This is a genomic window from Afipia massiliensis, from assembly GCF_014203115.1.
Classification (GTDB): domain Bacteria; phylum Pseudomonadota; class Alphaproteobacteria; order Rhizobiales; family Xanthobacteraceae; genus Afipia; species Afipia massiliensis.
Window position 1 is genome coordinate 55517 of record NZ_JACHIJ010000003.1, and the last position, 222223, is coordinate 277739.

The 222223-nt window shown below is 62.9% G+C and carries 213 protein-coding genes, 3 tRNA genes and 2 pseudogenes (1 of these 218 only partly in view); 92 read left to right on the forward strand and 126 right to left on the reverse strand.

The window, feature by feature from the left end; genetic code table 11:
* The first annotated feature begins 197 nt into the window (after positions 1-197).
* Positions 198-272: transfer RNA gene (locus tag HNQ36_RS09800), tRNA-Gly, on the forward strand.
* 98 nt (positions 273-370) lie between these two features.
* Here the strand turns inward: HNQ36_RS09800 and panE are convergent.
* The 3 genes from panE to HNQ36_RS09815 form a co-directional block, all read right to left on the reverse strand.
* Positions 371-1300: a 2-dehydropantoate 2-reductase gene (panE, locus tag HNQ36_RS09805; protein ID WP_184084254.1), complete on the reverse strand. Its 930-nt coding sequence runs from the start codon at positions 1298-1300 to the stop codon at positions 371-373.
* A 170-nt stretch (positions 1301-1470) separates the two neighbouring features.
* Entirely contained in the window at positions 1471-2208 is a 738-nt protein-coding gene (locus HNQ36_RS09810) for an SDR family oxidoreductase (RefSeq protein ID WP_184084256.1), read from the reverse strand.
* Positions 2209-2290: 82 nt separating this feature from the next.
* Positions 2291-3502, reverse strand: coding sequence for an ABC transporter substrate-binding protein (locus HNQ36_RS09815; protein WP_184084258.1), 1212 nt, complete (start codon positions 3500-3502; stop codon positions 2291-2293).
* A gap of 246 nt (positions 3503-3748) precedes the next feature.
* Here HNQ36_RS09815 and HNQ36_RS09820 point away from each other — a divergent pair, with 246 nt between their 5' ends.
* Together HNQ36_RS09820 and HNQ36_RS09825 are read left to right on the forward strand one after the other, a co-directional pair.
* Positions 3749-4246 (forward strand): winged helix-turn-helix transcriptional regulator, encoded by a 498-nt coding sequence (locus HNQ36_RS09820; RefSeq protein WP_046828172.1) that lies wholly within the window; start codon positions 3749-3751, stop codon positions 4244-4246.
* A gap of 111 nt (positions 4247-4357) precedes the next feature.
* On the forward strand, positions 4358-5023 hold the full coding sequence (locus HNQ36_RS09825) for a glutathione S-transferase family protein (RefSeq protein WP_184084260.1): 666 nt from the start codon (positions 4358-4360) through the stop codon (positions 5021-5023).
* Positions 5024-5038: 15 nt separating this feature from the next.
* On the opposite strand, the gene HNQ36_RS09830 is transcribed toward HNQ36_RS09825, so the two are convergent.
* Positions 5039-5929, reverse strand: coding sequence for an SDR family oxidoreductase (locus tag HNQ36_RS09830; RefSeq protein WP_184084262.1), 891 nt, complete (start codon positions 5927-5929; stop codon positions 5039-5041).
* A 118-nt stretch (positions 5930-6047) separates the two neighbouring features.
* On the reverse strand, positions 6048-7793 hold the full coding sequence (gene ggt / locus HNQ36_RS09835; RefSeq protein ID WP_184084264.1) for a gamma-glutamyltransferase: 1746 nt from the start codon (positions 7791-7793) through the stop codon (positions 6048-6050).
* A 133-nt stretch (positions 7794-7926) separates the two neighbouring features.
* Between ggt and HNQ36_RS09840 the strand changes: the two genes are divergently transcribed.
* The gene (locus tag HNQ36_RS09840; RefSeq protein ID WP_184084266.1) at positions 7927-9318 is read left to right on the forward strand and encodes an MFS transporter; all 1392 of its coding nucleotides are present in this window, start codon (positions 7927-7929) and stop codon (positions 9316-9318) included.
* 17 nt (positions 9319-9335) lie between these two features.
* Here the strand turns inward: HNQ36_RS09840 and purH are convergent, their stop codons facing one another.
* The 3 genes from purH to HNQ36_RS09855 all read right to left on the reverse strand — a co-directional run bounded on the left by purH (position 9336) and on the right by HNQ36_RS09855 (position 14469).
* On the reverse strand, positions 9336-10928 hold the full coding sequence (gene purH, locus HNQ36_RS09845) for a bifunctional phosphoribosylaminoimidazolecarboxamide formyltransferase/IMP cyclohydrolase (RefSeq protein ID WP_184084268.1): 1593 nt from the start codon (positions 10926-10928) through the stop codon (positions 9336-9338).
* A gap of 156 nt (positions 10929-11084) precedes the next feature.
* On the reverse strand, positions 11085-12839 hold the full coding sequence (locus HNQ36_RS09850) for a heparinase II/III domain-containing protein (protein ID WP_184084270.1): 1755 nt from the start codon (positions 12837-12839) through the stop codon (positions 11085-11087).
* Between the two features lie 283 nt (positions 12840-13122).
* Positions 13123-14469, reverse strand: coding sequence for an RsmB/NOP family class I SAM-dependent RNA methyltransferase (locus HNQ36_RS09855; protein ID WP_184084271.1), 1347 nt, complete (start codon positions 14467-14469; stop codon positions 13123-13125).
* Between the two features lie 251 nt (positions 14470-14720).
* On the opposite strand from HNQ36_RS09855, the gene HNQ36_RS09860 reads away from it, so the two are divergent.
* Together HNQ36_RS09860 and HNQ36_RS09865 are read left to right on the forward strand one after the other, a co-directional pair.
* Positions 14721-14936, forward strand: coding sequence for a DUF1674 domain-containing protein (locus HNQ36_RS09860; protein WP_046828179.1), 216 nt, complete (start codon positions 14721-14723; stop codon positions 14934-14936).
* Positions 14937-15072: 136 nt separating this feature from the next.
* Positions 15073-15606 (forward strand): thermonuclease family protein, encoded by a 534-nt coding sequence (locus HNQ36_RS09865; protein ID WP_184084273.1) that lies wholly within the window; start codon positions 15073-15075, stop codon positions 15604-15606.
* Between the two features lie 63 nt (positions 15607-15669).
* Here HNQ36_RS09865 and HNQ36_RS09870 read toward each other — a convergent pair whose 3' ends face one another.
* Positions 15670-16182: a L,D-transpeptidase gene (locus HNQ36_RS09870; protein ID WP_184084275.1), complete on the reverse strand. Its 513-nt coding sequence runs from the start codon at positions 16180-16182 to the stop codon at positions 15670-15672.
* A 230-nt stretch (positions 16183-16412) separates the two neighbouring features.
* Entirely contained in the window at positions 16413-17540 is a 1128-nt protein-coding gene (locus tag HNQ36_RS09875) for a Kelch repeat-containing protein (RefSeq protein ID WP_184084277.1), read from the reverse strand.
* Between the two features lie 233 nt (positions 17541-17773).
* On the opposite strand from HNQ36_RS09875, the gene HNQ36_RS09880 reads away from it, so the two are divergent.
* A complete protein-coding gene (locus tag HNQ36_RS09880) occupies positions 17774-18229 on the forward strand; it encodes a hypothetical protein (protein ID WP_184084279.1) in 456 nt (151 codons plus the stop codon).
* A 25-nt stretch (positions 18230-18254) separates the two neighbouring features.
* Here HNQ36_RS09880 and HNQ36_RS09885 read toward each other — a convergent pair whose 3' ends face one another.
* The 6 genes from HNQ36_RS09885 to tsaD all read right to left on the reverse strand — a co-directional run bounded on the left by HNQ36_RS09885 (position 18255) and on the right by tsaD (position 24078).
* Positions 18255-18605, reverse strand: a complete 351-nt coding sequence (locus HNQ36_RS09885; RefSeq protein ID WP_246395349.1) for a Kazal-type serine protease inhibitor family protein — start codon at positions 18603-18605, stop codon at positions 18255-18257.
* An 81-nt stretch (positions 18606-18686) separates the two neighbouring features.
* Complete coding sequence (acs, locus tag HNQ36_RS09890) at positions 18687-20642, reverse strand: acetate--CoA ligase (RefSeq protein ID WP_184084283.1); 1956 nt, start codon at positions 20640-20642, stop codon at positions 18687-18689.
* A gap of 168 nt (positions 20643-20810) precedes the next feature.
* Positions 20811-21512 carry a class I SAM-dependent methyltransferase gene (locus tag HNQ36_RS09895; protein WP_184084285.1) on the reverse strand — a complete coding sequence of 234 codons (702 nt, stop codon included), beginning with the start codon at positions 21510-21512 and terminating at the stop codon, positions 20811-20813.
* A complete protein-coding gene (locus HNQ36_RS09900; RefSeq protein WP_184084287.1) occupies positions 21479-21892 on the reverse strand; it encodes an EVE domain-containing protein in 414 nt (137 codons plus the stop codon). The genes HNQ36_RS09895 and HNQ36_RS09900 overlap by 34 nt, the downstream gene beginning before the upstream one ends.
* Positions 21893-22013: 121 nt before the next feature.
* A complete protein-coding gene (locus tag HNQ36_RS09905) occupies positions 22014-22994 on the reverse strand; it encodes an NAD(P)H-dependent glycerol-3-phosphate dehydrogenase (RefSeq protein WP_184084289.1) in 981 nt (326 codons plus the stop codon).
* Position 22995: 1 nt separating this feature from the next.
* Complete coding sequence (tsaD, locus tag HNQ36_RS09910) at positions 22996-24078, reverse strand: tRNA (adenosine(37)-N6)-threonylcarbamoyltransferase complex transferase subunit TsaD (protein WP_184084291.1); 1083 nt, start codon at positions 24076-24078, stop codon at positions 22996-22998.
* Between the two features lie 139 nt (positions 24079-24217).
* Between tsaD and HNQ36_RS09915 the strand changes: the two genes are divergently transcribed.
* The 6 genes from HNQ36_RS09915 to HNQ36_RS09940 all read left to right on the forward strand — a co-directional run bounded on the left by HNQ36_RS09915 (position 24218) and on the right by HNQ36_RS09940 (position 28805).
* On the forward strand, positions 24218-24964 hold the full coding sequence (locus HNQ36_RS09915; protein ID WP_184084293.1) for a uroporphyrinogen-III synthase: 747 nt from the start codon (positions 24218-24220) through the stop codon (positions 24962-24964).
* Between the two features lie 89 nt (positions 24965-25053).
* Positions 25054-26268 (forward strand): COG4223 family protein, encoded by a 1215-nt coding sequence (locus tag HNQ36_RS09920; protein WP_184084295.1) that lies wholly within the window; start codon positions 25054-25056, stop codon positions 26266-26268.
* Positions 26269-26276: 8 nt separating this feature from the next.
* Complete coding sequence (locus tag HNQ36_RS09925; RefSeq protein WP_184084297.1) at positions 26277-27971, forward strand: heme biosynthesis protein HemY; 1695 nt, start codon at positions 26277-26279, stop codon at positions 27969-27971.
* 128 nt (positions 27972-28099) lie between these two features.
* Positions 28100-28175: transfer RNA gene (locus tag HNQ36_RS09930), tRNA-Thr, on the forward strand.
* 145 nt (positions 28176-28320) lie between these two features.
* Entirely contained in the window at positions 28321-28497 is a 177-nt protein-coding gene (locus HNQ36_RS09935) for a hypothetical protein (RefSeq protein WP_006023395.1), read from the forward strand.
* 53 nt (positions 28498-28550) lie between these two features.
* The gene (locus tag HNQ36_RS09940; RefSeq protein ID WP_184084299.1) at positions 28551-28805 is read left to right on the forward strand and encodes a hypothetical protein; all 255 of its coding nucleotides are present in this window, start codon (positions 28551-28553) and stop codon (positions 28803-28805) included.
* Between the two features lie 13 nt (positions 28806-28818).
* Here the strand turns inward: HNQ36_RS09940 and HNQ36_RS09945 are convergent, their stop codons facing one another.
* Together HNQ36_RS09945 and HNQ36_RS09950 are read right to left on the reverse strand one after the other, a co-directional pair.
* A complete protein-coding gene (locus HNQ36_RS09945) occupies positions 28819-29043 on the reverse strand; it encodes a hypothetical protein (RefSeq protein ID WP_184084301.1) in 225 nt (74 codons plus the stop codon).
* 132 nt (positions 29044-29175) lie between these two features.
* Complete coding sequence (locus HNQ36_RS09950; protein WP_184084303.1) at positions 29176-29796, reverse strand: class I SAM-dependent methyltransferase; 621 nt, start codon at positions 29794-29796, stop codon at positions 29176-29178.
* Positions 29797-30041: 245 nt separating this feature from the next.
* Here HNQ36_RS09950 and HNQ36_RS09955 point away from each other — a divergent pair, with 245 nt between their 5' ends.
* The 8 genes from HNQ36_RS09955 to HNQ36_RS09990 all read left to right on the forward strand — a co-directional run bounded on the left by HNQ36_RS09955 (position 30042) and on the right by HNQ36_RS09990 (position 39651).
* Positions 30042-31013, forward strand: a complete 972-nt coding sequence (locus HNQ36_RS09955; RefSeq protein ID WP_184084305.1) for a Bug family tripartite tricarboxylate transporter substrate binding protein — start codon at positions 30042-30044, stop codon at positions 31011-31013.
* 180 nt (positions 31014-31193) lie between these two features.
* Positions 31194-32591: a cytochrome P450 gene (locus HNQ36_RS09960; protein WP_184084307.1), complete on the forward strand. Its 1398-nt coding sequence runs from the start codon at positions 31194-31196 to the stop codon at positions 32589-32591.
* Positions 32592-32813: 222 nt separating this feature from the next.
* Positions 32814-33962 (forward strand): TRAP transporter substrate-binding protein, encoded by a 1149-nt coding sequence (locus HNQ36_RS09965; RefSeq protein ID WP_184084310.1) that lies wholly within the window; start codon positions 32814-32816, stop codon positions 33960-33962.
* A gap of 114 nt (positions 33963-34076) precedes the next feature.
* Positions 34077-34745 (forward strand): TRAP transporter small permease subunit, encoded by a 669-nt coding sequence (locus HNQ36_RS09970; protein WP_046828205.1) that lies wholly within the window; start codon positions 34077-34079, stop codon positions 34743-34745.
* The gene (locus HNQ36_RS09975) at positions 34742-36607 is read left to right on the forward strand and encodes a TRAP transporter large permease (RefSeq protein ID WP_184084312.1); all 1866 of its coding nucleotides are present in this window, start codon (positions 34742-34744) and stop codon (positions 36605-36607) included. Before HNQ36_RS09970 ends, HNQ36_RS09975 begins: the two co-directional genes overlap by 4 nt.
* A gap of 90 nt (positions 36608-36697) precedes the next feature.
* Positions 36698-38107: an adenylate/guanylate cyclase domain-containing protein gene (locus tag HNQ36_RS09980; RefSeq protein WP_184084314.1), complete on the forward strand. Its 1410-nt coding sequence runs from the start codon at positions 36698-36700 to the stop codon at positions 38105-38107.
* 220 nt (positions 38108-38327) lie between these two features.
* A complete protein-coding gene (locus HNQ36_RS09985; protein WP_184084316.1) occupies positions 38328-38807 on the forward strand; it encodes a tellurite resistance TerB family protein in 480 nt (159 codons plus the stop codon).
* A gap of 67 nt (positions 38808-38874) precedes the next feature.
* Positions 38875-39651 carry an SDR family NAD(P)-dependent oxidoreductase gene (locus HNQ36_RS09990; RefSeq protein WP_184084318.1) on the forward strand — a complete coding sequence of 259 codons (777 nt, stop codon included), beginning with the start codon at positions 38875-38877 and terminating at the stop codon, positions 39649-39651.
* Between the two features lie 34 nt (positions 39652-39685).
* On the opposite strand, the gene HNQ36_RS25940 is transcribed toward HNQ36_RS09990, so the two are convergent.
* Entirely contained in the window at positions 39686-40036 is a 351-nt protein-coding gene (locus HNQ36_RS25940) for a hypothetical protein (RefSeq protein WP_210312040.1), read from the reverse strand.
* On the opposite strand from HNQ36_RS25940, the gene HNQ36_RS09995 reads away from it, so the two are divergent.
* A complete protein-coding gene (locus HNQ36_RS09995; protein WP_184084320.1) occupies positions 39932-40729 on the forward strand; it encodes a glutamine amidotransferase in 798 nt (265 codons plus the stop codon). The genes HNQ36_RS25940 and HNQ36_RS09995 overlap by 105 nt on opposite strands.
* A 168-nt stretch (positions 40730-40897) precedes the next feature.
* Here the strand turns inward: HNQ36_RS09995 and HNQ36_RS10000 are convergent, their stop codons facing one another.
* A complete protein-coding gene (locus tag HNQ36_RS10000) occupies positions 40898-42121 on the reverse strand; it encodes a bifunctional alpha/beta hydrolase/OsmC family protein (protein ID WP_184084322.1) in 1224 nt (407 codons plus the stop codon).
* A gap of 198 nt (positions 42122-42319) precedes the next feature.
* Positions 42320-42395: transfer RNA gene (locus tag HNQ36_RS10005), tRNA-Ala, on the reverse strand.
* Between the two features lie 178 nt (positions 42396-42573).
* Here HNQ36_RS10005 and HNQ36_RS10010 point away from each other — a divergent pair.
* Genes HNQ36_RS10010 through folD form a run of 3 tightly spaced genes read left to right on the forward strand, consistent with a single transcriptional unit; the run spans position 42574 to position 44126 of the window.
* Positions 42574-42864: a YggT family protein gene (locus HNQ36_RS10010; protein ID WP_046828210.1), complete on the forward strand. Its 291-nt coding sequence runs from the start codon at positions 42574-42576 to the stop codon at positions 42862-42864.
* A gap of 40 nt (positions 42865-42904) precedes the next feature.
* On the forward strand, positions 42905-43228 hold the full coding sequence (locus HNQ36_RS10015; RefSeq protein ID WP_184084324.1) for a DUF167 domain-containing protein: 324 nt from the start codon (positions 42905-42907) through the stop codon (positions 43226-43228).
* Between the two features lie 13 nt (positions 43229-43241).
* A complete protein-coding gene (gene folD / locus HNQ36_RS10020) occupies positions 43242-44126 on the forward strand; it encodes a bifunctional methylenetetrahydrofolate dehydrogenase/methenyltetrahydrofolate cyclohydrolase FolD (protein ID WP_184084326.1) in 885 nt (294 codons plus the stop codon).
* A 268-nt stretch (positions 44127-44394) separates the two neighbouring features.
* Here the strand turns inward: folD and HNQ36_RS10025 are convergent.
* The 3 genes and pseudogenes from HNQ36_RS10025 to HNQ36_RS10035 all read right to left on the reverse strand — a co-directional run bounded on the left by HNQ36_RS10025 (position 44395) and on the right by HNQ36_RS10035 (position 47062).
* Positions 44395-45880: pseudogene (locus HNQ36_RS10025) on the reverse strand (M20 family peptidase).
* A gap of 33 nt (positions 45881-45913) precedes the next feature.
* A complete protein-coding gene (ppa, locus tag HNQ36_RS10030; RefSeq protein ID WP_184084328.1) occupies positions 45914-46444 on the reverse strand; it encodes an inorganic diphosphatase in 531 nt (176 codons plus the stop codon).
* A gap of 108 nt (positions 46445-46552) precedes the next feature.
* Positions 46553-47062, reverse strand: a complete 510-nt coding sequence (locus HNQ36_RS10035; RefSeq protein ID WP_046828215.1) for a GNAT family N-acetyltransferase — start codon at positions 47060-47062, stop codon at positions 46553-46555.
* Between the two features lie 167 nt (positions 47063-47229).
* Between HNQ36_RS10035 and HNQ36_RS10040 the strand changes: the two genes are divergently transcribed.
* Entirely contained in the window at positions 47230-48162 is a 933-nt protein-coding gene (locus HNQ36_RS10040) for an alpha/beta hydrolase family protein (protein ID WP_184084330.1), read from the forward strand.
* Between the two features lie 115 nt (positions 48163-48277).
* Here the strand turns inward: HNQ36_RS10040 and HNQ36_RS10045 are convergent, their stop codons facing one another.
* From HNQ36_RS10045 to HNQ36_RS10055, 3 genes are all read right to left on the reverse strand, one after another.
* On the reverse strand, positions 48278-49537 hold the full coding sequence (locus HNQ36_RS10045) for a flavin monoamine oxidase family protein (RefSeq protein WP_184084332.1): 1260 nt from the start codon (positions 49535-49537) through the stop codon (positions 48278-48280).
* 155 nt (positions 49538-49692) lie between these two features.
* Positions 49693-51516: a translational GTPase TypA gene (gene typA / locus HNQ36_RS10050; protein WP_046828219.1), complete on the reverse strand. Its 1824-nt coding sequence runs from the start codon at positions 51514-51516 to the stop codon at positions 49693-49695.
* A gap of 173 nt (positions 51517-51689) precedes the next feature.
* On the reverse strand, positions 51690-52466 hold the full coding sequence (locus HNQ36_RS10055) for a Crp/Fnr family transcriptional regulator (RefSeq protein WP_184084334.1): 777 nt from the start codon (positions 52464-52466) through the stop codon (positions 51690-51692).
* Between the two features lie 177 nt (positions 52467-52643).
* Between HNQ36_RS10055 and HNQ36_RS10060 the strand changes: the two genes are divergently transcribed.
* Complete coding sequence (locus HNQ36_RS10060) at positions 52644-53048, forward strand: response regulator (RefSeq protein WP_184084336.1); 405 nt, start codon at positions 52644-52646, stop codon at positions 53046-53048.
* A gap of 8 nt (positions 53049-53056) precedes the next feature.
* Here HNQ36_RS10060 and HNQ36_RS10065 read toward each other — a convergent pair whose 3' ends face one another.
* Positions 53057-54457, reverse strand: coding sequence for a TAXI family TRAP transporter solute-binding subunit (locus HNQ36_RS10065; RefSeq protein WP_184084338.1), 1401 nt, complete (start codon positions 54455-54457; stop codon positions 53057-53059).
* 188 nt (positions 54458-54645) lie between these two features.
* On the opposite strand from HNQ36_RS10065, the gene HNQ36_RS10070 reads away from it, so the two are divergent.
* Positions 54646-54939, forward strand: a complete 294-nt coding sequence (locus HNQ36_RS10070) for a 4a-hydroxytetrahydrobiopterin dehydratase (protein ID WP_184084340.1) — start codon at positions 54646-54648, stop codon at positions 54937-54939.
* 98 nt (positions 54940-55037) lie between these two features.
* Positions 55038-55415, forward strand: coding sequence for a YkvA family protein (locus tag HNQ36_RS10075; protein WP_184084342.1), 378 nt, complete (start codon positions 55038-55040; stop codon positions 55413-55415).
* 140 nt (positions 55416-55555) lie between these two features.
* Here HNQ36_RS10075 and HNQ36_RS10080 read toward each other — a convergent pair whose 3' ends face one another.
* On the reverse strand, positions 55556-56530 hold the full coding sequence (locus tag HNQ36_RS10080; protein WP_184084344.1) for an NADPH:quinone oxidoreductase family protein: 975 nt from the start codon (positions 56528-56530) through the stop codon (positions 55556-55558).
* A gap of 346 nt (positions 56531-56876) precedes the next feature.
* Between HNQ36_RS10080 and HNQ36_RS10085 the strand changes: the two genes are divergently transcribed.
* From HNQ36_RS10085 to HNQ36_RS10095, 3 genes are all read left to right on the forward strand, one after another.
* Positions 56877-57512 carry an invasion associated locus B family protein gene (locus HNQ36_RS10085; RefSeq protein WP_184085905.1) on the forward strand — a complete coding sequence of 212 codons (636 nt, stop codon included), beginning with the start codon at positions 56877-56879 and terminating at the stop codon, positions 57510-57512.
* A gap of 112 nt (positions 57513-57624) precedes the next feature.
* Positions 57625-58821, forward strand: coding sequence for a dual-specificity RNA methyltransferase RlmN (gene rlmN / locus HNQ36_RS10090; protein ID WP_184084346.1), 1197 nt, complete (start codon positions 57625-57627; stop codon positions 58819-58821).
* Between the two features lie 140 nt (positions 58822-58961).
* Complete coding sequence (locus tag HNQ36_RS10095; protein ID WP_184084348.1) at positions 58962-59435, forward strand: hypothetical protein; 474 nt, start codon at positions 58962-58964, stop codon at positions 59433-59435.
* A gap of 4 nt (positions 59436-59439) precedes the next feature.
* On the opposite strand, the gene HNQ36_RS10100 is transcribed toward HNQ36_RS10095, so the two are convergent.
* The gene (locus HNQ36_RS10100; protein ID WP_184084350.1) at positions 59440-60039 is read right to left on the reverse strand and encodes a 2-hydroxychromene-2-carboxylate isomerase; all 600 of its coding nucleotides are present in this window, start codon (positions 60037-60039) and stop codon (positions 59440-59442) included.
* A 124-nt stretch (positions 60040-60163) separates the two neighbouring features.
* On the opposite strand from HNQ36_RS10100, the gene HNQ36_RS10105 reads away from it, so the two are divergent.
* The 3 genes from HNQ36_RS10105 (at position 60164) to HNQ36_RS10115 (ending at position 62897) form a co-directional block, all read left to right on the forward strand.
* Positions 60164-60979: a phosphatase PAP2 family protein gene (locus HNQ36_RS10105; protein ID WP_184084352.1), complete on the forward strand. Its 816-nt coding sequence runs from the start codon at positions 60164-60166 to the stop codon at positions 60977-60979.
* A 312-nt stretch (positions 60980-61291) separates the two neighbouring features.
* Positions 61292-62629 (forward strand): argininosuccinate synthase, encoded by a 1338-nt coding sequence (gene argG, locus HNQ36_RS10110; protein WP_184084354.1) that lies wholly within the window; start codon positions 61292-61294, stop codon positions 62627-62629.
* Between the two features lie 28 nt (positions 62630-62657).
* A complete protein-coding gene (locus tag HNQ36_RS10115; protein ID WP_184084356.1) occupies positions 62658-62897 on the forward strand; it encodes a hypothetical protein in 240 nt (79 codons plus the stop codon).
* A gap of 46 nt (positions 62898-62943) precedes the next feature.
* Here HNQ36_RS10115 and HNQ36_RS10120 read toward each other — a convergent pair whose 3' ends face one another.
* The gene (locus HNQ36_RS10120; protein ID WP_184084358.1) at positions 62944-63561 is read right to left on the reverse strand and encodes a TetR/AcrR family transcriptional regulator; all 618 of its coding nucleotides are present in this window, start codon (positions 63559-63561) and stop codon (positions 62944-62946) included.
* Positions 63562-63812: 251 nt separating this feature from the next.
* On the opposite strand from HNQ36_RS10120, the gene HNQ36_RS10125 reads away from it, so the two are divergent.
* Positions 63813-64769, forward strand: coding sequence for a homocysteine S-methyltransferase family protein (locus HNQ36_RS10125; RefSeq protein WP_184084360.1), 957 nt, complete (start codon positions 63813-63815; stop codon positions 64767-64769).
* 68 nt (positions 64770-64837) lie between these two features.
* Here HNQ36_RS10125 and HNQ36_RS26560 read toward each other — a convergent pair whose 3' ends face one another.
* The gene (locus HNQ36_RS26560; protein WP_347339954.1) at positions 64838-65911 is read right to left on the reverse strand and encodes an OmpA family protein; all 1074 of its coding nucleotides are present in this window, start codon (positions 65909-65911) and stop codon (positions 64838-64840) included.
* 289 nt (positions 65912-66200) lie between these two features.
* On the opposite strand from HNQ36_RS26560, the gene HNQ36_RS26565 reads away from it, so the two are divergent.
* On the forward strand, positions 66201-66860 hold the full coding sequence (locus HNQ36_RS26565; RefSeq protein ID WP_347339955.1) for a hypothetical protein: 660 nt from the start codon (positions 66201-66203) through the stop codon (positions 66858-66860).
* 308 nt (positions 66861-67168) lie between these two features.
* On the opposite strand, the gene HNQ36_RS10135 is transcribed toward HNQ36_RS26565, so the two are convergent.
* Positions 67169-67480: a hypothetical protein gene (locus HNQ36_RS10135; RefSeq protein ID WP_430641360.1), complete on the reverse strand. Its 312-nt coding sequence runs from the start codon at positions 67478-67480 to the stop codon at positions 67169-67171.
* A 142-nt stretch (positions 67481-67622) separates the two neighbouring features.
* Between HNQ36_RS10135 and HNQ36_RS10140 the strand changes: the two genes are divergently transcribed.
* Complete coding sequence (locus HNQ36_RS10140; protein WP_184084364.1) at positions 67623-68000, forward strand: MAPEG family protein; 378 nt, start codon at positions 67623-67625, stop codon at positions 67998-68000.
* 145 nt (positions 68001-68145) lie between these two features.
* Here the strand turns inward: HNQ36_RS10140 and HNQ36_RS10145 are convergent, their stop codons facing one another.
* The 4 genes from HNQ36_RS10145 to HNQ36_RS10160 form a co-directional block, all read right to left on the reverse strand.
* Positions 68146-68535: a VOC family protein gene (locus tag HNQ36_RS10145; protein WP_184084366.1), complete on the reverse strand. Its 390-nt coding sequence runs from the start codon at positions 68533-68535 to the stop codon at positions 68146-68148.
* Positions 68536-68547: 12 nt separating this feature from the next.
* Positions 68548-69366: an FkbM family methyltransferase gene (locus tag HNQ36_RS10150; RefSeq protein WP_184084368.1), complete on the reverse strand. Its 819-nt coding sequence runs from the start codon at positions 69364-69366 to the stop codon at positions 68548-68550.
* A 28-nt stretch (positions 69367-69394) separates the two neighbouring features.
* A complete protein-coding gene (locus HNQ36_RS10155; protein ID WP_184084370.1) occupies positions 69395-70654 on the reverse strand; it encodes an adenylate/guanylate cyclase domain-containing protein in 1260 nt (419 codons plus the stop codon).
* A gap of 64 nt (positions 70655-70718) precedes the next feature.
* Positions 70719-71219 (reverse strand): MarR family winged helix-turn-helix transcriptional regulator, encoded by a 501-nt coding sequence (locus HNQ36_RS10160; protein WP_184084372.1) that lies wholly within the window; start codon positions 71217-71219, stop codon positions 70719-70721.
* A gap of 160 nt (positions 71220-71379) precedes the next feature.
* On the opposite strand from HNQ36_RS10160, the gene HNQ36_RS10165 reads away from it, so the two are divergent.
* From HNQ36_RS10165 to HNQ36_RS10175, 3 genes are all read left to right on the forward strand, one after another.
* Positions 71380-71799, forward strand: coding sequence for an organic hydroperoxide resistance protein (locus tag HNQ36_RS10165; RefSeq protein ID WP_184084374.1), 420 nt, complete (start codon positions 71380-71382; stop codon positions 71797-71799).
* Positions 71800-71896: 97 nt separating this feature from the next.
* Positions 71897-72394, forward strand: a complete 498-nt coding sequence (locus HNQ36_RS10170; RefSeq protein ID WP_184084376.1) for a DUF1097 domain-containing protein — start codon at positions 71897-71899, stop codon at positions 72392-72394.
* 37 nt (positions 72395-72431) lie between these two features.
* Entirely contained in the window at positions 72432-73475 is a 1044-nt protein-coding gene (locus tag HNQ36_RS10175; protein ID WP_184084378.1) for an alpha/beta fold hydrolase, read from the forward strand.
* Positions 73476-73625: 150 nt separating this feature from the next.
* Here the strand turns inward: HNQ36_RS10175 and HNQ36_RS10180 are convergent.
* Positions 73626-73775: pseudogene (locus HNQ36_RS10180) on the reverse strand (succinate dehydrogenase iron-sulfur subunit); the annotation flags it as partial.
* An 88-nt stretch (positions 73776-73863) separates the two neighbouring features.
* Between HNQ36_RS10180 and HNQ36_RS10185 the strand changes: the two are divergent.
* Positions 73864-75234: an outer membrane protein gene (locus HNQ36_RS10185; protein WP_347339961.1), complete on the forward strand. Its 1371-nt coding sequence runs from the start codon at positions 73864-73866 to the stop codon at positions 75232-75234.
* Positions 75235-75347: 113 nt separating this feature from the next.
* On the opposite strand, the gene HNQ36_RS10190 is transcribed toward HNQ36_RS10185, so the two are convergent.
* From HNQ36_RS10190 to sdhC, 4 genes are read right to left on the reverse strand one after another with little or no spacing between them, the layout of a single operon-like run.
* The gene (locus tag HNQ36_RS10190) at positions 75348-76130 is read right to left on the reverse strand and encodes a succinate dehydrogenase iron-sulfur subunit (protein WP_184084382.1); all 783 of its coding nucleotides are present in this window, start codon (positions 76128-76130) and stop codon (positions 75348-75350) included.
* 41 nt (positions 76131-76171) lie between these two features.
* Positions 76172-78010, reverse strand: coding sequence for a succinate dehydrogenase flavoprotein subunit (sdhA, locus tag HNQ36_RS10195; RefSeq protein WP_184084384.1), 1839 nt, complete (start codon positions 78008-78010; stop codon positions 76172-76174).
* Between the two features lie 3 nt (positions 78011-78013).
* Entirely contained in the window at positions 78014-78421 is a 408-nt protein-coding gene (gene sdhD, locus HNQ36_RS10200; RefSeq protein ID WP_184084387.1) for a succinate dehydrogenase, hydrophobic membrane anchor protein, read from the reverse strand.
* On the reverse strand, positions 78418-78813 hold the full coding sequence (gene sdhC / locus HNQ36_RS10205) for a succinate dehydrogenase, cytochrome b556 subunit (protein ID WP_184084389.1): 396 nt from the start codon (positions 78811-78813) through the stop codon (positions 78418-78420). Before sdhC ends, sdhD begins: the two co-directional genes overlap by 4 nt.
* A gap of 275 nt (positions 78814-79088) precedes the next feature.
* On the opposite strand from sdhC, the gene HNQ36_RS10210 reads away from it, so the two are divergent.
* Positions 79089-79949, forward strand: a complete 861-nt coding sequence (locus tag HNQ36_RS10210; protein ID WP_184084391.1) for a sulfite exporter TauE/SafE family protein — start codon at positions 79089-79091, stop codon at positions 79947-79949.
* On the opposite strand, the gene HNQ36_RS10215 is transcribed toward HNQ36_RS10210, so the two are convergent.
* Entirely contained in the window at positions 79950-81476 is a 1527-nt protein-coding gene (locus tag HNQ36_RS10215; protein ID WP_184084393.1) for a malonate--CoA ligase, read from the reverse strand.
* A gap of 192 nt (positions 81477-81668) precedes the next feature.
* On the opposite strand from HNQ36_RS10215, the gene HNQ36_RS10220 reads away from it, so the two are divergent.
* From HNQ36_RS10220 to HNQ36_RS10255, 8 genes are all read left to right on the forward strand, one after another.
* Complete coding sequence (locus HNQ36_RS10220) at positions 81669-82424, forward strand: SDR family oxidoreductase (protein ID WP_184084395.1); 756 nt, start codon at positions 81669-81671, stop codon at positions 82422-82424.
* Positions 82425-82687: 263 nt separating this feature from the next.
* Positions 82688-82942, forward strand: a complete 255-nt coding sequence (locus HNQ36_RS26670) for a GIY-YIG nuclease family protein (RefSeq protein WP_184084397.1) — start codon at positions 82688-82690, stop codon at positions 82940-82942.
* Positions 82943-83099: 157 nt separating this feature from the next.
* Positions 83100-83696, forward strand: coding sequence for a fasciclin domain-containing protein (locus HNQ36_RS10230; RefSeq protein ID WP_184084399.1), 597 nt, complete (start codon positions 83100-83102; stop codon positions 83694-83696).
* Between the two features lie 160 nt (positions 83697-83856).
* Complete coding sequence (locus HNQ36_RS10235; protein WP_184084401.1) at positions 83857-84102, forward strand: hypothetical protein; 246 nt, start codon at positions 83857-83859, stop codon at positions 84100-84102.
* A 311-nt stretch (positions 84103-84413) separates the two neighbouring features.
* The gene (locus HNQ36_RS10240; RefSeq protein ID WP_184084403.1) at positions 84414-85052 is read left to right on the forward strand and encodes a cytochrome b/b6 domain-containing protein; all 639 of its coding nucleotides are present in this window, start codon (positions 84414-84416) and stop codon (positions 85050-85052) included.
* Positions 85053-85065: 13 nt separating this feature from the next.
* Positions 85066-85851, forward strand: coding sequence for a molybdopterin-dependent oxidoreductase (locus HNQ36_RS10245; RefSeq protein WP_184084405.1), 786 nt, complete (start codon positions 85066-85068; stop codon positions 85849-85851).
* Between the two features lie 498 nt (positions 85852-86349).
* On the forward strand, positions 86350-87564 hold the full coding sequence (locus tag HNQ36_RS10250; protein WP_046828247.1) for an efflux RND transporter periplasmic adaptor subunit: 1215 nt from the start codon (positions 86350-86352) through the stop codon (positions 87562-87564).
* Between the two features lie 268 nt (positions 87565-87832).
* The gene (locus HNQ36_RS10255) at positions 87833-91021 is read left to right on the forward strand and encodes a multidrug efflux RND transporter permease subunit (protein ID WP_184084407.1); all 3189 of its coding nucleotides are present in this window, start codon (positions 87833-87835) and stop codon (positions 91019-91021) included.
* Between the two features lie 151 nt (positions 91022-91172).
* On the opposite strand, the gene HNQ36_RS10260 is transcribed toward HNQ36_RS10255, so the two are convergent.
* Positions 91173-92357 carry a YbfB/YjiJ family MFS transporter gene (locus HNQ36_RS10260; RefSeq protein WP_347339956.1) on the reverse strand — a complete coding sequence of 395 codons (1185 nt, stop codon included), beginning with the start codon at positions 92355-92357 and terminating at the stop codon, positions 91173-91175.
* A 149-nt stretch (positions 92358-92506) separates the two neighbouring features.
* Here HNQ36_RS10260 and leuB point away from each other — a divergent pair, with 149 nt between their 5' ends.
* Positions 92507-93619, forward strand: coding sequence for a 3-isopropylmalate dehydrogenase (gene leuB / locus HNQ36_RS10265; RefSeq protein WP_184084409.1), 1113 nt, complete (start codon positions 92507-92509; stop codon positions 93617-93619).
* A gap of 166 nt (positions 93620-93785) precedes the next feature.
* On the opposite strand, the gene HNQ36_RS10270 is transcribed toward leuB, so the two are convergent.
* From HNQ36_RS10270 to HNQ36_RS10280, 3 genes are all read right to left on the reverse strand, one after another.
* Positions 93786-94163, reverse strand: coding sequence for a hypothetical protein (locus HNQ36_RS10270; protein WP_184084411.1), 378 nt, complete (start codon positions 94161-94163; stop codon positions 93786-93788).
* A 138-nt stretch (positions 94164-94301) separates the two neighbouring features.
* Positions 94302-95042, reverse strand: coding sequence for a hypothetical protein (locus HNQ36_RS10275; protein WP_184084413.1), 741 nt, complete (start codon positions 95040-95042; stop codon positions 94302-94304).
* Between the two features lie 25 nt (positions 95043-95067).
* On the reverse strand, positions 95068-95889 hold the full coding sequence (locus tag HNQ36_RS10280; RefSeq protein ID WP_184084415.1) for a hypothetical protein: 822 nt from the start codon (positions 95887-95889) through the stop codon (positions 95068-95070).
* Between the two features lie 209 nt (positions 95890-96098).
* On the opposite strand from HNQ36_RS10280, the gene HNQ36_RS10285 reads away from it, so the two are divergent.
* Together HNQ36_RS10285 and HNQ36_RS10290 are read left to right on the forward strand one after the other, a co-directional pair.
* Positions 96099-97133: an aspartate-semialdehyde dehydrogenase gene (locus HNQ36_RS10285; protein WP_184084417.1), complete on the forward strand. Its 1035-nt coding sequence runs from the start codon at positions 96099-96101 to the stop codon at positions 97131-97133.
* A 33-nt stretch (positions 97134-97166) separates the two neighbouring features.
* Complete coding sequence (locus HNQ36_RS10290) at positions 97167-97748, forward strand: TIGR00645 family protein (RefSeq protein WP_184084419.1); 582 nt, start codon at positions 97167-97169, stop codon at positions 97746-97748.
* 46 nt (positions 97749-97794) lie between these two features.
* Here the strand turns inward: HNQ36_RS10290 and HNQ36_RS10295 are convergent, their stop codons facing one another.
* Positions 97795-98454 (reverse strand): carbonic anhydrase, encoded by a 660-nt coding sequence (locus tag HNQ36_RS10295; RefSeq protein WP_184084421.1) that lies wholly within the window; start codon positions 98452-98454, stop codon positions 97795-97797.
* Between the two features lie 185 nt (positions 98455-98639).
* Here HNQ36_RS10295 and HNQ36_RS10300 point away from each other — a divergent pair, with 185 nt between their 5' ends.
* The gene (locus HNQ36_RS10300; RefSeq protein ID WP_184084423.1) at positions 98640-99521 is read left to right on the forward strand and encodes an HpcH/HpaI aldolase/citrate lyase family protein; all 882 of its coding nucleotides are present in this window, start codon (positions 98640-98642) and stop codon (positions 99519-99521) included.
* A 121-nt stretch (positions 99522-99642) separates the two neighbouring features.
* Here HNQ36_RS10300 and leuD read toward each other — a convergent pair whose 3' ends face one another.
* Positions 99643-100248, reverse strand: coding sequence for a 3-isopropylmalate dehydratase small subunit (gene leuD / locus HNQ36_RS10305; RefSeq protein ID WP_184084425.1), 606 nt, complete (start codon positions 100246-100248; stop codon positions 99643-99645).
* A gap of 86 nt (positions 100249-100334) precedes the next feature.
* On the opposite strand from leuD, the gene HNQ36_RS10310 reads away from it, so the two are divergent.
* Positions 100335-100640, forward strand: coding sequence for a hypothetical protein (locus HNQ36_RS10310; protein WP_184084427.1), 306 nt, complete (start codon positions 100335-100337; stop codon positions 100638-100640).
* Between the two features lie 51 nt (positions 100641-100691).
* Here HNQ36_RS10310 and HNQ36_RS10315 read toward each other — a convergent pair whose 3' ends face one another.
* On the reverse strand, positions 100692-101090 hold the full coding sequence (locus tag HNQ36_RS10315; protein ID WP_184084429.1) for a metallopeptidase family protein: 399 nt from the start codon (positions 101088-101090) through the stop codon (positions 100692-100694).
* Between the two features lie 221 nt (positions 101091-101311).
* Between HNQ36_RS10315 and HNQ36_RS10320 the strand changes: the two genes are divergently transcribed.
* The 3 genes from HNQ36_RS10320 (at position 101312) to HNQ36_RS10330 (ending at position 102840) form a co-directional block, all read left to right on the forward strand.
* Positions 101312-101569 carry a hypothetical protein gene (locus HNQ36_RS10320; protein WP_430641361.1) on the forward strand — a complete coding sequence of 86 codons (258 nt, stop codon included), beginning with the start codon at positions 101312-101314 and terminating at the stop codon, positions 101567-101569.
* 350 nt (positions 101570-101919) lie between these two features.
* Complete coding sequence (locus HNQ36_RS10325) at positions 101920-102234, forward strand: hypothetical protein (protein ID WP_246395352.1); 315 nt, start codon at positions 101920-101922, stop codon at positions 102232-102234.
* A gap of 216 nt (positions 102235-102450) precedes the next feature.
* Positions 102451-102840 (forward strand): hypothetical protein, encoded by a 390-nt coding sequence (locus tag HNQ36_RS10330; RefSeq protein WP_184084433.1) that lies wholly within the window; start codon positions 102451-102453, stop codon positions 102838-102840.
* An 81-nt stretch (positions 102841-102921) separates the two neighbouring features.
* On the opposite strand, the gene leuC is transcribed toward HNQ36_RS10330, so the two are convergent.
* On the reverse strand, positions 102922-104334 hold the full coding sequence (gene leuC, locus HNQ36_RS10335; RefSeq protein ID WP_184084435.1) for a 3-isopropylmalate dehydratase large subunit: 1413 nt from the start codon (positions 104332-104334) through the stop codon (positions 102922-102924).
* A 299-nt stretch (positions 104335-104633) separates the two neighbouring features.
* Here leuC and HNQ36_RS10340 point away from each other — a divergent pair, with 299 nt between their 5' ends.
* The gene (locus HNQ36_RS10340; protein WP_184084437.1) at positions 104634-105047 is read left to right on the forward strand and encodes a VOC family protein; all 414 of its coding nucleotides are present in this window, start codon (positions 104634-104636) and stop codon (positions 105045-105047) included.
* Between the two features lie 81 nt (positions 105048-105128).
* Here HNQ36_RS10340 and rplS read toward each other — a convergent pair whose 3' ends face one another.
* The 5 genes from rplS to ffh all read right to left on the reverse strand — a co-directional run bounded on the left by rplS (position 105129) and on the right by ffh (position 108822).
* Positions 105129-105527 carry a 50S ribosomal protein L19 gene (rplS, locus tag HNQ36_RS10345; RefSeq protein ID WP_184084439.1) on the reverse strand — a complete coding sequence of 133 codons (399 nt, stop codon included), beginning with the start codon at positions 105525-105527 and terminating at the stop codon, positions 105129-105131.
* Positions 105528-105629: 102 nt separating this feature from the next.
* Positions 105630-106358, reverse strand: a complete 729-nt coding sequence (gene trmD / locus HNQ36_RS10350) for a tRNA (guanosine(37)-N1)-methyltransferase TrmD (RefSeq protein WP_184084441.1) — start codon at positions 106356-106358, stop codon at positions 105630-105632.
* A 16-nt stretch (positions 106359-106374) separates the two neighbouring features.
* On the reverse strand, positions 106375-106908 hold the full coding sequence (gene rimM, locus HNQ36_RS10355) for a ribosome maturation factor RimM (RefSeq protein WP_184084443.1): 534 nt from the start codon (positions 106906-106908) through the stop codon (positions 106375-106377).
* Between the two features lie 9 nt (positions 106909-106917).
* Positions 106918-107250 (reverse strand): 30S ribosomal protein S16, encoded by a 333-nt coding sequence (gene rpsP / locus HNQ36_RS10360; RefSeq protein ID WP_046828266.1) that lies wholly within the window; start codon positions 107248-107250, stop codon positions 106918-106920.
* 45 nt (positions 107251-107295) lie between these two features.
* Positions 107296-108822: a signal recognition particle protein gene (ffh, locus tag HNQ36_RS10365; RefSeq protein ID WP_184084446.1), complete on the reverse strand. Its 1527-nt coding sequence runs from the start codon at positions 108820-108822 to the stop codon at positions 107296-107298.
* A 280-nt stretch (positions 108823-109102) separates the two neighbouring features.
* Between ffh and HNQ36_RS10370 the strand changes: the two genes are divergently transcribed.
* On the forward strand, positions 109103-110161 hold the full coding sequence (locus HNQ36_RS10370; RefSeq protein ID WP_184084449.1) for an MBL fold metallo-hydrolase: 1059 nt from the start codon (positions 109103-109105) through the stop codon (positions 110159-110161).
* Positions 110162-110310: 149 nt separating this feature from the next.
* Here the strand turns inward: HNQ36_RS10370 and HNQ36_RS10375 are convergent, their stop codons facing one another.
* Positions 110311-111012 (reverse strand): SIMPL domain-containing protein, encoded by a 702-nt coding sequence (locus HNQ36_RS10375; RefSeq protein WP_184084452.1) that lies wholly within the window; start codon positions 111010-111012, stop codon positions 110311-110313.
* A gap of 50 nt (positions 111013-111062) precedes the next feature.
* Entirely contained in the window at positions 111063-111881 is an 819-nt protein-coding gene (locus HNQ36_RS10380; RefSeq protein ID WP_184084455.1) for a GyrI-like domain-containing protein, read from the reverse strand.
* Between the two features lie 178 nt (positions 111882-112059).
* Between HNQ36_RS10380 and dapF the strand changes: the two genes are divergently transcribed.
* Positions 112060-112935 (forward strand): diaminopimelate epimerase, encoded by an 876-nt coding sequence (gene dapF, locus HNQ36_RS10385; RefSeq protein ID WP_184084458.1) that lies wholly within the window; start codon positions 112060-112062, stop codon positions 112933-112935.
* 1 nt (position 112936) lies between these two features.
* On the forward strand, positions 112937-114187 hold the full coding sequence (gene mtaB / locus HNQ36_RS10390; protein ID WP_184084461.1) for a tRNA (N(6)-L-threonylcarbamoyladenosine(37)-C(2))-methylthiotransferase MtaB: 1251 nt from the start codon (positions 112937-112939) through the stop codon (positions 114185-114187).
* Here mtaB and HNQ36_RS10395 read toward each other — a convergent pair.
* Positions 114153-114353 carry a hypothetical protein gene (locus HNQ36_RS10395; RefSeq protein ID WP_184084464.1) on the reverse strand — a complete coding sequence of 67 codons (201 nt, stop codon included), beginning with the start codon at positions 114351-114353 and terminating at the stop codon, positions 114153-114155. The two genes, mtaB and HNQ36_RS10395, sit on opposite strands and share 35 nt — an antisense overlap.
* On the opposite strand from HNQ36_RS10395, the gene sppA reads away from it, so the two are divergent.
* The 8 genes from sppA (at position 114352) to HNQ36_RS10435 (ending at position 121728) form a co-directional block, all read left to right on the forward strand.
* Positions 114352-115332 carry a signal peptide peptidase SppA gene (gene sppA, locus HNQ36_RS10400; RefSeq protein ID WP_184084467.1) on the forward strand — a complete coding sequence of 327 codons (981 nt, stop codon included), beginning with the start codon at positions 114352-114354 and terminating at the stop codon, positions 115330-115332. The two genes, HNQ36_RS10395 and sppA, sit on opposite strands and share 2 nt — an antisense overlap.
* A 171-nt stretch (positions 115333-115503) precedes the next feature.
* On the forward strand, positions 115504-115812 hold the full coding sequence (locus tag HNQ36_RS10405) for an integration host factor subunit beta (RefSeq protein ID WP_046828273.1): 309 nt from the start codon (positions 115504-115506) through the stop codon (positions 115810-115812).
* A gap of 83 nt (positions 115813-115895) precedes the next feature.
* Positions 115896-116297, forward strand: a complete 402-nt coding sequence (locus tag HNQ36_RS10410) for a LapA family protein (protein ID WP_184084470.1) — start codon at positions 115896-115898, stop codon at positions 116295-116297.
* A gap of 74 nt (positions 116298-116371) precedes the next feature.
* Complete coding sequence (locus tag HNQ36_RS10415) at positions 116372-117046, forward strand: phosphoribosylanthranilate isomerase (protein WP_184084474.1); 675 nt, start codon at positions 116372-116374, stop codon at positions 117044-117046.
* A gap of 123 nt (positions 117047-117169) precedes the next feature.
* Complete coding sequence (trpB, locus tag HNQ36_RS10420; RefSeq protein WP_184084477.1) at positions 117170-118387, forward strand: tryptophan synthase subunit beta; 1218 nt, start codon at positions 117170-117172, stop codon at positions 118385-118387.
* Positions 118384-119220 carry a tryptophan synthase subunit alpha gene (gene trpA / locus HNQ36_RS10425; RefSeq protein ID WP_184084480.1) on the forward strand — a complete coding sequence of 279 codons (837 nt, stop codon included), beginning with the start codon at positions 118384-118386 and terminating at the stop codon, positions 119218-119220. The genes trpB and trpA overlap by 4 nt, the downstream gene beginning before the upstream one ends.
* Before the next feature lie 238 nt (positions 119221-119458).
* A complete protein-coding gene (accD, locus tag HNQ36_RS10430) occupies positions 119459-120373 on the forward strand; it encodes an acetyl-CoA carboxylase, carboxyltransferase subunit beta (protein WP_184084483.1) in 915 nt (304 codons plus the stop codon).
* 110 nt (positions 120374-120483) lie between these two features.
* Entirely contained in the window at positions 120484-121728 is a 1245-nt protein-coding gene (locus HNQ36_RS10435) for a bifunctional folylpolyglutamate synthase/dihydrofolate synthase (RefSeq protein ID WP_246395370.1), read from the forward strand.
* Positions 121729-122704: 976 nt separating this feature from the next.
* On the opposite strand, the gene trxA is transcribed toward HNQ36_RS10435, so the two are convergent.
* From trxA to ubiE, 11 genes are all read right to left on the reverse strand, one after another.
* Positions 122705-123025: a thioredoxin gene (trxA, locus tag HNQ36_RS10440; protein WP_046828281.1), complete on the reverse strand. Its 321-nt coding sequence runs from the start codon at positions 123023-123025 to the stop codon at positions 122705-122707.
* Positions 123026-123232: 207 nt separating this feature from the next.
* Positions 123233-126751, reverse strand: a complete 3519-nt coding sequence (addA, locus tag HNQ36_RS10445; RefSeq protein WP_184084490.1) for a double-strand break repair helicase AddA — start codon at positions 126749-126751, stop codon at positions 123233-123235.
* Positions 126748-129885 (reverse strand): double-strand break repair protein AddB, encoded by a 3138-nt coding sequence (addB, locus tag HNQ36_RS10450; protein WP_184084493.1) that lies wholly within the window; start codon positions 129883-129885, stop codon positions 126748-126750. The genes addA and addB overlap by 4 nt, the downstream gene beginning before the upstream one ends.
* An 81-nt stretch (positions 129886-129966) precedes the next feature.
* Positions 129967-130689, reverse strand: a complete 723-nt coding sequence (locus HNQ36_RS10455; RefSeq protein ID WP_184084496.1) for a nucleotidyltransferase family protein — start codon at positions 130687-130689, stop codon at positions 129967-129969.
* Between the two features lie 171 nt (positions 130690-130860).
* Positions 130861-131184, reverse strand: coding sequence for a PilZ domain-containing protein (locus HNQ36_RS10460; RefSeq protein WP_184084499.1), 324 nt, complete (start codon positions 131182-131184; stop codon positions 130861-130863).
* Between the two features lie 138 nt (positions 131185-131322).
* The gene (gene tsaE / locus HNQ36_RS10465; RefSeq protein ID WP_184084513.1) at positions 131323-132846 is read right to left on the reverse strand and encodes a tRNA (adenosine(37)-N6)-threonylcarbamoyltransferase complex ATPase subunit type 1 TsaE; all 1524 of its coding nucleotides are present in this window, start codon (positions 132844-132846) and stop codon (positions 131323-131325) included.
* On the reverse strand, positions 132843-135359 hold the full coding sequence (locus HNQ36_RS10470; RefSeq protein ID WP_184084529.1) for a PAS domain-containing sensor histidine kinase: 2517 nt from the start codon (positions 135357-135359) through the stop codon (positions 132843-132845). Before HNQ36_RS10470 ends, tsaE begins: the two co-directional genes overlap by 4 nt.
* A gap of 152 nt (positions 135360-135511) precedes the next feature.
* A complete protein-coding gene (dut, locus tag HNQ36_RS10475) occupies positions 135512-135970 on the reverse strand; it encodes a dUTP diphosphatase (RefSeq protein ID WP_184084532.1) in 459 nt (152 codons plus the stop codon).
* A complete protein-coding gene (gene coaBC / locus HNQ36_RS10480; protein ID WP_184084535.1) occupies positions 135967-137385 on the reverse strand; it encodes a bifunctional phosphopantothenoylcysteine decarboxylase/phosphopantothenate--cysteine ligase CoaBC in 1419 nt (472 codons plus the stop codon). The genes dut and coaBC overlap by 4 nt, the downstream gene beginning before the upstream one ends.
* A 75-nt stretch (positions 137386-137460) precedes the next feature.
* Positions 137461-139029: a 2-polyprenylphenol 6-hydroxylase gene (ubiB, locus tag HNQ36_RS10485; protein WP_184084538.1), complete on the reverse strand. Its 1569-nt coding sequence runs from the start codon at positions 139027-139029 to the stop codon at positions 137461-137463.
* Positions 139026-139787 carry a bifunctional demethylmenaquinone methyltransferase/2-methoxy-6-polyprenyl-1,4-benzoquinol methylase UbiE gene (gene ubiE, locus HNQ36_RS10490; protein WP_184084541.1) on the reverse strand — a complete coding sequence of 254 codons (762 nt, stop codon included), beginning with the start codon at positions 139785-139787 and terminating at the stop codon, positions 139026-139028. Before ubiE ends, ubiB begins: the two co-directional genes overlap by 4 nt.
* A gap of 290 nt (positions 139788-140077) precedes the next feature.
* Between ubiE and HNQ36_RS10495 the strand changes: the two genes are divergently transcribed.
* Together HNQ36_RS10495 and mutM are read left to right on the forward strand one after the other, a co-directional pair.
* Positions 140078-140455, forward strand: a complete 378-nt coding sequence (locus HNQ36_RS10495) for a glyoxalase superfamily protein (protein WP_184084544.1) — start codon at positions 140078-140080, stop codon at positions 140453-140455.
* 15 nt (positions 140456-140470) lie between these two features.
* Positions 140471-141352 (forward strand): bifunctional DNA-formamidopyrimidine glycosylase/DNA-(apurinic or apyrimidinic site) lyase, encoded by an 882-nt coding sequence (gene mutM / locus HNQ36_RS10500; protein ID WP_184084546.1) that lies wholly within the window; start codon positions 140471-140473, stop codon positions 141350-141352.
* Positions 141353-141561: 209 nt separating this feature from the next.
* Here mutM and HNQ36_RS10505 read toward each other — a convergent pair whose 3' ends face one another.
* Positions 141562-142947: a peptidoglycan-binding domain-containing protein gene (locus HNQ36_RS10505; RefSeq protein ID WP_184084547.1), complete on the reverse strand. Its 1386-nt coding sequence runs from the start codon at positions 142945-142947 to the stop codon at positions 141562-141564.
* Between the two features lie 169 nt (positions 142948-143116).
* On the opposite strand from HNQ36_RS10505, the gene HNQ36_RS10510 reads away from it, so the two are divergent.
* Positions 143117-143917: a HesA/MoeB/ThiF family protein gene (locus tag HNQ36_RS10510; RefSeq protein WP_184084549.1), complete on the forward strand. Its 801-nt coding sequence runs from the start codon at positions 143117-143119 to the stop codon at positions 143915-143917.
* Positions 143918-144051: 134 nt separating this feature from the next.
* Here the strand turns inward: HNQ36_RS10510 and HNQ36_RS10515 are convergent, their stop codons facing one another.
* Positions 144052-145056: a 2-hydroxyacid dehydrogenase gene (locus HNQ36_RS10515; RefSeq protein ID WP_184084552.1), complete on the reverse strand. Its 1005-nt coding sequence runs from the start codon at positions 145054-145056 to the stop codon at positions 144052-144054.
* Positions 145057-145361: 305 nt separating this feature from the next.
* Here HNQ36_RS10515 and HNQ36_RS10520 point away from each other — a divergent pair, with 305 nt between their 5' ends.
* Complete coding sequence (locus HNQ36_RS10520) at positions 145362-145895, forward strand: SH3 domain-containing protein (protein ID WP_184084555.1); 534 nt, start codon at positions 145362-145364, stop codon at positions 145893-145895.
* Between the two features lie 87 nt (positions 145896-145982).
* On the opposite strand, the gene irrA is transcribed toward HNQ36_RS10520, so the two are convergent.
* On the reverse strand, positions 145983-146471 hold the full coding sequence (gene irrA, locus HNQ36_RS10525; RefSeq protein WP_184084558.1) for an iron response transcriptional regulator IrrA: 489 nt from the start codon (positions 146469-146471) through the stop codon (positions 145983-145985).
* 233 nt (positions 146472-146704) lie between these two features.
* Here irrA and fabA point away from each other — a divergent pair, with 233 nt between their 5' ends.
* The 3 genes from fabA (at position 146705) to fabI (ending at position 149519) form a co-directional block, all read left to right on the forward strand.
* Positions 146705-147235 carry a 3-hydroxyacyl-[acyl-carrier-protein] dehydratase FabA gene (gene fabA, locus HNQ36_RS10530; protein WP_046828297.1) on the forward strand — a complete coding sequence of 177 codons (531 nt, stop codon included), beginning with the start codon at positions 146705-146707 and terminating at the stop codon, positions 147233-147235.
* Positions 147236-147346: 111 nt separating this feature from the next.
* On the forward strand, positions 147347-148570 hold the full coding sequence (gene fabB, locus HNQ36_RS10535; protein ID WP_184084561.1) for a beta-ketoacyl-ACP synthase I: 1224 nt from the start codon (positions 147347-147349) through the stop codon (positions 148568-148570).
* A gap of 136 nt (positions 148571-148706) precedes the next feature.
* The gene (gene fabI / locus HNQ36_RS10540; RefSeq protein ID WP_184084564.1) at positions 148707-149519 is read left to right on the forward strand and encodes an enoyl-ACP reductase FabI; all 813 of its coding nucleotides are present in this window, start codon (positions 148707-148709) and stop codon (positions 149517-149519) included.
* A gap of 28 nt (positions 149520-149547) precedes the next feature.
* Here the strand turns inward: fabI and HNQ36_RS10545 are convergent, their stop codons facing one another.
* From HNQ36_RS10545 to rimP, 11 genes are all read right to left on the reverse strand, one after another.
* Positions 149548-150144, reverse strand: a complete 597-nt coding sequence (locus HNQ36_RS10545) for a glutathione S-transferase family protein (protein ID WP_184084567.1) — start codon at positions 150142-150144, stop codon at positions 149548-149550.
* A 138-nt stretch (positions 150145-150282) separates the two neighbouring features.
* A complete protein-coding gene (gene katG, locus HNQ36_RS10550) occupies positions 150283-152487 on the reverse strand; it encodes a catalase/peroxidase HPI (protein WP_184084570.1) in 2205 nt (734 codons plus the stop codon).
* Positions 152488-152768: 281 nt separating this feature from the next.
* Positions 152769-153527, reverse strand: a complete 759-nt coding sequence (locus HNQ36_RS10555) for a superoxide dismutase (protein ID WP_184084573.1) — start codon at positions 153525-153527, stop codon at positions 152769-152771.
* A 268-nt stretch (positions 153528-153795) separates the two neighbouring features.
* Positions 153796-155940, reverse strand: coding sequence for a polyribonucleotide nucleotidyltransferase (pnp, locus tag HNQ36_RS10560; RefSeq protein ID WP_184084576.1), 2145 nt, complete (start codon positions 155938-155940; stop codon positions 153796-153798).
* 315 nt (positions 155941-156255) lie between these two features.
* The gene (rpsO, locus tag HNQ36_RS10565; RefSeq protein WP_019199072.1) at positions 156256-156525 is read right to left on the reverse strand and encodes a 30S ribosomal protein S15; all 270 of its coding nucleotides are present in this window, start codon (positions 156523-156525) and stop codon (positions 156256-156258) included.
* Positions 156526-156527: 2 nt separating this feature from the next.
* Entirely contained in the window at positions 156528-157643 is a 1116-nt protein-coding gene (gene truB / locus HNQ36_RS10570; RefSeq protein ID WP_184084579.1) for a tRNA pseudouridine(55) synthase TruB, read from the reverse strand.
* On the reverse strand, positions 157643-158068 hold the full coding sequence (gene rbfA / locus HNQ36_RS10575; RefSeq protein ID WP_184084582.1) for a 30S ribosome-binding factor RbfA: 426 nt from the start codon (positions 158066-158068) through the stop codon (positions 157643-157645). The genes truB and rbfA overlap by 1 nt, the downstream gene beginning before the upstream one ends.
* Positions 158069-158251: 183 nt before the next feature.
* The gene (infB, locus tag HNQ36_RS10580) at positions 158252-160864 is read right to left on the reverse strand and encodes a translation initiation factor IF-2 (RefSeq protein WP_184084585.1); all 2613 of its coding nucleotides are present in this window, start codon (positions 160862-160864) and stop codon (positions 158252-158254) included.
* A gap of 53 nt (positions 160865-160917) precedes the next feature.
* The gene (locus tag HNQ36_RS10585; RefSeq protein WP_184084588.1) at positions 160918-161601 is read right to left on the reverse strand and encodes an RNA-binding protein; all 684 of its coding nucleotides are present in this window, start codon (positions 161599-161601) and stop codon (positions 160918-160920) included.
* A 72-nt stretch (positions 161602-161673) separates the two neighbouring features.
* Positions 161674-163278, reverse strand: coding sequence for a transcription termination factor NusA (nusA, locus tag HNQ36_RS10590; protein ID WP_046828307.1), 1605 nt, complete (start codon positions 163276-163278; stop codon positions 161674-161676).
* 3 nt (positions 163279-163281) lie between these two features.
* Positions 163282-164055 carry a ribosome maturation factor RimP gene (gene rimP / locus HNQ36_RS10595; protein WP_184084591.1) on the reverse strand — a complete coding sequence of 258 codons (774 nt, stop codon included), beginning with the start codon at positions 164053-164055 and terminating at the stop codon, positions 163282-163284.
* A gap of 422 nt (positions 164056-164477) precedes the next feature.
* Here rimP and HNQ36_RS10600 point away from each other — a divergent pair, with 422 nt between their 5' ends.
* Positions 164478-165569 (forward strand): DUF2336 domain-containing protein, encoded by a 1092-nt coding sequence (locus tag HNQ36_RS10600; protein ID WP_184084594.1) that lies wholly within the window; start codon positions 164478-164480, stop codon positions 165567-165569.
* Between the two features lie 112 nt (positions 165570-165681).
* Here the strand turns inward: HNQ36_RS10600 and HNQ36_RS10605 are convergent, their stop codons facing one another.
* The 15 genes from HNQ36_RS10605 to murJ form a co-directional block, all read right to left on the reverse strand.
* The gene (locus HNQ36_RS10605) at positions 165682-166416 is read right to left on the reverse strand and encodes a tRNA (guanine(46)-N(7))-methyltransferase TrmB (protein ID WP_184084596.1); all 735 of its coding nucleotides are present in this window, start codon (positions 166414-166416) and stop codon (positions 165682-165684) included.
* A 107-nt stretch (positions 166417-166523) separates the two neighbouring features.
* Entirely contained in the window at positions 166524-166940 is a 417-nt protein-coding gene (locus HNQ36_RS10610; protein WP_024575669.1) for a helix-turn-helix domain-containing protein, read from the reverse strand.
* Positions 166941-167136: 196 nt separating this feature from the next.
* Entirely contained in the window at positions 167137-168738 is a 1602-nt protein-coding gene (gene lnt, locus HNQ36_RS10615) for an apolipoprotein N-acyltransferase (protein ID WP_184084599.1), read from the reverse strand.
* Positions 168735-169865, reverse strand: coding sequence for a transporter associated domain-containing protein (locus HNQ36_RS10620; RefSeq protein WP_184084602.1), 1131 nt, complete (start codon positions 169863-169865; stop codon positions 168735-168737). The genes lnt and HNQ36_RS10620 overlap by 4 nt, the downstream gene beginning before the upstream one ends.
* Positions 169866-170372: an rRNA maturation RNase YbeY gene (gene ybeY / locus HNQ36_RS10625; RefSeq protein WP_184084605.1), complete on the reverse strand. Its 507-nt coding sequence runs from the start codon at positions 170370-170372 to the stop codon at positions 169866-169868.
* Between the two features lie 54 nt (positions 170373-170426).
* The gene (locus tag HNQ36_RS10630; RefSeq protein ID WP_184084608.1) at positions 170427-171476 is read right to left on the reverse strand and encodes a PhoH family protein; all 1050 of its coding nucleotides are present in this window, start codon (positions 171474-171476) and stop codon (positions 170427-170429) included.
* 4 nt (positions 171477-171480) lie between these two features.
* Complete coding sequence (miaB, locus tag HNQ36_RS10635; protein ID WP_184084611.1) at positions 171481-172896, reverse strand: tRNA (N6-isopentenyl adenosine(37)-C2)-methylthiotransferase MiaB; 1416 nt, start codon at positions 172894-172896, stop codon at positions 171481-171483.
* A 173-nt stretch (positions 172897-173069) separates the two neighbouring features.
* Positions 173070-173768, reverse strand: a complete 699-nt coding sequence (locus HNQ36_RS10640; RefSeq protein WP_184084614.1) for an HAD family hydrolase — start codon at positions 173766-173768, stop codon at positions 173070-173072.
* Positions 173765-174229, reverse strand: coding sequence for a Fur family transcriptional regulator (locus tag HNQ36_RS10645; protein WP_184084617.1), 465 nt, complete (start codon positions 174227-174229; stop codon positions 173765-173767). Before HNQ36_RS10645 ends, HNQ36_RS10640 begins: the two co-directional genes overlap by 4 nt.
* A gap of 48 nt (positions 174230-174277) precedes the next feature.
* Positions 174278-174784: a ribosomal protein S18-alanine N-acetyltransferase gene (rimI, locus tag HNQ36_RS10650; protein ID WP_184084620.1), complete on the reverse strand. Its 507-nt coding sequence runs from the start codon at positions 174782-174784 to the stop codon at positions 174278-174280.
* 2 nt (positions 174785-174786) lie between these two features.
* Entirely contained in the window at positions 174787-175476 is a 690-nt protein-coding gene (tsaB, locus tag HNQ36_RS10655; protein WP_184084623.1) for a tRNA (adenosine(37)-N6)-threonylcarbamoyltransferase complex dimerization subunit type 1 TsaB, read from the reverse strand.
* A gap of 158 nt (positions 175477-175634) precedes the next feature.
* On the reverse strand, positions 175635-176201 hold the full coding sequence (locus HNQ36_RS10660) for a NifU family protein (RefSeq protein WP_184084626.1): 567 nt from the start codon (positions 176199-176201) through the stop codon (positions 175635-175637).
* 122 nt (positions 176202-176323) lie between these two features.
* Positions 176324-176818, reverse strand: coding sequence for a universal stress protein (locus HNQ36_RS10665; protein WP_184084629.1), 495 nt, complete (start codon positions 176816-176818; stop codon positions 176324-176326).
* A gap of 139 nt (positions 176819-176957) precedes the next feature.
* Positions 176958-177995, reverse strand: a complete 1038-nt coding sequence (gene trpS / locus HNQ36_RS10670) for a tryptophan--tRNA ligase (RefSeq protein WP_184084632.1) — start codon at positions 177993-177995, stop codon at positions 176958-176960.
* A 127-nt stretch (positions 177996-178122) separates the two neighbouring features.
* The gene (gene murJ, locus HNQ36_RS10675) at positions 178123-179679 is read right to left on the reverse strand and encodes a murein biosynthesis integral membrane protein MurJ (protein WP_184084635.1); all 1557 of its coding nucleotides are present in this window, start codon (positions 179677-179679) and stop codon (positions 178123-178125) included.
* 126 nt (positions 179680-179805) lie between these two features.
* Between murJ and HNQ36_RS10680 the strand changes: the two genes are divergently transcribed.
* Positions 179806-180807 carry an adenosine kinase gene (locus HNQ36_RS10680; RefSeq protein ID WP_184084638.1) on the forward strand — a complete coding sequence of 334 codons (1002 nt, stop codon included), beginning with the start codon at positions 179806-179808 and terminating at the stop codon, positions 180805-180807.
* A gap of 230 nt (positions 180808-181037) precedes the next feature.
* Positions 181038-181367: a hypothetical protein gene (locus HNQ36_RS10685; protein WP_184084641.1), complete on the forward strand. Its 330-nt coding sequence runs from the start codon at positions 181038-181040 to the stop codon at positions 181365-181367.
* 15 nt (positions 181368-181382) lie between these two features.
* Here the strand turns inward: HNQ36_RS10685 and HNQ36_RS10690 are convergent, their stop codons facing one another.
* Together HNQ36_RS10690 and HNQ36_RS10695 are read right to left on the reverse strand one after the other, a co-directional pair.
* A complete protein-coding gene (locus tag HNQ36_RS10690; RefSeq protein WP_184084644.1) occupies positions 181383-183602 on the reverse strand; it encodes an SLC26A/SulP transporter family protein in 2220 nt (739 codons plus the stop codon).
* Positions 183603-183811: 209 nt separating this feature from the next.
* Entirely contained in the window at positions 183812-184603 is a 792-nt protein-coding gene (locus HNQ36_RS10695; protein ID WP_184084648.1) for an enoyl-CoA hydratase/isomerase, read from the reverse strand.
* Between the two features lie 259 nt (positions 184604-184862).
* Here HNQ36_RS10695 and HNQ36_RS10700 point away from each other — a divergent pair, with 259 nt between their 5' ends.
* Complete coding sequence (locus tag HNQ36_RS10700; RefSeq protein WP_184084650.1) at positions 184863-185642, forward strand: SDR family NAD(P)-dependent oxidoreductase; 780 nt, start codon at positions 184863-184865, stop codon at positions 185640-185642.
* A gap of 38 nt (positions 185643-185680) precedes the next feature.
* On the opposite strand, the gene HNQ36_RS10705 is transcribed toward HNQ36_RS10700, so the two are convergent.
* From HNQ36_RS10705 to HNQ36_RS10715, 3 genes are all read right to left on the reverse strand, one after another.
* Positions 185681-186598 carry a pirin family protein gene (locus tag HNQ36_RS10705; RefSeq protein WP_019199043.1) on the reverse strand — a complete coding sequence of 306 codons (918 nt, stop codon included), beginning with the start codon at positions 186596-186598 and terminating at the stop codon, positions 185681-185683.
* 30 nt (positions 186599-186628) lie between these two features.
* Positions 186629-188005, reverse strand: coding sequence for a malonyl-CoA decarboxylase (locus HNQ36_RS10710; RefSeq protein ID WP_184084652.1), 1377 nt, complete (start codon positions 188003-188005; stop codon positions 186629-186631).
* Positions 188006-188130: 125 nt separating this feature from the next.
* Entirely contained in the window at positions 188131-189498 is a 1368-nt protein-coding gene (locus tag HNQ36_RS10715; RefSeq protein ID WP_184084655.1) for an MmgE/PrpD family protein, read from the reverse strand.
* A gap of 153 nt (positions 189499-189651) precedes the next feature.
* Here HNQ36_RS10715 and HNQ36_RS10720 point away from each other — a divergent pair, with 153 nt between their 5' ends.
* On the forward strand, positions 189652-190407 hold the full coding sequence (locus HNQ36_RS10720) for a bestrophin-like domain (RefSeq protein ID WP_184084658.1): 756 nt from the start codon (positions 189652-189654) through the stop codon (positions 190405-190407).
* Here the strand turns inward: HNQ36_RS10720 and HNQ36_RS10725 are convergent.
* The 16 genes from HNQ36_RS10725 to rpsT all read right to left on the reverse strand — a co-directional run bounded on the left by HNQ36_RS10725 (position 190404) and on the right by rpsT (position 210685).
* Positions 190404-191312, reverse strand: coding sequence for an NAD(P)/FAD-dependent oxidoreductase (locus HNQ36_RS10725; RefSeq protein ID WP_184084661.1), 909 nt, complete (start codon positions 191310-191312; stop codon positions 190404-190406). The genes HNQ36_RS10720 and HNQ36_RS10725 overlap by 4 nt on opposite strands.
* Entirely contained in the window at positions 191302-191760 is a 459-nt protein-coding gene (locus HNQ36_RS10730; protein WP_184084664.1) for an Rrf2 family transcriptional regulator, read from the reverse strand. Before HNQ36_RS10730 ends, HNQ36_RS10725 begins: the two co-directional genes overlap by 11 nt.
* 40 nt (positions 191761-191800) lie before the next feature.
* On the reverse strand, positions 191801-192289 hold the full coding sequence (locus tag HNQ36_RS10735; RefSeq protein WP_246395353.1) for a DUF2867 domain-containing protein: 489 nt from the start codon (positions 192287-192289) through the stop codon (positions 191801-191803).
* The gene (locus HNQ36_RS10740; protein WP_184084667.1) at positions 192286-193695 is read right to left on the reverse strand and encodes an MATE family efflux transporter; all 1410 of its coding nucleotides are present in this window, start codon (positions 193693-193695) and stop codon (positions 192286-192288) included. The genes HNQ36_RS10735 and HNQ36_RS10740 overlap by 4 nt, the downstream gene beginning before the upstream one ends.
* An 82-nt stretch (positions 193696-193777) precedes the next feature.
* Entirely contained in the window at positions 193778-196219 is a 2442-nt protein-coding gene (gyrB, locus tag HNQ36_RS10745; protein WP_184084670.1) for a DNA topoisomerase (ATP-hydrolyzing) subunit B, read from the reverse strand.
* 251 nt (positions 196220-196470) lie between these two features.
* Positions 196471-197610: a DNA replication/repair protein RecF gene (gene recF / locus HNQ36_RS10750; RefSeq protein WP_184084673.1), complete on the reverse strand. Its 1140-nt coding sequence runs from the start codon at positions 197608-197610 to the stop codon at positions 196471-196473.
* A 321-nt stretch (positions 197611-197931) separates the two neighbouring features.
* Positions 197932-198174: an antitoxin Xre/MbcA/ParS toxin-binding domain-containing protein gene (locus HNQ36_RS10755; protein WP_347339962.1), complete on the reverse strand. Its 243-nt coding sequence runs from the start codon at positions 198172-198174 to the stop codon at positions 197932-197934.
* 327 nt (positions 198175-198501) lie between these two features.
* Positions 198502-200610 carry an ATP-dependent DNA helicase gene (locus tag HNQ36_RS10760; RefSeq protein ID WP_184084676.1) on the reverse strand — a complete coding sequence of 703 codons (2109 nt, stop codon included), beginning with the start codon at positions 200608-200610 and terminating at the stop codon, positions 198502-198504.
* A complete protein-coding gene (locus HNQ36_RS10765) occupies positions 200607-201002 on the reverse strand; it encodes a DUF6262 family protein (protein ID WP_184084679.1) in 396 nt (131 codons plus the stop codon). The genes HNQ36_RS10760 and HNQ36_RS10765 overlap by 4 nt, the downstream gene beginning before the upstream one ends.
* Positions 200999-201469 carry a hypothetical protein gene (locus HNQ36_RS10770; protein ID WP_184084682.1) on the reverse strand — a complete coding sequence of 157 codons (471 nt, stop codon included), beginning with the start codon at positions 201467-201469 and terminating at the stop codon, positions 200999-201001. The genes HNQ36_RS10765 and HNQ36_RS10770 overlap by 4 nt, the downstream gene beginning before the upstream one ends.
* A 3-nt stretch (positions 201470-201472) precedes the next feature.
* On the reverse strand, positions 201473-203482 hold the full coding sequence (locus HNQ36_RS10775; RefSeq protein ID WP_184084685.1) for an integrase: 2010 nt from the start codon (positions 203480-203482) through the stop codon (positions 201473-201475).
* The gene (locus HNQ36_RS10780) at positions 203479-204999 is read right to left on the reverse strand and encodes a site-specific integrase (RefSeq protein WP_184084688.1); all 1521 of its coding nucleotides are present in this window, start codon (positions 204997-204999) and stop codon (positions 203479-203481) included. Before HNQ36_RS10780 ends, HNQ36_RS10775 begins: the two co-directional genes overlap by 4 nt.
* A complete protein-coding gene (locus HNQ36_RS10785; RefSeq protein WP_184084691.1) occupies positions 204992-206257 on the reverse strand; it encodes a tyrosine-type recombinase/integrase in 1266 nt (421 codons plus the stop codon). The genes HNQ36_RS10780 and HNQ36_RS10785 overlap by 8 nt, the downstream gene beginning before the upstream one ends.
* Before the next feature lie 126 nt (positions 206258-206383).
* Positions 206384-207502, reverse strand: coding sequence for a DNA polymerase III subunit beta (dnaN, locus tag HNQ36_RS10790; RefSeq protein ID WP_184084693.1), 1119 nt, complete (start codon positions 207500-207502; stop codon positions 206384-206386).
* A 269-nt stretch (positions 207503-207771) separates the two neighbouring features.
* Entirely contained in the window at positions 207772-209241 is a 1470-nt protein-coding gene (gene dnaA / locus HNQ36_RS10795; RefSeq protein ID WP_430641362.1) for a chromosomal replication initiator protein DnaA, read from the reverse strand.
* 1177 nt (positions 209242-210418) lie between these two features.
* On the reverse strand, positions 210419-210685 hold the full coding sequence (gene rpsT, locus HNQ36_RS10800) for a 30S ribosomal protein S20 (RefSeq protein WP_046828334.1): 267 nt from the start codon (positions 210683-210685) through the stop codon (positions 210419-210421).
* Positions 210686-210997: 312 nt separating this feature from the next.
* Here rpsT and HNQ36_RS10805 point away from each other — a divergent pair, with 312 nt between their 5' ends.
* From HNQ36_RS10805 to HNQ36_RS10815, 3 genes are all read left to right on the forward strand, one after another.
* Entirely contained in the window at positions 210998-211315 is a 318-nt protein-coding gene (locus HNQ36_RS10805) for a hypothetical protein (protein ID WP_046828335.1), read from the forward strand.
* A gap of 160 nt (positions 211316-211475) precedes the next feature.
* Positions 211476-212129: a peptide-methionine (S)-S-oxide reductase MsrA gene (msrA, locus tag HNQ36_RS10810; protein WP_184084696.1), complete on the forward strand. Its 654-nt coding sequence runs from the start codon at positions 211476-211478 to the stop codon at positions 212127-212129.
* Positions 212130-212212: 83 nt separating this feature from the next.
* Positions 212213-212779 (forward strand): polysaccharide biosynthesis/export family protein, encoded by a 567-nt coding sequence (locus HNQ36_RS10815; RefSeq protein ID WP_046828337.1) that lies wholly within the window; start codon positions 212213-212215, stop codon positions 212777-212779.
* A gap of 7 nt (positions 212780-212786) precedes the next feature.
* Here HNQ36_RS10815 and HNQ36_RS10820 read toward each other — a convergent pair whose 3' ends face one another.
* Complete coding sequence (locus HNQ36_RS10820) at positions 212787-213458, reverse strand: dienelactone hydrolase family protein (RefSeq protein ID WP_184084699.1); 672 nt, start codon at positions 213456-213458, stop codon at positions 212787-212789.
* Positions 213459-213511: 53 nt separating this feature from the next.
* A complete protein-coding gene (locus tag HNQ36_RS10825; RefSeq protein WP_184084702.1) occupies positions 213512-213841 on the reverse strand; it encodes a hypothetical protein in 330 nt (109 codons plus the stop codon).
* Between the two features lie 73 nt (positions 213842-213914).
* Between HNQ36_RS10825 and HNQ36_RS10830 the strand changes: the two genes are divergently transcribed.
* The 5 genes from HNQ36_RS10830 (at position 213915) to HNQ36_RS10850 (ending at position 219577) form a co-directional block, all read left to right on the forward strand.
* Entirely contained in the window at positions 213915-215267 is a 1353-nt protein-coding gene (locus HNQ36_RS10830) for an acyclic terpene utilization AtuA family protein (protein WP_184085919.1), read from the forward strand.
* 3 nt (positions 215268-215270) lie between these two features.
* A complete protein-coding gene (locus HNQ36_RS10835; RefSeq protein ID WP_184084705.1) occupies positions 215271-215615 on the forward strand; it encodes an AtuA-related protein in 345 nt (114 codons plus the stop codon).
* A 75-nt stretch (positions 215616-215690) separates the two neighbouring features.
* A complete protein-coding gene (locus HNQ36_RS10840) occupies positions 215691-216608 on the forward strand; it encodes a DMT family transporter (protein ID WP_184084707.1) in 918 nt (305 codons plus the stop codon).
* A 204-nt stretch (positions 216609-216812) separates the two neighbouring features.
* Complete coding sequence (locus tag HNQ36_RS10845; RefSeq protein ID WP_184084710.1) at positions 216813-217304, forward strand: (2Fe-2S)-binding protein; 492 nt, start codon at positions 216813-216815, stop codon at positions 217302-217304.
* Entirely contained in the window at positions 217301-219577 is a 2277-nt protein-coding gene (locus tag HNQ36_RS10850) for a xanthine dehydrogenase family protein molybdopterin-binding subunit (protein WP_184084713.1), read from the forward strand. Before HNQ36_RS10845 ends, HNQ36_RS10850 begins: the two co-directional genes overlap by 4 nt.
* A gap of 77 nt (positions 219578-219654) precedes the next feature.
* Here HNQ36_RS10850 and HNQ36_RS10855 read toward each other — a convergent pair whose 3' ends face one another.
* The 4 genes from HNQ36_RS10855 to HNQ36_RS10870 all read right to left on the reverse strand — a co-directional run bounded on the left by HNQ36_RS10855 (position 219655) and on the right by HNQ36_RS10870 (position 222116).
* On the reverse strand, positions 219655-220518 hold the full coding sequence (locus tag HNQ36_RS10855) for an SDR family NAD(P)-dependent oxidoreductase (protein WP_184084716.1): 864 nt from the start codon (positions 220516-220518) through the stop codon (positions 219655-219657).
* Positions 220515-220733 carry a hypothetical protein gene (locus tag HNQ36_RS10860; RefSeq protein WP_184084719.1) on the reverse strand — a complete coding sequence of 73 codons (219 nt, stop codon included), beginning with the start codon at positions 220731-220733 and terminating at the stop codon, positions 220515-220517. Before HNQ36_RS10860 ends, HNQ36_RS10855 begins: the two co-directional genes overlap by 4 nt.
* A gap of 71 nt (positions 220734-220804) precedes the next feature.
* Complete coding sequence (locus HNQ36_RS10865; protein ID WP_184084722.1) at positions 220805-221290, reverse strand: anthrone oxygenase family protein; 486 nt, start codon at positions 221288-221290, stop codon at positions 220805-220807.
* A 1-nt stretch (position 221291) separates the two neighbouring features.
* On the reverse strand, positions 221292-222116 hold the full coding sequence (locus tag HNQ36_RS10870; RefSeq protein ID WP_184084724.1) for a Rossmann-fold NAD(P)-binding domain-containing protein: 825 nt from the start codon (positions 222114-222116) through the stop codon (positions 221292-221294).
* A 98-nt stretch (positions 222117-222214) separates the two neighbouring features.
* On the opposite strand from HNQ36_RS10870, the gene HNQ36_RS10875 reads away from it, so the two are divergent.
* Positions 222215-222223: the start of a TetR/AcrR family transcriptional regulator gene (locus HNQ36_RS10875; protein ID WP_184084727.1), read on the forward strand. 642 nt of this gene lie beyond the right edge of the window; 9 of the gene's 651 nt are visible here — the first part of the coding sequence; its start codon is at positions 222215-222217; its stop codon lies off the right edge, out of view.

The following is a 222223-nucleotide window of genomic DNA, read 5'->3' on the forward strand; positions in this document are numbered from 1 at the left end:
GATGGAGGTCTTTTGGGCGATTTTCAATCGGGTCAAGGACCGTCATGTACGACAAAGGCCCATGAAAACATCGATTTGGCCCGAAACAGCCGGAACCGGGCCTGCAGATTAAAGGTTTCACCCTGTTGCATTGCATGGCCGCTTTTGGCATAGGTTTGCCCGGCGGCGCGCGTTGCGCCCCGCCAATTCTCTGTGATGCGGGTGTAGCTCAGGGGTAGAGCACGACCTTGCCAAGGTCGGGGTCGAGGGTTCGAATCCCTTCGCCCGCTCCAGAAATTCTTGGCCGATCAGCGATCTTCGGATCGTTCGTCGAATGACAAGCCGCCGCAAGGCGGCTTTGTCGTTTTTGCGCCGTGAGGCAGCTACCGGCTCAGGCCAGTTGCGATTCGTAGGCCTTCAGGTGGGTGTAGACGATACGCAGCAGCGGCACGCTGAGCGCCCCCTTCGCGTTGGTTTCCGCGCGGCGAATCAGGTCGCCGATGATCTGATCCGCCTCGATCCGCGCATTGCTGCGGATATCGCGCAGCATCGATGCGGTAAGCTGCGACCCCGGCGTGAACAGCAGACCCGCCGTGCGCTCGAGGAATTCAGGCCGCGGCGCATGACCAGCGGCTTCGGCGATCGCGGCGATCTCCGAGCGAAGCGCGCGAATGAACTGCTCGCCGCCGGGTGCGCCGGTGATATGACCGGCTGGCGCACGCATCAGCGATGTCGCTCCCGCCAGCGTGGCGAGAAACACCCACTTCTCGTACATCTCCTGCATGATGACGTCGCTGGCCCGGGCGTCGAACATCGCGCCCTGCAGCGCCGCCTCGATCCGCTTGGCGCGATCCCCCTTGGGCGTGCCGCGTTCGCCGAACGACATCGAATGCATCGGCGCGAGATGATGAATGACGCCTTCGGCGTCGAGCATCGAGGCGACCTGGCACTGTCCGCCCATCACGCGGTCGATGCCGAACTTCGCATCAAGCACCTCAAGATGCTTCATGCCGTTGAGGAACGGGATGATCGCGGTGTCGGGACCGACGGCGGCTGCGAACGACGCAATCGCGTCGTCGAGATCGTAGGCCTTGCAGCTCAGGATAATGACGTCGAACGGCGCGGTGATCTTGTTTGCCACAACAGTCGGTGGATTTGTCAGCGTGACGTCGCCAACCGGGCTCTTGATGATCAAGCCGTTCTTCGCCAGCAGTTCAGCGCGCTTTGCGCGAACGAGAAACGTGACGTCGCGTCCCGCCTGCAGCAATCTGCCGCCGAAATATCCGCCGGTCGCGCCAGCGCCGATGACCAGAATGCGCATCGTTAAATCCACTTCTTTCAGGGTTCCGGGCGATCCCGAAAAACGTGAAGCGGTTTTCGGATCAGACGCGCCCGGGCGAGGGGTGAGGCGCGTGATCCTTGCTCAAACCCTGATGCGGGCGCAAGGCAAGGTTGAACCGTTGCTGCGCCCGGCTGTTATGCGCGGCGCGACTACCACTTCTCGCCGAACGGACGGATCTCAAGCTCGAACGTCCATGCGCTGCGCGGCTGCTGGTACAGCAGCCAGTAGGATTCCGCGACCGACGATGGCGGCATCAAGAGATCAGGATTGTCGAGCGCATCGGGGCCATTGGCCTCGATACGCCGCTGCCGCACCCATTCGGTATCGACACCGGAATCGATGATCAGATGCGCGACGTGGATGTTCTTCGGCCCGAGTTCACGCGCGGTCGCCTGTGCCACGGCGCGCAGGCCGAATTTGGCGCTGGCGAAGGCCGCATAACCGGACCCGCCGCGCAGGCTGGCAGTGGCGCCGGTGAAGAAGATGTTGCCCTTGCCGCGCGGCAGCATCAGGCGCGCCGCCTCGCGCCCGGCCAGGAAGCCCGAATAGCAGGCCATCTCCCAGACCTTGCGGAACACGCGCCCGGTGGTGTCGAGGATCGGGAAGTTGACGTTGGCGCCGATATTGAAAATGCACACTTCGAGCGGTGCATGCTTGTCGGCGTCGCCGAGGAAGGAAACGATCTCGTCTTCCTTGCGCGCATCGAGCGAGCGGCCGTGGATTTCGCCGCCCGCCGCCTCGATTTCCTTGACTAGCGGCGCGAGCTTGTCGCCGTTGCGGCGGCCCGCGAACACCGTGAAGCCCTCGGAGGCGAATTTTTTTGCGATCTCGCCGCCGATATAGTCGCCGGCGCCGATCACCGCCACGGTCGCATTTCGTTTGGCCAAGGTCCGTCTCCTGTCAACAGAGGTGATTGCGGTTACCGGGAGCGCGGCAGACCTTTTGGGTCCGCCGCGTAAGGTTAGATTATCACTTCGCGTCGTCGTTAAGTAGTTGGCCGAAAAGATCCCAGGCCTTGCCATTCCATCGCTGGAGATGAAGCTGGGTGTACATCTTGTTGTTGGTAGGACCGGTATTGACGACGATACCGGGCAGCGACATCGGCAGTGCGAGCCCCTTGATGTTGCGGGTCTGCTTGAGGATGTTCTCGCGCGATAGATCGTCGCCGCACTGCTTCAGCATCGCCTCGAGTACGACGCCCTGATGCATGCCGGTGAAATAGTTGCTCTCGGCGAGATCCGCACCCGGCATATACTTCTCCATGAAGGCCCGGTACTGCTTGACGCCCGCATCGTTCGCCCATTTCGGATCGTCCACGTCCTTGCGGTAAGTCGCGGTTACGACGCCTGTCGAAATATCGAGTCCGGCCGGCGTCAGTACCGACGCGATCGAACTTGCAATGAGGTTGGTGATGAGCAGCGGCTTCCAGCCGGATTCATGGGTTTTGCGGATCGCCTGCGCCGCGAATTTCGGCGTGCCGGCGAACAGCAGCACGGTTGCGCCGGTGCTCTTCAGGGACACGATCTGCGAATCGATGGTGGGCTGGCTGACTTCATAGCTGCTGGTCACCACCTTGCTGTCGAAGGCTTCCTTCAATTCGGACTTGAAGCCTGCGATGAAGTCCTTACCCAGGTCATCGTTCTGATAAAGAATCGCGATCTTGGCGTTGGGCATTTCCTTGGCGAGATAACGCGCATAGGCACGCGACTCGGTGTCGTAGCTCGGCAGCCCGGTGGTGATCATCGGGTACTCGTTGTAGTCCGTGAATCGTGTGGCGCCGGTCACGATGAAGGCCTGCGGAACCTTCTTTACGGCGAGATATTTCGATATGGCGAGATTGCTTGGCGTGCCGAGCGTCGAGAACACGAAGGCGACTTCATCGGATTCGACCAGCTTGCGGGTATGTTCGACCGCTTTCGGTGGGCTGTAGGAGTCGTCCAGCGCGATCAGGTTGATCTTGCGGCCGTTTACGCCGCCCTTGTCGTTGATGAGATTGACGTAGGCGATCAGCGATTTGCCGACAGCGCCCAGCGCAGAAGCCGGGCCGCTAAAGGGAAACACCGCTCCGACCTTGATCTCGGTCGCCGTCACGCCTGGTGCATCGCCTGCCGCTGCCGGCGCGGACACTCCGGCGAGCAACAAAGCTGCCACGGTGGCCTTGAGTGCTGTTCTCCTCAGCATCGTTCTCTCCCATTTACTGATTGGTTTTGCGTCACCGGCCCGCGTGGCGCCCGGTGTTCTCATTTCGACCAATAGAGTTCTAATATAGAACTGTCAACGATGATCAAGGTACGCGACGTCTGCCGCGCCGCACAACACCGGGCTTCACGCTTAGGCGATCCCGAGGTATAGTGGATACCAAATCGGAATTGATGACGGTCATTGACCCGGGCGCATCGCCCGAAGATGACGGCACGGAGATGCGATATGAAATGGGAGACTCTCGACGAAGAGGCCTGTTCGGTGGCGCGCACGGTGTCGGTGATCGGCGACCGCTGGACACTGCTCATCCTGCGCGATTGTTTCCGCCGCATCCGGCGGTTCGATGAATTTCAGTCACGCCTCGGCATCACGCGGCATCTGCTGGCCGAGCGTCTCAAGAAACTCGTGCGTCAGGGCGTGCTGCGCCGGGTCGCCTATCAGGAACGTCCGAAGCGTTACGAATACATCCTGACCCAGAAGGGGCTGGATCTGCATCCGATCATGATGTCGATCGTCCACTGGGGGGACGTGCACATGGCGGATGAGCGCGGCCGGCCTGTGCTTCACCAGCACAAGACCTGCGGCCACCATTTCGATCCGGTGATGACCTGTTCGGTGTGCCACGAGCCCTTGGCGGCCAAGCAAGTCCACGTGCATCCGGGACCGGGCGCGGACCGGTCAAAGCTCGTGCTGCCGTCGCTGGAACAGCAGGCTCTCGACTGATTTCAGCAGGCGGAATAGCGCGATCCGATTCCGGCCGTGCCGGCTCTCGACTTTTGGCGGCGCGGCTGGCACCAGTGAGACGTCCATCGACGTCGCACAGGAGCGGTCGCCATGCTCACAGTTCATCATCTCAATAATTCCCGTTCACAGCGTGTGCTCTGGCTGCTGGAAGAGCTCGGCATCCCTTACGAGATCGTGCGCTATCAGCGGCAGCCATCGATGCTGGCGCCGAAGGAGTTGCGCGCGATCCATCCGCTGGGCAAGTCGCCGGTCATCACCGACAACGGCAATACCATCGCGGAATCCGGCGCCATCGTTGAGTACATCATCGACACCTACGGCAATGGCCGCCTGATCCCGCCGCCGAAAACGCCGGAGCGGCTGCGCTACACCTACTGGCTGCACTACGCCGAAGGCTCGGCGATGCCGCTGCTGGTGCAGAAGCTGCTGTTCACGCTGGCGCCGAAGCGTGCGCCGGCGCTGATGCGGCCGCTGCTCATGCCGGTGTTCGGCAAGATGCTGACGACACTGGTGAACCCGCAGCTCAAGCAGCACATCGCGTTCTGGGAAGGCGAGCTCGGCAAGAGCGAATGGTTCGCGGGGAACGATCTCACCGCCGCCGACATCCAGATGAGCTTTCCTTTGGAAGCCGCGTCGGCCCGCGCCGGCCTCGATGAAAGCTACCCGAAGGCCTGGGCCTTCCTGCAGCGGATCCACGCGCGCCCGGCGTATCGGCGTGCGCTGGAAAAGGGCGGGCCTTATCAGGTCGGGCGATAGGTCGAGTTCCGATAGCTAGTGCGGGACGGCCCCGAGAGACGGCAGCGGCATCACCTTGACGCCCGGCGGCGGCACGTCGTCGTCCGGCACGAAAAAATCCGACAGCAACGGCACCGACGGATCGACGCGATAGTGTTCAAAATCGCGGACGCCGGCGTCGAACAGCACCTTGTCGTCGATGCAGAACTGTCCGGTGAATTCGCGCGCCGGTTTGTTGAAAATAACATGCGCGGCGTCGGCCAGGATTTCCGGCGTGCGGCTGGCGCGCATCATGGCGTCGCCACCCAGCAGGTTGCCCACGGCGGCGGTAGCAATCGGCGTGCGCGGCCACAACGCATTCACCGCCACGCCTGCGCGCCGAAGTTCTCCCGAGAGGCCCAGCACACACATGCTCATGCCGAACTTCGCCATCGTGTAGGCTGTCGAGTGCTCGAACCATTTCGCCTTCATGTCGAGCGGTGGCGACAGCATCATGATGTGCGGATTCGCAGCCTTCTTGAGATGCGGAATGCAGTATTTCGACACCATGAAAGTGCCGCGCGTGTTGATGCCCATCATCAGATCGAAGCGCTTCATTTCGGTCCGCTGGGAGTCTGTCAGGCTGATGGCGCTGGCGTTGTTGACGCAGATGTCGATGCCGCCGAATTCCGCGACGGTCATCTCGACGGCTGAAAGCACTTGTGTTTCGTCGCGGATATCGCAGATCAGCGGCAGCGCCCTGCCGCCGGCGGCCTTGATCGCTTCCGCCGCCGTGTAGATCGTGCCTTCGAGTTTCGGCTGCGGCGTTGTGGTTTTCGCGGCGATGGCGACGTTCGCTCCGTCCCGCGCCGCCCGCAGCGCGATCGCGAGTCCGATGCCGCGGCTGCCGCCGGTAATGAACAGCGTCTTGCCCTTGAGGGTCGTCATGTGAATTCTCCTTGAGCAAACAATGTCGATGAGACGAGCGCGATCCGAAGGGTTAGATAAACCCTACGCTAACCATTGGTTCAGTCATCAAGCAAATGTGGACGTATCTGCAATGCCTCTAGTATCCGGCGGCCTCTGCGCCGCGCGTGCGGGGATCGGCGGCACCGAGCAAGCCATCGGGCGTGACCGCGATGGAATTGACTGAGGTCTGCCCCAGCGGCGCGATAATGCGGTGGCCGCGTTCGCGCAGCGCCGTCAGTGTCGCTTCGGAGAAGCCGTGCTCGACGCGAACCTCATCGGGCCGCCATTGATGATGCAGCCGCGGCGCCGACACCGCCGCCGCAACATTCATGTCGAAGTCGATGGCATTGATGACAACCTGAAGCACCGCCGAAATAATGCGGCTGCCGCCGGGCGAGCCCGTCACCAGGACGGCCTTGCCGTCTTTCAGCACGATGGTCGGCGACATCGAGGACAGCGGGCGCTTGCCGGGGCCGGGCAGGTTGGCCTCGAAGCCGACAAGGCCATAGGCGTTCGATGCGCCGGGGGCCGCGGTGAAATCGTCCATCTCGTTGTTGAGCAGCACGCCGGTGCCATCCGCAACGAGGCCGAGGCCGTAGCTGAAGTTGAGCGTGTAGGTGTTGCTGACCGCGTTTCCGGATGAATCGACCACTGAGTAATGGGTGGTGTTGCTGCCTTCGCGCGGCGAAGCCAACGTTGTCTCGCTCCACGGTGTCGCCTTGGTCATGTCGATGGTGGCGCGCTGCTTCGCGGCGTAGTCCTTCGCGAGGAGTTGCTGCATCGGCGCGTTGACGAAAGCCGGATCGCCGAGATAGCGCGCGCGATCGCCATAGGCGCGCTTCATCGCTTCAATCGACACATGGAGCGTGTCCACCGAGCCCGCGCCCATCTCGCGCAGCTTGTAGCCTTCGAGAATGTTCAGCGTCTCGATCAGCACGGTGCCGCCCGAGGACGGCAGCGGCATCGATACGATCTCGAAGCCGCGATAGGTGCCGCGCACCGGCGTGCGGACGACCGGCTGATAGGTCTTGAGATCGTCGCGTGTGATGATCCCGCCCGCAGCTTGAATTCCGGCGGCGAGCTTTTCGGCGACTGCGCCATCGTAGAAACCGCTCACGCCGTGCGCGGAAATCGCCTCCAGCGTCACGGCAAGATCGCTTTGCACCAGACGGTCGCCGGGCTGCAGCGACGTGCCATCGGCACGCGAGAAAATCTTCGTGCTCGATGGCCATTTCGCCAGCCGCCGATGCCAGTCCGGCAGCGTGTCCGCTGTATCGTCGGCGATCGCGAAGCCGTCGCGTGCGAGCGCAATCGCGGGCGTGATCAGGTCTGCGAGTTTGAATTTCCCTGAACCGTATTTTTCCAGCGCCAGCGCCAGTCCCGCGACTGTGCCGGGCACGCCGATGCCGAGCGCCTGATCGCGGGATTTCTTTGTGTCGGGCTTGCCGTCGTCACCGAGAAACATGTCGCGCGTGGCGGCGGCCGGTGCGCTTTCACGATAGTCGATGGTGACGGCTTCATTGCTCGCCGCCAGGTGGATCACCATGAATCCGCCGCCGCCGAGATTGCCGGCGCGCGGATAGGTCACGGCCATTGCAAATCCGGTGGCGACCGCTGCATCGATTGCATTGCCGCCGCGCGCCAGAATGTCGCGGCCGATCTCCGCAGCGACCCGCTCCTGCGCGACGACCATGCCGTTTTTTGCCGCTGCCGGACGAACCGCATCGAGCGCAGGCGGTGCATAGTATCCATGCCGCGAATCCTGCGCGAAGGCCGGAGCGAACAGCAGGCCGAAGACGCCGAGAACGAAAGCGAGCGCGCGGCGCTTGGTAATCGGGGCCATGACTTCCTCCGGCAACCCATGTCTGGGTAAAAACATGTCTGGGTAAAAACGCGATAGCAATTGAACCGCCGCACTATATGGTTTTGCGGCAACGAGGGACAACGTCCGCGTTGATTCGGCAGGAAATTCGATCATGTCTCAAGTTGTTCCGGCGCATGACAGTCACGCAAACGTGTCGGCGCCGACCTATCCGCCGCGCTCGGCTGTTTTCGGCTGGATTCTGTTCGACTGGGCGGCGCAGCCATACTTCAGTCTGATCACGACATTCGTGTTCGCGCCTTATTTTGCGACCCATGTGGCGGCGAATCCCGCCAGCGGACAGGCGATGTGGGGATTCGCCACCGCGGCGGCGGGACTTGTGATCGCCATCATGTCACCGGTGCTGGGCGCGATCGCCGATGCCGGCGGACGCCGCAAGCCGTGGATCGCCGCGTTCGGTGCGCTGTTCGTGATCGGCGCGTCGATCATGTGGATCGGCAAGCCGGGCGATTCCTCCGTCATCCTGCCGCTGTTGATCGCATTCGGTCTTGCGACCATCGGCATCGAATTCGCCACCGTGTTCAACAATGCGATGATGCCGACGCTGGTGCCGCCGGAGCGGATTGGACGGTTATCGGGAACGGGTTGGGCCACCGGATATGTCGGCGGCATTCTCAGTCTCGTTCTTGTGCTCGGCTTTCTAGCGGCGAGCGGCGACACCGGCCGCACGCTGTTCGGCCTCACGCCGCTGTTCGGCCTCGACCCGGCAGCGCACGAGGGCGACCGCATCACCGGGCCGCTGAGCGGACTCTGGTTCATCGTATTCGTGCTGCCGATGTTTCTGTTCACGCCCGATCGCGCGGCGAAGACGCCCGCGCTTGGCGCAGTGCGTGAAGGCCTGCGCGAACTGCGCGAAACGCTGTCGACGCTGCCGGGCAAACCGGTGATGCTGACATTCCTGATCGCCAACATGGTCTACATGGATGCGCTGGTGGCGCTGTTCGCGTTCGGCGGCATCTATGCCGCAGGCACCTTTGGCTGGCAGACCCTTCAGATCGGCACCTTCGGAATCCTGCTGGCGTTTTCCGGCGCTATCGGGGCGTGGCTCGGCGGCAAGCTCGATGACCGGCTCGGTCCGAAGACCGTGATCGCGGGCAGCATGTCGATATTGCTGCTCGCCTGCGCGGTGATCCTGTCGATCGATCGCGACACGCTGTTCTTCGTGTTCAAGGTGACGCCGCCAGTGCCGGGCAAATTGTTCGGATCGCCTGCCGAGCAGGCCTATCTGGCGCTCGGTGTCTTGATCGGGATGGCCGCGGGACCGATGCAGGCGGCATCGCGCACCTTGCTCATTCGCCTCGCACCGAAGGACCGCATCACGCAGTTCTTCGGGCTGTTCGCGCTGTCCGGCAAGGTGACGTCATTCATGGCGCCGCTGGTGGTCAGCATCGTGACCGCCGTGACCATGAGCCAGAAGGCCGGTATGGCCGTGCTGGTGGTGTTCTTCTCGGCAGGACTTCTGCTGCTGTCGCGCGTGCGGGCGTAACCGCACGCGCTCTCCCGTCAGTGCTTGAAGTGCCGCGTACCGGTGAACACCATGGCGATGCCATGGGCATCGGCCGCCTCGATCACCTCGTTGTCGCGCATCGAGCCGCCCGGCTGAACCACGGCCGTCGCGCCGGCCTCGATCGCCACCAACAGGCCATCCGCGAACGGGAAGAACGCGTCGGACGCCACCACCGAACCCTTGGTCATCGGCGCAGCTAGTCCCAACTCCTTCGCGGCGTCTTCGGCCTTGCGCGCGGCGATGCGCGCCGAATCGACACGGCTCATTTGCCCGGCGCCGATGCCGACGGTGGCGAGATCCTTGGCGTAGATGATGGTGTTCGACTTCACGTGCTTGGCGACGCGGAACGCAAATCGCAGATCGTTCAGCTCGGCATCGGTTGGTGCACGTTTGGTGACGGCCTTGAAGGTCATGTCGTCGACCACCGCACTGTCGCGCGTCTGCACCAGAAGGCCACCGGCCACTGTCTTTGTCATGAGGCCGGCCGCGCGCGGATCGGGCAGGCCGCCGGCCAGCAGCAGGCGCAGGTTCTTGCGCTTGCCGATGATGGCGATGGCCTCTTCGGTGGCGTCGGGCGCGATGATCACTTCGGTGAAGATTCCGGCGACCGCGTTGGCGGCTTCCGCATCGAGCGTGCGGTTGAAGGCGATGATCCCGCCGTAGGCCGATGTTGAATCGCAAGCGAGTGCCTTGCGATAGGCGCTGGCGAGATCCACGCCCTCGGCGACGCCGCAGGGATTGGCGTGCTTGACGATGACGCAGGCGGCGGTGCGTTTCGCATCGAACTCCGCGATGCATTCATACGCCGCATCGGTGTCGTTGATGTTGTTGTAGGACAGTTCCTTGCCCTGAAGCTGGCGCGCGGTGGCGACACCGGGACGGCGATCGGGGGTCTTGTAGAACGACGCGCCCTGATGGGGATTTTCGCCGTAGCGCAGCGCCTGGATCAATTTGCCGCCGAAGGCGCGGAAGTCAGGCGCGTCGATTTTCAATTGATCGGCAAACCAGTTCGAGATCGCGGCGTCATAGGCGGCGGTCCGCGCGTAGGCTTTTTGCGCAAGACGCCTGCGCAGCGCCAGCGTGGTCGCGCCGTTGTTGGCCGCGAGTTCGTCCAGCACCGCCTGATAGTCGGATGCCTCGACCACGACGGCGACGTCATGATGGTTTTTCGCCGCGGCACGGATCATCGCCGGACCGCCGATGTCGATGTTCTCGATGCAGTCGTCCTCGGATGCGCCTTTGTCCACGGTCGCTTCGAACGGATAGAGATTGACCACCAGAAGATCGATCGGCGCGATGCCGTGATCCTTCATGCTGCGGGCGTGATCGGCGTTGTCCCGGATCGCCAGCAGTCCGCCGTGCACGTTTGGATGCAGCGTCTTGACCCGCCCGTCCATCATCTCGGGAAATCCTGTCAGGTCCGACACGTCGCGGACCTTGAGGCCGGCCTCGGCAATGGCCTTGGCGGTGCCGCCGGTGGAAACCAGCTCGACGCCGCTGTCTGAAAGCGCGCGAGCGAATTCGATCAGGCCGGATTTGTCGGAAACGGAAAGAAGTGCGCGCGTAACGCGGCGCGGGTGGTCAGCCATAAGGTGCGTCCTGGTTCGGATAGGTGTTGTCCGCCGGGTAGCATGGTTTTCCGCCTGGCAAAACCTCAATCCACCGCCTTATTGCCGTCAAATACGATGTCGTCCCGGCCTATGCTGGGACGACGAGCGCGAGGAATCTCCGCCACTCAAACTGATTTACAAGGGCAATTCCGGCTCGCGGCGGGCATCGCGGCGGGCATTGGTCACGGTCGCTGACGCAGACGAGCGGGTGAAACTCCAGCGGACGCTCGGCGAGTCCTTCCGGTTCTGCCGGATCACGATCTGGGCGGTCCGGCGCGGTCCGTCGGAGCCTGCCAGAAACACGCTGTCTTCCAGATCAACCTTGTCGTTGAGAGCCTCGAACGTCCAGACGTCGCGGTTGGGTAGCACCAGCATCACGCCGCGCGCGTCGGTGAGGCGGCTGGCCTTCACTGACGGATGCAGATGAAACCGCAGCACATAATCGTCGGGCTTGCTGCGCGACGACGCGCCGGATGCGTTCAGCAACGTATCTTCGCCGTCGAGCCGGCCGCCGTCGGCGGAGAGCGTCAGGCTGCGCTGATGCACGACACCGAATTGGCGCGCATAGGCGTCGTGGGTTGTCGTCAGTTGAATGCTGTCGTTGGCGACCTCGCGAAACACGCCGACATTGGATGGCCCGCTGACGATGGGCGCGCCCTGCAGCATTCGCTTCATCGCCGGAAGCTCGATGAACTGGCACGATGATGTGTCGTGACAGATCAGGGTCGAATGCGCCGCGGTCGAGCGCGCGAACGCGCGCCAGTTGTCACGGCCGGTTGAGGGAATTCCGCAATTGACCACGATGCGGCTGGTGCCGGACGACAATTCGAACGACAGGCAGCCCGCGTGGGCGTCGCGGCTCACTGCCGGCGGCGGCGGCGCGCCGGTATCCATGATGACCGCGGTCGAACCGGCATCGAGGCGCTGGAAACCCGAATGCGGCATGTTCGACATCGGGATGCCGTGGGTATCGTCGTAAGCGAGCAATGTGGCGAGTAGGCCCGACGGCGCACTGCTCATGCCGTTGAACAGCGCGAAACTGCCGTCGCCGTGGCGGAAGAACCGCAGCATCGGCATCATGCGGTCGATCGCATTCAATAGCGCGGGCGGCGGTGCGATGTTGCGGGCCGTGAACGTCTGGCGCAGTGGCAGGAGATCGGGCAGCAATTCGATCAGCGCGCCGGGATTGCGTGAAATGTGCCCGCCGTCGGGAAGCAGCTGCCGTTGTAATTCGTCGGAAAGCTTTCGCGACGCCGTGCGGATATGCTTGGCCTGATTGGCCAGACACAGCGACGCATAGCACAGCGCGATCAGCACCTGCAGGCGCGGCACGCCGTCGGGAATATCGACCATCGTATAGCGCAGATAGCGAATCTCGCGCGTCAGGCTGCGCAAAAAACGCCGGTAGAATTTTCCGTCGGCGTCGTTCAGCACCAGCGGTGCCTGCGACAGCAGCGAGACCACGCGCCGCGCCAGCACATCGGCGCGCCAGCCGGCGCCGCGCTTGCGGATCGGTTTCGAAATCCAGTCGTCGATCAGCGAGCGCGCGTTGGCGCGGGTGATGGCGGAATCCGCCGCGCGCAGATGGCGCAGCCAGCCGAAGCCGAGCAGGTTGGCTTCCCAGTCTTCCGACGGCGGATCGAGTTCAAAAATCGAGCGACCATGAGAGGTGACGATCTTGCCGGCGAAAACGAAGCGCCCGGCGTAGATTTCCGACGCGCGCGTGGCATCAACGGTGCGAAGATCGTTCGGCGCGATCAGCAGCCGGTCGGTGCGGCCCGGCCAGAAGCGCGACAGCGCAACCGACTGCCCGCTGGCGCGTGCGAGTACGTTCCGCGCGGCGCGGCCAAGCAGAAGAGACGAGATGCGTCGTCGGTAAGCGACCGCCACGTGCGCCCTGTCCTGATCACGCTGGCCGACGCGGACTTTCCTGCCGCCGGACGTGATCGTTCCCCATTAAACCGGAGCATTCCTCCCCGAAACCCACGCGGGCGCTCACGCGCCGCACCGTGAGGGAATCTCCGCGCACCGTTGTAATCCGAAAAATGCCCGCAAGGCACCCCCAAGGACATCGATCAGGCACACCTAAAGGGCATTCATTGGCGCGCGCACGACGGACGCGGCGGTTGACCGCTCGCCGCGAATCACTTGTGCGCCGGATCAGGACTTGAGGTCAGGATTTGATGAGGCGTGCCGCGTAAAAGCCGTCGAGGCCGCCCAAGCGCGAATCACCATGGGCGAGGTGCGAGGGCAGGGTGCGGACGTCGCCGTCGGGCGTGAGAATTTCGTCCAGTCCGGCTACTTCGTCCCGGCCGACGGGCGCGCGGCGCAGGCCTGATTCGGCGGCAAGGACGCTTGCAACGGCTTGCTCGCCTTCCTCCGGTTCCAGCGAACAGGTGCAGTAGACCAAGGTACCGCCGGGCTTCAGCAGCGTGACGGCCCTCTGCAGCAGGCGCCTTTGCACGGCGGCGAGCGCGCCGATGTCCGATTCCTGTTTCAGCCAGGCCACGTCGGGATGCCGACGGATCGTGCCGGTCGCGGCGCAGGGCGCATCGATCAGCACGCCGTCGAACAATTCGCCAGGCGGCTGCCATTCGGTGGCGTCCGCGACGGCGGTATCGGCCTCGAGCGACAGCCGCGCCAGATTCTCGCGCAGCCGCGCAATCCGATTCGGCGAGCGGTCGACTGCAGTTACCCGCGCGCCGGCGTGGACGAGTTGCGCGGTTTTGCCACCCGGCGCGGCGCACAGATCGGCGATGGTCTTGTCCTTGATGTCCCCGAACAGCCGGGCTGGCATCGCGGCGGCTGCATCCTGCACCCACCACTCGCCTTCGTTGAAACCGGGAAGCATGGTCACCGATCCATGCAGCAGCGTCCGCACCGTGCCGGTCGCAAGGGCTTCGCCATGCAGGCGCGTCGCCCAGCCGTCCGGATCGGATTTCACGGTCAGGTCCAGCGCCGGTTCGACGCTGATGGCGGCGGCCATCGCGCGTGCGGTGTCTTCGCCGTAGGCCGCGATCCAGCGCGCCGTCAGCCACGGCGGCAGATCGAGCATCTGCGACTTGACCTCGTCGATCAACGGCTGGCCTTCGCGCGCGCAACGCCGCAGCACCGCGTTGACGAGGCCGGCGTATTTCGCGGCCCGGCGATCCGCCTGCACAAGCCGCACCGACAGATCGACTGCGGCGTGATCGGGAACCTCCATCCACAAAATCTGCGCAGCGCCGATCAGCAGCGCGCTTTGTGCGCGCGGCGCGTCGCTTGGAATTCCGCGGTCGAGCAGCCGCGACAGCACATGGCCGAGCGTGCCCAATCGCCGCAGGATGGTCGCGACCAGCCGGCGCATCAGCGCGCGATCGCGATCGGCAAGCGTCTTCAATCCGGGATGCGCGCCAACGCCATCGAGCTGATCGTCCAGCATGCGGTGCTTGTGCAGCACGCCATCGAGAATATCGGCCGCGATCCTGCGCGCTGCGAGGCCGGGCACCTCGGTGGGCGGGACAAATCTCGAAGGCTTCATGCGGCAAAAAACATTCGCTGGCGGGACAAACGCGACGGACGTCGCAATGAGGTGACTACGTGGCACGGGAATATGCCAAATGTAAGAATTGTGTCGTGTGTGAATCGTCTTGTCTAAAACATCTCGGGAAATGTAAGCCGCTTCACATACAACCATCCGGCTGCGTGATACGGCGTGAACGACGGGCCTTGATCGCGGGCCCGGTCTATCTAGATTTGAATTTCGGCTCTGACCACCCGGGAGTGTCAGCCATGAACCATGACCCGTCTCATTCCAACCCTGTCGATGCCGTTGCCGGGCGCAAGCCGCTGTCGCCGCAGGCGCAGCGGGCACTGGCCGAAGCCGAAGCTCGGCGCAACGCCGCTCAGGACAATGCCAAGGGCGCGAAAGAGGTTCAGGGGCCCAAGGGGCTGGAGCCGACCCGTTACGGGGACTGGGAACACAAGGGATTGTGTTCCGACTTCTAGTCTTACGTACGACTACGGATGACCCTGATCGTGCTTGCCGCCGAGGTTGTTTTGATCCTAATCTAGGTATATGTTCCTAGATCGGCCTCTCACTCGTCGGGCGTCTCGGTTTCCGGTCCACGGCTCCCCGCTTTGGATGCTGGGCCTGGTTTTCGTCGCCGGCATAGCGGCTGGAACCGTGATCCCGGGACGGGACCGCTTGCCATGGAGCGGACCGTCCGCCGCGCCCTTGATCCCGCCTGCGACAAATCCGGCGTCGCCTGCCGGTCCTGCGTCATGGAGCCGTGACGGCCATGCTGGCGTGCGCCATTCCGTCGATGTTGTGCGCGTCATCGACGGCGACACGTTCGAGGCGCGGGTTCATCTGTGGCCGGGCCTTGAGATGATGACGCGGGTGCGGCTGCGTGGCATCGATGCGCCGGAGATGAAGGGCGCGTGCGCCGAAGAATCCCGGATGGCGGAAGCATCACACGAGGCGCTGCGTGCCTTGCTCGCGGGCGGCGATGTCGCGATTTTCAACATCGGTCCCGACAAATATAACGGCCGCGTGGTCGCGGACGCTGCCACATCGCGAACGCCGAGCGTTGCATCGGCGTTACTCGTTTCGGGCCACGTGCGGCCGTATCAGGGCGGCAGGCGCAGCGGCTGGTGCACGGCGGCAATGCGATGAAGATGGAATCAAAAAAGCCGCGTCATAACGCGGCCTTTTGCTTGTCAGAAGATGTCGAGACAATCAGCGCGAGGTGACGATCACCGGCGTGCCGACCTCAACGCGTTCGAACAGGTCGCTGATATCCTGGTTGTACATCCGCACGCAGCCATAGGAGACATAGCCGCCGACGGAGTTGGGGCGGTTGGTGCCGTGAATGGCGTACTCGCCGCCTTCGAGGGTCATGGCGGCGACGCCCATCGGATTGGACGGCGAGCCGCCGGGAATGACGTCGGGAATGTTCGGATTGTCGCGCTTCACGTCCGCAGGCGGCGACCATGCCGGCTGGCGATATTTTCCGTCGACGCGGGTCGTGCCGGACCACTGCTTGCCGGCCTTGCCGACGCCGACCGGATAACGCAACGCGCGGCCTTCGCCGAGGATGAGATACAGTTTGCGCTCGTTGGTCTTCACCACGATGGTGCCCGGCGCATAACCGTTGGGAGAAGCAACTTCGGACGGCGCAGCCAGTGCTGCCGAACCGGAAAATCCAATCGCCATTGTGGCCGCCAGCGCCATCGTCAATTTACGCAGCATCATTGTCTCCAGTCTCCATCGCGAGGCACGTGGCCGCGGAACCTGTCGGCTTAAGGCCGCGCATCCGCCAGCTTACAGCAGAGGCCTCAACAGCCCCTTATCTCCTGATAAAAAGGCCGATTACGTGCGCCTTAGAAAGAAAATTCCGGCGGCAAAGTAAATGCCCGGAAAACAACACCCCGGCTCAAACGGCCTGGGGCGAGTGACATTTTTGTGAGCGCGGCTTGCGATCAGCCGAGCGTGAAAGCCTCATGCACGGCCGACTGTACCGCGCCGCCGGTCACGGCGCCGCCGCCCGCGACATAGATCCAGTCGCCGATGGTTACCGCTCCCACGGCGTGACGCGGCGTCGGCATCGGCGCGTGGCTTTGCCAGCGGTCCGATACGGGATCGTAGCTTTCCATCTGGCCGAACACCTTGCCTTGCGTGATCTGTCCGTTGCGGATCACGCCGGACTCGCCGCCCATCGCGAACAGCCGGTCGCGGTACACCACAAGTCCGTGTCCGGAGCGCGTGGTCGGCAGCGGCGCGCGCGTCTCCCAGGTGTCGCGGTCGGGCACATACACATGATGCAATTCGGTATTGTACTCGAACGTGTTGAAGCGCCCGCCGATGACGTGAATGAGTCCATTGTGCGCGACGCAGCCGACATGGTCGCGCGCGCCGGGCAGTGCCTTCAGCGTCGCCCATTTGTCGGCTTTCGGGTCATAGACCTCATGCCAGCCGACGCTGGCGCGTTCCATGGTCGGCTCTGAGGCGCCGCCGATCAGGTGAACGCTGCCATTCAACACAACGGCCGCGCCCGCGCCCCGCGGACGTGGCAGCGGTGCGATCTTGTCCCAGCGATTGGCGGCGACGTCATAAGCGTAGGCATTGTGATCGGGATTGCGGTTCTGTTCGATGAAGCCGCCGAGCGCATAAACCCGTCCCGCATCCGCGGCGACGGCGACGTGATTTGCCCCGCGCGGCAACGGCGCGCCGTCGAACCAGATGTCCTTGGCCGGATCGTAGATGTGATGATAGGTGCGATCGACCCGGCCTTCACCGTAGCCGCCGACGATATGCGCACGCCCCGTCCATTCGGTTGCCCACGCCATCTCGCTGCGGGGCAACGGCAATGCCGCGCGGGTGACCCAGCGGCCCGGCGCGCCCTGCGGTGCAGGACTTTCTATAACACGCTGCGCTTTCTCATCCGGCGAGATGTGATGCGGCGCGTTGGTGCGAAGGCCGGTGAAGGGTTCGGCGGACGGCGGAGCCTGCGGCAGTGGCGCATGCTGATGCTGGGCGTGCTGTGCGTGGGCCGCCGTTGCACCAAGCGCGACCGATGCGGCGCTGGCGAGGAAAGTTCTGCGATCCATGCCGGTACTCCCGTGGGCTTTGAGGATTCCAGATTATCACGGCCCGTGCGCAGCGGGAGTGACGTCAGGGCCGGGTAAAAACTGCCGCACTCGGCAAGTCCGCGCCGGTAACAAGTCACGCACGCCATGAAGGTTGCTGAAAAAGCTCTTTGATCTCAGCGACTGGCGCAATGATTGCGGCTGGCATGGGGTTTGCGTGGCCACCAGGTGAAACAAGGCATGGGGTGTCGAGTATGCGGATCGATGCGGGATCTTATCTTTATCAGGCCGGGCAGACGGTTTCGGCGACAGCTGCGTCGTCGAACTCTCTCGCCTCCGCACCAGGCGACACACCAGCCGAGTCCGCCGCCACGAACGCGCTGTCATCCGGCACCATCAAGACTGATTTCACCGGTATGACGCGCCAGCAGCTGTTCGACTGGATGAACAATCAGATTCGCAGCGGCGCGATGTCGCTCGACGACAGCACGTCGTTTCTCGGCATGGTTCTCAAGGTCGATGCGGCGACAGGTCAGCCGGTCGACATGGCTTCAGATTCGACGCTGGTGAATTTTGTCGATCGGGCCACGCAGGGCATCGCGAGCGCGCTGTCGCGTGGCGATCAGGACGGTGCGGCGCGGTTGCAGGCTGCGCTGGCCGCGATGCAGCGCTATCAAGGTCAGGTGACCGGCGTCGACATTCGTGCCTGAGCAACTGCCGCGGTCCTGCGAACTGCTACTTTTTCTCGCTCTTCGGCGTCTTTGACTTCGGCGTCACCGCTTTAGGCTCTTTTGCCTTCGGCTCTTTCGGGCACGCGCCGACGTAGTCCAGCTGAACCCTGGCCTTCTGGCGCTCGCAATCATTTGCGTAGGTTTTGCCGTTGCAGCCGCAAACCGGTCGGTGGATCTGCATGCAGAAGGCCGGCGCTTTGTCGCATTGGCCCGCCGCGTCGGCGGTCTTGCATTGACCACCTGTCGTCTTCTGGCACCAAAGGGCCGAATTGCAGGTGATGTTGGCTGCGCCGCCGCAGGCTTCGCCGAGATTTGCCGCCTCGGATTCATTCAAACTGATCGCCACGCCAAGCATGGCGATCAGTATCGCAACAATCAGACCATTGAAGCGCGCTCGCATGGATACCCCCAGGCAGAAACCCGCAGTCCGAATACTTCAGGCGGTCTTCTTGTTCTGCCGGTTGTGCACGAGATCGTCAACGACCATTGGGTCGGCCAGCGTCGAAGTGTCGCCGAGCGAGCCGGATTCGTCTTCCGCGATCTTGCGCAGGATGCGGCGCATGATCTTGCCCGAGCGGGTTTTCGGCAGGCCGGGCGCGAACTGAATGAGATCCGGCGAGGCGATCGGGCCGATGTCCTTGCGCACCCACGCCACAAGCTCCTTGCGCAGCGTCTCGGTCGGCTCGACACCCTTCATCAGCGTCACATAGGCATAGATGCCCTGACCCTTGATGTCGTGTGGGTAACCGACCACGGCGGCTTCCGACACCGCGTCATGCGCCACCAGCGAGCTTTCGACTTCCGCTGTGCCCATCCGGTGACCGGACACGTTGATGACGTCGTCGACGCGGCCGGTGATCCAGTAGTAGCCGTCGGCGTCGCGGCGGCAGCCGTCGCCGGTGAAGTACTTGTTCTTGTAGGTCGAGAAGTAGGTCTGCTCGAACCGCGCGTGGTCGCCGTAGACCGTGCGCATCTGGCCGGGCCATGACTTGGCGATGCAGAGATTGCCCTGCGCCTCGCCGTCGAGAGGCTTACCGTCGGCATCGACGATTTCCGGCACCACGCCGAAGAACGGCTTGGTGGCCGATCCAGGCTTCTGTGCGATCGCGCCCGGCAGCGGCGTGATCAGAATGCCGCCGGTCTCGGTCTGCCACCAGGTATCGACGATCGGGCAGCGGCCGTCGCCGACCACGCGATGGTACCATTCCCACGCTTCCGGATTGATCGGTTCGCCGACCGAGCCGAGCAGGCGAAGCGACGCGCGCGACGTCTTCTTGACCGGATCGTCACCGGACTGCATCAGCGCGCGGATCGCGGTGGGCGCGGTGTAGAAAATGTTGACCTTGTGCTTGTCGACGACGTTCCAGAACCGCGAGTTGTCTGGATAATTCGGGACGCCTTCGAACATCAGCGTGGTCGCGCCGTTGGCGAGCGGCCCGTAGAGAATGTAGCTGTGGCCGGTGACCCAGCCGACGTCGGCGGTGCACCAGTAGATGTCGCCGTCGTGATAGTCGAACACGTATTGATGCGTCATCGACGCGAAGGCGAGATAGCCGCCGGTGGTGTGCAGCACGCCCTTGGGCTGGCCGGTCGAACCTGAGGTGTAGAGAATGAACAGCGGATCTTCCGCGTTCATCGGCTCGACGGGGCATTCGCTCGTGACCATGGCGGCGGCTTCGTGGTGCCAGACATCGCGCACCGGGTTCATGTCGATCGCGCCACCGGTGCGGCGCACGACGATGACATGATCGACGTTGGCGGTGCCGACCTTGGCGATGGCCGCATCGACGTTGGCTTTCAGCGGCACCTTCTTGCCGCCGCGCAGGCCCTCGTCGGCGGTGATGATCACCTTTGATTTGCAGTCGGTGATGCGCTGCGCGAGTGAATCAGGCGAGAAGCCGCCGAACACGACCGAATGGATGGCGCCGATCCGCGCGCAGGCCAGCATGGCGTAGGCCGCTTCCGGAATCATCGGCAGATAGATGGTGACGCGATCGCCCTTGGCGACGTTCCGCAGCCGCAGGATGTTCGCCATCCTGCAGACTTCGTCATGCAGCTCGCGATAGGTGATCTTTTTCGATTCGGACGGATCGTCGCCTTCCCAGATGATCGCGGTCTGGTCGCCGCGCGTGTCGAGATGGCGGTCGATGCAATTCCATGCGGCGTTCAGCACGCCGTCCTCGAACCACTTGATCGAAATATTGCCCGGCGCGAACGAGACGTTCTCGACCTTGGTGAAGGGCTTGATCCAGCCGAGGCGGCGGGAGGCTTCATCGGCCCAGAAGCCGTTGGGGTCTTTGACCGAACGCGCGTACATCTCGCGGTATTTGGCATCGTCGATAAAGGCGCGCTTCGCCCATTCCGCGGATACGTCGTAAATTTTATCGGACATGACTTCCTCTCTCCCTCCACACAGATCGTCCGCGGCGCAACATGCGCGCGGGTTTTTTCTTGTTTTTCATATTATGCGCTTTTGCATACAGCAGCGACAAGCCGCGGCAACTAGGACTTTTGTCGGACCCGGACTTTCCGAGGCATTTCAAGGGACTTGAAGCGGCATTTACGTGGGCTGGAGCAAGCCCCACACTGCGGTTTGCTTGATTTCGGCATCCTCGAGGTCGCGGGTGACCGGCACGCTGTAGTCGGCGAGCCGGCGCAGTTTGTCGCGGGGCAGGTAACTGCGCCCCGGATCGCCGATCAGGACGGTGGCACCGCGCGCCGCGTGCCCGTGAAGGAAGCCGAATGCCCGCTGCGCTGTGTCGCGCTCATAGAAAATATCGCCGGCCAGGATCACATCCCAGCGGTTCGGATGCTCTCCTGCAAGCAGATCGTCGTCACATGTCGTCAGCGTGACGCCGTTCTGCACGGCATTCAGCGCCGCGGCAGCACAGGCAAACGTATCGATGTCAGCGACGGTGACGGAGGCCGCGCCGGCCTTCATGGCTGCTATGCCGACAAGGCCCGATCCGCTGGCAAGGTCGAGCACCGTCTTGTCACGCACCAAACATGCATTGTCGAGAATATGACGTGCCAGCGCCTGACCGCCGGCCCAGGCAAAGGCCCAGAACGGCGGCGGCAGTCCGGCCTCGCCGATTTCCTCCTCGGTCTTGTGCCACAACGGCACGGCCTCGTCGGCCACGAACAGCGAAATTTCCGGCGTCAGCGGCACCGCGCGCAGCCGGGTGTTGGCGCGAATGAACGCGTCCTTGTCGGCGATGACGGGCGCGTTCACACTCCGCCCATCTTGCAGATGAGCTTCCATGCATCCGGTGTGACGGACTGCACCGACAGGCGCGAATATTTCACCAGATCCATCTCGGCGAGCTTGGCTTCGGCCTTGATGGTTTCCAGCGTGACCGGCTTCTTCAATGGCTGGTCGGCAGCGATGTCGACGCAGACGAACTTGCCGGTCTTGTCGGTCGGATCGGGGTAATGCTCGCGGATGATCTCGACAATGCCGACGATCTCCTTGCCTTCGTTGGAATGATAATAGAAGGCGCGGTCGCCCTTTTTCATCTTCATCATGTTGAGCTTGGCGGTGTGGTTGCGCACACCGGTCCAGGCTTCGCCCTTGGCGCCTTTCGCGACCTGCTGATCCCACGACCATGTGGAGGGCTCTGATTTTACAAGCCAGTAGTTCATCGTTTTGCCCTGTTCTCTCCCTGTGTCATCACCGGGTTTGTCCCGGTGATCCCGATCAGGAGAGCAAAGTGCCAGCTCCGTCGAGATGGCCGGGACAAGCCCGGCCATGACAATTGATGAATCATCCTTCGGCCCGGAACGGCCGCGTCAGCAGCGTCTCGATCGCCTCGTCGATGGTCAGTGCGCCGCCGAGAATCGCCGCCACCGCATTGGCCACCGGCATTTCAATATTCTTCTCAGTAGCGAGTTCAATCAGCACCGGCGCGGTGAATTCGCCTTCGACGAGCTTGCCCTGCGCAGGCGTCTCGCCTTTCCCAAGTGCAATGCCGTGAGAAAAGTTGCGCGACTGCGGACTCGAACAAGACAGCAGCAGATCGCCGAGGCCCGACAGCCCGGCGACGGTCTCAGATTTCGCGCCGCAGGCGAGGCCGAGCCGCATCAGTTCCGCGAAGCCGCGCGTGGTCAGCGCCGCCAGCGCCGACGCGCCGAGTTTTCGCCCGGCGACGATGCCTGCCGCGATCGCCAGCACATTCTTGGCCGCGCCGCCGATCTCGACGCCGCGCACGTCGGTCGAGTGATAGGGACGGAACGTGGCGGAGCCGAGCGCATGCACCAGCGCCTTTGCGAGTGCTTCATCGGCCGTCGCGAGCGTGACGGCGGTTGGCAGGCCGCGCGCCACATCGACATCGAAACTCGGCCCTGAAAGAATCGCTGGCACGGCGTGCGGCGCAACCTCCGCGACGATCTGCGTCATGAACTGATGCGTGCCGCGTTCGATGCCCTTGGCGCAGACGATGACGGGGGTGTCCGGCGCAAGATGCGGCGCGAGTGCGATCGCCGCCTGCCGCAGGCTTTGCGCGGGCGTGACCAGCAGCACCGCATCGGCCTTGCCGGCCTGAGCGAGATCGCTGGTGACGGCGATCCCCTTCGTGAGTTGAATGCCGGGCAGCTTCGGATTCGCGCGCGTCTGCGCAATCTGCTCCGCAGCTACTCTGTCACGTGCATAAAGAACGACATCACGCCCGGCGCGTGCCGTGGCGTTGGCAAGCGCCGTACCCCATGCGCCTGCGCCGACAACGGAAATGCTCTGATGTACGATCATGTTAATGTCGTGCACGCGTGTTGGCGAATTTCACAGGCGTCGATGCGGTTTCATCGAGCCGCCAACGCGCGCGCGGCGCGGTCTCCATGTTGTCGACCATCTTCAGCGCGAGGCGTTCCGCACCGGCCCACGCAATCATCGCGCCATTGTCCGTGCAGAGCGCCGGCGGCGGAATGATCAGCATGGTCTGCGCGCGTCCTGCGATGTCATGCAATGCGCTGCGTATTGCGAGATTGGAGGCGACGCCGCCGGCGGCAACAAGCGCGCGCGGCGGACCGAACTTTTCCTGAAACAGCCGCAGCCCGACGCTGATCCGGTCCGCGGTGAGATCCAGCACCGCGGCCTGGAATCCGGCGCAGAGATCGGCGACGTCCTGCGGCTCGAACGGCATCAGGCGCGTGGCCTCGTTGCGCACCGCCGTCTTCAACCCGGACAGCGAGAAATTCGCATCGGGCCGTCCCATCATCGGACGCGGAAACACGAAACGCTCGGGATTGCCATGCGCCGCGGCGCGTTCGACCTGCGGTCCTCCGGGATAGGGCAGGTCCAGCAGCTTCGCGACCTTGTCGAACGCCTCGCCCATGGCGTCGTCGAGCGTGGTGCCGAGCCGGACATATTTTCCGACGCCGAGCACGGCGACGATCTGGGTGTGGCCGCCCGACGCGAGGAACAGGCAGTAGGGAAATGCCAGCGCGACCGTAAGGCGCGGCGTCAGCGCGTGCGCTTCAAGATGATTGACCGCGATCAGCGGCGTGTCGTGCACCATGGCGATGGCCTTCGCCGTAGTGAGGCCGACGATGACGCCGCCGATCAGTCCGGGACCGGCCGCGGCCGCAACGCCGCTGAGGTCGCCGAACTTGAGCCCGGCGTCCTTCATCGCCGCGCGGACGATCCCGTCGAGCATGTCGACATGGGCGCGTGCGGCGATCTCAGGCACCACGCCGCCGAACGGCGCATGCTCGTCAATCTGCGAGCGTACGATGTTGGACAGAATCCGCCCCGACCCGTCGCGCTGCCGCTCGACCACGGCAGCCGCGGTTTCGTCGCAGGTGGTCTCGATTCCCAGCACCAGCTTGCTTGCCAATTTCAGTCCTTGCGTTCGCCGCCGATCCGGCGTTTCCCTTGATCCGGCGCGTCACTCGCCATCGGGCGTCATTGAAGGGGTTCATAACGTGAAATCGTCAGGCGGGCTATCCTTGCTTGAGATGCGTGGAGCTTCATAAATGGCCATTCTTGTGACGCGCCCGGCGCCCGACAACGAGAAAACCGCTGCGGCCCTGCGGGCGCGGGGGTACGGCGTGCTGCTTTCGCCGATGCTGCGGTTCGAGGCGGCCGCATTCGATGACGATGGCGAGACCGCGTTTGATGCAGTGATTCTGAGCAGCGCCAACGCGGTCCGCGCCATCGAACATCATCCCGTTCGCCCGCGGTTGATCCTCCTGCCGGTGTTCGCGGTGGGCGGATATACCGCGCAGGTTGCGCGTGACGCAGGTTTTACCAACATCACGATCGCGGACGGCGACGCGGTATCGCTGCGCGACCGGGTGATCGAAAGCGCGACAGCGGGCAAACTGAAAAAGAAGGCTAAACTGTGCTATCTCGCGGGCGCCGATCTGGCGCGGGACCTCGGCGGAGAGCTTGGCGCGCGCGGCTTCACGGTGGTGACGCGCACGGCCTACCGGATGATTCCGGTAGCGGGCTTTTCAGATGCCGTCAGCGATGCGTTTCGCGCAGGCAGCATTGAGGCGGTGCTGCATTACTCCCGCCGCAGCGCGCGAGCCTATCTCGATGCGGCGCGGGCGGATGGCGTGGAGATTTCTGCCTTGGCTTTGCCGCAATGCTGCATCTCCGAGACGGTGGCGGGCGTTCTGCGCGAGGCTGGGGCGATGCAGGTGGCGGCGGCGCGTACGCCGGACGAGAACGCCATATTCGATGTGGTGGACAGGACGGTCAAAGCGTCGCCCGGTTAACGCGCGAGTCATTATCTGAGCGTCAGGGCGTGAGCGGCGTTCGCAGAATCTGCTAGAGTTCGCCCCGGTGCGACAGGAGTGAGTTCCCGATGGACGACGACAAGCAAGACAAGGCCGGCATCCCGCCAGGCGGCGATGCCGCCAAGCGGCCACCGCCGACCATCGAACTGACTGCCTCGAATGTTTCCGACAGCGCGCCCGCGTCCGATGCCGCTGCACCCGACGCGGCTGCATCCGATGCGCCTCAGTCAGAGGCCCCCGCTTCGGATCATGCGGAGCCATCTCCCGCTGCAAAGGTGCCATCGCGAACCTCGTCGATACTTGTCTCGGCCCTGACCGGGGCGGCAGCCGCCGCGCTGGTGCTTGGCGTGGCGAAGTCATCAGGTTGGCTCGATGCACCGGTGCAGAAACCGCCGGATGCCGTCAGCAAGAATGATGTCGATGCGCTCGGGACTCGGATCGCGAAAATCGAAACCGACGCAGCGAAGCCTGTTCCCGCGCCGCGTCCGGTTGCCGATCCCGCCATCGTGACGCGGCTCGATGCGGTTGAGAAATCACTCACCTCGCTGCGCAACGATGTCGCCGCCGCGCGCGGACATGGCGAGAAAGTCGTGGCCGCGCTCAACGAGATCAAATCGGCACCGCCGCAAGCGGTGATTTCGCAGTCCGCGCCTGCAGGCGATACATCGGCGCTCGAGGAGCGTCTCGGCAAGATCGAACGCGCGACTGCGGCGCTGAGCGCTGCGGCTGCCGCACCTCCACCAGCACCGCCGGCTCCGTTGGAAGATCCGAATGTGCGCCGCATGGCGACGGCGACGGCGCTCGATTCCGCCGTGCGTCAGGGTGAGCCTTATGCGGCGACGCTTACGGCCGCACGATCCGCCGGTGGTGACACTGATGTGCTGAAGCCACTCGACGCCTTTGCTGCGACCGGCGTTCCCACAGCGGGCGCGCTGAGCCGCGAACTGCTGACGCTGCTGCCGAAGCTTACGCCGAAGCCCGAAGCGCAACCCGCGCCGTCCGGCATCGTCGAGCGGCTGCAGCAAAGCGCGGCCAAGCTGGTGCGCGTTCAGCGCACCGATGCCGCCGCCAGCGGCAACGCCGCGATTCTTGCGCGCATCACGTCCGCTGCGCAGCGCGACGATGTCGCCGAGGCGAAGCGTGAATTGATGCAGTTGCCGGCGTCCGATCGCGCACCGGTGCAGGCGTGGATCGCGAAGATGGATGCACGTGAGGCTGCGCTGGCGGCGTCACGGCAGTTCGCGGCTGACACGATGGCCGCGCTTTCCAAATCGGCGCGATAGGAAATTTCATGATCCGGATCGTTCTGTTTCTTTTTCTGGTCGGCGTCGTCGCGCTCGGCGCTGCCGTGATTGCCGATCAGACCGGCGACGTCACGCTGTCGTGGAGTGTGTGGCGCATCGATACCTCGTTGCCGGTGCTTGTGCTGGCGCTGACGCTGATCGTGGTTGCGGCGATGTTGGTATGGGCCATTATCCGCAGTTTCCTGCGCGCTCCTGAGCGTCTCCGCAGACTTCGCCGCGAGCGCCGTCAGGCGAAGGGGCGGAACGCCATCACCCAAGGCCTGCTTGCAATCGGCACCGGCGATCATTTCGCCGCGCGCCGCCACGCCGATGTCGCCAAACGTCTGGCGCATCAGGACCCGCTGGCCATGCTGCTGCATGCGCAGTCCGCGCAGCTCGACGGCGACCGCGACGGCGCGCAGCGCGCGTTTCATGCCATGGCGGAACGCAAGGATACGCGGCTGCTCGGTCTGCGCGGATTGTTCGTCGAGGCGCAGCGCCGCGACGACCCTTACACAGCAGTCGCGCTGGCCGAGGAAGCGTTGAAGACCGCGCCGGCTTCGGCCTGGGCGTCGCATGCGGTGCTCGGATTCCGGTGCAGCAAGGGTGACTGGGACGGCGCGCTGGCGATTCTTGAAAACAACCTGGCGGCGGGATTGATCGATCCCGCGCCCTACAAGCGCCAGCGCGGCGTGTTGCTCACCGCGCGCGCCCTCGATCTCGAAACCATCGACCGCGATAAATCGCGCGCCAGTGTGACGGAGGCGGTGAAGCTCGCGCCGACGCTGGTGCCTGCCGCCACGCTCGCCGCAAAATTTCTCAGCGAGTCCAATCAGACCCGCCGCGCCATGCAGGTTGTCGAGGCGGCATGGGCCGCGCAGCCGCACCCTGACCTTGCCGATGCCTACGCGCATGTGCGCCTCGGCGATTCCGCGCTGAACCGGCTGGGACGTGTCGAGAAGCTTGCGGCCAAGGTGCCGGGACATATTGAAGGCGCGCTCGCAGTGGCGCGTGCCGCCATCGACGCCGGGGAGTTTGCCCGCGCCCGCGAGGCGCTGGCGCCTTTCACCGACGCGCCGACGCAGCGGGTTGCCATTCTGATGGCAGAACTTGAACGTGCAGAGCATGGCGACGGCGGCAACGCGCGAAGCTGGATGTTGCGCGCGGTCCGCGCCGCGCTGGATCCAGCATGGACCGCCGACGGCTATGTCTCGGAGCGCTGGCGGCCGGTGTCGCCGGTGACCGGACGTCTCGATGCGTTTCAGTGGCTCACGCCGGTCGCGGCTCTCCCTCCCGAGAAAGCGCCGGTGCTTGACGCCGAAATCGAGGACGAACCTGCCTTGCCGCCGCCCCTGGAGGCGAGCCCGGTAACGACGCTGCCACCGCCGCCCGTGACATTGCAGGACAATGACCCGGCGCCGGCTCCTGTCGTCGCGCCGCCTCCTGTCGTTGAGTCGGCCGTGCCGCCGGCTCCCGTTACTCCGTCAGTGGCGGTCAACGTCCCGCCGCCGGTGTTTCGCCCACGGCGCGACATCGAAAAGGCCGATGGATCGCGAATTCCGGCTGTGATTCCCATCGTCCGGGCGCCGGATGATCCGGGCGTCGCCGACGAGGTGGTCCATGAGGAATTCGACGATCCGGTCCGGCCGGAACCGGCACAACCCGGCGGCTGGAAGGGCTTTTTGTCCCGTCTTGTCAGTTGATTAGGAACTGGCTGGCATTCTCGGCGCCGAATCTGATCGACGGGCCAGAAAAGCGCCTCGCGGACGCAGCCGATGTTGCAAAGCGGGGCTCCGGCCAGTATCAGGTGCGGATACCGATCTCGCGTTTCGCCGCCTTAGCTCAGCTGGTAGAGCACCTCATTCGTAATGAGGGGGTCGTAGGTTCGAATCCTATAGGCGGCACCACTCCTCTCAGCATCTCGAGAACGGCCTGAGCAGGACATGACGGGATCTGGGTCATCAAAGCAGTATGCAGACGGGCAGGTTGGCATTTCAGCGGCGTTGCTCGCGTCATGCCGGTGACGAACAACCACGCGCAAGGGAAACAACAATGACCGATAGAGAAAAGATTCTGGCCGCCCTTCGCGAAAAGCCCCTGAAAATTTTCGATGTGATGAAGCGCGTGAACATAAAAAACCAGGAGGACTGCCAGTCACTCCTCCTGAAGATGCGCGACGAGGGCCTGGTGCGCTTCGATATTCACAAGGGCGTTTGGCTCATCGGCTGACCGCCCATCGCGGAAAGCAGCTTTTTCCGAAACATCACCCAGCAGGTTCTTTGATGAAATTTCTTCAAGCCTCAGTCATGGTGGTCGCATTGCTCGGAGCAACGCAGACTTTTGCGAAGGTCGAGCAATGCCGCTTCATTGATTCAAAGCCAAACCGCGAGGCCTGCTACGATCGTCAGGCCAAGGCGCTCGCGGCAAAGAAAGCAGAAGCTGCCGCGAAGCCAACGACGACAGATCCGATCGAGCGAATGAAGCAGGACGATGAGGCGCTGTCGCTTCGGCTGAAGAACATCTGCCGGGGCTGCTGAAGGCGCTAGCCGCTTACGAGAATCTCGTTCGCTCTCGCTTCGCTGCATCATAAATTTCGATCTGCAGCATTTTATATCGGGTCAGCAACTCGGCAGCAGCAGCCTTTGCGGCTGCCTCGTCATTGTATTGCGTTTTGAAGTGACCATCGACCACAAGCGTAAAGCCCTCAGCGGGTGGAACGTCGGCGCGTTGGATCTTGCGGGGCTCTTCTTCGGGGAGTGTGAGTGGCTTTTTCATGTTCGCCTATGGTTTGTGGGTTGAACTAGCCTAGCACGGCAGAACCTGCATGCCGGTTAAATTCGATGATGGAATGGCACCTGGACTGATTTAAATTCAGGGAACCTTGAGGTCGTAGCTTTCGAATCAGCTTTAGACAGCGCGGAACGTGCTGAACTGAAAACTCTGCTGGCTGCCCCACGGAGTTGTGTGGAGATGAGAGATCGTCCCGAGGAGCTGGAAGTCTGCGCCGAGCGTGTCGGCCAGAGTTTCTCCGCTGTAGCGAACCACAGCCAGCCCGCTGCAGCGTTCCGGGCCGTCAAGCGCGAATGTTCCGAGAATGACATGCCCGCCGGGTTTCACCGCGCGGCGTAGCCTGTCCACGTAAGCTGCGCGGTCGGTGTCTTCCGTCAGAAAATGAAAGGCGGCGCGGTCGTGCCAGACGTCGAACGTTTGCGCGGGCTCCCATCGCGTTACATCGGCGGTGATCCATTGCACGGTCTCGGCATGAGCTCCCAGTCTTGCGCGCGCGGTCGACAGGGCCGCCTCCGACAAGTCCAGAACGGTGACGTGCTGAAAACCGTCGTGCACAAGGGTATCGACGAGGCGGGACGCGCCGCCTCCGATGTCGATGATGCGGGTCTCGGCGCTCGCGCCCGCCGCGCGAAGCAGCTCCATCGACGGCTCCGCGCTTTCCTGAAACCAGCTGACCTCGCGCTCGCCCTTGGTGGTGTAGACCTGCTCCCAATGGGTGTGACGGCTGGTATCGGTCATCGCGTTGTCGTCCTCAGCAATGCAATACAGATGGCGCTCGTTCCCGCCCGGGACAACAGGCAGGCCCGGCTGTTTGGAGCGTGGCTAGCAGCGGCTTGGTGCGCCGCAGGCCTGGGACCGCGTTATGCGGCGCCAGCGCCATTGCGCTTGTGGTCGGCTTGTGCCGAAATGGCGGCATTAAAACAAGCGCGGTCAGGCAGTCGCTACCATCCGGCGTCATGAGCGCGCATTCAGGGAGGACGACCATGCGTTTCGTTGCTGCCGCCCTCGCGGCGCTTTGCCTTGTCTTTCAGACTGCCTCGCCCGGCCATGCCCAGGACAACTGGCCGTCGCGCAATGTCACGATCATCGTGCCGTTCACAGCCGGCGGCACTGCCGACCTGTTTGCGCGGCTGCTGGCGAGCCACATGCAGGTGACGTTCGGCCAGTCCTTCGTCGTTGAAAATCGCGGCGGCGCGGGCGGCAACATCGGCGCGGCCGCGGTCGCCAAGGCCCCCAACGATGGTTACACGCTGCTGCTCGGCACCGTCAGCACCCATGCGATCAACCCGACGCTATATTCGAACCTGGCCTTCGATGCGGTGAAGGATTTCCAGCCGGTTTCGCTGATCGCGCGGCTGCCCAACATGCTGGTCGTGAAGAATTCGATGCCGGTGAAGAATGTCGCGGAGTTCGTCGCCTATGTGAAGGCCAATCCCGACAAGCTGAATTACGGATCGTCCGGCGTGGGCACCTCGATCCACTTGGCGGCGGAGCTGTTCAAGATCGCGACCGGCACCCGGATGACACATGTGCCTTATCGCTCGTCCAACGAGATCATGCAGAACCTGACCGGCGGTCACATCGATCTTGCCTTCGACAACATCACGCTGGCGTGGCCGCAGGCGAAAGCCGGCACGGTGCGTGCGCTCGGGGTCACGAGCCCGCAGCGCTCCCCGACCGCGCCCGAAGTGCCGCCGATCGCCGACACGCTGAAGGGCTTTGACGCAACCTCGTGGCACGGGCTGTTCGCGCCGGCCGGAACGCCGCGTCCGATTGTCGAGAAAATGGCGGCGGAGATGAAGCGCATTCTCGAAATGCCGGAAACTGTGACCAAGCTCACCGATATCGGTGCGGTGCCGTCACCGATGACGCCGGATCAGTTCACGGCCTTTATCGCAGGCGAACGCGCGAAGTGGGCCGAGGTGGTCAAGGCGTCGGGCGCGACGGCGAACTGAGCATATCTGAATTGAAACGCGTTCTCTCCGCTCATTTCCGCGAACGCGGGAATCCAGACCTCACGAGCCTGGATCCCCGCATTCGCGGGGACGAGCGGGAGTGACGACGCTCACGATTGATTGTGCCCGGAACGTGCCATAGTTCGGGCCGATGATGGTCTACCGACAGTTAGGTGACGCATGAGCATTGCCGAGATCCTTGACGCACCGATGGCGCGCGCGCCGCTGATTCCGCCGCGGCCGCCGCTTGCGCCGGACGATCTGTCTGCGCTCGGCCGGCTGTCCCTGATCCGGCGCAACGCCATCGCAAGCTGGGGCCAGCGCGCCTATGAGGACGATATCGTTCGGGGGCGTTTCTTCGGGCGCAGCAGCTTCATTCTCAACACGCCGGACGCAATCCGGCATGTGCTCGTTGACAACTACGAGAACTACACCCGCACCCCGGCCGGGATCCGGGTGCTGCGGCCGATCCTCGGCGAAGGGCTTTTGCTGGCGGAAGGCAAGGCATGGAAAAACCAGCGCCGCACGCTTGCTCCCGCCTTCGCGCCGCGCGCCATTCCGCTTCTCATTCCGCACATGCTGGCGGCGACGGATGATGCGATCGGCGCGTTGAGCAATGAATGCGGCAAGCCCGTCGACCTGCGCGAAGCCATGCAGCGGCTCGCGCTTGATATCGCCGGGCGCACGATGTTTTCGTTCGAGCTCGAAAAGCACGGCGCCGCACTGCGCGGCTTCGTCAACGACTACGGCGAGCGTCTGGCGCAACCGCGTTTCCTTGATCTGTTGCTGCCGCTGGGCTGGCCGAGCCCAAGCGATGTTTCGCGCGCGTTGTTCCGGCGGCGATGGACGCGCTTCATGCGCGGGCTGATCACCGAACGCCGCGCCATGATGGGCGAAACGGGTGCGGGCGGTGCGCCGCGCGACCTGTTCGACCTGATGGTGGCGGCGCGCGATCCCGAAACCAATGAGGCGTTCTCCGATGAACAGCTCGGCGATCAGGTGTCGACCATGATCCTCGCAGGCCACGAGACCACGGCGACCGCGCTGTTCTGGTCGCTTTTTCTACTGGCGCTCGATCCCGCGACGCAGGACGAACTGGCTGCGGAGGCGAAGATCGCAGTCGCCGGCGGCGCGCTCGATGTTACCCGGCTGACCTTCACCCGTGCGGTGCTCGACGAGACCATGCGGCTTTATCCGCCTGCATTCCTGATCGTGCGCGCCGCTGCCGGTCCGGATACGGTGGCGGGGGCAGACATCGCCAGCAGGGACGTGGTGCTGATTTCGCCGTGGCTGCTGCACCGGCATGAAAAGCTTTGGGACCAGCCCAACGCCTTTCGCCCGTCCCGCTTCCTGCCCGGCAATCCGCCGCCGGATCGCTTCGCGTATCTTCCGTTCGGCGTCGGGCCACGGGTTTGCATCGGCGCGCAGTTCGCGCTGACCGAGGCCACGCTGGCGCTGGCAAAGTTGGTCGCGGCCTTCAGGATCGAATTGCTCGACCGCGCGCCGGTCACGCCGGTCGGCGTGGTCACGACGCAGCCGGACCGCTCGCCGATGTTTCGGATCGTGCCGCGCGGCTGATCGTCAGCGCTATCGAACGCGTGTTGCAGCGCGATGAAACAGACGCAACATGAACACCTCGCGCGCTGTCTTATTCCAAAGTCTTATCCCAAAGCGTCTTGTGCCGCGTCGAAGAGTCGCAATGATCGGATCATTCTTGCCAAATCTCTGCGCAGGCCTTTGTCTTGCGCCCAACCAATAAAGCCAGGCCAGCAAGGACCCGGCTCATCAGGGGAGAACGCCATGACGAAACGACTCAAAGACAAGACTTCCAGCGAGAAGACCTCCAGCCGCCGCAACTTCCTGAAAGTTGCCGCGGCTGGTGCTGCGGCGACCGTCGCGACGCCGGCTCTCGCCCAAACGGGTCCGACCAGCATGCGCTTCCAGAGCACATGGCCGGCGAAGGACATCTTCCACGAATACGCGCTCGACTACGCCAAGAAGGTCAACGACATGACCGGCGGCGATCTCAAGATCGAAGTGCTGCCCGCAGGCGCGGTGGTCCCCGCCTTCCAGTTGCTCGAAGCTGTCTCCAAGGGAACGCTCGACGGCGGCCACGGCGTGCTCGCCTATCACTACGGCAAGCAGAACGCCCTGGCGTTGTGGGGTTCGGGTCCGGGCTATGCGATGGACGCGAACATGCTGCTGGCCTGGCACAAGTATGGCGGCGGCAAGCAGCTGCTCGAGAAGCTCTACAATTCGATCGGCGCCAACGTGGTGTCGTTCCCGTACGGTCCGATGCCGACCCAGCCGCTCGGCTGGTTCAAGAAGCCGGTGACCAAGGCCGACGACCTCAAGGGCGTCAAGTTCCGCACCGTCGGCATCTCGATCGACGTGTTCAGCGGCATGGGCGCGGCGGTCAACGCACTGCCCGGCGGTGAAATCGTTGCGGCGCTGGATCGCGGTCTGCTCGACGCGGCAGAGTTCAACAACGCTTCGTCCGATCGCGTGCTCGGCTTCCCCGACGTGTCCAAGGTCTGCATGCTGCAGAGCTATCACCAGAACGCCGAGCAGTTCGAGATCATGTTCAACAAGGACAAGTACAACGCGCTGCCGGCGAAGATCAGGGCGATCCTCGACAATGCTGCGGAAGCAGCGGGTCAGGACATGGCCTGGAAGGCGATCGACCGCTATTCCAAGGACTACGAGGAGATGCAGTCCAAGGACAAGGTGAAGTTCTACAAGACCCCGGATTCGGTGTTGCAGAAGCAGCTCGAGATCTACGATCAGGTCGCCGAGAAGAAGTCGGCCGAAAATCCGCTGTTCAAGGAAATCGTCGCATCCCAGATGGCCTTCGCCAAGCGGGCGACCCAGTGGGAGCAGGACACGGTGGTGAGCCGGCGTATGGCTTACAACCATTACTTCGGGCCGAACGCCAAGAAGAAGACCTGACGTAATTTTCAGCACGAACAGCGCATCATCCGGGATAGCAATCCCGGATGATGCTTGTATTGTTTGATCGTCGGTCTGACGGTCCGATCCCAATCATCATTGGCTCTTACGCTCATGAACGCTCAGCGTTTTCTTTACGCCATCGATGGCATCAGCACGTTCTTCGGAAAGGCTGCGGCCTGGCTGATCATCGGGCTGATGGCACTGGTCTGCGCCGAGGTCTTCAAGCGCTATATCCTGAACATGCCAACGGCCTGGATCTTCGATGCATCCAACATGATGTACGGGACGCTGTTCATGTTGGGCGGCGCCTACACGCTGGCGCAGAACGGCCACGTGCGCGGTGACTTCCTCTACAGTTCCATGCCCCCGCGCCGGCAGGCTTCGCTCGATATCATACTGTACATCGTGTTCTTCCTGCCCGGCATTGCCGCGCTGGTTTACGCGGGCTGGGACTACGCCGTCGTTTCCTGGCGTATCGACGAGCATTCCAACGTCACCGCCGACGGTCCGCCGGTCTGGCAGTTCAAATTCATGATTCCGCTGGCCGGCGCGCTGTTGTTGTTGCAAGGCGCCGCCGAAATCGCGCGCTGTGTCATTTGCCTGAAAACCGGCGCGTGGCCGGAGCGCCTGAAGGACGTGTCCGAAATCGACGTCGTCGAGGAGCAGCTGGCGCACAGCGAGTATGTCGACGAGGACGCGCGCAAGCTTGCGATCGAGCATGCACAAAGTATTGAGGAAAGCGCGCGTCAGCGCGGCCTGGGCGGAGACGTGTTGAAATGAGCGATCCCGCACTCGGTCTGTTGATGCTCGGCCTGATCGTGGTCGTCATCATCATGGGCTTCCCGACGGCGTTCACGCTGATGGGCCTTGGCATGTTCTTCGGTCTGTTCGCCTATCACCGGGCGGGCGAATCGTGGGCCGACAACCACATCTTCGACCTGATGGTTCAGCGCACCTACGGCGCGATGACCAACGACGTCCTGATTTCCATCCCGCTGTTCGTGCTCATGGGTTACGTCATGGAACGCGGCGCGCTGGTGGACAAGATGTTCTACTCGATCCAGCTCGCGTTCCGGCGGGTGCCCGCCTCGCTTGCGGTGGCGACGCTGATCGTGTGCACGTTCTGGGGCATCGCCTCGGGTCTGGTCGGCGCGGTCGTTGTACTGATGGGCGTCATCGCCTTCAACCCGATGCTGAAGGCCGGCTATGACGTGAAGCTCGCATCCGGCGTCATCACCGCAGGCGGCACGCTCGGCATTCTGATCCCGCCCTCGGTGATGATCATCGTCTACGCAGCTGTCGCCGGACAGTCGGTGGTGAAGCTCTACGCCGCGACGATGTTTCCCGGCTTCTTCCTGGCGCTGCTGTATCTGATCTACATCGTCGGCTGGGCGCTGCTGAATCCGAAGATCGCGCCGAAGCTGCCGGAAAGCGAGACGCGCGTGCCGGTGCGGCCCTGGGTCAGCGCGCTGCAGAAATCCTATTCGGACAAGATGCTGCCGGCGCTGCTGACCGCCGCCGTGTCTCCGGCAAGGGCGCTGGCGATCACGGCCGACGGCGTCCGCGTTGGCTACGGTACGCTGATCAAGAGTCTTGGTATTGCGCTGGTGCCGGCGGCGCTGGCGCTGGCCACGCTGTGGGGCGTCTGGTGGTACGTCGTGATTCACCAGCAGCCCGATGCGCCGGCGCCTTCGGCCGCCATCAGTCAGCAGCTTGGCGCGCCGTCGGCGTCCTCCACGGCGGAGCCGGCGGAAGAAAAACTGCAGGAGCTCGGCGGCGCGTCGTCGGATGAGAAAAAAAGCGAGCCGGAAACCCTGCAGGAAATGGGCAGCGCCGAGTTGCGCGGCCAGGGCACGGCAGCACCGGCGGAAGCAGGGCCGCCGCCGCAGTTCTACACGTACTTCGCATTCACCTGCGCGATCTTCGGGCTGATCCTGTTCTACTACTACTGGACCATGGGCGCGGAGCAGTTCGAGGTGTTGCGGCTGCTGATTTCGTCGGTGATGCCGCTCGGCATCCTGACGGTGGTGGTGCTGGCCGTGATTTTGCTCGGCATCACGACGGCGACGGAATCCGCGGCGGTCGGTGCGGCGGGTGCATTCCTGCTCGCCTTCCAGGCGCGGACGCTCGACTGGAAGCGCACCAAGGAAGCGGTGTTTCTCACCGCGAAAACCACATCGATGGTGTGCTGGCTGTTCGTCGGCTCCGCGCTGTTTTCGGCGGTGTTCGCGATCCTCGGCGGACAGGCGCTGCTGGAAAGCTGGGTGCTGTCGCTCAACCTGACGCCGGTTCAGTTCATGATCCTGTCGCAGGTGATCATCTTCATCCTCGGCTGGCCGCTGGAATGGACCGAGATCATCGTGATCTTCGTGCCGATCTTCCTGCCGATGCTGAAGCACTTCGGCATTGATCCGATCCTGTGGGGCGTGCTGGTGTTCGTGAACCTTCAGGCCGCCTTCCTGTCGCCGCCGGTGGCGATGTCTGCGTATTACCTGAAGGGCGTGGCGCCCAAGCACGTCACGCTCAATCAGATTTTCGCGGGCATGATGCCCTACATGCTGATCGTGATCGTCTGCATGGTCCTGATGTACATGTGGCCCGGCATGACGTTGTGGCTGCCGAACTATCTGTACGGGAACTGACGCGAAAACGTGATCGGCCGGAGCTTTGCGCCGGCCGGTCCATCGTATGCGTTACTTGGATACCCGCGGGTTCTGCCGTAAGCTATCAGCATGAGCGATTTCAATTCCCTGTACTCGGTGCTGAAACAGACGGCCGATCCCAAGGTGGCGGACGCGATCCAGACATTGGTCGAAACCGGCGCCGATCATGAACTCAACCGGATCAACCTGATCGAGTTCGCCGCCAGAACAGGGCTTGGCGAAGAGAAGGTGATCTCGGGATTTCTTCACGCCTCGCGGCTCGGCATCTTCGATCTCACCTGGAACGTGCTGTGCCCCGGATGCAGCGGCGTCCTCGGCGCGCATGACACCCTGAAACAGCTTCAGCCCGAGGACTATCACTGCGGCCTCTGTGCAGCCGGTTATCAGGCCTCCATCGACGATCAGGTCGAAGTTGCCTTCACCGTCAGCCCGCGGGTGCGCCGGATCGCGGCGCACGATCCTCATACGCTGCCGAGCTGGGACTACTGGCGGCAGATCTTCTGGAGTTCGGGCATCGACATCAACGAGGATTCATTCTCGCGGTTGGTGAACGAAGCGACGCTGGAAGCGGTTGAACTTGCGACGGGCGAAAAAGTCGTGGTCTCGCTGCAGCTGCCGGCGCAGTTTGTGATCGTGTTCGAGCCCGTCACGCACTCCGCACTCTTTATCGACGTCAAGGGCGAGCCGACGAAAGACAAGCAGAATGCGTCGCTGGTGTTCGACGGTGTGCATTCTCCAACCGATACGATCGAGATGCGTCCCGGGCCGCTGCGGCTGGCGCTGGAGAACCAGTCCAAAAATCGTGTGCTGCCGTCGGTGTGGATCGCGGGCGATGCACTTCACGATTTGCTCGGCAAGCGCAAGCCGATTGTCACCGCGAAGCGGATTCTGGCGAACCAGACCTTCCGCGATGTTTACAAGGCGGACAATCTCAATCTCGATCAGCGCCTCAAGATCACATCACTGACGTTTCTGTTCACCGACCTCAAGGGCTCGACGGCGCTCTATGAGCGCGTCGGCGATCTCGCTGCGTTCGATCTGGTCCGCGCGCACTTCCGGGCGTTGCTGGAAATCATTGCGTCGGAAGCAGGTGCGGTGGTGAAGACCATCGGCGATGCGGTGATGGCGACATTCGTTCGCCCCGAGCAGGCGGTCGCTGCGGGTCTGCGGATGCGTGAGGCGATGGACGCCCTCAACGACCAGCGCGGGACAAAGGACCTGCTGGTCAAGATCGGAATCCATGAAGGCGCCTGTCTCGCGGTGATGCTGAACGACCGGCAGGACTACTTCGGCCAGACCGTGAATATCGCGGCGCGGGTGCAGGGGCAGGTCACGGAGCGGGCAATCAATGCCACCGGGCCGGTGGTCAAATCGCCCGCGGTCATGGAGCTGCTGGACAAGGCCGGGCTGAAGCCTGCGGAAAAGAGCGTCGAACTGCGCGGAATTTCCGACCGGGTGGTGATTTACGAGATTCCATGACGAGATTGTGTCGGAGTCCGTTGCACCCGCGACGGCTTCCGGGCGCACGGCAGGGTTGAAGGGGGCCGGAACCGGGGGCGAGATTGCCAGAGTTTCATTTTCAGGCCATAGAACCTGACGATCTTGTGCCTTAGACTTTTATTCGGGCATGACCGAGAACCGTATCGACCTCTCGGAAATCACGCCTCCGACCGAGTCCCGTTTTCGATTGCAGAGATTGATGCTCGATAGATTACGCCACTTCATCGCTGACGTTGTTTCCCCCGCAGGATCAGAAACGCGCACCTTCGCCGATGGTGACTACCGGCTGGCGGCCGCTGCACTTCTCATCCATGTGATTTCACTCGACGGCGAGCCGACCGAGGCCGAAAAGCGCAAACTGCACGCGCTGCTCGAATATCGTTTCGATCTTGACACCGGGACGGCCGCAAAACTGATTGCGGACGCGACGCTGGTCGAGGGCGAGGCGGTGGACCTCTATCGCTTCACCAGCGTGATCATGCGCTCGGTCAACGAGGAAGGCCGGCTTCGCATCATCGAGATGATGTGGGAGCTGGTGTTTGCCGACGGCCACGTCTCTGAGTTCGAGGACAATGTCGTCTGGCGCGCCGCGGACCTGCTCGGTATTTCCTCCCGCGATCGTCTCAATATCAAGCACCGTGTAGCCGATGGCCGGCTGACCCCGGACACCGCGTCATAGCACGTCATTTTTCTTCTTATTTTTCGCCGCTTCGTTTTCGTCAGACCCAAGACAACCGAATGCATCCATGACCAAACGTGTCACGCTGATCACGGGCGCCTCATCGGGCATCGGCGCCGAACTGGCGCGCATTTTCGCGCTGAACGGCGCCAACACGGTGCTGGTCGCGCGCCGCGAAGATCGCCTTAAACAGCTTGCCGACGAGATCGCCGCTGCCGGGCATCCGCGTCCGGCGATTCTGGCCTGCGATCTCAGCGCACCCGGCGCCTGCGACAAGATCGAAGCGTCGCTGAAGGTGATGGACGCCGAGGTCGATACGGTCGTCAACAACGCGGGCTACGGCCTGTTCGGCGAAGCCGTCGAACTCGACCGCGCGCAGCAGCTGGCGATGGTCGATCTGAATGTTTGCGTGCTGACCGATCTGACGCTGCGCTTCGCCGACAGCCTGGTGCGCCATCGCGGCGGCATCCTCAACGTCGCGTCGATTGCGTCGTTCCTGCCCGGTCCCCGGATGGCGGTCTACTACGCCACCAAGGCCTACGTGCTGTCGTTCACCGAAGCGATGCGGGGCGAACTGGGGCCGAAAGGCGTGCGGGTCACGGCCTTGTGTCCGGGCACCGTCCCGACCGAGTTTCAGGGCGTGGCGGGCTTCAAGCCAGGCCTGGATTCCGCGGTGCTGAATCTGTCGGCTGCGGCCGTGGCGCGGGCCGGCTATCGCGGGCTGATGTCGAACAAGCGGCTGGTGCTGCCCGGCGTGGGCGTGCGGATGATCCCGTTCATGTTGCGCTTTGCCCCGCGCAGCCTCGTGCTGGCGTCGGTCGCGCGGGTGCAGCAGAAGCGCTAGCGGCAGGGGCCCGACGTATGCTGTTTCAGGAGGGTCATCCTGAGATGCGAGCTCTTGCGAGCCTTGAAGGATGACCGACCGGAACATTGCCGTCGCCCTTCGAGGCCTCCGCTTCGCTACGGCACCTCAGGGTGACGGCGTCCAGTGAACGCCTGCATTTTCCCGCGCAGACCACGTCCGCGAAAATCCCGGCTCGACGCAGCCCCGGCAACACAATATTTTCGATTTGGGCGTTCAATGGAGAAGCTTGTTCTCCGCGAGGATTGAAGAAGGCGCGTCGATGCTGCGGCCTGATGGTGATCGACCAATCGGTTTCGGACCAACCACGTTTGGCCTGACGACATGCGGCCGATTTACCGCGCTCCCGGTGCTGATCATCCTGCATGGTCCGATGTCCACGCCCGGCCGGGTCGGCAACGCGCTGCGCGCCATGGGCCATCCCCTCGACGTCCGCCGCCCGGTGTTCGGCGATCCGCTGCCTGAAACGCTCGACCATTATGCCGGGGCGATCACCTTCGGCGGCCCGATGAGCGCCAACGACAATGAGGATTTCATCCGCCGCGAAATCGACTGGCTCGCTGTGCCGCTGAAGGAACAGCGGCCCTATCTCGGAATCTGCCTCGGGGCGCAAATGCTGGCCAAGCATCTAGGGGCGAAGGTCGCGCCCCATCCCGAAGGCCGCGCCGAGGTCGGTTACTATCCGATCCGGCCGACCGAGGCCGGCCGGAAGATCTGCTCGCACTGGCCCGATCATGTCTATCAATGGCACCGCGAGGGCTTTGAGCTTCCCGCAGGCACCGAGCAACTGGCCGAGGGTGACGATTTTCCGGTGCAGGCGTTCCGCACCGGGCGCTGCTTCGGCATCCAGTTTCATCCCGATGTGACCCACGCGATGCTGCACCGCTGGACCACGCGCGGGCATGAGCGCATGTCGCTGCCGGGCGCACGCACCCGTGCCGAGCATTTCACCGGGCGCATGGTCCATGATCTGGCGGAACGCGCTTGGCTGACAGCGTTCCTCGACGGTTGGCTGCATCGCCCGCCGCCTGCGCCGATTGCATCGCTCGCGGCGGAGTAGCGCTCTTTTTAAAGCATACTCGGCGTCGTCCCGGCGAAGGCCGGGACCCATCATCCCTGTCAACGTTGCATGGCAAAGAAGCCTTCAACCATCCTGCCTGATTGAGTGCCGGTGGTTATGGGTCCCGGCCTTCGCCGGGACGACCCGCAGAGAGATCGTGCTTAGTTGCTAGGGCACAGCCTTCGTCACAATGGCGATCTCCGACGTCAGCGTGCGGTGAACCGGACACTTGTCGGCGATTTCCATCAGCTTCGCGCGCTGCTCGGCATCGAGATCGCCTTCCATCGCAATGGTGCGCTCGATCCGGCTGATCATGCCTTCCTTGGTTTCGCACTCCTCGCAATCCTTGGCGTGGACTCGGCTGTGCTGCAGCGACACGGTGGTGCGCACCAGCGGAATGGATTTGCGCTCGGCATAGAGCCGCATCGTCATCGAGGTGCAGGCGCCAAGCGCGCCGAGCAGGAAATCGTAAGGTCCGGGTCCGGTATCGAGACCGCCGACTTCGAGCGGTTCGTCGGCAAGGACTCGGTGCTTGCCCGCGGCGATCATGTTCTGAAGCTTGCTCGCGCCGGTTTCGCTGACCACGACGATGCCTGCGGCAGGATTCGGTATCACCACGTCCGTTGCAGGCGCAGCATCGAGAAAACGCATCGCCCAGGCCGCGATCATGTCGGCGACATAGACCGCATCGCGCTTCTGCGTCAGCAGATGGTCCGCGCCGGTCAGCGAGATGAAACTCTTGGGATGTTTCGCCGCGACGAAAAGGCGGGTCGCGTTGTCGATGCCGACATAGTCATCGGTGGGCGAATGAAAGATCAGCAACGGCTTGTGAAGTTTCGCGACGGTGTCGGTCAGCCTGTGCTCGGCGATGTCGTCGAGAAACGCGCGCTTGATGCGGAACGGGCGGCCCGCCAGCGATACTTCGACCTCGCCCTGTTCGCGGATCGCCGGAATGGAATCCTTGAACAGATGCGTGACGTGGGACGGGTCCGAGGGCGCGGCGACGGTGGCGACGCATTTCGCTTCCGGGATCAGCGACGCCGCCGCGAGAATGGCCGCGCCGCCGAGGCTGTGACCGATCAGGATGGACGGCGCGCGCTGGGTTTTTCGCAGATGGTCCGCGGCCAGCACCAGATCGGCGATATTCGATGAAAACGTCGTATTGGCGAATTCGCCTTCGCTGGCGCCGATGCCGGTGAAATCGAACCGGAGCGTGGCGATGCCATGCTTTGCCAGCCCCTCGGCGATCCGCTTGGCGGCCAGCACATTCTGGCCGCAGGTGAAGCAATGCGCGAACAGGGCGTATGCGACCGGCGCGCCGTCCGGCAGATCCAATGAGGCAGCCAGCAATTGTCCGTCTGATCCGGGAAACTGAAATTTTTCGGTCGGCATGGTCGGCCCCCTCGGCGCGGTTGTTGCGCGGCTCCCGCCTGCGTATCAGAAGTTTAGCATCGTCATGGCCGGGCGTCGTCCCGGCCATCCACGTCTTGTCTAACGCAGCCGGGTGAAGACGTGGATGCCCGGGGCAAGCCCGGGCATGACGAAAAGCAGCGCGTTGCGCCAACAGCATGTCGCATTACGGAGGAGTGTTGGTGGAGCCAGGCGGGATCGAACCGCCGACCTCGTCATTGCGAACGACGCGCTCTCCCAGCTGAGCTATGGCCCCTTAATCGGCCGGCCAAACGGCGACGGCGGACAAGTGAGGCCATTTACAATCCCGATCATGGCCAAGTCAAGAACGCCAAAAATCAATGTTTTCGGCGCTTTTGGACCCGGAACCTCCCTTGTTTGCGCCGCCGCGAACCGGTATTGAGGCGGCAGTCCACGGAAGCGAGCCAGCACCCATGCGCGCCATTCTCGACATCATCAACATCGTTCTGGATCTGTATGTCTGGCTGCTGATCGCCTCGGCGATCCTGTCCTGGCTGATCGCTTTCAACGTCGTGAACACCCGCAACGGGTTCGTCGCGTCGGTGGCCGAGTTCCTCTACAAGATCACCGAGCCCGTGCTGCGGCCGATCCGGAACATCATGCCGAATTTCGGCGGCCTCGATATTTCGCCGATCATCGTCATCCTCATCATCATGTTCGTCCAGCGCGTGATTGCCTACTACATCTATCCGAACGTGATCTGACCGCGAGGCCGCCCCGTTCCTTGACTCGCATGAGCTGTCCTTGAGTCTTCCTTGGCGCTTTTCCACTCAAGGCATCAGCGTCGCATTGCGCGTCACTCCGCGCGGCGGACTTGACGCGATCGACGGCATTGAAACCCTGGCCAACGGCCGCAGCGTCGTGAAAGTCCGGGTCCGCGCCATCGCCGAGGGCGGCGAAGCCAATCGCGCGGTGACCGAACTGCTCGCCAAGGCGCTTCATGTGCCGAAAAGCCATGTGCGGGTGCTGTCCGGTGTGACCTCGCGGCTGAAGCAGGTCGCGGTGGATGGCGATCCCAAGACATTGGGCGATGCCTTGCACGCCCTGACCAAGACAACAGGCTCCTGACGAAAGAAACCGGATGTCAGCCAAGATCATCGATGGAAAAATCATTGCCGCCGATCTGCGCGCGCGCGTCGCGGATGAAGTGACCCGCGTGAAGCGCGATCACGGACTGACGCCGGGTCTGGCGGTGGTTCTGGTGGGCAACGATCCCGCCTCCGAGGTCTATGTCCGCAACAAAGCGAAGCAGACCGAAGCCGCCGACATGGCGTCGTTCGAGCATAAGCTGCCAGCCGACACGCCGCAGAAGGATCTGCTGGCGCTGATTGCGAAGCTGAATGACGACGCCAGCGTGCACGGCATTCTTGTGCAGTTGCCGCTGCCGAAGGGGCTCGACACGCAAACCGTCATCAACGCCATCGATCCGGCGAAGGATGTCGATGGTTTGCATCCGGTCAATGCCGGCCGGCTCGCCAACGGTCTGCCCGCGCTGACGCCGTGCACGCCGCTCGGCTGCATCATCCTCGCCAAGACGGTTCACGCCTCGCTGGAAGGCATGAACGCGGTGATCATCGGTCGCTCGAATCTGGTGGGCCGCCCGCTGGTGCAGTTGCTGCTCAACGAAAACGCCACGGTGACCATTGCGCATTCGCGCACGCGCGATCTTGCAGCCATCTGCAAGAATGCCGATCTGCTGCTCGCCGCTGTCGGCAAGCCGGAAATGGTGAAGGCGTCATGGATCAAGCCCGGCGCAACCGTGATCGATGTCGGCATCAATCGTAGTCCGGGCGCGGACGGCAAAAACAAGCTGGTCGGCGATGTCGCCTATCAGGAAGCGCTCGGCGTGGCCGGCGCTATCACGCCGGTGCCCGGCGGTGTCGGTCAGATGACGGTGGCGTGTCTCCTGGTGAACACGCTACGCGCGGCGAGCGCGATCAGGGGACTAAAGGCACCGGCGGTTTAGCGCGCGTCGTCATCCTGAGGTGCGAGCCATCTTCGGCGAGCCTCGAAGGATGACAATTGTTGTGGCCCATCCTTCGAGACGCCGCGCAGGTGCGCGGCTCCTCAGGATGACGACGATCTCTTTATGCCAAGAAAAAGTTTTCACGTCGTCCCGGCGAAGGCCGGGACCCATACTCCCTGTCGTTGTTTCTAGAAATCGTTGCCGGCATTCGGCTTCAGCGGAGATGCCGGTGATTATGGGTCCCGGTCTTCGCCGGACGACCAGTAGATTACTGTGCGCCCGCCGTATTCTGCACCAGCCGCCGATAGAACCGGATCATGTCGGCATAATTCTCCACGCCGAGGCGCTCGTTGGTGCCGTGAAAGCGCGTGAGATCTTCAGCATTGGCGCGCACCGGCGAGAAGCGGAAGATGTTGTCGGTGACGCCGGCGAAGTGCCGCGAATCGGTGGCTGCGACCATCAGGCCCGGCGCCACGACGACGTCGGGGAAAATCTCGCGGATGGTGCGGTTCAGCGCGCGATAGGACGCACTCGCCGTCGAGGTGACGGGTGGCGGCTCGGTGTTGCCCGTGCGCGGCGCGATCGTGATCCTGTCGCTGGCCGTTGCGCGCTTGACGTGATCGATGATGCTGGTCTCGGTCTCGCCGGGCAGCAGCCGGAAGTTCACGGTGGCGTCGACCTTGCCCGGCAGCACGTTATCCTGATTGCCGGCATTGAAGATCGTCAGCGCCGTGGTGGTGCGGATCATCGCGTCGGTGGTCGCGCCTTTCTCCAGCTCACGTTGCAGCACCGGCTTGAGCAGCCACAGGTTCGACAACACGACGCGGTTGGGCATGTATCTCGGGCGCAAGCGTGTCGAACATCTCGCGCACGGTACCGCGGATCTCCGCCGGAAACCGCTGGTCCTCGAGCCGCGCCAGCGCCGCGCTCATCATGCCGATGGCGGACTGGCGCGGCGGCATCGACGAATGGCCGGGCGTCGCCGCCAGGTTCAGCGTCAGCGTGACATAGCCTTTCTCGGCGACGCCGATCAGCGCGATCGGCTTGTCGATGCCCTTCATGATGCCGTCGGTAATCAGCAGTCCTTCGTCGAGCACGAAATCGAGCTTGATGCCGCGCGACGCAAGCAGCGCCGCGATCTGTTTCGCGCCGCGCTGGCCCGAAACCTCTTCGTCCTGTCCGAACGCGAAATAGATCGTGCGCTTGGGACGGAAACCTTCCTTGATCAGCTGCTCGGCAGCTTCGAGAATCGCGAACAGGTTGCCCTTGTCGTCCCACGAGCCGCGGCCCCAGATGAAGCCGTCACGGACCACGCCGTCGAACGGCGGCACCTGCCAGTTGCCTTCGGTGCCGGGCGCGATGGGCACCACGTCCTGATGCGCCAGAAGTGCGATCGGCGCAGCCTTCGGATCGGAGCCTTCCCACGCATAGAGCAGGCCGAGGTTGCCGACGACCTCAAGCTTGGTCGCGGCATGGAAAGCCGGATAGCTCGCCTGCATGAAGGCCTGCATGCCGCGGAAGGCATCGGCGTTTTGTTCGGGATCGAGGAAATTCGAGATGGTCCTGAAGCGGATGGCTTCCGCGAGCCGCTTCGACGCCGCGTCGGTATCGACACCGGCGCGCGGCGCGGCCGCGACGTCGATCTGGCGGGATGTGCGCATCAGCGCATTGACGCCGAGCACACCGGCGAGAACGACGACCGCAGCGATCAGGAGCAGGGCGAGGTTGCGGAGGATTCTGATTATGCGGCGCATCGTTTGAATCCTTCCGCGGCCTCAAAATGGCGCCTACTTTTTCTTGGCGCGCTCGATGCCTTCGAGGATCAGCTTGCGCGCGTCCTCCGCATCGCCCCAGCGCAGCACCTTCACCCACTTGGTGGGTTCGAGATCCTTGTAGTGCTCGAAGAAGTGCTGGATCTGCTGCAGCGTGATCTCGGGCAGATCGCTGTAGTTGTGCACCTTGTCGTAGCGCTGCGTCAGCTTCGAGGTCGGCACCGCAATGATCTTCTCGTCGCCGCCGGCTTCGTCTTCCATGAACAGCACGCCGACCGGGCGCACGGCGATCACCGCACCCGGCACGATGGCGCGGGTGTTGGCGACCAGCACGTCGCACGGATCGCCGTCGTCGGAGAGGGTGTGCGGAATGAAGCCGTAATTTCCGGGATAACGCATCGCCGTATAGAGGAAGCGGTCGACCACCAGCGTGCCGGCTTCCTTGTCCATCTCGTACTTGATCGGCTCGCCGCCGACCGGCACTTCGATGATGACGTTCACTTCATGGGGCGGGTTTTTACCGATGGAAATCGCGTCGATACGCATAACGGGCCTGTGTCTGTTCGAGCAAATGCGCGGACTGGTTAGCGAATCCGGACGCGTGCCGAAAGCCGAAAAAGCGGTCCAAAGGTATCAGGAGACTGAGGAACAGGCTTAGGCCGTCCAGGCGAAGGCGACCTTGTCGAGCGACTTGCCGCCGAATCGCTCCGAGGACCGCGCGACCATACGGCCGCCGAGGGTGCGGTAGAACTCGACCGCAGGCTCGTTGTCCGACAGCGCCCAGATCACCATGCTCTTCAGCCCGCTCTGGATCAGATCGCGCTTGGCGGCGGTGAACAGGCGGCGGCCGAAGCCGAGGCCCTGAAACTCCGGACGCAGGTAAAGTTCGTAGATTTCGCCTTCGAAATGCAGGCTGCGGGCGCGGTTGCGGCCGTAATTGGCATAGCCGGCGACCTTGTCGCCGAAGCACAAGACGCTGACGCGGCTGCCTTTTCGGATCGCGCTATCCCACCACTGCGGGCCGCGGCGGTTGATCAGCTTTTCGAGTTCAGCGCCCGGGATGATTCCCTGGTAGGCGGAGCGCCACGCTTCGTCGTGCGTCGCAGCGACTGCTGACGCATCGGAGGCCTTGGCTGGCCGGACCTCGATAAGGATCGTGCTCATGGTGCAATCAAAGCAACTCGCAGCCCCGCCTTCAAGGTCCATCGTTAATTATCAGTTAATATGTGGGTTTTTTGCATCAGGTGAATGGCGACCTGTACCGAAAGAGGACAGGCGTGCGCGGTATAATGCTTGGCTTGGCCGCGAGCGGCAGGCAATGATCGCCGCAGATGACAAAAAACGCATTGTTCAAGGTGGCCGCCCTGCTGCTTGCGGTTGGTCTTTCGTCGCAGACACCCGCGTGGGGCGAGAATCGGTTCGGCTCGCAGGGTCCTGAGGGATCGCCGAATCGGCGGCAGGACTGGCTGGTGCCGACGCAGGACCAGATCACACCTTCGCGAGCGGTGCTGTTTCGCCCGCCAGGCAAGGGCCCGTTCCGCCTCGCCGTGATTGCGCATGCCTCGACGCAGAACCGGCTGGCGCGGGCACAGATGCCGCAGCCGGAATACGCAGCCCTCGCTTCGGTGCTGGTGGCGCGCGGGTTCGCCGTGCTGGTGCCGCAGCGGCTCGGCCACGGCAAAACCGGCGGACCTTACCTTGAGGATCAGGAAGGCTGTGACAACGCCGAGTATGCGATGTCGGCGCGAAGCACAGCAGAGGCGATCACCACGGCGCTGACGTTCATGCGCACGCAGTCCTTCGTGCGCAAGGATGCGTCCGTGATCGTCGGACACTCGGCGGGCGGCTGGGGCGCGCTCGCGCTCACTGACCGCAGCCCGAAAGACATTTCCGCGATTGTCGTGTTCGCGCCGGGACGTGGCGGCCGCGCCGACGACCGCGCGAGCAACATCTGCGCGCCGGAAAAGCTCATCGCAGCTGCGACCGAATTCGGCGAGGACGCGCGCGTCCCGGTGACGTGGCTGGTGGCGGAGAACGATTCGTACTTTCCGCCGGAGTTCTCAAAGCGGATGGCCGACGCCTTCATTGAGGCCGGTGACGACAAGGTCGATTTCAAGGTGCTGCCGGCATTCGGCAATGAGGGGCACTGGCTGGCGGAAGCGGGGGACGCGGGTGCGATGATGGAGCAGATCATCGCGAACACGGCGGGACTGACGGTGCAGGTGCCTGTGGCGCAGGGCGCTGCGGTGAAGGGCAAGAAGTGACTGGATTGCTTCGTCGCTACGCTCCTCGCAATGACGAGGCGCTTTCTGCCGTCATTGCGAGCCAACAGGCCGGCGCAAGCGCCGCCCGATCACAGGCTCCGCGAAGCAACATTTTCTAAGAACCCGCGATATCGATTGGCCCGACCCCGCCTACCACTTCCCCCGCCGCCCTTACACCCGTTTCCTGCGCGCCGTGGGCGGTGGAGAAGAAGTTCGGCGAGGTCGCTTCACCGGCAAAGAACACCCTGTCATCGATGGGTGCTGCGAGAATTGTGCGATCATCGGCATGGCCGGGCAGCGCGTGCGAGTACGATCCCAGCGCGAACGGATCGTGCGCCCAGCGCGATTCGCCGATGGGCTTGAGCTTCCTGCGATAATCCGAGCCGAGCAGCGCCACCAGTTCATCGATGGCCTGCGCCGCCAGCGCGCCTTCGCCCACATCCTCAAGCTCGCGTGCGAACGCGCCGCCGAAAAATCCCGAAATGCACGGCTGGCCCATCGGCCGCAGGTGATAGCTACCGGTGCCGATGCGATCGGTGGTGCCGTAAAAATGCCCGTCGCTCGGCAGTGACGCCGGCTCGTCCAGCGCCAGCATCACCTTGTCGGCGAGCCCGAGCGGCAGCCCGGCTGCGGCGGCGACCTTGTCCGGAAGTGCCGGATGGAAACGAATCGACTGGTTGGCGATCAGGTTGGTCGGCGCGGTGACGATGACCTGGCGCGCGGTGAGTGTGCCGCGCGAGGTTTCGATCCGGATGCGCGCGCCGGAATGATCGATCAGCGTGACCTTGGTGTTGAGCGCCACCGGACACGGCGCACCATAGGCGGCGATCAGCGCGCCGTAACCGCGCCGCACGCGCCAGTTCACGCCGGTGTCTTCATAGGCGTCCATGTCCCAGGTCGACACACGATCCAGTTCGACGCCGTTGATGTAGGTGCTGATGGTCTCGATTGCGGCGTTCCAGCGGTTGCCGGGCTCGAGCCATTGCCGTGCCGGCGTGTCGTCGGCGAGTTCGGCGGCTTCCGTCACGCGCGTGTCGAACGCATCCATCGCGATCAGAAACGCGTCGCGTTGCTCCGGCGGGAAGCCGATGTTGAGGCTTTGCTCGCGCCAGCGCGGGCGGGTCTCGTTGATTTCCAATCCCAGCTCACGCGCGATCGGCACGAACGAATTCCGGTCCGCCGAATGCAGCCATTCGCAGCCGACATCGAACACGACATCGTTGGGAAGAAGCAGGGTGTGACCGCGTCCGCCGATGCGGTCGCGCGCCTCGAGGATGAGAACGGAGAGCTTTGTGGTTTCAAGCGCCCGCGCCGCGGCGAGGCCGGCCGCGCCGGCGCCGATAATCGCCACATCGATTTCTGAAGGGAGAGTCATGAGTGATGGTCGATTCTCTGAGACGTCATGATGGCGTCGCTGTTCGGAGAGTTGGTGTCGCCTGTATCACTCACGCTTTGTAACCGAACTATAAGACGACAATGCCCGGCACAAGGCCGGGCATGTCAATCAAATGTGTGTTTTCGGCGGAGGGCTCAGCCGACCAGCGCGACCTTGCTCTTCTCGGCGCGCTTGCGCTCGTTGGCATCGAGATGCCGCTTGCGCAGGCGGATCGACTTCGGCGTGATTTCCACCAGCTCGTCGTCCTCGATATAGGCCAGCGCCTTTTCCAGCGTCATGCGGATCGGCGGGGTCAGGCGCACCGCTTCGTCCTTCGAGGTGGTGCGGATGTTGGTGAGCTGCTTGCCCTTGAGCACGTTGATCTCGAGATCGTTCTCACGGGTGTGCTCGCCGACGATCATGCCCTTGTAGACCTTCCAGCCCGGCTCGATCATCATCGGGCCGCGGTCTTCCAGCTTGAACATGGCGTAGGCAACCGCTTCGCCCTGTTCGTTGGAAATCAGCACGCCATTGCGGCGGCCCTGGATTTCACCCTTGTACGGCAGGTAGTCGTGGAACAGGCGGTTCATGATCGCCGTGCCGCGCGTGTCGGTCATCAGTTCACCCTGATAGCCGATCAGGCCGCGGGTCGGCGCGTAGAACACCAGACGCAGGCGGTTGCCGCCGGATGGGCGCATCTCGATCATCTCGGCCTTGCGCTCGCTCATCTTCTGCACGACCACGCCGGAGAATTCCTCGTCGACGTCGATCACGACTTCCTCGACCGGCTCCAGAATCTTGCCGTCGTCATCCTTGGTCAGAACGACGCGCGGACGCGACACGGAGAGTTCGAAACCCTCGCGGCGCATGTTCTCGATCAGGATCGCGAGCTGCAATTCGCCGCGGCCCGAGACTTCCATCGCGTCCTTGTCGGCGGCCTCAATCACGCGCAGCGCGACGTTGCCTTCGGCTTCGCGCAGCAGGCGGTCGCGAATCAGACGGCTGGTGACCTTGTCGCCTTCGGTGCCGGCCAGCGGCGAGTTGTTGACGATGAACGACATCGACACGGTCGGCGGATCGATCGGCTGCGCCTGGATCGGCGTCTCGACGGTGGGATCGCAGAAGGTGTCGGCGACAGTGCCCTTGGTGAGACCTGCGATGGCGACGATGTCGCCGGCTTCGGCCAGTTCGACCGGCTGGCGCTCGAGGCCGCGGAACGCGAGAATCTTGGTGATGCGGCCGGTCTCGACCGTCTTGCCGTCGCGCGACAGCACCTTCACCGACTGGTTCGGCTTCACCGAACCGGACGAGATGCGGCCGGTGATGATGCGGCCGAGATAGGGGTTGGCTTCGAGGATGGTGCCGAGCAGGCGGAACGGACCTTCTTCCACCACCGGCGGCGCGACATGCTTGATGACGAGATCGAACAGCGGCTTCATGCCGTTGCCGTTGTCCTCAGGCGACGTGCCCATCCAGCCGTTCTTGCCGGAGCCGTAGAGAATCGGGAAATCGAGCTGGTCGTCGGTGGCGTCGAGTGCCGCGAACAGGTCGAACACCTCGTTGACGACTTCGGTGACGCGCGCGTCGGGGCGGTCCACCTTGTTGATCGCGACGATCGGCTTGAGGCCGAGCTTGAGCGCCTTGCCGACCACGAACTTGGTCTGCGGCATCGGGCCTTCGGCAGCGTCGACGAGAACGATCACGCCATCGACCATCGACAGGATGCGCTCGACCTCACCGCCGAAATCGGCGTGGCCCGGCGTGTCGACGATGTTGATGCGGGTGTCGTCCCACTCGACCGAGGTGCACTTGGCCAGAATGGTGATGCCGCGCTCGCGCTCGATATCGTTGGAGTCCATCGCGCGCTCGACCTGCCGCTGGTTGTCGCGGTAGGTGCCGGATTGCTGGAGCAGCTTGTCGACGAGCGTGGTCTTGCCATGGTCGACGTGAGCGATGATGGCGATGTTTCGCAAATTCATGTTCGTTTTCGTTCTGGCCGCTGTTAGCGCGGTCCGCAAAAGGGGGTCTGTCAGAGACCAGCCCAAAAAAAATCCGGCCCGGTCCACAATGAACCGGGCACACTTGACTTCTTGCGGCGCAATATAGTCGGGATTTCGCGAAAAACAATGCGATTCTGGGGGGTCAGAAGGGCCTATTTCGGCCTTCCGGAGGCCGATTTCGCGTCACTTTCCGGCGCTGGGTACACCCCGCGCAGCACCTCGTCGAAATGGGCTTTGACGGCCTCGTTGCAGAGGCAGGCCCGGGCCGCCAACGCGTCCGGGTTGCGGACCAGGATGGCCCCGCGGCGGGTTTCCAGAATGCCCTCCGTCTTGAAGGTCTGGATGACGCGGCTGGTGTAGCTTCGGCCGACGCCCAGCATGGTCGAGAGCTGTTCGTGGGTGAGGGGAACGAGGTCTTCGCCGGTCCGCTCCCGCGCCGACAGAATCCACTTCGCCGTGCGTTGCTCGATCGAATGGATCGCATTGCAGGCGGTCGACTGAAAAACCTGCGCCAGCATGCAATCGGCATAGCGCGCGAAAAGATAACGCAGCGTTGGCGATTGAGCCTTTGCGGCATCGAGCTTTGCGACGCGCAGCCGCACAAAGGGGCCGGCGACCTTGACCGTGATGCGCGTGTAGGCTGGCAGGTAGCCCAGGCTGACGATGCCGCCCACCGCACCCTCGCGTCCGACCAGAATGGTTTCGACATCGCGGCCGTCTTCGTTCGCCACCAGAAACGACACGAGGCTCGGCCCGCACGGAAAATGCACGATCTGGACGTCGTCGCCGGGATTGTAGAGCAACTCGTCCGCCTTGGCGTCTGCGGCCTCCAGAAATGGTTCGAGCAGGGCAAAATCCGCAGCGTTCAACCGGCGGAGCAGATTGTTGAAAGGGCGGTCGTCGCTCACCGTCGCCGGTTGTCGTGTCATGGGTCTCCCCGTTGCCGAAGCGTCAACATAGCGCAGGTTCCGGAGTTCCTTTGTTCACAAGTGCACAGACGCGGCGGCCCGTTTTATGATCGGTTCCATCCGGGAACCGGTATCGCGGCTTTCAGCGCGACGCCGGGGTCTCAGCGGCTTTTCTCGACACCGTTTTGGAACGTCATCATGCAACCCATCGACCCTAACGGGCCGGCGGCTCACAACCCTGCCGACCTGCCCAGCGACGTCCTCGTCGTCGAGGACGATACGCTGATCGCCATGGATGCCACCGAAACAATCGGCAGTTTCGGCGTGGGGTCGGTGCGAACCGCCCGCGATGTTGCCACGGCCCTTCAACTGATCGCCGAGCGCGCACCGGACTTCGTGCTGCTGGATGTCGGATTGATCAGGGAGAAAAGCTTCGCTGTCGCCGAGCAACTCGAGCGCCAGAAAATTCCGTTTGTATTCGTCACGGGATATTCCGGATCGGTGGGAGTTCCCGCTGCGTTTGCGCATTATCCGGTACTGCGCAAACCATATTTGCGCGACGAACTGTTGGAGACTTTGCGGAAGTGGCGCGATCAGGGCTGAGCGCGCGCTCAGGCCACGTGGCTGCGCGGTGTCCGCGCCGCGTTCGACGACATGTCGAGCAGGAAGGCCTTGCGATCCGCCACCGCGTTGTGGAACTGCTCGAGCGCGATGCTGAACGCGGTGAGCGAGCCTTCCTCGATCGCCCCATCCTCGAAGCAGTGCAGCGTCTCGCGCATGATCTCGTCGGCTTCCGCCTGCATGGCGTCCAGTTCGTCGATCGAGTCGGATTTCCGTGAGGCGGTCAGCATTTCCAGCAGGCGTTCGCGCAGGCCCGAGTTGGTGACGCGCTCGTCCTTGCGCCAATAGCTTGCGAACCATGCGCCCGCTGAACCGAGCGCAGACAGCGCCATCAGGCTGCCCCAGATGTAATCGCTGTACTTGTCGAGGAAGCTTTTCTCTTCGCCGTCGACATAGGCGGCGGCGCCGGGATGCGCCGGAATGGCGGCGTCCTTGTCGGTGTCCGGTGTTTCCAGTTTGGCCGTGAGCGGGAATTCGCTCTGGATGGTCTGACGGATAGCAAACAGCTGACGGGTCAGCGCGCCGACCGTGATCTCGGACAGCGATTTGCGCGCCACGATGTGATGCGCGAACGAGATCGTGTCGATCTTCTCGCTCGGCCGTCCGACGCCGAACGAGCCGGCGGGAATTTCCCCGGATTCATAGACCGGGAATTTCTGCGCCACGGCGTCCGCGCCGTCGAGCGACAGGAACACCGGCTGCTTGCCGTCGCGCGAGGTCGCGGCGATTGCATCGGTGGTGATCCTGCTGGTCAACGGACCGACCGCGAGCATCGCGTCGATCTTTTCCTTCTTGAGCTGCTCGGGGAAGCCGGTGGTGGTGAACTGAACCACGTGAACGCTTTCGGGCTTCACGCCGGCCTGCGTCAGGATGACCTTCAGCAGATTGACGTTGGCCTGGGTGCGTCCGATGACGCCGACGCGCTTGCCGGCGAGTTGTTCGATGGTGGTGATGCCGCCCTTGCGTTTGCCGCCGGTGGCCCACAGCACCGCGTAATTCTTGCGGATGCTGGCGATCGCCTGCGCATCCTTCGGCAGTTCGACGTCACCGCGGATCACGGCAAGATCGGTGGTGCCGGCGTTGAGGCTTGCCGCGCTTGAACCGGTGCCGTCGGTCACGATGGGGCGCAGCCGCACATGCCTGCGGTCCCGTGAGAAGATCTGCGCCACCGACTGGATGACCTTGACGTCGTCACTGTAGGGAGGGCCGACCGCGATCCGCAGATGAACCGGACGATTCATCCAGTAGGTCGCGCCGCCGACGGCGGCCACGGTCGCCAGCACGGCGGCGACCACGACCAGCATGGCCTTCATCCGGTGCGGCTTCGGCGTGCCCGGCGGCCGGGGAGCCTCCGAGGCCATCGATCTGGTAAACATGTCGCGAATGCCCATGGGTTACCGCGCCTCCCGGCGTTCGCCCATATCATACCAGATCATTCGCATACCCGCTGGTTCCAAACTCGGCCATGGTTAGCGGCCCGAGAGCGGCTTTTCCGTGACCGGGCCGGCCCATTACGATGGGTATTTGTTTGGGACGCAAGCAGCGGGGCTGTAAAGTTCGGGTGATCGAGGAGAGCGCTATGGTGGAACGGCTATCGGCGGAAGCGCGGCGCACGGCGCTGGTGAAGCTCAAGGGCTGGTCGGAGGTGTCCGGCCGCGATGCCATCACGCGGACTTTCACCTTCCGGGATTTCAACGAGGCGTTCGGCTTCATGACCCGCGCGGCGCTGGTGGCCGAGAAGAGCGATCATCATCCGGAATGGCGCAATGTCTACAAGACCGTGGAGGTGGTGCTCGCCACCCACGACGCGGACGGAGTGACCGCGCGCGACATCGCTCTGGCGGAAGCGATGAACAAGATCGCGGGGGGATGATCGACGGGCGCTCCTCGCATTCACGTCTTGTGGCGGGGTGTGCGATCCCTATGTGAGGGAAGCGGGTTGCAATCGGCAGCCTTCGAGGGAATTTGAACATGACCTCCGACAACACGGCGCACTTCGAGCGGGCGGAAAAGCTCGCGAAGGATCCCGAGCGCGTGCGCCGGAATTTCTGGCTGAAGTTCAAGCGCCTCGCGATCAGTCTGCCCTTTGCCGAGGAACTGCTCGCCGCGTATTACTGCGCGTTCGACCGCGAGACGCCGCGCCATGTGCAGGCGGCTTTGCTCGGCGCGCTGGCGTATTTCGTGCTGCCGTTCGACTTCATGCCGGACATGCTGCCGGTGCTCGGCTTCACCGATGACGCCGCAGTGCTGGCGACCGCGATCAGGATGGTGGCGAGCCACATCACGCCGGAGCATCGCGCGGCCGCGCATGCGGCGATGACGCGCGGGCTGGATGAGACCAGTGGTTGAGATGTGAAGCGCCCGTCATCCTGAGGTGTGAGCCGTCTTCGGCGAACCTCGAAGGATGGCGGGCTTTCTCAGGTCATCCTTCGAGGCGCGCAAGCAAGAGCGCGCACCTCAGGATGACGACAGTGGATGAGATCACCTCATCACGGATGCAAAATCACCTTGCCCATGGCCTGACGCGCGGCGAGCACCTTGAGTGCGTCGGCGGTCTTCTCCAGCGGGAAGGTGCGATCGACGTGGGATGAAATTTTTCCCTCGGCGGCCCACTTCATCAGCTTTTCGAGCGCGGCGCGGCCGAGCTTCGGTTCGCGCTTCATGTGCGCGCCCCAGAACACGCCGCGAATGTCGCAACCCTTGAGCAGTGCGAGATTGAGCGGAATCTTCGGAATGTCACCGGCGGCAAAACCGATCACGAGGAAGCGGCCCTTCCATCCGAGCGAGCGCACGCCGATTTCAGCATAAGTGCCGCCGACCGGATCGAACACGATGTCGATGCCCTTTTCGCCGCCGGCCTTCTTGAGCGCTTCCTTCAGGTCTTCCTTGGCGTAGTTGATGGTCAGATCCGCGCCGTGCTTCTTGGCGAATTCAAGCTTCTCGTCCGACGACGCGCAGGCGATCACCTTCAGGCCCAGCACCTTGCCGAGCTCGCAGGCCGCAAGGCCGACGCCGCCCGCAGCGCCGAACACCGCAAGCGTTTCGCCGGGCTTCGGATCGGCGCGATCTTCCAGCGCATGCAGCGCCGTGCCGTAAATCACGATGACGCCGGCAGCGCGGTCGAAATCAAGATTGTCCGGGATCTTCACGGCCTGCGATGCAGGGATTGCGATCTTCTGCCGTGCGCCGTTGTAACCGCACGATGCCGCGACACGATCGCCCGGCTTCAGATCGGTAACGCCTTCGCCGACGCTCTCGACCACGCCTGCGATTTCAGCAGCGGGAGAAAACGGAAACGGCGGCTTGATCTGGTACTTGCCCTGGATCATCAGCAGGTCGAAGAAATTCAGTGCGGCGGCCTTGATCGCGATCACGGCTTCGCCGGGTCCTGCAACGGGATCGGGAATATCGCTCAGCACGAGATCATCGGGGCCGCAGTATTCCGAACAGAGAATGGCTTTCATCGAGACACCTGAAGAGTTCATGAGGAGCGGGACACAGGCGGACTTCTTGCCGGATTTGACGCGGCCCTACAATCTGAATCACGGACTGGCGCGATGACGCTTGCGGGATGTAACTATGTTTGAAACACTGCGCTTTCGGAAAGACACCTGCGCGGTCTGCCGCTGTCCCGGCTGTGGCTTAGATACTCCCGGACGGATGCGGCAAAGCGCAGCGGCCTTGAAGGTGTTTCGGGTTAACTTTCCAACAAGCGGTTTGGGGTCTATTGCACGTCCCCGCGGAAGTGCGAGCCATCTTGCAGTCACAATATTGAAGGAACCAGTTTTGGTGATGTCCTTGCAACGAGCGATGGTAATTCTGGTGGCGGCGTTGCCGGTCTACGGCTTTGCAAATGCGGCGTCCGCCCAAACACCGCAACCCAAGTCTTCTCAGACCACGCCCGCCGCCAAGCCCGCGCCGAAAGCCGCGCCCGCCAAACCCGCAGCGAAGGGTGCAGCGCCAGCGAAACCGGCCGCGCCTGCGGCCGCAGGCAATGCCGAGCCATCGCTGGTCGGCCAGTTCGGTACCTGGGGCGCCTACACCGCGACACCGAACGGCAAGAAGGTCTGCTTCGCGCTCGCCAAGCCTGCCTCGTCGAAAACCAATCCACCGAACCGCCCGCGCGATCCGTCCTATGCATTCATTTCGACGCGGCCCGCCGAGAAGGTGTCGAACGAAGTCTCGATCATGATCGGCTACACGCTGAAGCCGGGCTCCGAAGGCTCGCTCGAAGTCGGCGGCACGCGCTTTGCGATGTACTCGCAGGGCGACGGGCTCTGGATCAAGAATGCCGCCGAGGAAGACCGGCTGGTGGACGCGCTGCGCAAGGGCGCGGATGCAACCGTGAAGGGCGTTTCCGCCAAGGGCACCGAAACCACCGATACCTTCCCGCTCAAGGGGCTGGCCCAGGCGCTGGACAAGCTGGCCCAGGAGTGCCGGCGTTAGCCGAAAGACGGTCGCAATTGCCCGGTATTGGCTCTATATAGCGGGTTACGGGACCTAAAGGTTCCGTCACGCTCGGCCTTGTGCCGCCGCAATCCCCGAGACCCATACCGATATGACTATGACCGAAGCGTCCGGCGTCCTCGAAAAGACAGCCATTGAGACCTACGTGCCGCCGGCCAAGCCGTCGCTGGTCGGGCTGTCGCGCGAGGAACTCGCCGAGCGCCTCGGCGAGATCGGCGTGGCCGAGAGGCAGCGCAAGATGCGCGTGCAGCAGCTCTGGCACTGGATGTATGTGCGCGGCGCGCAGACGTTCGCCGACATGACCAACGTGTCAAAGGATATGCGGGCTGAGCTCGAGCAACATTTCACCGTGGACCGGCCCGAAGTCGTCGCCGAGCAGATTTCCAACGACGGCACCCGCAAGTGGCTGCTGCGGCTGCCGGGCGATTCCGCCGGTCGCGCGCACGAGGTCGAGTGCGTCTACATTCCCGAAACCGATCGCGGCACGCTGTGCGTGTCATCGCAGGTCGGCTGCACACTGAACTGTTCGTTCTGCCACACCGGCACCCAGCGTCTGGTGCGCAATCTCACCGCGGGCGAAATCGCAGGCCAGGTGATGGTGGCGCGCGATCGTCTGGGCGACTGGATCGACCGCGAGACGCCGAACGGCAACCGCCTCGTCACCAATGTGGTGATGATGGGCATGGGCGAGCCGCTGTACAATTTCGACGCGGTACGCGATGCGCTGCTGATCGTGTCGGACAATGAAGGCATCGGCATTTCCCGCCGCCGCATCACGCTCTCCACCTCAGGCGTGGTGCCGAACATCGCGCGTACCGGCGACGAGATTGGTGTCATGCTGGCGATCTCGCTGCATGCGGTGCGCGACGAGCTGCGCAACGAGCTGGTGCCGCTGAACAAGAAGTATCCGATCAAGGAATTGCTCGACGCCTGCCGCGCCTATCCCGGCTCGTCCAACTCGCGCCGCATCACCTTCGAATACGTGATGCTGAAGGGCGTCAACGATTCGCTTGATGACGCGAAGCTGCTGGTGAAGCTGCTCAAGGGCATTCCGGCCAAGATCAATCTCATTCCGTTCAATCCATGGCCCGGCACCAAGTACGAGTGCTCGGACTGGGACCAGATCGAGAAGTTTTCCGAGTATGTCTTCAACGCGGGCTATTCGTCGCCGGTGCGCACCCCGCGCGGCCGCGACATTCTTGCCGCCTGCGGACAGCTAAAGTCGGAAACCGAGAAACTGTCCGCGCGCGAACGCCAGGCGCTGCGCGCCATGGCAATGACGGATTGAGGTGTTCAGCCGTCGCCCTTCGAGGCCGCCGCTTTGCGGCGGCAGCTCAGGGTGACGCAACAGAGAGTGAAGCGTCATCCTGAGGCGCGAGCCGTCTTCGGCGAACCTCGAAGGATGACAGACCAACGGAATATTCCCCCATGGCTGTGATCGGACGTCTGTTCGCGATTTTCTTCGGATTTCTCGTTGCGTGTATCGTCGCGAGCGTGGTCGTGCTGTACGCGATCTTCTTCCCGGAAATGAATGACGTGTCGTTCGATGTCGATCAGGGCGCGATCAACCTCATCCTCGGATTCGGCTTCATCCTCGTCAGCGGCTTCGCGCTGATGCCGGCGCTGGTCATCGCGCTCGTCACCGAGGCATTTTCGATCCGCCACATCCTCGCCTATGCCGTCGCGGGCGGCTTCGCGGGACTGTGCTGCTATCTCGGTTTCATCCCGTTCGACACCGTGAACATGACCTTCAACGGCATCGTGCGGCGGCATCTCGAAGTGATGGTCGGCGCGGGGATTCTCGGAGGCGTGATCTACTGGATGATCGCTGGCCGCAATGCCGGCGCGTGGCGCTCGCCGTCGCCGAACGCATCGTCGGCGCCGCCGCCGATGCCGCGCTAAGAAGTTACTTCTTCGCCCAGCGCAGCGCCTGTTCGAGACGGTCGTTGCCCCAGAACAGTTCGCCGTCCGCGGTGGTGAAGGTCGGCGCGCCGAAGAAGCCGCGTTTGGCGGCGTCGGCGGTCACGTCGCGCAGCCCCGTCTTGATGTCGTCGGCCTGCGCGCTGGCGAAGGTCGCGTCCACCGGCACCTTCAGCTTGGTCAGAATGTCCGCGATCACGGTGGATTCCGAAATGACCCGGTTCTCGGCATATTCGGCATGGAACACGGCGCGGCTGAAATCCTCACCCCAGCTGTCCTTCAATCCGACCAGCGCGACGCGGCTTGCCAGCACGCCCGATTGCGGAAACGCATCCGGCCACCGGAAGCCGACGCCGATCTCGTCGGCGGTCCGTTGCACGTCGCGGATCATGTGCTGGCCCTTCACCGGAAACAGGTTGAACGGCGAATCCTTCATGCCTTGGGATGCGAAAATCGGCCCGAGCAGAAACGGCCGCCACCGCACCGAGACACCGGCGGCGTCGGCCAGCGGCGCGATCCGCATGGAAGCCAGAAACGAATACACCGAGGCAAAATCGAACCAGAAATCCAGAACGGGTTTGGGCATGAGGCGTGCGGCGCTCCCGGAGTTTCCGAGCTTGTTTATAATACCTTAGCACAGGTCGGGCGGATTGCCGGAGGGCCGTTCGGGGCCACTTTTATTCCCCTGCCGCCTCGGCTACACACCCCCCATGAACCGGACCGGACTTTTCATCGCGCTCGCGCTTTCGGTGGTTTTCGGATTGCTGTTCGGCCTCTATCCCGAACTCGATCTGAAAATCGCCGCGCTGTTCTATGACGCGACGGCCAAGACTTTCCCGCTGAAGACGGCGACGTGGGCGATGATCGCGCGCGACGGCGCGATGTGGATCGCGTGGGCGCTCGTCATGCCGGCATTGGCCGCGCTGGTCGTCAAGCTGGTGCGGCCGGTGAAGCCGCTGATGATCTCCGGTCGCGCGATGGTGTTTCTGATCGTGACCATGCTGCTGTCGGCGATCATCATCTCCAACGTTATCTTCAAGGGCTATTGGGGGCGTCCGCGTCCCGTGGTGGTGACGGAATTCAACGGCAAGCTCGACTTCATGCCGTGGTGGGACCCGCGCGGCGCGTGTCCGAAGAACTGCTCGTTCTTCTCCGGCGAAGGCGCCACCGCGTTCTGGACCTATGCGCCCGCGGCGCTGACGCCGCCGGCGTGGCGCCCCGTCGCGTATGTTGCCGCGACCGCGTTCGGTCTTGTGACCGGCGGCTTGCGGATGGCGTTCGGCGGACACTTTTTCACCGATGTGCTGTTCTCCGGAATCGCGTCCTTCCTCGTGATCTGGCTGGCTTACGCTTTCATCTACCGCTGGCCGTCGACGCGGCTGACCGACTATGGCATCGACGTCGCGCTGACGCGCTTTGCGTGGCCGGGCTACCGCTGGATGCAGAAACGGCTGGGCAAAGATGTCGGCGAGACCCCGCGCATCAGGCCGGGCGGAGAAGTTGGAAGCCAGCTTCCCTCGTCCTGAAGCTTCAGCGTCGTCCCGGCGAAGGCCGGGACCCATACTCCCTGTCGGCGGAGTTTATGTGAGGTCTTGGCGGAACAGATTCTACGGGGGTTATGGGTCCCGGCCTTCGCCGGGACGACGAGAGTGAAACCCGCCGGGCTTCCCATTGTCCGCCAATCTTCCTATAGAAGCCGATCTGATCCCGGCGCGGAGGTCGGGCCATTGCCCGGCGTGACCCAGCACGTCAGCCGCCAATAAACGCGTTCCCGTCCGCGCGAGGTTTGTTCGTCGCGCACCCAGACCGCCAAACGAAATTGCCCGAATGGAAGTTCTATGAGTACGATTCTGAAGAGCCTTCCCAAAGGAGAAAATGTCGGCATCGCTTTCTCGGGCGGGCTCGACACCAGCGCGGCGCTGCTTTGGATGAAGCAAAAAGGCGCCCGCGTCTTTGCCTATACGGCGAATCTGGGCCAGCCTGACGAGGCCGACTACGACGAGATTCCGCGCAAGGCCATGGAGTTCGGCGCCGAGAAAGCCCGCCTGGTGGATTGCCGCACGCAGTTGGTTCACGAAGGCATCGCCGCCATTCAATCGGGCGCCTTCCATGTCTCGACCGGCGGCATCGCATACTTCAACACCACGCCGCTCGGCCGCGCCGTGACCGGCACGATGCTGGTCTCGGCCATGAAGGAGGACGGCGTCAACATCTGGGGCGACGGCTCGACCTACAAAGGCAACGATATCGAGCGGTTCTACCGCTACGGACTGCTGACCAATCCGGACTTGAGGATCTACAAGCCGTGGCTCGACGATCAATTCATCGACGAACTCGGCGGCCGCGCGGAAATGTCGGCGTTCATGACCGCCCACGGTTTCGCCTACAAGATGAGCGCCGAGAAGGCGTATTCGACCGACAGCAATATCCTCGGCGCCACGCATGAGGCGAAGGATCTCGAACACCTCGACAGCGACATCAAGATTGTCAATCCGATCATGGGCGTTCCGTTTTGGCGTGACGACTGCGTCGTCAAGGCCGAAAAGGTCGCGGTACGATTTGTGGAAGGTCAGCCCGTCGCGCTGAACGGTCAGACCTTCGCAGATCCTGTCGCGCTGTTCCTCGAGGCCAATGTCATCGGCGGCCGACATGGTCTTGGCATGAGCGACCAGATCGAGAACCGGATCATCGAGGCGAAGAGCCGCGGTATCTACGAGGCGCCCGGCATGGCGCTGCTCCACATCGCCTATGAACGTCTCGTCACCGGCATCCACAACGAAGACACCATCGAGCAATACCGGATCAGCGGCATGCGACTTGGCCGGTTACTCTATCAGGGACGGTGGTTCGATTCCCAGGCCTTGATGCTGCGCGAAACTGCGCAGCGCTGGGTGGCTCGCGCGATCACTGGGGAGGTGACGCTCGAACTGCGCCGCGGCAATGACTACTCGATCCTGAACACCGAGAGCCCCAATCTGACCTACGCGCCGGAACGGCTGAGCATGGAGAAGGTCGAGGATGCACCGTTCACGCCAGGCGACCGCATCGGTCAGTTGACGATGCGCAACCTCGATATTTCCGATACGCGCGGCAAACTGGATCTCTACACAAAGATGGGCTTGCTGTCGGCCGGCGAGGGCTCTCACATCCCCAAGCTCGACAGCGACAAAAGCTGAAACGCCCCAACCGAAAACGGGATTGCACATGAGTTGGGAGTACATCGCGCCGGATGGGGAGATCTTCTCCCCTCATCGGTATCCCAACGGGCTTTTCCGTGTGGCGGATCCTGCCCTGGGCGACGTCAAGCATCATGCCAAGAATCAGCTTTCGGTCCGGGAAGACCAGATCGAAAGCTACCTGCAGAAGGGTTTCTGGCTGCGCATGAAAGGCGATGTCGCCGGCAAGGTGGTTTTGATCTCTGCGTCGGACATCAAGCGGACCTGAATCCGCTTGCCGGCTGTGGTGTGCGTTGTGCTTTCAAAGTCTCGCGTCAGGAATGCGCCGGTGAAAAGATCAGTTTCACGCAGGTGCGGAAGGCGAGAATCTGCCGCTCAAGCCGGCGCGGGTCGTTCAGCGTCTTCGACATGATGATGCCGCCGTCAACGATGCACGACATCATCTCGGCGAGATCGTCGAGATCGATCGGCTCCCTCGGCGGATGAACCGCTGCGATTCCTTCGAAGATAGCGCGGAAGCGCGCGTTCCAGCCGCGCACCGATTGCGCCGTGAGATCGCGCACCTCGCGGTCGAACAGCCGCTCCTGATAACAGATGCTCGCGATCAGACAGCCGGGATGGCCGTTCGGCAGATCGGCCATGATCTCCGCGAGCAATTTCAGCGAAATCAGAAATGCCTGCAAAGGATCGTCGGACAACTCCGCGCCGCGTGTGAAGATGTCATCGAACAGTTTGTCGTTGGTCTCGACGTAACGGCGCACCATTTCGCGCGCCAGCGCGTTCTTGTCCTTGAAGTGATAGAAAAAACCGCTCTTGGTCAGTCCGGCTTCCGCGATGACCTCGTAGATTGATGTCGCGCCGAAACCTTTGGCAAGCACGGCGGCTTCCGCGATTCCGAGAATCCGCTCTCGCGTGACTTCGCCTTTTCCCATGTGCGCCTCCAGCAATCGGACGTGGTCGCAGCAAGAAATAAAACTGCACCGCCGGTCTGGTTTTCGGCGCGCGCGCCGCTGCGCGCGGTCCGGCGGATCGATCAAACAGTTGATTTTATAGCACTTCCCGGTCGCGGCTTCAGCAGTACCATGAGGATTCTAGTATCCCGCGACATCTTGCGGCATCACTGCGGCCAAACCGGAGTCGTCGTGCCCGCGACAGCCGCATGGTATTTTTCGGAGTAGACACAATGGCCAAGTATCGACACGACCTGCCGCAGCAGCGTGGCGGCATTTTTCTGACCGACGGCGGCATGGAAACGTCGCTCATTTTCAATGACGGCGTGGATCTGCCTTACTTCGCGTCCTTTGTCCTGCTTGACACGGCGGAGGGCCGGGCGCTGCTGACGAAATATTACGAGAGCTATCTTGCGATCGCGCGCGACAACGGCCTCGGCTTCGTGCTCGACACGCCGACTTGGCGCGCCAATTCGGACTGGGGTGCGAAGCTCGGTTATGATGCAGTTGCGTTGAAATCGATCAACACCCGCGCCGTCGCGTTTCTCAAAGGCCTGCGCGCGAAGTGGGAGAGCGCAGAGATGCCCTGCGTCATCAGCGGCGCGATCGGGCCGCGCGGTGATGGCTACAAGGCGGGCAACATGGACGCCGATGAGGCCGAGGCCTATCACAGTACACAGATCGCCGCGTTTGCCGAAGCAGGCGCCGACATGGTGACGGCTTTCACGCTCACCGGCATCAACGAAGCCATCGGGATCGCGCGCGCGGCGCGTGCAAATGCGATTCCGTGCGCCATCTCGTTCACGGTGGAGACCGATGGCCGTCTCATCAAGGGCGAGACGCTGCGACAAGCCATCGAAACCGTGGATCGCGAAACACAGAACGCGGCCGTTTACTTCATGATCAACTGCGCTCATCCGGCGCATTTCGAGCAGGCGCTGCAGGCGGGCGAGCCGTGGATGGCGCGCATCCACGGGGTGCGTGCCAATGCCTCGGCGAAAAGTCATGCCGAGCTCGACGAATCCGAAACGCTTGATGCGGGCGATCCGTTCGATCTTGGCCAGCGTTACCAAGGGCTGCGGCGCGCGTTCCCGGCGATGCGGATTCTCGGCGGCTGCTGCGGCACCGATCACCGCCACGTTGCCGCGATCTGCGAAGCCTGCCTGCCGCCGCGTGCGCTCAGCGCGTGAACCTGGATGAGCAAAACAAAAAAACGGCCGGGAAAATCTCCCGGCCGTTTTCTTTTGTGCGTTCTGCCTCAGCGGCGCGGCGGCGCCGTGCCCGGAGGCGGTGGCGGCAGCGAAGCCTGTCCGCCGTTCAGCAGCGGCGTGATGTTGCGGATGGTGACGCGGCGGTTGCGCCGCTCCGCTCCATCTGTCGGCACCTTCAGGTACTGCTCGCCGTAGCCCTGCGACGTCAGATTTTCCGCAGGCACGTTGAACTGCTGGGTCAGCAGCGTGGCGGCCGATTCAGCGCGGCGATCCGACAGCGACAGGTTGTCGACCTCGTTGCCGACCGCATCGGTGTGGCCCTCGATCAGGAACACCGTGCGCGGGTTGGCAGTGATCACCCGATTGAGTCCGTCGGCGATCGCCTGCAGCTTCGCGGCCTGATCCGGTGGGACTTCCCACGACCCGGTCTCGAAGTTGATGGTGTCGAGATCGATGCTCGGCATGCGCTGGCGCACCGACGGGCTGTAGCGGATTTCATCGAGCGAATAACGCCGCTCAATGCGCTCGACCGGGGGCGCCATCATGGTCTCATAGAGCAGTTCAGGCGGCGCATCTTCCGCCTCGACGATGTAACGATCCTGCGGAATGCGCAGCACCGGCGGCGGCAGCGCGACGAAGTAGCCGCCGATGGCGCCGGCGACCACACCGGCGGCCAGGCCGGCACCGAAGCCGGGTCCTCCGCGAGGCCTGTTGTCGATGATGATGACCTCGCGTCCGCGGTCGTCACGGCGGATGCGCCTGAGCAATCTGCCGTCGCGGTCGTTGACCGTGATGATCTGCGTGCCGTCGGGCCGCACCACGACGGTTCGGGTGTCGTTGCCGTCGCGTGTCACGCGCACGTCGCGTGCGCCGTAACGGAAGCGATCGACTTCGTTGTGACGGACGAACGATTGGCCGTTCGGATCCTGAATGATCACGCGGCCGGGTTCACGGAAGACCGTTCGTCCACCCTCCTGAGTCTGGCGGCGCTCCGAGCGGAAATCGTCCATCCGCCGTCCGCTGCCCGGAGCGGCCGTCGGTGCGATCGGCTTGAGTGCGCCCGGAGTTGCCTGAACCGCAGCAGGTGCGGGCGGCAGCGGCGCGGCCACCGGAGCCGTCACAGGCGAGACCGGTGTGCCGGCGGGCAGACCCGGCGGTGGGCCCTGACGCTGACCGCGGCGTCCATCAGGTCCTGGCTGTCCCGGAGCAGGCGGCTGGCCCGGTGCGGCTCCCGGTGTTGCAGGCGGAGTTGCGCCGGGCGTTGCCCCCGGAGTTGCTGGCGGCGTTGCACCCGGTGTTGCGGGAGGTGTCGCGCCGGGAGTCGCCGGAGGCGTTGCGCCTGAAGGTGCGGAAGGCGTTGCTCCCGGTGTTGGGGAGGGCGTCCCCGGAGCTGTTGCAGCCGGTGGCGTCGTGGGTGCCGGCGTCGGCCCAGCGCCAGGTGCTGGCGGACGCGCGCCATCGGGACGTTGCGGTGTCACGTCACGCACGCCGGGCGCGACCGGAGGCGCACCCGGCGGACGCGATTGCGCGGGCGCGGTCGATGGCGCACCGGCGGGCGGTGTCGCGCCCGATGGTGCTGCGCCAGGAGCTGCGCCGGATGCTGGCGGAGGCGGCGTTGCGGGGCGTGCTGCCGGAGGCGGCGGAGGTGCAGTCGTCGGCGCGGGCGCAGCCTTCGGAGCTGCCGCTGGTGGTGGAGGGGCAGCCTTAGGTGCCGCAGGGGGTGGCGGTGGAGGCGCAGCCTTCGGAGGCGCTGGCGGTGGCGGCGGAGCGGCCTTCGGTGGCGCGGGTGGCGGAGGTGGTGCGGCCTTTGGAGGCGCAGGCGGCGGCGGTGGCGCGGCCTTCGGTGCTGCCGGCGGCGGCGGCGGTGCTGCCTTTGGAGGTGCCGGTGGCGGCGGAGGTGCAGCGCGCGGCGGAGGCGGTGGAGGAGGAGCAGCCTTCGGCGGTGCAGGCGGTGGCGCAGGTGCGGCCTTCGGAGGCGCCGGTGGAGCTGCCTTCGGCGGAGCCTTCGGTGCGTTCGGGTCCGCAGGTGCTGCGGCCTGTGCGACGACGATCGACGATGTCTCGGCGTGAGCCGGAAGCTGCGCGAGCTGAACGGCAGCGATCGCAGTCGTCGTCAACAGAAGGAGTCGAATGTTCTTCATGGGGCCTCTGGGGTGAGAAGAAAGTGAAGCAGCCGGAAAGCTGTCGCCCGTCGCAACGAAGTGAACTGCGATCAGTGGATAGTGATTAGGCAGTAATGTGGCGAAGCCAAAACGGGATCAACTATTTCGCGCAACACGGCGAATCGCCGCGTCCAGAATGAATGTACGTTAAGATACGACGCGCAGAAGCGTCGCAATACTCTCATCGTGCCAAGCATAGTTGCGTTGCACCAGAACTCATTTTCGATCAGGGGTCTCGACGGGCGGCGTGCGCTGGCCGCGTCCCGGCAATTCATCGGGCGCGTTCGGGGGAAGCTCGCGCGGCGAGTCCGGCTCCACCGGATCGTGCATCGGCGGCGGCACTTCGGGCCGCGGATTGCCCGGCGGACTTTCCTGCGGCGGCTCGGTGGGATTCCCGGGCGTCGCCGGCGGTGGAATCTCCTGCGGCTCGCCGGGCATTTGCGCGCGCTTCGTCACATCGAGATTCGCTGTCACATCGCGGCCTTTCGGTTTCCCGCCATCCTGACCTCTCAAGAATCGGTCGGTCATCGGTCGTCGGTCCAGCAGAGGCAACGAACGGAGGAAAACTATGTTCCGCTGCGAACGGCGCGGATATCGCCGATTTCCCGATATTGACAGCGAGGCGGCAAGCCACGGAGATAGCAACAGCAGATCATGAGGGGAATATCCGATGCCGCTCGCCTACTGGTGCGTCCTGATCGCCGCGCTGTTGCCTTACGTGCTGGGGAAATACGCCAAGCTTGGTGTCGAGAGCGACAACCGGTATCCGCGCGAGGATTACGACAACCTGCCGCCGAAAAACCGGCGGGCCTATGCCGCGCATCAGAATGCCCTCGAAACGTTTCCGTTCTTCGCGGTCGCGGTGGTAATCGCGCTCACCATGGGCGCACCGGTCTACACGGTGAACCTGCTTGCGGTGCTCTATATCCTGCTGCGGATTGCCCACGCGCTGCTGTACATCTTCAACCAGCCGACCGCGCGCTCGCTGGTGTTCGCCGCGGCCATGGCGGTCGGTGTCGCGATCTTCGTGCTGCCCGCGTTCAAGTAGAACGGGTCAATCCGGATCAAGATTCGTCTCTCCGCTCATTCCCGCGCAAGCGGGAATCCAGTTTTCAAAAAGACTGGGTCCCCGCCTTCGCGGGGATGAACGGGAATGGAAATCTTGTTCAATTGATATCGTGAAACGCGCCTAATCATTCAGGCGTGTGGCAGACGGCCTCGATGTTGTGGCCGTCGTGATCGAATACGAACGCGCCGTAATAGTTGGCGTGATAGTGCGGACGCAGGCCCGGCGCGCCGTTGTCGCGTGCGCCCGCCGCGAGCGCTGCCTTGTAGAACGCATCGACAGCCGCGCGCGTTTTTGCAGCGACCGCAACATGCAGCGGATACGCGATCTTGCCTTCCCCGCCGATCCAGAAATCCGGCTTGCCGTTCTCGCCGAAGCCCGCCGCGGGTGCGCCGCTGGGATTAACGGCGGCGGGGACTTCCATGATCAGCTCGTAGCCGAGCGGTGCAAGCACCTTGGCGTAAAAAGTCTTCGCGCGTTCGTAATCGGAGACCGCGAAACCCATGTGATCGATCATGCCTCGTTCCCTCTATGATTTTCGCACCAGCAGCGTGTTGCTGCGGGTCTTTCCCGCGATGCCGTAGCCGAGGCCGACCATGTCCTTGATGCAGTCGTGCAGCCAGTCTTTTCGTTCCAGATGTTCGATGGCGACGGCGCGCGGCCATAATGACTCCGGCGCTTCACGGAAGAACGGCGTCAGCACGCGGTCTTCATAACCTTCGACGTCGATCTTGAGCGCATCGACGCGCGTTATTCCGGCATCGCGCAGGATCGTCAGCAGCCGGTGCGCGGCCACCTTGGTGCCGCCGGTTTCCGAAATGTGGCTGGCGCCCAGATTGCCGCCGTCGGTCTCGATCATCAGTTCGCCTTCGGTGTCGCCTGCCGCGGCGACTACCAGCGAAAGATTTCCCAGCTGCGAGGCGCGGGCGTTGAAGGCGAGCCGCGCGCTCGACACCGGATGTGGTTCGATGGCGATGACGCGGCCGTTCTCGCCGACATGCTTGGCCAGCGCCACCGCATAGGTGCCGACATTGGCGCCGACATCGACGAAGGTGCCGCCGCGCGGCGCGTGCTCGCGCAGGAAATCCAGCTCGGGCAGATTGTAGTCGGGATTGAACAGCGCGCCGCGCTCAGTCCCGCTGGCCAGATGATGCAGCCGGAACGATGCGCCCTGATAGGTGGCGTCGATGGGGCCGGAGCCAAACATATGAACCAGCCGCGACAGCCATGGCCGGAACGCGCCGCGCTTGAGGCCGGAGCCGTGCGCGGCGGCGATCACCGCGCGCTGCAGGGCGTTGGGAGCATAACTGCCGAATGGCTTTTGGTTGTCGTTCATGGCGCAAGTCATCGCGCAGCAGCCGCGATGTTTCAAGGGCTCAGCGGTTGCGATCCTGCAGATACTGCTCGAACCGGCTGGCGGCCTGCCCATCGGCCCTGATTTCAGGATCGAGCGTGTACAGTTCCTCCGCCCGCCCGATCCCGCGCAGCGCGTAACGCCCGGTCGAGACGAAATGTGCGCTTCCGGGTGGATTGATCCCGGCGAGAAACGCCGACGACACCAGAAGCTCGCGCTCGATGGTGCGGCACATCGAGGCGATGCGGCTGACCTCGTTGACCGCCGGACCCACCACGGTGAAGTCGAGCCGCTCCTCGCTGCCGATATTACCGTAGAACACCTCGCCGACATGCAGGCCCACATAGGCCGAGGTGGTCGGCCTGTTCTCGGACGCGCGCCGTTCGTTGAGAACCTGAATATTCTTTCTGAACTGGTTCTCCGCGCGCAGCGCCGCGCGCCGTGCCGCGCCCATGTCGTCTTCATTGAAGATGGCGAGCACGCCATCGCCCATCAGCTTGAGGACGTCGCCGCCCTCGTCGTGAATCGCGCTGATGGCCGCGTCGGCATAATCGTTGAGGAAGGGAATGATCTCGGCAGGGTCCATCGCCTCGCCGATCGCCGTCGAGCCGCGCAGGTCGGAAAACCACAGCACCGCATTGATGCGATCGGCGACGCCGCGTGAAATGCGCCCGCTGAGAACCCGTTCGGCGGCATCGCGGCCGAGATAGACGTGACCGATGGTGCGGGCGATGCGGGCATGCGCGGCCGATTTCACCGCCAGCCCGAGCAGGGGCACGAGGTCGCGCATCGCGCCGAGCGTGTCCTCGTTGAAGCCGTTCTCGTGGCGCATGCACCAGAGCGAGTAGACGCAGTCCATTTCGCCGATGATTCCGGCATCCCCAAACCGGTGAATGAACGTCGCGAAGTGCCTGTGCCCGTCTCCGACGAGCTTCGTCGTCATCTTGAAGTGCTCGTCATCGCTGTCGATGCAGAGTTCGTTCTGGCCGGTTTGAAGCATGGTGTAGAACGGCGAGCGCCGCCAGTTTTCGGCGGCCTCCCCTTCGCTGGTCGACTCATACTCGAAGAGGTCGCTCTCATTGGACTCGACGTCGCTCCAGCGAAAGCCGCGGCCCTCGAAAACCGGATGCAGCGTGTCGATGAACACGATGCCGCGCGACAGCTCCAGCCCGGCCGCCCTGCTGCGCTCGCAGAACCCGCGCACAAGGTCGGTTTCAGCAACGCCGGACAGGCCGGCGCCGGCCAGCCAGTTCATGATCTCGAGCCGGGAAGATAGATCCATACGGATTCATCGCGCGGGATTGGTGATGTTTCAAGGCAATATCCGGAAAGACCGGCGAAAGCCGCTACCTTGCCGCGCCCTTTGTCCCTTTGATGAGATTGTTGCGCAGCGCGACGATGCCCTTCTGCATTTTCGCGAACTCGTCGGGCGTCAGCCCTGACTCTTTCACCAGGTTCATCGGCAGGGCTTTCTCGCGCACACGGCGGCCGGCATCGGTCAGGCTGACCACGACCTGGCGTTCGTCCTTGGGATCGCGGCGTCGGCGCAGATAGCCCATCGCCTCGAGGTTCTTCAGGATCGGCGTTAGCGTGTTGGATTCGAGGAACAGCTTCTCGCCGAGACTGCTGACGGTCTGGTTGTCCTGCTCCCACAACGCCACGATGGCGATGTATTGGGTATAGGTGAGGCCCAGTTCCTCGAGGATCGGCTTGTAGGCCCGCCCATAGGCGAGATTGGCCGAATAGATCGCGAAACACAGGAAGTCCTGGAGCCGCGGGTCTGTCTTTGGAGCGGTTTTCGGCGCCGCTGCTTTCGCTGCGGACTGTCTTGCCTTTGCGGTTGTCATCGCCGGTCCTCCGGGCACACGGGAACGTGATCCTTCGGGCCTGATATATATCGGATGCGATTAAATCGGAAGGGTTGACATCTCGGACGGCCGGCGTATTTACACCGCATCCGATTAAATCGGATACGAGTTAACTGCGTTCAACCTCAAGGACCACATCATGATCACCCAGATCGACAAGGTGCTCTACACCGGCAAGACTCACACCACCGGCGGCCGCGATGGCGCATCCCGCTCGTCCGACGGCCGCATCGACCTCAAGCTGTCGCCTCCCGGTTCGGCCGGGCAGGGCACCAATCCCGAGCAACTGTTCGCGGCCGGCTGGTCGGCCTGCTTTATCGGCGCGATGAATCGCGCGGCCAGTGGCCTCAAGGTGAAGCTGCCCGCCGACCTCGCCGTCGACGCGGAAGTGGATCTCGGAACGGCGGGCGACGAATACTTCCTGCAGGCGCGCCTCAACGTCAGCCTGCCGGGTCTGGACCGCGATGTCGCCCGCGCCGTGGTGGACGGTGCCCATCAGATTTGTCCGTACTCCAAGCTCACGCGCGGCAACATCAACGTCGAACTGAATCTGGTGTGAGCCGGAACCGAAGCCTGCCCCAAGATTCAGGGCAGGCTTCCTTCGCCCTCGCTGTCGGCCATGCCGGGCATGGCCTTGTCTCTCACGGAGCATCAAAATGACTTACGCACTTACCCGCGCCTCGCCTCAGAGCGACTTTCATTCGACCACGCTGATCACGGCCGTGGTGGCCGCTGTCGCCACCTTCGTCACGATCGTTATGGGTCTGCCCACCTGGGCTGCGTTTCTCGGCTGGGTTGGCTACAGCATCAGCGGGCAAACCACGCGTGAAGGGGCTGCAAACCTGGTTTCGTTCCTGCTGGGTCTGGCCTTCGGGCTCGGGACCGGTGTGGTCATCGAATTCCTGACGCCAGCGCTCGGCAGTGCTGCCGCGCCGCTCGCCGTCTTCGGTGTTGTGATCGTTGTGATGAGCCTTCGCTCGCTGTCACCGATCAACAACCCGCTTGCCTATTTCCTGGGGCTGATCAGTTTTTTCGCGTCTGCCCAAATGTCGTCACTGTCCCTGCTGGCGATGTTGGGTCCCGCCGGGGTGCTCGGCGCTGTGTCGGCGTGGACGGTCAGCTATCTTCAGTCTCGCCTGCAGCAGGCTGCGTGACGGTTCCCGCAACGTACAACGACAACAGGAGACTTCCATGTCCGGCTTCATCAACGCGAACCGCCGAAACTTTCTTCAGACTGCGGGCACCGGCGCGGCCGCACTCGCCGCAACGGGATTCGGACTGATCCAGTCCGCCCACGCACAAACCGCAGCGGCTCCAGCCTCATCCGTTTCTTCGGCACCGATGGGCCCGATCAAACAGATCAATGCCGGCACGCTGAATGTCGGCTATTATGAAACCGGTCCCGCGAATGGCCCCGTTGTCATTCTGCTGCACGGCTGGCCTTACGACATTCACAGCTTTGCCGATGTTGCGCCGCTGCTGGCGGCGAAGGGCTATCGCGTCATTGTCCCGCATCTGCGCGGCTACGGCACGACGCGTTTTCTCTCCAGTGACACGCCGCGCAACGGTCAGCAGGCGGTGCTCGCCGTCGACATCATCGACTTGATGGATGCGCTCAAGATTCAGAAAGCCGTCATCGCCGGCTACGACTGGGGCGCGCGCACCGCCAACATCGTCGCGGCGCTGTGGCCGGAGCGCGTCAAGGCGATGGTGTCCGTCAGCGGTTATCTGATCGGCAGCCGCGAGGTGAACAAGAAGCCGCTGCCGCCGAAGGCCGAGTTGCTGTGGTGGTATCAATTCTACTTCACCACGGAGCGGGGCCGCGCCGGGTATCAGCAGAACACCCATGAGTTCGCGAAGCTGATCTGGCAGCTCGCGTCGCCGAAGTGGAATTTCAGCGACGAGACCTTCGCGCGCAGCGCCAAGTCCCTCGACAATCCGGATCATGTCGCGATCTCGATTCACAATTATCGCTGGCGACTGGGCCTTGCCGAAGGCGAAGCGAAGTATGACGATCTCGAAGCGCGGCTCGCGCAAGGTCCCACCATCACCGTGCCGACCATCACCATCGAAGGCGACGCCAACGGTGCGCCGCATCCGGAGCCTGCGTCCTATGCGAAGAAGTTCACTGGCAGGTATCAGCACCGGCTGCTCACGGGCGGCGTCGGACACAACCCGCCGCAGGAAGTGCCGCAGGCGTTTGCGCAGGCCGTGATCGACGTCGACGGATTTTGATTGGAGCGACCGGCGAACCCACAGTCGTCATGCCCGGGCTTGTCCCGGGCGTCTACGTCTTGCCTTCGAAAGCCCGTTAAAAACGTGGATGGCCGGGACAAGCCCGGCCATGACGAAGAGTAAATCGAATCGCACTTAACGGAAGCAACCTCACACCTGCCGTTCGACCATCTTCAGCTTGAGGTCGGCGATGGCTTCCGAGGGGTTGAGACCCTTCGGGCGCGCCTTGGCGCAGTTCATGATGGTGTGGCAGCGATAGAGCCGGAACGGATCTTCCAGGTTGTCGATCCGCTCGCCGGATATCTTGTGGACAAATGAATTTGCCCACCGATTGGGATGCAAGCGGATAGCGGATCAACGCTTAACTGGCTTCGTCGGGGGCGCTTCCGTGCATTGTTCAAGAAAAAGAAAATACGATCGATTGATCGGGATCGTTGGTCGCCTTGGCATCTCGGCCGTTGGTTTGGCCGCCATCGCAGCGCCGGGGCAATCCCAGGAAATTTCAGCCCGTCCGTTTGCCTATGTGCCGTCCTACTCCTGGGCCGGCGCATATATCGGCGTGCAGGTTGGCCATGGCTGGGGCCACAGCCACTATGCGTCCACGCCTCCGTGGTCACCTCAACCGGGGGTTCCGATGGACATGACCGGAGGCGTGGTCGGGCCGTATGTGGGATACAATTTTCAGTCCGGCGGATTGATGGCTGGCATCGAAGCCGATTTCGCAAAGACATGGCTGCGCAGCCAGTCGGTGCTCAATCCTTTCGATGATAGCACTGTGAAATCTGAAATCGACTGGACGGCCTCCGTTCGCGGACGCGTGGGTTATGCGTTCGGCAATGTGATGCCCTACATCGCCGGCGGCGTGACGTTCGCAGGCGTCAATTTTCCTTACGTTTTGCCCGGCAGCCCGGGCATCACGCACGACAACCAGCAAACACGGGTCGGATGGACCGCAGGCGCCGGGCTCGAATACGCTGTCCTTGGCAATCTGATTTTGCGTGGCGAGTACCGCTACACCGACCTCGGCGAGAAATTTGAGGTAAAGCGAGTCGGCACGGGAATTCATTTTTCGGATGCGTCCGTCACAAACCACGAGTTCCGTGCAGGCGTGGCCTTGAAGTTTGGCGGCGCTCCTTCTTCGTCGATCGACCGCGCGCTCTCATTTTCGAATGCGCCGCCTGTCGTCTGGAGCGGTCTCTATGCCGGTGCGCTGGCCGGCTTTAACCGGAGCCAGTCAACCTACGTAGGTCTCGCCAGCCCGGCAGATTATGTTCCATTGAATCCATCGGGGACAGTGCCCTGGATTTATGCTGGCTATAATTTCCAATTCGGCCGAACCGTGCTCGGCATTGAGGGAGATGTTCTGCTTTCAAAGATGGTTGGCGGGGGTGCCTTGATTGATCATCTGGGCAGGGTCCATCCCGGACTCCGGGTGACGTCGGAGCTGGACAATGCATGGTCGGTTCGCGGGCGGCTTGGTTTTGCGTTCGGCAACTTCCTGCCTTACATCACGGTAGGCGTCGCAGGGACCGATCACAGTCACACCATTCATTTCGCCGGGCCGCAGCATGCTTTCGACGAGCGCTTCACAAGCTGGACCGCCGGCGCGGGACTGGAATATGCGGTGAGCGATCACCTGATTCTGAGGACCGAATACCGCTACATCCCCTACGGGCAGGCGACCAATCGTCACTCGGTGTCGAATACGGTTGATTTGACCGTTGACGAGGTGCGGGTCGGCGTCGCTTTCAAGCTCTGATCCTGCGGCGCGCTGAAAGGACGTTGCAGTCGAAAGCGGATTGATCAGTTCAACAACAAAAATGCCCGCTTCTCAAGAAGCGGGCATTTTGATTTCCTGCGATGGCTCGGCGATCACACCTGCCGTTCGACCATCTTCAGCTTGAGGTCGGCGATGGCTTCCGAGGGGTTGAGACCCTTCGGGCAGGCCTTCGCGCAGTTCATGATGGTGTGGCAGCGATAGAGCCGGAACGGATCTTCCAGATTGTCGAGCCGTTCGCCGGTGGCCTCGTCGCGCGAATCTTTCACCCAGCGGTCGGCGGCCAGAAGCGCGGCCGGGCCGAGGAAGCGGTCAGAGTTCCACCAGTAGCTCGGGCACGAGGTCGAGCAGCAGGCGCAGAGAATACATTCGTAAAGACCGTCGAGCTTGGCGCGGTCTTCCGGCGACTGCTTCCATTCCTTCTGCGGCGTGGGGCTGGTGGTGTGCAGCCACGGCTCGATCGAGGCGTACTGGGCGTAGAAGTTGGTCAGATCCGGCACGAGATCCTTCACCACCGGCTGATGCGGCAGCGGATTGACCTTGATCGGTCCGGCTTCGACCTCGTCCATTGCGCGGGTGCAGGCCAGCGTGTTCTGGCCGTCGATGTTCATGGCGCAGGAGCCGCAGACGCCTTCGCGGCAGGAGCGGCGGAAGGTCAGTGTCGGATCGACGTTGTTCTTGATCCAGATCAGGGCGTCGAGAATCATCGGCCCGCAATCGTGGGTGTTCACGTAATAGGTGTCGATGCCCGGATTTTTTCCGTCGTCCGGATTCCAGCGATAGACCTTGAACTCGCGCAGTTCGGTCGCGCCGGCCGGCTTCGGCCATTCCTTGCCGCCAGAGATGGTGGAGTTCTTCGGCAGTGTGAATTGAACCATGGTCTCGAACCTTCGCTTGTTCGCTTAACTCTATCCGGCGATCAGTAAACGCGCGCTTTCGGCGGAATGTACTGAACGTCGTTGGTCATCGTGTAGTCGTGCACCGGGCGGTAATCGATGGTCGAGTTGCCCTTGTCGTCGATCCACGACAGCGTGTGCTTCATCCAGTTCTTGTCGTCACGATCCGCGAAATCCTCGCGGGCATGGGCGCCGCGGCTCTCGGTGCGGTTGGCGGCTGAGTCCATCGTCACCACGGCCTGAGAAATCAGGTTGTCGTATTCGAGGGTCTCGACGAGATCCGAATTCCACACCAGCGAACGGTCGGACACGCCGATGTCGCCGATGCCGCCGTAAACCTTGTGGATCAGCTCCTGGCCTTCCTTCAGAACGTCGCCGGTGCGGAACACCGCGCAGTTGTTCTGCATCACCTGCTGCATGTTCTCACGCAGCTTCGCGGTCGGCGTGCCGCCCGCGGCATGGCGGAAATGATCGAGGCGTCCGAGCGCGAGATCCGAGGAACTGGCGGGCAGGTCCGGCTGCGAGGCATTGGCGGTGAGCCTCTCGGCGCAGCGCAGCGCCGCGGCGCGGCCGAACACCACGAGATCGATCAGCGAGTTCGAGCCGAGACGGTTGGCGCCGTGCACCGACACGCAGGCGGCTTCGCCGACCGCCATCAGGCCCGGGACCACCGCGTTGTCGTCGCCGTTCTTCTTGGTGACGACTTCGCCGTGATAGTTCGTCGGGATACCGCCCATGTTGTAGTGCACGGTCGGGATCATCGGGATCGGTTCGCGGGTCACGTCGACGCCAGCGAAGATGCGCGCCGACTCCGAGATGCCGGGCAGGCGCTCGTGCAGGATCTTCGGATCGAGATGGTCGAGATGAAGGTAGATGTGATCCTTCTTCTTGCCGACACCGCGGCCCTCGCGGATTTCGATGGTCATCGCGCGCGAGACCACGTCGCGTGACGCGAGATCCTTCGCCGACGGTGCATAGCGCTCCATGAAGCGCTCGCCTTCCGAGTTGACGAGATAGCCGCCTTCGCCGCGCGCGCCTTCGGTGACAAGGCAGCCCGATCCGTAAATACCGGTCGGGTGGAACTGGACGAACTCCATGTCCTGCAGCGGCAGGCCGGCGCGCAGCGCCATCGCGCCGCCGTCGCCGGTGCAGGTGTGCGCCGAGGTGCATGAGGCATAGGCGCGGCCGTAGCCGCCGGTGGCGAGAATCGTGGTCTGGGCGCGGAAGCGATGGATCGTGCCGTCGTCGAGCTTGAGCGCGATCACGCCGCGGCAGACGCCCTGATCGTCCATGATCAGGTCGATGGCGAAGAACTCGATGAAGAACTCAGCCTGATGGCGCAGCGCCTGGCCGTACATGGTGTGCAGCATGGCGTGGCCGGTGCGGTCGGCGGCGGCGCAGGTGCGCTGGGCCTGGCCCTTGCCGTAGTCCAGCGTCATGCCGCCGAACGGACGCTGATAGATCTTGCCGTCTTCGGTGCGCGAGAACGGCACGCCCCAGTGTTCAAGTTCGTAGACGGCCTCGGGCGCGTGGCGCACCATGTATTCGATGGAGTCCTGATCGCCGAGCCAGTCCGACCCCTTGACGGTGTCGTACATGTGCCAGCGCCAGTCGTCCTTGTGCATGTTGCCGAGCGAGGCGGAGATGCCGCCCTGCGCCGCGACAGTGTGCGACCGCGTCGGGAAAACCTTGGTGATGCAGGCCGTGCGCAGGCCCGCTTCCGAGCAGCCGACCACCGCGCGCAGACCCGCGCCGCCGGCGCCGACGACGATCACGTCATAGGTGTGGTCTTCAATTGCGTAGGCAGCCTTCCCGTTAGCATTGCCGTTCGTGCCGGGCGTGCTCTGGCCATTCGATGCCATCAATTAAACTCCCGACGACAGTTTGATAATGGCGTAGATCGATGCGAGACCGACCGCCGCCGAAAAGAAGTTGTTAGCGATGATCGCGGCGAGCTTTGTTTTCTCGTCGGTGACGTAATCTTCCAGCACGACCTGCATGCCGATCTTCATGTGCCAGACGCTGGCGATGATGAAGAGGATCATGATAACGGCGACCAGCGGCGAGCCGAGGATCTGCGCCGCGCCGGCCTGATTGCGGCCGAGCAGCGACATGATGATCACGATCACCGGTACGAACAGCAGCACCATCGCGATCGCGGTGACGCGCTGGCGGAAGAAGTCCGAGGTGCCTGCTTTCGCGGAACCAAGTCCGCGGACGCGGGCGAGCGGCGTGCGGATCGAGGCAGACGGCTTGGCGTTGTTGGCGCTCATCGTCCGCCTCCCACTGCGAAAGCGACGACCCACACCACGATCGTCAGGGTGATGGAGCCGATCAGGGCGGCGCGGGTGAGCCATTCGCGCTCGCTCGGGCCGAAGCCGTAGCCGAGATCCCAGATGAAATGCCGGATGCCGCTCAGCATGTGATGCAGCAGTGCCCACGTGTAACCGAACACGATGACGCGCCCGATCCAGCTCGAGGTGAAGCCCTGGATATTGGCGTAGGCGCCGGGACCGGAGGCGGTGGCGATCAGCCACCACGCCATCAACAGCGTTCCGACATAAAGGGCGATACCGGTGATGCGGTGGACGATGGACATCGCCATCGTCAGCGTCCAGCGGTAGGTCATGAAAGGTGAAAGCGGACGGTCGATCCTGGGTGCCATGCGCGACTTTAAGGTTTGCAGCAGACCAAAGCTGCCGACTTTTTATGCGGGACCGGGTTCTTAGAGGGCTTCTATTTACGGAGAAGGCGGAACGAGCGCAACGCAGAATTGACCAAGGATTGAATCTAAAACCGCTTCTTTATCCGCAGTTTAGTCCTTCTGGCATACATGTTTCTCGTATACCACAGAACCCGCAAACACACCTGAAGCGGGATTCACCGCGCGCTCTGGAAATGGATTGAAATGCTTGGGCATCCCGGCGACAAGGCCGCCGCATGATCGCCGGTCTGACCACCCCGCAACTGCTTGAACTTGTTCTGCTGCTGCTGGCGACCGGCGCGCTGGCAGGGTTTCTGGCCGGGATCTTCGGCATCGGCGGTGGCGCCGTGCTGGTGCCGGTGCTGTACGAATGTTTCCGCATCGCCGGCGTCCCGATGGACGCGCGGATGGCGCTCTGCATCGGCACGTCACTGGCCATCATCATCCCGACCTCGATCCGCTCATGGCAGGCCCACCACAAGCGCGGCAGTGTCGACATGGACATCCTCAAGAGGTGGGCGCTGCCGGTGCTCGGCGGCGTGATCCTCGGCAGCGTGATCGCGCGCTACGCGCCCGAGAAACTGTTCAAGGTCGTGTTCGTCGGTGTGGCGTGGTCGGCGGCGGCCCGGCTGCTGCTCGGCAAGGAGAACTGGCGGCTTGGCGATGAGATGCCGAAAGGCATTTTCATGAAGGTCTATGGATTCTTCATCGGCCTGCTCTCTACCTTGATGGGGATCGGCGGCGGGCTGTTCTCGAATCTGCTGATGACCTTCTACGGCCGTCCGATCCATCAGGCGATTGGCACGTCGGCGGGCCTCGCGGTGCTGATCTCGATCCCCGGCGCGCTCGGCTACATCTATGCAGGCTGGCCCGCCGCGTCGCGCTTTCCCGAAGTGGCGGCGCTGCAACTACCGTTCGCGGTCGGTTACATCTCGCTGATCGGCGCGGCGCTGGTGATGCCGACGAGCTTGCTGGTCGCGCCGCTCGGCGTGCGCGTCGCGCATTTTCTCACCAAGCGCAAACTCGAAATCGCGTTCGGGATTTACTTGCTGGTTGTCAGCTCGCGCTTCGTGGTGAGTTTGGCGTTCGGTGTTTAGCTACTTCTTGTAAATCCCGGCATACGTGTCGCGCAGCACATTCTTCTGCACCTTGCCCATGGTGTTGCGCGGCAGGTCGTCGACGAAGATCACGCGTTTCGGCATCTTGAATTTCGCCAGCCGGCCGTCGAGTGCGTGCAGCACAGCGGCTTCGTCGAGCGGCGTTTTTTTGTCGCCGACCACAACTGCCGTGACGCCTTCGCCAAAGTCCGCATGCGGCACGCCGATCACCGCCGACTCGGTCACACCGGGAATGGCGTCGATCTCGCTCTCGACTTCCTTCGGATAAACGTTGAAGCCGCCGGAGATCACCAGATCCTTGCCGCGCCCGAGAATGTGGACATAGCCGCGCGCGTCGATCTTGCCGAGATCGCCGGTGATGAAGAAACCGTCCTTGCGAAACTCCGCCGCGGTCTTGTCGGGCATGCGCCAGTAGCCCTTGAACACGTTCGGGCCCTTGACCTCGATCATGCCGATCTCGTCACGCGCGAGTTCTTTTCCGGTCTCCGGATCGGTCACGCGCACCGACACGCCCGGCAACGGGAAGCCCACAGCACCCGGCACGCGGTCGCCGTCGTAGGGGTTCGACGTGTTCATGTTGGTTTCGGTCATGCCGTAGCGCTCAAGCACCGCATGCCCGGTGCGCGCCGACCATTCGCGGTGGGTCTCGGCGAGCAGCGGCGCGGAACCGGAGATGAACAGCCGCATGTGCGACGTGGATGCATTCGTGAGGTTCGGGCTTTGCAGCAGCCGCGTGTAGAACGTCGGCACGCCCATCAGCACGGTGGCGCGAGACATCAATTTAATGATGAGTTCGGGATCGAGCTTCGGCAGGAAGATCATCGACGCGCGCGCGAACAGCGTGACGTTGCTCGCCACGAACAGCCCATGCGTGTGATAGATCGGCAATGCGTGGATCAGCACGTCGTCTTTTGTAAAGCGCCAGTAATCGACGAGGCTTTGTGAGTTCGACGCCAGATTATCGTGGGTCAGCATCGCGCCCTTGGAGCGGCCGGTGGTGCCCGAGGTGTAGAGAATGGCGGCGAGGTCATCGCCCGCGCGCGGCACGGTGGTGAAATCGGGCGCGGCCTTCGCGGCGCCGTCGCTCAGCGATCCCTTGCCGTCGGCATCGAGCGTCTCGACCTCCGCTCCGGATTTGGCGGCGAGCGCGCGGATGCCGTCCGCCTTCGACGGATCGCACACGATCAGCGACGGCTCGGCATCGCCGATGAAGTATTCAAGCTCGTTCAGCGTGTAGGCGGTGTTGAGCGGCAGGTACACCGCGCCCGCACGCACCGTCGCCAGATACAGCACCAGCGCCTCGACCGACTTTTCCGTTTGCGCTGCAACACGGTCGCCCGGCTTGACCCCGCGTGAGGTGATGAAATTTGCCACGCGTCCCGATTGTGCGATCAGATCAGCATAGCTGATGCGTGTTCCGTCCATGGTCTCGATGGCGAGCCTGCCGGTGTCGGCAAGCCCATCGAACAGGCGTGAAAACAGGTTGGCGTTCGCGGCGGCGTTCATGCAACATTTCCAGTGCGGGACGTGATCGGGATACCCCGCGCGTCTTAGAGTATTTTTCGGTCGAGTGGAATTCGGTTAGCGGCTGGAAGTGCTACAATTGTTTGCGCGTATTCTAACCGCAAAACCGGTATCCACTTTTGCGGAATACGCGCGTGCAAAACCATCCTTCACAAGGCAACGGAGACAACCGGCATGAGCAATAACAAGAAACGTGTGGCCTGGATCACGGGCGGGGGCAGCGGCATCGGTCTCGCCGGTGCGGAGGCGCTGGCCGCGGAGGGATGGACCGTGGTGATCTCCGGACGCCGCAAGGATGTGCTCGACGAGGCTGTAGCGAGCATCGTCAAATCCGGCGGCAAGGTCGAGGCGATGGCGCTCGACGTCAGCAGCGCCGCGGATGCCGAGAAGGTAGCCAAGGAGATTGTCGCGAAACACGGCCGCATCGATCTTCTGGTCAACAGCGCCGGCGTCAACGTGCCGAAGCGGAGCTGGGACGACATCACCACCGAGGGCTGGGACAAGCTGGTCGATATCAATCTCTCCGGCGTGATGTACTGCATGCGCGCGGTGCTGCCCGCGATGCGCGCGCAGAAGGACGGCGTGATCATCAACGTCGCGTCATGGGCGGGACGTCACGTTTCGAAAATGACCGGGCCTGCCTACACCACGACCAAGCACGCGGTGCTGGCGCTGACTCATTCGTTCAACATGGATGAATTCAAGAACGGCCTGCGCGCCTGCTGTCTCTCTCCCGGCGAAGTCGCAACGCCGATCCTGAAGCTGCGTCCGGTGCCGCCTTCGAAAGAAGACATGGCGAAGATGCTGCAGCCGGAAGATCTCGGCCGCACCATCGCATTCGTCGCCAGCATGCCGCCGCATGCCTGTATCAACGAGATTTTGATCTCGCCGACGCACAACCGCAGCTTTGTGAATCCGACGCTGTTGTGAGAGGTGCGGTAAAAAATCGGGGCGACGGGTCCATTCTAGCGTCGTCCCGGCGAATGCCGGGACCCATAACCACTAAACCATCTGTTGAGAGCAGATGATGGACATCTCCCTTCAACTACTTCGACAGGGGTGATGGACCCCGGCCTTCGCCGGGGCGACCGGGAATATTGGATTGGTCGTCCCGGCAAGCGAAGCGCAGGCCGGGACCCATAACCACCGCATCACGATTGAATGCGAAATGGTCGCCAGCCTAATCTATCTGCATGTACCACGTTTACATGCTCGCCAGCGATCGCCATGGGACGCTATACGTCGGCGTTACCAATTCGATGCTCAATCGACTTGAGCAGCATCGCGTCGGCAACGGTTCAGCCTTCGTCGCGAAGTATAAAGTTCATCGACTGCTGTCATCTCGCATCAATTTTCCTGACAGGGGTGATGGGTCCCGGCCTTCGCCGGGACGACGCGAGAGCAGTTTCACGCGCCCGTCATGCCGCGCCACGTGCGGAACCCGATAAAGTTTCAAACTCCCGAAAATTTATTTCCTGAAACGCACTGCGAATGCCCCGCGTAGCTGGGGACAATAGCGGCGCGGTCGATCCTCTATCTCACCCGCTGCTGTTGCCGCCCGGCGGATGTCCGCCGGGCTTGTCAATTTCATCGGGAGACGAAACCATGTCCAAGAATCTTTCAACCCGCGTTGCTCTGTTGTCCGCCGCCGCAATCGGCGCGCTGGCCCTGACGGCCTCCATCACCGTGCCGGTTCAGGCGCAGGACAAGATGATGAAGAGTGAAATGTCCGGCGAGAAGACCGTGATGGTCGGCGGCGCGGCGATGTTCCCCTCGAAGAACATCGTTCAGAACGCGGTGAACTCCAAGGATCACACCACACTCGTCGCCGCAGTGAAGGCTGCGGGTCTGGTCGACACACTGTCGAGCAAGGGCCCGTTCACCGTATTCGCGCCGACCAACGCCGCATTCGGCAAGCTGCCGGCCGGCACCGTTGACACGCTGGTGAAGCCTGAGAGCAAGGCGACGCTGACCAAGATCCTCACCTACCACGTGGTGCCCGGCAAGCTGAGCGCCGCCGATCTCACCGACGGCAAGAAGCTGACCACAGTGGAAGGCGAAGCCCTCACCGTGAAGCTCGACGGCAAGAAGGTCTGGCTGATCGATGCCAAGGGCGGCAAATCGGCCGTCACCATCGCCGACGTCAACCAGTCGAACGGTGTGATCCATGTTGTCGACACCGTGCTGATGCCGGCGTCGTAAGGCTGACGACACGCTTCTCCCTCTCCCCGGCGAAAGGGCGTTCACGCCCGTCTTCGACCTGCCATGCGGGGAGAGGGAGCTGTCACGATTAGGCCCTTGAATCCGGGCCGTAGTCCTTTCGAGCTATGGAACGGGCGTCATCGCCATCGCGTTGACGTATATGAGCGAACAGCTTGAGGTTCTTGGTGAGATCCTCGCGCGATTGATCCGGGACCGGGAAAAGTTCGAGAAGCTGCTTGAGAATCCTATTGATGCTCATTCGGACGAGTGCGCCCGTCAGGCGCTCGCCGGAACGGAGTTGTTGATCGGCGATGTGAATCGTCAAATTGAAAAACTGTCGGCTGCTGAGCTCGAGGCTGCGTCCGACAGTTCGCAACTGACCACCTGGTTCCGCATCATCGAATAGGAAGCAGTCGGTCGCAAACGGGGTCGTCCCGGCAGCGAAGCGCAAGCCGGGACCCATAACCACCGACTTGTCGCAGGATAGTTGAATTGCCTTTGCAACCGCGCTGACAGGGGTGATGGGTCCCGGCGTTCGCCGGGACGACACTTCTCGGATTGCGTCGTCGTACCCTCTGACGCTCCCCCTCGCGGCTTTGTGAACGGCCATCGCGGCGTTTCACCACTGCCTTGACCCGCGAATTTGACGACGCGGGGCGTAACAGGGACTAGAATGCCGCGTATGGTGTTTGTGACATCGTGAAACCGGAAACGCTCATGTCCAGCATCTTCGCCGATCATTCGTCGGCAACGGCTCCGGCCGCAGCAACAAACAGGATCATCCAGCCTGCCTGGGTTCGGATCGTGCACTGGATCAACGCGGTGGCGATGATCCTGATGATCATGTCCGGCTGGCAGATCTACAACGCCTCGCCGCTGTTCAGTTTCACCTTCTCGCGCTCGATCACGCTGGGCGGCTGGCTCGGCGGCGCGCTGCAATGGCATTTCGCGGCGATGTGGCTGTTGATGGTCAACGGGCTGGTCTATCTGACGCTGGGCCTGATCACCGGGCGGTTCCGCAGGAAGCTGCTGCCGATCACGATCGATGGCGTCGTTGGCGACACCAAGGCCGCGCTGACCGGCAAGCTGTCGCACGCCGATCTCTCCACCTACAACTATGTGCAGAAGCTTCTGTACGCCGGCATCATCGTGGTCGGCATCCTGATCGTGCTGTCGGGGCTGGCGATCTGGAAGCCGGTGCAGTTGCAATGGCTGACCGCGGTGTTCGGCGGCTACGAGGCGGCGCGTTACGTCCACTTCTTCTGCATGGCCGCGATCGTCGGGTTTCTGGTGATCCATGTCGCGCTGGCGCTGCTGGTGCCGAAAAGCCTGCGCGCCATGATTATTGGCCGTTGAGGGAGAACTCATCATGGGCCGCATCCGCAAACTTCTGATTCCCGGCGTCGACAAGCAGTTGCTGGTCAGGGACGCGACAAAGCTGTTGCCCGAGCTATCGCGCCGCCGCTTCATCGCGGGCGGCGCCAGCCTCGGCGCGCTGACGCTGCTGACCGGCTGCGATGTCACCGACAGCTTTTCGGCTGAATCGATGCTGACGCAAATCTCGAAATTCAACGACGCGGTGCAGGCCGCGATGTTCAATCCGAACACGCTGGCGCCGACCTTCCCGGAAAGCGCGATCACGCGGCCGTTCCCGTTCAACGGCTATTACGCGCTGGAGGATGCGCCGAAGATCGACGGCAGCACCTGGAAGCTCGAGGTGCGCGGCCTGGTCGAGAACAAGAAGTCCTGGACGCTCGATGAACTTTACAAGCTGCCGCAGGAAAACCAGATCACGCGGCACATCTGCGTCGAGGGCTGGAGCGCGATCGGAAGCTGGACCGGGGTGCGGCTCAGTCATTTCCTGCAACTGGTCGGCGCAGACACGAAGGCAAAGTACGTCTGGTTCAATTGCGCCGATGTGGACGGCTACAATTCACCCCTGGACATGCCGAGCGCGCTGCATCCGCAGACCCAGATGACGTTCCGCTTCGACAACGAAATCCTGCCGCGCGCCTATGGCTACCCGATGAAGATCCGGGTGCCGACCAAGCTCGGGTTCAAGAACCCGAAATACGTGGTCTCGCTGGAGGTCACCAACGACTACAAGGGCGGCTACTGGGAAGACCAGGGCTACAACTCGTTCAGCGGCAGCTAGGGCTGCTGGGCGGGTTCATCGCAAAGCTCAACCGTCGAGCCGGTTGCAGTGTTTTGCGTCGTCCTGGCGGGTCCGGCTTCGCCGGCCTGCGCTGCGCTTGCCGGGACGACCGATAGATTTCCTCCCATTGCGCAAGGAACGCGGCTCTCAGGGAGCGTCGTTATCCAGCCGCGCTCACGACCCATGCGCAAAACGCGGGCGTGATTCGCTGCTGCCGCCAAAACAGGCATTTGCCGTACCTGCATACTATTGCCTCAAAAGCAGTCGCACCTTCACATGTTGCTGACGTAATTGTGAGCAATCTTAATGCGCGTTAACTCCTTAAAAAACAATCAGTTAAGCGAACCGCGACATCGGGTCGCCGTGTGATGTTGTTGCAATGCACACCGGCACGATTCATGCTGAGACCTATCAGCAAGGATCGTGAATCAGGTCGCGTTAAGGGGTTGTTCCCGGCCGCTCCGGGTTTCGGCCATGCGAAAATAAGAAGGATACGAAATGCCAGCGCGTCCCAACGGGATTACGTCACTCGCCCTGCTTTTTGGGGCTGCAGTCCTCCTCTCCGGCTGTAACGACCAAAGCGTCGCGTCCTCCCAGCCTCCCGAGCCGCCCGAAGTCAGCATCGTCACCGTCAAATCCGCGCCGCAGGCCATCTTCCGGGAACTTCCCGGACGCATCGCGCCGCTGCGGGTTGCTGACGTCCGTCCGCGGGTGTCCGGCATTATCGTGGAGCGCCTGTTCGAGCAGGGCAGTGAAGTGAAGGCCGGCGATCCGCTGTACCAGATCGATCCGAAACCTTTTGAAGTTGAATTGCAGGCGGCGGAAGCCGCGCTCGCCAAGGCCGAAGCCGCGATGCAGCAGGCCGCGCAGCATGCCAGCCGCATCGAAACCCTGACCAAGAGCCACACCGCTTCGCAGGCCTCCAACGAGGTCGCGATCGCGACGCTGGCGCAGGCCAAGGCGGAAGTCGCCGCCCGCACCGCCGACGTCTCGCGCGCGCGGCTCAACCTCGGCTACGCCACGATCCGCGCGCCGATCTCCGGCATCATCGGCGCGGCGTTGCTCAGCGAAGGCGTGCTGGTCGTGCAGAACGAAGCCAATGCGCTGGCGACAATCCAGCAGCTCAATTCGGTCTACGCCGACTTCACCCAGTCGGTGAACGATCTCAACCGGCTGCGCCGCGATTTCGAGCGCGGCGATCTCGACCGCGTTTCGGAAGACGCCGTCAAGGTTCGCCTCGTGCTCGACGACAACACGCCGTTTCCGCTGGCGGGCAAGCTGCTGTTCTCCGACACCAAGGTCGATGCCGGCACAGGCCAGGTCACGCTGCGCGGCGAGTTCAAGAATCCAAGCCGCGAACTTCTGCCCGGCATGTTCGTCCGCGTCATGATCGAACAGGGCCGCGACCCTGACGCCATCGTGGTGCCGCCGCAGGCGATCCAGCGCAATTCGTCCGGCGCCAGCGAAGTCTTTCTGGTGAAGGACGACAACCGCGTCGTCGCGCAGCCGGTTCGCACCGGCGGCCTTGTCGACGGGCAGTGGTTGATCACCGAAGGACTGAAGCCCGGCCAGCGCGTGGTGGTCGAAGGCTTCCAGAAGTTCGCCGTCGGCGATGCCGTCAAGGCCAGCAACTGGCGTGTGTCCGAACAGACCGGCCAGCCGCTCGACAAGTCGGCGGCCGCAAGCGTTCCTGCTCCGTCGCAGGTGCGCTGATCGCGATTTGAGAAAAGATAGCTGCGGCTCGCACACGTCATTGCGAGCGCAGCGGGTCCAGCTTTGCTGGATGACAGTTTGGTCGCAGCGCGGCCTGCTTGTGGGAATGCATCTTCCGCTCATCCCCGCGCAAGCGGGGATCCAGTTTCTTTCTTTGTCCTGGGTCCCCGCCTTCGCGGGGACGAACGGAAATGAAATTTCCCGCCGAAAAAACTGATGGGCGGGTGTGACGCCCTTTTTGAACTGCTTCGGACTCTAGAGGACACCCATGCCCGCCTTTTTTATCGACCGCCCGATTTTCGCTTGGGTGGTTGCGCTCTTCATTTGTCTGATCGGTCTGATCTCGATTCCGTACCTGGGGATTGCGCAGTATCCGATCATCGCGCCGCCCTCGATCTCGATCTCGACCAGCTATCCGGGTTCGTCACCGGAAGAGCTGTATAACTCGACCACGCGGCTGATCGAGGAAGAGCTGAACGGCGCTTCCGGCATTCTCAATTTCGAGTCCACCAGCGATTCGCTCGGACAAGTGGAAATCATCGCCAACTTTGTTCCGGGCACCGATTCCAATCTCGCCTCCGTCGAAGTGCAGAACCGCATCAAGCGCGTCGAGGCGCGTTTGCCGCGCGCCGTGATCCAGCAGGGCATTCTGGTCGAAGAAGCCTCCAGCGCGGTACTGCAGATCATCACCCTGCAATCCACTGACGGCAGCCTCGATGAAGTCGGCCTCGGCGACTTCATGATCCGCAACGTGCTCGGCGAAGTCCGCCGCATTCCCGGCGTCGGCCGCGCCACGCTGTATTCGACCGAGCGCTCGCTGCGCATCTGGATCGATCCGGTCAAGCTGGTCGGCTACAGCCTCACCGCCGACGACGTTACCAGGGCTATTCAGGCACAGAATGCGCAGGTCGCGTCCGGCAGTGTCGGTTCGGAACCGAGCCGCAAGGACCAGTCAATCTCGGCGCTGATCCTGGTCAAGGGACAGCTCGGCTCGGCCGACGAGTTCGGCGCCATCGTGCTGCGCGCCAATCCGGACGGCTCGACCGTGCGTCTGCGTGACGTCGCGCGCATCGAGATCGGCGGCATGGGCTATCAGTTCACCACGCGCCTGAACGGCAAGCCGAGCGCCGGCCTGTCGGTTCTGCTGTCGCCGACCGGCAACGCGCTGGCGACCGCAAGCGCGGTCGAAGAGAAGATGAAGGACCTGTCGAAGTACTTCCCGTCCAACATCACCTACGACATTCCCTACAACATCACCCCGGTGGTGGAGGCGTCGATCACCAAGGTGGTGCACACGCTGCTCGAAGCGGTCGCGCTCGTGTTCGTCGTGATGTTCCTGTTTCTCCAGAACATCCGCTACACCCTGATTCCGACCATCGTCGTGCCGATCGCGCTGCTGGGCACCTGCGCGACGCTCTTTCTGTTCGGCTACTCGATCAACATGCTGACCATGTTCGGCATGGTGCTGGCGATCGGTATTCTGGTCGACGACGCCATTGTCGTAGTCGAAAACGTCGAACGCATCATGTCCGAGGAGGGGCTCTCTCCAAAGGAAGCCACCCGCAAGGCGATGACGCAGATCACCAGCGCCATCATCGGCATCACGCTGGTGCTGATCGCGGTGTTCGTGCCGATGGCGTTCTTCCCCGGTTCCGTCGGCATCATCTACCGCCAGTTCTCGGTGACCATCGTCGCGGCGATTTCGTTCTCGGCGCTGATGGCGCTGACGCTGACGCCGGCTTTGTGCGCGACATTGCTCAAGCCGGTGAAGGCAGGACATGCCCACGCCAAGACCGGCGTGTTCGGCTGGTTCAACAACCGGCTCGACCGCGCCAAGGGCGGCTATGGCCGCGTGGTCGGCTGGTCGATCCAGCGCACCGGACGGTTGCTGATCCTTTATGCGGTGCTGCTCGGTGGCCTCGTGTTCGGCTTCTCGCGGCTGCCCGGCGGCTTCCTGCCGGTGGACGATCAGGGCTTCATCACGGTGGACGTGCAGACGCCGCCGGAATCGTCGTTCAATCGTACGCAGGCCGCAGTGGAGAAGGTCGAGCAGTTCCTGAAGAACCGCTCGGGCGTCGATGAAGTGACGTTCCTCACCGGCTTCAGCTTTTTAGGCCAGGGCCAGAACACGGCGCAGGCCTTCGTGACGCTGAAGGACTGGTCCGAGCGTGGCCCGAACGATTCCGCCGCCGCCATCGTCGCGGACATCAACAACTCGCTGAAGTCGATCAAGGACGCCAAGGTCTCGGCGCTGCAGCCGCCGCCGATCGACAACCTCGGCAACTCGTCGGGCTTCTCCTTCCGGCTTCAGGATCGCGGCCAGAAGGGTTACGCCGCGCTGATGAAGGCGAAGGACGATCTGCTGGCGCAGGCCAAGCAGAGCCGCGTGCTGCAGAATGTCTATGCGGAAGGCCTGCCCGAAGCGCCGCAGGTGCAGCTCATCATCGACCGCGAACAGGCGGCCGCGCAGGGCGTCACCTTCGCCGACATCAACAGCACGATCTCGACCAATCTCGGCTCGGCCTATGTCAACGACTTCCCGAACCGGGGCCGCATGCAGCGCGTGATCGTGCAGGCCGACAGCATCGGCCGCATGAACGCGCAGGACATCCTGTCCTACAACGTCAAGAACAGCCGCGGAAATCTGGTGCCGCTGTCGTCGTTCGCGGCCATCAAGTGGACCGTCGGTCCGACCCAGATCGTCGGCTTCAACTACTATCCGTCGGTGCGTATCTCGGGTGAGGCGAAGCCTGGCTTCACCTCCGGCGACGCGATTGCGGAAATGGAGCGTCTGACCGCGCAGCTGCCGCGCGGCTTCGGCTTCGAGTGGACCGGACAATCGTTGCAGGAAAAGCTGTCGGGCTCGCAGGCGCCGTTCCTGCTCGCGCTCTCGGCGCTGATCGTGTTCCTGTGTCTCGCCGCGCTCTATGAAAGCTGGACCATTCCGCTCGCGGTGCTGATGACGGTGCCGCTGGGTATTCTCGGCGCGATGGTGGCGGCGATGTCGCGCAGCCTGTCGAACGACGTCTATTTCACCGTGGCGCTGATTACGATCATCGGCCTCGCGGCAAAGGACGCGATTCTGATTATCGAGTTCGCCAAGGATCTGCGGGCGAAAGGCACGCCGCTGATGCAGGCGACGATGGAAGCCTGCCATCTGCGCTTCCGACCGATCCTGATGACGGGTCTGGCGTTCGTCTGCGGCGTGCTGCCGATGGTGATCGCCTCCGGCGCTGGCGCGAGGAGCCAGCAGGCGCTCGGCACCACGGTGATGGGCGGCATGATCGCGGTCGTGGTGCTGGCGCTGTTGATGGTGCCGGTGTTCTTCGTCGCGGTGACCAAGTTCTTCTCGAAGAACGAACGCGACGGCGAGGTCACGCCTGAGAAGGGATCGAAGCTGGACCGGCTGCGCGGCATGTTCCGCCGCTCGCGCCCGGCTCAGTCGTCGGCGTCGTAAGCACTACGGAAGCGCACTGCCCCCGCTCATCCCCGCGAAAGCGGGGATCCAGTTCTTTGCTCTGGGTCCCCGCTTGCGCGAGGACGAACGGAAACTAAATCCAGCGCATCCTGGATTGCTTCGTCGCTAACGCTCCTCGCAATGACGGGCGTTACCCCTTCAACGGCCTTTGAAACGCGCACAACACCGCGCCCAGCGCCAGCGCGGCCGTCGAGATCGTCAGCGCGTAGGACAGGCTCCCCATCGCGTCGGTGATGGCGCCGGTGACGAACGGGCCGAGTGTTTGGCCGATGCCGAAGGTGATGGTCAGGATGCCGATCGCTTTCGGCCACGCCTCCGGCGGATAGTTGAGGCGCGCAAAAACGGTGGTGGCGGCCACCACCGGAAAGAACGACAGGCCGAACACGAACGCCGACGCCGCCAGCAGCATCGGCGATGTGCCGAGCAGCGCGATGAAGGTGCCCAGGCACGTAACGCCGATCATGATCGCCGTCGTCATGCCGCTTTCGCCGCGCGCCATCAGCCCGCGCCACAGCCATGGTCCCACGAACGACATCAGTCCGATCAGGCACCAGAACCCGCTCTGCGCCGCCGCGTCTCCGCCGCCGTCGCGCACATAGGCGATCATGAAGGTCATGTAGGCGATGTAACCCGCGCCGAACAGGAAATAGCCGGCGAGATAAAACGCGATCGGGCGCAGCGCGATCGATGATGTTGCGGTCGATGTTTTGGTTGCGGGAACGTCGACGGGATTCAGCAGCAGCGGAATCATCATCAGGGCCGTCAGCACGGTCAGCACCGTCCACACGATCCACCACGAGCCGGGGCCGAAATACTGCAGCAGGAACGGCGCGGCCAGTCCCGACACGATCAGGCCGGTGCCCGGGCCGGTGTAGAACAGGCTGAGCAGCACCGCCGATTTCTCAGGTCGCGATTGCGCGATGGTCGCGGCCAGCGTGCCGCCGCCGACGAATGTCGCCGCAGCCCCAAGGCCCGAGAGCAGGCGGCCGAAACTGAAAAGAATCACGTTGCCCGACAGCGCGCAGATCCCGAGCGAAACGACGCAGGCCAGCGCGCCGATCCATGTCGCGCGGAACAGGCCGACGCGGCGGATGAAGGATGCCGCGCCGAGCGCGCCGGCGAGATAGCCGATGGCGTTGACCGTGTTCATGAAGCCCGCGGTCGAATACGACCAGCCGAGCGAGTCGCGCATGTCGGGCAAGACCAGCGAATAGGCGAAACGGCCGATGCCGAGCCCGATGGCGGCGGCCAGCGAGATGATCAGGATCATGCGCATCGGATGCGCGAACGGGGTGGCGGACTCGGGGGATGTCACGGGCGGCTCCGGCAGGGGCGCCAGCTTGGCAGTTTCGGCGGTATTTGACCAATCGCGAGGCGGCAATGGTGTCTTGCCAATTCTGCAAGGGCGTTTTAGCAAGTCCGCGCACCACGCGCAGATAGTCAACAATTCAAGGCATATCGATCATGGCATCGCATAAACTCCTGCTTCTTCCCGGCGACGGTATCGGCACCGAAGTGATGGCGGAGGTGAAGCGCGTCATCGACTGGCTGGGCAAGCGCGGCATTGCCAGATTCGAGACCGAGACCGGTCTGGTCGGCGGATCGAGCTACGACGCCGACAAGGTCGCGATCACCGACGCCACCATGGCGCGGGCGCAGGCCGCGGACGCCGTGATCTTCGGCGCGGTCGGTGGTCCGAAGTGGGCGGATGTTCCTTACGAAGCGCGCCCCGAAGCGGGCCTGTTGCGGCTGCGCAAGGACATGGCGCTGTTCGCCAACCTGCGTCCCGCGATCTGCTATCCGGCGCTGGCGGAAGCCTCCAGCCTCCGGAAAGAGGTCGTCGAAGGCCTCGACATCATGATCGTGCGCGAGCTGACCGGCGGCGTGTACTTCGGCGAGCCGAAGACCATCACCGATCTCGGCAATGGCCAGAAGCGCGCCGTCGATACGCAGGTCTACGACACCTACGAAATCGAGCGCATCTCGCGCGTCGCGTTCGATCTCGCACGCAAGCGCCGCAACAAGATGACGTCGATGGAAAAGCACAACGTCATGAAGAGCGGCGTGCTCTGGAAGGAAGTCGTCACGCAGGTGCATGCGCGCGAATACAAGGACGTCGAGCTTGAGCATCAGCTGGCCGACGCCGGCGGCATGCAGCTGGTGCGCTGGCCGAAGCAGTTCGACGTCATCGTCACCGATAACCTGTTCGGCGACATGCTCTCGGATATTGCTGCGATGCTGACTGGTTCGCTCGGCATGCTGCCGTCGGCGTCACTGGGCGAGACCGATCCGAAGACCAAGAAGCGCAAGGCGCTGTATGAGCCGGTGCACGGTTCGGCGCCGGACATCGCCGGCAAGGGCATGGCCAATCCAATCGCGATGATCGCGTCGTTCGTGATGGCGCTGCGCTACTCGTTCGATCTTCAGAAGGAAGCCGACATGATCGACGCGGCGATCGCCGCGACGCTGGCCAAGGGCCTTCGCACCGCCGACATCAAGTCGGACGGCGCGAAAATCATCTCGACGTCGCAGATGGGCGAGGCGATTGTCGCGGAACTGGACTCATTGGCGGGCTGACACCATTTCGCCCTTTCGGGCGAAGTTCGTCGCTGTCTCGCCTTATGCAATTCGCCATAAAAAATGCCCGGCTCGCGCCGGGCATTTTCGTTGGGGCATGACCCCGAAAAGTGGAAACCGGTTTTCGGATCAGGTCATGCCCGATTGAAAAACGGTCGCTGACAAATCAGTAGAGCGGGAACGGGAACGGCATGCCGGTGTCCCACTGGTCGCCGAGCGGACGGCGGCTGGTGTACAGCCGGTCGATCTGCTGGCCATAGGAATAGCCGGGCGGGAAGGCGTAGTCGGTGAACTTGCGCTCGCCGGGAACAACTTCGGTGCCGGCATCGAGCCACGAGCGGCGCGTTACGTAAACGCGGGTCCGGCCACGCTGGTAGGACGAGTTGACCGCCTTGCGCGGCGGACCGTCATAGGTCGGATCGTTCTCGATGGTGCGCTTCCGGGTCTGGGCATCGGCGGCGGTTGCGCCAAGCGCGACCACTGCAACCGCAGCGCTCGCCAGCAGGAGCGCCAGAACCTTCGCGCCAGAAGACTTCAAAGCCATTATATCCTCACGGGAATTCCAATTGCGTCGCACCATACCCGCTCGGAACGGGGTGCCACAAGGACTAAAGGGCCACACTTGTTCGGCATATTGCGCGGGTCTGTCCCAAGGGGGCCGGCCACGCGCTAATCGTCCGTTTTAGAGCCGGCGGGGCGGGCGCTGCGGCCGGGTATCGGTGGTTTGTGACACCGGCTCGGCAGTGCAACGCGGCGACCGCTTCATTCGTTCCTCGAAGAAGGTCTGCGCGGCGGCGGTGGGCAGCACGCCCTTCACGCTGATGCGGTCGATCATGCAGGCCAGGGTGTGAAAATTCGGGCGCGCGCCGCTTGCTTCGCAGTACCAGCCCTTGAGATACACGGCGGTGGTGTCGAAGCGGCTGAGATAGGACACGCAGAGTTTGATCTGACCATCGGAGTTGATCTGGAAGTTCGCGGCGCGGACCGGGCCGAACCGCGTTTCGAGATCGTAGTAGGTCGTCGCTCGGCCCATGCCGGTATACGCCGTGCGCAGCAGCGGCCGCAGACTGGACATCTCCGACGAATAATCGCGGACCACCGGCGTGTCGGGACTCGACGGCATGTTGATCACGAGCGTGAAGTCGGTGTTGCGATCGTAAACCTGGCCGTATTGCAGGACATTCTGCCAGCCCCCGCTGAATCGGGCCGCGTTGGCGGTCGATGACAACCTCGTGAGTTCCGGCGCGTTGATCTGGAAAGACGCCTTGGAACTGGCGATCGACGGCTGACTGAAAAAGCTCGAGACGCGCACAACCGCGACGGCGATGAGGGCGAATGCCACGGTCCCTGCGATATAAAAGGAATAGCGTACCGCCCTGCCGGCGTGGGTGCTGATCGACATATCATTCGGACCGAAGGACATTTTCAAATTCCTGTCGTTGATCGTCTCAATTCTGTGTGAGTCCGCCGCGCAATTGCGGAGCGTCGCTGGATGCAATCCAGTTCGTTGCTGTGATGGTCGTCGGGTTGCAGCTGTGACGCCGGAGTTCGGCGCGTGCGAACAGCTCGGCCATTTTCGGATCGTTGCCCGCGGAGAGCAGGATCAGCCGGTTCAGAGTGCAGCCGACAAAGGCGTGCTGACCGGCCAGCGTATCGGCCTGACAGGCCCAACCGCTGATCCGGACGCTCGGGGTCGCGAAGGTCTTGGCAAAGCCTAGGCAGGCCTGCTTGCCGTGCGGGGCAGCCCCGCTGAAACGGATCAGCGGGACATGGCCGAATTTGGTGTCGATGAAACCGGCCGGTTCGGTCGCGTCGGTGGCCTGTCCGGCCATCCGGGCGGCGATGTCGGCGTCAACGGCGGCGAAAGCATCGAGCTCACCGCCGGGGCGGTAAATCTCGACTTCCGCGTTGGGGGCTTGGCCGGCGGTCGCGGCCCAGCGCAAGATATCCTTGCGGCCGCCTTCCGGGTGCCGGAGGATATCGTAAGCATTTGTTCTGTCGGATAAATCCAGCTTGCTGATGGCGAAGGCCGGATGCGGGCGGCTGGCCGGTGTCCAGCCGGGGGCCGAGGGGAGCGCCGGAAGTCCGGTATTGGCCGCGACCGGCACGGCGGACACCAGATCCACCGCGATGACGGCGAGCACAGCGAGGCCGCAGACATAAGCCAGAATACGGACGGCGATCGCGCTGCATTCGTCGGCGAAGCTGCGCAACGCCGGATGAATGCCGGACGCATCCGGGAGGGGCTGATCGAGCAGGATCGGGTTCATATATGACTCGTGGCGGACGTTCTGTTCCGGTCATAAAACGGGAACGAGCTTCCGCCGTGGCCATGGTCGCAAGACCTGCCGCCACTTGACGTCCAACCTGCCCCCGCAGTTGCTTCTGCGTTGTATTTGGGCCGTTTTTCGCATAGAAGCGCTCGCTCTTCCCTTCCGCAGGCTGCGGTGGCGAAGCATTTTTCTTCGGAGAGTCAACGATGGGTTACAAGGTTGCGCTAGTTGGAGCGACCGGCAACGTGGGCCGGGAAATGCTCAACATTCTGGACGAACGCAGTTTTCCGGCTGACGAGGTGGTCGCATTGGCCTCCCGCCGCAGCATGGGCGTCGAAGTGTCCTATGGCGACCGCACCCTGAAATGCAAAGCGCTGGAGCATTACGATTTCAGCGATGTCGATATCTGCCTGATGTCGGCCGGCGGAGCTGTGTCCAAGGAATGGTCGCCGAAGATCGCAGCCGCTGGCGCTGTGGTGATCGACAATTCGTCGACGTGGCGAATGGACCCCGACGTGCCGCTGATCGTGCCTGAAGTGAACGCGGACGCTGTTGCCGGCTTCACCAAGAAGGGCATCATCGCCAATCCGAACTGCTCGACGGCGCAACTCGTCGTCGCGCTGAAGCCATTGCACGACAAGGCAGTGATCAAGCGCGTGGTGGTCTCGACCTATCAGTCGGTGTCCGGCGCCGGCAAGGATGCGATGGACGAGTTGTTCTCGCAGACCAAGGCCGTCTACACCAACAGCGAACTGATCAATAATAAATTCCCGAAGCGTATCGCCTTCAACGTCATCCCGCAGATCGACGTGTTCATGGAGGATGGCTACACCAAGGAAGAGTGGAAGATGATGATGGAGACCAAGAAGATTCTTGATCCCAAAATCAAAATGTCCGCGACCTGCGTGCGCGTCCCGGTGTTCGTCGGGCATTCCGAAGCCGTCAACATCGAGTTCGAAAATCCGATCTCGGAGGACGAAGCCCGCGACATCCTGCGCACCGCGCCGGGTTGTCTCGTGATCGACAAGCGCGAGCCCGGCGGTTACGTCACGCCGTACGAAGCCGCGGGTGAGGACGCCACCTACATCAGCCGTATCCGCGAGGACGCGACGGTGGAGAACGGTCTCGTGCTGTGGTGCGTGTCGGACAATCTGCGCAAGGGTGCGGCGCTGAACGCGATCCAGATCGCGGAATGCCTCGTCAACCGCAAGCTGTTGCAGCCGAAAAAGAAAGCAGCCTGAGCAGCACTTCAGGACACGGGGGCCGGGACCAGGATGACGAACGAGCCATCTGAGCACCGGCCCGCCACTGCCGAGTATGCGCCCAATCCCGCGCTCAAGCGCGGCGAGAAGGCGTTTGAGACCGTGCTGTTCAACAGCCGCTGGCTGATGGCGCCGTTCTATCTCGGGCTCGTCGTCAGCCTCGTTGTGCTGCTGTTCAAGTTCGTCCTGCTGCTGGTCGAGTTCGTACTGCACGCGCCGGCGGCGAAGGAATCCGACATCATTCTCGGTGTGCTGTCGCTGATCGACGTGTCGCTCACCGGCAATCTCATTCTGATCGTGGTGTTCTCGGGGTACGAGAATTTCGTTTCGCGGATCGATCCGCGCGGCCATCCCGACTGGCCGGAATGGATGACCAAGGTTGATTTCGCCGGGCTGAAGCAGAAATTGCTCGCGTCGATCGTCGCGATTTCAGCAATACAGGTGCTGAAAGCCTTCATGAACATCGATGTGGCGTTCGACGCCCAGAAGCTCGGCTGGCTCGCCGGCATCCATCTTGTATTCGTCGTCTCGACGCTGCTGATCGTGTGGTCGGACAAGCTCGGCGGTCACGGCGCTGCGGACAAGGCCCACTAGCGCTTCTTCCGCCGAACGGACTTGCCGCCCGAATGCGCGTCCAGCTTTATGTCTGGGACGCTAGGGCGCTTTGATAGACGCGGCTGAATTCGTTGGTCGACTGATCGACGATGGACAGTGAGCCTTCGGCGACGCCGAAATAGGCGCCGTGCAACTGCAGTTCGCCGCTTCCGACGCGATTCTTCACGAACGGAAACGTCATCAGGTTTTCGAGGCTGCGCAGAATCGCGGCCTTCTCGATCCGCGTCACGAACTGCTGCATGGTTTCGTGGTCGCGCTGCGCGACCTTCTCGCCCGGCTTGACGAACATCGACATCCATTTGCCGATGAAGTCGCCCGGCGACAGCGGCGCGCTGTCGTCGACGAAGGCGCGAATGCCGCCGCATTGCGCGTGCCCGAGCACGACGATGTGTTTTATTTTCAGGACCTGAATCGCATATTCCAGCGCCGCCGAGACGCCGTGCGCGTTCCCGTCTGGCTGGAAGACGGGCACCAGGTTGGCGACGTTGCGCACGACGAACAATTCGCCCGGCCCGGCGTCGAAGATCACTTCCGGCGACACACGGGAATCGCAGCAGCCGATCACCATGACTTCGGGGGATTGGCCGATTTGCGACAGTTCGCGGTAGCGCGACTGTTCGGTGGGCAGGCGCTGGGTGACGAAGGTCTGGTAGCCGGTGAGCAGGTGTTCGGGAAAGGGTGACATGGGAGGCCTCGCAAATTCTTTCCTGTGTCCTTTGAATCCGAAGGACGCGACGGAACGTGCCGCAAAAACCAGCGAGCTTCGGATTCAGGACACCGGTTGGCTAACCTAGGAGCGCCGCCGGAACAAGTCTTTCGGCGGCAGGGCCGAAGTGCTACTCAGGCTGCTTCCCCAATGGAAACCCAGCCATGATCCGTCCGCGCCGCAGTGTCTTGTTCATGCCGGGTTCGAATGCACGGGCGCTCGACAAGGCGCGGAACCTGCCCTCCGACGGCGTTATTCTGGACCTTGAGGATTCCGTCGCGCCCGACGCCAAGCCGATGGCCCGCGGCCAGATCGCGGACGCCGTCGCCGCGAAGGGCTTCGGCAAGCGGGAGATCATCATCCGCATCAACAACCTGGAATCGCCGTGGTGGCAGGACGATCTGGCGATGGCCGCCGCCGCGCAGCCGGACGGAATTCTGGTGCCGAAAATCTCGAGCCCCGATGATGTGAAAAAGCTGGAGGAGCGGCTGCGCGCGCTCAAGGCCGCTCCGGCAATTTCCCTCTGGGCCATGATCGAGAGCCCGATCGCGGTTCTCTCCGCACAGCAGATCGCGGCTACGGCGCGCGAAGGCGACAAGCGGCTGGCTGGCTTCATCATGGGGCCGAACGACATCGCGCGCGAAACACGGATGCGGATGCTGCCGGGACGCGCGGCGATGCTGCCGCTGTTTACCCATTGCATCGTGGCCGCGCGGGCCGCGGGCATCGAGATTCTCGACGGTCCCTATAACGACATCAGCGACGTCGCGGGTTTCGCGAAGGAGTGCGCGCAGGGCCGCGACATGGGTTTCGACGGCAAGACGCTGATTCACCCGGGACAGATCGATGCGGCCAACGCGGCCTACACGCCGCCCGCCGAGGAGATCGCCCGCGCGCGCAAGATCATGGGCGTGTTCGATCTGCCGGAGAACGCGAACAAGGGCGTGGTTCAGCTCGACGGCCAGATGGTCGAGCGGCTGCATGTCGAAATGGCCAAGCGGACCATTGCGATCGCCGATGCGATCGCGGCCTTGAAGGTGAGTTGAGATAACGCTGCTCGTCATGCCCGGGCTTGTCCCGGGCATCCACGTCTATCTGTTTTAGAAGCCGAAGACGTAGATGGCCGGGACAAGCCCGGCCATGACATAGTTTATCAATTCGGTTGAATCACAGCCACGGACGTTCGGTTTTTTCCTTTGCCTCGAACACGTCGATCGACTTGCCCTTCTCCATCGTCAGGCCAATGTCGTCGAGACCGTTCAGCATGCAGTGCTTGCGGAACGGATCGAGGTCGAACTTGATCGTGCCGCCGTCGGGACCGCGGATTTCCTGCTTTTCAAGATCGATGGTCAGCGTGGCGTTGGCGCCGCGATCCGCATCGTCGAACAGCTTGTCGAGTTCGTCCTGCGAGACGCGGATCGGCAGGATCCCGTTCTTGAAGCAGTTGTTGTAGAAAATGTCGCCGAACGAGGTCGAGATGATGCAGCGGATGCCGAAATCTCCCAGCGCCCATGGCGCGTGCTCGCGGCTCGAGCCGCAGCCGAAGTTGTCGCCGGCCACGAGAATCTTGGCGTTGCGATAGGACGGCTTGTTGAGGACGAAATCCGGGTTCTCGCTGCCATCGTCCTTGTAGCGCTGCTCGGAAAACAGTCCCTTGCCGAGGCCGGTGCGCTTGATGGTCTTGAGATACTGCTTCGGGATGATCATGTCGGTATCGACATTGATGATCTTCAGCGGTGCCGCGACGCCTTCGAGGGTCGTAAACTTGTCCATGATGTTCCCGTGAACCGGATGTAATTCGAGCTGTTCTAAATATACCATGACTGCCGTCAAGGCTATGCACTGAGGGAGGACACATCATGAACGCCATGCACGGTTGTTCCTTGCCGAAAGCACTTCTTTTGGCGGTGGGTATCGTCATGCTGATGCCGCCCGGCAGCGCCCAGGCCGAGATGTGGTGCCGAAGGGATTTCGATCGCAACAATCCGGTCTGTGTGTTCAGCAGCGCGCGGGACTGTGTCAGAGCCGCAGGCATCATGGGCGGCGTTTGCGAGCGCGAGCCGCTGGGCCGTGCCAGCGCAGCGAAACCATGCAAGCCGTCGCACGAGGCAGGAACGGCCAGGAAACGCCGTCCTGCGGATACCGCGGCCTGCGACGCCTCCTGAGAGAGGCATGATCCCGTCGAAAGCCGGTTTCCGCATGCCGGGACCAGGCACTTAAGTCACCGAGGCCTCGATCGTTTCCATGTCGTCGTCGGACAATCCGAAATGGTGCCCGATCTCGTGCACCAGAACATGGGTGATGATGTTGCCCAGCGTCTCGTCGTGCTCCGCCCAGTAATCGAGGATCGGGCGGCGATAGAGCCAGACCATGTTCGGCATCGGGGCCACGTCGCCGCTGGAGCGGAACGGCAGGCCGACGCCCTGAAACAGCCCGAGCAGGTCGAATTCGCTCTGGGCCTTCATTTCCTCGAGCACTTCGTCCGAGGGGAAATCATCGATCTGGATGATGACGCCCTCGCACAGCGCGCGGAAATGTTTCGGCAGCCGCGCGAACGCGTCATGCGCGATGGCTTCCATGTCGGCAAGGCTGGGGGATTTCGCGGTTGGCCACATCGGTCTTGTTTAGAAGGCTTGGCCGCCGGGGCCAAGGGGGCGGGGGATCAAGGAACGACGGGACGCCGCCGTGCCGGAGACACGCCTGTTGACGCGCGCGTCCTGATCGGAGACTTTGCCGCCCGTCGATTGGAAAGAGTACGGGACGGCGCTTCATGATGCGGGCAGGGACTTCGGCCATTCTCTCCGGTCTCTTGGGCCTTTTCGCAGGGCTGGTTGTTATGGCTCTTCCAGCGAGCGCGCAGGCGCAATCGACGGCGACTCACGTCAAGACCAGTGGTCACGGGCTCACGGCAGACGAATTTTCTGCGCAGAGCCGCGAGGTCGTTCGGCGCACACCACGCCGCGTTCGGATTTATCGCGGTTCGACCTATCCCGGCCCGAATTCCAAGCGCGTCTGCAACGCCTACTACGAGCAGGAATACCGCCCGAGCGGAACGGTGATCGTGCCGCGCATGAACTGCTACTGGAGCGGCTAACGCGCTTCAGTTTTCCACGCGCGCCGATTGTGCTGACGGCGATAACCACAGCGCATCATCCATCGGCGACGACTGTCACCGCAATTTATCGGAAAGCTTTGCCGCTGCGGCACCGCGAACGGCGGTCGCTTGCGCGACCATGGCGATACCTTGTGCTGACGAAATTGTGAAACGGCGCGCCGACTGGTTTTCCCGCGCACGCCGCGTGCCTGCCAATGCGTTCATCAATGCGGCACGGACATTCAGGACGCATTCACGTCGCTCTTCCTAGCCTGACCTCAACGTATTCAGGTGAAGGTAATGCGATGCGCCGGAATTCGTTTGAGATCTGCACATCAAGGAGACTGTTCATGAAGATGAATATCAGAACCATGTTTGGACTTGCGGCCATCGCCGGCCTGCTGGCGGTCGCAGTGCCGGGCGATCGCGCTCAGGCGATGTCGCTGATTAACCCGGGCACCAGTTCGGCGGCGAAACAGGCCTCCGAGACCATGACGACGGATGTGCACTGGCGCCGGCATCATCATCACGGGCACCGCCATCACGGCTGGCATCGTCCTCATGGTTGGCACGGACACCACGGCTGGCACCGGCGGCATCATGGCTGGCACGGACACCATGGTGGGCACGGGCATCGCCACTGGTATCGCCGCCACTGGTCCTGATTGACGCTTCGGCCGGAGCAGCAGCATGATCAGGCACGGTGACGATTGATGTCATGATCTTGCTGCAAACCCGACGTCAATCTCGGTCCAGGCGAGGCCGCGTTGGCGGCTTCGTCCGGGTCGCGCGTCAGCCGGCGCCGTTAAGACGAAATGAAACGGAAATCGGCAATGCGCGTTATCTTCAATGTGTCGAGCAACGATCGGAGGAGAACTGCAATGAGAAAGCTTGTGGGAGTCGCGGCCGTCGCTGCCGCTCTTTCATTGGCCGGCTGGATGACGCTCGTACCCGCGAGCGCCGCGCCGCCGGTCTCGCCTGGCCATGATGCGCGACTGGCGGATGAAGCCAAGCCGACGGATGTGAGCTCACGCCGCCGCTACTACCGGCGCTACGGCCACTATTATGGCCCGCGCTATTACCGGCCGTATTATCGCCCCTACTACCGGCCGTATTACGGCTATGGGTATGGCTATCGTCCGTACTACCGTCCCTATTATCGGCCGGCCTACTATCGGCCCTATGGCTACGGCTATCCGTACGGAGGATATGGCTATGGTCGTGGTTATGGCTACGGCGGTCCCCGTTTCAGCATCGGCTTCGGCTGGTAATCCGGACAAGACGCAAAAAGAAACAGGCGCCCGAAAGGACGCCTGTTTTTTGTTTGATCGATCGTTATCGCTGCGGCTGGTTCAGGTCGCGTGCCACTCGCGGATATCAACGAAGTGTCCGGCGATGGCCGCGGCTGCCGCCATGGCGGGCGACACCAGATGGGTGCGGCCCTTGAAGCCCTGTCGGCCTTCGAAGTTGCGGTTCGAGGTCGAGGCGCAGCGTTCTTCCGGCGACAGCTTGTCGGGATTCATCGCAAGGCACATCGAGCAGCCCGGCTCGCGCCATTCGAAGCCGGCCTTGATGAAGATCTTGTCGAGCCCTTCGGCCTCGGCCTGCTCCTTCACAAGACCCGAGCCCGGCACGATCATCGCATTGAGGTTGCCGTTGACGTGATGACCAGCGACCACTTTCGCGGCGGCGCGCAGATCCTCGATGCGCCCGTTGGTGCAGGAGCCGATGAAGACGCGGTCGAGCTTGATGTCGGTGATCTTCGTGCCGGCCTTGAGGCCCATGTAGTCGAGCGCGCGCTGCTTCGAGAGCCGCTTGGCTTCATCCGCGATCTTCTCGGGGTCCGGCACGAAGCCTGAGATCGACACGACGTCCTCGGGCGATGTGCCCCAGGTCACGATCGGCGGCAGCTTCGCGGCATCCAGCCGGATCTCGTGATCGAAGTATGCCCCGTCGTCGGTGCGCAGCGTCTGCCAGTAACGCATCGCGGCATCCCATGCGGCACCTGTCGGCGCCATCGGGCGGCCCTTCAGGAATTCGTAGGCCTTCTCGTCCGGCGCGATGAGGCCGGCGCGCGCGCCGCCTTCGATCGACATGTTGCAGACCGTCATGCGACCTTCCATTGACAGCGAGCGGATCGCGTCACCGGCGTATTCGAGCACGTAGCCGGTGCCGCCTGCGGTGCCGATCTCGCCGATGATCGCGAGAATGATGTCTTTCGCGGTGACGCCGTCGGGCAACGTGCCGTCGACGGTGGCGCGCATGTTCTTGGCTTTCTTCTGGATCAGCGTCTGGGTGGCAAGCACGTGCTCGACCTCCGACGTGCCGATGCCGTGCGCCAGTGCGCCGAATGCGCCATGCGTCGAGGTGTGGCTGTCGCCGCAGACGATCGTGCTGCCGGGCAGCGTGAAGCCCTGCTCCGGACCGATCACGTGCACGATGCCCTGACGCTTGTCGTGCTCGTTGAAATATTCGACGCCGAACTCGCGTGCGTTCTCCGCGAGCGTAGCGATCTGCTCGGCGCTTTCCGGATCTGGGTTGGGCTTGGAGCGATCGGTGGTCGGGACGTTGTGGTCCACCACGGCGAGCGTCTTCTGCGGCGCGCGAACCTTGCGGCCGGTGTTGCGCAATCCTTCGAACGCCTGTGGCGAGGTAACCTCGTGAACAAGATGGCGGTCGATGTAGAGCAGGCAGGTGCCGTCGGGCTGCTCATCAACCAGATGGTCGTTCCAGATCTTGTCGTAGAGAGTCGTCGCTTTGGCCATTTTCGTCGTCCGATTTAACTGCCCGGATGGGTGTTTAGGGGCCTTCAGGCCGCCGGTAGCACAGGCGGCCTTTTTACTCGCTTAACTTTCAAGGGGAAAGTATCCTGGTGTCCTGAATCCGAAGTTCGCCCTCATTTTACAGGGCGCTCCATAGCGAACTTCGGATTCAAAAGGACACCAGCAATTATAGATTCTAGTGTGGCTTTGGTTCGCAAGTCCGCAGATGACCGAGCTGCGGAAATGATGCGGACTTGCGAACCGCCACACTAGGCAGATAATAGCTTACGCAGGATGGCACAATGTCTCCACGCCCGCCGGTTGCACCGTATCTGACCGTTTCGCCAGCCGCCGGCGCGATTGCCTTCTACACCGCCGCTTTCGACGCCAAACAGAAGGCGCTGATGCCGGCGATGGACGGGTTGCGCATTCTGCACTGCGAACTCGAGATCAACGGCGGCGCGCTGTTTCTGTCCGACGCGTTTCCTGAATTCGGCACCGCACGCACACCACTGCCGGGGGAACCGGTGACGATGTCGATCAGCCTCGAGTTCGGAACGGGTGAACAGGTCGACGAGGTGTTTACGCGCGCCACCAAATTAGGGGCGAAAGGCGAGGTCACGCCGACCTACTCGTTCTGGGGCACGCGGACTGCGATCGTGCGCGACCCGTTCGGCCATCGCTGGATCATGAACGGGCCGCTGAAGCAGAAATAGGCGCTGCCGAACCCGATTCAGACAACAAAAAAGCGCGGCGATGAGCCGCGCTTTTTACGTAGTTCATCAAGCGCTGCGCGATTACTTGCCCGAAGCGACCTTGAGCGCTTCCTTTTCGCGGTTGTCCTGCTTTTCGACGATGCGCGCCGACTTGCCGCGCAGACCGCGCAGGTAATACAGCTTGGCGCGACGCACCTTGCCGCGGCGCACGAGCTTGATCGAGTCGATCATCGGCGAGTAGATCGGGAACACGCGCTCCACGCCTTCGCCGTAGGAAATCTTGCGGACGGTGAAGCTCTCGTGGATGCCACCGCCGTTGCGGCCGATGCAAACGCCTTCATAGGCCTGCACGCGCGAACGCTCGCCTTCGACAACCTTGACGTTGACGATGACGGTGTCGCCCGGACCGAAATCGGGAATCGTCTTTCCGGCGGAAAGCTTTTCCAGCTGTTCCTTGTCGATTTCTTGAATGATGTTCATCACAAAACTCCATCGGCGGCGCGCCCGGAAGGGGCTGCGCGGAAATTCGTATCCAGCACGTGCACGGATTGGCCGGTCGTATACGCCATAGCCGCCCCGTTGTCACCCTTTCGTCGTGTCTTTTCGTGACCTTGGAGCGACGTTCTGGGCGATTCTGGCCGTCCAGAGGTCCGGCCGCCGGGTCTTGGTCAGGGCTTCGGCCTCCGCCCGCCGCCAGGCCGCGATTCGGGCATGGTCGCCCGACACCAGCACGTCGGGGATAGTCTGGCCCTCGAACTCCTGCGGGCGGGTATACTGGGGGTATTCCAGTAGTCCATCCGAGAAACTCTCGTCCGTTCCGGAGCTTAGCTTCCCCATAACGCCCGGCAGAAGGCGGATGCAGGCGTCCAGGAGGGCCAGCGCTGCGATTTCGCCCCCCGAGAGAACATAGTCCCCGATGGACACTTCCTCGAGCCCACGGGCTTCGATGACCCGCTGATCGATCCCCTCGAATCGGCCGCAGACAATCAGCGGCCCGGGGCCGGCCGCGAGTTCCGTCACCTTTTTCTGGGTCAACGGAGCGCCGCGCGGGCTCATCAGGAGGCGCGGGCGGTCCGGAGCAATGTCGGCGGCGTCGATGGCCGCTGCCAGCACGTCGGCGCGTAGCACCATGCCGGGTCCGCCGCCGGCCGGGGTGTCGTCCACGCTGCGGTGTTTGTCGGTGGCGGCGTCGCGGATGTCTCGCGCATCGAGCGCCCACAGGTTCGATGCCAGAGCCTTGCCCGCGAGGCTGATGCCAAGCGGGCCGGGAAACATCTCCGGAAACAGCGTGAGCACGGTGGCGCGCCACATGGTTCGGGTATCCCGTTCAGATATCCGCGTCGCGCGGAGAATCGCCTTCGATCTCTTGCGGCATCACGATCACCACATGGCCGCCGGTGAGATCGACTGTCGGCACCACGGCGTCGGTAAACGGCAGCAGCAATGTCGAGCCTTGCGGCGGCGCGATTTCGATGATGTCGCCCGCGCCGAAATTATGGATGGCGAACACCTTGCCGATCTCGGTGCCCGCCGGATCGAGCGCGCGCAGTCCGATCAGGTCGGTGTGGTAGTATTCGCCTTCGTCCGTCTCGGGAAGTTTGCCGCGATCGATGTAAAGCTCAAGGCCGTTGATGCGTTCGGCGTCTTCGCGGGTCGCGATGCCCTTGAGCACGGCGACCAGATGATCCTTGGCGATACGGGCGCGCACCACTTCGAACTGGCGCGTGCCGTCCTTGGTCGAGAGCGGGCCGTAATCGATCACCGCCATCGGGTCTTCGGTGAACGGCCACAGCCTGACCTCGCCGCGCACACCGTGCGCGGCGCCGATTCTTGCAACACAGATCGGCGCCGCTTTTGTCATTTAGCGGCGTTATGCCTTGGCGGCGGCTTCGGCGGCAGCCTTGCGCTCCTTGCGCGGAACGGCCTTCTCCGGATTGTTGCGCACGGTGCGCTTGGCAACGCCGGCGGCGTCGAGGAAGCGCATCACGCGGTCCGACGGCTGTGCGCCCTTGGCGAGCCAGGCCTTGACCTTCTCCATATCGAGCTTGAGGCGCAGCTCGTTGTCCTTCGGCAGCAGCGGGTTGAAGTAACCGAGACGCTCGATGAAGCGGCCATCGCGCGGGAAGCGCGAGTCGGCGACGACGACGTGATAGACCGGGCGCTTCTTGGTGCCTGCGCGGGCAAGGCGGATAACGACTGACATTCTATTCTCCGTTGGTGTGTTTGAATTTCGTGAAAACTGTTTCGGCTATTTCTTCTTGCCGATCCCCGGAAATCCGCCGAGGCCTGGCAAAGTCGGTTTTCCCAGGCCCGCAAGACCTGAAGGTCCGCCTGGGAAATCTTTCGGCAGCGATGGCGCGCCTTGCGGAATTCCGCCGGGCATCTTCGCAGCCAGTTCTTTCATCGCGTCGGCCGACGGCATGCCGCCGCCGCCAAAGCCCATCGCCTGCGCCATGCCTGCGAGCGGGCCGCGCTTGCCCTGCCCCATGGCCTTCATCATGTCGGCCATGTTCCGGTGCATCTTGAGCAGCTTGTTGACTTCCTCGACCTTGAGGCCCGCGCCGGCGGCGATGCGCTTTTTACGGCTGGCCTTGAGGATGTCGGGATTCTTGCGCTCATCGCGCGTCATGGAATCGATCACCGCCATCTGACGCTTCACGACCTTGTCGTCGAGATTCGCGGCGGCGATCTGGTTCTTCATCTTGGCGATGCCGGGCATCATGCCCATCAGCCCGCCGAGGCCGCCCATGGTCTGCATCTGCGCAAGCTGATCGCGCAGGTCGGCAAGGTCGAACTTGCCCTTGCGCATCTTCTCGGCGACGCGCGCGGCTTTCTCGGCATCGATATGCGCCGCCGCCTTCTCGACGAGGGAGACGACGTCGCCCATGCCGAGGATGCGGCCTGCGATCCGCGAGGGATGAAAATCTTCCAGCGCGTCGGTCTTTTCGCCGGTGCCGATCAGTTTGATCGGCTTGCCGGTGACGGCGCGCATCGACAGCGCAGCGCCGCCGCGTCCGTCGCCGTCCACGCGCGTCAGCACGATGCCGGTGAGGCCGACGCGCTGATCGAAGGCGCGCGCCAGATTGACGGCGTCCTGACCGGTCAGCGAATCGGCGACCAGCAGCACTTCATGAGGGTTAGCGGCGGTTTTCACCTCCGCGGCTTCCGTCATCATCTCTTCGTCGAGGGTGGTGCGGCCCGCGGTGTCGAGCAGCACGATGTCGTAACCGCCGAGCTTGCCCGCCTGCAGCGCGCGCTGCGCGATCTGCACCGGCTTCTGGCCTGCGACGATGGGCAGCGTTTCGACCGACAGATCGCGGCCCAGAACTGCGAGCTGCTCCTGCGCGGCCGGGCGATAGACGTCGAGCGACGCCATCAGAACTTTTTTCTTGTCGCGCTGGGTGAGACGACGCGCCAGCTTCGCGGTGGTGGTGGTTTTGCCGGAGCCCTGCAGACCGACCATCATGATCGCGACCGGAGCCGGCGCATTGAGATCGATTTGCTGGCCGTCGGAGCCCAGCGTTGCGACCAGTTCGTCGTGGACGATCTTGACGACCATCTGGCCGGGGGTCACCGACTTGACCACGGTGGCGCCGATCGCCTGCTCGCGGACCTTGTCGATGAACGAGCGCACCACGTCGAGCGCGACGTCGGCCTCGAGCAGGGCGCGGCGCACCTCGCGCATGGCGGCGTCGACATCGGCTTCCGACAGCGCACCGCGCCGCGTCAGCCGATCGAGAATGCCTCCAAGCTTTTCCGACAGATTGTCGAACATGGCCGCGCTGTATCCCGTTGCTCATGTCCCAATGGGGACGTGAAATTCCAAACACTTTTACGCCCGAGGGCGCACAGCGCTGTCGGGCGTTGGCCTCCGGCATCCAGTGCCGGGCGGCGGGTCGAAAAGAACGTCTTTCCGAGAAGTGCCGGGGTTAAACCCCCCGGAGCCCGAAAAGTCAAGAAAGGACCGAAAAAGGCTGATTCTGGGGCAGGTTGCGATGTACCGTCCGGGAACCTAACTGTTGCCACGATGGGCCGTTTCGGGCCTTTTGGACCCTATGAACGTCACCCGCCGCCGTGTTTTTGGTCTGCTTGCCGGCGCTGCGGTCGCCGTGGGCCTGCCATCTGTCTGGATTTCCAGCATGAAAACCTATGCCGGGCCGTTGTCCGATCATTTCGACGGAACATATTTTTTCGACCCCGATGGATCGCCGCCGAAGAAGCTCTGGGAGGTGCTGCGCTGGCAGATCACCAAACAGGCCGCAAAATGGCCGGAACGTGCGCCGTCGCCCTATGCCGATACCCCGCCGCCGCAGGTCACCGGAGAGAAGGTGCGGTTTTCCTATGTCGGTCACGCAAGCTGGCTGATCCAGACCGCGGGCCTCAACATCCTGGTCGATCCTGTGTGGTCGGAGCGCGCATCGCCGGTGAGCTTTGCCGGGCCGAAGCGGGTCAACGATCCGGGTATCGACTTCGACAAGCTGCCGCCGATCGACGTGGTGCTGGTGTCGCATGGGCACTACGACCATCTCGACGTCCGGACTCTGTCAAAGCTCGTTGCGAAATTTTCGCCGCGCGTGATCACACCGCTCGGCAACGATGTGACGATGGCGTCGAACGACGCGGCGATCCGCGCCGAAGCCTTTGACTGGAACGAGCGCGTTGAGATCGGCAATGGCGTGGCCGTCACACTGGTGGCGACGCGCCACTGGACCGCGCGCGGGTTGTTCGATCGCAACAAGGCGCTGTGGGCGAGCTTCGTGCTGGAGACCCCGGCCGGAAAACTCTACCTCGTCGCCGATTCCGGTTACGGCACCGGCGCGCATTTCCGGCGTGTCCGCGAAACGCACGGTCCGCTGCGCGCGGCGATCCTGCCCATCGGGGCCTATGAGCCGCGCTGGTTCATGCGCGAGATGCACATGAACCCCGAGGATGCCGTGAAGGCGCTGGCCGACTGCGGGGCCGAGATGGCGCTGGCGCATCATCACGGCACGTTTCAGCTGACCGACGAGGCCATCGACGCGCCGGTCAACGATCTGGCGACGGCGCTCGATGCGGCGGGCGTTCAGCGCGACAAGTTCGTCGCGCTGAAGCCGGGCCAGGTGTTCGAGATCTAGCTCAGGCTTCTAACTCGTCATGGCCGGATTTATTCCGGCCAACCACGTCTTACTTTTCCGTGGCAAAGACGTGGATGCCCGGGACAAGCCCGGGCATGACAACTGAGTGGATTGCTTCGTCGCAAAAGCGCTCCTCGCAATGACGAGGTTTACTGAGCTTTCGGCTTGATCTCGTAGGACACGCTGACCGAGACGCGCAGCGTTTCCTGGCCCTGCGCCACCGGCGCGGAGGCGGCCATGTCCGCCGCCATCTTGCGATACGGCATCGGGCCCGGCGCGGTTTCTTCCGAGATGCTGATCGGCGCGCCGATCGAGATGTTCGCAGCCTTGGCGTAGATTTCAGCCTTGCGCCTGGCGTCTGCGATGGCTTCCGAGCGCGCGTCGTCCAGCAGCTTTGAGGCCTTCGACACCATGAAACTCATGCCGCTGATCTCGTTGGCGCCGGCGCCCACCAGCACGTCGATGGTGTCGGCGACTTTGGTGATGTCGCGAATGGTGACGGTGACGCGGTTGCTCGCGCGGTAGCCGACAATCAGGAACGGCGCGTTGGCGTTGCGGTTCGGCGCGCTTTGCGGCGACAGCGACAGGCGCGAGGTCTGAATGTCCTTCTCGGCAATGCCGGCGTTCTTCAGTGCCTGTAAGACGCCGCCCATTGCCTTGTTGTTGGCCTCGGAGGCCTCGCGCGCGGTCTTTGCCTCGGTGGTGACGCCGCTGTCGATCTGCGCCAGATCCGGCGGCACGGAGATCGAGGCTTCGCCGGTGACCGAAACCGTTGGCGGCAGTGTTTGTCCAGACGCAGACGAGGCCATGGCGGCAAGGGCTATCGCGGCGATGACGGTGCGGGCGCGCATTCTGAAACTCCAGATTCTGATTGAGCAGCGGTTCTACCTGAGCGGCAGTTTTACTTGAGTGGAACGAACACGTTGATGACGAGCTTGTCTTCCGTCGTCGTCAGCGGATCGGTGACGTATTCCTCGATGAACGTATCCTTCGCTTCCTGTTTCTTCTCGTCGAGGTGGTTGGTGATCGCTTCATAGGTGTTGTCCATGTTGTCGTAGGAGCCGCGATGGACGAATTTCAGCGTCGGGCCTTCGGGCGACATGCCGATGCTCATGCCCCTGGCGAGATTCTTCGGATCCTGGTCGACCGGAATTTCGGCCTGGTAGGTGAAGCCCGCGTCGTCGGTCGAGGTGTAGACGATCAGCGATGAGCCCGCAGGCTTGATGCCCTGCTTGTCGAGAAACCCCGACAGCGTTTTCAGCGATCCCACCAGCGTCTCGAAGGCGTTGTCCCAGGTCGCGCTGCCTTTCAGGATCACGACTTTTCTCGCGGTCAGGGTCTGCTGCTCGCCGAACTGATCGGAGGCATTCGGTGCGGCTGGCGCGGGCGATGGGGCCTCGGCCGCAGGAGTTGATTGATTGGCCGGTGGGGTCGCAGGGGTTTGCGCGGCTGCCGGAGCTTCGGCTGCGGGCGCTGCCGGGGTTGCCGTTGAAGCTGACGGAGCAGGCGTCGCCGGTGCGGCAGGAGGCGCGTCAGCAGTTGCCGCCGGCGCGGCGGAAGGGGCAGGCGCTGGCGTTGGAGCCGGCGGGGCTGCAGCGGTTGGACTGGCCGGCGGCGACTGGACCGGCCCCGTCACCGATCCGATCGGCATTTTGGTCCAGACCGCGGCGGCGACGACCAGCGCCAAGGCGACCAGGATGGCAACACGGGTATTACTCATTCGATGGTCTCCGAGGCGTCAGCGGGGGGATAAACTTGTCCGACGGCGAAGCGGAAACAGGTTATCACGAACCGCTCGGGACTGGCATGCGTTGGAAACTGGGCAATCGCGAGGCATGTTTTCGTCAGGACCGATGCTCTGGCCAAGTCGCCCGGCATTCGCCATATAGGCTGGGATCATGAGCACGCTCGCCAACCATAGCTTCGCCAAGATGAACGGCATCGGCAACGAGATCGTTGTTGTCGACCTGCGCGATTCTGCCGCGACTGTCACCCCCGATGAGGCCCGCGCGGTCGCGTCGCCCGCAGGCGTGCCCTATGACCAGTTGATGGTGCTGCATCCGCCGCGCGTCCGGGGCACCAGCGCCTTCATCCGCATCTACAACAATGACGGCTCGGAGGCCGCGGCCTGCGGCAACGGCATGCGCTGCGTCGCGCGGCAGGTGTTCGAGGAAACCGGCGCGAATGCGCTGACGTTCGAGACCCGCGCGGGTCTTCTGAACTGCTGGGCGGGACCGTCTCCCGGTCTTTATACGGTCGACATGGGCATGCCGAAGTTCGGCTGGCAGGACATTCCGCTGGCGGAGGAATTCCGCGACACGCGCTACATCGAATTACAGATTGGGCCGATCGACGCGCCGATCCTGCATTCGCCGTCGGTGGTCAGCATGGGCAATCCGCATGCGATCTTCTGGGTCGACGATATCCAGGCTTACGATCTCGAACGCTTCGGGCCGCTGCTCGAAAATCATCCGATTTTCCCGGATCGCGCCAACATCACGCTCGCCCATGTCGTGGACCGCGAGCACATCGTCATGCGCACATGGGAGCGCGGCGCCGGTCTGACCAGGGCCTGCGGTTCGGCCGCCTGCGCGACCGCAGTGGCTGCTGCGCGGCTGAAGCGCACCGAGCGCACGGTTCACATGACGCTGCCCGGCGGCGACCTCACCATCGAATGGCGCGCGCAGGACGATCACGTTCTGATGACCGGTCCTGCGGCGTTCGAGTTCGAAGGGCGTTTCGACCCGGCGCTGTTCGCTACCCGCGTCGCCTGAGATGGCCGTCGATGTCGTCACCTTCGGCTGCCGCCTGAACGCATTCGAGTCGGATGTGATCCGGCGCGAGGCGGAAAGCGCGGGCCTTCAGGACACCATCGTCGTCAACACCTGCGCGGTGACCAACGAGGCCGTCGCCCAGGCCCGCCAGACCATCCGAAAACTCCGGCGCGATCGGCCCGATGCGCGCATTGTGGTTACGGGCTGTGCAGCGCAGACCCAGACCCAGATGTTCGCGCAGATGGTTGAGGTCGATCGCGTGCTGGGCAACGACGACAAGATGCGCAGCGCCGCGTGGCGCGACACCCGCGCCGCATTCGAGGTACCGGGAGAAAAAATCGCCGTCTCTGACATCATGGCGGTCACCGAGATGGCGCCGCATCTGGCCGCCGGATTCCAGCGCGGCCTGCCGCGTGTGTTCGTGCAGGTGCAGAACGGCTGCGACCATCGCTGTACCTTCTGCATTATCCCCTATGGCCGCGGCAATTCGCGCTCCGTTGCGATGGGCGCCGTGGTCGATCAGGTGCGGGCGCTGACCGAAGCGGGTCACGCCGAGATCGTGCTGACCGGCGTGGATCTGACCAGCTATGGCGCGGATTTGCCGGGTGCGCCCAAACTCGGGACGCTGACGAAGCAGATCCTCAAGCACGTTCCGGACCTGAAGCGGCTGCGGATTTCGTCGATCGATTCCATCGAAGCCGACCGCGATCTGCTCGATGTCATCGCAACCGACGAGCGGTTGATGCCGCATCTGCATCTGTCGCTGCAGGCCGGCGACGATCTCATTCTCAAGCGCATGAAGCGGCGGCACTCGCGCGCCGATGCCATCGATTTCTGCCGGCAGGTGCGCCGGTTGCGGCCGGACATCGCGTTCGGCGCGGACATCATCGCGGGCTTCCCCACTGAGACCGAAGAGATGTTCGCGCGCTCGCAGGACCTCGTGGACGAATGCGATCTGACATTCCTCCATGTGTTTCCTTATTCACCGCGTCCCGGTACGCCGGCGGCGCGGATGCCGCAGATGGATGGCCGCGTGATCAAGGATCGCGCGCGGCGGCTGCGCGCAAACGGCGAAGCCGCGCTGCGACGGCGGCTTGCGTCGGAGGTCGGAACCTCGCGCGACGTCCTGATCGAAAGCGCGACTCAGGGACGCACAGAGCATTTTATTCCCGTCGCGGTGACGGGTGGCATACAAGGCGCTGTGCATGCGCTCAGAATCACAGGTCACGATGGCGCGCGCCTGATTGCGTAAGAATCAGGCGAGTTGCAGCCGCCTTGTTATCTTCAAATTGCGTTGCAATTGATGTATTGAGTTTACCATGCATCAAGGCTGCACCCGCAAAAGCGCGGGATAACTTTTCAGAGCAACGATCTTCATGGTCGTTGCAAAGTATCTGATGCTTGAGGAGAAATTCCATGTCGCTCGATTCCGATGTGATCGTTGATCGCCGCCGTATTCGCCGCAAGCTGACGTTCTGGCGCGTGGTGGCGGCACTGGGAGTCATTGCCGCGGTGGTTGCCATCGCGGCATTTGTGTCGCCTTCGGCGCGCACCGCGGTCACCGGATCGAATGCGATCGCGCGGGTGAAGATCGACGGCTTGATCCGCAGCGATCAGACTCGTGTCGAGGCGCTGGAGCGGCTGGAGAACTCATCCGCGGTGGCGGTCATCGTCCACATCAACTCACCCGGCGGCACGACGGCCGGTTCGGAACAGCTCTTTGACGCATTGACCCGCCTCAAGGCGAAGAAGCCGCTGGTCGTGGTGGTGGAAGGTCTCGCCGCGTCGGGCGGATATATCGCCGCACTGGCATCGGACCAGATCATCGCCCAGCAAACCTCGCTGGTCGGGTCGATCGGTGTGCTGTTCCAGATTCCGAATGTGACGGATCTGCTCAAGACCGTCGGCGTCAAGGTCGAGGAAGTGAAGTCGTCGCCGCTCAAGGCGGCGCCCAACGGCTACGAGCCCACCAGTCCCGAAGCGCGCGCCGCGCTCGATTCGCTGGTGAAGGATTCCTATGCCTGGTTTCGCGGGCTTGTGAAGGATCGCCGCGGCATGGATGACGCAACGTTGCAGACCGTGGCGGATGGCCGCGTGTTCACAGGCCGTCAGGCAGTGGGTCTCAAGCTGGTCGATCAGCTTGGCGACGAGAAAACCGCTGTGGCGTGGCTGGTCGCGCAAAAGAAAGTCGGCGCGGGCGTCCCGGTGAAGGATTTCAAGCTCTCTCCGCGCTTCGGCGACATGACTTTCCTGCGGGCGACCGCATCCGTCGCTCTCGATGCGATGGGGCTGGGAGCGCTTTCGCGGCAGTTTGAGCTGTCCGGCGTCAGTCAGGCCGTCGACCGCTTCGGTCTCGATGGCATGCTCGCGCTGTGGCATCCATCAGCTGCAAACTGAGTGTGATGAATCCGGTTTCAGTCGTTCTTCACCGCATTGCGGTGACGGGACCAACAACGAAATCCGGCGTTTGTCACGCGATTTAGCCTCGTCCTGCTTTGAATTAGCGACTTGACAGTCCAGCGCTTTTTCAAGGAAATGTCTAACCGCACGTCACGGGCCCCATACTCAATGATCAAATCCGAACTCGTTCAGCGCATCGCCGAGCACAACCCGCATCTTTATCAGCGGGATGTCGAGAACATCGTGAACGCAATTCTCGACGAAATCGTTGCAGCGCTCGCACGCGGCGACCGCGTAGAACTGCGTGGTTTCGGGGCTTTTTCGGTAAAGCACCGCCCTGCGCGCGCAGGCCGCAATCCGCGCACTGGCGCGCATGTTCCTGTCGAGCAGAAGAGCGTGCCGTTCTTCAAGACCGGCAAGGAAATGCGCGAGCGGCTCAACCGCGACGAGGCGGGGGACCCAGCCGCGGCGACCTGATCCGGCGGGCTGTAACGATTCCAAAGAGCGGTCGCTCACATTTCGTCGCGCTGCCTTGAGTGAGAATCTGTCGCGAGGACGCCATGCTCCGGAAAATTTTCAACGTCCTGGTGATCCTGCCGCTCGCGATCCTGTTCGTCGTGTTCGCGGTTGCGAACCGCCACATCGTCACGCTGTCGTTCGATCCGTTCAACTCCAGCGACCCTGCGCTCGGCGTTTCGCTGCCGCTGTTCGTTGTCATCATCGTCGTCGCCATGTTCGGGGTCGTCGCCGGAGGTGTCGCGACCTGGTTCGGCCAGCGCCACTGGCGCCGCGCCGCCCGGCTGCATGAGGCGGATGCGCGTCATGCCCGCGCCGAACTGGCGGCCCAGCGGGAGCGGGCACTGGCTGCGGCGGCCCGTGAGGGACAGGTTCCGGCGCTGAGCCCCGGTCTGGCCCCGCAATATCTGGCCATCGGGCGAGACAAGCACGGCGCGGCGTTGTAGAACCCGCCGATCACCCAAAAGCCTGCGGCCTGACGTTTTGAACTCCGGCCTGTGGCGGAACCAGCCCTGAGACCATGGCACTTGCGGTAAAAATTTGCGGCCTGTCCACGCGCGAGACCCTCGAGGTCGCGCTGGATGCTGGTGCCGACATGGTGGGCTTCGTGTTTTTCGAGGCCTCGCCCCGCCACGTTACGTTGGGCACCGCGCGCGAACTCGGACGGCTGGTGAAGGGCCGCGCCATCAAGGTGGTGTTGACGGTCGATGCCGACGACGCCACGCTTGAGAACTGCATCGACGCCGTGCAGCCGGGATTGCTGCAGCTTCACGGCTCGGAAAGCGTCGCGCGGGTGCGCGACATCAAGCAGAAATTCGGACTGCCGGTGATGAAGGTGCTGTCCGTCGCGACAGCCGCCGATCTGGCTGGCCTTCCCGGTTATGCGGCGGTGGCCGACCGCATCCTGTTCGATGCGCGCGCGCCGAAGGACGCCACCCGCCCCGGCGGTCTCGGCGTGCCGTTCGACTGGCACCTTCTTGAAGACATCAAATTGACGATCCCGTTCATGGTGGGCGGCGGGCTCAACGCTAACAACGTCGCCGAGGCGATCCGTGTGACCTGTGCCGGCGGTGTCGATGTGTCGTCGGGCGTGGAAAGCGCGCCGGGTGTGAAAGATCCCGATATGATCCGTGCCTTCATTCGCGCCGCGCGCGAGGCGGCTTCTCTTTCTCTCGGAACCGCTTCCAATGCATAGCGAGAGCGCGACATTTCAACAGCCGTCATGCCCGGGCTTGTCCCGGGCATCCACGTCTGTTTTTCAACATGGTCAGCAAGACGTGGATGGCCGGAATAAATCCGGCCATGACGAAGGACAATCATGAGTCTCGCAAAACCCAATTCCTTCCGCTCCGGCCCCGACGAGCGCGGGCACTTCGGCATTTTCGGCGGACGTTATGTCGCCGAAACGCTGATGCCGCTGATCCTCGATCTGGAAAAAGCCTATGCGGATGCCAAGGCCGATCCGTCGTTCCAGAAGGAAATGAACGGTTACCTCAAGGACTATGTCGGCCGGCCGTCGCCGCTGTATTTCGCAGAACGCCTCACGGAACATCTCGGCGGCGCGAAGATCTACTTCAAGCGCGAAGAGCTGAACCACACCGGCTCGCACAAGGTCAACAACGTGCTCGGCCAGATCATGGTCGCGCGCCGCATGGGCAAGAAGCGCATTATCGCGGAAACCGGCGCGGGCCAGCACGGCGTCGCGACCGCGACGCTGTGCGCGCGCTTCGGACTTGAATGCATCGTGTATATGGGTGCGGTCGATGTCGAGCGGCAGCAGCCGAATGTGATCCGCATGGAAATGCTGGGCGCGAAGGTCGTGCCGGTGCAGGTCGGCGCGCGCACGCTGAAGGATGCGATGAATGAAGCGATGCGCGACTGGGTGACCAATGTCGCCGACACGTTTTATTGCATCGGCACGGTGGCCGGTCCGCATCCCTATCCGATGATGGTGCGCGATTTTCAGTCGATCATCGGCACCGAGACGCGCACGCAGATGCAGGAGGCCGAGGGCCGCTTGCCGGATTCGCTGGTCGCCTGCATCGGCGGCGGCTCCAATGCGATGGGATTGTTTCATCCGTTTCTGGACGACCCAAGCATTGAGATTTTCGGCGTCGAGGCGGCGGGGCATGGCCTCACCAATCTTCATGCGGCGTCGATCGCGGGCGGGCGTCCCGGCGTGCTGCACGGCAACCGCACGTATTTGCTGATGGATGACGACGGCCAGATCCAGGAAGGTCACTCGATCTCCGCAGGCCTCGACTATCCCGGCATCGGCCCCGAGCATTCATGGCTGCACGAAACCGGCCGCGTCACCTATCTGTCGGCCACTGACGAGGAAGCGCTCGCTGCTTTCCAGATGCTGTCGCGGCTTGAAGGGATCATTCCCGCGCTGGAGCCTGCCCATGCCATCGCCAAGGTGATGGAGCTCGCGCCGAAGCGGCCGAAGGATCATCTGATGGTGGTCAATCTGTCGGGCCGTGGCGACAAGGACGTGCCGCAGGTCGGCGACATTCTCAAAGGTAAAAAGAAGTGACCACGCGCATCGACACACGTTTCGCCGAACTGAAGAAAGAAGGCCGCGCAGCCTTCGTCACCTTCATGATGTGCGGCGATCCGGATCTGGCGACCTCGCTCGAGATCATCAAGGCGCTGCCGAAGGCGGGTGCCGACATCATCGAGATCGGCATGCCGTTCACCGATCCGATGGCCGACGGCCCCGCGATTCAGGCCGCGGGTCTGCGTGCCCTGAAGGCCGGCACGACGCTGAAAAAGACGCTCGGTGTGGTGCGCGATTTCCGCAAGGACGATGCCACGACGCCGATCGTGCTGATGGGTTACTACAATCCGATCTACATTTACGGCGTCGACAAATTTCTGGCCGACGCGAAATCCGCTGGCGTCGACGGGTTGATCATCGTCGATCTTCCGCCCGAGGAAGACACCGAGCTTTGCATTCCGGCGATGAAGGCGGGGCTGAACTTCATTCGCCTTGCGACGCCGACGACCGACGACAAGCGGCTGCCCGCCGTGCTCGCGAACACCTCGGGCTTCGTCTATTACGTCTCGATCACGGGCATCACCGGCTCCGCCAGCGCCGATACGGCGCAGGTGTCGGCAGCGGTCGCGCGCATCAAGCGCCACACCCAGTTGCCGGTGTGCGTCGGCTTCGGCATCCGGACACCGGAGGCCGCAGCCGGGATCGCGCAGGCGGCGAACGGCGCCGTGGTCGGTTCGGCGCTGATCGATGCCCTGCGCGCGACGCTGGATTCGGAAGGGCACGCCACGGCGAAAACGGTGCCTGCGGTCGCCGATCTCGCGGCGGCGCTGGCGCAGGGCGTGCGCGGCGCAAAACAGGCGGCGGAATAATTTCTTCAATCGAACAGATAGTCTATAACCCCCACCCCGGCGCTTCGCGCCGCCCCTCCCCACAAGGGGGAGGGAGAAGAAAGAGTATCGATCGCGCCGCGCGTTTATCCCTCCCCTGAATGGGGAGGGTGGCTGGTCGCAGACCAGCCGGGTGGGGTGACCTTGGTTACGCCGGAAAGCGGCACCATATTGGTTAGCTGAAAGGCGCATCGCGCGGCGCCACTACGGAGTTTGACGCATGAACTGGTTGACCAATGTTGTCCGGCCGAAGATTCGCAGCATTCTCAAGCGCGAAACGCCGGAGAATCTCTGGATCAAGTGTCCGGATTCGGGGCAGCTCGTGTTCTACAAGGATGTCGAACAGAACCAGTTCGTCATTCCCGGCTCGAACTACCACATGCGCATGGGCGCGGCGGCGCGGCTGAAATCGATTTTCGATAACGAGACCTGGTACGACGTGGCGCTTCCGGAAGTGACCCCGGATCCGCTGAGGTTTCGCGACGAGCGCAAATATGCCGACCGCATCAAGGATGCGCGCACCAAGACCGGCATGAACGACGCCGTGAAGGTCGGCTACGGCAAGCTGGAAGGCAACGCCGTCGTGGTCGCCGTGCAGGATTTCGATTTCATGGGCGGTTCGCTCGGCATGGCGGCCGGCGAGGCCGTCGTGAAAGGCCTTGAACTCGCTGTCGAGAAGAAATCTCCCTTCATCATTTTCGCGGCCTCGGGCGGCGCGCGGATGCAGGAAGGCATTCTCTCGCTGATGCAGATGCCGCGCACCACCGTGGCGATCCAGATGCTGCGCGAAATTGGCCAGCCCTACATCGTGGTGCTGACCAATCCGACCACCGGCGGCGTCACCGCGTCCTACGCGATGCTGGGCGATGTTCACATCGCCGAGCCGGGTGCGCTGATCGGCTTCGCCGGTGCGCGCGTGATCGAGCAAACCATCCGCGAAAAACTTCCTGAAGGCTTCCAGCGCGCGGAGTACCTGAAGGAACACGGCATGGTGGACATGGTGGTCCATCGCCACGACCTGCGTGCGACATTGGGGCGTCTCTGCCGCCTGCTGACCAAGGCGCCGGCTACCGAAGGCTTTGCCGCTGCCGCGCCGTTGCCGCCCGACGTGCCCGCGGTCGCGTCTCCGGCGTGACCTCGCCCGCGGCCAAAGATCCGTCCAGGAACTCGTCGCCGTCCTACGACGACATTCTTGCGCGCCTCGCATCGCTGCATCCCAAGCGCATCGATCTCACGCTTGATCGTATGTGGCGGATTCTCGACCGTCTCGATCATCCCGAGCGGCGCATTCCGCCCGTCATTCATGTCGCCGGGACCAACGGCAAGGGATCGACGGTGGCGTTCCTGCGCGCCATTCTCGAAGCGGCGGGCCTGCGGGTTCACGTTTACACATCGCCGCATCTGGTGCGGTTCAACGAACGCTTTCGTCTGGGCCAGGTCGGCGGCGGTGTGCTGGTCACCGATGACCAGTTGCGCGCGGCGCTCGATCATTGCGAGCGCGTCAATGGCGGAGAGACGATCACGATTTTCGAAATCGAAACCGCCGCGGCGTTTCATCTGTTCGCCGAGCATCCGGCGGATGTTGTCCTGCTGGAGGTTGGTCTCGGCGGGCGGCTCGATGCCACCAATGTGATCGACAAGCCGCTGGCCAGCGTCATCACGTCCGTCGGCATGGATCACATCGAGTTCCTTGGCGATACACTGACAAAGATTGCGACTGAAAAGGCCGGCATTATCAAGAAGGGCGTGCCGGTGATCTCTGCCGAGCAGCCGCCGGAGGCGCTTGTTGTGATTGAGCAGACCGCGAGGCGCGCCCGCGCGCCGCTGCATGCGGCGACCGAAGGCTGGCATGTCAATGTCGAGCACGGACGGCTGGTCTATTCCGACGAGCGCGGTCTGCTGGATCTGTCCGCGCCGCGGCTGTTCGGACGGCATCAGTTTCACAATGCCGGGCTCGCGATCGCAACGTTGCGCGCCATCGATTCCCTGAAGCTCGAGCCGTCAGCGTTCGAGCAAGGCATCGCGCGCGCCGAATGGCCGGCGCGGATGCAGCGGCTGACGTCGGGGACGCTGGTTGCCGCCGCTCCGCATGATTCCGAAATCTGGCTCGACGGCGGACACAATCCTGACGGCGGCCGGGTGATCGCGGCAGCGCTCGGCGATCTCGAGGAGCGGGTGTCGCGCCCACTGGTCGTGATCGTGGGCATGATGGGCAACAAGGACGCCGGCGGATTTCTCGCGAATTTCGCCGGACTGACACGGCATATCATCGCGGTGAAAATTCCTGATCAGGACAATGCCATGGCGCCGGACGTGCTGGCCGATGCCGCGCGTCAGCTCGGCATGCGGGTCGAGACGGCTTCGAGCGTCGAGGCGGCGCTGCGATCGGTCGCGAAGCTTGCCTATGAGGTGCCGCCGCGCATTCTCATCACCGGATCGCTGTATCTGGCGGGACATGTGCTGACCGAGAACGGAACGCTGCCGCAGTAGCTGGAAACTGCTGCAATATCGCCAAGTATTCGATGTCGTCCCCGCGAAAGCGGGGACCCATAACCCACGAACAATTTCCACTTGTCATTCCGGGATGCGCCTCTTGGCGCAGGCCCGGAATCCATGACTGCTTTGCAATCACGTATGGATTCCGGGTTCGCGCGAAGACGCGCGCCCCGGAATGACGGCGGTAATATTGAGCGAGCATGGTCCGCAACATTTCGTGATGGGCATACCAATCCCCGCGCTCTGAACCTCTCTTATGTTCGGCGTGTCCTGTTCGTGAGGGGCGCTTCTCGAGGGCGCTTTGAAGCGGAACAGGATGCGGCGCCTGCGCACGTGTCTCGCACACACGTCGTCCGGGAGGCTGGGGTCAGCGACCGGGCCAACTACGTGGCTCTGCCTTGAGTGGCTGGGCGCGGACAGGATGAACGCGGCGAAAGCCGCCGGATCGGGGCGTGAAAGCGTCCGTCCTGTCCCGGAAGAACGCTCCCCTTGCCCAAAATCGCCGCAGTGGAGCGCCGTGAGGCGATGCGCTTCCTTCGCAAAGGAAGCGAGACAACACATTTGCGCCTCGCGGCGCTCCATGCCCCTCATTTTCGGGGGCACACCTCAAAGCTCACCTCGCGCGATGCGCGGGAGCGATGCTGCGTGCGTGAATGGAAGTGGCTGTTTGAAAATTGGATCAGAGGTTGAAGTGGCGCACGCGCGCGCAACACCCACAATCGTCGTCCCCGCGCAGGGGGGACCCATAACCACTAAACGGTGCAATGATAGCAAGAAGATTGCTCCAGCATTTCCCCCAAATTGATGGCTCAGGGAGTATGGGTCCCCGCTTTCGCGGGGACGACGTGGAGAGAGATCGCGCATAGAGGCAGAACCCTCACCCGAGAAATCGCGCAAGACCTCAGCAAGACGCCCAAACAAAAAACGGCCAGCTTGCGCCGGCCGTTCTCAGATTCATCTGAACGCGCGATCAGACCGCAGCGGTGATCCACTGCTGCAGCTTGGCCTTCGGAGCCGCGCCGACCTGACGCGAGGCCATCTCGCCGCCCTTGAAGATCATCAGGGTGGGGATCGACATCACGCCGTACTTCGACGCGGTCTTCGGGCTCTCGTCGACGTTCAGCTTCACGATCTTGACCTTGTCGCCCATGACGCCGGCGATCTCGTCGAGCGCGGGTGCGATCATGCGGCACGGGCCGCACCATTCCGCCCAGAAGTCGACCACGACCGGGCCGTCCGCCTTGAGAACTTCCGCATCAAAATCGTTGTCGGAAACCTTACCCACACTCATGTGATCTGCCTCATTGGATGAAAGGCGCGGGGTCTGTTTGAAGAATCGCGCGCAAGAAACGTATGACCAACCTATGAATGCGCCCCTGCGGGGTCAAGGCTGGTCACCGCGACGTGTTCCATCGGCCGCCGCCCGGTCTGCGCCGGGAATGGGACCCGATTCAAGGGGTTAGCCCCGCCATTCGGGCCTTGGGACGGCAGGCAGAGCCTAGGAAACCAGCGATTGCAGCTCTGCGTCCAGCGCGGAGGCCGGAATTTCCATCATGGCGGCGGTTTCTGTCCACAGCAGTGCACAGCGCACCTCCCGTCCGGGGTAAAGCCGCTGCAGCACATCACGATAAAGCGCGAGCTGCCGCACATAGGCCTGCGGGGCCTCGGCAGCCGAGCGGGGCGGGGCATGATTGGTCTTGTAGTCGACGATCAGGACATCGCTCGTTGTCACCACCAGCCTGTCGATCTGGCCGGACACCAGCGCGGGCGGCCGTCCGCGCCGCGCCACACGGCCCGCGATCGAGACTTCGGCGCGGCTGCCTTGCGCAAACAGGGGCGCGAAGACGGGCGTTTCGATCAGCGCGATCACTTGCTGCGCGAGCGCGGCGCGTTCGTCTTCTGTGAACCATTGATGCGCGTTGCGCTGAAGGAAATCGCGCGCGGCTCCTTCGCGCCGCTCGATGGCAACATCGGGCAGCGATTGCAGCAGCCGGTGAATCAGTGTTCCGCGCCTCAACGCGCGTTCGCGCGCGGTGCGGGATTCGTCGGAGACGATCGCGCGGCCTTCCGCATCGGCCTCGGACGTATCGGAGGGACGCAGCAGGATGTCGGCGGGCGTTTCCCTGGGCGCGTCGACTTTCAGCCAGTTTGGGAATTGCTCCAGCGCGAGCATTTCCTGAACCGGTGCAGCGGTCTCTGCCGGCGGTTGGGCATCTTTGATGCGCGCATAGCGCTTCACCGGCCCGAATCCGGTTTCAATGATCTCGCATTGCAGGCCGGAGTCGGTGTCCGCAAGACCCTTTTGAATGAGATCGTACCACGACAGCTGCCGCACCGATCGCATGTTGCCCGGCAGCACGCCGCCGACGATCAGGCGATCCGCCGCGCGGGTCATCGCGACATACAGCAGCCGCCGGTACTCGTCTTCGGTGTCGGCTTTCATGGTGTCGCGTGCGGCCGCGACCACAGGAAGATCGTAGGCCTTCTTGCCGGCCCACAGCACGACTGCCGGTGCGTTCGGTGCGGCATTGCCCTGCGGCATGCGGATGAGATTCATCCGCTGGGTGTCCGCCGGCGAGGTGGTGGTATCGACAAGGAACACCACGGGCGCTTCAAGACCTTTCGAGCCGTGCACCGTCATGACGCGGACCTCGTCGCGCGCGATTTCCATGTCGCGTTTGACTTCGGTGTCGGCGGCGCGCAGCCACGCCATGAAGCCTTGCAACGAGGCGGGCGCTTTCCGCTCATAGGTCAGCGCCAGTTCGAGAAATTCATCGATGGCGTCGTCGGCCTCAGGTCCCAGCCGCTTGAGAATGCGCGCGCGGCCGCGATCGCCGCCGAGCAGCCAGGCGTAGAACGAAAACGGCGTCTCCTGCGCAAACCGCTGTTCGTAATTTTCCAGCCGGGTCAGCGCCGCCGCGATCTTGCTGTTGGTTGCGGCGTGTTCAGTGAGCGCGTCGCGCAGCGTACCCTTGCGATGCGGCGCAAGGATTTGAAGGTCGTCGTCGTCGAGGCCGAGCAGCGGGCTTTTCAGCGCCGTGGCGAGCGCCAGATCGTCGCGCGGCAGCAACAGCGCATCGGCGAGGTTCATCAGGTCGATCACCGCGATGTGCTCGGTCAGTTTCAGCCGGTCAGCGCCGGCGACGGGAATGCCCGCATGTTTGAGCGCCTGAATGATCGCGTCGAAGGCGCGGCCGCGCCGCCGCACCAGCACAAGCATGTCGCCGTACCGCAGCGGCCGGCGCTTGTCGCGCGGGCCGGTCATGGTGCGCGCGCCGATCAGCGATTTGATTTCGTTCTGAACCCGCCGCGCCAGCCGCACCTCGGGGCTGGTCTCGGCGATGGCGTCGAACGCCGCGCGCCAGCCCTCAATGTCGTCACGCGCATCGGGAACTTCGATCTCCCACAGATCGACCAGCGCGGGGGCGGCGTCCTGCAGCGCCATGTGCGGCGGCATGCCGTCAAGATCGGTGGTGATGCTCTTGTAGATCTCCGATGTCTTGAAGGTGCTCGCGACCGCCTGCAGCACGCCTTCGCCGGAACGGAACGAATAGGTGAACGACACCGGATCGAAGCGAAGCCCGGCGGCCTCGAACCGTTCTTTCATCTCGCGGCGGCGATGGTCGAATTCACGCGGCGCAGCCCCCTGGAACGAGAAGATCGACTGCTTCTCGTCGCCGACCGCGAAAATCGTGCGCTTAACGCCGTCGCGCGCACCGGCACCCGAGGTGAATTCGGAGGTGAGCCGATCGATGATGTCCCATTGCCGCGGGCTGGTGTCCTGCGCTTCGTCGATCAGGACGTGATCGATGCCGCGGTCGAGCTTGAAGTGCACCCAGCCGGACGACACGTTGGTCAGCATGTCGTAGGTCTTGTCGATCAGGTCGTCGTAGTCGAGCAGGCCGCGCTCCTGCTTTTCGCGACGGTAGTTGTGAGCCGCGGTGGTCGCGATCACAAAAAGAGCCAGGGCACGGTCGCGCTGCATGACCGCGCGCCGCTTCTCGTCCAGTTGAAGGACGCGCGCCTGCTCCGCATCCAGCCGCGCCGCCAGCGCGGACTGCAGCTTCGCGAGCGCCTTGGTCATCAGGGTCTTGCGCGGTCCCGTGACGCCTTTCACTTCCGTCAGAAAGATATCGAGATAGGCCTCGACCTGGGTGCGGTCGGTGAGGCCGTCGGCGATCCGGAAACGTTCGGCCTGCGTGACATCGGCCGCGCTGCCGCCATCGAGCGCCGCCGCGACCGCCTGCCACTCACTGCAAGGCAGGTTCGGACCATCGACGATCTCCCGCTCAACGTCTTCGATGCGCACATCGGCATCGACTCCGAGGGCCTGCGTGACTTGCTTCAGCGCAGCCTCAAAGCTGCCTGCGCTGTCGGACCACTTGATGAAATGATCGCGGCTGAGGCAGGCCTCGCGCACCACGTCCTTGAAGGTCACGTCGGCGGCGGCGGACATCGCGATGTTGAGCGCCCGGCCTGCTGCGCTTTCGGGCGCGCGGGCGGCCTCCAGCAGCACGGCGAGATTGGCGCGCTCCATCATTTCGGTCTGGTCGCGGTCATCGAGCACCGCGAAGCGCGCCGGCACGTTGGCTTCAAACGGAAACTGCTGGAGCAACCGGGTGCAAAGCGCGTGAATGGTCTGCACCTTCAGCCCGCCCGGCGTTTCCAGCGCGCCGGCAAACAGTTTGCGTGCGCGCAGGCGAGCTTCCGCAGTGGCTGTAGGCGCGCCGATGGCGCGGATCGCCTCGTCAAGCTCGCGGTCGGGCAGCGTGACCCAGCGGCCGAGCGTCTCGAACACGCGCTGCGCCATGTTGGCGGCGGCGGCCTTGGTGAAGGTGATGCAGAGAATTTTCTCCGGTGCGACACCGGTGAGCAGCAACCGGATGACGCGATTGACCAGCACATGGGTCTTGCCCGATCCGGCATTGGCCGCGACGAAGGCGGATGCCTCCGGGTTCGACGCACGCGCCTGCGCATCGCGCACGGCATCCGGGATACTCTTGCGCGGAGAGCTCATTCCTCGTCGTCCCCCATGCCGCCGGCGGACCATTCCTTGATGCGCGCGAGGTTGTCGTAGTTGCCGTAACGGTTCTCCCACATCGGCAGGACGACGGAGCGATAGGGCGTGTCCTGATTCTCGAATTCGCGAATCAGGGATTCGAGTTTTTGCAGGGCTTCGTCGGCTGCTTCATCGGCTGATTGCTTCAATTCCAGCACGGTCGCCTTGCCCGGCGGATTGTTGCCGCTGAGCCGGACGTAAACCAGTTCGCTGACCGACGCGCTGGCGGGAATATTGTCGAAACCGCCGCGGCGCAGGATTGCCGCTTCCAGTGTGAGCTGGGGCGACAGGCCAAGACGCACCTGCTTTGCGCTCGGCGGCTGGCCGGTCTTGTAATCGAGGATCGCGTAGCTGTTGTCGGTGCGATGTTCGATACGATCGGCGCGTGCGGAGAGCCTGAACGTGCGATTATTGCCCAGACGGATTGGAATCTCCCCGCGGATTTCGGCATCGACGCGGACAACCTCCGTTCGCCGCCGCGCTTCCCAGCCGGCGAACCAGTCGGCGATGCGCAGGAATCGCGGCCACCACAGGGCGCGCGCCTCGGGTCGCTCCATCAGCGGTGCAAAGTGCGTGCTGCCGATTTCGCGCAAGGCACCGGCCACATCGTCCGGAAGCCCGGTTGCGAACCGGGCGGTGAATTCTCCCAGCGCTTCGTGGATGGCCGATCCGCGATCTGCCGCCGTCAGCGGCATGTCCACCGGATCGAGCGGGGTCAGCCTGAGAATGCGCTTGGCGTAGATCGTGTAAGGATCGCGCAGCCAGTCCTCGATTTCGGTGACAGACATGCTGAGCGGACGAAGCGCGACATCCGGCTTCGGCTCCGGACGCGGCATCGGCACGACATTATCCGGCCGATCGAGTTCGTTAGCATAGCGGACATAGGTGCCGCCCTTGTCCTTGACGCGCGCCCAACGGTCCTTTCCCGCAACGGCCTCCATCCGGTGCAGGAAGCGAGAGGCGACCGCAGGCGCGCCGCCGACTTTCGCCGCGCGCGACAGGATGACGTCGCGGGTGCCGAGCAATTGCGCGAAGTCATGGGCCGACAATCCGATGCGTCGCTCGGGCAGATCGAGACCGAGCTGATGCCGCATCGGGCGGCTCAGCCACGGATCGACGCGCGGCGCGGGTGGCCACACGCCTTCGACGAGACCGCCGAGAATCACGCGGTCGCATTCGGTGAGCCGCGCTTCGAGCGGGCCATAGATGCGAAGTGACGCGACCGACTGCGGCCGGCGCACGATGCGGTCGCCGAACGCAGTCTGGAATACATCCGGGTAGTCGCGGGGGGCGAGCGTCAGGCCGCTTGGCGCGGGTTTGTCGTCGGCGGATATCCCGCAGGCCTGAAACAGATCGTCGAAAGCCTTCGACAGCGCGCTGCCATCGGAGTCCTCAAAAGCGAGAGGGATGCCGTTGTCATCGCCCGACAGGCGCTTGAGCACATCGTGGTGACGCGTCGCATAGTCGATAAGGTCATGCGGCTTGCCCGGCCGCAGATCTTCCAGCGGCTTGAAGGCCGCTGCAAGATCGGTGATCAGCGCCTGCACGGCATCGAGCGACACCTCATCGAGTTGCGCGCGCGGCTCGGAGCGGTGGATCGCGGATGGTTCCTTGCGCCGCAGTTTCCCAAGCTCGGTGCGGAAGCGCGCGAAATCCCGCGCCAGTCCTTCGCTGCCCGCGGCAGGCCGCGTACCGCGCAGCAGCGCCAGTTCGAGATCGCCGATGGCTTTGGTGAAAGCGCCTTGCGCCTGCCCGAGCCGGAACAGCGGATGTTTCAGCAGCGCCAGCAAGGATGGAGGTGCAAGTTCTTCCGCGACGGTTTGTGCCGCCAGCCGCGCGAAAATGCCAGCAGAAGTATCCATCAGGGAATCGCCGCCGGAATCGTCGAAGGCGAGATTCCAGCGGCCGAGCGACGCCATCACGCGGCGCGCCAACGCGCGATCCGGTGTGACGAGCGCCGCGGTGAGATTGTGTTCGCGCGCCTCGCGCATCGCCACCGCGATGGCCAGCGCCTCCATTTCGGGATTGGCGGCTTCGATCAGAGCCAGGTCTTCGGTGCCGGACGCGATGCGCTGCGCGATCGCTTTATCGGCGAGTTGCGTGTGCCACTTTTCACTCGATGTCGCGGGGCGCATCGTCTCGGATGTCAGCACCTCGCGGCCGTGAGCTGAGGAAGCCGCGAGCGGCTCGACGTCCCGGCGCTTGATGCCGAACCGTGCGAGCAGCCCGTGCAACGCGAACTGTGGATGGCTCCAGGCCGCGGGTGTCGCAAGGATGTCGCCGGTGCTCACGGCGCCGCCGATCGATTCCCATGCCGCGTCGTCGAGATCGGTGTCGAGCCCCGGTAGCACCACGGCGCCTTGCGGCAGCTGCGCGATGGCTTGCAGGAACTTCGCGGTGGCGGGCATTGAACCTGTGGAGCCCGCCGCGATCACCGGACCTTTTTGGTTGGCCGCGAGTCGCTTTGCTTCCGCGGCGATCAGCATGTCGCGCCGCGCCGCGGGTTCGATACGTTCGATCTGCGCGAGGTATGCGGGCCAGGTTTCCTTTGCGATCTTCAGGAATTTCAGCGTGTGCTGCCAATAGATGTCGAGTTCGTCCGGCACGATGCCGTCGAGCGCGTCCCAGCCGACGCCGCGCGTGACCATGTCGTCCATCAGTCGCGCCAGGTCGCTGGCCAGCGAGAGGGTCGATGCGGGACTGCCGACGACGAGCGAGGCTGGCTGCAGCTTGGCCCAGGCGGCGACAAGCCGCGCCAGCGTCAACCTGCGTTCGAGGTCGTCCAGCTTCGGCGGCAGAACGGATGCTTCCGGACCGCCAAGCTGCCCGTCGTCGGAGAATTCCAGTTCATCCTCGTCGACACTACCCAGCGCAACGATGCGCGGCAGCACGACGGCGTCGGTTTGCAGTACATCGAGAAACACTTCGCGCGCCATGCGGCCGGCGCGGCGCGTCGGCAGATAGAGCGTGGCGTCCGCCAGCCGTTCGGGATTCGCGCGCGCGTCAAATCCCGCGACGAGCCGGCCATCGACAAGCGCGGAGATCACCGTGTGAAGAAACGGCGCAGATGGAGGGACGTTGAAAACGCGCATGAAAATTCCGATTCGGGATCGGCATCATGGCATGTGAAGGGTGGGCGAGGGGAGTCTTGCGCGGGAGCGATTTGGACGCGTTTAAGCCACGCTGGCGAGCAAGGCTTCTTCCGCGGCCTCGACGGCGTCGGGTGTGCCGACATGCATCCAGAGGCCATCGAGCCGCAATCCGAACAGCCGCTCCTGTTCGTTGGCAGCGTCGAACATCTTTGTCAGGGAAAATTCCCCGGAGGGGGCATTCGCGAAAATCGCGGGCGACATGATCGCGGCGCCGGCATAGACGAACGGCACCACCTGATGCTCCTTGCGTTTGCGCAGGGCGCCGTCGGTCAGCATCGCGTAGTCACCCGACCCTGCATAGCCGATGCTGTTCGCGGTTGGCGCCATCAGCAGCAGGATGTCCATCCGCGCCGGATCGAAGGCGTCTGCAAGACGAAGCAGATTGGGATGCACGCCGTCGATCCACATCGTATCCGCGTTCAGATGATAGAACGGCGCATCGCCGAGCAGCGGCAATGCCTTCACCACGCCGCCGCCGGTGCCGAGGACCACATCGCGTTCGTCGGAGATCACGACGTGCGGCGACTGACGGGTTTGGACATGCTGGACGATCTGGTCGGGGAGGTAGTGGACATTGACCACCGCGGTGGTCACGCCCGCTTCCGCGAGCCGGTCGAGCACATGATCGAGCAGCGGCTTGCCGGCAACCGGCACCAGCGGTTTCGGCATTTTGTCCGTTAGCGGCCGCATGCGGGTGCCGAGACCGGCTGCGAGAACCATGGCTGAAACGGGTTTGGTAGGCATATTGCTGTGCATCTCAACTGGCCCGCGACGATCCTTGGGCCGCTCGCGAAACTGGCGGATGCCGAGCATAGCATCCGAATCGGCGCCGCGCGCCGGCGGCTCAGGCTGTAATGGCACTTTGTGACAGCGGTGCGACTGTGGGGCCGGAGAGGATTTTCGCCGGCCGCAGTGTTAAATTTCCACGACCTGTGAGCCTGAAGGGCGTCGGGCCGGCTTCTTTTTGGCATCGGGCTTCAGGAATCCTGCGCCGATTTGCTCGCCATTGACCCAGGCCAGTTCGCAGCGGCGGTAGGCCAGACCCGTCGAGGATAGCAGCAGGAAAAATTCCTTGAGGTTCAGGCCTTCGACGGAGCCTTCGACGGTCAGCTTCGCGCCGGTCTCGGAAATATCCTCAACCAGACAATTGCGCCGCCAGGTCCCGTCAATGCCCATCAGGTGAGCTGCAAAACCGCGCTCGAAAACCACGCGGTCGCCCACACGTCGTTCAGCTGCCATAAAATGTCACTCCGCTCGCAATTTATCGATCGTCCGCGTTGCATCGCCGGGGCTGCGCTGCACAGTCGTCGGAACCCAAATTACCGGCTGGCTGGCTAACAACCGGTAAAGGCAACGCCGTCAAAACAGCCGCTTTGGTCAGGTCGCGGGCGGGGGGACGTGGGCGGTACACCACTCGCGGAATATTTCCAGCGACGGATGGGCGAGCGCACGATTGAGGTATATCCACACCCGCGGCTGATGCCGCAAGTATTGCGGCTTGCCGTCACGCCGGTTGAGGCGGGCAAAGGTACCGAGCAGCCGTGTATTCCGCTGCGCGGACATGATCGCATACTGCTGGACGAAGGCGGCGGGATCGAAAGCGGAATCGGCGGCTCGCCGTTCCTTGGCGTAGCGGGTCAGCATCGCGATCTCGATGCTTTCGGGCACGTCGATCCGTGCATCCTGCAGCAGCGAGACCAGATCGTAAGCGGCGGGACCCATCACCGCGTCCTGAAAATCAAGCAGGCCGACGCGCCCGATGTCCCTGCGGTGCGCGAGCCAGATCAGATTGGGCGAGTGGAAGTCGCGCAACATCCAGGTCTTCGGCGTGTCCGCGAGCTTCGCAAACAGATCGCCCCAGATCAGCAGAAAATCCGCATGCATGTTGCTGGTCAGCGTCACGCCTTTGTCGGGCAGATACCATTCCGGCATCAGCCCGACTTCGGTCATCATCGCGGCGTCGTCGAACGGCGGTACGATGTAGTCGAGGTGCGGCGCGAGCGGCAGCACGTCGGGCAGTTGTTCCTGATGGAAGGCTGCCAGCATATCCACCGCGGCCTGATAGCGTTCGGCGATAGGCTTCGGTGGATCGCCTTCGATGAAAAGATCGCCGCCGAAATCCTCCGTGATAAGGAAGCCGTCATCCAGATCGGCATGATGGATCGCCGGTGCGGAATAGCCGCGCTCGCGCAGTCCGTTGGCGATGGCGACGAACGGCCTGACATCCTCGGCGAGATGGACCGCCTCGCTGTAGGATTTGCCGTCGTACAGCGCCGGCCCGTCGGGGCGGCGCGGCGAGTTCATCAGGATGGTCGTTTGATCGCCTTTGACCAGCCGCGCATACGACCGCGTCGAAGCATCACCCGGCATGCGCTGGCGTTTGGCCTCCAGGCTGCCTGCAAGTTCGAGGAAGCGCCGCAGCGATGCCAGCCGTTCGACTTTCGCGGTCAGCTTGCCGTAGCCCGTGATCTCGGCGGCGCGCGCACCGGTGCCGAGCGACGGCCGATGGCTGAACGCGATATCGATCCGGTCCGGCGGCAGCATCTGCGGCGCGCGTTCCGGCCATTCGATCAGCGCCACGGTGCCGTCCGGCAGCGGCGACAATCCGATTTCTTCCAGTTCGTCCGGATCGTTGACGCGATAGAGATCGGCATGCAGCAGCGGGAACGACGGCAGATCGTAAGTCTGCGCCAGCGTGAACGTCGGACTCGGCACTTCCAGATCGTCGTCTTGCGCGAGATAACGGATCAGCGCGCGTGCGGCAGCGGTTTTGCCGGCGCCGAGATCGCCCGACAGGGTGATGACGTCGCCCGCGCTCAGGAGCAGCGCGAGGTCGGCCATCAACTGGCCGGTGGCGGTCTCATTCGCCAGTGCGGCATGGAATGTCGAGAGGTCGCTCATTCAGCAGCATTGCGAAAGGACTGGTCGACGGGGAACTCGCAGGTCACAGTTGTGCCCTTGCCGACCACCGAGTCGACATGAACCTTGCCGCCGTGCAGTTCGACAAAGGATCGCACCAGCGACAGGCCAAGGCCTGCGCCGCGATGGCGCGATCCGTTGGCATGGCTCTCGAACCAGTCGAACACCTTGTCCTTGACCTCTTCCGGAATACCGGGGCCGGAATCGGACACGGAAAACACCACGCTGGCGTTGCTGCGCCGCGCGCGCAGAGCCACCGCGCTGTTCGGCGGCGAGAAGCCGACGGCGTTGGCGAGCAGGTTGTAAAGCACCTGGACGATGCGGCGTTCGTCGGCGACGAAATCGCCGATGGCGGGATCGATGTGGACATCGAGCCGGATATTCTCGCGGGCGAGACGATCCTGGATGCCTGCGGTCGCCTCATCGACGGTCTTGCGCAGATCCACCGGCCCGAGATTGAGCTTCATGGCGCCGGCATCGATGGTGGCGAGATCGAGAATGTTGTTGCTGATGGCGAGCAGCGCATCGGTCGAGGTGGTGATGTAGCTCAGATACTCGCTCTGCTTCGGCGTCATTGGCCCGGTCGACGGATCGCCGAGGAAATGCGCGAAGCCGATGATCGACGTCAGCGGCGCGCGCAGCTCGTAGGACATGTGATGAACGAAGTCGATCTTCATCTGGTCGGCGGCTTCGAGCGCTTCGTTGCGCTCGCGCAGTGCTCGCTCGACGTTCACGGTGTCGGTGACGTCCTGGAAGGTCAGCATGGTCGCGCCGTCGGGCAGCGGCATGGTGGTGCAGTCGATGACGCTGCCGTCCTTGCGCTCGAGCTTGAGCGGAACCGAAATCCGGTCGTCGATGCCGGTGATGGCGGCGCGCAGGGTCTGCCAGGTTGCGTCGTCGTCGAACAACGGCCGGCACCACTGCTCGATGGCTTCGATATGCGGCTGCTGCGCCAGCGCTTCCGGGGATAGTTTCCACATCCGCGCGAAGGGCGGATTGAACAGCTGTGCGCGACCGTTGCTGCCGAACACGGCGACCGCTTCCGCCAGATTGTCCAGCGTTTCGCGCTGGACGCGGATCAGGCCGTCGTTCTGCCGCGCGAGTTTCAGGCTTTCGGTAACGTCGTCGAACAGGTAGGTGACGCCGCCTTCCGGATTGGGCGCGGTGACGACGCTGAGCGCGCGGCCGTCCGGCAGGTACCAGGTGTCCTTGGCGGGCTCGATAGCGCGGTAGGCCTCGAACAGTTTGTTCTTCCAGGCGCGGAAGTCCGGTTGTTCGGGAATCTTGCGGGCGACACGGAGCTTGTCGAGCACGCTGGAATCATCAGGATTGTCATCGAGGAACGCGCGGTCGAAATCCCAAAGCCGACGGTAGGAATCGTTGTAGAATGTTAGCCGCCGGGATGCGTCGAACACGGCCACGCCTGACGAGAGTTGGTCGAGCATGCGGCGATGGGCTTCCGCCATGCGTTCCAGCGCCGCGCGCAGGCTCGCGGCCTCGGTCGCATCGACGGCGATCCCGGCGCTGCCGCCCGCCACGTTGAGTGCATGAATGTCGAAGATGCGGCGCTGACCGCCGGTCACAATCGGAACGCGTGCTTCGAAGGCGGTTCTGTCCGCGAGCGCCCGCGCCATGTTGGCGCGATCGTCGTGATCGAGCAGTTCGAGATTGCGTTCGATGGCGTCGGAGACCGAGGCTGCATCGGTCGCCTGCGCGTAGGCGGCGTTGGCGAAGCTGAGCGCGCCGTTGCTGCGGCGGGCCCAGACCGGAAGCGGAACAGCCTCGGCGAAGGCGCGCAGTGCGCCGGTTTCTTCCAGCAGATGATTGTGCCGGATGCTGAGTTCGGCGAGTTCCATCCGAACCCCGGAGAGTTCGCGGATCCGGACGATGGCCTGCCCGCCGATGGCGCGGCCCATCGCCTCGATGGTGCGCCCGGCGGCTGTCGACAGATTGAGCTGAAAGCCTTCGCCGGCCTCGCGCAGGTTGTCGATGGCGTGATCCATCGCAAGCGCCTGTTCCGGAAGCAGCCAGCTTCCGAAGGCGAGGAGCCGCTGCGGGTTGAACGGGTCAGCGCCTTGCGGCATCAGCATGGCCACATCGCCGCTGATGTCGGGACGGTCTTCGCCCGCGGCCCATGAGATCAGCACCTGCGGCTCGGCGAACAGCAGCGCGCGAAAGCGATCCGCCTCGAGCTGCAGCGCCTGATTATCCGACAGCAAACGCGATTCGATGTGTGCAGCGCGCAGCCGGGTGCGCATCAGCAGGATCGCCGCGACTACGGAAAATCCAAGGACCGCAGCTGCGACGCTCAGTGCGGCAACTTCCTGCCGGTCGATGGCTGCGAGGAGCGTCAGCGCGTTCTGGAAGACATCGTCGCGTGCAAAAGCGGGCGCGATGCCGAACAGGGCCGCCGCGCCAAGGCCGACCGCGCCTCCGCGCACAATCGAAGTGCACGACAGCAAGGTCCGCCGCATCCCCTCGATCACGCCTGACATGATCTATCCCAACTGCCGCACACGAATCGAACGACAATATCCTCAACAGGAGTCGCCGGGTAAGAGTCCAGATCGTGAACGTGAATCGCGCTGCAAAATAATGGCTGCGTGAGCGATTGTGCGGTGCGATTCGAGCCTCCGCGAGGATCGATCTACCGCCCGGTGGAACCAAACCCGCCGCTGCCACGATCGGTGGGCGACAGCGATGCAACTGTCACAAGATTTGCCTGCGTCACGGCAGCGATGACAAGCTGGGCGATGCGTTCCCCGCGCCTGATCGTGAATGGCTCGTCGCCATGATTGATCAAAAGCACTGAAACTTCGCCGCGATAATCGGCATCCACTGTGCCCGGCGAATTGAGAACGGTGACACCGTGCTTGAGTGCGAGTCCGGAGCGCGGCCGCACCTGCGCTTCATGGCCGGGCGGCACCGCGATCATCAGCCCGGTCGGCACCAGCGCGCGCTGCCCCGGTTGCATCGTCAGCGGCTTGTCCTCGGGAACCGCCGCCAGAAGATCAAGGCCCGCGGCATGCGCGGTCTGATACACCGGCAGCGCGAGGCCTTCGGCATGCGGCAGGCGCTGGATATCGACGGCAATGGCAGTCGTCATGAATTCTGTTGTCCTATCGTGCTGGCGATTTTTGCGACGAGCGCGTCGGCGACTTCCTCTTTGGTCATCACCGGCCAGGAATCAACCGCGACCTCGGCGTTATCCCGCGTGAGAATGTGGACGGTGTTGCGGTCGCCGCCCATCACGCCGGACGCAGGCGACACATCGTTGGCGACGATCCAGTCGCAGCCCTTGCGCTTCAGCTTCGATGTCGCGTTCTCAATCAGATTCTGGGTTTCGGCGGCGAAGCCGATCACCAGTTGTGGCCGGTTTTGCTGGTGTTTTGAGATCGTGGCGAGAATGTCCGGGTTCTCCACCAATTGCAGCGGCGGCATGCCGCTCGCGGTCTTCTTGATTTTCTGCTCGCCGGCATTTGCGATGCGCCAGTCGGCCACGGCAGCGGCGAAGATCGCGATATCTATAGGCAATGCGGCTTCCACTTGCGCCAGCATGTCGCGCGCGGACTCCACACGGATGACGCGGACGCCGGTGGGATCGTCCAGATCGACCGGACCAGAAATAAGCGTCACGTCCGCACCGGCCTCGGCGGCGGAGGCAGCGATGGCATACCCCTGCTTGCCGGAGGAGCGGTTGGCGATATAGCGCACCGGATCGATCGGCTCGTGGGTCGGGCCAGCCGTGATCAGGATCTTCTTGCCTGCAAGCGGCCCCGTTTGCGGCGGGCGCAGCATCGCCTCTGCGGCGACGGCAATTTCGGTTGGTTCCGACATGCGGCCGACGCCGGCCTCGTTGGCTTCGGCCATCTCGCCGGAATTCGGACCAATGAAGCTGACGCCGTCGTGCGCGAGTTGCGCGACGTTGCGCTTGGTCGCGACGTTGGCCCACATCAGCGGGTTCATCGCAGGCGCCACCAGCACTGGACGGTTGGTCGCGAGCAGGATCGCGGTGGCAAGGTCATCGGCATGGCCCTGCGCCATCTTGGCCATCAGGTCGGCGGTGGCGGGTGCGACGATGATCAGGTCGGTATCGCGGGCGAGGCGGATATGTCCGGCGTCGAACTCGCTCTGGGCATCGAACAGATCCGTGTAGCAGCGCTCGTCGGCCAGCGCCCCGGCGGTGAGCGGGGTGACGAATTGCTGGGCGGCGCGGGTCATGACGCAGCGGACATGGATGTCGCGCTCCTTCAGGCGGCGGATCAGATCGAGCGCCTTGTAGGCGGCGATGCCGCCGCCGATGATCAGCGTGACCCGTGGGAGATCGGTCGCGGACGAGGCGCGGGCCCGGTGCGGCTGGTTTCGCGCGGGGCCTGATGGAGGTTTGACGGCCTGAGGCTCGGCAGCCTCGCGCAAGATCATCCGGACCTCATCCTCCACCGAGCGGCCGGCCTTGGCGGCGCGCAGCCGGAGGCTGGCTTTGAGGGCTTCATCGAGTTTGCGGACGGTCAGGCTGGCCATGACATGCTCCTAAACGAGCGTCATTCATAGCAAACGATAGCATTGCAATCAAATCATGACTGCAATGCCATCAATTTATCGGATGCTCCAGAGAATGCCGAGGAAGGTCAACGCGATCACCCACAGCGCCGCTGTCTGCCAGCGGGTGCGTTTCGCCTCGGCCTTGCCGATGGCGGCGACGGTTTCAGGCGCCAGCACCAGCCCGTCGCGGGTCATCTGGTCGAACTGGTTCAGCACGGCGACCGATCGCGCGGCAATCGCTGGCAGGCCGGCCAGCACCTTGCCGAGGTCGCCGGCGCCGTGCACGACACCTTCGATCTGACCGAGCGGGCCGAGGTTGCGCGCGATCCATTCGCGCACCACGGGATCAGCGGTAGTCCAGATGTCGAGTTTGGGGTCGAAGCCGCGCGCCACGCCTTCCACCACCACCATGGTTTTCTGCAGCATGATCAGTTCAGGCCGCGTGCGCATGTCGAACAGGCCGGTGACTTCGAGCAGCAGCGACAGCAATTTCGCCATCGAGATTTCGTCGGCGGCGCGGTTGTGGATCGGCTCGCCGATGGCGCGGATGGCCTGCGCGAAATTCTCCACCGAATGATGTGCGGGCACATAGCCCGCTTCGAAATGCACCTCGGCGACGCGGTGATAGTCGCGGGTGATGAAGCCCAGAAGAATCTCTGCGAGGAAGCGGCGCTCCTTCAGGCCGAGCCGTCCCATGATGCCGAAATCGACCGCGACCAGCCGCCCGGTGTCGTCGACGAACAGATTGCCGGGGTGCATGTCGGCGTGGAAGAAGCCGTCGCGCAACGCATGGCGCAGGAAGTTCTGGATCACCTTGCGGCCGAGATCCGGCAGATCGATCTGCGCGGCTTCAAGTTTGGCGCGATCGTTCAGCGCGATGCCGTCGATCCATTCCATGGTCAGCACGTGATGGCTGGTGCGGTCCCAATCCACCGACGGCACGCGGAAATCATGATCGTCGCGGGTGTTCTCCGCCATCTCGGACAGCGCGGCGGCTTCCAGCCGCAGGTCCATTTCCATCGCAACCGACCGCGACAACGTATCGACGATCTCGACCGGGCGCAGCCGCCGCGCTTCAGAGGAGATAGCTTCGATCTTGCGCGCAGCAAACATGAAGTCGCTAAGATCGTGGCGAAACCGGCCGCCGACATTCGGTCGCAGCACTTTCACGGCAACGGTCGTGCGGACGCCGTCCTTTTCCACTTCGGCGCGATGCACCTGCGCGATGGAGGCGGCGGCGACCGACTCGCCGAAGCTCGCAAACACCTCAGACACAGGCTTATCGAACGCAGTGACAACCACGGCCTCCGCCTGCGCCTGCGGAAACGGCGGCAGGCGGTCCTGCAGGTTCTCCAGATCGCGCGCCATCGTGATGCCGACCACGTCGGGCCGGGTGGCGAGAAACTGGCCGAGCTTAACATACGTCGGACCGAGCCGCGTCAGCGCGCGGGATAGCCGCCCGCTGGTGGCGGCGCCGCGCCGTTCGATCAGCCGCGCCATGCGAACCGCGAACTGCGCCTGCGGCGGCATGGTGGAGGGATCGGCGAAGCCGAACACGCCTTCGCGCGCGAACACGTAGCCCGCGCGCGCCAGTCTCAGGGTATGAGTGAGAGCAGAAATCACAAACGCCAGCCTGAATGGAGCGCGACAATGCCGCCGGACATGATGTCGTATTTGACGCGCGAAAAACCGGCGGCACGCATCATGTCGGCGAAGGCGTTGGGTTTCGGAAATTGCCGGATCGATTCGACCAGATAGCGATAGGATTCGGCATCGCCGGTGACCGCGCGGCCAAGCTGCGGAATCACGTTGAACGAAAACAGGTCATAAATTCTGTCGAGGCCGGGCACATCGACGGATGAGAACTCCAGACACAAAAACCGCGAGCCGGGCTTCAGCACACGATAGGCCTCGCTGAGCGCAAGCGGGATGCGCGGCACATTGCGAATGCCGAAAGCGATGGTGTAGGCGTCGAAGCTCTTGTCCGGGAAGGCGAGCGCTTCCGCGTTGCCTTCGACGAACGACACCTGATGATCGAGATGCTGCGCTACCGCGCGCTCGCGGCCGACGGCGAGCATCTCGGTGTTGATGTCGCAGACGGTAGCCTGGAATCCGTGGCCTGCGGCCTTGGCCGCGCGGAAAGAAATATCTCCGGTGCCGCCGGCCACATCGAGCAGCGCAAACGGCGCGTCTGTCCGCGGCGGGTTGAGCGCGGTGATCATCGCTTCTTTCCAGAGCCGGTGCATGCCGCCCGACATCAGGTCGTTCATCAGGTCGTAGCGCTTTGCCACGCTGTGAAACACCTCGTTCACCAGCGTCTGTTTCTCGCCAAGCTCCACATCCCGGAAACCGAAATGCGTCGTTCCGTCAGGCCGTTCCATACTTTGCCTATCCAAGCGGCTTTTTGCGGCGGGACCATAGCCTGTCACGCCGGAGCGCGCTACATACCCTGTCGGAAAGCGCAGGCCTGAGGCGTCAAGGTTAATGCGCAAATTGCCTAGTGTGGTGGTTCGCAAGTCCGCATCGTGTCTTCGGCGCGTTCTTTTGCGGGCTTGCGAACCAAAACCACACTAGAATCTATAGTTGCTAGTGTCCTGTTGAATCCGAAGTTCGCTCCAGCAGGTGCTGCAAAATGAAGCGAACTTCGGATTCAGGACACTAGGGGTTGCCCATGCCCATCGAGTTCAGCCGAGTCATTCCCACCCTGCGGATGTTCGATATCGCCAAGGCGCGCGAATTCTATTTCGATTATCTCGGCTTCAAGGTCGATTTCGAGCACCGTTTTGAGCCGACACTGCCGCTGTTCATGGGGATTTCGCGCGGCGGGATCCAGCTTTACCTCAGTGAGCATCACGGCGACGGTTCGCCCGGTGTTCATATCACCATCGACACGGTCGGACTTGCCGATTACCACGCCGAACTCGCGGCGAAGGGCTACAACTACATGCGTCCGGGCCTCGAGAAGCAGCCTTGGGGCGCGACGACGATGACCGTGTACGATCCATTCTCAAATCACATCACCTTCTCAGAAGAGAACAAGCCGTCGTGATGACCGGGGTTGCCGATGCCTGAACTACCCGAGGTCGAAACCGTCCGCCGCGGCTTGCAGCCGGTGATGGAGGGGCAGCGGATCGCGCGCGTCGAGACACGCCGCGACGGTCTGCGGTTTCCGTTCCAGAAGGATTTCGTCGCACGTCTCGAAGGCAGGATGGTCAGCGGCCTCGGCCGCCGTGCGAAATATCTGATGGCCGACATGGAAAGCGGCGACGTGCTGCTGATGCATCTCGGCATGTCCGGCTCGTTCCGCGTGACGCTTCCCGAGGGCGAGAGCACGCCGGGCGACTTCCACTATCCGCGCAGCGAAAACCGGACCCACGATCACGTGGTGTTCCACATGGCGTCCGGCGCCATGATCTCGTTCAACGATCCGCGCCGCTTCGGTTACATGAAGATCGTTCCGCGTTTGGAGATGGATGCCGAGCCGCTGCTGCGTGGCCTCGGGCCCGAACCTCTCGGCAACGAATTCGATGCTGCGATGCTGGCCCAGTCCTGTGCCGGCAAGAAAACGTCGTTGAAAGCTGCGTTGCTGGACCAGCGCGTGGTCGCGGGTCTCGGCAACATCTATGTCTGCGAGGCGTTGTTCCGCTCGCACCTGTCGCCGAAGCGGGAAGCCTCGACGCTGGCGTCGCGCAGTGGCGCCGCTACCGATCATGCCAAACGCCTGGTCGGTTCGATCCACACCGTGCTGAACGCGGCAATCAAGGCGGGCGGCTCGTCGCTGCGCGATCATCGCCAGACCGATGGCGAGCTTGGATATTTCCAGCATTCGTTTCTGGTCTATGACCGCGAAGGCGAATCCTGCAAGACACCGAAATGCCGAGGGACCGTGAAGCGATTTACGCAAAACGGCCGGTCGACGTTCTGGTGCCAGACTTGCCAGAAGTAGATCAGACCCTTCTGAACAACGCCTAGCATCCGCAACGTCTCAACACGTCGTCCCCACGCCGGCGGAAATCGCCGCGCGGACGAAATGGCAGAATGGTGACAGACTCCGGCGCATAAGGCGGCACGGTGACGAAACGGTGCATGCTATTTTCCCGCCTGGGCGCAAGGTGATTGCAGTGCAATCACACGTTCTCCGCCGCCAGCGCCGAGTTACTTCCGCACGCACACCAGCCGTAGCACCGATGCCTTGGCATCGGACGCACCTGAGGCGGGCGTGACGCCTTTCGCCTTCATGAAGTCGCGCACGGCTTCCGCGGACACGAGCAGAGCCTGAGACGGCAGCGGCGTGCCTACTGGCCCGGCGACGATCGCGGGTTTCAGCCGGGCAATGCCAGCGAACTTTCCGTCACTATCGAGCGCCGCCGCGCCGGAGAAGCCCAGCGCCGGCTCAGGTGAGAGCGTTGTGTCGGTAACCGCGAGCGTTGCAGTTGCAGTGACGGTTGTCACCGCATTGCGTCCGCCCTGATTTTGCGGATCGGCAATGCCAGTGACGTTGACATTGGGTTTCGTCGCGCCGTTGCCAGCCATCGCCAGCGGCTTCAATCCGCTCGCGCCGTAGATGCGCAGCAGCGCCAGTTCGCGCGACTCGTCGTCGGCGACGCGGGTGGCGTTGCCGTAACCCGGCACGGCGATGGTCATGCAGCCATCGGTGCTCTGACGATCCGCAACGATCGCGCCGTCGGTGCTGGCGACGATGCCGGTGGAGTACTCGACCTTCTTGCGCGGCGGCGGGCCAGCCTGCGCCACGTTGCCGGGGAACGGATTGTATGCACTCGACATCGCCACCGTGACCGGGATCATGGTGCCTTCGGTGGCCTGATCGTAGAGGATGGTGAGAACGCGGACTTCATCGTTGCGCGTTTGCCCGCGGATGTAGAATTTCTTCAGGCCCTGCGATCCAGACAGTACGAAGAAATCCGGTTTCACCACGCTGTAGTCGGCCTTGCGCGCGTTCAGCTTCTTCTCGCTGGCGGCGACGGTTGCGGTGGTTGCGCCAGCTTCCTTGCGGCGCAGGAATTCGATCTGGATAGTGCCGGTGGCGGAAGACCATTTGGTGCCGTTGACGTCGCTGACGATCAGCGGCACCAGTTTCGACGGCAGGCCGATACGCGCGCCGCTGGTGGCGTCGCTGACGATCTTCCAGCCGACATTGTCCTGCAATTTCTTTGCGGCCGCTGTGAGCGCACCGCGCTCCTGCGCGTTCAGCACGCCGGTTTCCTTGGCGCCGTGGTCTTTCTGAAAAGCCTTAATGGCGGACACCATCCGGTCGCTGGCCTCGCCGTTGATGACGCCGTTGTAGAGGCTGACCCAGGCCAGGTCCGACTGGATGGCAAGACGCTCGGCCTGCTCCATCGCCTTGGCGGTATCGACCGGGGTTTGCACCGCCGGGCGGATCGGCACTGTCGTTACCGGCTTGGGCTTGATCTGCGCCGGCGCCTGCTTGGGCTGCGGCGGCTGCTTGGCGGCCGGCGTCTGCGCCACGGCGGTGCCGAGCGTGGCAGCCATCATCAGCGTGAGGGCGAACGGCAGTTTCATGAACGGTCTCATTGCTGGTAATAAGCGCATCCGAGCATAGAGCATGATCCCGAAAAACGGATACCGGTTTTCGGGCATCAGGCTGGAGTAGCGATCGTTTGTCCACGACATCAGTGCTGTGGTTCGACCGATGCGGAAAAATAGCTGACGCGAGAGTGATGAAACCGGGATGCTGACATCTGAAGAGCTGGAACGCTATGCGCGCCATATCGTGTTGCGGGAGGTCGGCGGCCCCGGTCAGGCGGCGCTGAAGGCGTCGCGCGTGCTGGTGATCGGGGCAGGCGGACTCGGCGCGCCAGCGCTGATGTATCTCGCTGCGGCGGGCATCGGAACCCTTGGGGTGGTCGATGACGATGCCGTGTCGCTGTCCAATCTGCAGCGCCAGATCATTCACGCCACACCGGATGTCGGCCGTCCGAAAGTGGATAGCGCGGGCGACAGGATTCTGGCGCTCAATCCGCACGTCACGCTACGCACCCATGCGGTGCGGCTGAATGCGGCGAATGCACTGGACCTGATCGGAAACTACGATGTCGTTGTCGATGGCTCCGACAATTTCGCCACGCGCTATCTGGTGTCGGACGCCTGCTATCTGGCGAAGAAAACGCTGATCGCCGGTGCGCTCGGCGTGTTCGACGCGTCGCTGACCACGATCCGCGCGCACGGGACGGATGCGAACGGCAACATGAATCCGACCTATCGCTGCCTGTTTCCGGAAGCGCCGCCGCCGGGCACCACGCCGACCTGCGAGGAAGCGGGCGTGCTCGGCGCGCTGGCCGGCGTGCTCGGCTCGATGATGGCGTTGGAGGCGATCCGCGAGATCGTCGGTTTCGGTGAAAGTCTCGTGGGGCGCCTGGTGATGATCGACGCCCGCGCGATGCGCTTCGAGACGCTGCGTTACGCCCGCGATCCGTCAAATCCGCTCAACGGCGACACGCCGACGATTACGGATTTGAGCGGGCATAAGTAACGTAACGATCACACGTCATCCTGAGGTGCGAGCCGTCTTCGGCGAGCCTCGAAGGATGCGTGTTCGCCGTCGCCCTTCGAGGCGCGGCAAGCGCCGCGCACCTCAGGATGACGGCGTTCAGAACATCGTGCGCTCTACGCCACGCCGGGCAGGACGCGGTCCGGCGGCTTGTGGCCATCGAGAAAGGTGCGGATGTTGATCATCACCTTCTCGCCCATCTCAACGCGGCCTTCGAGTGTCGCCGAGCCCATGTGCGGCAGCAGCACGACCTTGCCGGCCTTGGCGAGCCGCACCAGTTTCGGATTCACCGCAGGCTCGTTTTCGAACACATCGAGCGCGGCGCCCGCGATCTCACCGTCCTCGATCAGCTTGGTTAGCGTCGCTTCGTCGATCACCTCACCGCGCGCGGTGTTGATGACGTAGGCGTCCTTGCGGATCAGCTTCAGCCGCCGCGCCGACAGCAAATGAAACGTTGCGGGTGTGTGCGGGCAGTTCACCGAGATGAAATCCATCCGCGCCAGCATCTGGTCGAGGCTGTCCCAATAGGTTGCGCCCAACTCTTCCTCGATCTGCGGGGCGACCGGGCGGCGGTTGTGATAGTGGATCTGCAGCCCGAAGGCGTGGGCGCGGCGCGCCAGCGCCTGACCGATGCGGCCCATGCCGATGATGCCGAGGCGTTTGCCGCCGATGCGGTGACCCAGCATCCAGGTCGGCGACCAGCCCGGCCAGTCCTTGCCTTCAGTCAGGATCGAGGCGCCCTCGATCAGGCGGCGCGGCACGGCGAGAAGCAGCGCCATGGTCATGTCGGCGGTGTCTTCGGTCAGAACCTTTGGCGTGTTGGTGACCATGATGCCGCGCGCAAGCGCCGCAGCCACATCGATGTTGTCGACGCCGTTGCCGAAATTCGCGATCAGCTTGAGGCGGACATCGGGCTGGTCGAGAATCTCGGCGGTGATCTCGTCGGAGACGGTCGGCACCAGGATGTCTGCGGTGCGAACAGCTTCGGCGAGCTGCGCCGGGGTCATGGGAGTGTCATCGAGGTTGAGCCGGGTATCGAAAAGCTCGCGCATGCGCGTTTCAGTGCTGTCAGGCAGCTTTCGCGTGACCACCACCAGCGGCTTTTTCTTACCCGAAACCATTCTCCAGAAGCCCTTCGATCGTAAGCGGGGTTTGCCGTTCCCGGACGCTAGGGCCCGGCCGTTCAATTCACATTAACCGACTTGCTCGAAGGTAGGAATTCGTTGCCGGTCCGGTGAGCTTTTCGCAGCTTTTCAGGCGCTTGGCCCGTGGTCCCTCTCTAGCAGAAGGCCGCGCCAAGACAAGAACCCAAGGGTTTCCAAGGCCCTCCAAGGTTCCTGAAAGCGCGGTCAGCGGTGGTCAGGATGCGAGAGCGCATCACGGATGGCAGGGAGCGGCACTGGGGACCGCACGAAGGAACGTTGTTATGGGATTTGTTCGAATTTTCGCGTCGCTTGCGGTGGGGTTGGCGATCTGGGTCGTGTCATGCGCGACGGGTCTTGCCGCCAAGGACAAGGATGCGGTGGCGACGGCGAGCGGCCTGCCGGTGCCGCGGTATGTCAGCCTGAAGTCCGACCACGTCAATGTCCGCGCCGGTCCCACCAAGGATCAGGACGTCACCTGGATCTACACGCGATCCGGTCTGCCTGTGGAAATCACCGCCGAGTTCGAGAACTGGCGGCGCGTGCGCGATTCGGAAGGGGCAGAAGGCTGGGTCTACCATTCGCTGCTGTCGGGCAGACGTACGGCGGTCATTACCATGAAGAAGAAGGACGATCTGGCGCCGATCTACGACCGCGCCGATGCAACCAGCGCTGTCGCGGCCAAGCTCCAGGCCGGCGTCGTCGCCACAGTGAGGCGCTGCAACGACGGCTGGTGCCGCATCACCGGCAACGGCTTCGATGGCTGGATCGAGCAGCAGCGGCTCTGGGGCGTCTATGCCGACGAGAAGGTGAACTGAGCGACACGCTGTAGGTCGCGCAAAATGAAAATAAAAAAGGCCGGGCTAGCCCGGCCTTTTTATCTTGAATGACGAAACTCGATGTCTTCAGCGCTTCTTGCGCAGGCGCACGACCATGTCGATGCGGCTGATCTCGTAACCTTCCGGCACGTCGGGCATCTTCTGCAGCACGAGATTTGGATCTGGAATATCGACCAGCTCGTGATTGCCTTCCATGTAGAAGTGATGATGCGCGCTGGTGTTGGTATCGAAATAGGTCTTGGTGCCGTCGACACTGACCTGACGCAGCAGGCCGGCTTCGGTGAGCTGGTTCAGTGTGTTGTAGACGGTCGCGAGCGAGACCGGCACCTTGGCGTGGGTCGCCTCTTCGTAGAGCATTTCCGCGGTCAGATGACGCCCGCCCTTGCCGAACAGCAGCCAGCCCAGCGCCATGCGCTGACGGGTCGGACGCAGACCGACTGACTGCAACATTTCGTTGACGTCATGCCACGGACATCCGGTAAGCGCCGGTGCGTGCCCATGGGGGTGGGCATGCAGTTCGTCGCGCTTGCTCTCAGTGGTTACAACGTCATCCATCAGGTCACTCATACGCATAGGGGCGGCACAGGTCCGCCCGCTGAAAAGGGACTGTTGCCAAGACTATAGGAAAGCATGCAGTTACATGCAAGTTTTTCGCAACTGGCTGGCATCATTCTAGGTTAAAAACGGCCCCGAATCGGGCTGTTCCGGCCACTTTGACCCTCGATGGGCCTATGTTAGAGGTCCGGCAAGGTAGCCGCAGGACCGGCATGCCAAAATAAGGGATCCAGATGAAAGACCGCCGGAACAGCTATGCCTACGAAGAGCTCCTGGCCTGTGGCCGGGGCGAGCTGTTCGGAGCTGGCAATGCCCAATTGCCCCTGCCGCCCATGCTGATGTTCGACCGGATCACGGAGATCAACGACACCGGCGGCGAGTACGGCAAGGGCCTGATCCGTGCCGAACTCGAGGTCAAACCGGATTTGTGGTTTTTCGGGTGCCATTTTAAAGGCGATCCGGTGATGCCGGGCTGCCTCGGGCTTGATGCGCTGTGGCAAATGGTCGGCTTTTTTCTTGGCTGGTCCGGTGGTCTTGGTCGTGGCCGGGCGCTTGGCCTGAGCGAACTGAAGTTTTCGGGGCAGGTTCTGCCGCATGTCACCAAGGTCGTGTACAACATCGACATCAAGCGCGTGATGCGTTCGAAGCTGGTGTTGGGCGTCGCGGATGGGACTCTGTCGGCAGACGGCGAGATCATCTATCGCGCCAAGGATCTGAAGGTCGGGTTATTCCAGCAGGACGCCCCAATGCAGCCGGGAACGTGATGCAAGGTTGATAGGCTCACGAGGATAGAGCTTCACATTTGCCGGATACAGAACCGGCGCGGGCAGTCGAAGGCGCGGACATCAAAGCGCAGCAACTAAAGGCGAGGGATCATGAGGCGAGTTGTGGTCACGGGGATGGGCATTGTCTCTTCCATCGGAAACAACACTCAGGAAGTGCTTGCGAGTCTCTACGAGGCGAAGTCCGGCATCACGCGCGCGGAAGAATACGCGAAGCTCGGCTTCCGGTCGCAGGTCCAGGGCGCGCCGACGCTCAATCCTGCCGATGTCATCGACCGCCGTGCCATGCGGTTTCTGGGCGAAGGTGCCGCCTGGAATCACATTGCGATGGAGCAGGCGATCCAGGATTCGGGCCTTGAGGCTTCCGACGTGTCCAACGAGCGCACCGGAATCATCATGGGCTCCGGCGGCCCGTCAGCCCGCACTATCGTCGAGGCTGCTGATATTACCCGCAGCAAGGGACCCAAGCGCGTCGGCCCGTTCGCGGTGCCCAAGGCGATGTCGTCGACGGCATCCGCGACGCTGGCGACCTGGTTCAAGATCAAGGGCGTGAACTACTCGATCTCGTCGGCTTGCGCCACGTCGAACCACTGCATCGGCAATGCCTACGAGACCATCCAGATCGGCAAACAGGATGTCATCTTCGCCGGCGGCTGCGAGGAGCTCGACTGGTCGCTCTCGGTGCTGTTCGACGCGATGGGCGCGATGTCCTCGAAGTACAACGATACGCCGGCCACGGCTTCGCGCGCCTATGACGTCAGCCGCGATGGTTTCGTGATCGCCGGCGGCGCGGGCGTCGTCGTGCTCGAAGAGCTTGAACATGCCAAGGCGCGCGGCGCGCGTATTTACGGCGAGATCGTCGGCTACGGCGCGACCTCCGATGGCTACGACATGGTTGCGCCATCGGGCGAAGGCGCCGAACGCTGCATGAAAATGGCGCTCTCCACCGTCAACACCAAGATCGACTACATTAATCCGCACGCAACATCGACGCCGGCAGGTGATCCGCCGGAAATCAATGCCATCCGCAATGTGTTCGGCACGGGCGACAAGTGTCCGCCGATCTCTGCGACCAAGTCGCTGACCGGACACTCGCTGGGTGCGACCGGCGTGCAGGAAGCAATCTATTCGCTGCTGATGATGAACAACGGTTTTATCTGCGAAAGCGCGAACATCACGGAGCTCGATCCGGTGTTCGCCGATATGCCGATCGTGCGCAAGCGCATCGACGGCGCCAAGATCGGTGCTGTGCTGTCGAACTCCTTCGGCTTCGGCGGCACCAATGCGACGCTGGTGTTCAAGCGGCTCGACGCGTGAGTTTGATTGTCGATATTTTGTTTATCCGATGACCGTCATGCCCGGGCTTGTCCCGGGCATCCACGTCTTCAGGATCGTTCTTTAAGGCGTGGATGGCCGGGACAAGCCCGGCCATGACGATAGAGGAAATCCGAACATGTCTGGACTGATGCAAGGCAAGCGCGGGCTCATCATGGGCGTCGCCAACGATCACTCGATCGCATGGGGCATCGCGAAAGCGCTTCATGCCCAGGGCGCAGAGCTTGCCTTCACCTATCAGGGCGACGCACTCGGCAAACGGGTCAAGCCGCTGGCGGAATCTCTGAACGCGCCGCTGATCCTGCCTTGCGACGTCGAGGACATCGCCAGCGTCGATGCGACCTTCGCCGCGATGAAGGAGAAGTGGGGATCGATCGATTTCCTGGTTCATGCCATCGGCTTCTCCGACAAGAATGAACTCAAGGGCCGCTACGCCGACACCACCCGCGCGAATTTTTCGCGCACCATGGTGATCTCGTGTTTCTCGTTCACCGAAGTGGCGAAGCGCGCATCGGAAATGATGCCGAACGGCGGCTCGATCGTGACGCTCACCTTCGGTGGATCGACCCGCGTCATGCCGAACTACAACGTAATGGGTGTCGCCAAGGCGGCGCTGGAGGCATCGACGCGGTATCTCGCGGCGGATTTCGGACGCAACGGAATTCGCGTCAATGCGATCTCCGCAGGCCCGGTGCGCACGCTCGCCGGCTCGGGCATTGGCGATTCGCGCGCGATGTTTGCGTTCCAGCAGAAGCATTCGCCGCTGGGGCGGGGCGTTACGCTCGACGAACTCGGCGGCACGGCCCTCTATCTGCTGTCGGACCTGTCCGGCGGCGTGACCGGCGAAATCCACTTCGTCGATTCCGGTTACAACATCATCTCGATGCCGCATCCCGATGCGCTGAAGGCCTCCGGCGAGACGGAAGGCTGAAGCCGACGCCCGCAGCGGCGGAAGCCAATTAACCCGCGGCAATCACCGTCGCTCGCTGAAATGCCGGACGCGCCGAACAGGCGTCGAGGTAGCGGTCGAATGATGGCCGGGTCGGCACCATCTTGAACAGTCTGATCGCGAAATTGAGCCCGGAGCCGATAGTGATGTCGGCGGCGGAGAACATGTCGCCCAGCAGGAACGGACCCCTTTCCAGCGCAGCGTCGAGCACGTCGAATACCTGCGTGGCGCTGCCCCAGGCTGCGGTCGAGGTCGGCACCTCGATCTTGGTGAAGATCTGGATGATCGCCGGCTCGATGCAACTGGGTCCGAAAAACAGCCATTGCAGATACTTTGCGCGGCGCGGGTCGCCGATGGGCGGCGCCAGCTTGGCTTCAGGATAGCGATCCGCAACATAGGCGCAGATTGCGGAAGCTTCCGCGATGGACACATCGCCGTCCTTCAGCGCGGGCACTTTTCCCATGGGATTGACTGCGAGAAATTCCGGGGTCTTCTGCGCGCCGGTTGAAATGTCCGTCAGCACGCGCTCATAGGGCTGTCCGGTCTCTTCCATCAGCCAGAGACCCGAGAACGAGCGCGAGCGCGGCGACCAGTAGAGCTTCATCATTCGATCCTCCCTTTTTTGCGATGTTATAGCCAATTCGGACCAAGATTGTCTTCCGGCAACGATTTGACGATTTAATGAAAAAGGCCCCCGCGATGCGATCGCGGGGGGCTTGTTCGTCCTGTCGTCAAGCGGAACGGATCATTCCGCGGCTTGCAGCATTGGCTGCTCTGCGAGATCGAAGCGGTCGGCGTTCATCACCTTGGTCCACGCCTTCACGAAGTCCTTGACGAACTTCCCCTTCGAGTCCGAGGTTGCGTACACTTCGGCATAGGCGCGAAGCTGCGCATGTGAACCGAAAACCAGGTCGGCACGGGTGCCGGTCCACTTCAGATCGCCACTCTTGCGGTCGCGTCCTTCGTATACCTCATCGCCCTCGACTGCCTTCCACTTTGTCCTCATGTCGAGCAGGTTGACGAAGAAGTCGTTGGTCAACACCTCAGGCTGCTCAGTGAAGACGCCATGCTTGGAATTGCTGGCATTGGCACCAAGGACGCGCAGGCCGCCGACGAGAACCGTCATTTCGGGTGCGGTCAACGTCAGCAACTGTGCGCGGTCCACCAGAAGCACCTCGGTCGGCACGGCATACTTGCCCTTGAGATAGTTGCGGAAGCCGTCTGCGACCGGCTCCATCACGGCAAAGGCCTCCACGTCGGTTTGCTTCTGCGATGCGTCCGCACGTCCCGGAGAGAAGGGGACACTCACATTGACGCCGGCATCCTTCGCGGCTTTTTCGATTGCCGCACCGCCGCCAAGAACGATCAGGTCGGCAAGCGACACCTCCTTGTCGTCCGGCTGTGATGCATTGAACTCCTTCCGGATTTTTTCGAGCGTCTGCAGCACCTTGGTAAGCTGAGCCGGCTGGTTGACCTCCCAATCCTTCTGAGGCGAGAGACGGATGCGCGCGCCGTTGGCGCCGCCGCGCTTGTCGCCGCCACGGAAGGTGGAGGCCGAAGCCCATGCTGTGCTGACCACCTCAGACACGGTCAGGCCGGAAGCAAGAATCTTCGCTTTCAGAGCCGCGATGTCCTGCTCATCGATCAGCTTGTGATCGACCTCGGGAATGGGGTCCTGCCAGATCAATTCTTCCTTGGGTATTTCGGGGCCCAGATAACGCGAGTGCGGCCCCAGGTCGCGATGGGTCAGCTTGAACCAGGCGCGTGCGAAGGCCTCGGCAAAGGCTTGCGGATTTTCCAGGAAGCGGCGAGAGATTTTCTCGTAGACCGGATCCAAACGCAGCGACAGATCGGTGGTCAGCATGGTCGGCTTGTGCTTCTTCGACGGATCGTGCGCGTCGGGAATGACGTCCTCGGCGTCCTTGGCCTCCCACTGGATGGCGCCGCCGGGGCTGCGGGTCTGCACCCATTCGTACTTGAACAGGTTCTCGAAGAAGTGGTTGCTCCACTGCGCAGGCGTCTGCGTCCAGGTGACTTCAATGCCGCTGCCGACGGCGTCTGCACCAAACCCGGTGCCGAAGTTGCTGGTCCAGCCAAGACCCTGCTCCTCCAAACCGGCAGCCTCAGGCGCCGGCCCCTTGTGAGACTCAGGCGCGGCGCCGTGGGTCTTGCCGAAGGTGTGGCCGCCGCCGATCAACGCGACGGTTTCCTCGTCGTTCATCGCCATGCGCTTGAAGGTCTCGCGGATGAATCTGGCGGCGGAAACCGGATCGCCGTTGGCGCCCGGACCTTCGGGATTGACGTAGATCAGGCCCATCTCGGTGGCGCCGAGCGGGTTGTCGAATTTCTCAAGGGGACGGTGGGTCAGCCACTCGGTTTCGGAGCCCCAGTTCACGTCCTGATCCGGCTCCCAGACATCCGCACGGCCGGCCGCGAAGCCGAAGGTGCGGAAACCCATGGTCTCCAACGCGACGTTGCCGGCGAGGATCAGCAGATCGGCCCAGGAAATCTGCTGGCCGTACTTCTGCTTGATCGGCCACAGCAGGCGACGCGACTTGTCGATGTTGACGTTGTCCGGCCAGGAGTTGAGCGGAGCGAAACGCTGTTGACCGCGACCGGCGCCGCCTCGGCCGTCAGCAAGACGATATGTACCGGCGGCGTGCCAGGACATGCGGACGAACTGCGGGCCGTAATTGCCGAAGTCGGCAGGCCACCAGTCCTGCGAGTCGGTCATCAGCTTGCGCAGGTCATTCTTCAGCGCCTGATAGTCGAGTTTCTCGAATTCCTTGGCGTAGTCGAACGCCCCGTCCAGCGGATCGGAAAGGGTGGAGTGCTGGTGGAGAACCGAAAGGTCCAATTGGTTCGGCCACCAGTCGCGGTTGGCTCTGGGAGCTGTTGTGTGCGCAACAGGGCATTTGCCTGCGCCCTTGTCATCGGTTTTCGCGTCCATGTTTTTTCTCCGATTGTTCAGTGGTTCTTGGATTGTTGGCGCTGGGATTCAGTGTTGATTTGGGCGCGCTATCGCTGCCGCAGTTTGCTCAGGCGGCGCAATCTGGCGCGCCGATCCGGCGAAACTTTGGAAGAATTCCAACATCAGGTCCAGTCGGATTTTCTTTGCCAAGTAATAAGTTTTTCTGATCAATCTGTCGATTCCCAAATCGGATCAACCCGTGGAACGACCAGATAAAGGGCGGCTGAAAAGCCGCCCTTGTTTTCGAGATTGTATGATTTTCAGATCGTGAGCGTGCCGGCCTTCGCGGCTGCATAGCGCTCGGAAATCTTCGCCCAGTTCACCGTATTCCACCACGCCTTGAGATAGTCGGCGCGGCGATTTTGATAGTTGAGATAATAGGCGTGCTCCCACACGTCGTTGCCCATCAGCACGCGCTTGCCGTCCATGATCGGCGAATCCTGATTGGGGCGGGTCTCGATGGCGAGCTTGCCGGCCTTGGTCACGGTGACGAACACCCAGCCGGAGCCGAACTGGCGCCCGCCGGCGGCGTTGAAGTCGTTCTGAAACTTCTCCAGGCCGCCAAGATCGCTGGTGATCGCTGCCAGCACCTCGCCTTCCGGCTTGCCGCCGTTCGCGCCCATGATCTCCCAGAACATGGTGTGATTGGCATGGCCGCCGAGATTGTTGCGCACGGTGAACTTGATGTCGTCGTTCAGCGCGTTGATGTTGCCGAGAATGTTTTCGATCGGAGTCGTGCCGAGTTGCGGATTGGTCTTGGCGACGTTGTTCATGTTGGCGACATAGGCCGCGTGATGTTTGCCGTGGTGGATTTCCATGGTCTTGGCATCGATATGCGGCTCGAACGCATTCGTTGCATAGGTCAGCGGCGGCAGAACGAACGGGCCAGCCGCCGGAGCGGCAGCAGGGGCTGCTGCAGGCGCGGGGGCAGCCTGCGCGAAAAGGACACGGGGCGCGGCGGCAACCGCCGCCATACCCGCGGCTGCGGTGAAGAGATGACGGCGAGAGATCGATGACATGAGATTTCTCCTCGGTTCAATGTGGCGGTGCTCAAGAAATCCGGTTGGTCGGCAACAGGCAGAAGGCGAATCCGTTGGCGGACCCGGCCCCAATAAACTACGCCACCCGAGCCATGTTGTTTCATGAGATTGTTTTAGCGCAGCAACTTGACGCGGCGTTGTTGCGATTTAGTTGCAACTGGTGCCGGAAAATCGAGGCCGGAGCATCCTCGCGCAAATAAAAAAGGGCGGCTGTGAAGCCGCCCTTTGTAGCGATTTTTCCGATGTTTTACTCGGCTGCGGAAACGCCTTCGGCCTTCTGCTTGGCCTCGAGGTCTTCGCCGGTTTCCTGATCGACCACCTTCATCGACAGGCGAACCTTGCCGCGATCGTCGAGGCCGAGCAGCTTGACCTTGACCTTGTCGCCTTCCTTGACGACGTCGGAGGTCTTCTGCACGCGGTTGGCGGCGAGCTGGCTGATGTGAACCAGACCGTCCTTCGGTCCGAAGAAGTTCACGAACGCGCCGAACTCCATGACCTTGACGATGGTGCCGTCATAGATCTGGCCGACTTCCGGATCGGAGGTGATCGACTTGATCCATTTGATCGCCGCGCGGATCGATTCGCCGTTGGCGGATGCGACCTTCACGGTGCCGTCGTCCTCGATGTTGATCTTGGCGCCGGTCTTTTCGACGATTTCGCGGATGATCTTGCCGCCGGTGCCGATCACGTCACGGATCTTGTCGGTCGGAATCTGCAGCACTTCGATGCGTGGTGCATGTTCGCCGAGCTCGGCGCGGGCATTGGTCAATGCCTTCGCCATTTCGCCGAGGATATGAATGCGTCCGTCCTTCGCCTGGGCGAGCGCGATCTTCATGATCTCTTCGGTGATGCCGGCAATCTTGATGTCCATCTGCAGCGACGTGATACCGGTTTCGGTACCGGCCACCTTGAAGTCCATGTCGCCGAGATGATCCTCGTCGCCGAGAATGTCAGAGAGAACCGCGAACTTCTTGCCTTCGAGGATCAGGCCCATCGCGATACCTGCCGTCGGACGCTTCAACGGCACGCCGGCATCCATCAGTGCGAGCGATGCGCCGCAGACCGAAGCCATCGATGACGAGCCGTTCGATTCGGTGATCTCGGAGACGACGCGCAGCGTGTACGGGAATTCGTGCGCCGCCGGGAGAACCGGATGCAACGCGCGCCAGGCGAGCTTGCCGTGGCCGATTTCACGACGCTTGGTGCCGCCGAGACGACCGGTTTCGCCGACCGAGTAGGGAGGGAAGTTGTAATGGAGCAGGAAGCGCTCCTTGTACGTTCCCGACAGCGAGTCGATGTACTGCTCGTCTTCGCCGGTGCCGAGGGTGGTGACCACCAGCGCCTGGGTTTCACCGCGGGTGAACAGCGCCGAGCCGTGGGCGCGGGGCAGCACGCCGACTTCGGCGACGATCGGGCGAACTGTGCTCGCATCACGTCCGTCGATGCGCTTGCCGGTGTCGAGGATGTTGTTGCGAACCACGTTCGCCTCAAGCTCCTTGAACACGCCCGCAACGCGCAGCTTGTCGTACTTCGGCTCCTGACCTTCCGGGAAGAAATGGTCCATGACCTTCTTCTTCACCGCGCCGACCGCTGCGTAGCGATCCTGCTTGATCGGAATGGCATAGGCCGTGCGCAATTCGGCTTCGCCGACGCTGCGCATTTCGGTGTCGATGGCGCCGTTGTCCACGGAAGAAACCTCGCGCGGCTCCTTCGCGGCCTTCTCGGCCAGTTCGATGATCGCCTGGATCACCGGCTGGAAATGCCGGTGACCGAACATCACCGCGCCGAGCATAATGTCTTCGTTCAGTTCCTTGGCTTCCGATTCCACCATCAGAACGGCATCGGCGGTGCCGGCGACGACGAGATCGAGATTGGTGTCGGCCATCTCGTCGAGCGTCGGGTTGAGAACGTATTCGTCGTTGATGAAGCCGACGCGGGCTGCGCCGATCGGACCCTGGAACGGTGCGCCGGAGATGGTCAGCGCGGCGGATGATGCCACCAGCGCGAGAATGTCCGGATCGTTCTCCATGTCATGCGACAGCACCGTGACGATGACCTGGGTTTCGTTGCGCCAGCCATCGACGAACAGCGGACGGATCGGGCGATCGATCAGGCGGGAAACCAGCGTTTCCTTTTCGGTCGGGCGGCCTTCGCGCTTGAAGTAGCCGCCGGGAATGCGGCCGGCTGCGTAGGTCTTTTCCTGATAGTCGACGGTGAGCGGCAGGAAATCGACGCCTTCGCGCGGAGACTTCGCAGCGACGACGGTGGCGAGCACGATGGTCTCGCCGTAGGTGGCAACCACCGCGCCGTCGGCCTGGCGCGCGATCTTGCCGGTTTCGAGTTTGAGTGGACGTCCACCCCAGTCGATCTCGACTGAATGAGCTTTAAACATTGTCTTCGTCTTTCATGGGTTCACGAAAGAACGGACGCCTGAAACACAAAAACCATGCGCAAGATTGCGGGACACTGAGCGTGCGCGAATGCGGCGTCAGCGTCCGGCGATCCTGCCATGGTTCTTGAATTTCGAATGGCGTCCATCCTTTCGATGGTACGGGCATATTACCCGTTATCGCCCAGCTGCCGGATTGCTGCTGGACACGCCGCGCGGACATTTCAGAGGTCCGCGCGTTGGAATTGCGTGACGTATTTTCTTGGGAAACACCCACGCCACGCAAAAACGCGCGCAAGAATTGCGCGCGTGGATTTCTTAGCGGCGAATGTTGTGCTTCTCGAGAAGCGACTTGTAGCGCGCCTCGTCCTTCCGCTTCACATAATCGAGAAGCGAACGGCGCGTGGACACCAGCTTCAACAGGCCGCGGCGGGAATGGTTATCCTTGCCGTGGGTCTTGAAGTGCTCGGTGAGGTTGGCGATGCGTTCCGACAGGATCGCGACCTGAACCTCAGGCGAACCGGTGTCACCGGTCTTGGTTGCATTCTTCTTGATGACTTCCGCTTTGCGTTCTGCGGCAATCGACATCGTCAAACACCTTCTTTGCGGCCGGAACTGGCAGTCAGTCCGGTCAGGTTGAACACACGCTTGGGGATGAGTTCGCCATTGCCAATCTCGGCGAGGGCCAGAAGCCTTCCTCCGACGGTGGCATAGACTGTGCCGTTTGAAATTGGCGCATCCCGTCCGCGCAACAAAACCGCCTGGCCCCTGTGGAGCCTTGCGGCATCCGCCCGTGTGACGGCCAGTGCCGGGATGTCGTCCAGCGCGGTCTCAACGGGCAAAAGCGCGTCGGCGAGGCTTCCCTCGCCAGACGCGGCTCTATCGCACAAAGCCTCCAGATCTGCCAGCGGAATCATGTCCGCTTCGGTGAAAGGCCCGCAAATCGTGCGCCGAAGCGCGCAAATATGGCCGTATGAGCCCAGAATCCGGCCCATATCGCGGGCCAGCGCCCGGACATAGGTGCCCTTGCCGCATTCGGCCTCAAACACCGATTTGTCGGTATCTATCTGTTCGACAAGGGTTAATTCGTGAATCTCCACCGGCCGGGGGGCCAGCGGCACGACTTCGCCGTCGCGGGCGAGGTCATAGGCCCGCTCGCCCTGGATCTTGATCGCCGAGTACTGCGGCGGGGTCTGCTCGATGGTTCCGGTAAACTGCGGCAGCAGGGCCCGGATCGCGTCCACCGACGGCCGGGCATTGCTGGTCTGGGTGACCTTGCCCTCGGTGTCGTCGGTGTCGCGTTCCTCGCCCCAGCAAACCGTGAAGCGGTAGCGCTTGCGGCCGTCCATCACGAAGGGGACGGTCTTGGTGGCTTCGCCCAGTGCAATAGGCAATCCGCCGGAGGCCAGTGGGTCGAGGGTGCCGGCATGACCGGCGCGCTTGGCATTGAACAGGCGCTTGAGAACGGCGACGGCGTGCGTCGACGTCATGCCGATGGGTTTATCAAGAATCACCCAGCCGTGGACGTCGCGGCGATCGCGCTTTTGCTGACCGCCCTGCTGACGCTGTTGCTTGCCGCCTTGCTGCTGGCGCGGATCGTTGTGCCGCGTGCCGCTCGCCGCAGCATCGGAAGATTTATTTTCAGCAGGCGCGTTCGAATCGGTTGTTTGCGGTTCGATCGCGCTGTCTGGGCTAGTCACATTCATCAGTCTTGGTCCGAATCTGTCTTGAGGTCTTTTTGAACCGCAGGTGTTCTCAGTAATTTCTCGATCCGTTCTGCTTCGTCGAATCGTTCGTCAACGCGGAAGCGAAGATCAGGCGCAAATTTTAAGTTAACGCGATGCGCAACCTCGCCGCGCAGAAACTTCTTGTTGCGGTCGAGCGCGGCAACGACCTCCGCGAGACCGCGACCGCCGAGTGGCATCACGTAGATGGTGGCGAGCTTGAGGTCCGGCGACATCCGCACTTCGGGCACAGTGATGATGTGCCCTTCGAGCGCCGGATCGTGCACGCCGCCAGCGCTGAGAATGTCCGCAATCGCGTGGCGGATGATTTCGCCGACGCGCAACTGTCGCTGCGAGGCGCCGGTCGTGCCGCCGCGAGGGTCGCTGTCCTTTTTGCGTGTGGCCATGATGGTCCTTGCCGAAAATCAATCGTCATGCCCGCGCGTATCGCGGGCATGCATGTCGTTCCTGATGTTGCTGGCAAGACGTGGATGGCCGGAACTCTATTCGCGAAGACGCGCTTCGCGCTTTAGTCCGGCCATGCCGCCTTGGCTTTCTTAAAAAACCCAGTGCGCCTGTAAGACTTGGACTTACAAGGAGCGCTGAATGGTCTCTACGCGATAACACTCGATAACGTCGCCGACGCGCATGTCCTGATAGTTCTCGAATGCCATGCCGCATTCCTGGCCGGACTGCACGTCCTTCACTTCATCCTTGAAGCGCTTCAGCGTCGACAGCTTGCCTTCGTGCACGACGACGTTGTCGCGGATCAGGCGTACGTTCGCGCCGCGTTCCACGGTGCCGTCGGTCACGCGGCAACCCGCGATCTTGCCGACCTTCGAGATGTTGAACACTTCGAGGATCTGCGCATTGCCCAGCATGGTTTCGCGCAGCGTCGGCGCGAGCAGGCCGGACATTGCCTTTTTCACGTCATCCACGAGATCGTAGATGATGTTGTAATAGCGGATTTCGATGCCGTTGCGCTTGGCCAGCGCCGCCGCTTCCTTGTTGGCGCGGACGCTGAAGCCGATGATCGCGGCGTTGAAACCTTCCGCCAGCGTCACGTCGGATTCCGAGATGCCGCCGACGCCTGCATGAAGAATGCGGGCCGCGACTTCGTCGGTGCCGAGCTTTTCGAGCGAGCCGAGAATCGCTTCCAGCGAGCCCTGCACGTCGGCCTTGATGACCAGCGGGAAGTCCTTGCGGCCCGTTGTCTTGAGCTGCGACATCATCTGCTCGAGCGAGCCGCGCATGCCGGCATTGCTGGCGGCGGATTTCTCGCGCTTCTGATGGGCGCGATAGCTCGTGACTTCGCGGGCGCGGGCTTCGTTCTCGACCACGGCGAGGCGGTCGCCGGCTTCCGGCGGGCCGTTGAAGCCGAGCACCTCGACCGGAACCGACGGACCTGCTTCCTGCACGGTCTCGCCCTGATCGTTGATCAGCGCGCGGACACGGCCCATTTCAGCGCCGGCGACAATGATGTCGCCGACCTTCAGCGTGCCGCGCTGAACCAGCACGGTGGCCACGGGACCGCGGCCGCGATCGAGCTTGGCTTCGATCACGGTACCTTCGGCCGGACGATCCGGGTTGGTTTTCAGGTCGAGCAGGTCGGCCTGCAGCGCGATCATTTCGAGCAGCTTGTCGAGGTTGGTCTTGTTCTTTGCGGACACTTCAACGTCGACGACGTCGCCGCCGAAGGATTCGACCTGCACTTCGTACTGCAGCAGTTCGGTGCGCACGCGCTCGGCCTTGGCGTCCGGCTTGTCGATTTTGTTGATCGCCACGATCATCGGAACATTCGCGGCCTTGGCGTGATTGATCGCCTCAATGGTCTGCGGCATGACGCCGTCGTCGGCCGCCACGACCAGGATGACGATGTCGGTGACCTTGGCGCCGCGGGCGCGCATCGCGGTAAACGCGGCGTGGCCCGGCGTGTCGATAAAGGTGATCTTCTTGCCGCTTTCCGGCGAGGTGACCTGATAGGCGCCGATATGCTGGGTGATGCCACCCGCTTCGCCGCTGACGACATTGGCGTGGCGCAGTGCATCCAGCAGCGAGGTCTTGCCGTGGTCGACGTGGCCCATGACGGTCACGACCGGCGGACGCGGCGTGGTGTCCGAGGCATGATCGTCGGCGACGTCGAACAGGCCTTCTTCCACGTCAGACGCAGCAACGCGCTTGACGGTGTGGCCCATTTCCTCGGCGATGAGTTGCGCGGTGTCGGCGTCGATCACGTCGGTGATCTTCACCATCTGGCCCTGCTTCATCAGCAGACGGATGACGTCCACCGCACGCTCGGCCATACGGTTGGCGAGTTCCTGAATCGTGATCGCTTCGGGGATGACCACTTCGCGGATCAGCTTTTCCTTCGGCTCGTTGGACGCATGGCCCTTGAGGCGCTGGGTGCGGCGGCGGAACGAGGCGATCGAACGCTCGCGTACGTCGTCGGCATTGAGCGCGGTGGAAAGGGTCAGGCGGCCGCGCTGTTTCGCGGGCGCGGGCTTTGCGGTCGGCTTCGGTGCGATGACCGGGCGTGCCGGCCCACCGCCGGGGCGACGCACCAGACGCGGTGCTTCATCGTCATCGGATCCATCGGCGGCGACAGCAGCCGGACGGGCCGGGGTCGTTGCAGCCGTGCGTGCCGTGGTGGCAGGCGCAGCCGCCTTGGCAGCGGCCTCGGTGCTGCGCTTGGTGGCTTCACGTTCGGCGCGCGCCTTGGCTTCTTCCTCGGCGCGGTGGCGTTCTTCCTCGGCCTTCTTGCGGGCTTCGGCGGCTTCACGCTCCTGCTGTTCCTTGAATTCCTTGGTGTTGCGGCGCGCGGCTTCAGCTTCCGCGGCGCGGCGCTCTTCTTCTTCGCGCACACGCGCATCGGCGAGCGCGCTGGCGCGGGCGCTCTGCTCGTCTTCGGTCAGGGTCTGGAGGACAACGCCCGACTTGCGGGCTGGCGGGCGCGCAGGCTCAGGCGTGCGCGGCGCAACCTTCGCAGGTGCTGCGACAGGCGCAGGTGCTGCGGGCGCCGCTTCGGGCGCAGGCGCGGGATCGCCGGCCAGACGGCGCTTGGTTTTCTTTTCGACCACCACCTGCTTGGTGCGGCCGTGACTGAAACTCTGGCGCACGACGCCGGTCTCTGTGCGCGGCTTGAGCGACAGAGTTTTCGAACCGACGCTCAGCGTCTTATCGCCAGGATTTTTCGTATCAGCCATTCAACAGTCCCAATCTCGTTCGTTGCTCGCATGCCGCGTCTGACGGCAATGCCCTAATTGTTCTGGTCGATCCCGCCATCGTGACCGCCACCCGTCCCCCGAAATCGGGTGAGCGTTTGGCAACGTGCGAGAAAGGTCTTGCTTGCCGGGCCCGCGAGCAGGGCAGCATGTACCACATTTGCCCGCCCGAGTGCCAAATCCAATTCATCGGTGGTCAGGACGCTGATAACGGGGAAATTCCCCGATTCCGTGCTGTTTTCCCGCCTTACGGCGGCCAGTTTGGCATTCAGCTTGCGGATTCCGTCCGGAGCGCCGTCTGTGGCGTGGATCAGGGCGATCGCCTGCCGCCCCTCGATCGCGCCTTCGACCTTGGAAAATCCCGAAATGACCTGACCGGCCTTCGCGATCATGGCGAGGGCTTCGGACACCCCCCGGACCATCATGCGCTCGACGTCGTCGGCCAGGGTTTTCGACACCTGGACGTCGCGCTTGAAACTGCGCGCGAACACGTTGCGCCGGGCGGCTTCCGCCACGGTGGCATGAGACAGCGAAACCCACAGTCCGCGTCCCGGCAGCTTGCGCTTCAGGTCGGGGACGGTTTCACCGGAGGGGGAGAGGACGAAGCGGATCAGGTCGTCGATCGGCGCAACTTGCCGCGTGACGGCGCACATCCGCTCGGTCCCGGATTTTGTCCGGGGTCCGTTGTCGAGATCTGCGTGATCAGCGATGGCAAGCATGCGCGGGTCATTTCCTTCAACTCTTGCGGAGCATGGTGTTGTCCGAAAGTCGCTTCATGGGTTTAGGCCTGCTTAAGCCGGGTTTTCTTCAGAGGCCGCCGCTTCTTCCGACGGCTTGGCAAGATCGGCTTCGCTGATCCAGCCGGCGACGACGCGCGCCTGCATGATCAGGGCTTCGGCGTCTTCGCGCGAAATTTCATTCGGGTCGAGGATGCCCGGATGCTTGGTGGTTTCGCCGTCCTTGCGCTCGACCCAGCCGACCAGATCGTCCGTGGCGCAGCCAGCCAGATCCTCAACGGTCTTGATGTCGTTCTCGCCGAACTTCACCAGCATCTTGGCGGTCACACCCGGTACGGTCGTCAAAGCGTCTTCCACGCCCAATTCCTTTCGCTTCGCTTCGAGTTCTGCCTCGAGCTGTTCAAGATATTCGCGGGCACGGCTTTGCAGCTCGTTGGCGGTTTCCTCGTCGAAACCTTCAATGCTGGTGAGTTCCCGTGGATCCACCAGCGCCAGATCTTCGACCGAACCGAAGCCTTCGGAGGCCAGCAACTGGCCGACAACTTCGTCGACGTTGAGGGCTTCCATGAAGACGCGGGTGGAATTCTCGAAGTCGGCCTGACGACGCTCCGATTCTTCCTGCTCGGTGAGAATGTCGATGTCCCAGCCGGTCAGCTGCGAAGCGAGACGCACGTTCTGCCCGCGCCGTCCGATCGCAAGGGACAATTGGGTATCCGGAACCACAACTTCAATGCGTTCGCGGTCTTCATCGATGACGACTTTCGCGACTTCTGCGGGCGCCAGCGCGTTGACGACGAAGGTCGCGATGTCCGGCGACCACGGAATGATGTCGATCTTTTCGCCCTGCAGTTCGTTCACCACGGCCTGCACGCGCGAGCCGCGCATACCGACGCAGGCGCCAACCGGATCGACCGAGGAATCGCGGGAAATCACGCCGATTTTCGCGCGCGAACCCGGATCGCGGGCCACGGCCTTGATCTCGACGATGCCGTCATAGATTTCAGGAACTTCCTGCGCGAACAGCTTCGCCATGAACTGCGGATGAGTGCGGGACAGGAAAATCTGCGGTCCGCGGGTTTCGCGGCGGACATCGAAGATATAGGAGCGCACGCGGTCGCCGTTGCGGAACACTTCGCGCGGCAGCATTTCGTCGCGGCGGACAATGGCTTCGCCGCGGCCCAGATCGACAATGACGCTGCCGTATTCGACGCGCTTGACCACGCCGTTGACGATCTCGCCGATGCGGTCCTTGAATTCCTGATACTGCCGGTCACGCTCGGCCTCGCGCACCTTCTGCACGATGACCTGCTTGGCGCTTTGTGCGGCGATGCGGCCGTATTCCAGCGGCGGCAGCGTGTCGGCGATGGTGTCGCCGATCTGCGCGCCGGGGTTGGCGCGCTGCGCGTCCTTCAGCGAAATCTGATTGGAGGAATTTTCGACCTGCTCGACCACCAGCATGTGGCGCGACAGCCGCAATTCGCCCTTCTTGGCGTCGATTTCGGCGTGAACGTCGGTCTCGGAGCCGTAGCGGGCGCGGGCCGCCTTGGCGATGGCGTCCTCCATCGCTGCGATCACGATTGAGCGGTCGATCGACTTTTCTCGCGCGACGGCGTCGGCGATCTGCAGCAGTTCGAGTTTATTGGCGCTGACAGCGGCCATGGCTCAGTCTCCTTCGTGGGGATCGGATATGCCTGCGCGCTTTTTCTTCTCGGCGGCGAGGCGATGTTCCTTGGTGTTCTTAGGCGCGGCTTTCGGCTTTGGTTTGGGCTTGAAACTTTTTGAAATAGGAAGTTCGGCGCGTGCCTTCTTCGCGTGCTCGGGCGGAGGCGGCTCGATGCCGAGGTCTTCACGGATCTCGCGGGCCGCCGATTTCCCCCGGCGCATGGATTCCGCGATCAACTCGTCGGTCAGAACAAGATTTGCACTGGCGATGTCTTCCATCGTCAGCAGCACGTCTGGATCCTGATCGGCCCGAACGTCGTCGCGAATAATTCTGATGCCGTCGCCCTCGACGCCATTGAGTTTGCCGCGAAACCGCTTGCGGCCTTCGTGGGCCACAGCCATCTCGATCTTCACCAGATGGCCGGCGTAGCGCTCGAAATCGGTACGCCGCACCAGCGGCCGGTCGATGCCGGGCGATGAAATTTCCAGCCGATAGGCGCGCTGGATCGGATCGGCGATGTCCATGACCGGCGACAGCGCCTTCGAGATCGCTTCGCAATCCTCGATCAGCATGGTGCCGTCGGGCCGCTCCGCCATGATCTGCACCGTACAACCGGCGTCGCCCGACACCTTGATCCGCACCAGCCGGTAGCCCATGCCCTGCAGCACCGGAGTGGCGACCGCGGAAACGCGCGCGGCCACGCCTGGCTCGACCACGAGGCGCGGTTCGGCGAGCAGTTCGGCGTCTACGGCAACGTCGGTTGGGTCGGTCATGTCGAGGATCAAGAGTGCTCTTAATCGTTTAACGCCCGCCGCGGCATGCAGTGCGGGCCATCAGGTAATAAAAAAGAGCGGGTCCCGGGGGGCCCACTCTCCTACGTGTGCGTATGAGAATTTATCAGTTGCGGCGGATATAGACGTTTTCGGCCTGTGCGGCAAGGGCTTCCCGCAGATCGGCGAGTGGGATGGAACTGGCTTTGCGGCCGCTAGAGCGCCAATTTGTTGAAAGGGCGCAGGATCTTGCAGCCAAATTGCGGTATTTCGGACACCTCTGCGTAACCTTGTCTCTGCCTCGGACAAGCCAGGCATTCGCGGCTAACTGTTGATTCACTCGTCATACCTACTGTCCCGGAAGCTCCTGGGCGGAGCGCGCCGCCTGCCGGTGAACCGCCGCGCCAGCGGTGACAGAGATACGCATGGCCGCTGCCTTTTCGCTAATTCCGGAACTCGATGAGATCGTCAAGAACGGCACCGCTGAGAAGCGGGCGGAGGCGATCGAGCGCATTTCAGGCCTGTTTCTGCAAGGCGCCGCGCATTTCGAAACCCAGCATGTCGCGCTGTTCGACGACATTCTGGTCGGACTGGTGCCGGCAACCGAAATCGAGACGCGCGTGGAGCTTGCGGAGCGGTTGTCCAAACTGGACAACGCGCCGCCGACGCTGGTGAAGCAACTGGCGCGCGAAAGCGAAATCAGCATCGCCGGTCCGATTCTAAGCCGCTCGCCGCTGCTCGACGATCCCACCCTGGTCGATATCGCGCGCGGAAAGGGCCAGGAACATCTGGCGGCGATTTCCGGCCGGCCGACGCTTTCACCGTCCGTGACCGACGTGATCGTGCGCCGCGGCGACCGCGAAGTGGTGCGCAGCGTGGCGGCCAACGCCGGCGCGCAATTTTCCGAATTTGGCTATTCCGGATTGGTCAAGCGCGCGACCGACGACGGAATGCTGGCGCTGACTGTCGGGCAACGCGAGGATCTTCCGACTGCGACGCTCAAGCAACTGCTGGCGAAGTCGGTCGATCTCGTTCGCCGCCGCCTGTTCGACATGGCGAAGCCGAAACAGAAGGCGGCGATCAATCAGGCGATGATCGAGCTGTCCGGTGCGCCGAAGTCGCAGCCGCAGACACGAGATTTCGAGCCGGCCCAGCGCGCCATCCTGGCGCTGCATCAGGCAGGTGAACTGGATGAAGCCGCACTGCTCGGGTTTGCAAAACAGCACAAGTACGAGGAATCGGTCGCCGCGCTCGCCGCGCTGACCGGCATGCGGATCTCGGTGGTCCACCAGCTGGTGCTGGGCGATCGTTACGACCCCGTCCTCCTGCTCGGAAAATCGATCGGGCTGGAATGGGCCACGGTGCGCGCGCTCGTGGTGTTGCGTCTCGGCCCGGGCCGTGTGCCGTCCGGTCCCGACATTGAGGAAGCGCGCATCAACTACGATCGGCTGTCACCGGCGACCGCGCAGCGCGTGCTCACCTTCTGGCGGCTGCGCGACAAGGGCAAGCCGGCTTAGGACATGACCCCGAAAAGCATGTCGTTGGGCTCGACCCGAGGGTGGGAACCGGTTTTCGGAAAAGATCATGCCCAGGAATGAGCGGCACGCAATTTAACCGGGCTGAATCGCGCTAAGAGTTCGTTCGCTTGAAAATCAGATAGGCGGCCTTGCGCCCCTCGCGGTCGGCCTTCCGGCCGTAACGCGTCATCGTGTAATGCGGCCACGGCATGCGCCAGTCGTCAGCCCGCTCCGCTATCCATGCGAAGTCCTTCGATCGCTGCATATGCATCAATGTCCACGAGCAGTAGTCGTCGATGTCGCTGACAAAGCGAAACTCGCCGGCGGGATCGATGATGCGCGACATCTGGCCGATCGTCGCATCCTGCACGAAGCGGCGCTTCCAGTGTCGCCGCTTCGGCCACGGATCGGGATGAATGAGGTCGATGCGCTTGAAGCTCGACGTTGGCGCCCATGCAAGAAGCTCGGCGGCATCGCCCGCAAACAGCCGGATGTTCGGGATGTTGTGCGCTTCGATCTGCGACAGGATTTTGGCCATGCCGTTGACGTAAGGTTCGCAGCCGATGAAGCCGGTCTGCGGAAACGCGAGCGCTTCCGCTATCAGATGCTCGCCGCCGCCGAATCCGATTTCAAGCCGCAGCTCGTTGACGGGCGTGTCAAACAGCGAGCCTGGATCGGATGCGTCGGCGCTGTCGAGATCCAGTGCCAGTCGCGGCAGCAGATGTTCGATCAGGTCGGACTGATGATGGCGGAGCTTGTGTCCCTTGCGCCGTCCGAAAAACGAGCCGTGGCCGTGGTCGTTACCTTGCTGACCTGATGAAGCGATGTCGTCCGCTGACTTGGTCATCTACAGGCCCTGACGATCCGTCGGATGGTGTCTGTGTGAAATCTGGAATCGATCTAAGCCGCGCACCGCGACGTCTGCGCTGCCAGTGAGCGGCTGTGCTTGCGAACTTAACTGGGGTCGGATTGCTCGCGCGCCGCCATCTGTTCGACGAGTTCGACGATGCTGCGCCGAAGCTTGGCGTCAGTGATCCGCGTGAATGCGCGGGTGAGCGCCAGCCCTTCGGAGGTGGCGAGAAAATCCGAAACGTAGGCAGGCGACTGTGCCTCGCTCAATCCCGCGAGTGCATTCGGGCCGGCCGGTCCGCCCTCGAACAGAAACGAGACCGGCACTTGAAGAATATCGGAAATCTGCTGCAGACGGCTCGCACCGATGCGGTTGGTGCCCTTCTCGTATTTCTGAACCTGCTGGAATGTCAGGCCGAGCGCTTCGCCGAGTTTTTCCTGGCTCATGCCGAGCATGATGCGGCGCATGCGCACGCGGCTGCCGACATACTTGTCAACGGGATTTGGGGCCTTGGTCGTCATCTCAAGCTCCACGCCACCGGCATACTGAATACAACCAACCGAACCGAAATGCGGCGTTTTAACCGGCATACGCTGCCGACCGCGGGATCGTCAAACATTAGTCATGCACTTGCTGAAGAATTTAGGTTACGGCGGCGCTCTGTCGCCGGTTCCTTCATGCAGATACGTGCTGTCGCCCGGTGAAGGTACGTTCGCTTCAGGGCTTTTGTTTCACGCGCCGGCGAATAACGATAACGGTCGACAATGCTACCGCCAGTGCTGCGGGAATATCCCGAACCCGCGAGAAAAGCGGCGCAGGTACGGGTTTTGGCAAGGCTGAATCGAGCACGCCCTCGGCGCCAAGTTCCAGCTGCGCAATGATGCGGCCGAGCGGATCGATCACGGCGGAGATGCCGGTGTTCGCGGAGCGGACCAAGGGAAGCCCCTCCTCGACAGCCCGCAATCGCGCCTGCTGCAGGTGTTGGTAGGGGCCGGTCGAGATTCCGAACCACCCGTCGTTGGTCAGGTTGACGATCCAGCCGGGGCGGTCGTCGCCCGACACAAGGTCGCCCGGAAAGATCGCTTCATAACAAATCAGCGGCAGCATGCGGGGCGCATTCGGTATCGTCATGGTCCGCCGCCGGTCGCCCGGAATGAAGCCGCCGCGCACCTTGGTAATCTGGACGAAGCCGAGTTTTTCCATCGCCGACTGGAATGGAAGATACTCACCGAACGGCACGAGATGCAGCTTGTCGTACATCGACAGGATCGTTCCGTCGTGATCAATGACGTAGATCGAATTATAGGCGCGCGTGACCTGCGTTCCGGCGGGCTGGTCGGGCGGGCGGATCGCGCCGGTGACCAGCACGGTCCCTTGCGGCAACAGGTTGGCGATCTGCGCCATCGCCTCGGCTTCGCGCGTCAAGAAAAACGGAAACGCGGACTCGGGCCAGATCAGGATGGTGGCGTCGCGGACACCGCTCGACTGCGGTCCGGTCGCGCGGTCCGACAGCGACAGATACTTGTCCATCACCATCTGCCGGGCTGAATAATTGAACTTCACGTCCTGCTGCAGGTTCGGCTGCATCAGGCGCAGCTTGACCTTGTCGACGAACTGCGTCGGGTGGCTGGCAAGGCGTAGCGCGCCATAGATGCCCATCGCACAAAGAAGGAGAAGAGAGGCGATGAGCGCAATCCAGGGGCGTCGCGTGACGACACGGTCGTCAGCCAGCACGGCGGGGCTTGCGAACACAACGACCGCGATGAATGTCAAACCCCACAGCCCGACCAGCGAGGCGCTCTGCGCCAGCGCGAGCGGCTCGGTCAGTGCGTAGCCGAAAGCATTCCAGGGGAAGCCGGTCAGGACATGTCCGCGCAACCACTCGCTGGCCGTGAGCGCGCTGGCGAGGCTGAGAATACGAAATGCGTCCGGCGTCCAGATCAGGCGCGCCAGCGCAAAGCCGAAGGCCATGAACAGCGCGAGTCCCGCGGGCAGGCCCATCACCGCGAACGGAAGCAGCCACGCAAACGTCTCGGCATCGACGAGAAATGCGTAGCCGACCCAATAGAGTCCCGCGAGGAAGTAGCCGAAACCGAACCACCATCCGCTGAGCGCCGCAGCCGGAATGCCGCCGAGCCGTCCGGCGCCCGCGCCGTCGATCAGCCAGACCGCCACCGGGATCGTCAGAAACAGGATCGGCCATGCGTTGAACGGCGCCATCGCCAGCGCCGACAACGCGCCCGCGACCAGCGCGATCATCGCGCGCTTCCATCCCCACGACAGGATGATGCCGGCGATAAGAGCGCGGAAGGATGTCATCGGCTGCCGGCGCCGTCGCTGGATGGCGCCGGATTGGCTGGATCGCCGGACTGAGCCTGCGCGGCATCGTTCGCCGCCTCGCGGCGGCGCAATTCCCGGTGGCGCAGGTTGGAGCGGTCCTTGTGCGTCCCGATGCGCACACGCTTGACGCGGCGCGGATCGGCGTCGAGCACTTCGATCTCGAACTCCCCCGGCCCGGAAATGATTTCACCACGCACCGGCAGGCGGCCGACCTGCGTCACCAGATAGCCGCCGAGCGTATCGACCTCTTCACCCGCTTCACCGGTGTCGAATTCCTCGCCGACCACGGATTGCACATCCTCAAGGCTGGCGCGCGCGTCGGCGATAAACGATCCGTCGGACTGCCGCACCACGGACGCCGGCTCGTCGCTGTCGTGCTCGTCATCGATTTCGCCGACCACCAGTTCGACAATGTCCTCGATCGAGACCAGGCCGTCGGTTCCGCCATACTCATCGACCACCAGCGCGAGATGGATGCGGGTTGCCTGCATCTGCGCCAGCAGATCGATGGCGGGCATCGAGGGCGGAACATAGATCAGCTTGCGCATAATGTCGGCGCTGGAGAGCGGCATGCGCAGATCGACCGAGCGCAGATCGAGGCCCGCTGGGAACGGCTTCTTGCGCTTGGCGTTGACCTCGTCCGCGACCTTCGCCTTCGACGTCATGAACGCAAGCAGGTCGCGGATATGGACGAAGCCTTCCGGGTCGTCGAGCGTGTCATTATAAACCACGAGTCGCGAATGGGCGGCGCTTTCGAACAAACTCATCAACTCGCCGAGCGAGATATCCCGTTTGACCGCGACGATGTCGCCGCGCGGCACCATGACGTCGGCGATGCGCCGTTCGTGCAGCCCCAGGATGTTGCGCAGCATGGTGCGCTCGACCGTGGTGAAGCTGGTTTCGTCAGGGGTGGTGGCGTCGAGGACAACCTGGAGGTCGGCGCGCGCGGAGCCTGCCTTCCATCCAAACAGCGTACGTAGCGCGCGCATCAACCACAGTTCGGACGACGGGCGCAGCACCTCGCCTTGTTGCACAGGGACCGGCAGATTGCCCGATGGTTGCGGATCGGGGCGATCGTCGGATTTTTCGGCAAGAGAGTCGGGCACTTATTTCACCTGGTCGTCGTGCGCGTAAGGATCGGGAATCCCGAGCTGCGCAAGAATGTCCCGCTCGAGACCTTCCATGATCTCGGCATCGTCGTCGTTTTCGTGATCGTAGCCTATCAGATGCAGGAAGCCGTGCACCGCCAGATGGCTGAGGTGGTGATCGAACGGCTTGTGCTCGGTGTCGGCCTCGCTGCGCGTGGTCTCGTAGGCAATGGCGATGTCACCGAGCATCCGCGGCGCATCTCCGTCGGGCGCGCGCTCCGGCTGCAGCGCCGGAAACGACAGGACGTTCGTGGGCTTGTCGATGCCCCGCCAGTTCTTGTTGAGGGTACGAATTCCGGCATCGTCGGTCAGCATGACCGCGATCTCGGCGTCGCCGGTGTCGGCATCGACCATGGAAGCCGCCGTTTCGATGGCGCGGTGGATGATGGTTTCCGCGCCGCTCTCACGGACCCAGCAGTCAGCCGTCACAAGCACTTCGGTCGCGGGAATGTCGGCGGACGTCATGTCGGTAATCTTGGTTGCAACTGTCGATCAACTCGGTTGGCCATCATCGATGCATCAGGGCTTGCCAGTGCCGGGCTGCTTCGGCGCGCCTTCGTAGGCGGCGACGATCCGCGCCACGAGTTCATGGCGGATCACGTCCTGAGCGGTGAATTTCACCTGTGTGATGCCTTCGACCCCGTCAAGCAGCTTGGCTGCTTCCGCGAGTCCCGATGGCTGGCCGTTGGGCAGATCGACCTGGCTCGGATCGCCGGTGATGATCATGCGGCTGTTCTCGCCAAGCCGCGTCAGGAACATTTTCATCTGCATCGACGTGGTGTTCTGCGCCTCGTCGAGAATGATCGCCGCGTTGGTCAGGGTGCGGCCACGCATGAACGCCAGCGGCGCGATTTCGATCTCACCGCTTTGCAGGCCGCGCTCGACGATCCGTGAATCCATCAGGTCGTACAGCGCATCGTAGATCGGCCTCAAATAAGGATCGACCTTTTCGCGCATGTCGCCCGGCAGAAACCCGAGGCGTTCTCCGGCCTCAACCGCAGGGCGCGACAGGATGATGCGATCGACTTCCTTGCGCTCAAACAACTGGCAGGCCTGCGCCACGGCGAGCCATGTTTTGCCGGTGCCGGCGGGGCCGATGCCGAACACCAGTTCATGACGCTTCAGCGCGCGGATGTAGGCATCCTGCGCTGCGGTTCGTGCGCGCACCGGGCGCTTGCGTAGATTGATTTCCTCGAACTGCGATTTCGCTGTCTTCGGATCGAACTCGAACAGCGAGCCTTGGGCAATGACGGCGCGGATTGCGCCTTCGACATCGCCCTGCGCGATATCCTGGCTGCGCACCGCCTGCTCGTAGAGCATTTCGAGCACCCGCCGTGCAGCGTCGCAGCCGTCGCGCGATCCGGCGATGGTGATGTGATTGCCGCGCGAGTCGGCGACCACGCCGAGCCGGCGTTCGATCAAAGCGAGATTTTGTCCGTAGGGACCGACCAGGGCGGAGGCCGCGCCATTATCGTCAAAGGCAACGACGATCTGGGCTTCGTGCGGGGTCTGAACGTCGTGCTTGCGGCTGGGGGCGAGTGTCGGCGAATCCGATGCGCTTTTTGGCAAGGGTTCAGGCTCCGGTGGTCATAGCGGGCGGGGAAGTATTGGCGGGCTGGGAAAATGACGCGACGTGCGCGGGATCGGCAAGCGCGCCGATCAAGCTATAGCGTTCGAGGCTGTCGATGGTGACAGGGAGCACCTGGCCGATGATGTCGGGCGAGGCCATGACGTGGGCAGGTTGCAGGTAGGCGGTACGTCCGACGATCTGACCCGGGTTGCGCGCGGCGCGCTCGAACAGCACATCGACCGTCTTGCCGATCGCCGCCGCATTGAAAGCGGCCTGCTGGCTATCGATCAACTCCTGAAGCCGCGCCAATCGCTCGTCCATCACCGTGGTCGTGACCGTCTCCTGCATGTCCGCGGCCGGTGTTCCGGGGCGGGGGGAATACTTGAACGAATAGGCGCCAGCGTAGCTGATTTGGCGGACCAGCGCGAGTGTTGCCGAAAAGTCTTCCGCGGTTTCACCGGGAAATCCGACGATAAAATCTGATGAAAATGCAATGTCTTCGCGCACCTTGCGGAACCGCTCGACGGTGCGGGCATAATCGGCGGCGGTATGTTTGCGGTTCATCGCCTCCAGAATGCGGTCGGAGCCGGATTGCACCGGCAGGTGCACGAACGGCATCACGGCGGGAATGTCGCGGTGGGCCTCGATCAGCGCGTCATCGACGTCGCGGGGATGGCTGGTCGAGTAACGCAGCCGAACGATGCCGGGAATGTCGGCGAGACGATACAGCAGCCGGCCGAGCGACCATGGCTTGCCGTCGTCACCGTCGCCGTGAAATGCGTTGACGTTCTGGCCGATCAGCGTGATCTCGCGCACACCGTTGTCGGCGAGGCGCTGCACGTCATCGATGATGCGCGCAACCGGACGCGACATTTCCATCCCGCGCGTATAAGGCACCACGCAGAAGGTGCAGAATTTGTCGCAACCTTCCTGCACGGTGACGAAAGAGGAGATGCCACGCGCGCGGATCACCGCCGGTTTCGGATCGGGCAGTGATGCGAATTTGTCTTCGACCGGGAATTCGGTCTCGATGGCGCGGCCATCGGTCTTCGCCTTCGCGAGCAGTTGCGGAAGATGATGATAGCTCTGCGGGCCGACCACGATGTCGACGGCGCGTTCGCGTCGAATGATCTCGCTGCCCTCCGCCTGCGCGACGCAGCCTGCAACCGCGATCCGCATCTCGCGGCCGTTGCGGGCAGCCTCGTCCTTGACGGTGCGCAGGCGTCCGAGTTCCGAGTAAACCTTTTCGGACGCCTTTTCGCGGATGTGACAGGTGTTGAGGATCACGAGGTCCGCGTCATCGACGCTGACCGTTTCAACGAATCCCTCAGGCGCCAGCGTATCCACCATGCGTTGTGCATCGTAGACATTCATCTGACAGCCGTATGACTTGATGTGCACCTTGCGCGGCGTGGTCATCGAAATCCTGAATGGCGGCGCTTCAGGCCGCTCTCTGGCGCTTCAAATATAGATAAAGGACCACGAAATCCAGCGATGGGGTCACTCCCGGATCGCTCGAAAAAACGCCTATCTTGTTGTTTAGACGTGATTTTTCCGAAAGTCGTGTATTCACGGGTTGGCGGCGCGCGCCCTTAAACGACGGCTATTTCATCGCGATTGAGGCTTTGTGCAATCAGGGCGGGTAACGCCCGCATGTCGTCGATGACGATGTTGGCGCCCGCCGCACGCAACCGGTCTGCGTCGCCGGGCCGACAGTGAGCGCCGCCGGTAAATCCGATGACGGTCATTTTCGCGGCGCGGGCAGCGGTGACGCCGGGCACGCTGTCCTCGACCACGACGCATCGCGCCGGCGGCGTATTCATCTGCGCGGCGGCAAACAGAAACAGATCCGGCGCTGGCTTGCCGCGCTCGACCTGCATCGCGGAGAACAGATGCGGCGCAAAGCGGTCGAGCAGTCCGGTGGTGCCGAGGCTGCTGCGAATTCGAGTCGGTGTGCCGGATGACGCCACGCAGATGCGCTGGGACAATCTGCCGAGCGTATCGGCGATGTATGGAACAGGCTGGAGCTGCTCGCCGAACACGCGGTCAATCGTAGCTCTCAATTGCGCTGTATAGGCGTCGGGAAAGGCGCGGCCGAGTTCGGTCTCGACTTCCAGTCTTGCCTCACGCGCTGAACGCCCGAGGAAACGATCGTGCACCTGCTCGGCGGAGATTGCGTAGCCGTGCTGCGTCAGCACGTCGGCGTGAACCACGCAGGCCAGCGCCTCGCTGTCGACGAGCACGCCGTCGCAATCGAAGATGATAAGGTCGTAGAGAGAGGAAGTGCTCAAGTCTTGTCGTCGTCCCGAGTCTTTTCGTCCAATGGCACGCAGTAAAGCTCGAGCCGGTGATCGACCAGCTTGTAGCCCAGCTTGCGCGCGATCTCGGTCTGAAGTTTCTCGATCTCCTCGGAGGTGAACTCGATCACCTTGCCGTCGCGCAGATTGATGAGATGGTCGTGATGGCTTTCGGGCACCTGCTCGTAGCGGGCGCGGCCCTCGCGGAAATCGTGACGCTCGATAATGCCGGCGTCTTCGAACAGCTTCACAGTGCGGTAGACCGTCGAGATCGAGATCTTGTCATCGACCGCGACGCAGCGCCGATAGAGTTCCTCGACGTCGGGATGGTCCATGGCTTCCGCCAGCACGCGCGCGATAACGCGGCGCTGCTCGGTCATGCGCATGCCCGCCGCAGCGCAGCGTTTCTCGATATCCGTATGTTTGCCTGTCGGCATGGATTTGAGGGACGTCATAACGCGAGGTTCCGATGGGTAGAGCCGTGTTTTGCCACCGCAGGGAGCTTACAACAAGTCTCGTTGCATCACCACCGCATTCAATTGTTCGCCGCTTGCGTCCTTGTAATACCGTTCGCGGCGGCCAACGACGCGGAATCCGGCGCGTTCATAAAGCGCGCGGGCAGGGCGGTTGTTTTCCTCGACTTCGAGAAAAACGGTTTTCAAGCCGAGTCCAGCGAGATGTCCAAGATGCGTACGCAGCAGGTCACGTGAAAAGCCGTGGCCGCGATGCTTTTGTGCAACTGCGACAGAGAGGATTTCCGCTTCGTCTGCCGCAGTGCGCGACACGATAAAGCCGATGGTCGATCCGCCAAGCCGCAGCCGATGTGCAAGCGCATTGCGCTCGATCAGAATCTGCTCGAATTCTTCCGTACCCCAGCCGCGATGAAACGAGGCGCGGTGCAGTTGCGACAGCCGCGGCGCATCGCGCAGGTTCGCGGGCTCGACCGTGGCATCGGGCCGCTTGAAGAGTTGTGGCAGAAGTCCGGTGAGAAATGCAGGAAAGCGCGGCATGCTTAAGACCGCGCGTCCGGCATAGAGAAGCCGGCCTTCGGCTTGGCGTCGGGTAGGCGCAAATAGAAGGGCTTGGGCGGCGATGCATCCGGTTCGGTCGCGGCTCCGATCCATGCGACCCACGCGATGTCCGGGCCAGGTTTGGGATCGACCAGAGAAGGCGCGGGCACGTTGCGCGGCCAGCGATCCGCAAGGATGCGCGCGGCATTGCCGACCATGCGCAGCGCACCGAAACGTGACGCCGTGAAGGTGTCCTCGATCGGCACGACGGCCGGCCGCATCAAGGCTGAACCGTTGCCTGCGACGACCTGAAAGTAAACATGGTCGTGTCGCGCGTCGATCGCGGCGATGATCGGCTGCTCGCCTTGTTCGGCGACCAGCGGCGCGACATAGGCCGACAGGGTGGTGAGACCGATCACCGGCTTGTCGGCGGCAAGGCCAATGCCGCGCGCCGCCGAGATGCCGACACGCAATCCCGTAAAGCTGCCGGGCCCGGTGGTGACGGCGACGCGATCGAGGTCGAGATAACGCTGGCCGGAAGCATTCATGACGCGCGCGATCAGCGGCATCAGCGCCTCGGCGTGGCCGCGCTTCATTTCCAGCGTTTCGTGCGCGATCATGGTCCGCGCGCTGGCATCCAGCACGGCGGCGGCGCAGTAGTCCAGCGCGGTATCTATGGCAAGAACGATCATGGGGTGGTTGTAACACTGATGGCAGCAGAAGAAACGTTGTCATGGCCGGGCTTGTCCCGGCCATCCACGTCTTAACTGCTTTGAGCTCACTCAAAAACGTGGATGGCCGGGACAAGCCCGGCCATGACGTCTTTACATCGACTGATTAAGCCGGCCGATTACATCGGCCGGACTTCGACCACGTCCGGAATGAAGTGCTTCAGCAGATTCTGGATGCCGTGCTTCAGCGTCGCGGTCGATGACGGACAGCCGGCGCAGGAGCCCTTCATGTCGAGATAGACGATACCGTCCTTGAAGCCGCGGAAGGTGATGTCGCCGCCGTCACTGGCGACCGCCGGGCGAATCCGCGTCTCGAGCAGGTCCTTGATGACTGCGACCGTCTCGGTGTCAGCCTCGCTGAAGAATTCCTCGGCATGCGGCGCGTCGCCGTCTGCGACCTGGCCGTCGGCGAGCAGCGGCGCGCCGGACATATAGTGTTCCATGATGACGCCAAGGATCGCCGGCTTGAGGTGCTGCCAGTCGCTGTCGTCCTTGGTGACGGTCACGAAATCGGAGCCGTAGAACACCCCGGTGACGCCCGGCACGGCGAACAGCCGTTCGGCCAGCGGCGAGCGGGTGGCGGAGTCGCGGTCGGTGAATTCCATGGTCCCGGTGTCGAGCACGGCACGGCCGGGAATGAACTTCAGGGTCGCGGGATTGGGTGTCGCTTCGGTCTGGATAAACATTGAAATCTCCGGCGCATCGCCGGTTCAAGGCCGGCGCGAACGGGTTAAGTGAGGGGGTCCCTATAGCACAGATAGCGGCTGAAAAAGCCCGATCAAGGGTGCGTGGCGGGTGTTCGCGGCCTTTATGACAGCGCGTCGAGGTCGATGTCGCTGAGATTCCCGGGCACCACGGTGATCGGGATCGGGAAGGTTCCGGCAGATTTTGCCAGCAGGGTGATAATCGGGCCCGGCCCCTCCGCGCCTGCGCTCGCCGCCAGAACGAGCATCGCAATGTCGACGTCCTTGTCGATGACGTCGAGAATCTGCTCGCCGGGATCGCCTTCGCGGATCACGCGTTCCGGTGTGATGGCCGCGATGCCGTTGGCGCGGCCCGAGGCGCGGTCGAGCGCCGCATTGGCAATCTCCTCGGCCTCCGCGCGCATGATGTCAGCCACGCCAAGCCATTGCTGATTACGGTCGCCGGTGTCGATGACACGCAGCATCACTACGCCGCCGCCGACACGGACCGCCCAGCGGCTTGCATAATACACCGCGCGGTCGCCCTCCGCGGTGTCGTCAACGACGACCAGACATTTCGGTTTGTGGCCTTGCTCGTAGCTTCGTCGCTGGCTGCTCATGCATGTCCCGGATGATGAACCGGCGTCATGCTGCCACGCGCGAGGGCGCGCCGACAAGGCGAGAAGAGACTTGACGGAACTTGATTCGCGCCTTCGCGGCATCCGTCCCGCGATGACTTCACATCGATGGTGAGCGAGACTACTTCTTGCGGATCAAGCCGACGATGTCCTTCACCGCGTTCATGGTCTCAGAGGCGATGACGCGGGCGCGATCCGCGCCGTCGATCAGTACCGCGTCCACGTAGGCGGTATCTTGCGTCAGTTTCTTCATCTCCGCGCCAATCGGCCCGAGCTTGGAAACCGCAAGATCGACCAGCGTCGACTTGAAGCCCGAGAACTGTCCGCCGCCGAATTCTCGCAGCACATCCGGTCGGGGCTGTCCCGACAATGCAGCATAGATGCCGACCAGATTGTCGGCTTCGGGACGGTTCTTCAGGCCCTCTTCCTCGCTCGGCAACGGCTCCGGATCGGTTTTTGCCTTGCGGACTTTTTGCGCAATGCTGTCGGCGTCGTCGGTGAGGTTGATGCGCGAATAATCGGAGGGATCCGACTTCGACATTTTCTTGGTGCCGTCACGCAGCGACATCACGCGCGTGGCGGGGCCGGTGATCAGCGGCTCAGGCATCGGGAAGAATTTTTCGCCGAAATTGTGCGCGCGGATCGAGTCAGAAAAGTCGTTGTTGAATTTTTGCGCGATGTCGCGCGCCAGCTCCAGATGCTGCTTCTGGTCTTCACCAACCGGCACATGGGTCGCGCGATAGACGAGAATGTCCGCAGCCATCAGGTTCGGATAGGCGTAGAGGCCGACCGATGCGTTCTCGCGGTCCTTGCCGGCCTTCTCCTTGAACTGGGTCATGCGGTTCAGCCAGCCGAGCCGCGCCACGCAGTTGAACACCCAGGCGAGTTCAGCGTGTTCGGAAACCTGGCTCTGGTTGAACACGATGTGCTTCTTCGGATCGATGCCGCTGGCGATGAAGGCCGCGGTGACCTCGCGAATCGTGCGCGTCAGTTCGGCGGGATCCTGCCAGACGGTAATGGCATGCAGGTCCACCACGCAATAGATGCAGTTATGGGTGTCCTGGAGTTTGACGAAGTTGACGATAGCGCCGAGATAGTTGCCGAGGTGCAGATTGCCCGTCGGCTGGACGCCCGAAAAAACCAGTTCTTTTGCAGCCATTTTTACTCGTTCCTGTGCCGCCGCCCGGCAGCCGTCCTTTGAATGCGCGTCTTTATAGCGTTTTCGAGCGAAGTGGATACCGGTTCGCGTAAAGAAAACGCGTCAAAATAGCCGAGCCGTGCGAGCGCTACCCGCGCAAGCCGCCATCGCGCAAATTGCTGATGGCTTCGCCCCAGCTCACCACGCCGAACAGGTCCAGCAGCAGGCCGTAGAACGAAACGCCGGCCGCCACCAGCCCGCCGAGAATGGTGATCTGGGCCGCAAAGCCTGCCGTGGCTGTCACCGGCGACACGAAGGATTCGGCAAGGAAAAGCATCGCGCCCATCGCCGCGGCACACATCGCAATGCGCGGCAGCCGCCGCCGCGCGGTGGCATCGATGGAAAAGCCGAAGGTCGCCGCACCGCGCCAGGCCAGCACGGCGGCGCAGAACCATGCACCGAGCGAGATGCTGGCAGCGACGCCGCTCGCGCCATAGGCGTGCCCGAAGAACAGTCCGCAGACCACCGCAGTTGCGATACCGAGCAGCGTTGCAGCCAGCGGAGTCTTGGTGTCCTCGCGCGCGAAGAACGCCGGTGCCAGCACCTTGACCAGAACGTGGGCGGGCAGGCCAAGAGCGAGAATCGAGAGCGCCTGCGCGGTGGCAACGGTGTCCGCCGGCGTGAATGCACCACGCTCGAACAGCACGCGGATGATCGGTTCACTAAGCAGGATCAGGCCGAGCGTCGCCGGCAAGACCAGCGCGGTCGCGAGTTCGGCCCCGCGGGATTCGGCCTGCATCAAAGCTTTCCGATCACCGCTGCGGATAGCGCGGGTGAGTTCCGGCACCAGCACCGTGCCCATCGCCACGCCGACCATGCCGAGCGGCAATTCGATCAGGCGGTTGGCGAAATAGAGCCACGACACCGCAGCGGGCGTGCTTGAAGCGATGATGGCGCCGGCGACGATCAGGAATTGCGGTCCGGCATTGGCCACCATGCCGGGGATACCCTTGCGCAGAAATCCGCGAATTTGCGGGTCAAATGAAATCCGTATCGGCGTGGCGATGCCGTCGCGCCACGGCCTGCGCTGAATCAGGATCAGCATTTGCAGACATCCGGCGACGCCGACTGCGCCCGCGATCACGGTGGCCGAGAACAGCGGGTCGCGCCGCCAGACCAGCAGCACGACCAGTACGACGATCATGGTGACGTTGAACAGCACCGGCGAGAACGCGGTGAGCATGAAACGGTGTTCGGCGTTCAGGACACCGATCATCACGATGGAGGGACCGACAAACGCGAAATAGGGCATCATCAGCCGTGCGTCGTCGATGGCGAACTGCAGCGTTTCACGGCCGACGAATCCCGGCGCAAGCACCGTGATGACGAGCGGCATCAGCAGGGTCAGCACCAGCGCGATGCCGATCAGAATGAGACTGACGCTGCCGAGCACGCGTCCCGCGAAGGCCGCTGCGGCGACCGCGCCTTCGGATTCCCGCACGCGCAGATAATGCGGCACCAGCGCCGCGTTCAGCGCGCCCTCGGTGAAGGAGCGGCGCGTTACGTTGATGAACTGGAAGGCGACCAGAAATGCGTCCGCGATCGGACCTGCGCCGAGCAGCGCCGCGATCAGGGCATCGCGGATGAACCCCAGCGTGCGCGACGCCAGCGTTCCGGTCGATACGGTGAGGATGTGACGGATCATCGAACTATTCTGCGGATCACATGCTTGCTGGCGGGCGCATTGTCGTGATAGGTCGCCGGACCTTCATGGCCCCATGAATTATCAGCTTTTGCCGGTTCCGGCCCCCGCCCAGCAGGATTATCATTAATGACCGCAGCGACATACGACGTTCTCGGGATCGGCAACGCCATCTTCGATATTCTGGTGCAGACCGACGATGCCTTTCTCGGCCAGCACGGCATGGCCAAGGGCTCGATGTCGCTGATCGACGAGGCGCGCGCCGCCGCGATCTACGCGGCGATGGGTCCGGCCATCGAGATGTCGGGCGGCTCGGCCGCGAACACGATTTTCGGCGTGGCCGGTTTTGGCGCGAAGGCTGCGTATGTCGGCAAGGTCAAGGACGACCAGATCGGCCGCATGTACAGCCACGACATCCGCGCGGCGAACGTCGCGTTCACGACGGCGGCTGCGACGGACGGCCCGGCGACCGGATGCTCTTATATCCTGGTGACGCCGGACGGTGAGCGCACCATGAACACCTATCTCGGCGCGGCGCAGGACCTGTCGCCCGCCGACATCGATCCGGCGCAGATCGCGGCATCTTCGATTGTCTATCTGGAAGGCTACCTGTGGGATCCGGCCAATGCGAAAGAGGCATTTCTCAAGGCCTCGAAAATCGCTCACGACAACAAGCGCAGCGTGGCGCTGACGCTGTCGGACGCCTTTTGCGTCGGCCGTTACCGCGACGAATTCCTAGATCTGATCCGAACCAAAACGGTCGATCTGGTGTTCGCCAACGAGGCTGAATTGACTTCGCTCTATCAGACCGACGATTTCGACAAGGCGCTGGCGCAATTGCGCAACGATGCGGAGCTCGCTGTCGTCACCCGCAGCGAAAAGGGCTGCGTGGTTGCTGCGAAAGACAAGGTCACGCCGGTCCCGGCATTCCCCGTGAAACAGGTGGTGGACACCACTGGTGCTGGCGACCTGTTCGCCGCCGGATTTCTGTTCGGCATCGTGCGCGGTCTCAGCCATGAGCAGTGCGGAAAGCTCGGGGCGCTCGCCGCCGCTGAGGTGATCCAGCATATCGGCGCGCGGCCGCAGGCGTCGCTGAAGGCGCTGGCGCAGGCAGCGGGCCTGCCGGTCTAGACCGGCCGATCACCATGGCCGGGACCGCATCGATGCGCCAATCGTTCACGATTGGGTGAGCTTCCGTTAACCGCGATGGTTCTTGAAGCCCCCGTCCCCGCATCCATATGGGGGATGACACTTTTGGGCTGGAACCATTTGCCCGCCACGGTCGTTGGAATTTTCCGCGCTGTGCGGGCAACGAATAGTTATGTGCAGGAGTACCGCGCACGGCGCGGCGGAAGGACACCATGATTACGACCTGGAGCGAATGGAAACGTTATCCGAAGGCCGTGCGGGGCGAGAGGCTGGAAGCGCCGATCGGGCCGGGGATCTTCGAGGTCAGGCACGCATCGTCCGGTGCGCTGTTCGCATTCGAGGCTGCCGACAACATCGCTCACGCGCTGTCGTCGATTACCTCGGGACCCAAATCATTCACCTCGTGGTTCGGCAAGCGCGATCCGGTGACGTCGCTCGATCTGGAGTACCGCACCTTCGCAACGTCGACCCGCGAGGAGGCCAAGGTTGCCGCAGAGCGCATGCTTGGCCGACGGGAAACCTATTTGAGCCACGTGGCCTGATTAAGAACTGCGGTGTTAACGGCGTAGCGCGCCGATCATGCGGCTCGCGAAAGCCAGCCGCTCGGCCATCACCGACATGAAGTAGGTTAAGAGCTTCTGGCCGAGTTGCGGGTTGCCGGCCGTCAATGCATTGAAGGCGTCGGCGCGCAGCACATAAAGAACGCTGTCGATTTCGGCCTGGATCGTGGCACTTCGCGGTTGACGTGAAACCAACCCCATTTCCCCGACTGTGGTTCGCCGTCCCAGGCTTCGCACCCGCGTGGTGCGGCCGTCGCCGGCATCGATCGTCACGCCGATCCGGCCGTTCAGAATAAACAACATCGAGTCGGCCGGTTCACCCGCGCGGGCGATGATCTCAAACGCGCCGACCTCGATGCGCTCACAGCGCCGGGCCAGTTCAGCGGCATCATGCTCGTTGCCGAGAATCCTTGTGAACCAGCTTTGCAGATCGCCTTCTTCCTGCTCAAGCCCGCTGTGCCGGGCGATGATCTCGTTCTCACACCACTCCAGCGCATGGTCGAGCTCCGGCATCACCAGGATGTCGCCGGACAGAAACTCTCCCGAGCGCAGCATTTTCTCGGTTGTCCGCGGCAGATTGACGAGAACCAGTTTGACGCCGCTTTCGAGCGCCGAGCGCCGGATCTGGGCGAAGCTGTAGGCAGCGGATGAATCGATGCCGGTCACGAGTTTGAAATCGAACACCAGATACCGGCACTCGGGATGGTGCAGCAGCAGCGCCCGGACGTGCTGGTACAGCCGGTTGGCCGAACCGAAGAACAAATAGCTTTGCAGGTTGAGTCCGTGAATTTCCTTGCCGTGAGCGCTCAACAGCGCGAGATCATGCCGCGAGCGATCGAGCGAGCTGCGATACTCCGCTCCGTTGAAACCGAACTTGATGGAGCTGATGCGCGACGCACTCAGGGCGAATGTCGCGCAGCCGATCACGATTCCGATCAGAACGCCGGCGATGAATCCCCACGTCATGATGATGACAATGATTGCGAGCAGCGACATGTATTCCAGAGTGGAAAGCCGGCGGCGCGATTCCACGATCCAGCGATTGAGCTGATCTACGCCGAGATAGATCAGCAGGCCGCCGAGGATGAATTTGGGCATGTAGCTCAGCAGCGCAGGGTCGGCCACCAGCATGATCACCGCGACGGCGGCGACAGCGAGCCCCGAGATGCGGCCCGTCGCGCCGCCGCTGACATTGAGCAGCGACCGGCTGAGGGAGAGGCATCCCGCATAGCCGCCGAAAAGTCCGGACAGGATATTGGCTGTTCCCGCCACGGTTAGCTCACGCTCGAGATTCGCCTCGCGGCCGGTCGCAACCTCAAGGCCCGTGGTGTTGAACAGGGTGCTGATCGCGGTGACGAAAATGACCGCAATGAGATTGCCGACCAGCCCTGGCAGCGCCTGCCAGGGGAAATTCTGAATGTCGCTCAGATGCCATGGCGTGGTCAGGCTGGCGCGCGGCGGCGACTGAAACGTCCAGCCGAGTGCCTGAGCCTGCTCCATCGAAATACCAGCGACATGGAAGGCGATGTGAGCCACCACAATGCCGCCGACCAGGATGGCCGGAAGCGCGAGGGGATTACGGGAGCGATGCCACATCAGGTAGATCATGAACGCCAGCGCGGCTCCTGCGAGGAGCTGGTACATCGTCATGGGATCTGCGAGCGAGGTGAGCGTGTCGAATCGCAGAGGACGATTGGCAATGACCCGGACGCCCCCGAGTGCGATCAGAAGCGCCGTCGCGCCGAGAAATCCGCCGATCACCGGATAAGGCACGTACCGGATTGCGCGGCCGATCCGGGTGAGGCCCATGCTGCACAGCACGAGCCCGGTGATGATGGTGGCGGCGGACAGCGTCAGCAGCACCGGGCCGAGAAGTTGCGCCGAGGGGTCGGCCGCCGCGATGTGTTCGATCAGCGATGCCGCCAGGATGCCTGTTACTGCGGCCGTGGAGGTTTCAGGGGCGCCGACGGCGAAGGGAAACGTGCTGCCCAGCGCGACCACCACGGCGATGATCGCAGTCGCCGTGAATGTCGCTGCGATACCGTAGGGCAGGTACGGCACCAGCGGACCACTGAAGATCAGCACCGAATAGGACAGTCCGAAGGACACCGTCAGAACAGCAGGCGCTGCGCTGGCGAAGATATCGTTCAGCCACTGGCGTAGCTTCACGTTGGGGCTGGAAACGGAGTTAGCGGAGGGGAAGGCCACGCGGGACATCCATCGATGGAGGCCCGATTGTCCTAGACGACGGCAATGCAGACGTAAAAGAGATTTTTGTGACAGTCGCTCAGTTGGAGGGTGTTTGCGCGGAATGAGAATTGCGGTGCCGCTTGGTAGGGTCGTTCGCTGGTCAATCGTTGAAAAGAAGAAGCCGCGTCGTTTCCGGCGCGGCTTTCATCTTGCAGACAGCAGAGTTGCGAGGGCTCTCAGCGCCCCTTGAACTTGGCCGGGCGCTTTTCGAGAAACGCGCCGACACCTTCCTTGAAGTCTTCGCTGCGGCCGGCGACGCGCTGGAATTGCTGCTCGAGATCGAGCTGCTCCTCGAACGAGTTGTTCTCGCTCTCCCAATACAGACGGCGGATCAGCGACAGCGCCACTGTGGGACCGTTGGCCAGATCATGCGCAAGCTTCTTGGTTTCCTCGGCCAGCGCCGCATCGTCCACCACGCGGTTGACCAATCCCCATTCCAGCGCCTTCTCGGCGGGGAGCCGTTCGCCCATCAATGACAATTCGACCGAGCGGGCCTTGCCGATCAGGCGCGGCAGGATCCAGGTCGATCCGCAGTCCGGCACCAGGCCGATGCGCCGGAACGCCTGCAGAAAATACGATGACCGCGCGCACACGATGAGGTCGCCCATTAATGCGAAGCTCATGCCCGCACCGGCCGCGGGGCCGTTCACCGAACTGACGATCGGACAATGCAGATTGCGCAGGCGGCGCAGGAACGGATGGAATCCGGTTTCCAGCGAGGTGCCGGCACTCTGTCGCTTGCCGCTGGTATCGTTGCGGCCCTGCAGATTGGCGCCGGTGCAGAATGCCTTGCCCGCACCGGTGATGACGAGGCAGCGGACCTCGTCGCGTTTCTCGTCGATTGCATCCATTGCCTCAGTGAGGCCCGCGAGCATGTCCATCGACACCGCGTTCATGACTTCCTGATGGTCGAGCACAAGGGTTGCGACGGGGCCGTCGAATTCCAGCCGGCAATGTTTGAACTGCATGCGTTCCTCACTTGATGGGGTTGATTGACCGCCGCGTCCGGCAGGTTCTGCCGCGTGCGTTTCACGGCGACTATTCCGGAAACCGAATGGGCTGTAAACGGCGCGCGATAACGCCGTCACAATTTCGGGGCTGCCATGCGCTGCGAACATTTATTCCGCATGGCGAAAGAGCTGTGTGAGCAGCGGCGGAACGTTTGATTTTGCGAGGCCGATTGGCCAATGTCGCGGCCAACAATACGCAACAGGAGATGAAACGGGCATGAGCATTTTCGATCTGAGCGGCCGTGTGGCGGTGGTGACCGGCGGCAATGGCGGCATTGGTCTTGGCATCGCACAGGCATTGGCGGAGGCGGGCGGCACGGTGTCGATCTGGGGTCGCAATGCCGACAAGAATGCGCAGGCCGTTGCTTCGATCGCCAGCAAGGGCGGCAAGGCCGAGGCCCGTGTCTGCGATGTCACCGACGCTGCATCGGTGAAGGCTGCGATGAAAGCCACCCTCGATACATTCGGCCGCGTCGACGGCTGTTTCGCCAATGCCGGGATCGGCGGCGGCGGACGGCACGCCTTCATCGATCGCACCGAAGAAGACTGGCGCAAGATGTTCGCCACCAATCTCGACGGCGTGTTCCACGTGTTTCAGGCGGCAGCGCGGCACATGACCGAGCGCGCGGCGGGCGGCGATGCATTCGGGCGGCTGGTGGCGACGTCAAGCCTCGCTTCGCTGTTCGGCACCGCGCGCAACGAGCATTACGCTGCAACCAAGTCGGCCATCAACGCGCTGGTGCGGGCGCTTGCGGTCGAACTTGCGCGCCACGGCGTCACCGCGAATGCCATCCTGCCGGGCTGGATCAAGAGCGATATGACGTCGGGCATCATGGCCAACGACAAGTTCGTCGCCAACGTGATGCCGCGCATTCCGGTGCGCCGTTTCGGGGAGCCGTCGGACTTCGGCGGCATCGCCGTCTACCTGATGAGCAAGGCATCGTCGTACCACACCGCCGACACCATTCTGATTGACGGCGGTTACACGGCGTTCTGACACTATGGAAATGCGCGGGCTTGACCCGCGCATCCACTTTACTCCGGCAGTGGAATGAACTCGTGCTCGTTCGGCACATGGGCGAAACGGCCCGCCTTCCAGTCGGCCTTGGCCTCCTCGATGCGCTCCTTGCTCGACGAGACGAAATTCCACCAGATGTGGCGCGGGCCTTCCAGCGCGGCGCCGCCTAAGAACATCATTCGAGCGCGCCGCGTCGCCTTCACGGTGATGCGGTCGCCGGGGCGGAAAATCAGCAGCCGCGGGCCTTCGAACTTCTCGCCGGCAATTTCAATCTCGCCGTCGACGACATAGATCGCGCGCTCTTCGTGATCGGCATCGAGCGGAACGCGCATGCCCTCGTCCAGCGCCACTTCTGTGTAGAACCATTCCGACACCATATCGACCGGCGATTTCACGCCGAACGATGACCCTGCGATGATGCGCGCCTTGAAGCCGGTGTCGTGGACTTCCGGCAGCGTGGCGGCGGCAAAATGCTGGAACGACGGGGCGATCTCCTCCTTGCCGACCGGCAGCGCGATCCAGCTTTGCAGGCCGAGCATCTGCTGGCCATTGGCGCGCTGTACATCGGGTGTGCGTTCGGAATGGGCGATGCCGCGTCCGGCGGTCATCAGGTTCATGGCACCGGGCTGAATTTCCTGAATGTTGCCTTCGCTGTCACGGTGCATGATGCTGCCGTCGAAAAGATACGTGACGGTGGCGAGCCCGATATGCGGATGCGGGCGCACGTCCATGCCCTTGCCGGCGACGAACTGCACCGGGCCGAAGTGGTCGAAGAAGATGAAAGGTCCGACCATCTGCCGCTTGCCGTGGGGCAAGGCACGGCGAACCGCAAAGCCGTCACCCAGATCGCGGGTGCGCGGCACGATGATGAGTTCAAGCGCGTCGCAGGTCTGCGGGTCGCCGAGGATCGGATCGTTTGATGGCATCCAGCTCATGGCGCGTCTCCCGACTTGATGGAAGGATGTTTACGCGCTCGCCGATGTCTCCGTGAGCGCGCGGACGGGAAGTATCTTACGAATCGCTGACGACGATGCAACCTGACCCTTTTCGGCATAGGCTTCGTGGTTCGCCTCGATCTTGTCGAGCGCGTAGAGATAGTTGACCATCAGCCCGTGCGATTGCTGCATGCCCTTTTCGGAACGGTCGCCGAGGAAATTCAGCCGTTCCAGTTGCGCGCCGTTGCCGAGATGAAAACGCGCGACCGGATCGAGCGGGTGGCCGCGCGAACCCTTGGCTTCGATGAAGTAATACGATGCCAGCGGCAGCAGCTCGGCCTTGACCTGTTCAGCGAGATCAGGATCGTCGGCCCAGCCCGGCGTATCCAGCGCTTCAAGTGCGGCGCGTGACGCTGCATCGAGCAGCGGCGAGGTCTCGGACGCGCGTTCGCGCTTCAGCCAGGCAGCGAATCCCGGAACCGGCGAAAGCGTCACGAAGGTGTGAACGTTCGGCAGTTCGCGCTTGATGTCCTCGACCACCTGCTTGATCAGGAAATTGCCGAAGGAAATGCCGCCGAGGCCTTTCTGGGTGTTCGAAATCGAATAGAACACCGCTGTTGTGGCGTCGGTCGCCGCAATCGGGGCGCGCGTCAGATCAAGCAGCGGCGCGATCGCCGCCGGGCTCTCGCGGGTGAGCGCTACCTCGACGAAGATCAGCGGCTCATCGACAAGCTGCGGATGGAAGAAGCCGTAGCACCGGCGATCCGACGGTGCGAGGCGGCTGCGCAGATCGTCCCAATTGGAGATGGCATGCACCTGCTCGTAGCGGATGATCTTTTCCAGAATGTTCGCGGGCGTGGTCCAGTCGATCCGTTGCAGCACGAGAAAACCCCTGTTGAACCACGACGCGAACAGATGCACGAAATCGCTGTCGACATGCTTGAGCGCCGGATGATCCTTGATATGTGCCAGCAAGGCCTCGCGCATCCGCACCAGCGAGGCGGTGCCGCCCGGCGCAAGATTGAGCCGCCGGATCAGTTCCTGCCTGCGCGGCTCGGCCGCCTTCAAAAGCTTGCTGACGGCGTCAGGTGAGGTGCCATTGTCGCGCACCGCGGCCAGCGCCCCGTTCAACTCCTCCATGTCTGGCCCGAACAGGTCGGCGAGGGCATTGAGGAACGCAAGCTGGTCGGCTTCGCTCGCAGCGGAATAGCCGGCCAGCAAGGTGTTGGCGAGCGCGACGCCGGTGGCTTCGCCGCGCCGCGACAGCAGGGTTTCGCTGAGCCCGATCAGTTCGGCCTGCGACATCGCGCGTGCGCCGTTCGACAGGCCAAGCAGGCTTCGGCCCCGCGCGGTCAGCGTGGTCAGAAGATTACTCAGGGAGGCGCGGTCCAGTCCGAGTGTCGGCATCACGTCAGCTTGCTCCTGCGCAGTCGGCGTTGTTCACAGATGATAGACAGTGAATGCGACCGATTCCAGACGGTTCGGCCCCGACTTTCGTTTGGGAATGTCTGATCCGCAGGCGTCGGTGCGGCTTAGAGCCGCGCGAGCGAGGTGACGCGGTCGATGCGATCGAACTTGTCGAGCGACAAAATGGCATCGGCGAAACGGTCGGCGCGCTCCTTGAGCACGGGCCGGGCAAGTTGCAGGAATTTCTGCTGCATCGCCGCCGCGTCGGGGAACGACGACGGCTCGCCCGACGGATCGGGGATCAGGCGCTCCAGCGTGCCTTCACCGCTTTCGATGCTGACGCGCGCGCCGAATGGATGGCTGCGGCCTTCGAGCCTGTCGTCCTGCACGACCTCGATCCTGTCGGCGAGCGCTTCGATGGCCGGATCACCGAGCCGCTTGTAGTCGTCCCAGCCGAACGAGCCCTGATCGAGCGCCAGCGCGCCGGTGAAGAACATCGAGAACTGTCCGCCCACCACGCTGCGCGCGTGGCGCTTGGTGGCGGCGTCGCCGGTCAGGGTGATGCCGTTGCGGTGCAGGCCGATCTCCACGCTCTTGATGTTTTCCGGCGTGAGATTGTGCTCGCGGCGCATGGCGATCAGCGCATCGATAGCGGCGTGGGTATAGCGGCAGCTGGGATACGGCTTCACGCCGATCTTCATGGTCTCGTAGACGCTGCCGAGACCGGCGATGGCCTTGTCGGGATGCGCGTCGTCGCTGTAGCCGACCAGCAGGCCATGCTTGCCTTCGACCGATTCCGTCGCGCCGATGAATCCCTCGCGCGCCAGTGACGCGGCGACGACGCCGTTCATCGCAGCGGCACCGACCTGATAGCGCTTGTTCCAGGCGCCGTTGACAAGAAACTGCAGCGAGCCCGCGGCCTGGCTGCCCGACACGCCGAATGCGGCGACAATCTGCTCCGCACTGAGTTTGTAAAGCTTCGCCGCCGCGGCCGCTGCGCCATAGGTGCCGGCGGTGGCGGTGGGGTGAAAGCCCTTGGCGTAATGTGATGTCGGATCGAGCGCGTTGCCGAGCCGGCAGCACACTTCATAGCCGGCGACGATGGCGGTCAGCACGTCACGACCGCTGGCCTTGACGATCTCACCGACCGCGAAGGCGGCAGGCACGACGGGAGCGCTGGGATGTAGCGAGGAATCCGCATGGGTGTCGTCGAAGTCGAGCGAGTGGCCGAGCGCGCCGTTCAGCAGCGCCGCAATCGCCGGGGTGTAGGTTCTGGCATCGCCGCAGACGGTCGCCTCGCCCTTGCCGTCGAGGCCGAGGGTGGCCAGCATCGCCAGCAGCGACGGCGTCGATTCAGCTTCGCTGCGCGCACGCACAGCGCTGCCCAGAAAATCGAGCGTCAGCGCCTTGGCGCGCTCCAGCACGTCCGCGGGAATGTCCTCATACTTGAGATTCGCGACGTAAGCGGCCAGCGTTGCGGTTTCATTCGCCATTGTTTTTCTTCCCTGTTCGTCGGGCGGCACACTAGGCATCCCGTGGTGCTTGTTCAACCCGCCGCGTGTCATGCCTGCCTTCTTGACATCCGGGAGGTGGCAGGATGACCTGTGAGGCAGCGGTCGGCTTCCATTTCATCAGTTGATACGGCCATGTTTACTGGCGTCGGTTTGATCGCGTTCATCTGTATTTTTGGCGCGGGGCTGTTGGGCTTCGCGCTTCGCGGCTTTCTGCCTGAGCATCACCGAACAGATGAAACAGGCAAGACGGTGCACAACGTCATGGGCGTCGTCGCGCTGCTTGCGGCGCTTGTGCTCGGCCTTCTGGTTGCCAATACGAAATCGAGTTTCGATCTACGAAGTCAGGAAGTCCAGCAGTTCAGCGCCAACCTGACGCTGCTCGACCGTGAGCTGGTGCATTTCGGTCAGGACGCTGTAAAGATGCGCGAGATGCTGCGTGCATTCACGGCACATAAGATCGCGCAGTTATGGACCGATCGCGGCGCCGAGCCAGCGAAGGACGCCGCTGAATCGGTGCAGCTGCTCGATGAGATCGAGAGCAACCTTCGCCTGTTCGCACCGAAGAACGAAGTTCATATCGAAGGTCGAAAGAATGCGCTCGACATCATCCGGGAGTTGAAGCGGACCAGTCGCCTTTTGTCCGTCCAGCAAATCAACGCGACCCCGCGTCCGTTTCTGATCGTCGCCATTTTCTGGCTCAGCGTGCTGTTCCTGTGCCGCGCGATATTCGCTCCGTTCCACGGCACCGTAATCGCCGCATTCTTTCTCGCCGCACTGTCGGTGTCGGTGGCGATCAATCTGATCTTCGATATGGACCGGCCGTTTACGGGCTTCATCAAGGTGTCGCCTGTGCCGATGCAGCAGGCGCTGGACTGGATGAAGTCTTAAGCCGCGACGGCCTGCATAACCGACGCGCGATGCAGTGAAACGCCAGCGGTCACCCCGTCCGCGACCGCCCACGCGACGCTATGGGGCACGCGCGCGGCGTCACCGGCGGCATACACGCCCAGAACGCTGGTCTGCTTGTCAGGCCCGGTGCGGATGATCGAACCCATCGGCGTCTCGTCAAACGCGCAACCGAGCTGATGCGCCAGGGGGCTCGCCATCCGGATCGGAGCGCCAACGAAGAGGGCAGCAACCGGCACCACCCGCCCGTTCTCAAGGCGGACGCCCGTGAGATTAGGGGCCGCGCCCTCAAGCCCGGCGACCTTCCCCGGCTCGATCACGACATGACGTCGTGCGAGTTGCGCGCGGGCAGCGTCGTCGAGATCGGTGGTCTTGTTGGTGAAGAACGTCACCGGACCCCAGTCGGGAACCAGCTCAGCCTGATGAAGCGACATCGGCGAGGTCGCGAGCACGCCCAGCGGCGCGCCATTGAACTCGAAGCCGTGACAGTAAGGGCAATGGATCACTGTCTTGCCCCAGCGCTCGCGCAATCCGGGAAAATCCGGCAGGTCATCGACAACGCCGGTCGCGAGCACGATCCGCGTTGCATGTGCCGATTGGCCGGTGTCCAGTGTGATCTCGAATCCATTGGGACCCTGCGCCGCGCTGAAGGCTTCTCCCGCGACGAAGGTGACGTTCGGATAGGACAGCAATTGAGCGCGCGCATTGGCGATCATCGCGGCGGGCGCATTGCCGTCGTGACCGAAGAAGCCGTGAGATGCCTCGGCGAAACGATTGCGGGGTTTGCCGGCGTCGATCACCAGAACCTTCTGCCGGGCGCGGGCGATATAGGTGGCGGCGGAAATGCCGGCGAAACTCCCGCCGACAACGATGGCGTCATACTGCATTTCTGTGTCCTTGCCTGGCTTTGTAGTCCGCGAAGCGCCGGTGAAAATCAGCGGCAAGATCCGCGAGCGTGATGCGGCCCAGCCGCTCCATCAGCAATGCTTCGGCCTCGCGGAATCCCTCGCTCATGGCGGCGTTGACCGCCTGCTCGACAAGGCAACCCGGACTTTCGGTCCGGTTGCCGATAGCGAAGAGGGAGGGCGTGCCGAGCGCTTCATGGATGTCACGCATCGTGACCTTGGTGAGGTCGCACGCGATCACCCAGCCGCCGCCATGGCCCTTCTCGGACCGGACAAAACCGGCCTCGCGCAGGCTCGCCATGGTGCGGCGGATCACGACGGGATTGGTGGCGAGAAAGGTCGCCAGGGTTTCCGAGGTGAGAGGTTCGTTCTTCTCTGCCATGTGCAAAAGCACATGGAGAATCGAGGACAACCGGCTATCGCGTTTCATGTAACTTTGTATGTTACATGAAACGGAGAGAGTCAACCGCTTAGTTTGGGACCTGCCGCAGCATGGCCGGAACGATGATCCGGTGGAACGGCGTGATGGTCGCGAGATAGATCCGGCCGAGCAGGTTGTGCGTCATCACCAGCGTCGTGGCGGTGACCTGACGATTGGGACCATTGCCGGTGACGTCCACGATCACACGGAAGTCGAGATGCTTGTCGTCGAATCCCGCCACCAGCCGCTGCGGCGTGTCGCTGATCACGGGAAACGGTCCGATGGAATCTGCGACAATGGTTTTCCTGTGGGTCGGTGTCTTGAGGCCGAGCGGTGCCACGACAAGATTCCGCAGCTTCATCAGGCCGCTGATCCATCCGGGGCCGCGCAGGAACATCCGTTCCGCCGCCTGCCGTGCGTCGAGGGTGTCGTCGTTCACCGCGACACGAAACGAATCGCCGAACTGTGCGCCGGGCAGCAGTCCTTTCATCCCGGTGTCTGGTTCAAAGTCTTGAACGTGAAACGCCTGAACGCTCATGTTGCAAGCCTCAGCCGCTGCGTCAGGGCATGGAAGCGCAGCACCAGCAGGATGGCATAGATGCCGGTGCCGATCGACAGGCCGGTCCAGACGCCGATTGCGCCGAGACCGATCCAGAACGCGAGACCGTAGGCGGCGGTGAAGCCGATGGCCCAGTAACTGATGGCGGCGAGCAGCAGCGGAATGCGCGTGTCGCTGAGGCCGCGAAGCGCGCCGGCGGCTACGGTCTGAATGCCGTCGGCGATAAAGAACGTCGCGCCGACCAGCATCAGCGTCGCGGCGAGTTCGACGGCAGTCATGCCCTGCTGCGTATCGCCGAAGAAAAGCCGCGCGAGATCAAACCGCACGACAATGACGGCGAGCGTCATGGTCGTCATGAATACAATACCGAGAATCGTCGCAACGGCTCCAGCGCGCCGGATCGCAGCCGTGTCGCCGCGCCCGAACGCCTGTCCGACGCGCACGGTGGCGGCCATGCCGATGCCGAACGGCACCATGAACAGGATGGCTGCGATCTGCAGCGCGATCTGATGCGCCGCAAGGGCGCTCGTGCTGATCAGGCCCATCAGAAGACCCGCGCCGGAGAACAATCCGTATTCGAGCAGGAACGACAGCGCGATCGGCGCGCCGATCACGACAAGCTGCCGCATCAGCGGCCAGTCGAACCGCCAGAAGCGGCCGAGCACGTGAAACTTCTTGAACGGCCGCTGGCTGTAGGTGAACCACAGCGCTGCTGCGCACATGCCGAAGTTCACGCTGGTGGTGGCGACGCCCGCGCCCAGTAGTTCCAGCTTTGGCATGCCCCAGTGGCCGTGGATCAGCGCGTAGCCGAGCACGGCATTGGCCGGAATCGCGGCCAGCGTGATCCACAGACCAGGTTCGGGTCGGTTGACCGCGCCCATGAAATTGCGGATCGCCATGAAGCACAATGCGGGCGCCATGCCGGGCGCGAGCCCCAGCAGATAACGCTGCGCAAGGCGTGCATTCTCCGGCGCCTGACCGAGCAGGATCAGGATCTGCTCACCGAACAGCGGCAGCATCATCATCGGTACACACAGCAGCAGCGCGGCCCACAGGCCGACGCGGAGCGCACGGCGGACTGTACGCGGCTGACGCGCGCCCAGCGCCTGTGCCGCGAGCGGCGCCACGGCCGACACCAGCCCCATGCCGATCACGAAGGCAACGAAGAACACCGTATGCGCCAGCGACGCGGCGGCGACCGCAGTGTCGCCGAGGCGTCCGATCAGCGCGAGATCGGTGGTCATCATGGCGATCTGGCCCAGTTGCGTCAGAGCAATGGGCATTGCCAGCTTGATCGTTTCGATGAATTCGGTCGCAGTGGCGCTTCTGGCGAAGCTGGCCACACCGGTCGCGGAGCCGGACTCGGCTTTGTCGAGGGATGTCATGGGCACAGCCATATCACAGCGGTCGGCCAAATCATGGCCGGTGATGCATCGCAGCTAGTCGAATGTGAAGCTGCCGCCCCGCCTACACGTCCACGTTGGCGTCGAGCGAGTTATCCTGGATGAACTCGCGGCGTGGTTCGACGACGTCGCCCATCAGCTTGGTGAAGATGTCGTCGGCTGCGTCGACTTCCTTGACCTTCACCTGCAGCAGCGAGCGGGCGTTGACGTCGAGCGTCGTCTCCCACAGTTGCTGCGGGTTCATCTCGCCGAGACCTTTGTAGCGCTGGTAGGTGACGCCCTTGCGGCCTGCATCGGTCACCGCCTCGAACAGGCTGACCGGGCCGTGGATCGGCGTCTCGGTGTCCTTGCGGCGGAGCACGCTGCTGCGCGGATAGGCCTCCTGCAGCGCCGCGGCATATTCGTCGAGCTTGCGCGCCTCGGCGGAGCCAAGCAGTGCATCGTCGATCATGGCGACGTCCTTGACACCGCGCACGGTGCGCTCGAAGAAATAGCCTTCGCCTTCCCTGAAGGCGCCGGTCCAGCCGCGCTCGACCTCGTCGGCCAGCGCGTCGAGGCGCTTGGCGATGTAGTCGGCGGCCTGGTTGGCGGTCTCGATGTTGCCGACCACGTGCGGGCTCAGCACGCCCGCGATCGCAGCCTGTTCGACGACCGTGCGGTTGTAGCGGCTGTGCAGGCTGTTCAGGATGCCGCGGATGATGCGCGCGTCCTCCAGCAGCGCCTGAAGGTCGCGGCCCTTGCGGTCCTCGCCTGACGCCAGCTTCAGAACGCAGTCGTCGAGGCCGGTGTCGATCAGGTAATCTTCCATCGCGCGCTCGTCCTTGAGGTATTGCTCGGACTTGCCGCGGGTCACCTTGAAGAGCGGCGGCTGCGCGATATAGAGGTAGCCGCCGTCGATCAGCTGCGGCATCTGCCGGAAGAAGAACGTCAGCAGCAGTGTGCGGATATGCGCGCCGTCGACGTCGGCGTCGGTCATCACGATGATCTTGTGATAGCGCAGCTTGCTGATGTCGAAATCGTCGCGGCCGATGCCGGTGCCGAGCGCGGTGATCAGCGTGCCGATCTGCTCAGACGAGAGCATCTTGTCGAAGCGCGCGCGCTCGACGTTCAGAATTTTACCACGCAGCGGCAACACAGCCTGGAATTCGCGGTTGCGGCCTTGCTTGGCGGAGCCGCCTGCGGAATCACCCTCGACGATGAACAGTTCGGATTTTGCCGGATCGCGCTCCTGGCAGTCGGCGAGCTTGCCGGGCAGCGAGGCGATGTCGAGCGCGCCCTTGCGGCGGGTGAGATCGCGCGCCTTGCGCGCAGCTTCGCGCGCCGCCGCGGCTTCCATCACCTTGCCGACGATGGTCTTGGCTTCGCCGGGATGTTCCTCGAACCATGCGGAGAGTGCGGCGTTCAGCACGTTCTCGACCACGGGCCGCACTTCCGAGGACACCAGCTTGTCCTTGGTCTGCGACGAGAACTTCGGATCGGGTACCTTCACCGAAAGCACAGCGGTGAGGCCTTCGCGGCAATCGTCGCCGGTCAGCGCGATCTTTTCCTTCTTCGCCATGGCGTCGGCATAGCCGGTCACCTGGCGCGTCAGCGCGCCACGGAAGCCCGCCAGATGGGTGCCGCCGTCGCGCTGGGGAATGTTGTTGGTGAAGCAGAGCACGTTCTCATGGTAGCTGTCGTTCCACCACATCGCGACTTCAACGCTGATGCCGTTCTGCTCCGAACGCATCACGATGGGAATCGGCACCACGGGCTTCTTGTTGCGGTCGAGATACTTGACGAATTCCTCGACACCGCCCTCGTAGAACAGCTCTTCGCGCTTCTCGACTGCATGGCGCATGTCGGACAGCAGGATGTTGACGCCGGAATTCAGGAACGCGAGTTCGCGCAGGCGATGCTCGAGCGTGGCGAAATCGTATTCGACGTTGGTGAAAGTCTCGGTCGAGGCGAGAAACGTCACTTCGGTGCCGCGCTTGCCGCCTGCGTCGCCGACCACTTCAAGCGGAGCGACAGCGTCGCCGTGCTTGAACTGGATGTAGTGTTCCTTGCCGTTGCGCCAGACCCGCAGTTCCAGCTTGCTCGACAGCGCGTTGACGACGGAGACGCCAACACCGTGCAGACCGCCGGACACCTTGTAAGAGTTCTGGTCGAACTTTCCGCCGGCATGGAGCTGGGTCATGATGACTTCAGCCGCCGAAATTCCTTCGCCCTTGTGAATGTCGGTCGGAATGCCGCGGCCGTCGTCGCGCACGGTCACCGAGTTGTCGGGATTGAGCACGACCTCGACGCGGGTGGCGTGTCCAGCGAGCGCTTCGTCGATGGCGTTGTCGACGACTTCGTACACCATGTGATGCAGGCCGGAGCCGTCATCGGTGTCGCCGATATACATGCCCGGACGCTTGCGAACGGCGTCGAGACCTTTCAGCACGCGGATCGATTCAGCGCCGTACTCCGCCCCTGGATTGTCCATAGGTTCGGCGCTGGTTTGCCGGGCTGGTTCGGTCATGAGTTGCCTTCGAAAGTGGTTCGGCAGAGAGATCGAATCGGGTCGCGAAAAACGCGCCTTCGATTGTCAATTTGTGCCATGAAAACAGTTAAGCTCCTAGGACAAAGTGGCGCCCTGCAAGCTATTGAATAAATGGGAATATTCGGCTGTTTTTCAAGGCTCCGAAACGGCATTTTCGGGGCTGTGGAAAAGCCTGATTCGGACCGTCTGCGCAGGCTCCGTTGGCGACGATTTTGGCTTGCGATTCTGCCTTACGCGCGGCGCGAAACCTGGCCGCCCTCGACATCGAAAACGTCCGAGCCCGCGCCAACGTCGACGAAGGCCGCAGGGTCCGCCCCGGTCATCCAGACCTGCGCGCCGAGCTTTGTCAGTTCATCGAACAGCGCAGCGCGGCGTCCGGGATCGAGGTGTGCGACGACTTCATCGAGCAATAGTAACGGTGTGATGCCGGTCATCTCGGCCACCAGATTGGCATGGGCCAGCACGAGGCCGATCAACAGCGCCTTTTGCTCGCCGGTGGAGGCATCGCGCGCCGGCATGTTCTTCGGCGCGTAGATCACCATCAGGTCCGTCAGGTGCGGTCCGTTCAGCGTGCGCCCGGCGGCGGCATCTTTCGCGCGGCTCTCGCGCAGCATCTCGCGATAGCGGTCCTCCACGGCGGTGGCCGTGTCGGTGAGCAGGGCATTCTCCATCCAGCCGTCGAGCGCAATCAGCGCGGACGGAAACGCCGACGCCGACCCGCGCGCGGCAAGCATCCCCGCGAGGCGCTGCAGGGTCTGGCCGCGTTGCGCGGCGACCGCGACGGCGAGTTCCGCGGTTTCGCGCTCAATGGCGTCGCACCAGTGAGCGTCGAAGTTGCGGTCTTCCAGCAGGCGGTTTCTCGAACGCAATGAGCGATCCAGCGCCGAGACACGGCTCGAATGTTCGCTGTCGATGGCGAGCACCAGCCGGTCGAAAAAGCGTCGGCGCTCTGAGGCCGCGCCCATGAACAGGCTGTCCATCGCCGGCGTCAGCCAGACCATACGCAAATGATCACCGAAGGCAGTCGCGGAGGTGGCCGGTTCACGATCGATGCGCACACGGCGTGGCGAGGTTGTGCCGTCCGCGCGGGGCGCATCGATGCCGGTGCCGAGGGTGGCGAGGCCGAGTTCGCCTTCGACTTCCGCGGATACGGCCCACGATCCATCGCCTTGAATATCCGCGACGTCGTCCAGCGTGGCGCGGCGCAAGCCGCGTCCCGGCGACAGAAACGAGATCGCTTCGAGGCAGTTGGTTTTCCCGGCGCCGTTGGGGCCGACCAGCACCACAACATCGCCACGCGTCTCCACGCTCGCCGCGCGGTAGTTGCGGAAATGCGTCAGGCTGAGGCGCAGGATGCGGGAGACGGTCATTAGTGGCTCAAAGCGATCCCTAAAGACGTGGATGGCCGGGACAAGCCCGGCCATGACGCAATCTAGTGAGCATGTGAGTGAACAGAAAGAGCCTTACACCCGTTCTATGCACTTACAGATGTAAACTGTGTGTTTGAGCGCTGCAAATAAGGGGCGGAGCTGAGATTGAGCCATAGTTTGTAAACTTTGAGTCTGACAAGGGGCCATTTTCAAGGATTCAGGTTTACACTTTTTTGCTATGCGGATCCCCTTTTTTGGGGACGCTGCCTAAGCCAGTTGTTCGTAAAGAGCGAGCTGATCATCTTCCCGAACTGGCGAGTGTCACGTGTGGACGCCGTGCTGGAGTCGAACAAGAAGATCTTCCACAAGTTCAACGCCAGCAGGTGTCGCCAACAGATCGATCGGTCTGCGCTGGTTCAAGCCGATAGCCGGCTGTTCCAACCATCGCTCTGCTGCCTCCTTGGACCCGAAGACGGATGTCGCTGCGGCCAAGATCTCCGCGAACTTCCGCCGGTCATTACCTGGCTTCGGCATTGCCTGATGTGCCAACCTCAATTTCGATATCGAACGCTGCAAACGAGCTCGCGCATTCTCTGGGTTTCTCTGACCGCGGTTTCGCTATCTGAGCGACACGGCATTCGGAGCCGCGCGAAGCTTAGATCATCATATTTCAACTCGATAATCCAATAAAGCCCACCTTTGAGCGTGCGTGGGGGAGGCGTACCCGACCAAACAACCGTAGCGCCGTGCTCGTCACTGTCTAGGACGCTGCGCGCCGGCTCCGCCGGTGCCGCGTGCCGCGGCATCCTAGACAGCGCCTGTGCGCGACGCTCCTTGGAGGGGGTAGGTCGGGACGGAAGGATGGCCGCCAGTCGAACAGAAGGATGGAGGTCAGGGATAGACCAGCTGGGGCTTCTGTCGGCACCCCAAGCCGGTGTCCCGCCGGGATGAAGCAGGGTCGGCTTGGATCGCCTGCGAGAGCGCCCGAAGGTCTCCCACGAACACGACCTGTCGCTTTGCTCTGGTGAGCGCCGTGTAGATCAGAGTCCGATCGAGAATGCGGCTTTCCACAACCGGGATGATGACCTTGGGGAACGCACTGCCCTGAGCTTTGTGGCAGGTGATCGCATAGGCGAGTTCGAGGTCCGGAAGGGCGTACGCCGGCAGCAGTTTGGATTCGCCATCAAAGGCGATCTCGAGAGCTGGCCCTTCATCTGTCTGAACTCGATCCACGACGGTCCCGATGCTACCATTGTAGAGATCGAGCTCGTAGTCGTTCACGGTCCAGATTACCGGCTCTCCAGGGCAGAACCGATCGAACAGGACGGGTGCGTCACGCATCGCTGTTTCATGGCAAGCGGCGTTGATCGCGCGGATCGAACCACTAGCTCTGTCGTTCGTCCCTTTGACCGAGCCTATGACCTGCACCTGGCTGGGTCCACCCATCGCAGATAATAAAGAGTGTACCTTGTCGACGATCTCAGTTCGATTGCACGCCACGAGTGACACCCCGGTGCTGCGGCTTGCATCGAAGTGGTCGAAGGAAGGAAGCCGCCCGTCCCGCACGGCGCGAGCAGGACCGGGAATGCCGGATTCTTTAGCCTGCCGCATCACCTCGGTAAGCTCCATCTTCGGGATTGAGCTATCGGTCGCGAGCACATGCAGTGTTAGACCAAAGCCGATCGGAGGAAGCTGTGCCGGATCCCCTACGAGCAACAGACGGCACGATGGGGTGAGTGCGCGGATGATGCGATAAAGAGTCGCGAGATCCAGCATGCTTGCCTCGTCGACGATAACGAGGTTGCGGCCTTCGAGCTTCATTTCCTCACGCTCAATCCGGCCCAACCACCCCGCGATCGTCCGGGCGGGGTAATTCGTCGCCTCGCGCATGCGCAGGGCCGCACGGCCCGAGAGAGCGATCTGATGGACGGTCCGTCCGGAATCGCGGGCCATCGCGACTATCGCAGACAGAGTTGCGGTCTTGCCCACGCCAGCGCCCCCAAGCAGCAGAGACAACCGCTGTTCAGAGACCATGCGGACCGCTGCGCGTTGAGTTTCAGTGAGACGCAAGCCGGATGAGGCCTCATGACGATCGAGAACGTCTTCAGTAACTGTCTTGCTGGGCGGGCGGCCCACAAGCGCTGCGCAGCGTTCAGCGACAAACCGCTCCATCATGGCGACGCCAGGCGCCATCCATCCGTCGTGGGCCTTGACTGCTCCGCCAGCTTCGGCGGCCGCTGTCACCGCCTTTTCGGTGAGGTCGGCGCTTAGCTTTCGGTTGATGCGATCGACAAGCTCCTGATTCGAGGTCCATGTGTGCTTCAGGTCCAGCCGATCGAAGAGGACACTTTCTACGACGGCAGCCAGGCGTCGCGGATCATCATCACGAACACCGATGGACCGGGCCGCATCATCGACGCGGGCCCAGTTCTCAAAGGCGATAAGACGATAGGGATTGGCCTCCAGCTTGGATGTCACATCGGCGCCATAGCAATCGACCAGCTTGCGGGCAAGCGCCGGCCGGAAGCCGTGGCGATCGAGCCAACGGTAGGCTGCGACTTCCGCCGACAGGCGCCTCCAACCGTCGAGCAAAGTCGAAGCCTGCGCTACCGCGCGACGGCCGGGACCGAGGACTTCGAAGAGACGATCGATCTCTCCGACGTCGAGGATGCTGTAGAGCTCTTCGCCGAACCGCTCCCAGAGAGCCTGCGCGGTCTTCTCGCCGACGTGGGGGAAGTTCGGACCCTGCAGCAGACCGACAATCAACCGTCCCGACGCCCTAGTCAGCTCCGCACTGTCCACGATGACCTGCCGCCCGAAGCGGGGGTCGTTGCGGATCTTTCCTCTGATCAGCCAGACCTCGCCGGGCACGGGCGTGCGGGGCATCGCGTTCTTGTCGGCGACGAGCCGCCACCGGCTGCCGCCGGCCGTGGTGGCGTTGAAGATGTATCCCCGGAACGAGGTCGACAGAACGTTGTCGATCGTAACGGTCTGGGTCATCGCGGCAGGCGGCCTGTGGTGATCACATGATTCTCGATGTGCCCGAACTGGCGCACCTTGGCGCGAAGCTCCTCGTTCTCAGCCATCAACGCCGCGTTTCGCTGCTCCAGTTGATTGACACGATGTTCGAGGATGCGCCGTCGTTCGTCCGCCGGGTCGTCGTCGCGCTCGGCGAATCCGCCAAGTCCCTTCTCCTCGAGGACGGCCTTGAGCAGCCGGTTGCACTCGGGATTGGTGTAGAGGACGCCGCGGTCGAAGCCGCAGGCTTCAGCCACGGCAGAGACGTTCAGCTTTCCGCCCCTGGCCGGCAAGCTTTCGACCGTGTCCAGATAGTGCTTCAGCGTCCGGAAGTGCTCGGCCGCGATCTCCTGCGTTGATTTGGACGTGGTCATGATGCTGCCTTCGCGCGTGACCGGGCCTTTCGATTGAAGGCGCTTGGCTCGCCGGGCGTTGCACCTCGGTCGATCGGCGGCAGTGGCCGGCTCAAGAACTTCTCATCCAGACCGCGTGTGGATGCGTTGTAGGTCCAGACCACGAACTGCTCCAGCAGAGCGCTGTTTTCGGCGGACAGCCGGTCTCTTTCCGCTTCCAGCCGATTTATACGCTCCAGCGCCCTTCCAAGCTCCGTCGATGCTGTTTCCCCAGCCGCCGTCATTCGGCGAAGAGCCGCTTTCCTGACGGTGAAGGCGATCTTGATGCCTTCGATCTTATCGAGCCCCTGACGCGTGTATGACGTCTTGAAGCGGGCCTTGATGAACTCGCGCAGCGCGTCCCAGGTCAGCGGTCCGTCGGTGGCGTTCCAGCCGTCGATCGCTTCCTTCAATGTCTGGATCTGAGTGTCTGTCAGCTTCTTCGGCACGGTTCACCCCAATCGGATATTGGCGAGCAACGCCTTCAGATCGGCGTCTTCGTCGGCGCGCTTGTCGATCGAGATGCGAATCTCGGAAGGCATTTCGGGAGTCGGAAGCTGAACAATGGAGCCGTCCGGGATCGAGGCGTCCTCGTGGATCGCTTTCATTCTCTTGAGCCGCTCGATGGTCTTCATCTGGTGCACCGTCCAGCGGTCCGCACCGACTGCTCCGCTTGTTTCGGCCGCGCGCGCATGCTTCAGCGCGGATTCGGTCTCTTCGATTCGCGTTTCAACGCTGGCCTTCTGCCGAGCATCCCCTTTGATGAAGGTGTGCTCGGAGCAGTTTCCACAATCGCCGTGGAGTTGGCAGGGGGTGAGTGCAAAATCATGGATGCAGAAGCCCAGGTCCGTCGTATGGGCGGCCGGAATCTGCATCCGCATGAACTCCGCGCGCTCGACGGGATCCTGCGGAGCGATCTCACCCATGGGGCCGAACACCTTGACGTCGCCGGCGTTCGCCGCGATGCCTTCGACGGTCGCGAGGAACTCGTCAGCGGTGATGTGATTGTAGGCTTGGTTCTGCGCGACGCTCTTGCGGCCCGACCAGCGCGCGATATCGATCTGACTGAGACCACCCCTCTGGGCGATCGTGTTCAGCCAGTGGCGGAAGGCATGCGACGTCACGACGATCCGGGATCCGTCCGGTTCGGTGAAGCCGTATCGCTCGAACAGGCTGCTTGTGCGGCTTTCCGGTCCCGCACCCAAGAAGGCGTTCACATGCACGATGTTGATCCGTTGCACGACGCTGTGGTGAGTGGACCGCGACGGGATCAGTTCGTTCATCCGGATCGCGCAAAGGGCTTCCGAGAACTTCATACCGGTGCGATCGTCGAAGATGGGGAAGCCGCGCGGCATCAGCTTGAGCAATGCTGCCTCAACGTCCCGGAACAGATAAGCGTGCGAGTCGGTTGACAGGCGCTTTCTACGGACCGGCGTGAGCTTCAGCACTTTAGCAAAAGGGCTTGTAATCGAGTTCGAGCCGCAGATGGCTGCGATGTCCCTCGTTGTGACCTCGGTCTGCGAGCGAAGATGCACCAACTCAGGAGGCAGATAGAGAGCGTTAGGGTTCTCTTCGTACCAGCGCGCGATGATGCGCGCAGGTACGGTCGCTTCGCGCAGCCGTTTGATGGCCTCGCGGACTATCTCGACCATCGACGGTATGATCCACTTCACCGTTGCTTCGCCGCCCTTCACCGGGCGCCAGGCGATCCCATACAGGCCGTCCTGCTCGACCTCGCACTTGACCGGCAGCGTCAGGACCTCGCTGATCCGCTCCGGCGCGGCGACGAGCAGGCCGATGATCCCGGTCAAGATCGCGTCGGCAACGCCTTCCGCCGAACGGAAGATGGATGGCAGTGCATCAAGGGCGGCTTGCGATGGCAGTTGCTCGCTTCTCTTCTTGGCCGAGTCCAACGACACGGTCCGCAGATGGTCCGTCTTGAGCGGGATCGGGTTGCGCCAGGCGAGCCTGTGCGCCGTCATGTGGTGGCGATCAAGGAAGTCCGACAGCTCTTCGAGGTAGCCTCCGCAGTTTGCCGCGCGGTTCGAGGCCCATCGCTCGCGGATGACTCGAGCAGCTTCGTTCAAAATCCCGCTGTCGATTTCCCAGACCTTCCGCCCCTCCAGAGCTTCTTCCAGTGCCCGGAACGCAGCGATCTTTACGCCCACCGTCTTAGTCGGGCCGAGACCGTAGGAGTACCGGACGTAGGCCTTGATGAACGACCCGAACGGCTCGTCGAGAGGAGGCGCTGGTTTACGGGAGATCCCGCCGAACTTTCTGAAGGAGAGCGACAGGTCACGGGTGCGCGGTCCCCAAATCTGGACGCCGACGGGCCATTGAGGAGCATCGAAGTCGAGGTCTGCACCAAAGACCTTGAGTTCGTCTCGGGCGAGCTGGACGAACTCTTCGACGTTGCGCCGCGCATCTAGCGCGTCTTTCGGAACGAACGGGACAACGCTCATGCATCGCCACCTTCGATTGCCGCGGTTGTTTGCTTTTCGCGGCACAGTTGGACGACGCGGGTCACGGCCAGGATCGTGCGGTCGTTGATCGACGCGATGCGGATGTCGCCGTTGCGCTCGATCATGCTTTCCCGTTTCGCGAGGAGGTCGGTGAGAACGTCTTCGTGGGGGCCATCGAGCCACGGCTGGAAGTTGATGCAGGTGTAGCAGGCTATGGGCGCCGAGAGTGCGCAGAAGCTGAATGTACCGCAGCTTCCGACCGGGCCTTCCGTGATGGTGGGATCAATGATCCTGCTGTTCGGATCCTGACCACGACGGGCGTCGCTCTCGTGGTCGATGAGGACCCCAGCGAATGCCTGGGCGAATGGAGCAAGTTCTTCGGCGATCGCCCGGTCGATGCGCTCCAGCATCTGCGGAGAGGCCTTCACGTAAATTCTCGCGGTCTCCGAGGTCGAATGATCGAGCAACTCCGCGATCTTGTACTCGTTGCCTCCCTCGGCCGCGGCGCGGGTGCCCATCGTGTACCGTAGGCGACGTGGCGTGATGTGCAACGGCTCGCCGGTTCGCGGAGACGTGACCTTTAAGCGATCGACGATGCTTTGCAGGCGGTACTTCACCTGGTCGGCCTTCAAATGCCCCTCAAGGCCAGGACCGCCGCCTTCCTCCAGTCCGGCGAACAGCGGCGCTTCGTCGCCGCGCGCATCGATCGTACGTCTGTAGCCAACCAGGATTTCCACCAGCTCGCCGACCTGCGGCGAGAGCTTGAACGGGCGCGATGTCGCGCGGATGGACAGGCCCTTCTGCTTTGCGCGCGGCACATCGAGCCAGTAGAAGCGCGTGCCGTCCGTCGCGGAATCGACCCTAAAGTCGCGAAGCTTCAAGGCTGCGAGCTGAATGTTTCGGCGTCCGGTCGCCAGGAGGAGCCAAACGAGCACGAACGACTGAAGGTCGGTTTCACGACGCTCGAACGAGCGCTGCAGAGCGGCGATGAGGCCTTCCAACTCGACGTCCGACAAAGGTCCTTTGAGGGGATCGTGGGTGAGAACGGCCTCGCCGAGAGGATTTCTGCCTGGGCTCAGTTCGTCTAGGATCTTGTAGGTGTCGAGCGGGACACCTTGGTAGCCGAGCTCATGCCACAGCCGGAGAAGCCCGATAATCCTTCCCATATACCAACGCCGACGTTGGTCGAGGCCAGCGTAGTAGTTGAGCACAGCCGCCGGGGTGAACGCATCAATGACATTATTGTCGGTCTCCGCGCTGTAGCGGCAGAATGAGCCCATATTGCGAAAGCTGGACATCACAGTGTAGGGCGATTGAATCGTCAGTGCATGGGCCAGGACGCGTTTGAATGCATCCAGAGTAGGGCTGCTGAGCCAGCGCTCAAAGTCACGGAAGTTGAGATTGAACCGCTTCCCATTGGCCGTAAAATTCCAAACGGGACCATCAACGTTCATCACCGCGCCATCGCGCGTTCGGACGGTGCCGAGCGGCGCCAGATCGAGTGCGGGCTTATTCACGAGTTGCGCTCCCTTTACCGAGCTTTTCTTGGAGCTCGACGCCCAGCTCCTGCGCCTCATCGCGAATGCGACGCCGCAGGTAGGTGGCTGCGGTCTCCGACTTCGGTGACCAGCCATTGAGATAGGCCCGGAGCTTCTTCTCGTTCTCGTCGCTGGTCCCGCTTGCGTCGAACATGTCGGAGAGATTTTCGTTGAAGGTGTGCCGCAGTTGATGCGGCGACAGGGTGTCGTCCAGCCCGACGACGTTGGTCCTGATGGTTTTAAATAGGTTGCTGATTGCGCTTTTGGAGAGCGGCCGGCCTGATTGGGACACGAACAGGAAGCTGTGCGACGACGCGTGCTTGCGTAGCCGCCTGTGCTTGACGATGTGGTCGAGGATTCTTTTGGTCAGGCCGTCGCTCAATTTATGCGTCCTGCCGTTCGTTTTCGCCTGAGGTTGATCGCGCCGCGGATCGGTCGGGTCGTCGGGGCTGCGGGTGACGGTTATTGTCCGTTTCTGCGCATTGAAGTGGTCTCCCGTGATCCTCAGCTTCAAGAGCTCACCTTGGCGGAGGCCGACGTGGTAGAAGAGCAGGACCATCAACTCATTTCGATCGCGCACGAACTCGCGATCGTCGAAGGGATTGTCCGGCGAACCGGCCGCGACCGCCGCCAGGAGAGTGGCCTGCGCTTCTTCCGACAAGCCCTCCCGTTCATGATCGGGATTTCGTGCGTGATGCTTGGGCGCGCGAGCTCTGAGCAGCGGTCCGACTTCGCCGGGCATGATGCCCGTGGCGCTTCGTCGCGGCTTGCGACACCTCTCCTTGACGATCCAATCGAGATAATCTGCGATGTACCTGAGGCGTGTGCCGGCGACCTCCGGGGCGACCCCGGCAGCGGCGGCCCGGGGTTTGCGTAGACGCTCGATCGAAATCGCTTTGGCCCGTCTAGCTTTCGGTCTCTGCGGAATCTCCGTCGCGAGCGCTTCGAATCCCAAGCGTGCGGCGCCGGCAAGTGCCTCCACTTCGGCAAGGCTCAGGAGCTCGCCGGCCATCAGCCGTTCGTCGACGTCAACCTGCCGCACGGCGGCCCATGTCAGCAGGAAGCGGATGGCCTCGGCGTGAGATTTCAGAGTGTTGAATGCCACCCCTCGGGGGCGCCGTTCCCGGAGGAGAAAGGCGGTGACGTCGAAGCAGGGACGACCGCCCTGGTCAACAACCAGGGGGAAGCGTTCCCCCGAAGACATCACCAGGATTTGGACCCGAAAAAGCGGCTCCAAGTTTACATTTCCCCAAGTGGACAGCTAAGGCGAATCAGCCGTCAGCCCCGAACCGGGTGTAAACTTAGATGTTCAATCTTTTTAGGACGTTAACGACGTTTAGTTTCCAAAGGTAGAAACGGTATCCTACACCCGCATCGGCATCAGGACGTAAAGCGCACCCTTGGAATCCTTGTCCTGCACCAGCGTCGGCGAACCGGGATCGGCCAGGCGCAGCACGGCGACTTCACCTTCGATCTGTGCCGCGATGTCGAGCAGGTAGCGCGAGTTGAAGCCGATATCGAGCGGATCGGATGCATATTCGACTTCGAGTTCTTCCGTCGCACTTCCCGAGTCCGGATTGGTCACGGACAAGACCAGCTTGCCGGCGGACAGCGCGAGTTTCACGGCGCGGCCGCGCTCGCTGGAAATCGTCGAGACGCGGTCCACCGCGGCCTCGAAATCCTTTTTGTCGACGATCAGTTCCTTGTCGTTGTTCTGCGGAATGACGCGGCCGTAGTCCGGGAAGGTGCCGTCGATCAGTTTCGAGGTCAGCACGACGTCGCCGATGGTGAAGCGGATCTTGCCCTGCGACAGCTCGATCTTGAGTTCTGCCTCGTTGTCTTCGATCAGGCGCTGCACCTCGCCGACGGTCTTGCGCGGCACGATGACGCCGGGCATGCCCTCGGCGCTCTTCGGCAGCGGCAGATCGACCTGCGCCAGCCTGTGGCCGTCGGTCGCCACTGCGCGCAGTGTCGCTTCCTTGGCGCTGCCGGCGGCGTGCAGATAGATGCCGTTGAGATAGTAGCGGGTCTCTTCGGTGGAGATCGCGAACTGGGTGCGATCGATCAGCCGCTTCATGTCGGCCGCGGCCAGCGTGAATGAGTGAGTCATGTCGCCGGCGGCAAGGTCGGGAAAGTCGCTTTCCGGCAGCGTCTGCAGCGTGAAGCGCGAGCGTCCGGCGCGGATCGCGAGGACAGATCTGTCGCCATCGCCCTCGAGAACGATCTGCGACCCGTCGGGCAGCTTGCGGACGATGTCGTAGAACATGTGCGCTGGGACGGTGATCGATCCGCCGGTGCCGGTCTCGGCGGCCAGTGTTTCGGTCACTTCGAGATCGAGGTCGGTGGCCTTCAGGCTGAGGCGCGACTTGTCGGCGCGGATCAGCACGTTGCCGAGGATCGGAATGGTGTTGCGGCGTTCGACCACGCGATGAACGTGGCTGAGTGATTTCAGGAGTAGCGCGCGCTCGACGGTAACCTTCATGACAATTCCGCCCGATCCCAAGTCTGGACTTTCAAGTCCCGGAGCAAGTCCGCAGATCCGGACGAGTCCACATCGTTATTGGAGGTGCCGGGCGGCTGGTGAGCGCGCGCCGGCGACTGAAACCCGCGGCCCTGACGAAACGGAGGTTTCGCCGGGGTCTCGGGGGACCGTAAGGTGACGCGGTTGGGCGCGAAGCGCAAGGGTAGGGGCCGCTTGGAAGCGGCTTTCCCCCTTTGTTATCTCAGCTTTTCCAAGCCCTGTGGACTGGATCACTCCTGCAGCTGGCGCTTCAGCAGTTCGACCTCGTCGGACAGGGTGAGATCCTTGGAGACCAGCGCCTCGATCTTGCGGACGGCATGCAGAACCGTGGTGTGGTCGCGGCCGCCGAACCGGCGTCCGATTTCGGGCAGCGAGCGCAGCGTCAGCGTCTTGGCGAGATACATCGCGACCTGACGCGGGCGAACCACATTGGCGGTCCGGCGCGATGACAACAGATCCGAGCGGCTGACATTGTACTGCCGGGCCACCACGCGCTGGATGTCCTCGATCTTGACCCGCTTCGGCTCCATCGGCCGGACCAGATCGCGCACTTCGCGCTCGGCCATTTCCAGCGTCACCGCGGTGGCGTTGAGCTTCGAGTGCGCCAGCAGGCGGTTGATCGCGCCTTCGAGGTCGCGGCCGTTATGGGTGATGGTCTTGGCAAGATACTCCAAGACAGGCATCGGCACGTCGAAGGTGGCGTGATGCGCCTTCGCCGCGGAGACACGCGACTTCAGGATTTCGAGCCGCAGCTCTTCGCCGAGCGATCCCATCTCGACCACGAGGCCACCGGCGAGGCGCGAGCGCACCCGGTCGTCGAGGCTTTCGAGATCGGACGGCGGCCGGTCGGCGGCGATCACGACCTGACGGCCGGCGTCGATCAGCGCATTCAGCGTATGGCAGAATTCCGACTGGGTCGATTTGCCCTGCAGGAACTGCAGGTCGTCGATCACCAGCACGTCGATGCCACGCAGCGCTTCCTTGAAGGCAAGCGCTGTCTGCGATTTCAGAGCGGCGACGAAGCCGTACATGAATTTCTCGGCGGTGAGATACAGCACCTTGCGGTCGGGATTGGAATTCCCGGCCCAGGTCACCGCCTGCAGCAGATGGGTTTTGCCGAGGCCCACACCGGCATGAATATAGAGCGGGTTGAACATCACGCTGTCGCCGCGGCGGCCTTCGGCGACCTGACGGGCGGCGGCATGCGCCAGCGTGTTGGAACGGCCCATGACGAAGGTCGCAAATGTCAGACGCGGATCGAGCGGCGAGCCGCCGAGCGCCTCGTGGCTGGCGGAGACCGGCGCGGTGGCGGTATTGCGCAACTCGGGCGCGGGCCGGTTCTGGTTGCTGTCGACGCGGCGTTCGTCCTGCGGCGCTTTCGCGTCCTTGACGGGAGCGGCACAGCGCATGGCGGTGCGCACCGTGATCTCGATGCGCTTGACGCTCGGTGCTTCCGACTGCCAGCAGCTCAGCACGCGGTCGGCATAGTGCGCCTGGATCCAGCTCTTGAGGAACTTGGTCGGCACCGTCATGTGGACGCAGTCGTCATGGATGCGCTCGAGGTCCATGCGCGCGAACCAGCTGGTGTAGAAATCTTCGCCGACGTTGGTCCGGAGCCGTCCCTTGAATCGGGCCCACTGATCGCGTTCGACGTCTGCCAGTCCGAGGTTCGTTGAGATTGTTTCTGCCGAGATTGTCATTTGCGTTCTGATCTTCTGGTTGATGTGTGATCCGGCGCTGGTCGCCGAGAAATGAGTGGGCCGCCCGCCGACATGCGCTCCTTCCGTCGTCCTCAGACGCTCCGCCGTTCGGCGCTGATCGCCGCGTGGCATCGCTGGGTCGGGAGGGAGGGCGCGTGTGGCGTTAGCGCGTACTGTGCTGGACTGGCGGACCGCAGGGGGCAGCTGGCGCGTTCACTGAAACAACATCGCTGGAAATAAATGCTGCAAAGTTGTTCTGCCGGCTCTGGCTGCTGGACATAGAAATTCCCCCTCCTGCCGCGAGAAATTCACGGCAAGTTGTTGTCGCCTTGATCTGTTCAAATCTTTTGTTCGTCCGATCCGCTGATCGATCAGACTTCAACCCGCTTCGTCTTGCCCGTCCAACCCTGTCCCCTGTCTTTCGAAGCCGGTGGATGTTTTCCTCTGTGCGGCTTCTCACTTTTGATCCGGGGTCCGGAGTGACCCGGCCGCGGTGGAGAATTTTCACACAGGGGACCTGCCTCACAAACCACGTGAGTTAGGATCCGACCATCGCTTGGAAAGCGTCGCTAGCTTGCAGACTGTCCTGACTTGCATGCCCGTCCAAGGTTCTCAAACCGCGCTGATCAGAAGAGCCGTGGACGACGTGACGTAATAAGAAATACACGAGGCGCGGCGGCTCGCAACGGAATTGATTTCGCATCGTGCGCTCAAAGCGCGACTTGCCGCCGATGCGAAACGGGGCCGTCTTCATGACGAAACGGCAAGGTTTTGAATCTGTGCGTAGATTCGAGAAGTCGGACAACTGTCACAAATCGGCCGATCGCCAAAACATCGTTCATAAATAATTTAAGATTCATCAGGCGGCACCTGCGTTTTCGAAGTGCTACCGCACGCTATGCCGATAAGGTCTTCGTCAAATGGGTTTTTTTGTGATCGGCAGAACAGGGTAACCCCTGTCGGGATTTTGAAGTCGGCGCGCTCGCGCACTTGCTTTTTCAAAAGACCGAAAGCGCGGCATATGCTGTTCGCATGTGCACGTGCTGCGGTGTCTACGTGCCGCCGATCGGATCGCGAAGAAGAGTGTCGGCGAACGATGAAGCGACGGCAAAGAAAAAGCCCGGCGTCGACCGGGCTTTTTTGACAGTCAGCTTTTTCAGATTGCTTGCTGCGGAACTTACTTCGCGAGCTTGGCGATCTGATGCGTCAGGCGCGACACCTTCCGGCTCGCGTTGTTCTTGTGAATGATGTTGCGCTGCGCGGCCTGCATAAGATCCGGCTCGGCCTGCTTCATCGCTTCGAGCGCCGCGGCGCGGTCGCCCTTCTTGATGGCGTCCTCGACGTTGCGAACCGAACCGCGCATCTGGGTGCGGCGCGACTTGTTGACGAGGGTACGGCGGGCAATCTTGCGCGTCGCTTTTTTGGCAGAGGTGGTATTGGCCATGGTCTCTCGGTTTCTCTCGGTCGGTCAGTCTGCGGCTGTCATAGTGAGCCAGCTGCGTGATCGATATCGACCGTTCGGCCGATGCTGGGTGAAAATCGGGTGTTCCTGAAAATGTTCTTTCCAAAGAGCTTGCTTAAACAACACGCTCTTAAAGAACATCGGCGGCAGGATTGCGCCCGCCGCCAGTCGGGGCTCTTATAGGGATACTGGCCTGCACCGTCAACGATTTCCGGGCCTATTTTGGCCCAATCGGGACCGTTTAGGGGTCCCTGCCGGGTCTCGGCGAAGTGACTGAAATATAGGGGGTGAACGATGATCCGTGGGTTTTTTCGTCTGATCGGGCTGTTTCTGTTGGTTATCGGCTTCCTGTCGCTGGTTTACGACGGGGCCCGGACCATTGCCGACCAGACGCTGCGGATCACGCGGCTTGGTGAGTTGTGGAACGACATCAATCAGGCCAGCCAGCAGTCGTTTCAGGCCATGGTCGAGGGCGTCTCGCCGCTGCTCTGGAACAGCGTGATGAAGCTGCTGCTCAACCAGCCGGCCTGGGCCGTGATGGGCATTCTGGGCATCCTGCTGATGCTGCTGTTCCGGCCCAGCAAGCCGTTGATCGGCTATTCGCGGAATTGAGCGGCGGAGGTTCGTCCAGCAAATGACATTCGCGAACGCGATCTCCGGAATTTCAAGAGCCGATGCCGGACATATGATGAGCGATTGGTGCGTAACGTCCTGACGCGGGCGGCGTACAGGGAGCTATATAGTGTGAAGCGAACCCTTAAAGGAGCAAGCCATGTTCTTCTCCCGCAAACCTCTCGATCTGCCGAGCGCCGCCGAAGCCCTGCCCGGCCGTGCGGCCCCGCTGCCGACCGCCAGAACGCATTTCGTCAACGGCCATCCGCTGAAAGGCCCCTATCCGGAAGGCCTTGAGACCGCGGTGTTTGGCCTTGGCTGTTTCTGGGGCGCCGAGCGCAAGTTCTGGGAAAAGGACGGCGTTTACGTCACCGCGGTCGGCTATGCCGGCGGTTCGACGCCGAACCCCACTTATGAAGAGACCTGTTCGGGCCGTACCGGCCACACCGAAGCGGTGCTGGTGGTGTTCGATCCAAAGAAGGTGTCTTACGACGCCCTGCTGAAGACATTCTGGGAGAGCCACGACCCGACCCAGGGCATGCGTCAGGGCAACGACATCGGCACGCAGTATCGCTCGGCGATCTATACCACCAGCGACGCGCAGATGAAGGCGGTGCTGGCCTCGAAGGATGCCTACAACAAGGCGCTCAGCGCCAAGCGGTACGGCTCGATCACCACCGAGATCAAACCGGCTGGTGAGTTCTATTTTGCCGAGGACTACCACCAGCAATATCTGGCGAAGAATCCCGCCGGCTACTGCGGTCTCGGTGGAACCGGCGTGTCCTGCCCGATTGGAGTGGGTGTCAGCGCCTGATTTAGCCGCGCTTACCCTTTGTTAACCATACATGCCGCAAACCGGGCCTGTCTCTCATTCAGAGGACAGGTCCGGAGCGTTTTATGCGTGCGTCGCGATGGTCGCTGATCGCTGTCGTTGTCACTGCGCTCGCGCTGTCGGGCTGCATGCAGACGTCTGCGTCCGTGACGACCGGCTATGCACCCGTCGATGAGCCGTATCGGCTTGATGCCGGAGACAGGCTGCGCATTGTCGTTTACGGCCAGGAAGGCCTCACCAACACTTATGCTGTCGGCGCGAGTGGATCGATCACCATGCCGCTGATCGGGTCGGTGCCCGCGCGCGGTCTGACGCCGGCTGAACTCGCAGCGGCGGTCACGGCGCGGCTGAAGAAGGGCTATCTGCGCGAGCCTTTCGTGGCCGCGGAGGTCGAGAGCTATCGCCCGTTCTTCATCCTCGGTGAAGTCGCCGCTCCCGGACAATATCCCTACGTGCCGAACATGACCGCGGAGAGTGCGGTGGCCATTGCCGGCGGTTTCACGCCGCGCGCGCAACGCAATGCCATCCGGCTGACCCGTGTCGGCGAAGGCGGGGCCGCGCAGGCGGTTGTGCCGCCCGGCACATTCCTCAGGCCCGGTGATACTGTCGTTGTCGGCGAGCGGTGGTTCTGAGGCGCCTCTATTTCAATTTCTTGCTGAAGAACGCGAGACTACGCTGCCAGGCGAGATCTGAACTCGCCTTGTCGTAGCTGGCGCGCTCGTCGCAGCCGAAACCGTGCTGCGCGCCGGGATAGATAAAAACCTCGACCTCCGGCCGCTTCGCCTTGATCGTCTCGACATCGGCGAGCGGGATGCCGGTGTCCTTCTCGCCGAAATGAAGTTGGGTCGGTACGGTGGGCTTGTCGTCGGCGAACCGCACGATCGCGCCGCCATAGTAGCCGACCGCGGCGGTTAGGCCAGAAAGCTTGGTCGCTGCGGCATAGGTGATGCTGCCGCCGAGACAGAAGCCGATGACGCCGACCGGCCCCACATCTTTCACTGTGTCGATGGCCGCCTGCGTGTCGCGCAGCATCGCCGGCCAGTCCGGGTTGGCGACGAATTTGCGCGCCACCGCCACTTCATCGGGCGAATAGCCCGACTGAAAATCCGGCTCGATGTGATCGAAGATCGCGGGTGCGATCGCGACATAACCCTTGTTCGCCAGCCGGTCGCAGATGTTGCGGATGTGCGAATTGACCCCGAAGATTTCCTGAATCACGACAATCGCGGCTTTGGGCGGAGCGGCTGGGTCGGCGCGATAGGCGCCGAGCTTGAATCCATCCGAGGCGGTCAACGTGATCGTCTGTCCCATGCGGACGTCCTTCCATCAGATATCGGGAATGCTACGGCGAAGAGGATGCAGACTTATCGCCACATCCAGTTGCGGCTCCAGTCGGCTTTCCAGCCGGTGAGGCGGCCACCGCGGAACTGGAGATAGAGCGGATCGTCGCGGAACGACCAGCGGCTGCCGCCGACATTGCGGATCACCAGAAAGATTTCGTTGCCGGGCCGCCCGCTCACATAGCTCAGCGGCTGCCCGAGCGCGTCGGCCGCGTCCTCGGCGCTCATGCCGAACACCAGTGGCGTGTGATTGGACAGCGTGGTGGTGAACGGGGAGGGCGGCAACTGCCCTGCACGCACAGGCGTATGCGCCAGAGTGAGGGCGACAAGCGAAGCGAAGACCACTAGTTTCATGATCAAAGTGTTCTTCGATTTGCCGAGCAAGGCAAGCCGAAAGACCAATGAAACGCCGGGGAAGGATCAACTTTTGTCGAGTTTGCGGATAGGTGCGGGATCGGCGTGGTGGGGTGACCGCATTGAGCCGGCGAAACTCAGCGCCGAGCAAGGCGACCTCGATTATCTCTGTTTCGAGACCATGGCGGAGGCGACCGTCTCAGCCGCGCAGGTGCGGAAGCGGCGCGATCCGTCGTTCCCCGGATATGACACCTATCTCGACGACCGCATGAAGGCGGTGCTGCCAGGTTGTCTGAAACGCGGCACGAAAATCATCAGCAATCAGGGCTGGATCAATCCGGACGGCGCGGCCCAACGCATCGTTGAACTTCTGCGCGACCATGGCGCAAAGGGAAAGAAGGTCGCTGCGGTTTCCGGCAGCCTCATCACCGATCGCATTGCTGCGCTTGGTGGCACCATTCTGGAAAACGGCGCGCCGGTCGCTTCCATTGCATCCGAGATCATTTCGGCAGAGGCGTATCTCGGCGCTGAGCCCATCGTCGAGGCCCTGCGACAGGGCGCCGACATTGTCATCACCGGCCGCGTTGCGGACCCGTCGCTGTTTCTGGCGCCGATGATGCATGAATTCGGCTGGCGCGCGGATGATTTCGCCAAGCTTGGCGCGGGCAGCGGCCTCGGGCATCTGCTGGAATGCGGCGCGCAGGTCACCGGCGGCTATTTCGCCGATCCGGGTTTCAAGGATGTGCCGACGCCGTGGGATCTGGCCTTTCCTATTGCCGAGGTCGAAAGCGACGGTTCTGCGGTGATCGCGAAAGTCGCGGGCACCGGCGGCGCGATCAACGCCATGACGGTCAAGGAGCAGATGCTCTACGAGGTGCACGATCCGGCGAACTACATCACGCCGGACGTGGTGGTCGATTTCACCACCGCGGCACTTGAGCAGGTGGCCCCCGACCGCATGCGCGTGACAAATATTGGCGGCAAGCCGCGCACGGCCACGCTGAAAGTCTCGATGGGCTGCATGGAAGGCTTCATCGGCGAGGACATGTTCTTCTACGCCGGCCCGGGCGCGCTGCGCCGTGCGCAACTTGCGAAACAGATTCTGCAAGAGCGCTTTCGCATCGTCGGTCTCAAGGCGGACGACCTGCGTATCGATTTTCTCGGGCTCAACGCCATCCACGGCGAAGCCAGTCCGCCGGATGCGCCGGAGCCTTATGAAGTGGCGGTGCGGGTCGCGGCGCGGACCGAAACCCGCGAGGAAGCCCTGAAAGTCGGGCGCGAGATCGACGGCATGGCGGTGTCGGGCGTCGGGATGACCGGCAAGCGGGTGCCGCATCAGGACCGCGCCCGTGAGATCATTGGCGTGTGGTCGACATTGGTGCCGCGCGAGAAGGTCGCCCCCGTCATAACCTGGTATGAGAGCTGACACATGCGGATCAAACTGGAACGCGTGGCGCATGTCCGGTCCGGCGACAAGGGCAACACCTCGAACATTGCGGTGATCGCCTATTGCGACGAATTCTATCCCTTGCTGAAAGCGCAACTGACCGCCGCGCGGTTCAAGGCGTTCTATCGCGGCGCGATCAAGGGCGAGGTCACGCGGTATGAGGCCGATAATCTGGCGGCGCTGAATTTCGTGGCGGAGGGAGCACTCGGCGGCGGGGTGTCGCGCAGCCTCAGCCTCGACAACTATGGCAAGGCGCTGTCGGCGGCGATCCTCGGTTTCGAGATCGAGGTGCCGGACCAATACTCCAATCTGCTGCGCGGCGGATAAACTTCGACCCGCATCGAAACAAAGCACTGCGCCGGCGTGTCAACGTCGCCGCGAACAGGAAGCCGGCGGCACGACATGACCATCGCAATCGAGACCCCCCGGCAGCATAACGCGACCAATCTTGCATTGCTGTTGCTGCTGGCGACGCTGTGGGGCGCGGCCTACACGCTGGTCAAGATCGGTGTAGAGACCATTCCGCCACTGACCCTGATCGCCGCGCGTACGTTCATTGCAGGGGCCATCCTGCTGACGATCATGTGGCTGCGTGGTATCGCCATGCCGCGCGATCCTGCGGTGTGGCGGCGGTTCATGATTCAGGCCTGTCTCAACAGCGTGATTCCCTTCACGCTGATCGCGTACGCGGAACAGCATGTCGGCGCGGGTCTTGCCACCATCCTGGGCTCGAACGCGCCGATTTTCGCGTTTCTGCTGGCGCTGCTGTTTGTCCGCCATGAGCGTCCGACCCTGCGCCAGTCGTTTGGCGTTGCGGCGGGTCTCGCCGGAATCTGTCTTGTCGTAGGCGTCGATGCATTGAACGGATTGGGACAGGATGTCATCGCACAGCTTGCGCTGGTTCTGTCCGCGGTCCTGTTCGGCGCCGCCGCGCTGTTCGGACGCAACTTCAACGGGCTCGATTCGATGGTGCCGGCGGCGGGGTCGATGATCTGCGGCGCGATCATGCTGACGCCGCTTAGCCTCATCGTCGACCGGCCATGGACGCTCACACCATCGGCGGCGTCCGTCGCGGCCCTGATCGCGCTCGCGGTGTTTTCGACCGCGCTCGCCTTCGTGATCTATTTCCGGCTGATCCAGACATTGGGATCGGTCGGCACGACCGCGCAGGCTTACCTGCGCGTGCCGCTCGGTGTCGGCCTCGGCGTTGTATTTCTGGGCGAAACGCTGTCGCCCACAGTCTGGATCGGTCTGGTTTGCGTCGTTGCCGGGATTGCGGCGATGACAGTCCCGCAGCGTAAGGCTCCGCCGCGTAGTTAAGTTTCCTGTTTCTGCGTCGCACAAGGACGTCGCTGCACTGCGCGATAATTCATTTTGTTTTGACCGATTCTAATTTGCGTTGCCTGCGGCAAAAAAGCCGATCATTCTCCGCGGCGCCCGTCATCGACCCGGTGCGTGGCGGGCATCGACCTCGAAGTGAGTCATCGCCGTAAGCGATGTCGTGCGCCGGCAGGGGAAGAAACGATGCCCACTCTCAGCATTAACGGACGCAATATGTCCGTCGACGCGGCGGGCGATACGCCGCTGCTATGGGTTATCCGCGAACAACTCCAGATGACCGGGACGAAATTCGGCTGCGGCGCAGGGCTTTGCGGCGCGTGCACGGTTCACGTCAACGGTGAAGCGGTGCGTTCGTGCCAGACCGCGCTCAGCGAGGTCGCCGGCAAGAAGATCACCACCATCGAAGGCTTGAGCGCCAAGGGCGATCATCCCCTGCAGAAGGCCTGGATTCTCGAGCAGGTGCCGCAATGCGGTTACTGCCAGTCCGGCCAGATCATGCAGGCGGCGTCGCTGCTCGCCAAGAACACCAATCCGACCAGGGACGAGGTGGTCGCGCATATGGACGGCAACCTGTGCCGCTGCATGACCTATTCGCGGATTCAAAAGGCGATCATGCGGGCCGCCGCCGACATGCGCACCGCGTCAAACGCGCCAGCGGATCGGAGAGCAACATGAACAAGCACCTCAAGGTCAATTCATCGACCGATCTCAGCCGCCGCTCGTTCATTGTCGGCACGTCCGCCGCGGGCCTTGCGCTCGGCTTCGCATCGGTGCCCGGAAGCAGCGCGCTGGCCGCGCCCGCAAGCTTCGATCCGAGCGTGTGGTATTCGATCGCGCCGGACGGACTCGTCACCGTGACTTGCGGCAAGGCCGACATGGGGCAGCACATCGCCTCGACCATGGCGCAGCTTGTGGCCGAAGAACTCGGCGCGAACTGGAAGGACATGCGGGTCAAGCTCGCCTCCAACGATCCGAAGTACAACGATCCGGTTCTCGGCGCGCAGATCACGGGCGGCTCCTGGAGCACCATGATGAACTTCGACGCCATGAGCCGCGCGGGCGCCGCGGGCCGCACCGCGTTGACCGAGGCTGCCGCCGCCATGATGGGCGTGCCGGCGGGCGAACTCGTGGTTCGCGACTCTCGAATCTCGCATCCGAAGTCGAAGAAGTCGCTGACGTTCGCGGAAATCGTGAAAGGCGGCAAGGCGACCAAGACGTTCACGGCGGACGAGCTCAAGGCGCTCAAGCTCAAGACGCCGGATCAGTACACGCTGGTCGGGCAGTCGATCCCGCAGCTCGACATTCCGTCGAAGACCAACGGCACCGCGAAGTACGGTATCGATACGTTCCTGCCCGGCATGGTCTACGGCAAGATCGTGATGCCGCCGGTGCGCTACGGCGCAACGGTGAAGTCGGTCGATGACTCCGCGGCAAAGAAGGTGCCGGGCTTCATCAAGGCCGTGACGCTTGAGGACAAGACCGGCACCACCACCGGCTGGGTGGTGGCCGTGGCCAACACCTACGCCAACGCCAAGAAGGCAGCGGACGCGCTCAAGGTCACTTATGACAATGGGCCGAATGCCAAGGTGTCCAGCGAATCCTTGCTGGCGGAAGCGAAGCGGCTGCAGGCCGACAACGCCTCCGGGCTGTTCTTCGTCAAGAACGGTGACACGGCGGAAGCACTCGGCAAGGCGTCGAAGGTGATGGAGGCGGAGTACACCACCAACATCAACATCCATGCGCCGATGGAGCCGATGAACGCGACCGCAGAGCAGAAGGGCGACATCTGGCATCTGTATTCCGGCAATCAGTTCGCCACCCGCTCGGGGGCGATCGCGGCCGGGGCGCTGGGCATCGATCCCAAATTCATCGTCATGCATCAGGCCTGGCTCGGCGGCGGCTTCGGCCGGCGTCTCGACGGCGACATGATGATTCCGGCGGTGCTTGCGGCAAAAGCCGTCGGCAAGCCGGTGAAGGTGATCTACTCGCGCGAGGACGACACCATCATGGACTTCTCGCGTCCCTTGACCTTCCAGAAGATCAAGGCCGGCCTCGACGACAGCGGCAAGCTGGTGGCGTTCAATCATGACGTGGTCAGCGCCTGGCCGACCAAGCGCTGGGGCATTCCGGCGTTCCTCTCGCCGGATGTCGAGAAGAAGGGCGCGCTCGATGCCTTCACCGTGAACGGTGCGGACTTCTTCTACACCGTGCCCAACCACAACGTCCGCGCCATCATCAACGAGATGGCGCAGTCGGCCACGCCGTCGGGCCAGTTGCGCTCGGTCGCGCCCGGCTGGACCTTCTGGGCGGTGGAAAGCATGCTTGATGAACTGGCGGTAGCTTCGGGGAAAGACCCGGCGCAATTCCGCATCGACCTGCTCGACGGCGCCGGCGCTAATGCCGGTGGCGCGCAGCGGCTGCGCAACACGCTGCTCGCGGCAATGGGCCTTGCCGGTTACGGCACCAAGAAGCTGCCCAAGGGCGAGGGCATGGGCGTCGCCTGCGTGTCGTCGCAGGAACGGGCCACCGCGAGCTGGACGGCCTGTGTCGCCCATGTCGCGGTGAACGACAGCGGCGAGGTCAAGGTGAAGAAGCTCACCGTCGCCACCGATGTCGGCACGCAGGTGAACCCGGACGGCATCCGCGCCCAGGTCGAGGGTGCGGCGCTGTGGGGCATGTCGCTGGCGCTGTTCGAGAAGGCCACCATGAAGGATGGCGCGATCGAGCAGACCAACTTCGACACCTACACGCCGATGCGAATGAGTCAGGTCCCGGAGGTGGCGCTCGCCATCATCGCCAATGGCGAACCCGCCACCGGCGTCGGCGAACCCGCGGTGACCGTGGTGGCGCCAGCGCTCGCCAACGCCATCTACAATGCAGTCGGTGCGCGTGTGCGATCACTGCCGATCACAGCGGATGCGGTGAAGGCCGGCATGAAGAAGGCGTAATCGCAGCTTGACGCAATGCGACAAGATAACCGGAGGCATCGCGAGATGCCTCCGGTTTCGTTGACGAAGTCGAGGCCCTATTTCCTTTCGACCGGCACCTTCCGCCGCGTCATGACATCCACCACGCGGTCGGGCGTCAGGGCGCGGCCGATCGGGCCGAGATGCGCGATGAAGCCCACGCTGTAGCGGGTCCTTGGACGTCTCGCCGTCGCGGCCTTGAACACAACGCGCGCGACGGTCTCCGCTGACATCACGCCGAATTTCTGCGGGTTCAGAAAATTGTGCATGCGCTCGGCAAGGCGCTGCTTGAAATACGTGTACGGGCTTTGCGGGCCGGTATCGGGAATGTTTTTGAGAAGCGTCGCCTCGAACCGGGTGGCGATCGGTCCGGGCAGGACATTCGCGACATCGATGCCGAACGGTTCGACCTCCGGACGCAGCGCGTCGGTCAGTGCTTCGATGGCGAACTTGGTGGCGTGATAGGCGCCGCCGCCGATCGAACTGACACGTCCCGCCACCGAACTCACGTTGACGATCCGTCCACGCCCGGCGCGCCGCATCGCAGGCAGCACCAGCTGCGACAGCCGCAAGCCGCCAAACACGTTGGTCTCGAATTGCCGCCGCAGCGCGTCGAGCGAAATCTCCTCCAGCGGACCGTACTGGCCATAGCCGGCATTGTTGACGAGAATTCCGACCGCGCCAAATTCCCGTTCGATGGCGTCCACCGCCGCGCGCCGGGCATTCTCGTCGGTGACGTCGAGTGCCAGTGTGCGGCAGCCGAGGGCACGCAGGTCGTCGAGCGTCGAGGGATCGCGCGCAGTGGCGAACGTCTCAAAGCCCGACGCGCGAAAAATTGTCGCCGCCGCACGGCCGACACCGCTGGAGCATCCGGTAATGAGAACGGGACCGGCGAAGGCAGATCTGTCCGAACTGCGTGTCATTTCTTGCGGATGGTTTTCTTTTTGCGCTTCGCAGGAGCAGCAGGAGCCTGTGCGCTTCTGCGCAGCGCCTCCCGCAGGTCCTTCGGCACGCCGTGCTTTTTCAGGAGGTCGGCGAAGGATTCATCGGCGAGTTCCTGCAGCGTCGCCATCCGGTCTCGTCCGAGTTGCACCAGGGCCTGATAGGTCCCCTCGTCGAATTCGATGACCTTGCGCATGCCAACCCCTTGTATGACGGAGGATTCAAGCTGTCATCATACAAGGGTTCCGCCGGTCGCGGTCAACGTCTTCATCGTGCGACAATGGCGACCACGAACAATGCGCTGGCGACAGCAGAGGCAACCGTCCGCAGATGGTTCCAGAAGGTCCAGTCCTTCAGGTAGCGTGTCCATACCGCGGCGGCATCGGCGCTGGATGGATCGACGGCGTCGAGCGCATTGTTGAGCGGCACATTGAACACGATGGTCGAGACGAACATGCCGACGACGTAGAGGATGCCTGCGGCCAGCATCGCGATGCCGGCGGTTTCGTTAAGGCGAAACAGCGCCAGGCCAGCAAGCAGCAATGCCGCAAGCGTCGTTCCGAAGAACAGCGGCATGAACAGCGATTTCTGGATCACGACATTGATCGATTGCATCGCCGAGATGCCGTGAGCCTGCGGGATCCGGCCAAGCGCGGTCATGATGAAGGTCGAGAACGCGAAGTACAGTCCCGCCATCATCCCGCAACCGATGGCGCAGAACCACAGCAGCGCGTTGATCACAAACTGGGCCATGTCAGACACTCCATACGCCGGTTGCCGCGGTCTTGCGGACATAGTCGGAGAAATCGCGCGCGGGGCGGCCCAGTGCTTCCTGGACGCCATACGTTACACTTGAGTTGCGGCCGTCGAGAACCACGTTGAAGAGCTCGTGCAACAGATCGATCACGTCATCCGGCGCGGCGCCGCGCATCCCGGCGGTGAATTCGTCCGGCGTGATCTGGCGATAGCGGATCGAACGGCGGGTGACCTGCGCGATCTCCGCGACGGCGTCGGCGAATGTCAGCAGCCGCGGGCCGGTCACCTCGTAGAGGCGGTTGGCATGGCCGTCTTCGCTTAAGGCGACGGTCACGACATCCGCGATATCGTCGATGTCGATGAACGGCTCGCGTACAGGTCCGGCCGGGAGCGCGACCTCACCGGCCAGCACGCCCTCGATGAGATAGCCTTCGCTGAAATTCTGATCGAACCAGCTTGCGCGCACGATGGTCCACTCAACGCCGGAGGCTTGCAGCACGGCTTCGGCGCGCTGCGCGCCAGGCTCGCCGCGCCCCGACAGCAGCACGATCCGCTGCAATCCCTTGGCGCGGGCCAAGCGACACAGTTCGGCAATGGCCTCGGTGGCGCCCTCGACCGCGAGATCGGGCTGGTAGGTGACATAGGCGGCGGACACGCCGTCGAGTGCTCTTGCCCAGCCGTCCGGGCGGGTCCAGTCGAACGCAGGGGTGGTGCTGCGTGAGACCGGTCGGGTCGAAAAACCTCGCGCTTTCAAGAGGGTATTGACGCGGCCGCCGGTCTTGCCGCCGCCGCCGATGATCAGGATGGGGGCGCGTTGAGACATGAGAGCATCCTCCGTTCGATAAATACGAGTATATCTCGTATTTGCAAAAAGCGATAAACTCTCGTATTAGGATCGTCAAGCGATTTTTGGTGGATGCGATGGCGACG

Excerpts from the sequence above, each read along its gene's own strand:
- panE (WP_184084254.1), bottom strand. The coding sequence starts at position 1,300 with ATGCGCATTCTGGTCATCGGCGCTGGCGCGACCGGCGGATATTTCGGC.
- HNQ36_RS09815 (WP_184084258.1), bottom strand. The coding sequence starts at position 3,502 with ATGCTGAGGAGAACAGCACTCAAGGCCACCGTGGCAGCTTTGTTGCTC.
- HNQ36_RS09820 (WP_046828172.1), top strand. The coding sequence starts at position 3,749 with ATGAAATGGGAGACTCTCGACGAAGAGGCCTGTTCGGTGGCGCGCACG.
- HNQ36_RS09825 (WP_184084260.1), top strand. The coding sequence starts at position 4,358 with ATGCTCACAGTTCATCATCTCAATAATTCCCGTTCACAGCGTGTGCTC.
- HNQ36_RS09830 (WP_184084262.1), bottom strand. The coding sequence starts at position 5,929 with ATGACGACCCTCAAGGGCAAGACGCTGTTCATTACCGGCGGCAGCCGC.
- ggt (WP_184084264.1), bottom strand. The coding sequence starts at position 7,793 with ATGGCCCCGATTACCAAGCGCCGCGCGCTCGCTTTCGTTCTCGGCGTC.
- HNQ36_RS09840 (WP_184084266.1), top strand. The coding sequence starts at position 7,927 with ATGTCTCAAGTTGTTCCGGCGCATGACAGTCACGCAAACGTGTCGGCG.
- purH (WP_184084268.1), bottom strand. The coding sequence starts at position 10,928 with ATGGCTGACCACCCGCGCCGCGTTACGCGCGCACTTCTTTCCGTTTCC.
- HNQ36_RS09855 (WP_184084271.1), bottom strand. The coding sequence starts at position 14,469 with ATGAAGCCTTCGAGATTTGTCCCGCCCACCGAGGTGCCCGGCCTCGCA.
- HNQ36_RS09860 (WP_046828179.1), top strand. The coding sequence starts at position 14,721 with ATGAACCATGACCCGTCTCATTCCAACCCTGTCGATGCCGTTGCCGGG.
- HNQ36_RS09865 (WP_184084273.1), top strand. The coding sequence starts at position 15,073 with ATGCTGGGCCTGGTTTTCGTCGCCGGCATAGCGGCTGGAACCGTGATC.
- HNQ36_RS09870 (WP_184084275.1), bottom strand. The coding sequence starts at position 16,182 with ATGCTGCGTAAATTGACGATGGCGCTGGCGGCCACAATGGCGATTGGA.
- HNQ36_RS09875 (WP_184084277.1), bottom strand. The coding sequence starts at position 17,540 with ATGGATCGCAGAACTTTCCTCGCCAGCGCCGCATCGGTCGCGCTTGGT.
- HNQ36_RS09880 (WP_184084279.1), top strand. The coding sequence starts at position 17,774 with ATGCGGATCGATGCGGGATCTTATCTTTATCAGGCCGGGCAGACGGTT.
- HNQ36_RS09885 (WP_246395349.1), bottom strand. The coding sequence starts at position 18,605 with ATGCTTGGCGTGGCGATCAGTTTGAATGAATCCGAGGCGGCAAATCTC.
- acs (WP_184084283.1), bottom strand. The coding sequence starts at position 20,642 with ATGTCCGATAAAATTTACGACGTATCCGCGGAATGGGCGAAGCGCGCC.
- HNQ36_RS09895 (WP_184084285.1), bottom strand. The coding sequence starts at position 21,512 with ATGGAAGCTCATCTGCAAGATGGGCGGAGTGTGAACGCGCCCGTCATC.
- HNQ36_RS09900 (WP_184084287.1), bottom strand. The coding sequence starts at position 21,892 with ATGAACTACTGGCTTGTAAAATCAGAGCCCTCCACATGGTCGTGGGAT.
- HNQ36_RS09905 (WP_184084289.1), bottom strand. The coding sequence starts at position 22,994 with ATGATCGTACATCAGAGCATTTCCGTTGTCGGCGCAGGCGCATGGGGT.
- HNQ36_RS09915 (WP_184084293.1), top strand. The coding sequence starts at position 24,218 with ATGGCCATTCTTGTGACGCGCCCGGCGCCCGACAACGAGAAAACCGCT.
- HNQ36_RS09920 (WP_184084295.1), top strand. The coding sequence starts at position 25,054 with ATGGACGACGACAAGCAAGACAAGGCCGGCATCCCGCCAGGCGGCGAT.
- HNQ36_RS09925 (WP_184084297.1), top strand. The coding sequence starts at position 26,277 with ATGATCCGGATCGTTCTGTTTCTTTTTCTGGTCGGCGTCGTCGCGCTC.
- HNQ36_RS09935 (WP_006023395.1), top strand. The coding sequence starts at position 28,321 with ATGACCGATAGAGAAAAGATTCTGGCCGCCCTTCGCGAAAAGCCCCTG.
- HNQ36_RS09940 (WP_184084299.1), top strand. The coding sequence starts at position 28,551 with ATGAAATTTCTTCAAGCCTCAGTCATGGTGGTCGCATTGCTCGGAGCA.
- HNQ36_RS09945 (WP_184084301.1), bottom strand. The coding sequence starts at position 29,043 with ATGAAAAAGCCACTCACACTCCCCGAAGAAGAGCCCCGCAAGATCCAA.
- HNQ36_RS09950 (WP_184084303.1), bottom strand. The coding sequence starts at position 29,796 with ATGACCGATACCAGCCGTCACACCCATTGGGAGCAGGTCTACACCACC.
- HNQ36_RS09955 (WP_184084305.1), top strand. The coding sequence starts at position 30,042 with ATGCGTTTCGTTGCTGCCGCCCTCGCGGCGCTTTGCCTTGTCTTTCAG.
- HNQ36_RS09960 (WP_184084307.1), top strand. The coding sequence starts at position 31,194 with ATGAGCATTGCCGAGATCCTTGACGCACCGATGGCGCGCGCGCCGCTG.
- HNQ36_RS09965 (WP_184084310.1), top strand. The coding sequence starts at position 32,814 with ATGACGAAACGACTCAAAGACAAGACTTCCAGCGAGAAGACCTCCAGC.
- HNQ36_RS09970 (WP_046828205.1), top strand. The coding sequence starts at position 34,077 with ATGAACGCTCAGCGTTTTCTTTACGCCATCGATGGCATCAGCACGTTC.
- HNQ36_RS09975 (WP_184084312.1), top strand. The coding sequence starts at position 34,742 with ATGAGCGATCCCGCACTCGGTCTGTTGATGCTCGGCCTGATCGTGGTC.
- HNQ36_RS09980 (WP_184084314.1), top strand. The coding sequence starts at position 36,698 with ATGAGCGATTTCAATTCCCTGTACTCGGTGCTGAAACAGACGGCCGAT.
- HNQ36_RS09985 (WP_184084316.1), top strand. The coding sequence starts at position 38,328 with ATGCTCGATAGATTACGCCACTTCATCGCTGACGTTGTTTCCCCCGCA.
- HNQ36_RS09990 (WP_184084318.1), top strand. The coding sequence starts at position 38,875 with ATGACCAAACGTGTCACGCTGATCACGGGCGCCTCATCGGGCATCGGC.
- HNQ36_RS09995 (WP_184084320.1), top strand. The coding sequence starts at position 39,932 with ATGCTGCGGCCTGATGGTGATCGACCAATCGGTTTCGGACCAACCACG.
- HNQ36_RS25940 (WP_210312040.1), bottom strand. The coding sequence starts at position 40,036 with ATGCAGGATGATCAGCACCGGGAGCGCGGTAAATCGGCCGCATGTCGT.
- HNQ36_RS10000 (WP_184084322.1), bottom strand. The coding sequence starts at position 42,121 with ATGCCGACCGAAAAATTTCAGTTTCCCGGATCAGACGGACAATTGCTG.
- HNQ36_RS10010 (WP_046828210.1), top strand. The coding sequence starts at position 42,574 with ATGCGCGCCATTCTCGACATCATCAACATCGTTCTGGATCTGTATGTC.
- folD (WP_184084326.1), top strand. The coding sequence starts at position 43,242 with ATGTCAGCCAAGATCATCGATGGAAAAATCATTGCCGCCGATCTGCGC.
- ppa (WP_184084328.1), bottom strand. The coding sequence starts at position 46,444 with ATGCGTATCGACGCGATTTCCATCGGTAAAAACCCGCCCCATGAAGTG.
- HNQ36_RS10035 (WP_046828215.1), bottom strand. The coding sequence starts at position 47,062 with ATGAGCACGATCCTTATCGAGGTCCGGCCAGCCAAGGCCTCCGATGCG.
- HNQ36_RS10040 (WP_184084330.1), top strand. The coding sequence starts at position 47,230 with ATGACAAAAAACGCATTGTTCAAGGTGGCCGCCCTGCTGCTTGCGGTT.
- HNQ36_RS10045 (WP_184084332.1), bottom strand. The coding sequence starts at position 49,537 with ATGACTCTCCCTTCAGAAATCGATGTGGCGATTATCGGCGCCGGCGCG.
- typA (WP_046828219.1), bottom strand. The coding sequence starts at position 51,516 with ATGAATTTGCGAAACATCGCCATCATCGCTCACGTCGACCATGGCAAG.
- HNQ36_RS10055 (WP_184084334.1), bottom strand. The coding sequence starts at position 52,466 with ATGACACGACAACCGGCGACGGTGAGCGACGACCGCCCTTTCAACAAT.
- HNQ36_RS10060 (WP_184084336.1), top strand. The coding sequence starts at position 52,644 with ATGCAACCCATCGACCCTAACGGGCCGGCGGCTCACAACCCTGCCGAC.
- HNQ36_RS10065 (WP_184084338.1), bottom strand. The coding sequence starts at position 54,457 with ATGGGCATTCGCGACATGTTTACCAGATCGATGGCCTCGGAGGCTCCC.
- HNQ36_RS10070 (WP_184084340.1), top strand. The coding sequence starts at position 54,646 with ATGGTGGAACGGCTATCGGCGGAAGCGCGGCGCACGGCGCTGGTGAAG.
- HNQ36_RS10075 (WP_184084342.1), top strand. The coding sequence starts at position 55,038 with ATGACCTCCGACAACACGGCGCACTTCGAGCGGGCGGAAAAGCTCGCG.
- HNQ36_RS10080 (WP_184084344.1), bottom strand. The coding sequence starts at position 56,530 with ATGAAAGCCATTCTCTGTTCGGAATACTGCGGCCCCGATGATCTCGTG.
- HNQ36_RS10085 (WP_184085905.1), top strand. The coding sequence starts at position 56,877 with ATGGTAATTCTGGTGGCGGCGTTGCCGGTCTACGGCTTTGCAAATGCG.
- rlmN (WP_184084346.1), top strand. The coding sequence starts at position 57,625 with ATGACTATGACCGAAGCGTCCGGCGTCCTCGAAAAGACAGCCATTGAG.
- HNQ36_RS10095 (WP_184084348.1), top strand. The coding sequence starts at position 58,962 with ATGGCTGTGATCGGACGTCTGTTCGCGATTTTCTTCGGATTTCTCGTT.
- HNQ36_RS10100 (WP_184084350.1), bottom strand. The coding sequence starts at position 60,039 with ATGCCCAAACCCGTTCTGGATTTCTGGTTCGATTTTGCCTCGGTGTAT.
- HNQ36_RS10105 (WP_184084352.1), top strand. The coding sequence starts at position 60,164 with ATGAACCGGACCGGACTTTTCATCGCGCTCGCGCTTTCGGTGGTTTTC.
- argG (WP_184084354.1), top strand. The coding sequence starts at position 61,292 with ATGAGTACGATTCTGAAGAGCCTTCCCAAAGGAGAAAATGTCGGCATC.
- HNQ36_RS10115 (WP_184084356.1), top strand. The coding sequence starts at position 62,658 with ATGAGTTGGGAGTACATCGCGCCGGATGGGGAGATCTTCTCCCCTCAT.
- HNQ36_RS10120 (WP_184084358.1), bottom strand. The coding sequence starts at position 63,561 with ATGGGAAAAGGCGAAGTCACGCGAGAGCGGATTCTCGGAATCGCGGAA.
- HNQ36_RS10125 (WP_184084360.1), top strand. The coding sequence starts at position 63,813 with ATGGCCAAGTATCGACACGACCTGCCGCAGCAGCGTGGCGGCATTTTT.
- HNQ36_RS10135 (WP_430641360.1), bottom strand. The coding sequence starts at position 67,480 with ATGACCGACCGATTCTTGAGAGGTCAGGATGGCGGGAAACCGAAAGGC.
- HNQ36_RS10140 (WP_184084364.1), top strand. The coding sequence starts at position 67,623 with ATGCCGCTCGCCTACTGGTGCGTCCTGATCGCCGCGCTGTTGCCTTAC.
- HNQ36_RS10145 (WP_184084366.1), bottom strand. The coding sequence starts at position 68,535 with ATGATCGATCACATGGGTTTCGCGGTCTCCGATTACGAACGCGCGAAG.
- HNQ36_RS10150 (WP_184084368.1), bottom strand. The coding sequence starts at position 69,366 with ATGACTTGCGCCATGAACGACAACCAAAAGCCATTCGGCAGTTATGCT.
- HNQ36_RS10155 (WP_184084370.1), bottom strand. The coding sequence starts at position 70,654 with ATGGATCTATCTTCCCGGCTCGAGATCATGAACTGGCTGGCCGGCGCC.
- HNQ36_RS10160 (WP_184084372.1), bottom strand. The coding sequence starts at position 71,219 with ATGACAACCGCAAAGGCAAGACAGTCCGCAGCGAAAGCAGCGGCGCCG.
- HNQ36_RS10165 (WP_184084374.1), top strand. The coding sequence starts at position 71,380 with ATGATCACCCAGATCGACAAGGTGCTCTACACCGGCAAGACTCACACC.
- HNQ36_RS10170 (WP_184084376.1), top strand. The coding sequence starts at position 71,897 with ATGACTTACGCACTTACCCGCGCCTCGCCTCAGAGCGACTTTCATTCG.
- HNQ36_RS10175 (WP_184084378.1), top strand. The coding sequence starts at position 72,432 with ATGTCCGGCTTCATCAACGCGAACCGCCGAAACTTTCTTCAGACTGCG.
- HNQ36_RS10190 (WP_184084382.1), bottom strand. The coding sequence starts at position 76,130 with ATGGTTCAATTCACACTGCCGAAGAACTCCACCATCTCTGGCGGCAAG.
- sdhA (WP_184084384.1), bottom strand. The coding sequence starts at position 78,010 with ATGGCATCGAATGGCCAGAGCACGCCCGGCACGAACGGCAATGCTAAC.
- sdhD (WP_184084387.1), bottom strand. The coding sequence starts at position 78,421 with ATGAGCGCCAACAACGCCAAGCCGTCTGCCTCGATCCGCACGCCGCTC.
- sdhC (WP_184084389.1), bottom strand. The coding sequence starts at position 78,813 with ATGGCACCCAGGATCGACCGTCCGCTTTCACCTTTCATGACCTACCGC.
- HNQ36_RS10210 (WP_184084391.1), top strand. The coding sequence starts at position 79,089 with ATGATCGCCGGTCTGACCACCCCGCAACTGCTTGAACTTGTTCTGCTG.
- HNQ36_RS10215 (WP_184084393.1), bottom strand. The coding sequence starts at position 81,476 with ATGAACGCCGCCGCGAACGCCAACCTGTTTTCACGCCTGTTCGATGGG.
- HNQ36_RS10220 (WP_184084395.1), top strand. The coding sequence starts at position 81,669 with ATGAGCAATAACAAGAAACGTGTGGCCTGGATCACGGGCGGGGGCAGC.
- HNQ36_RS26670 (WP_184084397.1), top strand. The coding sequence starts at position 82,688 with ATGTACCACGTTTACATGCTCGCCAGCGATCGCCATGGGACGCTATAC.
- HNQ36_RS10230 (WP_184084399.1), top strand. The coding sequence starts at position 83,100 with ATGTCCAAGAATCTTTCAACCCGCGTTGCTCTGTTGTCCGCCGCCGCA.
- HNQ36_RS10235 (WP_184084401.1), top strand. The coding sequence starts at position 83,857 with ATGAGCGAACAGCTTGAGGTTCTTGGTGAGATCCTCGCGCGATTGATC.
- HNQ36_RS10240 (WP_184084403.1), top strand. The coding sequence starts at position 84,414 with ATGTCCAGCATCTTCGCCGATCATTCGTCGGCAACGGCTCCGGCCGCA.
- HNQ36_RS10245 (WP_184084405.1), top strand. The coding sequence starts at position 85,066 with ATGGGCCGCATCCGCAAACTTCTGATTCCCGGCGTCGACAAGCAGTTG.
- HNQ36_RS10250 (WP_046828247.1), top strand. The coding sequence starts at position 86,350 with ATGCCAGCGCGTCCCAACGGGATTACGTCACTCGCCCTGCTTTTTGGG.
- HNQ36_RS10255 (WP_184084407.1), top strand. The coding sequence starts at position 87,833 with ATGCCCGCCTTTTTTATCGACCGCCCGATTTTCGCTTGGGTGGTTGCG.
- leuB (WP_184084409.1), top strand. The coding sequence starts at position 92,507 with ATGGCATCGCATAAACTCCTGCTTCTTCCCGGCGACGGTATCGGCACC.
- HNQ36_RS10270 (WP_184084411.1), bottom strand. The coding sequence starts at position 94,163 with ATGGCTTTGAAGTCTTCTGGCGCGAAGGTTCTGGCGCTCCTGCTGGCG.
- HNQ36_RS10275 (WP_184084413.1), bottom strand. The coding sequence starts at position 95,042 with ATGTCCTTCGGTCCGAATGATATGTCGATCAGCACCCACGCCGGCAGG.
- HNQ36_RS10280 (WP_184084415.1), bottom strand. The coding sequence starts at position 95,889 with ATGAACCCGATCCTGCTCGATCAGCCCCTCCCGGATGCGTCCGGCATT.
- HNQ36_RS10285 (WP_184084417.1), top strand. The coding sequence starts at position 96,099 with ATGGGTTACAAGGTTGCGCTAGTTGGAGCGACCGGCAACGTGGGCCGG.
- HNQ36_RS10290 (WP_184084419.1), top strand. The coding sequence starts at position 97,167 with ATGACGAACGAGCCATCTGAGCACCGGCCCGCCACTGCCGAGTATGCG.
- HNQ36_RS10295 (WP_184084421.1), bottom strand. The coding sequence starts at position 98,454 with ATGTCACCCTTTCCCGAACACCTGCTCACCGGCTACCAGACCTTCGTC.
- HNQ36_RS10300 (WP_184084423.1), top strand. The coding sequence starts at position 98,640 with ATGATCCGTCCGCGCCGCAGTGTCTTGTTCATGCCGGGTTCGAATGCA.
- leuD (WP_184084425.1), bottom strand. The coding sequence starts at position 100,248 with ATGGACAAGTTTACGACCCTCGAAGGCGTCGCGGCACCGCTGAAGATC.
- HNQ36_RS10310 (WP_184084427.1), top strand. The coding sequence starts at position 100,335 with ATGAACGCCATGCACGGTTGTTCCTTGCCGAAAGCACTTCTTTTGGCG.
- HNQ36_RS10315 (WP_184084429.1), bottom strand. The coding sequence starts at position 101,090 with ATGTGGCCAACCGCGAAATCCCCCAGCCTTGCCGACATGGAAGCCATC.
- HNQ36_RS10320 (WP_430641361.1), top strand. The coding sequence starts at position 101,312 with ATGGCTCTTCCAGCGAGCGCGCAGGCGCAATCGACGGCGACTCACGTC.
- HNQ36_RS10325 (WP_246395352.1), top strand. The coding sequence starts at position 101,920 with ATGAAGATGAATATCAGAACCATGTTTGGACTTGCGGCCATCGCCGGC.
- HNQ36_RS10330 (WP_184084433.1), top strand. The coding sequence starts at position 102,451 with ATGAGAAAGCTTGTGGGAGTCGCGGCCGTCGCTGCCGCTCTTTCATTG.
- leuC (WP_184084435.1), bottom strand. The coding sequence starts at position 104,334 with ATGGCCAAAGCGACGACTCTCTACGACAAGATCTGGAACGACCATCTG.
- HNQ36_RS10340 (WP_184084437.1), top strand. The coding sequence starts at position 104,634 with ATGTCTCCACGCCCGCCGGTTGCACCGTATCTGACCGTTTCGCCAGCC.
- rplS (WP_184084439.1), bottom strand. The coding sequence starts at position 105,527 with ATGAACATCATTCAAGAAATCGACAAGGAACAGCTGGAAAAGCTTTCC.
- trmD (WP_184084441.1), bottom strand. The coding sequence starts at position 106,358 with ATGTGGCGCGCCACCGTGCTCACGCTGTTTCCGGAGATGTTTCCCGGC.
- rimM (WP_184084443.1), bottom strand. The coding sequence starts at position 106,908 with ATGACAAAAGCGGCGCCGATCTGTGTTGCAAGAATCGGCGCCGCGCAC.
- rpsP (WP_046828266.1), bottom strand. The coding sequence starts at position 107,250 with ATGTCAGTCGTTATCCGCCTTGCCCGCGCAGGCACCAAGAAGCGCCCG.
- ffh (WP_184084446.1), bottom strand. The coding sequence starts at position 108,822 with ATGTTCGACAATCTGTCGGAAAAGCTTGGAGGCATTCTCGATCGGCTG.
- HNQ36_RS10370 (WP_184084449.1), top strand. The coding sequence starts at position 109,103 with ATGAACGTCACCCGCCGCCGTGTTTTTGGTCTGCTTGCCGGCGCTGCG.
- HNQ36_RS10375 (WP_184084452.1), bottom strand. The coding sequence starts at position 111,012 with ATGCGCGCCCGCACCGTCATCGCCGCGATAGCCCTTGCCGCCATGGCC.
- HNQ36_RS10380 (WP_184084455.1), bottom strand. The coding sequence starts at position 111,881 with ATGAGTAATACCCGTGTTGCCATCCTGGTCGCCTTGGCGCTGGTCGTC.
- dapF (WP_184084458.1), top strand. The coding sequence starts at position 112,060 with ATGAGCACGCTCGCCAACCATAGCTTCGCCAAGATGAACGGCATCGGC.
- mtaB (WP_184084461.1), top strand. The coding sequence starts at position 112,937 with ATGGCCGTCGATGTCGTCACCTTCGGCTGCCGCCTGAACGCATTCGAG.
- sppA (WP_184084467.1), top strand. The coding sequence starts at position 114,352 with ATGTCGCTCGATTCCGATGTGATCGTTGATCGCCGCCGTATTCGCCGC.
- HNQ36_RS10395 (WP_184084464.1), bottom strand. The coding sequence starts at position 114,353 with ATGGAATTTCTCCTCAAGCATCAGATACTTTGCAACGACCATGAAGAT.
- HNQ36_RS10405 (WP_046828273.1), top strand. The coding sequence starts at position 115,504 with ATGATCAAATCCGAACTCGTTCAGCGCATCGCCGAGCACAACCCGCAT.
- HNQ36_RS10410 (WP_184084470.1), top strand. The coding sequence starts at position 115,896 with ATGCTCCGGAAAATTTTCAACGTCCTGGTGATCCTGCCGCTCGCGATC.
- HNQ36_RS10415 (WP_184084474.1), top strand. The coding sequence starts at position 116,372 with ATGGCACTTGCGGTAAAAATTTGCGGCCTGTCCACGCGCGAGACCCTC.
- trpB (WP_184084477.1), top strand. The coding sequence starts at position 117,170 with ATGAGTCTCGCAAAACCCAATTCCTTCCGCTCCGGCCCCGACGAGCGC.
- accD (WP_184084483.1), top strand. The coding sequence starts at position 119,459 with ATGAACTGGTTGACCAATGTTGTCCGGCCGAAGATTCGCAGCATTCTC.
- HNQ36_RS10435 (WP_246395370.1), top strand. The coding sequence starts at position 120,484 with ATGTGGCGGATTCTCGACCGTCTCGATCATCCCGAGCGGCGCATTCCG.
- trxA (WP_046828281.1), bottom strand. The coding sequence starts at position 123,025 with ATGAGTGTGGGTAAGGTTTCCGACAACGATTTTGATGCGGAAGTTCTC.
- addA (WP_184084490.1), bottom strand. The coding sequence starts at position 126,751 with ATGAGCTCTCCGCGCAAGAGTATCCCGGATGCCGTGCGCGATGCGCAG.
- addB (WP_184084493.1), bottom strand. The coding sequence starts at position 129,885 with ATGCGCGTTTTCAACGTCCCTCCATCTGCGCCGTTTCTTCACACGGTG.
- HNQ36_RS10455 (WP_184084496.1), bottom strand. The coding sequence starts at position 130,689 with ATGCCTACCAAACCCGTTTCAGCCATGGTTCTCGCAGCCGGTCTCGGC.
- HNQ36_RS10460 (WP_184084499.1), bottom strand. The coding sequence starts at position 131,184 with ATGGCAGCTGAACGACGTGTGGGCGACCGCGTGGTTTTCGAGCGCGGT.
- tsaE (WP_184084513.1), bottom strand. The coding sequence starts at position 132,846 with ATGAGCGACCTCTCGACATTCCATGCCGCACTGGCGAATGAGACCGCC.
- HNQ36_RS10470 (WP_184084529.1), bottom strand. The coding sequence starts at position 135,359 with ATGTCAGGCGTGATCGAGGGGATGCGGCGGACCTTGCTGTCGTGCACT.
- dut (WP_184084532.1), bottom strand. The coding sequence starts at position 135,970 with ATGACGACTGCCATTGCCGTCGATATCCAGCGCCTGCCGCATGCCGAA.
- coaBC (WP_184084535.1), bottom strand. The coding sequence starts at position 137,385 with ATGGCCAGCCTGACCGTCCGCAAACTCGATGAAGCCCTCAAAGCCAGC.
- ubiE (WP_184084541.1), bottom strand. The coding sequence starts at position 139,787 with ATGGAACGGCCTGACGGAACGACGCATTTCGGTTTCCGGGATGTGGAG.
- HNQ36_RS10495 (WP_184084544.1), top strand. The coding sequence starts at position 140,078 with ATGCCCATCGAGTTCAGCCGAGTCATTCCCACCCTGCGGATGTTCGAT.
- mutM (WP_184084546.1), top strand. The coding sequence starts at position 140,471 with ATGCCTGAACTACCCGAGGTCGAAACCGTCCGCCGCGGCTTGCAGCCG.
- HNQ36_RS10505 (WP_184084547.1), bottom strand. The coding sequence starts at position 142,947 with ATGAAACTGCCGTTCGCCCTCACGCTGATGATGGCTGCCACGCTCGGC.
- HNQ36_RS10510 (WP_184084549.1), top strand. The coding sequence starts at position 143,117 with ATGCTGACATCTGAAGAGCTGGAACGCTATGCGCGCCATATCGTGTTG.
- HNQ36_RS10515 (WP_184084552.1), bottom strand. The coding sequence starts at position 145,056 with ATGGTTTCGGGTAAGAAAAAGCCGCTGGTGGTGGTCACGCGAAAGCTG.
- HNQ36_RS10520 (WP_184084555.1), top strand. The coding sequence starts at position 145,362 with ATGGGATTTGTTCGAATTTTCGCGTCGCTTGCGGTGGGGTTGGCGATC.
- irrA (WP_184084558.1), bottom strand. The coding sequence starts at position 146,471 with ATGGATGACGTTGTAACCACTGAGAGCAAGCGCGACGAACTGCATGCC.
- fabA (WP_046828297.1), top strand. The coding sequence starts at position 146,705 with ATGAAAGACCGCCGGAACAGCTATGCCTACGAAGAGCTCCTGGCCTGT.
- fabB (WP_184084561.1), top strand. The coding sequence starts at position 147,347 with ATGAGGCGAGTTGTGGTCACGGGGATGGGCATTGTCTCTTCCATCGGA.
- fabI (WP_184084564.1), top strand. The coding sequence starts at position 148,707 with ATGTCTGGACTGATGCAAGGCAAGCGCGGGCTCATCATGGGCGTCGCC.
- HNQ36_RS10545 (WP_184084567.1), bottom strand. The coding sequence starts at position 150,144 with ATGATGAAGCTCTACTGGTCGCCGCGCTCGCGCTCGTTCTCGGGTCTC.
- katG (WP_184084570.1), bottom strand. The coding sequence starts at position 152,487 with ATGGACGCGAAAACCGATGACAAGGGCGCAGGCAAATGCCCTGTTGCG.
- HNQ36_RS10555 (WP_184084573.1), bottom strand. The coding sequence starts at position 153,527 with ATGTCATCGATCTCTCGCCGTCATCTCTTCACCGCAGCCGCGGGTATG.
- pnp (WP_184084576.1), bottom strand. The coding sequence starts at position 155,940 with ATGTTTAAAGCTCATTCAGTCGAGATCGACTGGGGTGGACGTCCACTC.
- rpsO (WP_019199072.1), bottom strand. The coding sequence starts at position 156,525 with ATGTCGATTGCCGCAGAACGCAAAGCGGAAGTCATCAAGAAGAATGCA.
- truB (WP_184084579.1), bottom strand. The coding sequence starts at position 157,643 with ATGAATGTGACTAGCCCAGACAGCGCGATCGAACCGCAAACAACCGAT.
- rbfA (WP_184084582.1), bottom strand. The coding sequence starts at position 158,068 with ATGGCCACACGCAAAAAGGACAGCGACCCTCGCGGCGGCACGACCGGC.
- infB (WP_184084585.1), bottom strand. The coding sequence starts at position 160,864 with ATGGCTGATACGAAAAATCCTGGCGATAAGACGCTGAGCGTCGGTTCG.
- HNQ36_RS10585 (WP_184084588.1), bottom strand. The coding sequence starts at position 161,601 with ATGCTTGCCATCGCTGATCACGCAGATCTCGACAACGGACCCCGGACA.
- nusA (WP_046828307.1), bottom strand. The coding sequence starts at position 163,278 with ATGGCCGCTGTCAGCGCCAATAAACTCGAACTGCTGCAGATCGCCGAC.
- rimP (WP_184084591.1), bottom strand. The coding sequence starts at position 164,055 with ATGACCGACCCAACCGACGTTGCCGTAGACGCCGAACTGCTCGCCGAA.
- HNQ36_RS10600 (WP_184084594.1), top strand. The coding sequence starts at position 164,478 with ATGGCCGCTGCCTTTTCGCTAATTCCGGAACTCGATGAGATCGTCAAG.
- HNQ36_RS10605 (WP_184084596.1), bottom strand. The coding sequence starts at position 166,416 with ATGACCAAGTCAGCGGACGACATCGCTTCATCAGGTCAGCAAGGTAAC.
- HNQ36_RS10610 (WP_024575669.1), bottom strand. The coding sequence starts at position 166,940 with ATGACGACCAAGGCCCCAAATCCCGTTGACAAGTATGTCGGCAGCCGC.
- lnt (WP_184084599.1), bottom strand. The coding sequence starts at position 168,738 with ATGACATCCTTCCGCGCTCTTATCGCCGGCATCATCCTGTCGTGGGGA.
- ybeY (WP_184084605.1), bottom strand. The coding sequence starts at position 170,372 with ATGACGTCCGCCGACATTCCCGCGACCGAAGTGCTTGTGACGGCTGAC.
- miaB (WP_184084611.1), bottom strand. The coding sequence starts at position 172,896 with ATGACCACGCCGCGCAAGGTGCACATCAAGTCATACGGCTGTCAGATG.
- HNQ36_RS10645 (WP_184084617.1), bottom strand. The coding sequence starts at position 174,229 with ATGACGTCCCTCAAATCCATGCCGACAGGCAAACATACGGATATCGAG.
- rimI (WP_184084620.1), bottom strand. The coding sequence starts at position 174,784 with ATGCCGCGCTTTCCTGCATTTCTCACCGGACTTCTGCCACAACTCTTC.
- tsaB (WP_184084623.1), bottom strand. The coding sequence starts at position 175,476 with ATGATCGTTCTTGCCATAGATACCGCGCTGGACTACTGCGCCGCCGCC.
- HNQ36_RS10660 (WP_184084626.1), bottom strand. The coding sequence starts at position 176,201 with ATGTTTATCCAGACCGAAGCGACACCCAATCCCGCGACCCTGAAGTTC.
- HNQ36_RS10665 (WP_184084629.1), bottom strand. The coding sequence starts at position 176,818 with ATGAGCAGCCAGCGACGAAGCTACGAGCAAGGCCACAAACCGAAATGT.
- trpS (WP_184084632.1), bottom strand. The coding sequence starts at position 177,995 with ATGGCTGCAAAAGAACTGGTTTTTTCGGGCGTCCAGCCGACGGGCAAT.
- murJ (WP_184084635.1), bottom strand. The coding sequence starts at position 179,679 with ATGATCCGTCACATCCTCACCGTATCGACCGGAACGCTGGCGTCGCGC.
- HNQ36_RS10680 (WP_184084638.1), top strand. The coding sequence starts at position 179,806 with ATGACCGCAGCGACATACGACGTTCTCGGGATCGGCAACGCCATCTTC.
- HNQ36_RS10685 (WP_184084641.1), top strand. The coding sequence starts at position 181,038 with ATGATTACGACCTGGAGCGAATGGAAACGTTATCCGAAGGCCGTGCGG.
- HNQ36_RS10690 (WP_184084644.1), bottom strand. The coding sequence starts at position 183,602 with ATGTCCCGCGTGGCCTTCCCCTCCGCTAACTCCGTTTCCAGCCCCAAC.
- HNQ36_RS10695 (WP_184084648.1), bottom strand. The coding sequence starts at position 184,603 with ATGCAGTTCAAACATTGCCGGCTGGAATTCGACGGCCCCGTCGCAACC.
- HNQ36_RS10700 (WP_184084650.1), top strand. The coding sequence starts at position 184,863 with ATGAGCATTTTCGATCTGAGCGGCCGTGTGGCGGTGGTGACCGGCGGC.
- HNQ36_RS10705 (WP_019199043.1), bottom strand. The coding sequence starts at position 186,598 with ATGAGCTGGATGCCATCAAACGATCCGATCCTCGGCGACCCGCAGACC.
- HNQ36_RS10710 (WP_184084652.1), bottom strand. The coding sequence starts at position 188,005 with ATGCCGACACTCGGACTGGACCGCGCCTCCCTGAGTAATCTTCTGACC.
- HNQ36_RS10715 (WP_184084655.1), bottom strand. The coding sequence starts at position 189,498 with ATGGCGAATGAAACCGCAACGCTGGCCGCTTACGTCGCGAATCTCAAG.
- HNQ36_RS10720 (WP_184084658.1), top strand. The coding sequence starts at position 189,652 with ATGTTTACTGGCGTCGGTTTGATCGCGTTCATCTGTATTTTTGGCGCG.
- HNQ36_RS10725 (WP_184084661.1), bottom strand. The coding sequence starts at position 191,312 with ATGCAGTATGACGCCATCGTTGTCGGCGGGAGTTTCGCCGGCATTTCC.
- HNQ36_RS10730 (WP_184084664.1), bottom strand. The coding sequence starts at position 191,760 with ATGAAACGCGATAGCCGGTTGTCCTCGATTCTCCATGTGCTTTTGCAC.
- HNQ36_RS10735 (WP_246395353.1), bottom strand. The coding sequence starts at position 192,289 with ATGAGCGTTCAGGCGTTTCACGTTCAAGACTTTGAACCAGACACCGGG.
- HNQ36_RS10740 (WP_184084667.1), bottom strand. The coding sequence starts at position 193,695 with ATGACATCCCTCGACAAAGCCGAGTCCGGCTCCGCGACCGGTGTGGCC.
- gyrB (WP_184084670.1), bottom strand. The coding sequence starts at position 196,219 with ATGACCGAACCAGCCCGGCAAACCAGCGCCGAACCTATGGACAATCCA.
- recF (WP_184084673.1), bottom strand. The coding sequence starts at position 197,610 with ATGACCGTCTCCCGCATCCTGCGCCTCAGCCTGACGCATTTCCGCAAC.
- HNQ36_RS10760 (WP_184084676.1), bottom strand. The coding sequence starts at position 200,610 with ATGACCCAGACCGTTACGATCGACAACGTTCTGTCGACCTCGTTCCGG.
- HNQ36_RS10765 (WP_184084679.1), bottom strand. The coding sequence starts at position 201,002 with ATGACCACGTCCAAATCAACGCAGGAGATCGCGGCCGAGCACTTCCGG.
- HNQ36_RS10775 (WP_184084685.1), bottom strand. The coding sequence starts at position 203,482 with ATGAGCGTTGTCCCGTTCGTTCCGAAAGACGCGCTAGATGCGCGGCGC.
- dnaN (WP_184084693.1), bottom strand. The coding sequence starts at position 207,502 with ATGAAGGTTACCGTCGAGCGCGCGCTACTCCTGAAATCACTCAGCCAC.
- dnaA (WP_430641362.1), bottom strand. The coding sequence starts at position 209,241 with ATGACAATCTCGGCAGAAACAATCTCAACGAACCTCGGACTGGCAGAC.
- rpsT (WP_046828334.1), bottom strand. The coding sequence starts at position 210,685 with ATGGCCAATACCACCTCTGCCAAAAAAGCGACGCGCAAGATTGCCCGC.
- HNQ36_RS10805 (WP_046828335.1), top strand. The coding sequence starts at position 210,998 with ATGATCCGTGGGTTTTTTCGTCTGATCGGGCTGTTTCTGTTGGTTATC.
- msrA (WP_184084696.1), top strand. The coding sequence starts at position 211,476 with ATGTTCTTCTCCCGCAAACCTCTCGATCTGCCGAGCGCCGCCGAAGCC.
- HNQ36_RS10815 (WP_046828337.1), top strand. The coding sequence starts at position 212,213 with ATGCGTGCGTCGCGATGGTCGCTGATCGCTGTCGTTGTCACTGCGCTC.
- HNQ36_RS10820 (WP_184084699.1), bottom strand. The coding sequence starts at position 213,458 with ATGGGACAGACGATCACGTTGACCGCCTCGGATGGATTCAAGCTCGGC.
- HNQ36_RS10825 (WP_184084702.1), bottom strand. The coding sequence starts at position 213,841 with ATGAAACTAGTGGTCTTCGCTTCGCTTGTCGCCCTCACTCTGGCGCAT.
- HNQ36_RS10835 (WP_184084705.1), top strand. The coding sequence starts at position 215,271 with ATGCGGATCAAACTGGAACGCGTGGCGCATGTCCGGTCCGGCGACAAG.
- HNQ36_RS10840 (WP_184084707.1), top strand. The coding sequence starts at position 215,691 with ATGACCATCGCAATCGAGACCCCCCGGCAGCATAACGCGACCAATCTT.
- HNQ36_RS10845 (WP_184084710.1), top strand. The coding sequence starts at position 216,813 with ATGCCCACTCTCAGCATTAACGGACGCAATATGTCCGTCGACGCGGCG.
- HNQ36_RS10850 (WP_184084713.1), top strand. The coding sequence starts at position 217,301 with ATGAACAAGCACCTCAAGGTCAATTCATCGACCGATCTCAGCCGCCGC.
- HNQ36_RS10855 (WP_184084716.1), bottom strand. The coding sequence starts at position 220,518 with ATGACACGCAGTTCGGACAGATCTGCCTTCGCCGGTCCCGTTCTCATT.
- HNQ36_RS10860 (WP_184084719.1), bottom strand. The coding sequence starts at position 220,733 with ATGCGCAAGGTCATCGAATTCGACGAGGGGACCTATCAGGCCCTGGTG.
- HNQ36_RS10865 (WP_184084722.1), bottom strand. The coding sequence starts at position 221,290 with ATGGCCCAGTTTGTGATCAACGCGCTGCTGTGGTTCTGCGCCATCGGT.
- HNQ36_RS10870 (WP_184084724.1), bottom strand. The coding sequence starts at position 222,116 with ATGTCTCAACGCGCCCCCATCCTGATCATCGGCGGCGGCGGCAAGACC.